Source organism: Pseudomonas sp. MM227 (assembly GCF_947090715.1).
GTDB lineage: Bacteria > Pseudomonadota > Gammaproteobacteria > Pseudomonadales > Pseudomonadaceae > Aquipseudomonas > Aquipseudomonas baltica.
Map to the genome: position 1 here is coordinate 752501 of NZ_OX352319.1, position 230686 is coordinate 983186.

Sequence of the window (230686 nt, forward strand, 5' to 3'; positions counted from 1 at the left end):
ACACAGGTGGTTGGGTAGAGAATACCAAGGCGCTTGAGAGAACTCGGGTGAAGGAACTAGGCAAAATGGCACCGTAACTTCGGGAGAAGGTGCGCCGGTGAGGGTGAAGGACTTGCTCCGTAAGCTCATGCCGGTCGAAGATACCAGGCCGCTGCGACTGTTTATTAAAAACACAGCACTCTGCAAACACGAAAGTGGACGTATAGGGTGTGACGCCTGCCCGGTGCCGGAAGGTTAATTGATGGGGTTAGCGCAAGCGAAGCTCTTGATCGAAGCCCCGGTAAACGGCGGCCGTAACTATAACGGTCCTAAGGTAGCGAAATTCCTTGTCGGGTAAGTTCCGACCTGCACGAATGGCGTAACGATGGCGGCGCTGTCTCCACCCGAGACTCAGTGAAATTGAAATCGCTGTGAAGATGCAGTGTATCCGCGGCTAGACGGAAAGACCCCGTGAACCTTTACTATAGCTTTGCACTGGACTTTGAATTTGCTTGTGTAGGATAGGTGGGAGGCTTTGAAGCGTGGACGCCAGTCTGCGTGGAGCCAACCTTGAAATACCACCCTGGCAACTTTGAGGTTCTAACTCAGGTCCGTTATCCGGATCGAGGACAGTGTATGGTGGGTAGTTTGACTGGGGCGGTCTCCTCCTAAAGAGTAACGGAGGAGTACGAAGGTGCGCTCAGACCGGTCGGAAATCGGTCGTAGAGTATAAAGGCAAAAGCGCGCTTGACTGCGAGACAGACACGTCGAGCAGGTACGAAAGTAGGTCTTAGTGATCCGGTGGTTCTGTATGGAAGGGCCATCGCTCAACGGATAAAAGGTACTCCGGGGATAACAGGCTGATACCGCCCAAGAGTTCATATCGACGGCGGTGTTTGGCACCTCGATGTCGGCTCATCACATCCTGGGGCTGAAGCCGGTCCCAAGGGTATGGCTGTTCGCCATTTAAAGTGGTACGCGAGCTGGGTTTAGAACGTCGTGAGACAGTTCGGTCCCTATCTGCCGTGGACGTTTGAGATTTGAGAGGGGCTGCTCCTAGTACGAGAGGACCGGAGTGGACGAACCTCTGGTGTTCCGGTTGTCACGCCAGTGGCATTGCCGGGTAGCTATGTTCGGGAAAGATAACCGCTGAAAGCATCTAAGCGGGAAACTTGCCTCAAGATGAGATCTCACTGGAACCTTGAGTTCCCTGAAGGGCCGTCGAAGACTACGACGTTGATAGGTGGGGTGTGTAAGCGCTGTGAGGCGTTGAGCTAACCCATACTAATTGCCCGTGAGGCTTGACCATATAACACCCAAGCAATTTGCGTCGAACGACCAGATTGCGGTGACTGTGGAGATGACACGAACCGAAAGTTCGCAGCAAGACAACCCACAAACATCACATACCCGATTCGCTGGAGTGCCTCCAAAGGGCATCCTGGCTACAGAATTTCTTGACGACCATAGAGCATTGGAACCACCTGATCCCATCCCGAACTCAGCAGTGAAACGATGCATCGCCGATGGTAGTGTGGGGTTTCCCCATGTGAGAGTAGGTCATCGTCAAGATTCAATTCCGAGACCCCTATCTGCGCAAGCAGGTAGGGGTTTTGTCTTTTCCGGCCTTTGTTTTTCGCGCGTCCCTGAAGCGTCGAATGGCAACAGCGGGCCATGAAAAAGCCCCGCAGCGGCGGGGCTTGGTCTGAACCTTTAATCTATTGACTGACCTCGGCTTCAAGTGCCGCAACCGCTTTGGTCAACTCGTCGTGGCGGCGGATGAATTTCCAGTCGGTTTCATCAATGTAGATGCCGTCACTACTGCTGCCGCCTTCAAGGTCGATGGCGACATGGGCGGATACTTGCGGCTTTACGCTGGCCAGAATCGGGGTAAAACCCAACTGCTGGCTGGTTTCGAGCAGGGCCGCCTGATTGCGCTCGTCGATATCGGCGGCCTCGTCCAGGTAGTAGGGCAGACGGATGCGGCCGGCCTGATCGCGATCCATCAGGTGCAGCAGCAGGTACATGTTGGTCAGCGCCTTGATAGTCATGGTGGTGCCATTGGACGCTGCGCCATCGATGTCCGTGTGGATGACCGGCTGACCGTTGACCTTGGTGATTTCGAAAGCCAGCTCGAACAGGTCCTTGAGGCCGAGTTGATTGTGGTTGGCCGCGACCATACGGGCCAGATACTCCTTCGCTTCCTCGTTCTTGCTGTCCTGCTCCACACTCTGGTTGAGGTCGAACACGGACAGGGTTTCGCCTTCTTCGTACTGGCCTGCGCTGTGGATGATCTGGTCGATGTGCTTGAGGGCATCCTTGTTGGGTGCCAACACAATGCGGAAGCTTTGCAGGTTGGACACCTGGCGCTTGTTGATCTCGCGGTTGAACAGGGCCAGTTGATGTTCGAGGCTGTCGTAGTCGCTGCGAATGTTGCGCAGGGTTCGGGCGATGTCAGTAACCGCGGCACGACGCGCTTTGCCCAGAGTCAGGGCCTCGTCGGTGCGATGGGCATAGGCGTTGATCAGCAGCTGCAGGCGTCGCTCGACGTTGTCTTCGCTGTCGAACTTGGCCACGCCCTTGAGGCGCACCTGGGCGTACAGGGCTTCGATCTGTCCATCGACACGTTGCAGGCCTTGCCAGCTGTCCTGATAGTCATTGAGCAGGGGCAGCAGATTGTCCATCGAGTCGTCGACCTGCTCCATGAAGGGCGTACCGAAGGGCAGGTCGGCCGAGAGCAGGTGGCGACGACGCAGGGCATCGTCCAAGGTGCGCTGTTTGCTTTCCAGATCGGCGATCTGCCGGCCGACCAGTTGCAACTTGGCCGACAGCTGTCGGACCCGTTCGGTGAAACCGTCACTTGCCCGCGCCAGTTCGTCCTGAGCCGCCTCGAGTTGGGCGAGCTGCTCGAGTTTGTCCTGTTCCTCGACACTCAGGGTTTGGGCACGGCGGTAGTCTTCCAGGGCCTTCTGCGCATCCAGGACCTGTTGGTACAGCGTCTCGGATCGAGATTTGCTCGCGGACAGGTCGGCCGCCACGCCTTGCTGGGTCTTAAGCTGCTGCAGCTCCTTTTCCAGACGTGCACTCTGCTCACGCAGCGCGGCGCGATCGGCCAACGCCTGCAGCACCGGCGGCTCGATGGTTGAAAGGTCGATGGACATTCCTGGCAGCTCGAAACGCTCGCCCTTGAAGCGGTCAAGCACGCTCTGCACGGTATCGACCCAGGCGTTGCTGTCATTCAGGTCCAGGCCTCGTGGGCCAGTAGGCAGGCTGAACAGGGCGCCATTGAACAGGCGCATCAGTCGATCGACATCCTGTTGCGAGAACTCCTCGCGCAGTCGCGCGTAGCTGTTGTTGTCGGCGTGTTCCAGTTGCTGGCGGATGGACTTGAGGCGTCGTTCGATGTCGCCGACGCGCTCCTGCAGATCTTGTGCGCTGAACTGCCGAGACTGTGCCAGGGCGCCGGCCAGCTCGTCGTGGGCATCCTTGGCAGCCAGCAACTGCTGCTCCAGCATGCGCACGTCGGTGACCAGCGCGAAGCGGTTCTTGAGTACCGAAAGCTCACCGAGCCAGCGCTGGATGCTCGAGATTTCACGCTCCAGGCGCATCAGTTCCTGGGTGCTGCCGCGTTGATTGTCCTGCAGCACGTCCTGTTCGTTGCGGTAGTGTTCGGACTGGATGACCAGCTCTTCCTTGCGTGCCCCGGCGTAGTCCTGCCAGGTGCCGAGCAGCGCGTCGAGCAGGGGTGAAAGGCGGTGCAGCTTGCCGCGCAGAGTGTCACGCTGGGCGACGCCGTTGGCCAGTGCTTCGACCAGAGGACCGGCGGCGACCAGTGCGTTGTAGTCCTGCTCCATGCGTCGGACATCGCGGAAGGCTTCTTCACAGGCCGCTATGTAGTCGACGCTACCTGAACGCAGGCTGTGCTCGAACGCGTCTAGGAACAATTGCTTGAGTTTCGCCGCGGTGATTTCGCGCATGTGCAGCAGGTTGATGAACAGCGCGCGAAAGGTCTTGAGGCTCTGCTCGCTGGTCGAACGCAACGGGATCAGGGTCAGGTCGAGCGGCACGCTGGTATGCCCGCCCACCAGCAGGCGGCGCAGTTCCTCGGGCTTGAGTTCGTAGGCCTTCAGGCCTTGGCGTTCCAGGTTGCCGAACAGCTCCTTCTGACGCAGGCAGGTGCCGTCCTGTTGATAGTGGGCAAGGTCCAGTTCACCAGCGTAGGCGAAGAACTGATGGCCGAACCCACCGCCGGGGCCGCGACCGACCACGCCAATCACGTGGGGGCCGTGAGCCAGGACCACTTCGCAAAGGATGTAGCTGGTATCGGTCGCAAAATAGAAGCGTCGCGATTGTTCCAGCGTGTACTTGCCGAAGCTCATGTCGGACATGCGCGCCAGGATCGGAAACTGCAGGGCGTTGATCGAGGCGCTCTTGCCCAGGTTGTTGGCGCCGTAGACCGATAACGGCTGCTCCAGGGGGAACAGTCCGAGGCTGTAGCCTGCGGTATTGAGCAGGGCGAAGCGGCGGATGCCGTAGCGTTCCTGAGTCATGTGTCGAACTCCTCTCGTTCCTGGGCTATCGCACGGGCCAGGGCCTGTTCGTCGGTGCTGTCGTCGCCGTCGTCGTCGACAAGCATCGGCACCGGCAGGGGCAAAGCGCTGTGCAGGCTGGCGGCCAGGTCGCGGTCCTGCTGCACTGAAAGGCACACGTCGAGAAACCGATGCATCGGCGCCAGGAAGCGGTAGATGCCGTTGTCTTCGGCGGTGAAGCCCAGTTGGGTCATGCGTCGAAGGATCTTCTCTTCCAGTTCTTCCTGGGTCTGTACTTCGGCCTGCAGGAACAGGTCGCGGTACTTGTCCAGAAGCGCCGGCAGCTCGTCGCGGCCAAGGCTGCCGCCATCCAGTACGGCGATCGGATCGCGGCCCTGGTCAGCCAGGTGCTCGACCAGGATGAAGGTGAACAGGGAAAGGCGCTGGGCGGTCTTGTTGACTTGCGCGGCGGCCTGCTCGGGCACGAAGTAGTAGAAGCCGCGGGTGTCGCAGACCAGCTCGTAGCCCAGGGCCTTGAACAGGCCGCGGTACAGGTCCTGGAGATTGGACAGCTGTGAGTACAACTCGGGATCGCGGCGGCTGATGTGAAAGCCTTTGAGCAGTTCGCGGAAAATCGGCGCCAGGTGAGTCAGTTCGTTCAGGTCAAGATGCATGATCGGTGCTCGCGGAGTGTGCCGAGGCGACCGCGACGGCGGGCTCGGCGCTGGAAAGCAGGGCGAAGGAGCGCAGGCTCAGCTGATGCTCACGGGTGTGGTAGTCGCGGCGTTCGAGGCGCTGTCGGGCGAAGCGTTTGTCACGCGAGAGGCGTGAGAACCAGTACAGCAGGTCGTCGGTGGCGCCATCGGGTTCCTGATCGAGAAGCCAGAGCATCAAATCGGGCATCGGCAGCGCATTCTCGCAGCGCTCGAGCATCTCCTTGACCGTGCGCGGCGCGCGCTGGGTGCCTGCCGTGTCGCTCTTGTGCGCCTTGGGAAAGGGCGCCGGTTTGGCTTCGAAGCGGGCCAGGGCATAGACGTACGCCTCGACCTGGCTGGCGCTGCCCAGAAAGGTGCTCTGGGGACGGCTGAACAAAGGCAGGGCGGCTTGTGGCACGGCGTCCAGGCCCTTGCGACGAATGGCTGAAAGCGCGAGGGCCGCGCCGCGGGTCACGGCGTTGTGCCGACGTGCTTCCTCGCGCAGTGGCAACAGCAGCTCGCGGGCGTGGCGCAAGGTCAGTTGAGCGCAGGTCTGCATTTCGAGAATGCGCGCGTGGGTACGCAGCAGCATGTCGTCGTCGACCAGATGGCCGAGGCGTTGCTGTTCACCGAGCAGGCGCAGCAGGACGTTTTCGACCTTGCGCACGCCTTGTTCGAATGCGCCATCGGCGTTGACCAGCTGGATCATCGGTTCGACGTATTCGTCCCAGGTCGCCAGTACCTCGGCGTAGCGTTGGCGCAGGGCTACCTGGCGGTCGCGGGTCTTGGCCCTCTCGGCCACGGCGACCAGGGCCTGTTCGTCATTGGCCAGTTTCTTCAGGACATCACGCACGCGCATGTCGAGCAGCCGCAGTTGCCGCGCCAGGTCGTTGCCATCGCGGATGTCGAATGCATCCTGAATGTGTCCGGCCAGGCGTTCGAGGTGGCGCAGGTAGGCTTCGATCTCCAGGCACAGACCCAGCCGGTGCTCGCGGCGCAGGTAGGCAAGAAAGTCGTGGATCTGCGCATTGAGCTCGAAGCGGTTGGGGCTTTTTGCGACAGGTACGAGGATGTCCAGCCGGATCCACGTGTCGAGCAGGCTGGTGATCTCCTGAGCAGTGCTTTCCAGGCGCTGGGCAGCCAGTCGCTGGCGCAGTTCGACGAGGCTCAGGGTGCCTTGGTCGAAGTGCTCGCACAGCGGCTCCAGAAGGGCCCAGTGGTCGGCGAGGGCGCGCAGCACGCGCTTGGGTTCGATCATCGGCTGGTCGACTCATGCCAGTAAAAGGGTCGCGATTGTACTGCATGACGAGGCGGGTATTTGCGCTGCGGGCGACGGCGTGCGCAAAACTTGGCGGCACATTGTGTCGAACACCGGTAGAATCCACCGCCTCGACTTACCCACAGATGGCTGACCTTTTGCTCAACGAGTCCCGTCGCCGCGCCTACCTTGACGCCATGCAGGTAGTGCACTGGCTGCCCCGCACCGAACTGCCGTTCGCAGCGCCATCGTGTGCCAGCGTGCTGGAGCACGTCGAGGCGTTGCCGCTTCCAGTGCAGGCCGTGGATCAAGGCGTGCCGGCGGCGGCGGTGTCCAGTGCGCCACCCGCGGTGGAGCCTGCCAGACCCGAGCCTGCCAAGGTTCAGCGGCCCAGGATCGAGGTGCCGCGGCCGGGCAGCACACGCCCGGCCGTGACTGCGGTGCCCGAGGTGGCCGTGGAGACGCCGGTCGCCAAGCCGGCGAATCTTCCGCCGCGCTTCGCCCTTCAGGTGTTGCGTGCCGGGCCTTGCCTGGTGCTGGTGGAACTGGCCACAGGGCAGGCATTCCAGAGTCGCGACCCATCCTACCTCCTGCTCAAGGATATGCTGCGTGCCGCCGGTTTGCCCGATGCGCCACAGATTCTGGGCGAACCGATCCGCTGGCCGCTGCTGCAGCGCGGTCAATTGGACCAGGGGCCGGATGCAGCCTGCGATTTCGTTCAGGGCTTCGTCATGGCTCAGCTAGAACAGGCGCCGTGCACCTGCCTGTGGCTGGTCGGGCTGCCGGCGATTCGTTTTGCCGGGCGGGCCAATGCCGAAGACTACAACCGAGAGTTGGAGGTGGAGGGGCTTGGCGCCGCCTGGGCGTTGCCGGGCCTTGAGTTGTTGATGGATGAACCCGAGCGCAAGGCGGCCGTGTGGCAAGCCATGCGCCGTTTGATACCGCGTTGGAAAAACCGTGATGAGTGATACCGTAAGCTTTCGGCGAATGACCGAGGCGGATCTGGATGCCGTACTGAAGATCGAATTCGCTGCCTACTCCCATCCGTGGACGCGGGGTATCTTTCTGGACGGCCTGAAGTCCTACGAGATCTGGTTGATGTTCGACGGGCAGCAACAGGTGGGGCATGGCGTGCTCAACGTCATCATCGACGAAGCCCATCTGCTGAACATCACGGTGAAGCCGGAAAACCAAGGTCGTGGACTGGGTTTGAAGTTGCTTGAACGGCTGATGTCGCGAGCCTACGAGCTGGGCGGGCGTGAGTGCTTTCTGGAGCTGCGCGCCAGCAATCAGTCGGCGTACCGCCTGTACGAACGCTATGGCTTCAATGAGATCGGCAAGCGACGGGACTATTATCCAATGGCCGGGGGGCGCGAAGACGCGCTGGTGATGGCCTGTACCTTGTTCGAGTAGCAGTCGCGGTCACTGCCCGAGATTGCCTCGGGCAGTGATCGGTAGGCATGCTGGACTCAGCGTTTGCCATCGAGTGGGTCGATCAGCGCCAGTTCTTCTTCATCCAGGCCATCGCCGCCACCGATGTCGTCTTCATCGACGAGGCTAAGTTCCTGATCAGCGGGTCCGCTGTCGCCTGGCTCATCGGGCGAACGTGCGCCATCCTCACGGATCAGTGTTTCGGGGCTCATGTCGTCGTCGGTCGGATTGTGGTCATCCATCGAAGCGCCGGTCAGTCCTGCTTCGCGGGCGCGTTCGTCAGGCACCAGATGCTCCAGCTCATCGGCAGGGATGGTGTCGCCGATCCTGCCGGTGGGACCGTCGGCGTCATCGAAATCCAGCTCTCGAACCTGACCCATGCGGTCTTCCATGTCGTCGATTGCAGCAGGTTGTGGGGCATCGTAGGGGCGATGGGAATCAGTCATTACGGCAATCCTCTGATGTGTGTCTAGATAGGGTTGACCCCCGTACGAGTGGAAAGATTCAGCATGATTTGTCCGCGCCGACCGTGACCTTGTGCAGCCATGGCCAGTCATAATCCAAACGATTCTCGAGGGCTGAACATGCATGACCTACAGGAACTGATCGACAACAACGCGCGGTGGGCCGAGGCGATCAAGGAAGAGGATCCGGAGTTCTTCGCCAAACTGGCACGCCAGCAGACACCTGAATTCCTCTGGATCGGGTGCTCGGACGCGCGCGTGCCGGCCAACGAGATCGTCGGCATGTTGCCGGGCGATCTGTTCGTCCACCGCAACGTTGCCAACGTGGTGCTGCACACCGATCTGAACTGCATGTCGGTGATTCAGTACGCGGTCGACGTGCTCAAGGTCAAACACATTCTGGTCACCGGTCACTATGGCTGCGGCGGTGTTCGCGCGGCGATGCAGGATCGACAGCTGGGGCTGATCGATGGCTGGCTGCGGACCATTCGCGACCTGTATTACGAGCACCGCAAAACGCTGGCGACCCTGCCTACCGAAGAAGAGCAGGTCGACCGATTGTGCGAACTCAACGTGATTCAGCAGGTGGCCAACGTGGGGCACACCAGTATTGTCCAGAACGCCTGGCACCGTGGCCAGGAGCTGTCGGTGCATGGCTGTATCTATGGCATCAAGGACGGCCGCTGGAAGAGCCTGGATGTGACCATCAGTGGCTTCGATCAGTTGCCACCACAGTATCGTTTGCGCGCGCTGGATTGATGGCCAGGAACGAGTGAGCCGTATTCGGGTTCTGAATCGGATGGGCAACGGCTTGGGTCGTGGCCTTTTCGGTAATCAAACGCGAAGCGAGGGAGGCACCATGAAGTCTTATGGCTGGCTGGCACTGATGGCAGCGATGTCGATCGGTAGCGCCAATGCGGCATCCAAGGAAGTCCAGATCAACCTGGTGAGCGCCGAGGGCGCACCCCAGCCGATCGGCACGGTGATGATCGAGGAAACGGCCTATGGCCTGCAGTTCACTCCGCAGCTGAAGTCGCTGCCCGCAGGCGTGCATGGATTCCATGTGCATGCCAACGGCAGCTGCGCGTCGGCGATGAAAGACGGCAAGATGTCGGCGGCGGAAGCGGCAGGCGGGCACTTCGATCCACAGAAGACCGGCAAGCACTTGGGACCTTACGATGCGAAGGGACACTTGGGTGACTTGCCGGCGATCTACGTGAACGCCGACGGTACCGCAACGTATCCCGTGCTGGCCCCGCGTTTGAAAAAGCTCAGCGAAGTGGAAGGGCATGCACTGATGGTGCACGCCGGTGGTGACAACCACGCCGATTCACCGGCGCCGTTGGGCGGTGGTGCGGCGCGGATGGCCTGTGGAGTGATCTGATCACTGTATGAGGCTGGGGAGCAGCGGGCTCGCCGCCCGCTCCGCTCCCACACGTTTCAGAGCTGGACTGGCGTCAACACAGGCTCGCCGGCGAAGAACGCAGTCAGGTTGCGTTCGACCATCTTCACCGTGTCTTGCGTGGCTTCGGGAGAAAGGCCGGCCACGTGAGGCGTCAGGACCACATTGCGCAGCGTTTTCAACGCATCGGGTACGTTGGGCTCATCGTCGAAGACGTCCAGCGCAGCACCCGCGATGGCTTGCGTCTGCAGGGCGTCCAATAGGTCGGGCGTCGACACGACGCTGCCACGAGCGATATTGACCAGATAACCCTGAGGGCCAAGCGCTTCCAGTACGCCGGCGTCGACGATGGCGCGAGTCTGCGCGCCCCCTGGCGTGGCAACCACCAGAATGTCGCTGGTTGCAGCCAGCTCCACCGGGCTGGAACAGTACCCATAGTCCACACCGGCGCGTGGGCTCCGATTGTGGTACTTCACGCTCATGTCGAAGCCCAACGCGGCCCGTTTGGCGATTGCCAAGCCAACAGCGCCCAGCCCGATGATGCCCAGACGCTTGCCCGCCACCGACGGACGCATGGTCTTGGCCCATTCGCCTCGGCGTACCGACGCATCGGCGCCGGGGATGTCGCGCATCAGTGCCAGCAGCAGAGCCAGGGTGTGATCTGCCACCGACGATGCATTGACTCCGGCCCCATTGGTCACGGTCAGGCCGTGTGCCTTGGCGGCTGGCAGGTCAACGTTCTCGTAACCCGCACCGAGCACACAGATGATGCGCAGTTTGGGCAGCGCTGCCATTTCGTCTGCCGTCAGACCCAGTGGCCCGCGGGTGAGCACCGCATCGATGCGATCTGCGTGTTGCTCGATGGCCTCTGCGCGGGCTGCCGGTGAGGGCGCCATGATCAGCTCGTAGCCTTGATCTTCGAGAATCGACACGTAGTCGTTGATGGTTTCGACCAGCACCAGCACGGTTGCGCGCATGTAGACCTCCGGGTGGGAAATGACGGTCATGGTAGCAATTTAGAGATGGGCGAAAGTGGGTGCGCGAAAAAAAGCGCACGCCTACCCCTCAAGTTGTTTGGGGCGCTTTTTATTCGATAACAATAATGTTAATGCAAATCACTCTATGTTAATTTCCGCCCCGAGATATACCGTTACAAAATGGGCTGGCTTTCGCGGGATCTTCAGGGGAGGGGAAGGTAGATGGCTTGCAATAACAAGATGAATCTCGGTATGAATTCTTTGGCTTTGGTTGTTGCCACAGTCGGTTGGCAGGCAATGGTCTCTGCCGAGGAAGCACCGGCCAGGCCTGTGAGCAAGGGCCCAGAGCTGCAATTGCAAGACTTGGTCATTACCGAACAAGCACCGGAAAGCCAGCAGACAGTGGGCTATCAGGTACGCAACAGCACCGCGGGTACCAAAACCAGCACACCTTTGTCCGAGACTCCGCGTTCGGTTTCGGTGGTGACACGCCAACGCATTCAAGACCAGGGCTCGCAGACCCTGACCGACATTCTTGGTTACGTACCGGGTATCTTCGCTCCACCTTTCGCTGTCGGTGACGGCCTGGCCGGTGATCTGTTTTCCATCCGAGGTTACAACGCCACGGACTATGGCTACGGGTTGCTGAAGGATGGTCTACGCCTCCAAGGCAATCGCTACGACACCACCACCGAGCCCTATGGCCTGGAACGTACCGAAATCTTTCGAGGCCCCAGCTCGATTCTCTATGGTGAGAATGCGCCCGGCGGATTGGTCAATCTGGTGAGCAAGAAGCCGACCGAAATTGCGCAAGGCGAAGCGAAATTCACTTATGGCAGCAATAACAGGCGCCAGCTTGGGATCGATGTATCCGGCCCGTTGACGGACGATAACCGTATCCTGGGACGAATGGTGATGCTGGGCCGCAATGCCGATACGCAAGTCGACTCGGTGCCGGACGACCGCCTCTACATCGCGCCGTCGATGACTTTCAATTTCAACCAGGACACGGCACTGACCCTGCTGTCCAGCTACCAGCGCGACCGCACCAAACTGCTGCTGGGCTATCCGGCTGCAGGAACGCTGCTCAACAACGTCAATGGCAAGATCGGCAAGGACCAGTTCAACGGCAACCCAAGCTGGGACGACTTCGAGCGCGAAACCTGGACTTTGGGTTATGAGTTCAGTCATCAGATAAACGAGGTATGGCAGTTCCGGCAGAACTCGCGCTACATGGAATCGCGCTTGAACCGTCATGAAACCTGGCCGAACAATCTGAATCAAGCCGGCTTCGGAAGCACGTTGAGCAGCACTGCGTATGATCGCGACAACAAGTCGATCACTTACTCGGTGGACAACCAATTCGAAGGACACTTCACTTCGGGAGCGCTGGATAACACGGTATTGCTGGGCGCAAGCTACGACCGTACCTCGTTCAATCAGGATTGGAACGCAGGCCTGGGCGGTACTTACAATGTGTTCAGGCCAGTGTTCTCGCCGATGCAACCGAATGCCTCGCAATACGTGCAGAATTCCCAGCTCGATCAGCACATGTACGGTGCGTATGGGCAATTGCAAAGCAAGTACGAGAACTGGATTTTCCTGCTGGGCGGGCGTCAGGACTGGGTGCAGAGCCAATACCGCAACCGTGCCAGCGCGGCTCGTCCAGGCAGCGCGGCGATAGCGGCCACGGATCTTGACGGCTGGGATCATCGGTTCAGTTGGCAGACGGGTGTGATGTACCAGTTCGATAACGGCATCTCTCCCTATGTCAGCTATTCCACTGCATTCACGCCCGTGCAGCAATCGTCGCAGCCCAACGGGGATCTGCTCGATCCGATCCTCAGCGAACAATATGAAGTGGGTCTGAAGTTCGAGCCTGCGGGCTGGAATACCACCTTCAGCGCTGCGGTTTTCGATTTGACCAAATCTCGCGACGTAGTCGCAGGCAACAACGGTTTCAGCCAGCAAGTTGGCAAGAGCGAGTCCAAAGGCGTCGAGCTTGAGGTCAATAGTGATGTAACGCGTAATCTGAGCTTGGTCGCGTCGTATACCTACACCGATGCGCGAGTTACCAAGGATGCGCCGGGGTCATTGTTCGAGGATCGTCAACTGACGGGCATTCCGCGCAATCAGGCGTCGACCTGGATGACGTATCGCTTCCTGGAAGGTGCGCTGAGCGGTTTGCGCCTGGGCGGCGGCGTGCGCTATTTCGACAGTACCTTTGCCTACACCGCGCCGACACTGTACGGCAAGCTGAAGGCGGGCGATGTGACGCTGGTTGACGCCTTGATAGGGTATGACATCGACAAGCACTGGTCGGTGGACGTGAACGCGAAGAACGTGTTCGACAAGGAATACGTGTCGGGCTGCAACAACGCCGGTCGCTGCTATTGGGGTGATGAGCGCACGGTGCTGGGGACCGTGGCGTATCGCTGGTAATCCGCTTGACCTGCGGGACAACCAGAAACAAGAAAGCCCGCACGAGGCGGGCTTCTTGAGGTGACTCACAGACTGCTGTAGACATCTGTGGATCGTACTTGGTGGCTACACAGGGACTTGAACCCCGGACCCCAGCATTATGAATGCTATGCTCTAACCAACTGAGCTATGTAGCCAAGTGGCGCGCATTATTCGCCTGAAACGAAATTGTGTCAACACCCCTTTGCAAAATATTTATGCGTGCGATCAAACGCTTAGGCTGCGCGTGGCGTGCGAGGGTGTGCGCAGTGCGGCGATCAGCCACCGAACCAGCCCAGCTTGATGACGAAGATGATCGACAACACGACCAGTGCCGAATTGAGTTCGCGCCACCGGCCAGTCAGCAGTTTGACCGCTGTCCAGGTAATGAAGCCGAAGGCGATGCCGTTGGCGATCGAGTAGGTCAGCGGCATGGCCAGGGCAGTCACCAGGACCGGGGCGGCGACGGTGATGTCGTCCCAGTCGACCTCTGCCAGCCCAGATGCCATCAACACTGCTACGAACAGCAGGGCGGGCGCGGTGGCGAATGCCGGGACGCTGCCGGCCAGGGGCGCGAAGAACAGCGCGAGCAGGAACAGACAGGCGACCACGATGGCGGTCAGGCCGGTACGGCCGCCAGCGCTGACGCCGGCGGCCGATTCGATATAGCTGGTGGTGGTCGAAGTGCCGAGCAACGAGCCAGCCAGCGCTGCGGTGCTGTCGGCGATCAGGGCGCGGCCCATTTTCGGCATGTGGCCATCTTTGCCCATCAGGCCGGCGCGCTTGGCCACGCCGATCAAGGTGCCGGAGTTGTCGAACAGATCGACGAACAGGAAGGCGAAGATCACGCTGATCAAGCCCACATCGAATGCGCCCTTGATATCGAGTTGCAGGAAGGTCGGCGCCAGTGACGGCGGCATTGATACCACACCCCCGAACGGGGTTACTCCAAGCAGGATCGACACCACGGTGATCAGCAGGATGCCGATCAGCACCGAGCCACGGACCTTGAGTGCCTCGAGTGCGACGATGATGAAGAAGCCGAGGATCGCCAGTACCGGTTCGGGTTTCGACAGATCACCCATGCCGACCAGAGTGGCCGGGTTGGCAACCACGATCTTGGCGTTTTGCAGCGCAATGAGTGCGAGGAACAGGCCGATGCCCGCAGCGATGGCCGACCGCAGCGGCAGGGGAATGCTGTTGATGATCCATTCACGGATGCGGAAGATCGACAGCAGGAAGAAACACACCGCTGATATGAAGACCGCACCCAGTGCAACCTGCCAGCTATGGCCCAGGTGCAGGACCACGGTGTAGGTGAAGAACGCATTGAGGCCCATGCCCGGTGCCAGGGCAATCGGGTAGTTGGCGATCAGGCCCATGATCGCCGAGCCGATGGCGGCGGCCAGGCAGGTGGCAACGAACAGCGCGCCCTTGTCCATGCCGGTTTCGCCAAGAATGCTGGGGTTGACGAACAGGATGTAGGCCATGGCCAGGAAGGTGGTGACCCCGGCGAGGATTTCCGTGCGCACGTTGGTGTTGTGCGCCTTGAGCTTGAAGAATGAGTCCAGCATGTTGCTCCCCTGGGGCGATAGGCGCCGTGGATCGTGTGGCGACGGTGTGTGTAGCGAGCAAGCCCGATCGAGCGTTGGCCGTGTGCTGAAACATAACTGCTTGGTCAGCTTTTGCGGTTTGCCTGTAGCAGGTTCCGGGCCATATCGACGAAGCGGCTGTGCATGCGCCCTGGGTACTGCGCTGCGGCCTGCTTGCCACTTCCGGTTACACAACTGCTGCACTCATTGGAGGCATGCGCGGGTGGGTCTGTGCACCAAAGCGAAGCCGCAGCCGATGGGGCGTGATCCGCGCTGCAAGTAATGGTGGAGAAAGTCTGTTGGTCTGAATCTTGCTGCAGTGGCATTTTGCTGGCGCCACGTTTCCGTAGGTACCTGCATTCTCCGTGGAGTTGTCGGACATGCATGCTTTGTTGTCGCCGGGTATCCGGTTGCTGGGTCGCTATGGTTTCGCCCGCAAGTTTCAGCTGCTGTTTCTCTTGTTCATGCTGCCGCTGGTCGGCAGCCTGTGGTTGCTGGGCGAGGATTTTCGCGATCGGCTGGCGGTGATCGATGCCGAGCGCAGCGGCGTGCATCAGTTACTGGCGCTCGACAGCCTGGATGCGCAACTCTCGGCGCAGCGCAATCGTGCCGCGCGCTGGAAGGCGGTGGATATCCAGCGTCAGCCGACGCCCCAGGCCCAGGCCGCGATCGCGGCGTTGGAGGCGGCCGCACCGGGAATTCAGGCATCGCTCGATAAACTGGCCGCTGAGCTGGCACACGAGAAGGCCCCTGCCGACACTCTGGAGCGAATGCAAACGGTGCAAACCGCGACCAAGGGCCTCGACTTGGCAAGCCTGCGCCAGGTGGGCTGGTGGCCCGATGGATACGATCGTTTCACGGCGGCGCTGACGTCGGTGCAGGTGCTGCGCGAACAGATCGCCATGGCCAGCGGGTTGATCGTCGATCCGTGGCGCGAAAGCTATCTGTTGATGCAGATCGCCACTCAGCAAGCCCCTGATCTGATCGAGCGTGTGGGGCGTCTGGGCAGCATTGGCCAGTCCTCCCTGGTCGCCGGGCAGTTCAGCCTGCAGAGTCGTTTGCAGATGCGTGACCTGCGCAGCCGTATCAATGATGCGCGCGAGCAGCTGGTGAAAGCCGGTGGCACGCTGCAGCAACGCCTGCCGCAGCAACTGCGTGGCTGGGACGAGCAGTATCAGCAGGCACTGGGTACATTGGACGGTGAGTTGAAGCGTCTGGACGACAATCTGTTCGGCGGCGACATCAAGCTGTCTGCGGCCCAGTTCGAAAGCAGTGTGGACAGCATGCTCGGCGCCCTGAACGGCTTGCGTCACGAGTCGCTGATGTCGTTGGAGGTGCGCCTGGATCATTATCATGATCAGGCCGTTCGCCAGCTGATTCCGGGTGCGACGGTGTTCGCCCTGCTGCTGTTGGCGGCGCTGTACCTGTTCGTGTGCCTGCAAGCATCGATCCGCCGCAGCGCCAGTGGCATTACCACCCTGGCGCAGTCGCTGCGCGACGGTGACCTGAGTGTGCAGGTGGCGGTGCAGGGACGCGATGAGCTGGCGGCGATCAGTACGGCGCTCAATGCTGCCGTGGTGCAGTTGCGTGGCAGCCTGCTGGGCGTCAACCACGAAACCGTGCAACTGAGCCAGGCGGTGGTGACGCTCAACAGCCAATCCAGCGGCACGCTCGACGAGGTCGAGGCGCAGCAACAGCAGATCAGTCAGATCGCTGCGGCCGCCACCGAGCTTGCGGCCACCTCGCAGGGCGTGGCGCGCAGTTGCGAACTGGCTTCGGGCAGCGCCCAGCAGACCCGGCAGATCGCCGAGGACAGCAGCCGTGACAGCCAGCGCACGACGGCCAGTATTCAGCAGCTCAACCAGCGCTTGAATGATACGGCGCAGGCCCTGGGCCGGGTCAGCGAGCAGGGCCAGCAGATTCAGTCGGTGGTGGATGCGATTCGCGGCATTGCCGAGCAGACCAATCTGCTGGCGCTCAATGCGGCCATCGAGGCGGCGCGGGCGGGCGAGCAGGGGCGCGGTTTTGCAGTGGTAGCCGACGAGGTACGCAGCCTGTCACAGCGCACCCAGGCTTCGACTGGGCAGATTGCCGGTACGGTGGAAAGCCTGCGCTCGACAGTCAAGCAGGCCGTGGAACTGATGCAGGCCGCGTGTGGCCAGGCGCAGGTCGATGCGCAGTCGGTCATGGGCCTGGGTGAGCGCCTGGGTGAGATTGCCGGGGCGGTGCAAGGGGTGACAGATACCCTGGCTCAGATCGCTACGGCGGTGGAAGAGCAGGCGGCCACGGCAGATGAGGTGAGCAGCAACATTCAGCAGGTGGACCAGGCGGCGGTGCGTCTGCTCGATGGCGCGCGGGCGGTGAACCAGGCGGCGGATCGACTGGGGCAGGGGAGCCGAGTGCTGAGCGAGAATACGGCGCGGTTCAATCTGGGGTAGGGCGAAGGGATGGCGGGGCGGCTTTCGCGGCCGCGGACCGCTCCTGCGGGTGAGTGCGTGTGCAGTTCGTAGGAGCGGTCATTGGCCGCGAAGCAGTCGATGCGGTCTGTCTGATGGACCGCGAAGTGGCTTTCGCGGCCGCGGACCGCTCCTGCGGGTGAGTGCGCGTCAGGCCTGGGCGGTTTCGGCCGGGGAGACGATGCTGGTTTTCATGCCACGCGAACGGCCTGAGCTGAGGTAGGCGGCGATCGATTCCTGGGTCACCTCGCCGAGGAATACGTTCTCGGCGTCCAGCACCGGCAGCCACGAGCGGTTGAACTCGTACATGCGCGACAAGAGGATGCGCAGGTGCTCGTCATAGGCAGCCGTGGCGTTGAACTCGCGCAGGAAGTCGACGCAGCTGCCGGCCTGGCGATGCAGGTCGCGTCGGCGAACATAACCCATGGCCTTGTTCTGCGCATCGGTCACCACGACGTAGCGGCGGTCGTGTTCGTCCATCAATTCCAGCGCATCGGCCACCGGTGTTTCCGGGCTCACCGAAGGCGCATTGTCGGCGGCGTCTTCGGCCTTGACCAGCAGCAGGCGCTTGAGCGTGCTGTCCTGGCCGACGAAGTTGCTGACGAAGTCGTCCACCGGATGGGCCAGCAGCGTGTCGGGATGGTCGATCTGCAGCAGCTTGCCGGCGCGGAAGATGGCGATCTTGTCGCCCAGTTTGATGGCCTCGTCGATGTCATGGCTGACCATGATCACGGTCTTGTTCAAGGCCCGCTGCATCTCGAAGAACTCGTTCTGGATCATCTCGCGGTTGATCGGGTCGACCGCGCCGAACGGCTCGTCCATCAACAGCAGCGGCGCTTCGGCGGCCAGGGCACGGATCACGCCGATACGCTGTTGCTGGCCGCCCGAGAGTTCGCGCGGATAGCGGTGCAGGTATTGCTTGGGCTCCAGCTTGATCATGCTCATGAGTTCGCGGGCACGCTCGGCGCAGCGCTTCTTGTCCCAGCCGAGCAGGCGCGGGACCACGGTGATGTTCTCCTCGATGGTCATGTTGGGGAACAGGCCGATCTGCTGGATGACATAGCCGATGTTGCGACGCAGGGTGACCTCGTCCAGGCCGGTGGTGTCTTCGCCGTTGATCAGGACTTTGCCAGAGGTCGGCATGATCAATCGGTTGATCATTTTCAGCGTGGTGCTCTTGCCGCAGCCCGATGGCCCGAGGAATACGCAGATCTCGCCTTCGTTGACGGTCAGGCTTACCGCGTCGACGGCTTTGACTTCCTTGCCGTTGCTGTGGAAGGTCTTGGTCAGGTTCTGAAGTTCGATCATTTCAATAATCCTTTAGGGGTCAGGGCGCGTTGCAGCCATTGCAGGAGCAGGTCGGCGATGATCGCCAGGACACTGACCAGCACGGCGCCGACGATGAGCATCGACATATCGCTGCGGCTGATGGAGGTGAGGATGAGAACGCCCAGGCCGCCGGCGCCGATGGTGGCAGCAATGGTCATGACGCCGATGTTCATCACCACGGCGGTGCGCACGCCGGCGAGGATGACCGGTACCGCGATGGGCAGCTCGACCATGCGCAGGCGCTGGCCGAAGGTCATGCCGATACCTTTGGCGGCTTCACGGATGCCGGGCTCGACGCCGGTCAGTGCCAGGTAGGTGTTGCGCAGGATCGGCAACAGCGAATAGAGAAACACCGCAGTGATGGCCGGTAGCGGCCCCAGGCCTTGGCCGAACTTGGAGTAGAACGGCAGCAGCAGCCCGAACAGGGCGATCGAGGGAATGGTCAGCAGCACCGTGGCGCAGGCCTGCAGAGGCCCCGCCAGTGCCGGGAAGCGCGTCATCAGGATGCCGATCGGCACGCCGAAGACGATGGCCAGGCTGACCGCAATGCCGACCAGAGTGATGTGCTGCCAGGTCAGTTGCAGCACCAACGGCCAGTCGAGGTGGGAGAAGGTGTCGAGGAAACTCATGGCTTCTCCTGGGCTTGGTCGGTGATCGGATGGGCCTTGAGAAACTCCGCCGCTACCACCGTCGGGCTGCGGTGCTCGACGTCGACCTGCGCATTGAGTTCGCGCATGGTGGCATCGTCGAGCATTTCGGCCAGGGGCTTGAGCTGCGCAGCCAGTTGCGGATGGGCATCGAGCAGCTGCTGACGGACCACCGGTGCGGCGGTGTAGTCGGGGAAGTACTTGAGGTCGTCTTCAAGCAGCTTGAGCTTGAAGGCGTTCAGACGCCCGTCGGTGGTGTAGACCAGACCGGTGAACACCTGCCCGTTGCGCAGCGCGGTGTAGACCAGGCCGGCGTCCATCTGGCGAATGTCACGGCGGGTGAATTTCAGGTCGTAGGTTTGGGTCAGTCCCACCAGGCCGTCCGACCGGTTGGCGAACTCGGTGTCCAGGGCCAGGATATGGCCTTTCTTCGGCTCGTCGATCAGCACCTGGTTCAGCTGGCTGATGGTGTTGACCTGAGGATAGGCCTTGGCCACTTCTTCAGGCAGCGCCAGGGCATAGGTGTTGCTGAACCGCGAGGGCGTCAGCCACACCAGGCCTTTCTGGGCGTCCAGTTGCTTGACCCGCGCGTAGGTGGCCGCGCTGTCGAGTTTTTCGTCGATGTGGTTGTAGGACACCAGAGACACCCCGGTGTATTCCCAGAGCATGTCCAGCTGACCGCTTTCCTGGGCGCTGCGCGCCAGGTTGCTGCCCAGGCCGCCGGTGACGCGTACGTCATAGCCTTTGCTGCCCAGGTACTGCGCGGTAATGGCCGCCAGTACGGTCTGCTCTGTGAACACCCGGGCGCCGAGGCGGATCACCGGTCTGTCTGCGGCGTGCACGACGCCGGCGCACAACAGGGCCAGGCCCAGTACGATGCTTAACTTCTTCATTGAATTCATTCCTTCGCTCAGCGAGTCAGCCCACGTTCGAACCACAGGCGGCTGACCAGGGTCACGATGCCGTCCAGGATCAGCGCCAGCAGCGCGGTGCAGGCAGCGCCCAGCAACAGTTGTGGCTGGTTGTTCAAGGCGATGCCGGGGAAGATCAGGCTGCCCAGGCTATTGGCGCCGATCAGGAACGCCAGGGGTGCGGTGCCGACGTTGATCGCCAGCGCCACGCGCACGCCACCGACCATGATCGGCACGGCGTTGGGCAGCTCGACCTTGAACAGCACCTGGCGCGGCGTCATGCCGATGCCGGTGGCGGCCTCCTTGAGCGAGCCCTGGACGTTTTTCAAGCCCTCGTAGGTGTTGCGCACGATGGGCAACAGGGAGGCAAGGAACAGCGCGAAGATCGCAGGACCACTGCCGATGCCAAGGATGCCGAGGGCGATGGCGAGTACTGCCAGGGGTGGAATGGTGTTGCCAATGTTGAAGATCTGCATGAAGCGTTCGGCACGCTTGACCATGCTGGGTCGACTCAACGCGATACCGGCGGGGATGCCCACCAGCAGTGCGGCAAACATCGAGACCAGCACCAGGATCAGGTGCGCTTGCAGGTAGAAAATCAGATCTTCGCGGTAGTGCTCGATGGTACTTATGCCGATCCAGTGGACCAGCAGGGCCAGGACGGCAACGATAACAGCGCCCCCTAACAGCCCTTTGCCATAGCGATTAGCCACAGGCGGACTCCTTTTTTCAGTCGGCGCCTACCGGGCCTGCGATGAGCGCTCGGGCGAGCGATCGGCCCAGGTAGGACGCGAATAGCAGCTCGCGCGGTGCGAGCCATAAGCGCAGCCTCGTCAGGCTAACTTGCTGATTTTGCAGCCCCTGACGACTCAACGAATCAGGGAATGGACGTCTCCGTGCGGCGAGAGGTTCCCACAGTGAGGCAGCATTTGGCCACCTTTTATGACCATAAAGCTTGCATGAGATGGCGTTCAAGGGGGAGTTACCCAAGGCATTTGACGCGGCTTGCGCCGCTGCTACAGGGGTTCGCGGTGTTTGTAGCAGCGGCGCGAGCCGCGTCAGGGGGTTTTGCGATTTCCCAGACGATAGATCAACAGCGTCACCGAGTCGGCATTCTTCAGCAGGATCTTTGAACGAATGTCAGCGTCGATCAGAAACCGCTGGCGTGCGTCGTCCAGATTGGGTGAGCCCGCCAGGCGCAGGATCAGGGCGCGCCCCTTGCGGTCTTCGTTGAGGATGTCGCGCACCTGCCCGGTCGTGTCGTCGCGGACAATGAACAACTTACGCTTGGGGGTGAGGTGCGAGAACGATTCGTCGTGCTGACGCTCCAGCCACGCACGCCTCACGCCTGGCTGCAACCGATCGGCATAGGGCATCGCCGCTTCGATATAGTGGATGTCCCGGGTGTTGCATGCAATATGGGTGAACTCATGCAGCAGGACCATCGCCTTGCTCAGGGCGTTCGTTTCAGCGATGGTGTATTTCGGATCAAGTGGCAGGAGACGTGCCGTCTCAAAATCGAAGAATTCATCTGTCAGAAACATCTGACCTTGTGGATCCTGTACGGACACGAAGGCAATGCCCACGGCTGACTGCGCGCTCAAGCGGCTTGCCATCACGTAGCGTCTCGAGGTTACCGGCGAGTAGGCGTGCGATGCCATGATCCGGGCCATTTTTTCCAGTACGCCTTGGACCCGCGCGATCAATGAGTCCGTGACCTGAGAGACGCCGAAGAACTGCTTGAGCACTTCCAGGGTATGGGTTTCCACGCTACCGACCAGCCGTGCTCTTCGCAGGCTGTCCAACGCATTGCCCAGATACCCTAAGCCATCGCGGTGGGCCCGGTGCAGGACGCTGGCGCGGTGCGGGCGCAATTGGCGGATCTGCCGGCAGCCCACGGCATGGATGACGATTTCATCACGGGTCAGCGTCCAACGCACCAGTTGGCTGCCCAGCCTGCTCGGTACGCCGCCAGCACTGATTGCAAGGTTCTGCCCAGGATCGATTACCCAAGCCTGCTCGGTATCCAGCAGCAACCTAGGGCCTAGTTCATCGTCGCGCTGCCCGACCAGGTACCAACGATCCTGTTCCTGGCGAGCGCGATATGCCTTGCCGTTGAGGCCGATGTAGTGCGTCTGGTCGCGGATGTTCAGGTAAGTGCACGTGGACGGCTGAAAAACGAACGTGCGCAGCGTTTCGATGGGGGCCTCGTAGCGCGCGAGTGACAGGCCGTACTCCGGGGCGCTGCGCACGGTTTGCCAGAAGCGCTCGCGTACGTTGTCTTGAAGTGCACGCTGCGTCATCCCCTGACTGATCGCCAGTCCCTGTACAAGCACGCAGGTCAACTGCGCCAGTGTTTGCCCCCAGCTGTTGTGCTGCACGTTCTGGGCGATGTTCAGCACCGCCAGTTCGGCTTGCCAGGCGGCCACGGCAAGCCCGACCTTGCCCGGCAGGAACATGCTCAGTTGCTCCCAGGCCAGGCTCATCACATTGATCAGCGCCTGCCAGCGAACTTGCTCCGTGGTAACCAGTTGAGTGGCGGCGAGAGCCTGCAGATAAAGGCCGTTCTCGACGAATAGGTACCGCAGTGCGTTACCGGCAATAGGGTTGCAGGCCAGCTCCGGGTCTGTCGAGGTGCTCTGCGTCAGGGTGAAGTCGGTGTCCCCAACGCGGCCCAGGTGCGGCTCGCTGAAGCCGCCATGGGCATAGCGCGGGCGCAGGCTGACAGGCATGCGCGCGAGCAGTCGCGCCTGCAGGGCAGTGTCGCTGGCAAGGGCGGCAAGCAGGGCCGTACCACTGTCGAAGGCTTGAAGGGTATGGGTGGCTTCATAGGGCAGGTACAGCACCAGCGGGCCGTCTTCACCGGCCCTGAACAGATAGCAGCCGGGCAACGTGTCTGGTTTCATTCCCGGCTTGGGGATCAATTGCAGCGGGGTCAGCAACACGACATGGCCGTTCAGCGGCTGTCGCAAGATGGGGTCCGGCATGCAGGCCACGCGAGTGACCAGTTCGACCGCCTGCATGGGCAGGTTGTGCTTGAGCCGGGCTCGCCAGGCGCACTCCAGCAACTGCGCCGGTAGCTGGCGGGCGTACAAATTTAGCCGGCGAGGGTAATCGAGGTCTGAGGGGTCGAAGGTCTGTTTGAGCAGGGCCTGATAGTGCGAGCCTAGATTCACCTCCCGTACCAATCGGCGGCAGTAGTCGGCATTCAACACGGCGGGCGCCACATGGCCCTCACCCAGTTCGATGCGGGCGATGGCGTCGTCCCAGTCCCGGAAGTGATTCAAGGCGTATTCGATCAGGCTTTGTCGCCGCACGACCGAGGCGGCGGGAAGGCTGGAAGGAATTTCACCCGAGGGTACCAAGGCAGGCACGTATCGCGCCGTGGTGATGAAGATCGCTTCGGGGTCGAAGCGTTTTGCAGTGAAGTCTTTGTCCAGATGGTGCTGCAGCACGCCGCGGGCATAACTGCTGATATCAGGAACGCCGAACAGATAGTCGTCTTCGGCCGGGCTGGCCAGCAGATTCAACCCCAGCACGCGCAGGTAGTGCTGCTGGTCGTCGACTGCCGCCCGCTGCAACCAGGCAGGCAGGGCAGCTTTGGCGGCCAGGCCACGTGCCATATCTTCCATGCGCTGCATCTGCCGTTGCAGGCTGTCGAACGCGATGGCCTCGCGAAGCAGAGCAGGCAAGGAGTCGGAGGGCCATGCTTGGTTGCGCAGTTGGTCGAAGGCTTGCAGCTTACTTCGTTGTCGGGCCTGGCTTTCCAGGCTGTTCAATGTATTCAGTGCATCGCCCGCAAAGGCTGTCCAGTTGCTCAGGCCAGGCCCGAGGTCGGTCGGCTGCTCAGACCATTGCATGGCGTCACGATGCGCGGCATCCAGAGACTCGAAGAGTTGAAAGCCCGTTTCATGAGCCCAGATCACAATGGTTCCGCTGGCATCGGCTGCCTGGCTCAACATCATTGCATCGGCATTGGCTTGCGCAGGATGACCGCTTCTGTGCTGCCAAGCCTGTACGGAATCACCGCGCAGAAACGCTTCGACCAGCGGCGAGGTCGCTGATCGACTCTGCTTGAGTAGCGCCCATTCGAAACTGAACAACCAGCGCCGCAACGAGCGTTGGTAGGCCTGCCCGGTGGCTTCACGGTGACTCAGTGCAGTTTTCAGCTCGCGGTAGAGGCTGCGCCGAGCTTGGCTGGTGATGTGCTCGATCAGCAGGCATGGCAGCTGATTCAGAACCTGACGTGTGCCTTCGGCAACCACCGTGAACACCTGCCAACGCCTGCCAGCAACGGCGGCGAGTGGTTCGTTTGCCCAGATACTGGCGACCCATGACTTTGCGGCAGTGGGCCGTTCCAAGTCCATGAGGTAAAGCGAACGGGCAGGAGGTCCATTTGGCAGAATGCACGCCAATTGCAGCTCCAGGGCTTGAAGTGCGGCCACACGCAAGTCAGGGCCGCGCTTGAGATAGCCGGCGTACTGGATTTGCAGCTCGGTCAGATGATTTACCACGCGCTGCGGTTTTTGCAGGTCAGTTTGCGCTGCGCCGGTGAGGCGCATCAAGCTGGCTGGGCTGTCCCGTGGGTCGGCAGCGAACGGCGCGGCGAGCCTCTGCAGGCTTGGCGCCAGGCGCTGATGCAGGCCCAGGGCTTGCTCGCAGAGCGTGTGGCGGTCTCCCATGAATGCAGCAGGTGGGCTGTTGGACAATATCGAGTGCTGTACTTGCAGCAGACGTCGGGTGTAGCTCGCCAGACCGAAAGAGGAGGGGGGCTCGGCTACCAACTCAATATCAATGATAGGCAGTGTCTTGAACGTCGGCTGTTGTGCGTTGGGTACGCAGGGCAGCCATTGGGCACGCTGCCCCAGATCGGTCAGTGCTGCCAGGAGTGCCGAGCGGTCGGTGTAACGCACCAGCCCGCTCGTGGCGCTGAACAGGTAGCATGCAGCCGCCGCGCGCTCGTTGGCCAGTACCAGGGTATTGATCAACGGCTGCTGGCGGCCCTCGGCAGTTGATCCATGGAGGATGAAGCCGGTAAGAGGCGATGGCTGGACTTGGCCCTTCAGCCAAGCCCAGAGTTGATCATGCTCAACGGCTGGCAGCGTGCCGTCCCATTGCGTACGGGCAAGATCAGTGATCAGCTGCGTGCGCAAGTGGCGGGTCAGCCGTTCGGCGGGCAGCTCTGATCGGGGGGCTCCTTCACGCCAGTAGTGGGCGAGCAGACTGGCCATGGCGGCCTCTGGTCCACTGCTCACCAGCTCCTCTGAGCTTGGTTGATCCAGTAACAACTGACGCCACTCGCGTAGCTGCTCACTCAGACGATGCTGAATGTCCAGCATCAGGGTATCGAACACCGACCCTTCCATGAGCGTGACCTGCATCTCGTGGAGTTCGCCAAGGCGCATCAGCCGACGTTCTGCCTGCGAAAGCAGGTAGCTCAGCCCCGGATCGTTATCAGGGCTGGCCAACCGATCCAGCAGGTAACGCTTCAAACGACGCCGATCATCGAACAACTTCAAGCCGCAGATTGGGTGGTAGTGGGCCACCCAATCGTGCTGCGTCGTACTGATCAACAGGCTCAAGGGTAATTCGACGGCAGTTCCTTGCGCGGTGATGATGCTCAACCCGTCCACGCGCATTTCGTCTTGTGCCTGAGGTTGGTGATCGCGCTCGGGCTTGGCAAGTTGGCGCAACCATTGAGTCCCTTCAGGCGTCAGGAGTGAGTGGGATGAGTCGCTAAGGTGGCGCATGAAGCGTTGTGCCAGCGCGCGGCTGTGAAACCAGGGCAGTGGTGGGGTCGTCATTGGCAGCTCCAGGGGCAATAGGCACCGCTGCGGGCTTCGACGTGTCGAGCCCTGCGATGGAGGCGATACGTTGCCTGCGCTGCAGCGCTGCGCGGTGGTAGATATTGCACAGCCCTGCGCCCAGACCTGGCCGCAACCGATGTGGCGCACAGTGGCCTCAACGCTTGGAACTGGGCTATAATCCGCGCCCATTTTCTATCCCTCGCCAGGCGATCCCCCATGACCCAACAGGCCGCCGAAGTCGCGAAGCGCCGCACTTTCGCCATCATTTCCCACCCGGATGCGGGTAAGACCACCATCACCGAGAAGCTCTTGCTGATGGGCAAGGCGATTGCCGTGGCCGGTACGGTGAAGTCGCGCAAGTCCGACCGTCACGCGACCTCCGACTGGATGGAAATGGAGAAACAGCGCGGGATCTCCATCACGACTTCCGTGATGCAGTTTCCCTATCGCGAGCACATGGTCAACCTGCTCGACACCCCGGGCCACGAAGACTTCTCGGAAGACACCTACCGAACCCTGACCGCAGTGGACTCGGCGCTGATGGTGCTCGACGGCGGTAAAGGCGTCGAACCGCGGACCATTGCCCTGATGGATGTCTGCCGCCTTCGCGACACGCCGATCGTCAGTTTCATCAACAAGCTGGACCGTGACATTCGCGACCCGATCGAGCTGCTCGACGAGATCGAGGCGGTGCTCAAGATCAAGGCGGCGCCGATCACCTGGCCGATCGGCTGCTATCGCGACTTCAAAGGCGTCTATCACCTGGCGGACGACTACATCATCGTGTACACGCCGGGCCATGGTCACGAGCGTACCGATGTGAAGATCATCGAGAAGCTGGACTCCGACGAGGCGCGCGCGCACCTGGCCGACGAGTACGACCGTTTCGTGGAACAGCTGGAACTGGTTCAGGGTGCCTGCCATGAGTTCAATCAGGACGAGTTTCTGAACGGTCAATTGACGCCGGTGTTCTTCGGTACGGCGCTGGGCAATTTCGGTGTCGACCATGTGCTCGACGCCGTCGTGAACTGGGCGCCACGCCCTTTGCCGCGAGTGGCGAACGAGCGGACCGTGGAACCGGTGGAAGAAAAATTCACCGGCTTCGTGTTCAAGATCCAGGCGAACATGGACCCCAAGCACCGTGACCGTATTGCCTTCATGCGCATTTGCTCGGGCCGTTACGAGAAAGGCATGAAGATGCGCCACGTGCGCACCGGCAAGGACCTGCGCATCGGCGACGCCCTGACGTTCTTCTCCTCCGAGCGCGAGCAGCTGGAAGAAGCCTTCGCCGGCGACATCATTGGCCTGCACAACCACGGCACGATCCAGATCGGCGACACCTTCAGCGAGGGTGAAAGCCTGGGTTTCACCGGCATTCCGCACTTCGCCCCGGAGCTGTTCCGTCGAGTGCGGCTCAAGGATCCGCTCAAGTCCAAGCAGTTGCGTCAGGGCTTGCAGCAGCTGGCCGAGGAGGGCGCCACCCAGGTGTTCTTCCCCGAGCGCAGCAACGACATCATCCTGGGTGCGGTCGGCGTGCTGCAGTTCGACGTGGTCGCCAGCCGGCTGAAAGAGGAATACAAGGTGGAATGTGCCTACGAGCCGATCACCGTATGGTCCGCCCGCTGGATCGAGTGCGCCGACAAGAAGAAGCTTGAGGAATTCAGCAACAAGGCTGCGGAAAACCTGGCCCTCGATGGCGGTGGGCACCTGACCTATCTGGCCCCGACCCGGGTCAACCTGGCGCTGATGGAAGAACGCTGGCCAGACGTGAAATTCCGCGCCACCCGCGAGCACCATTGATCAATCCGATCCGGGCCTCAGTGACGGATCTGGTTCCAGGTCCGGGTACGTAGCTGCTCGATATCGGCGGGCATGGGTTGCAGCAGGAACAGCTTGCTCATGACCTCGGCGCTGGGATAGATCCGCCGATCACCCTTGAGCGCAGGGTTGACCCATTCATCGGCGCCTTCGTTGCCATTGGCGTAGTGCACGCTGTTGGTGATGTCGGCCATGACCTTGGGTTCGAGCAGGTAGTTGAGAAAGGTGTACGCGGCATCTTCGTTCGGCGCAGTGGCGGGGATGGCGACCATGTCGAACCACATGGTCGAGCCCTCGCGCGGCAACGTGAACTCGATCTCCACGCCCTGGCCCTGCTGTCTGGCCTGGGTTTGCGCCTGCAGTACGTCCCCGGAAAAACCCACTACCGCGCACAGCTTGCCTTCGGCCAGTTGATGGCTGTACTCCACCGAATCGAAATAGCGTACGTAGGGCTTGATGCTCAGCAGCAGCGCGCGGGCCTTGTCGTAGTCGGCAGGGTTCTGGCTGTGCGAAGGCAGGCCCAGGTAGTTGAGGGCCATGGGCAGCAGTTCGGGACCGATATCGAGGATGGCGACCCCGCATTTCTGCAGGCGAGCGATGTTTTCCGGTTTGAACACCAGGTCCCAGGAATCCACTGGGGCATCATCGCCGAGCGCCGCCTTTACCTGCTTGACGTTGTAGCCGATGCCGCTGACGCCCCACAGGTACGGAAAGCCGTAGCGGTTGCCGGGGTCGTTGGTTTCCAGGGCGCGCAGCAGCGCGGGGTTCAGGTACTTCCAGTTCGGCAGGCGAGTGCGGTCCAGCGGCGTGAGGTTGCCGGCGCTGATGTGGCGGTTCATGAAGTGGTTGGAAGGGAAGATCACGTCGTACTTGCCGGGCGCTTCGCGCAGGCGTTTTTCCAGGGTTTCGTTGCTGTCGAAGGAGCTGTATTGGGTTTCGATGCCGGTCTGGCGCTGGAAATTGGGCAGGGTGTCGGGGGCGATGTAGTCGGGCCAGTTGTAGATGCTGAGCGTGCCGGCGGCGAACGCCATGGGCGTGACGAGCGTCAGTGCGGCGAGGGCCAAGCGAAGCATGTGGTGATTCCTGAGCCGCCGTTGATTGCCTACTGTAATCATAGAAACGAAGTGGGGGAAGGCCCGTGGCTGCATAGAGCTGCGCGCTGCGCCGCGACAGCGTTATAGTGCCCGGCGCACCCTGTCATCGAGGAGATCGCCGTTGCGTTGGGTATCATGGATGCTGGCCACCGTTGTATGCGCCGTCCAGGCAGCAGTCGCTGCTCCGCCGGTGGCGACTCTCGACCGCAGTCACTGGCCGGAACGCATCGATTCGCCAGTGCTGTTCGACGTGGCGTCGCGCGCACACATCCTGCTGTTTGCACGCTCGTTGCTGGCCAGTGAAAGCCAGGACGAAGCACAGCTGACCGCGCGCCTGGGCCTGCGTCAGATCAACCTGCTGGCGATCAACGACTTGCGCCAGCGGCTCTGGCAGCGGCTCTGGGCCAATTTCGACCTGGCTCAGCAAAGCTGCGAACAGGATGCCTCGTTCTGCTATGCCATCGACAGCGAAGGCGACCTGCGCGCACAGGCGGCCGACCTGGGAATCGATCCCGAATCCTTCTACTCCGGGTTCGCCGTGCCGGGCCAGGTGTTCAGCGAAGCCTATCTCAACGAACTGTTGCGTCTGGCCGCGGTTTCACCGCAGACCACCAGCGAGGTGCAACTGTTGTCGGAGCAGGAGTTCGATGGCAACGGCTTTGCCGACCGGACGTTCCTGCTGACCTTCGATGGCGGCCCGAGCCCGGTCGATGGCTCCACCGATGCGTTGACCGGGTACCTGCGAGCGCAGGATTGGAGCGCCACCTTCTTCGTGCCCGGACAAAGCCTGCAGGCGCGTGCCGAAAAGACCTCGGTGGCCCAGTTGCAGGCGCTGTATGCCGGGCAGTGCGTGGCGACCCTGGGTTGGCAATACGTGTCCCATGGCCAATGGGACAAATGGCAGGACTCGATACTGCGCAGCATCGCCCTGCTGCAGACCGATTTGCCCGACAGCTACGTGCCCTGGTTTCGCCCGCCGTACGGCCAGCGTCGTGCCGACAGCGCTGCATTCTTCGCCGGAGCGGGGCTGAAAGTGGCGCTGTGGAACATCGATTCGATGGACGATGACAGCCGCCTGACGGCCATGCAGGCTGGCGAGCGGGCGCTGAGCCTGATGCTGCTGTGGCGACGCGGAATCGTGGTGTTCCACGACAACCTGGCCAAGGCGCAGACCGCGCTGCCCTGGCTGATGCGGGAAACCGCCCAGACCGGTATCAACTGGCAGGCCTGTGCGGATGTGCAATAGGCCTAGTCGGCAAACGCCAGTATTTACGGGGGGTTGGCAGGTTTTTGGGGGAAATTGCGCAAGCGAGGAGGGGCGGGTCAACTTCTGACTCTAACGGCGTCCGCGCCACCCGCCAAGCGTTATTCGCACCGCTGAAAAATAAACTTCAAAAAACCGTAAAGTGCTTTTTTCCTTAATGGGTTTTGCGGTATTACGAAGACAGACCGCCGAACCCTGCATCACAGGTGGCGTCTTCGACAGACTCTCCACCTGTGCGCAGGTCCTGCTCCTTGATGTGGGAATCCGGCGGCCTTTTCGCGGCGCAGCACCGTCCAGGTATTGCGTTGTCAGGCTCCCAAAAAGGTGACCGAGTATGGATGAACAAGGACGCAGCACCTCTTCCAATCAGCCAATCCTTTATGTGCTCGATACCAACGTACTGATCCACGATCCAAACGCTCTGCTGAATTTCGAAGAACACCGTGTCGCCATTCCCATGACCGTGCTGGAGGAACTGGACAAACTCAAGGATGGCAAGCAGACCGTCGCTGCCGAATGCCGGCAGGCCATCCGCCTGATCGACAAGACCCTGGGCGATGCATCGCCGGCCGTGGTCGAATCCGGCGTGCCGATCATGCGCGTCAGCGGCAACACCAAGGGCTTTCTGTCCATTCTGATGGACAAGCGTCCCGAGCCCTCGAACCTGCTGCCGCAGAACCTCAACGACAACATCATCATCAACCAGTTGATCGACCTGCACACGCGTCACCCCGACCTGAGCGTGATTCTGGTCACCAAAGACATCAACATGCGCCTCAAGGCGCGCGCCTGCGGGATTGCCGCCGAGGACTACAGCACCGATCAGTTGGTGGACGACGTATCGCTGCTTTCGCGTGGCTATCACAACGTGACCGGCTCGTTCTGGGACCGCGTGAGCAAGGTCGAGACGCGCCAGGACCATGGCCGCACCTGGCACCGGGTGCAGTTGAGCGAAGTGCTGCCATCGGTGCACATGAACGAGTTCATCATCGACGAGCAAGGCTTCGTCGGTTGGATCAAAGGCATCAAGGACGACGAGCTGATGATCCTCGACCTGCACCAGGAGCCCTTGCTGCATCAGGAAGCCTGGGGTCTCAAGCCGCGAGACATCTACCAGGGGCTGGCCCTGTTCGCCCTGCTGGACCCGGACATCCATCTGGTCAACCTGACCGGTGCGGCGGGTTCGGGCAAGACCATCCTGGCCCTCGCTGCGGCCATCGAGCAGACCATGGTGACCAAGCGCTACCGGCGCATCATTGCCACCCGCAGCGTGCAGGGGCTCGACCAGGAAATCGGTTTCCTGCCCGGTACCGAGGCGGAAAAGATGGAGCCTTGGCTGGGCGCCATCACCGACAACCTCGAAGCCTTGCACATGGAGGATGAAAATACCCACGGCAGCGTCGATTACATCCTGAGCAAGGTGCCCTTGCAGTTCAAATCCCTCAACTACATCCGAGGCCGCAGTTTCCAGCAAAGCCTGATCCTGATCGACGAGTGCCAGAACCTGACACCGCACCAGATGAAAACCATCATCACCCGTGCCGGTGCCGGTTCCAAAGTGATCTGCCTGGGCAACCTGGCGCAGATCGACACCCCCTACCTGTCGGCCCCCAGTTCCGGGTTGACCTATCTGACGGAGCGTTTCAAGGACTTCCCCCAAGGCGTGCACATCACCCTGCAGGGTGTACCGCGGTCGATCCTGGCCGAGTACGCCGAAAGCCACCTGTAGGTCAACAACCCTGCGCAAACGGACTCGCTATCGGTGCCTGGGCACCGACAGTGAGCCTAGCCTTCGAATTCATGAGGGATCTCCCGCGGGCCTTCCTGCAGAACGAACCGGTAGGAACGCCCGGTTTTCTTTTCGAACGACAGCGTTTTGCCCGGCCGGATGTGATGCTTGGTGGGCGGGGCACAGTGCTGTCCGTTGCGATCGCAGTCGTTGAAATGATCCAGTACCACCGTGGCGTTGCCTTTGTTCGGGATCGTGAAGCGCTCGGCCTCGTGCAGCACTTCGGTGGCGTAGGTGGTCTGCGCCGGCTTGACGAACATCACCGCGCCATAGCCGGCAAGGATGCTCACCCCGGCCGACAGCGCCTCGTTGTACTGCTGGGCTTGCTCGCTGGTGAGGCCGAAGCCGTCGCCGGTTTCCGGAAGGACCGGAATGAAACGCAGGCGAAAGTAGCGTTCGGCCTGGCGTTCGCCCCGGTACAGCAGGCGCACCTGCTGCATGCCATTGGGCGGCACGATCACCCGGGCTGGGCTGGCGATCAGGGTGCGCTGTTCGGCCGGCAGGCCATCCAGAGGCACTTCGGTCACGGTGCCGTCGGCGGCGTAGACCAGCTCGGCCACGCTGACCTTGACGAACGCTGCCGTGTCACCGCTGTTGTAGATGCGCTTGAGCGAGGTGCTGCGGTTGCCGTCGAAGTATTCGTAGAGGCTGCCGATGTTCAGCTGCGGTGCGGCCCAGGCGTCGAACGTCGTCAGGCCGAGCAGTAGCGCGAGGTATTTCATGGAAGGCTCCTCAAGGGTTGGCGTCATAGATGATGGTGACCCACCCGCTGTATCGGGCGCCGGGGTAGCGCAGCATCTCGACAGCATCGTCACTGCTGACATCGAAATGCAGCGTGCCCGGGGCATTGCTGGCGGTACCTGTGGGCACGATGGTCTTGGCATTTGCGATACGGTCTAGCAGAGGCAGACGATCCACCGGTCGTCCGGCGTAGCCGAACCCGCCTGGTAGCGAAATGGCGACGTTGACCGGCACGTAATGATCTGTGGTCTGGTTTTTGAGCCTGCATAGATTTCGATTGGTGTCGTGCTCGCACGCCAGGTAGACGCTGAAGGGGCTGCCGGCCCACAGGCGCAGCGGTGAGTCGTGATACAGCCGCACCGGCGCCTTGCTGGTGTTCATCACACTGGCCCAGCTGCCTTGGGGAACAAGCCTGATTTCGGTGCCGTGGGCCGGAAAGTCGACACGCATTTCATGCATTACCTTGAAGCTGATGCGCACGCGGAAATGATCGGTACTGGCGTCCAGGATATTGCCGAAGTCGAAGTCCTGGCCCAGCCCCACACGGTAGTCGGCAATGCCTTCCCAGTCGCCGGGGGCCAGTGAGCCCACCGCAGGGAACTCGGGCCTTACCGAGATACCGGTGTTGGTGAATTCCGAGTCCTCCACGTTCGGGTTGGCAGACTTGGTCGAAAAACAGGGAGCCGGGTTGGTGCTGTTCATGACATACCAGAGAAACCGCGAATAGCCCGGGCCACCGCCCAGACTGCCAAATACACCGCAGCCACTGGGAGCGCCGTTGACGACCGTCTCGTGCACCCAACTGACCCGCTGGCTGAACTGGTAGAAGGACAGGAACATGGTGGCGGTTTCGCCAGTGAGCTGGTTCTGCAGGGTAATGGCGCGCCGCGCGGGCAAGCGCACGTAGACCTTGTCGCGCGCATCGGGTGAGTTCACATCCACCCGTTTGCGATAGGTAATGGGCAGGTTGGTCGACCATGAGGTCGCGCAGAAACTGCCCATTCCAAAATGCGCGCAATAGTCGGCCCGGGGTGTCGTATTGACGAACCGGGTGCCGTCGATGCGGGCAGTGAAGGCTATCTCGTTGGCCGTAGCCTGGGGTGTGAAGTGCAGGGCCAGCAGCAAGGTGGCTGCCAGGGCGCGAAGCATGTTCATCCTGCATCTCCTTCATGATGGGTGCCGGTTGCCGCGAGGGTGTCTGGGCTGCACTGTTGATCGCCCACCATCAACACTTCGTTTTCACGCTGGGCGTTCTTCTCGTCGAGCTTGAGGAAACACAGGCGTGCGCCACTGCGGCGCACCTCCAGGGTGGGTGTGGATTCGCTCATTTCCACGGCGAAGAAACCGTCCGCCTCGCTCAGGCTGCGGCTGGCATGATTGATGACCATGGCACCCTTGATCGGCGCACCACCGGCATCGAGCAGACGCCCCAGCACGGTCACCGTGCGCATGATGCGCACTTTCTGGTAGGTCACTGCGCCACGGTTGAGGTGGTAACTGAAGCTCGACGGCTGGATCACCGCGGCATGGGCTTCCAGGCCTTCGAAGTCCATCAGCACCTGGCCCGGTCGATAGGCGCGCAACGGCAGGATATTGCGCCCTGGCCGCAGTGTGGCGCTGGGGCCCTGCAGGCTGTCGGCGCGCACGCGCAGGTTGTCCAGGTCGGATTCGACGTCGACGATCATGCCGGCTTCGTAGGGTTGGAAATCACCACTGATGGCGGCTTTGCCGGCCCCCACGGCGACGGTGCTTTCCAGGTTCAGGCCGCCACTGACGGCGTGGTCGTAGGACGAGTTCTGCACATAGGCATCGCCGTACACCATGCTGTTCTGGAACTGCACATTGGCCGCCAGGGCGGCCCCGTAGCGATCGCCTGTGAGGGTGCCGGCGACGTTGCGCAGGGTGTGATGCTCCAGGCTTTGCTGGTAGGTCACCGAGACGTTGCGATCGCGACTGCCGTCCAGCGCCGTGCGGCTACCCAAGGTGGCGGACAGGCGCCGCCCTTCCTGCCCCAGGCTCATGCTCAGGGTGAAATTGACCCCACGATTGCGGGCGCCGTCGGTGGCGAGCGTGCCGGGGCGGTCGAATACCGAGGCACGCCAGTTGGCGTCCGAGCCCATCAGTTTGCCGTGGTACACCAGGCCCAGGTCCACGGAGGTGCCGGCGTAAAGACCGTCGTCGCGGGCGATGCGGGTATGGGTGCTGAAGCGCCGATCCATTCGGTGCTGCCAGGACAGTGAAGTCTGGATGACCTGTTGGCCAGGTCGCGGCTCGCGTTCGCCGCGCAGCCGTGGGTAGCGCTGCCAGCTCTGGTTGCGGCTCAGCACCAGGTTGCCGGCACGGTAGTTCCACAGCGCCTGCAGGTCGTAACCCTGGCCGTGTTGGTCGGTGTGATACACATTGGCGTACAGCTTGGTGCTTTGCAGGGCGTCCCAGTCGGCGGAAAGCCCGTATTGGGTGTAGTCGCCCACGCGCTGCAACGAGCTGCCGAGCACCACCCGCGAGTGCGCCAGGTAGTTGAGCAGCACACCGCTGCTGAGGCTGTCATCGCTGTCTTCTTCCCAGTTGCTGAGCAAGGTGCGGCGCTGGCCCAGATAGAGGTTGTAGCGCCATGGCTGGTCGGGGTTGCTCCAGTTCGACGGCTTGTAGATGAATGCTTCGTTGCTGGCGGTTGTCTGCCCATCCTCGATCAGGCGCACTTCGACGTCATAAATGCCGCCGGGCAGCACTTTGGTATCGATGGCTTGCAAGCCCGGTTGCACCGGCTGGCTGTTGATCAGCACGCCATTGCGGTAGATCTCCACCACGCCCGGGCGGTTCGGAGTGACATAGATGGGGGTGGCGCTGGGGGTGGCGTTGTCCACGGCCATGCTGTCGCTGCTGCCGTACATGACACCCAGGGCGGTCAGGGGCGTGTCGCCCAGCAGGCGCGGCTGGCGGGTCAGGCCCTGGGCATCGGGCATGAAATAGCCGAGGCGATAGAAGTGGCCCTGATCCACGCGCTCGGCGTAGAGCTGGTCGACACGATGGCGGGTACCGTAGCGGTCGTCGTCACTGCGATCGGCCTGCAGTTGGGCCAGGGTGGTCCAGTCACCCAGGCTGCCTTGACCCTGCAGCGCGTAGCGCCCGACTTGTTCGAAGCGTCCGGCGGAAATGTTCAGCTGATTGCGCAGAATCATGCCGTGACTGCCGTGCTCGGGCAGGGCGTGATAGCGTTGGTCTTGCGCAGTGCGTTCCACCGTACGGGTAAGAATGGACAGGCGCGAGTCGTACAGGCTGTAGTGCAAAGCCACCAGGTCGTCGCGGCAGCTCTGCGTGCAGTTGCCCAGCGGCACGGGGTCGGCCAGGTAGTCGGCCCATCGCTGGCGCAGCGGATCGGGCGCACGGCCTTCTTCGTCCGCAGTGAACTCGATCAGTTGCACGCGCTCCTGGCGGTCGAGGGTGATCAGCGCTTCACCCAGGCCGCGTCCATCCAGATCGACGTGCACGGCCAGCGGCACGTCGTAGAAATGCTCGTTGAACTCTCGTGGCAACCCCTGGGCCTGGCTAGACAGGGCCGTAGTGGCGATGTTCGTGTTGCCTGCCACCGTCGTCGGGGACAGTGCCACCAAGGACAGCAGGCCCAGCGCCAAAGGGCTGGTGAACACCGTTGGGGTGATTCTAGTCATGGTTGTCACACAGGCAGAGGTCGCCCTGCCGGGCACACGGGTGCTCGGCGGGGCAACGTTCAGAACACGGGGTTTGAAACGAGGTCAGACCGGATCAGGCGTTTCGAAGACCAGGTTGACGGTGCCCTGGTAGGCGCCCGGAACGTAACCGGCAGATGGCTTGGCGCCGGCGGTCACCAGAAAGTCGACCACGGTGCCGGCAGCGGCATCGGCTACGTTGGCGACGATTTCAGAGCTGGTGCTCAAGGCCTGGTTGCCCACCTTGACGTTCAGACCAATGGAGTTGGACCCGCTGGTCATGGTCGGGCTGTTGAGCAGTTTGGCCTTGATGGCCCCGCTGGTGCTTTTCATGGTCAGTTGCTTGCGGATCGGCTCCAGGCTGCCGTCCACCGGCTTGAAGCTCATGTTCTGTGGCTCGTTCATCCAGTTGCCACCCAGTGGCTCTACGATGAATTTGTCGGTGGGCACGGTAGCGGTCACGGTCACGGTGTGATCGATACGCTGGTCGGCCATGGCACTGCCGGTGAACAGCAGGGCCAGTGGCAGCGCGAGGACTGAAGATTTCATTGGGTACGACTCCTTGATTTCGATGTGAGCAGCAGGTGCGCGCTGCTGGTCGAACCGACCTTGGGCTGAGGTTCTTCCGGTCGGTTGGCAGCGCGAGGGAGAATTGTGCCGGGCGCAGGGCGGTCAAAAAGTCGGACGGTTCCCAAACTTTGTGGGATCCGTCCTACAACGCGACGCTCGAGGTTTTGTGCAACGCAGCTGTTCCGGGGCTACAATCGTCGCTTCTGGAACAGGAGCAAGGCAGTGCTGACTCATCTCGATTCCCAAGGTCGCGCCAACATGGTCGACGTCACCGACAAGGCCATGACTTCCCGCGAAGCGGTGGCCCAGGCGCGTATCCGCATGCTGCCGCAGACCCTGCAGATGATCGTCGAGGGTGAGCATCCCAAGGGCGATGTCTTCGCCGTGGCGCGCATCGCCGGCATTCAGGCAGCGAAGAAAACCAGCGACCTGATTCCGCTCTGTCACCCGCTGATGCTCACCAGCGTCAAGGTCGAACTGGCCGCCGACGGCGCGGACGCCGTGCTGATCACCGCTCGCTGCAAGCTGGCCGGGCAGACCGGGGTCGAGATGGAAGCGCTGACGGCGGCCAGCGTGGCGGCCCTGACCATTTACGACATGTGCAAGGCGGTCGACCGCGGCATGGTCATCGAACAGGTGCGCCTGCTGGAGAAACAGGGCGGCAAGAGTGGGCATTTCAAGGCGGACGCTTCATGAACTACACCGTGTTGTATTTCGCCCGCTATCGCGAGCTGCTGGGCACGGGCGAGGAAGTGGTGACGGGTGAATTCGCCAGCATCGACGCGTTGCGCGAATTTCTCATCCTGCGCGGCGACCGCGAGGTACTCGCGGAGAAAGGCCTCATGTGTGCTCGCAACCAGGAGATGTGCGGGCTGGCCGAACCGCTGTTCGATGGCGATGAAGTGGCATTCTTTCCCACCGTGACCGGAGGTTGAGATGAGTGTTCGCGTGCAACATGAGCCGTTCGACCCCGGCGCTGAACTCAATGCCCTGCACCAGGCCCACACCGGCGTGGGCGCCGTGGTGAGCTTTGTCGGCTACGTGCGCGATTTCAACGACGGGCTGGAAGTGCGCGGGATGTTGCTGGAGCATTATCCGGGCATGACCGAAAAAGCCTTGGACAAGATCATCTTCGAGGCGGCGCAGCGCTGGCCGTTGCTCAAGCTTGCGATACTGCACCGGGTGGGCGCGTTGGCGCCGGGCGAGCCGATCGTGTTCGTCGGCGTGGCCAGCGCCCATCGTCAGGCGGCGTTCCAGGCGTGCGACTTCGTCATGGACTATCTCAAGACCCGGGCGCCGTTCTGGAAAAAGGAGAACACCGAAGATGGCCCGCGCTGGGTGCAGGGACGCGATAGCGACGAGGCAGCTGCGCAGCGCTGGGAGTGATTGTCCGCCCATGCGCTGAGGCAGGTTGGAACGCGGTGCGGCTTTCGCGGCCACGGACCGCTCCTACAGGGGGCTTGAGTACATTCGTAGGAGCGGCCATCGGCCGCAAAGAGGACGGCGCGGTTAGGCAGCTAAATCGCGGTGCGGCTTTCGCGGCCGCGGACCGCTCCTGCAGCGGTCAAGGGTGCTTGCGTTCGACGGGTTTCAGCAGCTCGGCGGACGGCATTTCGAAGTTGATCTTGCGACCCAGCAACGCCTCGATCGATGGGAGCTGGTAGGAGTCGTCTTCGCCGGCGAAGCTGATCGAGACACCGCTGCTGCCGGCCCGGCCAGTACGCCCGATGCGGTGAACGTAGTCATCCGGCACTTCGGGCAAGGTGAAATTGATCACATGGCTGATGCCGTCGATGTGGATGCCGCGGCCCGCCACATCGGTAGCCACCAGTACGCGAATCTTGCCCTCGCGGAAGCCTTCCAGGGTTTTGATGCGCTTGTGCTGCGGCACATCGCCGGACAGTTGCGCGGCATTCACGCCATCGCGCACCAGGCGCTCTTCGATGCGGCGGACTTCGTCCTTGCGGTTGGCAAACACGATGACGCGCTCCCAGTCGTTGCTGGTGACCAGGTTGTAGAGCAGTTTGTATTTGTCGCTGCCAGCCACTGCATACACATGCTGCTCGACGCTTTCGCTGGCCACGTTTTCCGGCTCGATCTCGACGATGGCCGGGTCGGTGGTCCACTGCTGGGCGAGGTTCATCACGTCTGCGGTGAAAGTGGCGGAGAACAGCAGGGTCTGGCGTTCCTGTTTGGGCGGCGTCTGGCGGATGATCTGGCGCACCTGGGGTATGAAGCCCATGTCGAGCATGCGGTCGGCTTCATCGAGCACCATCACCTCGACCATGTCCAGGTGCACTTCGCCGCGCTGGTTGAAGTCCAGCAGGCGGCCGGGGGTGGCAACCAGGATGTCGCAATGGCGTGCTTCGAGCTGCTTGAGCTGCTTGTCGAAGTCCATGCCGCCGACGAACGTCATCACGTTCAGGCCGGTGTACTTGGTCAGGTCTGCGGCGTCCTTGGCAATCTGCACCACCAACTCACGGGTCGGCGCGATGATCAGCGCGCGCGGCTCGCCCATGAAGCGCTCCTTGGGCGGAGGGGTCTGCTGCAGTTGGGAGATGATCGACACGAGGAAGGCAGCGGTCTTGCCGGTGCCGGTCTGGGCGCGGCCGATGGCGTCGCGGCCCTCGAGCGTGTAGCCCAGCACCTGGGCCTGGATCGGTGTGCAGTACGGAAAACCCAGGTCGTGGATGGCGTGCATCAGCTCGTCGGTGAGCGCGAAGTCGTGGAAGCGTGTCTTGCCTTCCTGCGCTTCCACCTGAAAATCGGTACGGCTCCAGGCAGGCGCGACGGGTTTGGGCTGACGGACCCGCACAGGCTTTTCATCGGCGATCACGGTCGGTGCGGGTGCTTCGGGTTCGGGGCTGACGCTGGGGGCTGGCGCAACGGCGGCCGGCTGGGTCGATGCGTGGGTGTCGACGGGTAGGGCGCGGGTGGCGCCAGTGTCGGCTGCAAGGGGTTGCGCCTCGCTTTTGCCGAACATCTTCTTGAGTGCTTTGAGCACAGGCTTCTCATCGATTGGTTGAGGAATGAACGTCAGGCAGTGTAATGCAAGAATCGAGCACGACGATAGAAGAGTGGTGGGGACGTACGGTGGCCGCTGTGTCGCCGGTACTGCGCGGCGCCTGCTTCGCGGCCGATGACCGCTCCTACGAGACGACCGCGAACCTATGTAGGAGCGGCCCGCGGCCGCGAAGGGTGCGCTGCGGTTCGCCGGACACACCGCGGCGCCTGCTTCGCGGCCACAGGTCGCGCCTGCGGATGTGCAAGGTGTCAGTGCAACCGTTCGGCCAGCCAGTCGCCGATGTCGGCGATCTCTTGCGGTAACACTTGGTGACCCATGGGGTATTCCTGCCACGCTGCGTCCACGCCCCAGCGTTTGAGGTATTCATAGGCGCTGCGGCCCATGGCGTTGATCACCACTTCGTCATTCTGCCCGTGCAGGCACAGCGCCGGCGTGCGCTGCTGGCTGGCGGCCAGTTCGATCTGCTCGTCGAAAGTCGGAGCGTAGGTCGACAGCGCCAGCACTCCCCCAAGCGGACCCTGCCAAGTGATATAGGCCGTATGTAATGCCACCGCGCCCCCCTGGGAAAAGCCTGCGATGAAGATCCTTTCCGGCGGGATGCCGCTGGCCTGCTGCTCCTCGATCAGCCCGCAAAGCATCTGCGCAGACGCCTCCAGCTGGCTTTGGTCGATGGCCCGTGCAGGACTCATGGCAATGATGTTGTACCAGCTGGGCATGGCGTAGCCGCCATTGATCGTCACTGCGCGGGTGGGTGCCTGCGGCAGTACGAAACGTGTTCCCTGCAATCGTTGCTGCAAGGCTTCCGCCACGGGCAGGAAGTCATATCGGTCAGCGCCCAGGCCATGCAGCCAGATGACACAGGCGTCGACGCTGTTGTCGGGTTCGATGATCAAGGGGTCGGTCATGGTTGCTCCGTTGTGGGGCGCCCGCTCTGTTTGAGTGCAGTGCGACGAGGCGCGATGGTGCGATCTCTGAAGAAGATGTCGCAAGGCTACAAGTTTTTCTATTGACGTGCATTTAAACGCTGATGCGATTCACTATGGTACGACGCTTGCTATGTAACTGGCGTAATACCAGCATCGTCATCGGCGGTAACACTATAGAACCGTTATGGACTGACGCAGAGCAGTCAACGACGATGCGGAAAAATTTGCCGATGATCACCAGAGACGCCGCAGACCACTGCGTCGAACCTTGCGGGGAGCGGGGGCAAGCGTTGCATATCCCGGTCGGGCCATTCGGTCGGTCGGGTTCATCACTTGTATTGCGATTGATGCTTTGACCCAACAACAAGCCGACACGGGTCGACAGCGCCTCATTTAGGTGCAGCGCAATTCAAGCTCGGACACAACAAGAGCAACTGGAGGTTTTGAATGAAGATGTTGAAATCCACCCTGGCTGTACTGACCGCTGCGACCGTTCTGGGCGTAAGCAGCTTCGCTCAGGCGGGTGCCACTCTGGACGCCATCCAGAAGAAAGGTTTCGTACAGTGCGGCGTCTCCGACGGCCTGCCTGGTTTCTCCGTTCCTGATGCTTCGGGCAAGATCGTCGGTATCGACGCCGACGTCTGCCGCGCTGTTGCGGCTGCCGTGTTCGGTGATGCTACCAAGGTCAAGTTCAGCCAACTGAATGCCAAGGAGCGCTTCACTGCGCTGCAGTCCGGTGAAATCGACATTCTGTCGCGCAACACCACCTGGACCAGCTCCCGCGATGCGGGCATGGGCATGGTCTTCGCCGGCGTCACCTACTACGACGGCATCGGCTTCCTGGTGAACAACAAGCTGGGCGTGAAAAGTGCCAAGGAACTGGACGGCGCCACCATCTGCATCCAGGCCGGTACCACCACCGAGCTGAACGTGTCCGACTACTTCCGTGGCAATGGCCTGAAGTACACCCCGATTACCTTCGACACCTCCGACGAAAGCGCCAAGTCCCTGGAAGGCGGCCGTTGCGACGTATTGACCTCCGACAAGTCGCAGCTGTTCGCCCAGCGCAGCAAGCTGGCCGCGCCGAACGACTACGTCGTGTTGCCGGAAACCATCTCCAAGGAGCCGCTGGGCCCAGTGGTACGCCGCGGTGATGAAGACTGGCTGGCGATCGTCAAGTGGACCCTGTTCGCCCAGCTCAACGCTGAAGAGGCAGGCGTGACTTCGAAGAACGTCGAAGCCGAAGCCAAAGCCACCAAGAACCCTGACGTGGCACGCCTGCTGGGCGCCGATGGCGAATACGGCAAGGATCTGAAACTGCCGAAGGATTGGGTCGTGCAGATCGTCAAGCAGGTCGGCAACTACGGCGAGATGTTCGAGCGCAACCTGGGCGCGAACACCCCGCTGAAGATCGATCGTGGCCAGAACGCTCTCTGGAACGCTGGCGGTATCCAGTACGCACCTCCGGTGCGCTGATCGGCCCGGCGCCTGACGGCACGTTGCCGTCGGGCGCTGTTCTCCATCTCTCCTGGGGCTTTCCATGCAAAATCAAATCGGCGCACCCAAGCAGGGGTTATCCCTGACTGATCCACGTGTGCGTGCGTGGCTTTTCCAGATCATCACCATTGTGGCGGTGGTCGGTATGGGCTGGTTTCTGTTCGACAACACACAGACCAACCTGCAACACCGGGGCATCACTTCCGGCTTCGACTTCCTTGAACGCAGTGCCGGCTTCGGCATTGCCCAACACCTGATCGACTACACCGAATCGGACAGCTACGCGCGCGTGTTCCTGATCGGCCTGCTCAATACCTTGCTGGTGTCGATCATCGGCATCATCCTGGCGACCGTGCTGGGCTTCGTGATCGGCGTGGCGCGACTGTCGCCCAACTTCATGATCAACAAGCTGGCGACCGTCTACATCGAGGTGTTCCGCAACATCCCGCCGCTGCTGCAGATCCTGTTCTGGTATTTCGCGGTGTTCCTGACCCTGCCGGGTCCGCGCGCGGCACATGGTTTCATGGACAGCTTCTACGTCAGCAGCCGTGGATTGAACATGCCGGCCGCGCTGGCCGCGCCAGGCTTTTGGCCATTCGCTATCAGCGTGGTGGTAGCCATCGTGGGCGTCGTACTGATGTCCAAGTGGGCCACCAAGCGCTTCGAGGCCACCGGCCAGCCGTTCCACAAGTTCTGGGTGGGCCTGGCGATCATCATTGTATTGCCGGCCCTGTGCGCGCTGATCTTCGGCACGCCGGTGCATTGGGAAAAACCCGAGCTCAAGGGCTTCAACTTCGTCGGTGGCTGGGTATTGATCCCGGAACTGTTGGCCTTGACCCTGGCCCTGACCGTGTACACCGCGGCGTTCATTGCCGAGATCGTGCGCTCGGGCATCAAGTCGGTCAGCCACGGCCAGACCGAAGCGGCCCACTCGCTGGGGCTGCGCAACGGCCCGACCCTGCGCAAGGTGATCATCCCGCAGGCCCTGCGTGTGATCATTCCGCCACTGACTAGCCAATACCTGAACCTGGCGAAGAACTCTTCCCTGGCAGCGGGTATCGGTTACCCGGAAATGGTTTCGCTGTTCGCCGGTACCGTGCTCAACCAGACCGGTCAGGCGATCGAAGTCATTGCCATCACCATGAGCGTGTACCTGGCGATCAGTATCAGCATTTCCCTGCTGATGAACTGGTACAACAAGCGCATTGCGCTGATCGAACGGTGAGGATGAGCGCATGACGACCCATATTTTCAAACCCGACCAGCCACCACCGAGCAAAGTCTTCGGACCTGTTGCGTGGATGCGCCGGAACCTGTTTTCCAGCTGGCTCAACACGCTGCTGACCCTGCTGTCGCTGTACCTGATCTGGCTGATCGTGCCGCCGCTGTTGAGCTGGTCGATCTTCGACGCAAACTGGGTCGGCACCACCCGTGCCGACTGCACCAAGGAAGGCGCCTGCTGGGTGTTCATCCAGCAGCGTTTCGGTCAGTTCATGTATGGCTATTACCCGCCCGAACTGCGCTGGCGCGTCGATCTGACCGTGTGGCTGGCAGTGCTGGGGGTGGCGCCGCTGTTCATGTCGCGGTTCAAGCGCAAAGCGGTCTATGGCATCGGCTTCCTGGTGCTTTACCCGGTCATCGCCTACTTCCTGCTGCACGGCGGCGCGTTCGGCATGCCGACCGTGGCAACCAGCCAGTGGGGTGGCCTGATGCTGACCCTGGTGATCGCTACCGTGGGCATCGCTGGCGCCTTGCCGCTGGGGATCCTGCTGGCGTTGGGCCGGCGTTCGAAGATGCCGGCGGTGAAGGTGGTCTGCGTGACCTTCATCGAGTTCTGGCGCGGCGTGCCGTTGATCACCGTGCTGTTCATGTCTTCGGTCATGCTGCCGCTGTTCCTGCCCGAGGGCATGAACTTCGACAAGTTGCTGCGGGCGCTCATCGGGGTCATCCTGTTCCAGTCCGCCTATGTAGCCGAAGTGGTGCGCGGTGGCATGCAGGCGATTCCCAAGGGGCAGTACGAGGCGGCCTCGGCCATGGCGCTGGGCTACTGGCGCAGCATGGGCTTGGTGATCCTGCCGCAGGCCTTGAAGATGGTCATCCCGGGCATCGTCAACACCTTCATTGCATTGTTCAAGGACACCAGCCTGGTGATCATCATCGGCCTGTTCGACCTGCTCAACAGCGTCAAGCAGGCGGCAGCCGACCCGGCATGGCTGGGCATGGCAACGGAGGGCTACGTGTTCGCGGCCCTGGTGTTCTGGATCTTCTGTTTCGGTATGTCCCGCTACTCCATGCATCTGGAGCGCAAGCTGGACACTGGCCACAAGCGTTAGGAGCTTAATCATGAGTGAAGCGATCAAGAAACCGGCGGGCGCACCGGGCATCATCCAGATGCAAGGCGTGAACAAGTGGTACGGCCAGTTCCACGTGCTCAAGGACATCAACCTGAACGTGGCCCAGGGCGAGCGCATCGTCCTGTGCGGGCCCTCGGGCTCGGGCAAGTCGACCACCATCCGTTGCCTGAACCGCCTGGAAGAGCATCAGAAGGGCACCATCATCGTCGACGGCGTGGAGCTGACCAACGATCTCAAGCAGATCGAGACGGTACGGCGCGAAGTGGGCATGGTGTTCCAGCACTTCAACCTGTTTCCTCATCTGACCATCCTGCAGAACTGCACGCTGGCGCCGATGTGGGTGCGCAAGATGCCCAAGCGCCAGGCCGAGGAAATCGCCATGCATTACCTGGAGCGCGTGCGCATCCCGGAGCAGGCGCACAAGTTCCCCGGGCAGCTCTCCGGTGGCCAGCAACAGCGCGTGGCCATTGCGCGGGCGTTGTGCATGAAGCCCAAGATCATGCTGTTCGACGAACCGACTTCGGCGCTCGATCCGGAAATGGTCAAGGAAGTACTCGACACCATGATCGGCCTGGCTGAAGACGGTATGACCATGCTCTGCGTGACCCACGAAATGGGTTTCGCGCGCACCGTGGCGAACCGGGTGATCTTCATGGACAAGGGCGAGATCGTCGAACAGGCCGCGCCGAACGACTTCTTCGACAACCCGCAGAGCGACCGGACCCGGATGTTCCTGAGCCAGATCCTGCACTGATTGCCGTTTGCGGCACACGAAAAACCCGGGCCTGTGCCCGGGTTTTTTCGTATCAGGTCTGCCGCACCGCAGCGCCTGCTTCGCGGGCAGAGCCCGCTCCCACAGGGGATCCGCGCCTGTCGTGAGATCCTGTCGTGGGGCCAAGTTGTGGGAGCGGGCTCTGCCCGCGAAGGGCGCGCTGCGGTCTGAAGGGCACACGGTCAGCCGGGCATTTGCCATTGCTGGCAATACGCTCTACGCTTCCTCGTTCAAAGCCGTATCCAAGAGACCATCAGGCGTTCGCGTTCTGGCAATGGTCCGCACTTTCGTTTCTGGACCCTTATGCCTACTGCCAACTGTACCGCTTCGAGCAGCGACGTCGTGACACCGTTGCATAAACCCTGGTTGCTGATCCTTGGCCTGGTGCTGGTGGCGCTGAACCTGCGTCCGGCCTTGTCGAGCATGGCGCCCTTGCTCGCGCAGGTCTCGGCCAGTCTCGGCCTGAGCGGCTCGACGGCCGGCCTGCTGACCACGCTTCCGGTTCTGTGCCTGGGTCTGTTCGCACCCTTGGCGCCTCTGCTGGCACGGCGTTTCGACAGCGAACGGGTGGTCTTGGGTGTGCTGCTCGTGCTGGCCGCCGGCATTGCCCTGCGCAGCCAATTAGGGGTGTGGGGATTGTTCATCGGCAGCCTGGTGGCCGGCGGCAGCATCGGGATCATCGGCGTGTTGCTGCCTGGCATAGTCAAGCGCGACTTCGCCCGACAGGCCGGGACGATGACCGGCGTCTACACCATGGCGCTGTGCCTGGGGGCAGCGCTGGCCGCCGGTTCCAGCGTTCCCCTCAGCCAGTATTTCGATGACAGCTGGCGCATCGGTCTGGCGTTCTGGATGGTGCCTGCATTGCTGGCGGCCGTGTTCTGGCTGCCCCAGACGCGACAAAAGCACGGCGTCCAGCGTGCCCGCTATCGTGTCAGTGGCTTGTTCCGCGATCCCTTGGCCTGGCAGGTCACGCTGTTCATGGGCTTGCAGTCGTCGCTGGCCTACATCGTCTTTGGCTGGCTGCCGTCGATCCTGATCGGCCGGGGCTTGTCTGCCGCCGAGGCAGGACTGGTCATGTCGTTCTCGATCATCGTGCAATTGCCCAGCGCACTCACTGTGCCTTGGCTGGCCACCCGCGGTCGTGATCAGCGCTTGCCAATTGTCGCGGTGATGGCGATGAGTCTGGCCGGTTTGTTCGGCCTGCTTTACGCACCATTGAGCGGGATGTGGGGCTGGGCGATCGTGCTCGGGCTGGGGCAGGGCGGAGTGTTCGCCTTGGCGCTGACCTTGATCGTGCTGCGTTCACGAGACGCCCATGTGGCAGCCAACCTGTCGAGCATGGCTCAAGGTGTGGGCTACACCATCGCGTCGATGGGGCCCTTCGCAGTAGGGTTGGTGCACGACATGACGGGCGGCTGGCGCGCAGTGGGCTGGGTGTTTGCCGTGATTGGCATCGCCGCCACGGCGGCAGGCATGGGGGCCGGGCGTACGCTGCATGTGCGTGCGGTGGCGACGAAGGTGGAATGATGCCGCGGGTTTGCCTACAGGCGTTGCTGAATCAATGACCGACATCACGCCACCCAAGCCCTGGTATGTCTACCTGGTCCGCGCGGCGAATGGCTCGCTCTACTGCGGCATCAGCGACGACCCGCAGCGCCGTTTCGCCAAGCACCAGAGTGGCAAGGGCGCGCGTTTTTTTCTCTCCAGCCCGGCAGTGGCATTGGTGTACTACGAAACCTGGCCCAGCAAAGGTGAAGCGCTGCGCCACGAGCGGCTGATCAAGCGCCTGCGCAAAGTTGCCAAGGAGCATCTGGTAGCGTCTTTCCGCCCCCTGTAGCAGCGGCGCGAGCCGCGTCCGGTGGCACCGCGTTCATTCAGGCACAGCGCATACACCGCCGACGCGACTTGCGCCGCTGCTACAGAGCACGCAATCCGTGTAGCAGCGGCGCGAGCCGCGTCCGGTGACAGCGCGCTCGTTCAGGCACAGCGCATACACCGCCGACGCGGCTTGCGCCGCTGCTACAGAGCACGCAATCCGTGTAGCAGCGGCGCGAGCCGCGTCCGGTGGCAGCGCGTTCATTCAGGCACCGCGCATACACCGCCGACGCGGCTTGCGCCGCTGCTACAGAGCACGCAACCCGTGTAGCAGCGGCGCGAGCCGCGTCCGGTGGCAGCGCGTTCATTCAGGCACAGCGCATACACCGCCGACGCGGCTTGCGCCGCTGCTACAGAGCACGCAATCCCTGTAGCAGCGGCGCGAGCCACGTCCGGTGGCACCGCGTCCACTCAGGCACAGCGCATGCACCGCCGACGCGGCTTGCGCCGCTGCTACAGAGCACGCAATCCCTGTAGCAGCGGCGCGAGCCGCGTCCGGTGGCACCGCGTCCACTCAGGCACAGCGCATGCACTGCCGACGCGGCTTGCGCCGCTGCTACAGAGCACGCAATCCCTGTAGCAGCGGCGCGAGCCGCGTCCGGTGGCAGCGCGTTCATTCAGGCACAGCGCATACACCGCCGACGCGACTTGCGCCGCTGCTACAGAGCACGCAATCCCTGTAGCAGCGGCGCGAGCCGCGTCCGGTGGCACCGCGTTCATTCAGGCACAGCGCATACACCGCCGACGCGGCTTGCGCCGCTGCTACAGGGGTATGTGCTCTGCGCGCGGGCGAGTAAGCTGTGAGCTTTCCCACCCTGCTGGAGCCGATATGTCCGACTTGATCCTGCATCACTATCCGACCTCGCCGTTCGCCGAGAAGGCCCGCCTGATGCTCGGCTTCAAAGGGCTCGCATGGCGTTCGGTACTGATTTCGCCGATCATGCCCAAACCCGATCTGACGGCGTTGACCGGTGGCTACCGCAAGACCCCGGTGTTGCAGGTGGGCGCCGATGTGTATTGCGACACGGCCCTGATCGCTCGCCGTCTGGACCAGGAAAAAGCCTTCCCGTCGCTGTTGCCCCAAGGCCAGGAACTGACTGTCGCCACCTTCGCCGCCTGGGCCGATTCTGTGCTGTTCCAGCATGCGGTCAGCCTGGTATTTCAACCCGAGTCCATCAGTGCCCGTCTGGCGCGCCTGCCGGAAGACGCTGCCAAGGCGTTCATCGCCGATCGCATGGCGCTGTTCCAGGGTGGTACGGCCACTCGTTTGTCGGTCGAGCAGGCCAAGCATCAGTGGCCGACGTTCATGACGCGCCTGGAACAGCAGCTGCAGGACGCAGAAGGCGATTACCTGTTTGGCGAACCTACTTTGGCAGATTTCTCCCTGGCCCATCTGTTGTGGTTTCTCAAGGGCACGCCGGTCACTGCACCGCTGGTGGATATCTATCCCGCCATTCATGCCTGGCTGGGGCGCGTGCTGGGCTTTGGCCATGGTACCTACAGCGACCTGAGTGCCGATGAGGCACTGGCGATAGCCAAGGCGGCTACTCCGGCAGCCTTGCCTACGGAAACGTTCGAAGACCCCAATGGCTTCAAGGTCGGCGATCAGGTGAGCGTGGCGGCAGTGGACTACGGCGTCGACCCGGTGTGTGGAGAGTTGTTGTTTGCCGGTGCCGAGGAATTGATCATAAGGCGCGAAGACGAGCGCGCCGGGATGGTGCATGTGCATTTCCCACGCGTCGGTTTTGCCCTCGCGAAGCAGTAACGGCCTTACGTTCAGCGCGTTACACCGCGGCGCCTGCTTCGCGGCCGGTGACCGCTCCTACGGGATGTCCGCGATGTGCAAGGGCCTGGTGTGGGAGCGGGGCGGGCGGCTGAGCCCTCTGCCCGCGAAGGGCGCGCTGCGGTCTGATTGACACACCGCGGCGCCCGCTTCGCGGCCGGTGACCGCTCCTACGGGGTGCAGGCGCACCGCTGTAGGGTCAGGTCAGTCCTTGCGGCGTTTGAGCTGGTCGGTCAGTTGGGACGGCAGGCCCTTGATGATCAAGGTGCCGGCCTCTTCATCGTATTCGATCTTGGAACCCAGCAAGTGGGCTTCAAAACTGATCGACAGCCCCTCGGCGCGCCCGGTGAAGCGGCGAAACTGGTTGAGGGTGCGCTTGTCCGCCGGGATCTCGGGCGACAAGCCGTAATCCTTGTTGCGGATATGGTCATAGAAGGCCTGGGGGCGGTCTTCATCTATCAGCCCCGACAACTCCTTCAACGTCACCGGCTCGCCCATCTTGCTCTGACTGGTGGCGTAGTCCACCAGGGTCTGGGTTTTCTCCCGTGCGGACTCTTCGGGCAGGTCTTCGCTTTCGACGAAGTCACTGAAGGCCTTGAGCAATGTCCGCGTTTCGCCCGGGCCGTCGACGCCCTCCTGGCAGCCGATGAAGTCGCGGAAATACTCCGAGACCTTCTTGCCGTTCTTGCCCTTGATGAACGAGATGTACTGCTTGGACTGCTTGTTGTTCTGCCACTCCGACAGGTTGATGCGGGCCGCCAGGTGCAACTGCCCCAGGTCCAGGTGCCGCGACGGTGTGACGTCGAGCTCGGAGGTCACCGCCACGCCTTCGCTGTGGTGCAGCAGCGCAATGGCCAGGTAATCGGTCATGCCCTGTTGGTAGTGCGCGAACAGCACATGCCCGCCTGTGGAGAGATTCGATTCTTCCATCAGTTTCTGCAGGTGCTCGACGGCCGTGCGGCTGAACTGGGTGAAGTCGCGACCCTCGTCCAGGTAGTCCTTGAGCCAGCCGCTGAAAGGGTGCGCGCCGGACTCGGCATGGAAGAAGCCCCAGGCCTTGCCCTGCTTGGCGTTGTAGCTTTCATTGAGGTCGGCAAGCAGATGTTCGATGGCGCTGGACTCGGCCAGCTCGCTGTCGCGCGCATGAAGCACGGCGGGTGTGCCGTCGGGTTTCTTGTCGATCAAATGGACGATGCAGTGACGGATCGGCATGGGCTTCTCGGCTGGTCTGTTTGACGGGCACGGTGGACGTGGCGGGCCGTGCGGCAAAGGGGCGAAGTGTAACGTAGATAGGGGTTTTACGGCTTGCTGGTGACGGGCGCGTGCGCTGAAACGACGAAATCGTCTACTTTTCGGCCAAACCCATGATAAAGCTGAATAAAAGGACCGCTTGTGGCGGATATTTGTCTGGCTCTGTGCTAGTTTTGCCCGGTCTTGCGGCCCACAAGGCCGTGAAGCCCCGCAGAGAGCGGCTTTCGAGTCGAACCAAACGCCATTCTGGGTATCTACAATGGCGATTGGCATGACCGAAACGTGAGCCCCGGCGGACGTCGCACGCCCGGCTCCGACTTACGCTGCACTTTGCAATCCAATTGAATTTGATAGGGAAGGTACACCACCATGGCATTAACCAAAGACCAACTGATCGCCGATATCGCTGAAGCTATCGACGCGCCGAAAACCACCGCGCGCAACGCTATCGAGCAGCTGGGCCAGATCGTTGCCGATCAATTGGAAAATGGCAACGAGATCACCTTGCCTGGTATCGGCAAGCTGAAGATCACCGAGCGTCCTGCCCGTACCGGCCGTAACCCTTCGACCGGCGCTGCCATCGAAATCGCTGCCAAGAAAGTCGTCAAGTTCGTCCCAGCCAAAGTGCTGACCGATTCCGTCAACAAGTAATTGTAACGGCTCGACGAACCGTGCCGCGGGTCAACCCGGGCGCGGTTTTTTTGTGCCCGCAGAATGTACCCAACCCTGTGGGAGCGGGCTCTGCCCGCGAAGGGCGCGCCGCGGTACGCCTGATACACCGCAGCGCCTGTTTCGCGGCCGATGGCTGCTCCTACGATGTTTGTAGTGAGGTAAACCAGCTGTTACGCGCCTGTTCGGGCAGGAAGGTCCAGGCGACGAAGCGGCTTTGCTTCTGGCCTTGACCCATTTCCACCACGCGTACCTGCGCCGCCTGGACCTTGCTCAGGGTCGCCTGGATGGCCGCAAGGTTGGAAGCCTTGGACACCAGCGTAGAAAACCACAACACCTGCTTGCCCAGCGCCACGCTTTCGTTGATCAACTGGGTCACGAAGCGAATCTCGCCCCCTTCACACCACAGCTCGTTGTTCTGCCCACCGAAGTTCAGCACCGGCAGCTTGCGCTTGGGATCGGCCTTGCCCAGTGCACGCCACTTGCGCTGGCTACCACGCGTGGCATCCTCCAGCGAAGCATGGAACGGTGGGTTGCACAGGGTCACGGCGAACCGTTCCTCGGCGCCTATCAGTCCCTGCAGAATCTGCCGTGGCTGGCCCTGCAGGCGCAGAGTGATGGCCTTGCCCAGCTTGTTCGCCTGGACGATGGTATTGGCCGAAGCCAACGCCACCGGGTCTATGTCGGACCCCACGAACTGCCAGCGATAGTCACTGTGCCCCAGCAATGGATAGATGCAGTTGGCGCCCACACCTACATCCAGTGCCTTGACCGCAGTGCCTCTGGGAATCTCTGCTCCGTTGCTTTCGGCCAGCAGGTCCGCCAGGCAATGCAGATAATCGGCGCGCCCGGGGATGGGCGGGCAGAGGTAACCCGCCGGAATATCCCAGTGCCGAATGCCGTACAACGCTCCGAGCAGGGCCCGATTGAATACCTTCACCGCTGCCGGGTCGGCGAAGTCGATGCTTTGCTTGCCATACGGGTTGAGAATGACGAACCGGGCGAGGTCCGGGTGGGCCTTGATCAGTTGCGGGAAATCGTAGCGGCCCTGGTGGCGATTGCGCGGGTGCAGGGTGGGTTTTTGCGGGGTGGACATGGGGAGGTTACCGGTGAGGCTGCCGGCCTCTTCGCGGGCAGAGCCCGCTCCCACAGGGATCTACTGGGTTGCATAGATCTCTGTGGGGGCGAGCAGCGCCCGCGATGAGGCCCGCAAGACGAATTACAGGCTGGCGATCCGCGCGTGCTGTTCGGCCAGCTTGGTCAATGCCTGTTCGGCTTCGGCCAGTTTGGCGCGCTCTTTGTCGATGACGGCGGGAGGCGCCTTGTCGACGAAGGCCGCATTGGACAACTTGCCGCCCACGCGTGCCACTTCACCATTCAGACGCTGGATCTCCTTGTCCAGACGCGCCAGTTCGGCGTCCTTGTCGATCAAGCCTGCCATGGGCACCAGCACTTCCATCTCGCCGACCAGCGCGGTGGCACTCAGAGGCGCCTCCTGGCCATCGGCAAGCACGGTGATGGATTCCAGCTTGGCAAGCTTGCGCAGCAAGGCATCGTTCTCCTGCAGGCGACGCTGGTCCTGGCTGCCGGTGTTCTTGAGGAACAGGGCCAGCGGCTTGCCTGGACCGATGTTCATCTCTCCACGAATGTTGCGCACGCCCAGCATCAGGCCCTTGAGCCACTCGATGTCGTCTTCGGCCGCCGTATCGATGCGGCTTTCGTTGGCCACCGGCCAAGGTTGCAGCATGATCGTCTTGCCCTGCACACCGGCGAGCGGCGCCAGGCGCTGCCAGATTTCTTCGGTGATGAACGGCATGAACGGATGCGCCAGGCGCAGGGCCACTTCAAGCACGCGCACCAAGGTGCGGCGAGTACCGCGCTGACGCTCGATCGGCGCGTTTTCGTCCCACAGCACAGGCTTGGACAGCTCCAGGTACCAGTCGCAATACTGGTTCCAGATGAACTCGTAGAGCGCCTGGGCAGCCAGGTCGAAACGGAACTGGTCGAGGTGGCGGGTCACTTCGGCTTCGGTGCGCTGCAGTTGCGAGATGATCCAGCGATCGGCCAGCGACAGCTCGTAGGCTTCGCCGTTCTGGCCGCAATCCTCGCCCTTGTCGAGCACGTAGCGCGCCGCGTTCCAGATCTTGTTGCAGAAGTTGCGATAGCCTTCGACGCGGCCCATGTCGAACTTGATGTCACGACCGGTGGACGCCAGCGAACAGAAGGTGAAGCGCAAGGCGTCGGTGCCGTAGCTGGCAATGCCGCCTTCGAACTCGTCGCGGGTCTGCTTTTCGATCTTCTTCGCCAGTTTGGGCTGCATCAGGCCGCTGGTGCGTTTTTCCACCAGGGCTTCGAGCTCGATACCGTCGATGATGTCCAGCGGGTCAAGCACGTTGCCCTTGGACTTGGACATCTTCTGGCCCTGGCCGTCACGCACCAGGCCATGCACGTAGACGGTCTTGAACGGCACCTGCGGCGTACCGTTCTCGTCCTTGACCAGGTGCATGGTCAACATGATCATCCGGGCGACCCAGAAGAAGATGATGTCGAAACCGGTGACCAGCACGTCGGTGCTGTGGAATTTCTTCAGAAATTCGGTCTGTTCCGGCCAGCCCAGGGTGGAGAAGGTCCACAGGCCCGAGCTGAACCAGGTATCCAGTACGTCGTTGTCCTGGTTGAGCGTCACGTCGGCGCCCAAGCCGTGCTTGCTGCGCACTTCCTCTTCGCTGCGGCCGACATAGACCTTGCCGGACTCGTCGTACCAGGCTGGAATGCGATGGCCCCACCAGAGCTGGCGGCTGATGCACCAGTCCTGGATGTCACGCATCCAGGAGAAGTACATGTTTTCGTATTGCTTGGGTACGAAGGCGATGCGGCCGTCTTCCACGGCGGCGATGGCAGGCTCGGCCAGCGGCTTGGTGGACACGTACCACTGGTCGGTCAACCAAGGCTCGATGACCGTACCGGAGCGATCGCCCTTCGGCACTTTCAAGGCGTGGTCGTCGACGCTGACCAGCAGGCCGGCGGCGTCGAACGCGGCGACGATCTGCTTGCGTGCCTCGAAGCGGTCCAGGCCGGCGTATTCGCCGGGCAAGGTGCCGTCCACGCTGTCGTTCAGGGTCCCGTCGAGGTTGAACACCTGGGCACTGGCCAGCACCTGGGCATTCTTGTCGAAGATGTTGAGCAGCGGCAGGTTGTGGCGCTTGCCTACTTCGTAGTCGTTGAAATCGTGGGCCGGGGTGATTTTCACGCAGCCGGTACCGAACTCAGGGTCGCAATAGTCATCCGCGATGATCGGAATGCGACGGCCCACCAATGGCAGTTCGACGAACTTGCCGATCAAGGCCTGGTAGCGCTCGTCGCTCGGGTTCACCGCGACGGCGGCGTCACCGAGCATGGTTTCCGGGCGCGTGGTGGCGACGATCAGGAAGTCATTGCCTTCGGCCGTTCTGGCGCCGTCTGCCAGCGGGTACTTGAGGTTCCAGAGGAAACCCTTTTCGTCGTGGTTTTCCACTTCCAGGTCGGAGATCGCCGTGTGCAGCTTGGTGTCCCAGTTGACCAGGCGCTTGCCGCGGTAGATCAGGCCGTCTTCGTGCAGGCGCACGAACGCTTCCTTGACCGCTTCGGACAGGCCGTCATCCATGGTGAAGCGTTCGCGGCTCCAATCGACCGATGAGCCGAGGCGGCGAATCTGGCGGCTGATGTTGCCACCGGACTGGTCTTTCCATTCCCAGATCTTTTCCAGGAATTTTTCCCGGCCCAGATCATGGCGATTCAGCCCCTGGGCTTCGATCTGACGCTCGACCAGCATCTGCGTAGCGATGCCAGCGTGGTCGGTGCCAGGCTGCCACAGGGTGTTGCGGCCCTGCATGCGACGAAAACGGATCAGCGCGTCCATGATGGCGTTGTTGAAGCCATGGCCCATGTGCAGGCTGCCAGTCACGTTCGGCGGCGGAATCATGATGGTGTAGGAGTCGCCGGCACCTTGCGGGGCGAAATAGTTCTCGGCCTCCCAGGTCTGGTACCAGGAAGTTTCGATAGCGTGCGGCTGGTAGGTCTTATCCATGCGCGGCGGGACCCTATAAGGCATTTATTCAAAGAAAGCCGGGAAGTATAGCGGGGATATGGCGGCTATGGGAGGGAGGCGGGCTGCGTAGGAGCGGTCCGTGGCCGCGATGGGCGCGATTCGGTATGGCTGACACACCGTAGCGCCTGTTTCGCGGCCGATGACCGCTCCTACGGTGGTAGGCGAGCGGTCCGTGGCCACGAAGGCGCGGGGGAGGGTATCAGCCCTGGTTGAGCAACCTTTCCATGCGCGCTTCGAGGCGGCGCTTGATTTCGGTTTCGATGTGAGGCGCGAAGTCGTCGATCACATCCTGCATGATCAACTGGGCCGCGGCGCGCAGTTCGGCGTCCAGGTGCAGCAAGGTATCCTGGCGATTCTGCGCCGGGCTGGGTGCCGCTGCCGGTTCCAACGGCAGGGCCGCCGGTGCAGTGGCCACGGGTTCGTCGTGCAGTTCGAACAGCAACGGCACCTCGGGTTCGCTGCGAACCACGGCGTCGGTCAGCAACGGTGGTTGCAGAGTGTCGTCGCCGAGCAGCTTGCGGATCGACTCGAGGTCGTCCAGCAGGTGTACGGATTTGGGCAAAGGCTTGGTGTTGTTGTCCATCTTGGGCTCAAAGTCGCGATAAGCGGTGGTCTTGCAGAGGATAGCCTTGTTCACGGTAGAAACGAAAACTCTCCCGGGCGGCCTGACGAATAGCAGGGTCTTCGACGACAATTTCGGCAACGCGTGCGAACTGGCTGGCAAAGCCTGGAACGTTCAAGGCCAGATTGATCAGGAGATCGTCATGGCCTGCCGCCTGGGCTGCGATGCCCAATGTGACGGGCGCGTGAGGGCCATCCTCTTCAAGGCTGTGGGGCACGAAGCTTTCACCCTTGAAACTCCACAGGCGTGCGTCCAGTGCTTCGCGCTGGGCAGCGTCGGTGCAATGAACGTACACCCGGTGGCCCAACCGCCAGGCTTTTTCAGCCAACTTGCAGGCGAAATCCAGGCGTGCGGCGGGCAGGGGAGTGGGCAGAACATAGAAGTCGACTTGGGGCATGGTGTGTTCCTGGTGCTTGAGACCGAGTCGCCCTCTTCGCGGGCAGAGCCCCCTCCCACAGGAAGCATGCTTGTGTGGGAGCGGGGCTCTGCCCGCGAAAAGACCGACGCGGACTTGAGGCATTACACCCCGGCGCGGTCCAGCAGGTACTGGGTGAGCAGAGGCACCGGACGACCGGTGGCGCCCTTGTCCTTGCCGCCACTGACCCATGCCGTGCCGGCAATGTCCAGGTGCGCCCACTCGTAGGCCTTGGTGAACCGGGACAAGAAGCAGCCCGCGGTGATGGCGCCGCCCTTCGGCCCGCCGATGTTGGCGATGTCGGCGAACGGACTGTCCAGTTGCTCCTGGTACTCCTCGAACAGCGGCAGCTGCCAGCAGCGGTCGTCGGCCTGCTTGCCGGCTTCCAGCAGTTGGCCGACCAAGGCCTCGTTGTTGCTCATCAGGCCCGTGGTATGGCCACCCAGAGCCACAACGCAAGCACCGGTCAAGGTCGCGATGTCGATCACCGCGCGCGGGTTGAAGCGCTCTGCGTAGGTCAGCGCGTCGCACAGCACCAGACGGCCTTCGGCGTCGGTGTTGAGAATTTCCACGGTCTGCCCGCTCATGGTTTCGACGATGTCGCCAGGGCGCGTCGCGCGATCACTGGGCATGTTCTCGGCGCAGGCCATCAGGCACACCAGGTTGATCGGCAGCTCCAGCTCCAGCACGGCGCGCAGGGTGCCGAACACGCTGGCAGCACCGCACATGTCGTACTTCATCTCGTCCATGCCGGCGGCTGGCTTGATGCTGATGCCGCCGGTGTCGAAGGTGATGCCCTTGCCGACCAGCACGTACGGCTGCTCGGATTTCTTCGCGCCTTGATAGTTGAGCACGATCAACCGCGGTGGCTGCGCACTGCCCTGGGCTACGGCCAGGAACGCACCCATGCCCAGTTCCTTGAGCTTCTTCTCGTCGTGAATCTCGACCTTGAGGTTCTTGTGCGCCTTGCTCAGGCTCTTCGCGGCTTCGGCCAGGAAGCTGGGGTGGCACAGGTTGGGTGGCAGGTTGCCCAGATCCTTGGTGAAGCTCATGCCACTGGCAATCGCCTTGGCGTGGGCAACGGCGCGTTCGACGTCGGCCTGGCTGGATTTCTGGGTCAGCAGGGTGATCTTCTGCAAGGCACGTGGATCGGCCTTCTTGCTTTTGAAGCGATCGAACACGTACTCGCCATCGAGCAGGGTTTCTGCCAACAGGCGCGTTCTGCCATAGGCATCGCGGCCCTTGACGGTCAGTTCGTCGAAGGCAAACACGGCATCGCTGCCGCCCAGGTTCTTCAGTACGCCGTAGGCAGCGCTGGCCAGTTTGCGCCACGGGCGGTCGGCCAGTTCGTCGTCCTTGCCGCTGCCCACCAGCAGCAGGCGCTCGGCCTTGAGCGCTGGCACGCCCGGCAGCAACAGGGTCTGGCCCGCACGCCCGGCGATGTCGCCGCGCTTGAGTGCAGCGCTGATCAAGCCGCCGCTCAGGCCGTCGATCTTGCTGGCAATGGCGCCCAGGGCGCGTTCTTCGCCAATGGCGACGACCAGGGTCGCGGTTTTAACTGATTCGGCAGCAACGCTCTTTACAACCAATTCCATATCCAGAACCCCTGATTCTAGGTCGATGCTTGCGCAAGACGGTTCGCGCGAAAGCAGCCAGTTTGACCCCAGCCCCAGCCCGCTCGCAACCTTTGCATGGCGGTAATTGTCCACCCGATGCCGCTGTTAAGTGACAGGCACAGCCTTTCACAGGATAATGCGGCGACTTTTTACCTGGCCCGCTCAAGCGGGCCGGCCCCTGTCCTGGCTGCTACGTTCCCCTGTCGGGCTGCCTGCGCGCGACGACCCTGGAGTGTCTGGTTTGATCGTTTTCCGTTATCTGTCCCGTGAGGTCATGATCACAATGAGCGCCGTGAGTGCCGTGCTCCTGGTGATCATCATGAGCGGGCGCTTCATCAAGTATCTGGCCCAGGCGGCGTCCGGCATCCTGGACCCCGGCGTGCTGTTCATGATCATGGGCTTCCGCCTGCCGGGCTTCCTGCAACTGATCCTGCCGCTGGGCCTGTTCCTGGGCATCCTGCTGGCGTATGGGCGGCTGTACCTGGAAAGCGAGATGACCGTGCTTTCCGCCACCGGCATGAGCCAGCAGCGCCTGTTGGCCATCACCCTGGCTCCGGCGACGCTGGTCGCCCTGCTGGTGGCGTGGTTGAGCCTGAGCCTGGCTCCGCAGGGCGTTGCCCAGGTCGCCACGATCATCAACCAGCAGGACGCCATGACCGAATTCGACACCCTGGTGCCCGGTCGCTTCCAGGCGCTGCGCGATGGCACACGGGTGACCTACACCCAGAGCCTCTCGGAAAACCGCGTCGATCTCAGCGGCGTGTTCATTTCCGAGAAGCGCATGTCCCAGGACAAGGCCAAGGACCGTGGGATCTCCGTGCTGGTGGCTGAAAAAGGCCGCCAGGAAGTGCGCGCCGACGGCAACCGCTACCTGATCCTGGAAAACGGCTTCCGCTACGACGGCAATCCGGGCGAGGCCAACTACCGCGCCATCCAGTACGACACCTATGGCGTGCTCCTGCCCAAGCCCGACGTGAGCAGCGACATCACCGACCGCGAGGCCATCCCCACTGGCGAGCTGTGGGGCAGCACCGATCCACGGCCGCGCGCCGAGCTGCAGTGGCGCCTGTCACTGCCGGTGCTGGTGTTCATCGTGACCCTGATGGCGGTCCCGTTGTCACGGGTCAACCCGCGGCAGGGACGCTTCCTCAAACTGCTGCCGGCGATCCTCCTGTACATGGCCTACCTGACTCTGCTCATCGCCGCGCGTAGCGCCATGGAAAAAGGCCGCCTGCCCGCAGCGCTGGGCATGTGGTGGGTGCACGTGCTGTTCCTGGCCATCGGCCTGCTGCTGATGTACTGGGAACCGATGAAGCTGGCCCGTGCCAGCCGTCGCGCCAAGGGGGTGACCCATGGTCAAGCTTGATCGCTACATCGGCAAGAGCGTGGCGGTCGCCATCCTCGCGGTGCTGGGCATCATTCTCGGGCTGGCTTCGCTGTTCGCCTTCATCGACGAAATGGGCGACATCAGCGACAGCTACACCTTGCTCGATGCCGGCAAGTACGTTGCCCTGACCGCGCCGCGGCGGGTCTACGACATGCTGCCGATGGCGGCCCTGATCGGCTGCCTGATCGGCCTCGGCAGCCTGGCCAGCAGCAGCGAGTTGACCATCATGCGTGCGGCGGGCGTCTCGGTGGGGCGCATCGTCTGGGCCGTGATGAAGCCGATGCTGGTGCTGATGGTGGTCGGCGTACTGGTGGGCGAATACGTCGCCCCGCCGGCAGAGAACAAGGCCCAGGCCGAGCGCTCGCTGGCCCTGGGCAGTGGCGATGCGCAAAGCGGCAAGCACGGCATGTGGCACCGCCAGGGTGACGAGTTCATCCACATCAACACGGTGCAGCCACGAGGCCTGCTGTATGGGGTGACACGCTATCGCTTCGACGACCAGCGCCACATGCTCAGCGCCAGTTTCGCCCGCAAGGCGCAATACGACGGCGATCACTGGCAGCTGAACGACGTCACCACCACGCTGTTTCACGCCGATCGCAGCGAAGTGGTCAAGGCCGCCGAAGAGCGCTGGGAAGTCTCCCTGACCCCCCAGTTGCTCAGCACGGTGATCGTGGCACCCGAAGCATTGTCCATCTCCGGGTTGTGGGGCTATATCCACTACCTGGCCGACCAGGGTCTCAACAACGGTCAGTACTGGCTGGCGTTCTGGGTCAAGGTGCTGCAGCCGCTGGTAACGGCGGCATTGGTGTTGATGGCCATCTCCTTCATCTTCGGTCCGTTGCGCTCGGTCACCCTGGGCCAGCGCGTGTTCACCGGTGTGCTGGTGGGCTTCGTGTTCCGCATTGCCCAGGACCTGCTCGGGCCTTCGAGCCTGGTGTTCGGCTTTCCGCCGCTACTGGCGGTGGTGTTGCCTGCGGCGATCTGCGCGGTGGCGGGACTCTGGCTGCTGCGACGCGCTGGTTAGCGCCTGGCGATCACCTTCGAACCGGCCCTCAGTGGCCGGTTTTTTCTTTGGCAACCCGCACGACCTGGCTACCTGAACCCAAGTCGTGCCAGGTGCGCTGGCGGCGCTCCATCAGCATCCACCACCAACCGAGCCCCAGGCACAGCCAGGACAACAGTGCCAGCACGAAGCGCAGCAGCGCCTGGCCGAGGCTGACGGTGCTGCCGTCGACGTTCTGCACGCGAATACCCCAGGCCTGCATACCCAGGGTCTGTCCGCCATGGGTCCAGAAACGAGCGAAGAAGGCGAACGACAGGCTCGTCAGCAGCAGCGACAGCCATGGATCGTGATCCAGCGCACCTGCCTCGGAAAGGACGCGCAGACGGGCCTCACCGTACCAACCCATCTGGGCCAGCTTGTACAGCCCGGCGGCAGCCATCAGCAGCGCCAGACACAGGATCAGGTCGTAGGTCGCTGCGGCCAAGCGCCGAGCCAGGCTCGCCGGTACCGGCTGCAGGTTGTGCGCTGCAATGGGCGCCATCGAAGATCCTTGGGCAGAATTGGCCGGTCACGTCGGCCGAGCGGCCACAAAAAAGCCCCAGGCTATCAGCGCTGGGGCTTTTCGGCGACGCTCGAATCAAGCCTCGGCTTGAACCTCGTCAGCCTGCAGGCCTTTCTGGCCCTGCACGGCAACGAAGGTGACCTTCTGGCCTTCCTTCAGGCTTTTGAAGCCGTTGCCCTGAATGGCGCGGAAGTGTACGAACAGGTCCGGGCCGCTCTCAGGGGTGATGAAACCAAAACCTTTTTCGTCGTTGAACCACTTGACGGTACCGCTTTGACGATTCGACATAGCTTAATTTCCTTGAAACCTAGAATTATTAACAGCGTCTTTCACATGAAAGATCACTGGGCTGATTTGCAGGAAAGTAAGAGACGTCGAACGGGTTGTAGCAATGATCAGAGCTACTGCCCAGGTCACGATCCAAGCGACCCATGCAAACACAGTGGAGAAACTTTACGCTAACTTCAGCGAGAAAAACAAGCCCTCGCAACCTGCGCATTTCGAGCTTTTTTTGCCGCATTTCAGGCCGTATCCGCCGCGTTGCTCCACGATCGTGCACGACGCTTATTCCCTTGACGCCAATGGATTCAAGCAGTGGCAATCATGGGCCGAAGTGCGGTGGAACCATGACGCTTTATAGACGCGTCATAGTTTTTATCTACCAGTAGCGACTGTTTGCGCACTCGCAGGGATATCCGGTCTTTCATTCACCCACGATAATAGCGTTGAGCAACGAAGGGCATCTTGGCAACTTTCAAGGGCACAGGCTTGCCACGCACGATGGCCTGCAGTTCGTTATCCAAGGCAGCGGCGCTGGCGTCGACGTAGCCCATGGCAACCGGCGCGTCCAGTGTCGGGCCGAACCCGCCGCTGCACACGCGGCCGACTTCCACTCCTTGAGCGTTGATGATCGACGCACCTTCGCGCACTGGAGTGCGATCCTGCGGCAGCAGGCCGACGCGCTTGCGTGCAACGCCTTCGCGTTGCTGGGCAAAGATGATGTCAGCACCTGGGAAGCCACCGGCGCGCGCACCCTCGGCACGGCGCGCCTTGGAGATGGCCCACAGCAGGCTGGCCGCAATCGGCGATGTCTCGCTGTCCATGTCATGGCCATACAGGCACAGGCCCGCCTCCAGGCGCAGCGAATCGCGTGCGCCCAGGCCGATCGGTTCCACTTCAGGCTCGGCCAGCAGGGCGCGCGCAAGCGCTTCTGCCTCGCTGCTGGGCACGGAAATCTCGAAGCCGTCTTCGCCGGTGTAGCCCGAGCGACTCACGTAGCACTCAACGCCCAGCAGCTTCACGCTGGCGAACTGCATGAAGGTCATGTCTGCGACTTCCGGCGCCAGGCGTGCAAGCACTGCAACGGCCGCCGGCCCCTGGAGGGCCAGCAGTGCGCGGGAATCGAACAGCGCTTCGATCGTGCAGCGGCCGCTCAGGTGGTGGTGCAGATGGGCCAGGTCCTGATCCTTGCAGGCGGCGTTGACGACCAGCATCAACGTGTCGTTGCCCAGGTTCGCCACCATCAGATCGTCGAGAATGCCGCCTTGTTCATTGGTGAACATGGCATAGCGCTGCATGCCCACGGGCAGGTCGATGATGTCCACCGGCACCAGCGTCTCCAGTGCCTTGGCGGCATCGGCGCCGGTCAGGCGAATCTGGCCCATGTGCGACACGTCGAACAACCCGGCCTGGGCACGGGTGTGGCGGTGCTCCTTCATCACGCCCAGCGGATACTGCACCGGCATGTCGTAACCGGCGAACGGCACCATGCGCGCGCCCAGTTCCAGGTGCAGCGCGTGCAGGGGTGTTTTTTGCAAAGTGGCATCGGACATTGTTTGTTCCTTGCGAGGCAGGGCGCGCAGCGATCAACGCTGCGCGCCGCAGTTGTCACGCTTGCTGATAGGCTTCGATGGAAGGGCAGGCGCACACCAGGTTGCGATCCCCAAAAACGTTGTCGACCCGACCCACAGGCGGCCAGTACTTGTTTTCCTGCAGCGTCGGCAGCGGGTAGACCGCCTGTTCGCGGCTGTAGGCGTGGGTCCACTCACCGACCAGTTCGGCGGCGGTGTGCGGCGCATTCTTCAACGGATTGTCTTCGCGATCCAGACGGCCTTCCTCGACGGCGCGAATCTCTTCGCGGATCTGGATCATGGCGTTGCAGAACCGATCGAGTTCTTCCAGCGACTCGCTTTCGGTCGGTTCGATCATCAAGGTACCTGCCACCGGGAACGACATGGTCGGAGCATGGAAGCCGAAGTCGATCAGGCGCTTGGCGACGTCGTCGACGCTGATGCCGCTGCTGTCCTTGAGTGGGCGTACGTCGAGGATGCACTCGTGAGCCACCAGGCCGTTGCTGCCGGCATAGAGGATCGGGTAGTGCTGTTCCAGGCGCCGGGCAATGTAGTTGGCGTTGAGGATGGCCACTTGGGACGCACGCTTGAGACCGTCGCCGCCCATCATGCGAATGTACATCCAGGTGATCGGCAGGATGCTGGCGCTGCCGAACGGGGCCGCGCAGACCGCGCCCTGTTTGCGCTCCAGCGCGGCATGGCCGGGCAGAAACGGCGCCAGGTGCGCTTTCACGCCAATCGGGCCGACACCTGGGCCGCCACCGCCATGGGGAATGCAGAAGGTCTTGTGCAGGTTCAGGTGGGACACGTCGCCGCCGAACTTGCCCGGTGCGCACAGGCCGACCATGGCGTTCATGTTGGCGCCATCGATGTACACCTGGCCACCGTGGTCATGAATGATCGCGCAGATCTCGCGGATGCCTTCCTCGAACACGCCATGGGTGGACGGGTAGGTGATCATCAGTGCGGCGAGCTTGTCACCGTGCTCGATGGCCTTGGCGCGCAGGTCTTCGATGTCGACGTTGCCGCGTGCATCGCAGGCAGTGACCACGACGCGCATCCCGGCCATGTGCGCGGTCGCCGGATTGGTGCCGTGCGCCGAGGATGGAATCAGGCAGATGTCGCGGTGCGCTTCGCCGCGGCTCTGGTGGTAGGCCCGAATGGCCAGCAAGCCGGCGTATTCACCTTGGGAGCCGGCGTTGGGTTGCAGTGACACGGAATCGTAGCCGGTGGCCGCGCACAGCATGCTCTCCAGTTCGTCGGTCAGTAACTGATAGCCCCGGCTCTGCGCGGCCGGTGCGAAAGGGTGCAACTGGCCGAACTCGGCCCAGGTCACCGGGATCATTTCGCTGGCGGCATTGAGCTTCATGGTGCAGGAGCCCAGTGGGATCATGGTGCGATCCAGGGCCAGGTCCTTGTCGGCCAGGCGGCGCAGGTAGCGCATCAGCTCGGTTTCCGAGTGATAGCGATTGAACACCGGATGCTGCAGGATCGCCGACTGGCGCAACAGCGGCTCGGGCAGTTGATCGCCGACCTCATCGGCCAGGGTCTGGAATACCACCTGCGTGCTTGCGTTGTGGAACAGCTGCCACAAGGCTTCCACGTCGGCCTGGCGGGTGGTTTCGTCCAGCGAGATGCCCACGCGCTGCGCGTCGACTTCGCGCAGGTTGATGCCTGCAGCCCGGGCCTGCTCGTGCAGGCGCTCGGTCGCGCCGCCGGTGGCCAGGGTCAGGGTGTCGAAGAAGTGTTGCTGCTCCACGCGCACGCCCAATTGGGTCAGGCCACGTGCCAGGATGGCAGTGAGCTGGTGGGTGCGTCGCGCGATCTGGATCAGGCCGGCCGGGCCGTGGTAGACCGCGTACATGCTGGCGATGTTGGCCAGCAGCACCTGGGCCGTGCAGATGTTGCTGGTGGCCTTCTCGCGACGGATGTGCTGTTCACGGGTCTGCATGGCCAGGCGGAGCGCGCTCTTGCCATGGCGATCCACCGACACGCCGACCAAGCGCCCAGGCATGTCGCGCTTGAAGCTGTCGCGGGTGGAAAAGTACGCCGCGTGTGGGCCACCGAAACCCAGTGGCACGCCGAAACGCTGGGCGCTGCCGATGGCGACGTCGGCACCGAATTCGCCCGGAGGGCTGAGCAGCGTCAGGGCGAGCAGGTCAGCCGCTACGGCTACCAGGGCATTGCCAGCATGAAAGCGCTCTACCAGTTCACGGTAGTCGAAAATGTCGCCGTTACTGGCGGGATACTGCAGCAGAGCGCCGAAGAAACCGTCGGTGTCGGCGAGCTCATGCTCGTCGCCGATGACCACTTCGATACCCAGCGGCTCGGCGCGGGTGATCAGCACGGCCAGGGTCTGTGGATGGCAATGGCTGGAGGCGAAGAAGCGCTGGCTGTTCTTGTTCTTGCTCAGCCGTTTGCAGAAGGTCATGGCCTCGGCGGCGGCGGTCGCTTCATCGAGCAACGAGGCATTGGCGATGGGCAGTCCGGTCAGGTCGCTGATCAAGGTCTGGAAGTTGAGCAGCGCCTCCAGACGGCCTTGGGAAATCTCCGGCTGATACGGCGTGTAGGCCGTGTACCAGGCGGGGTTCTCCAACAGGTTGCGCAGGATCGGCGCCGGCGTGTGGGTGTTGTAGTAGCCCTGGCCGATGTAGTTCTTGAACAGTTGGTTCTGCTGGGCGATGGCCTTGATCGCGGCAAGGGCATCGGCTTCGCTCTGCCCGGCAGAGAGACCGAGCACGCTGGTGCCCTTGATGCTTTCGGGGATGACGCTGGCGCTCAGGGCATCGAGGCTGTCGAAACCCAGAAAATCGAGCATGGCCTGCTCGTCGGCCGGGCCTGGGCCGATGTGGCGAGCGATGAATTCATTGTCGGTGTGCAATGCAATGGCGCGAGTCATGGTGGGTCCTCAGCCTTGGGCGGCGATCAGGTTGTCGTAGGCGGTCTGGTCGAGCAAGGCGCGAACCTGTTCGAGGTCGTCGGGAATGAACCGGAAGAACCAGCCCTGGGCCAGTGGGTCCTGGTTGACCAGTTCCGGAGCCGCATCGAGTGCCGCGTTGACTTCGACGATCTCGCCATCCAGGGGCATGTTGATGCTGCTGGCGGCCTTCACCGATTCCAGCACCGAAACCTCGGCATCGCACGCATGGCGGGCCAGTTCGGGCAACTGCACGAAGACCACGTCGCCCAAAGCATTCTGGGCAAATGGGGTGATACCGACTGTGACGCTACCGTCGGCTTCGAGGCGCAGCCATTCGTGTTCGACGGTGAAACGCAACTCGCTCATGGAAACTCCGCAATGATTTGGGGTTCAGCAATGAGGGTTACTTAGCAAGATGGTTGCCAGATTTCCCAAAGTCACAGGCTGCAAGGGCTCCAGGCAAATCACCCCCATCAAGGATCGCAACGGCTGTAACGAAAACGCTACGAAACACCCAGACCAGCAAATATCCTGATTCCCCTGTAGCAGCGGCGCGAGCCGCGTCGGCGGTAGACGCGGTCTATTGCATGGACCCAAGCGAGCCCGGACGCGGCTTGCGCCGCTGCTACAGGAGTCGTATCGAATTACGTACGATGTATTTAAATCGATACAGGCCAGTTCTTCTGCGGTATCAGTTCGCGCTACCGATTCCATACTTGCGCAACCGGTTGGCAATGGCCGTGTGAGATGTCAGTAGACGGCTGGCCAGTTGCCGGCTGGATGGGTAACTGGGGTACAGCTTTTCCAGAAGTGCTTTTTCGTAGGCGCCAACGGCCTGCTCCAGGCTGACGACGTCGCCGTCGTTGCGTCGACTCACGCTGGTGCCGGCAATGTCCAGATCGCCGATGTCGACTGTGTTGCTTTCGCAGACGGCGGCTGCGCGAAAGATCACGTTCTGCAACTGCCGAACGTTGCCCGGCCAGCGGTTGCCCAGCAGGGCCGGATAGGTGCTCGTCGTCAGTCGGCACATCGGTCGCTGAATCTGCGTGCAGGCCTGCTGCATGAAATAACGGGCCAACAGCAGGATATCTTCGCCGCGCTCGCGCAGGGGTGGCACGTTCAGGTTGAGCACGTTCAAGCGGTAGAACAGATCTTCGCGGAAGGCGCCTTCGGCCACCATCTGCTCCAGGTTGCGGTGGGTGGCGCTGAGGATGCGTACGTTCACCTTGACCTCACGGTCGCCGCCTACCCGGCGAAAGCTGCCATCGTTGAGGAACCGCAGCAGCTTGGCCTGCAGGTACGGCGACATTTCGCCGATTTCGTCGAGAAACACCGTGCCTTGGTGGGCCAGTTCCATCAGCCCCGGCTTGCCACCGCGCTGGGCGCCGGTGAACGCGCCGGGGGCATAGCCGAACAGCTCGCTCTCGGCGAGGTTTTCCGGCAGGGCGGCGCAGTTGAGCGCCAGGAACGGCGCGCCGTGGCGCGCGCTGACGGCATGGCAGGCCCGCGCCACCAGCTCCTTGCCCGTGCCCGTCTCGCCTTGGATCAACAGCGGCGCATCCAGCGCCGCAACACGTTGCGCCCGGGCCTTGAGCGCACGGATCGGTGCGGAGTCGCCCAGCAGCGAATCGAACCCTTCGGCGTGGTCGTGGTGCAGGGCGGCCAGTCGCTCACCCATGCGGTTGGGCGGGTATAGCGTCAGCAGGGCACCGGCGTCGGTGATGGGTGTGGCATCGAGCAACAGCGTCTGGCCATTCAGGTTGACCTCGCGCAGTGGCAGACGGAACCCTTGTTCGAGCAAGGCGCCGAGCAAGGCAGGATCGGCGAACAGGTCCGCCACCGACTGTCCGGCGGGCTCGCGGCCGTACAGCTCGACCAAAGCCGGGTTGGCCAACAGCACATTGCCGGCACTGTCCAGTGCCAGCACTGGATCGCCCATGGCGGCCAGCAAGGCTTCAAGCTGCAGGTGCCGGCGTTGTCCTGGAAGAATATCGACCACGCGCACGTCCTCCACGCCCCGCACCCGGAACAGCGCATCGTGCAGTTCTTCCAGCACCAGCGGGCTGAGGGTCGGTGCGTCGATATAGACGTTGGGCGGGACCATCTCGACTGCGTCGAGGTTGAGGTTGCGCGCCCCCAGCAGGGCCAGCACTTCCTGGGTGATGCCGACACGATCGATGAAGCTGACGTGGATACGCATGGGGTCTCGAGCATTCCGGACAGCGGAGGGATGCAGTATGCCTTGCCATCGCACAAAGCTGTAGCACCTACGCGGGCGTGCTCAGCGCTGGGGGTTGATGCGTTCGGGCCGCGACCAGATCCACAGGTTGACCAGCACCATGCCGGAGATCGCCGCGTACACCGGCCAGTGCTGCTTGAGGGTAAACCACATGAGCACTGAACAGAGGACCATGCTGACGGTTGCGCTGACCTTGGTTCGACGGGTTATGACCTTGCCATTGCGCCAGTTCCGCAACATCGGGCCGAACAGCTTGTGGTTCTCCAGCCAGGCGCTCAGCCGCGGTGAGCTTTTGGTCGCCGCCCACGCGGCCAGCAGGATGAACTCGGTGGTGGGCAACCCCGGCACCACGATGGCGATCAACCCGATGATCAGGCTGGTATAGGCCAGCAGGCCGTAAAGCACGCGGGCCAGCTTTGAGGGGAGCGGGCGAGGGTTGTCCATGAGTTCCATACAGTGGGGGTCAGGCCGGCGCCGTTTCCTTGTGGTCGGCGTAGGTGTGTTGCAGCAGCACCTGCAAGCGCGCAAACGCATCGTTGGCCGCCTGATCAGCTTGCGCTTCTTCAGCCGCGCTGAACGGCAGGGCGTCGAAGATCGCGTTGAAGGCTTTCCAGCCCTTGCCGCGCCCGCCCTCGGGTTCGGCCAAATGGCGAGCACCGAAACTGGCGGTGTAACCCAAGGCGTTAGCCCGTTTGATCAGGATGGCGGCGCCGAGTTTAGACCCTTCGGAGACGCGAATCCAGGTGAGCGCCGTGGCCTGACTGGGCTCGCTGAGGGCGCCCGGAACAGGTTGCGGAATGGCCACGCCCAGATCGATCAGATCGGCCTTGGCCGCCTCTGCGCGGCAGCGCTCGGGCAGATCGGGAAACAAGGCGATCAGGGCCGGGTCGTTGTACAGGTGTTGCAACTCGGATTGGAACAGGTACTGCATCTGCAGAAAGCGCGCATAGCTTTGCGGCGTATCGAATGGCGCGTAGCGGGCCACGGTGTTTTCCAGGCTGTCGTGCAACGCCTGGCTGATCGCGCGCAAGCGAGCGGAGCGCAGTGGGGCGTGGTCCTGAATGTGCTCGGTGACGGTCATTGCGAGTTCCTTGAAAAATGCGGTGCTGTTTAGACGAGACGAATCAACTCACAGCGGACCGTAAAAAAATCCCACCACAGGGGCAGCGGTTATCTGCCCCTACAGTGCCATTATCAGATGTCCCAAACCAGATTGATCGCGAAATTACGACCGGGAGCAGTGAGGCGGTCGAGGTTGGCGGGTGATGTCACCGCCGCTTCGCCCACGCCGTCATAACTGCGCACGTCGTCCCATAGCCAGTATTTCTTGTCGGTGAGGTTGTACAGGCCGGCGTTGACCGTGACGTCGTCGGTGACCTTGTAGTAACCGGCCAGGTCGAGGATGCCGAAGCCAGGCGTTTTGAACACACCGCTGCCGTCCGGCGACTTGAACGCGCTGCTGTCCACTCGGTTCTGCCGCTTGACCAGTGTCCAACTGAGCAGGCCACCATACTGCTGCTGCTCGTAGCCCAGGCCGAATACACCCTTGAGCGGATTGACGCTGTTGATCGGTTGGCCGTTGTCTTCGTTCTCGCCACGGGCGTATGCGATGGAGCCATGGCTGTAGAGACCTTGCGGTGCACCGAAGCTGTCCAGGTTCAAGCGGCCCTTGAGCTCGACGCCCTTGATGGTGGCATGCTTGATATTGTTGCTTTGGAACACGGCGGACGTCGCCCCGGGGCTGACCGCATCTTCGTTGATGAAATCGCGGTACTGGTTGTAGAACACCGCGATATCGAAGGTGCCTGCCTCGAACTTGCCGCGTAGGCCGGTTTCATAACTTCTGCTTTTTTCCGGTTCCAGATCCGGATTGGGCTGGACCGTATAGCCTGCGCCAAGGTTTTCGAAACGGCCATAAAGCGCCTTGGCCGAAGGTGTGCGGAAGCCTTCGGCGTACTGCCCATACCAGGTGTAGTGGTCATCGAAGTCGTAGGTCACGCCCAGCGTGGGTGACAACCGGTGCCAGTTCCGGTCGTTGTCGGCCACGGTGTACTCGCCAGTGGGGTTGACCGTGCGCAGGAACTCATCGGTCAGGCGGGGCTTGAGCTGGGTGTAGTCATAGCGGGCGCTGGGTCGCAAGGTCCACTGGTTCCAGCGAATCTCGTCCTGAGCGAACAGGCTGTAGGTGTTGATGGTCGGGTCGGGGAAGTCGCTGGATTTGACCAGGCGATCGGCCGCGCTGTCGGCGCCGATGGCTCGGCAACTGCCCATCACGGTCAAGCAGGTCCCGTAGCCGCTGCGTGAGCCGGTAACCTTCTGCTGGCGTATGTTGGTGCCGTAGGTCAGCAGGTGATCGGTTTGTCCCAACTCAAAGGCCTTGTCCAGTTGCAGGTCGAACACCCACTGGCGCTCTTTGTAAAAAGTGTCACGCGCTCGCAACACATCGCGCGCGCGCGGGACGACATAGTGCTCTTCTGTGTGCTGGTCGGTCTTGGCGATCTGGTAGTTCAAGCTCCACTTGATGTGATCGGCCACGACGCTGTCCAGCTCGAAGTCGTGATTCAAGCCGAAGCGCTCGCGGGTGATGGTGTCATTGCCACCGCGCGATTGATAGAAGTTCAGCGGCCTGCCATTTGCATAGGGGCCGCCATAGGCACTTTTCAGATCGACATCGCGGTCGTCCTTGTAATTTTCGTAGGTGAGCCCGAATCGAGCATCGTCGGCGTAGTTCCAGCCCAGCTTGGCCAGGACATTGGTCGAGCGCACGTCCTTGGGGTCGGCTGCGGTGCGGCTCAGCCCTGTGCTGGTATGGTCGCCGTAGGATTCGGTCTCGGGGCCATTGCGCTGGCTCAGGTGCAGGAGGGCATCGAAGTCACCCGAATGGCCGGCCACGGTAGCCGAGTTCAGCCAGCTTTCGTCTGCCGAACTGTAACCGGTCTTCAGGCGTGCGCCGACATCCTTGCCGGGCTTGATGATGTCTTCCGGGTCCAGGGTGTAGTAGCTGACCACCCCGCCGATGGCACTGCTGCCGTAGAGCGACGACGCCGGCCCGCGGAGGATTTCCACACGCTTGACGATTTCCGGGTCGACGTAATTGCGCTCGGTTTGCGCATAGGGGCCGTTGAAGAAGCTGTCCGGCACCTCGACGCCATCGACCTGGGTGAGCACACGGTCGCCGTCGATACCACGAATGTTGTAGCCGGTAAGGCCGCTGCGCAAACCGGTGCCGCCTGCGGAGACGCCCGGTTCGTAACGCACCAGGTCCTGAAGGGTGTTGACGTTGTCACGGTCCAGCTGCGTGCGGCCCTGGACGCTGACGGTACTCGGGACGCTGTCGGCGCTTTGTTCCTGGCGTGTGGCGCTGACGGTCATCTGTTGCAGGGCGATCACGGCGCCCGGCGAGCTGCGCTCGAGCACGACATTGTTGGCGCTGATTTTCCGGTAGCGCAAGGGTGTCCCTGCGAGCAGCCGATCCAGTGCCTGTTCCGGCGTCAGGTTACCGCACGCGCCGGGTGAAATGACGTTCTGGGCAAGCTCGGCGGGCAGTCCGACTTGCCAGCCCGTCGTGGTGCTGAAGCCGTTCAAGGCCGACGCCAGAGGCTGCCGAGCGATGCTGAAGGCGTGATTGACGCTGATGCGGGCGCTGTTCGGTGTCGGCTCCGCAGCGCTGCCTACGGCAGGCACGGCGGCCAGCAGCAGGGCAGCGGTGAGCACCGAGTGGTGAAACTGAGGACGAGTGAAACCTTTGGACATCGAAAGCGCTCCCTGTCGCGTGTCGTTATAGTGTTACCGATCCGAATGCGAATCAGTTGCATTGGCTATGACTAGACGGATGGGGAAGCGCTACAGCGTAAAAATAATTATGCGGTGTCTCGGTTCATGGCAATGACGTATTCGTCAGTTCAGGATGACCAGCGCCGGAAACTCCCGCACCTGTGCCGACGTCACCTGAGCCAACGAGCGAACCACTTCGAGCGGGTTGTCCAGGCGGTAATTGCCGGTTACTGCCACCTGTTCGAGCTTCTTGTCGGTGCTGATGATCCACCCCGGGTAATAGCGCCGAAGTTCGGCAAGTACCTCGCCCATTGGGCGGTTCTCGAAGATCAAACGACCGTGGACCCAGGCCAGATCCTTCTGTGGATCGAGCCGCTCACGCGTGCCGAATCCCCTGGGGCCGATGCGTATGCTGTCGCCGGCGTTCAGGCGCACCGTCTCGTCGTGGCTGGCGCTGAGGTCGACGTTGCCGCGCTGCACCCGCACTTGCGCCTGGCCATCGTGGTAGCTCACGGCGAAGGCACTGTCGAGCACATCGGCACGCACCGGGCCTGCTTGCACCTTCAGGGGTTGCCGACGGCTGGGAGGCACCTCGAAAAAGGCTTCGCCTTCGTACAGGCGTGCGCTGCGTTGCCGGGTGTCGATGCGGCTGGAGAAAGCCGAATCGGTGTTGAGCAGTACCTTGGAACCGTCTTCCAGCTGCAGGTGTTGCCGTTCGCCGACCTGGGTCAGATGAGCGGCCTGTACGCGCAGCGGCAGGTGGGTGAAATTCAATACGCCTACCACCAGCATTGCGGCGGTAGCCAGTGGTTTCCAATGCCGACGCCAGGCCGGCGGTCGGCGCCGCGCTTGCAGAGCGACGGCGGCCTGGTGAACCGGCGCGCCGTGCCATACCGCGCGGGCCTGCTCGAATGCCGCGGCATGTTCGGGGTCGGCCAGCAGCCAGGCCTCGAATGCCCTTTGCTCGGTGGGGTCGGTGCAAGGCTGGGCAATCAACCAATCGATGGCTTGCTCCATGGCAGGCGTCGGTGGCGCTCGCTCTGGTAGATGCTGCCGATTCACGGATGCTCCTCCAGGCGCTGGGCGACACCGATGCAGATCGCCATGATCAATTTCAATTCCTTTTGCACGGTGCTTGCCGAGACGTGCAGCTCATGGGCAATTTCCACATAACTGCTGCCATGCACTCGGCTCAGGATGAAAATCCGCTGCTGGCGCGGCGTCAGTCGAGCCAGGCTCACGGTCAGCCTGGCCAGAAGCCGCTCAGCATGGGCGACCTCGTCCGGACTGCTGGCCACTGCTGCAATGCCTTGTAGCACGTCTAGGGGCACATCTTCGACCATGGTTCGCTCGTGCACTCGCCGTGAGCGCAGATAATCCAGGGCCAGATTGCGTGCTGTCTGAAACACGAAGGGTTCGAGGTGCTCGATGCGTCGCTCACTCAGGGCACGATTCACCCTCAGGTAGGTTTCCTGAAGCAGGTCTTCGGCGGTGCTGGGGTTGCGTACCATGCGCTGAAGGGTGCGCAGCAGACTCAAGCGTTGGGAGAGAAAAACGGAATTGAAGCGTGATTGACTCACGGAATTGCCCGGACGGAAAGCAGAAGATGATAATGCTTCTCATCTGTGCGCCTGGTCAAGTCGCGATCTTTGCAAGAGGTATCGCGGCTGGAGACGGCATCCACCGTATCCAGCCGCTATGGGGCCTTACTTGGCGTTGATTAGCGCCAGGCAGTTGTCCAGCATGCGGTTCGAGAAGCCCCACTCGTTGTCGTACCAGGCCATGACCTTGACCAGCTTGCCGTTGACCTTGGTGTGGTTGGCATCGAAGATCGACGACAGCGGATTGTGGTTGAAGTCGGTGGAAACCAGCGGCAGGGTGTTGTAGCCCAGCACCTTGGACTGCTCGGCAGCGGCATGCATCAGCGCATTGATCTCGTCGCGGCTGGCTTCGCGCGAAAGGTTCAAGGTCAGGTCGACCAGCGAGACGTTGATCACCGGCACGCGCACCGCCATGCCGGTCAACTTGCCGGCCAGCTCCGGCAGCACCAGGCCAACGGCTTCGGCAGCGCCGGTCTTGCTGGGGATCATCGATTGGGTCGCCGAGCGGGCGCGGTAGGGGTCGCTGTGGTACACGTCGATCAGGTTCTGGTCGTTGGTGTAGGCGTGGATGGTGGTCATCAGGCCCTGCTCGATGCCCAGCTCGCGGTGCAGCACCTGGGCCACCGGGGCCAGGCAGTTGGTGGTGCAAGAAGCGTTGGAGATCACTTCGTGGGACTGACGCAGCACGTCGTGGTTGACGCCATACACCACGGTGGCATCGGCGCCCTTGGCCGGTGCCGAGATGATCACCTTGCGCGCGCCGGCCGTCAGGTGCGCGGCAGCCTTTTCACGGTCGGTGAACAGGCCGGTGCACTCGAACACCACGTCGATGTTCTCGGCCTTCCACGGCAGTTCCGCCGGGTTGCGGATGGCACTGACCGAGATGCGGTCGCCATTCACCGTGAGGCCTTCCTTGTCGTGCTCGACCGTGCCGTCGAAGGTGCCATGCACCGTGTCGTACTTGAGCAGGTGGGCGTTGATCGCGCTGTCACCCAGGTCGTTGATGGCGACGACCTGCAGGTCCTGACGGTAGCCTTGGGTATAGAGTGCCCGCAGGACATTGCGGCCGATGCGGCCAAAACCGTTGATTGCTATGCGAATGGTCATGAGTGATTCCTGTGATCAGATTGAGTGATTCCCCTTGGATCAGGTCCGGGCAAGCAGGTCACGTAATCTGTTTTGTTGTTGGAATTACAAGATTATTCGCATAGAAATAGAAAACAAGCCTTTTTAGTGGCAATATTTTGTTCTATCTACAACGAGTGACCGGTACAACCCTTCCTTCACATCGATTCTTGCCTGCAGGGCTTTGAGCCCTGACATGGGTCGTAGTTCGGACAGAGTGTTGCAGAGGTCGCCCCCAAAGCCTGGAGTTCTTCACATGCATCCCCGCGTCCTTGAGGTCACCCAACGGCTGATTGCGCGTAGCCAAGCTACCCGCAAGCACTACCTGCAACTGATCGACAGCGCCGCCAGCGACGGGCCCATGCGCGGCAAGCTGCAGTGTGCGAACTTTGCCCACGGAGTAGCGGGGTGCGGCACCGAAGACAAGCACCAACTGCGCATGATGAATGCGACAAACATCGCAATCGTTTCGTCATATAACGACATGCTCTCGGCGCACCAGCCCTACGAAACCTACCCGGAGCAGCTCAAGCAGGCGTTGCGCGAGATCGGCTCGGTCGGCCAGTTCGCCGGTGGCGTGCCGGCCATGTGCGATGGCGTGACCCAAGGCGAGGCTGGCATGGAACTGAGCCTGGCCAGTCGTGAAACCATCGCGCTGTCCACGGCCGTGGCCTTGTCCCACAACATGTTCGATGGCGCCCTGATGCTCGGCATCTGCGACAAGATCGTCCCGGGCCTGATGATGGGCGCGCTGCGCTTTGGCCATCTGCCGATGGTCTTCGTCCCCGGCGGGCCGATGCCGTCGGGCATCTCCAACAAGGAGAAGGCCGATGTTCGCCAGCGTTATGCCGAGGGCAAGGCGAGCCGTGAAGAATTGCTCGAATCGGAGATGAAGTCCTACCACAGTCCGGGCACCTGCACGTTCTACGGCACGGCCAACACCAACCAGTTGCTCATGGAAGTGCTGGGGTTGCACCTGCCGGGGGCCTCGTTCGTCAATCCCAACACACCGCTGCGCGATGCGCTGACTCACGAGGCGGCCCATCAGGTGACACGCCTGACCAAGGCCAACGGCGAGTTCACGCCCATCGGCCGCATCGTCGATGAAAAGTCGCTGGTGAATTCGATCGTCGCCCTGCACGCGACGGGCGGTTCGACCAACCACACCCTGCACATGCCGGCGATCGCCATGGCTGCGGGCATCATCCTGACCTGGCAGGACATGGCTGATTTGTCCGAAGTGGTGCCCACCCTGTCCAATGTCTATCCAAACGGCAAGGCTGACATCAACCATTTCCAGGCAGCTGGCGGCATGGCTTTCCTGATTCGCGAGCTGCTCGCAGCGGGCCTGTTGCACGAGGACGTGAACACGGTTGCCGGTCATGGCCTGAGCCGCTATACCCGCGAACCGTTTCTGCAAGAGGGTCGGCTGGTCTGGCGCGAGGGTCCCGAGGCGAGCCTCGACGAAACCATCCTGCGCCCCGTGGCACGGCCTTTCTCGGCCGAGGGCGGATTGCGCGTGATGGAAGGCAATCTGGGTCGGGGCGTCATGAAAGTGTCTGCCGTGGCGTTGGCGAACCAAGTAGTGGAGGCGCCGTGCCGCGTGTTCCAGGACCAGCAGGAGCTGGCCGATGCGTTCAAGGCCGGCGAACTGGAAAAGGATTTCGTCGCGGTCATGCGCTTCCAGGGGCCGCGCTCCAACGGCATGCCGGAACTGCACAAGATGACGCCTTTTCTCGGCGTGCTGCAGGATCGCGGCTTCAAGGTCGCGCTGGTCACCGACGGGCGCATGTCCGGCGCGTCCGGCAAGATTCCCGCCGCGATTCACGTCAGTCCCGAGGCGGCCAGCGGTGGCCCGTTGGCCTTGGTGCGCGATGGCGATATCATCCGGGTCGACGGTGTCGAAGGTACCTTGCAGGTACGCGTCGATGCCCAGACGCTGGCCAGCCGCACCCCGGCGGTCGGCACCTTGGCCAATGGCGTAGGGTGCGGGCGTGAACTGTTCGGGTTCATGCGCCAAGCCTTCAGCTCGGCCGAGCAAGGCGCCAGTGCCTTCACTTCGGGGTTGGAGATTTTGCGATGACACTCGCCCTTATCGGCGACATCGGCGGTACCAACGCACGTTTCGCCCTCTGGGAAAACGATGCACTGCATTCGGTTCGGGTCTTCCCCACGGCAGACTACACCAGCCCCGAGCACGCCATCGGCGTGTACATGGCCGACCTCAAGCTGCAGAAGGGCGACATCGGCGCCGCGTGCCTGGCGGTAGCGGGCCCGGTGGACGGTGACGAGTTCCGCTTCACCAACAGCCATTGGCGCCTGAGCCGCAAGGCATTCTGCGCAAGCCTGCAGATCGGGCACCTGCTGCTGATCAATGACTTCACCGCCATGGCGTTGGGCATGACCCGTCTACAGCCCGATGAATACCAGCTGGTCTGCGAGGGCGAAGCGGATCCCGCACGTCCGGCAGTGGTCATCGGCCCAGGCACGGGGCTGGGCGTGGGCACGTTGATCGCCCTGCGCAACGGCTGGATGGCATTGCCGGGTGAGGGCGGCCATGTCGACCTGCCCGTCGGCAGCGCGCGCGAAGCCCAACTGCGCGCGCACATCGAAGCACAGATCGGTCACGTCAGCGCCGAGACGATTCTCAGCGGTGGTGGGTTGTTACGGTTGTATCAAACTGTGTGCGAAGTAGACGGCCACACGCCTTCCTGCACCTCGCCGGCGGAAGTTACCGACGCCGGGCTTGCCGGCGACCCCGTCGCTCGGGAAACCCTGGAGCAATTCTGCCGCTTCCTGGGCAGGGTGGCGGGCAACAACGTGCTGACCGTGGGTGGTCGGGGCGGCGTGTACATCGTCGGTGGCGTGATCCCGCGCTTTCTCGACATCTTCATGCAAAGCGGTTTCGCCGAGAGCTTCGCCGACAAGGGCTGCATGAGCGATTACTTCAAGGGCATCCCGGTGTGGGTGGTCACGGCCGAGTTCTCCGGGCTGTTGGGCGCAGGCGTGGCCTTGCAACAGGCGCAGGCTTGAGCGTTTAATCAGCCCTTGAAAAAAGCCGGGCGTATCGACCCGGCAATGACAACAAGGACGCCCACGTGAGCACTGTCGGCAAATCGATCCTGCTGGTCGATGACGATCAGGACATCCGCGAACTGCTGGACACCTACCTTAGCCGCGCCGGTTTCGCCGTGCGCACCACGGCCGATGGCGCGGGCTTTCGCGAAGCGCTTGGCGCCGAGGTCGGCACCGACCTGGTGATTCTCGACGTCATGCTGCCCGACGAAGATGGCTTCAGCCTGTGCCGCTGGATCCGCCAGCATCCGCGCATGGCCCAGGTGCCGATCATCATGCTGACCGCCAGCTCCGACGAAGCCGACCGCGTGATCGGCCTCGAGCTGGGAGCCGATGACTATCTGGGCAAGCCGTTCAGCCCGCGCGAGCTGCAGGCGCGCATCAAGGCGTTGCTGCGACGCAGCCAGTTCGCCAGCGAGCGCAGTGGCGAAGTACTCGGCTTCGACGACTGGCGGCTGGATACCGTCAGCCACCGCCTGTTTCACACCGACGGGGAAGAGGTGTTCCTGTCCGGTGCCGACTTCGCCTTGCTCAAGCTGTTCCTCGACCATCCGCAGCAGATCCTCGACCGCGATACCATCGGCAACGCCACTCGCGGGCGCGAGCCGATGCCGCTGGATCGCATCGTCGACATGGCGGTGAGCCGCCTGCGCCAACGCCTGCGCGACAATGACAAACCCTCGCGGCTGATCCGCACGGTACGTGGTAGCGGCTACTTGCTGGCGGCCCACGTTGCGCCTGTTTAAGCCGCGCTCACTGCTGGGTCGCATGCTGTTGCTGACACTGCTGGCGGTGCTGCTGGCGCAGGGCTTGTCCAGCGTCATCTGGCTGTCGCAGCTGCGTGCCACCCAGCTCGAAGGGTTGGTGACCAGCGCCCGCAGCCTGGCCCACTCCATGGCGGCCAGCGTCAGCTATTTCCGCTCCTTGCCACTGGCCTATCGGCCGCTGGTCCTGGATCAGCTGCGCAGTATGGGCGGTACGCGCTTTTTCGTTTCGCTCAACGACAAGCCACTGGGTATGCAACTGCTCGAATCGACTGCGCGCAAGACTGCAGTGATCGATGCGGTTTCTGCAGTGCTCCGCACCCAGCTGGGCGTCGACGTGGATATCTCGGTGGCCTTCGTCAGCCCCGACGACCTGCGCATCTTCAATAGCGGCCTGAAGCTCGACGAGCTGCCGCGCTCCTGGGCGCACTACGCCTTGACCCTGGAACCGGTCAACCCGCCGGTGCTGGTCACCCAGATTCGCCTGGGACCCACCGAATGGCTGTACATCGCTTCGCTGTTGCCCGAACCCTATACCACGCTCGAGGAAGAGGGCCTGCCTGCCCAGCAGATCTGGTTCATCGCCCTGACCAGCGGGTTCCTGCTGCTGTTCATCGGCGTGCTTGTGCACTGGCAAAGCCGGCCCCTGAAACGCCTGGCCCGCGCCGCACGCGAGCTGTCGTTGGGCGAGGTGAGCAACGAACCGCCCATGGACGGCGGTGGCAGCGAGGTGGTGGAAGTGGCGCGTGCGCTGAATGCCATGCGCGAGCGCATCAGCCGCTACCTGACTGAGCGCAGCCAGCTGTTCAGTGCGATTTCCCACGACTTGCGCACGCCCATCACGCGCCTGCGGCTGCGCGTCGAACTGCTCGACGATCCAGCCCTGGAAGCCAAGTTCGGCCGTGACCTGGACGAGCTGGAATTGCTGGTCAAGGGCGCGCTGCAATGCGTCAAAGACACCGACATCCACGAAAACATCGAACGGGTCGATCTCGATCAGGTACTCGACTGCCTGGTAGAGCCCTATCTGGCGCCGCACGGCAACGGCCGAGTGACCCTGGAAGGCAAGGCGCGCCGGGCTTATACCGGCAAGCCGCTGGCGATCAAGCGCTGCATCGGCAATCTGATCGACAACGCACTCAAGTACGGCGACCGCGCGCACTTGTCCATCCATGACGACGCCGAGGCCTTCATGTTGTACGTCGACGACGAAGGCCCTGGGGTGCCGGAGCAACGGCTGCAGAAAGTCTTCGAGCCGCACTTTCGTCTGGCCGGCACTCAGCAGGGCTACGGCCTGGGCCTGGGCATCGCACGCAATATCGCCCACAGCCATGGCGGCGAGGTGACCTTGCAGAATCTTCCGGCTGGCGGGTTGCGCGTGACGTTGGTGTTGCCACGCAAGGCGGTGTGAGACGTTCATGCGTGCTCACGCCAGCCGATCGAATGTCACCAGTCGGTGACATTTCCCCATCCCTTCGTTACCTGCGCCCCTGTGGCGATGTTTACACTCTCATGCAACGCAAGCATCAGACTTGCATCTGCATAACAACAAAAAAGGATGTCCCATGAACTCGCTCTCCCGCCTCGCCATCGTCGTTTCCCTTGCCTCCGTGTTCCCGCTCAGTGCCCTGGCTGCCGACTCCAAAGGTTCGGTCGAAGTGGTGCATTGGTGGACGTCCGGCGGTGAAAAAGCAGCAGTCGACGTGCTCAAGGCGCAGGTGGAGAAAGACGGTTTCACCTGGAAAGACGGCGCCGTGGCCGGCGGCGGCGGTTCCACCGCAATGACCGTGCTCAAGAGCCGCGCCATGGCTGGCAATCCTCCTGGCGTTGCCCAGATCAAAGGCCCCGACATCCAGGAATGGGGCAGCACCGGGCTGCTCAGCACCGAAGCCCTGAAGCAGGTTGCCGTGGATGAGAAGTGGGACAGCCTGTTGGTCAAGAAGGTGTCTGACACCGTCAAGTACGACGGCGAGTATGTGGCCGTTCCCGTGAACATCCACCGGGTGAACTGGCTGTGGATCAACCCCGAGGTGTTCAAGAAAGCTGGTATCGAAAAGGCGCCGACTACCCTCGAAGAATTCTATGCAGCCGGCGACAAGCTCAAGGCCAAGGGCTTCATCGCGCTGGCCCATGGTGGTCAGCCATGGCAGGACAGCACCGTGTTCGAAGACGTGGTGTTGTCGGTCATGGGCGCAGACGGCTACAAGAAAGCCTTCGTCGACCTCGATGAGAGCACCCTGACGGGTGAACAGATGGTCAAGGCGTTCACCGAGCTGAAGAAGGTCGCAACTTACATGGACCCCAACCGTGCCGGGCGTGACTGGAACATCGCGGCTGCCGACGTCATCAATGGCAAGGCCGGCATGCAGATGATGGGCGACTGGGCCAAATCCGAGTGGACCGCGGCAGGCAAGGTGGCCGGCAAGGATTACCAGTGCGTGGCCTTCCCCGGCACCGAGAAAGCCTTCACCTACAACATCGACTCGCTGGCCGTGTTCGAACTCAAGAACAAGGACGACATGGCCGCGCAGCAAGACCTGGCCAAGGTTGCACTGGGCACCGACTTCCAGAAAGTCTTCAGCATGAACAAGGGTTCGATCCCGGTACGTACCGACATGCTCGCCGAGATGGACAAGCTGGGCTTCGACGCCTGCGCCCAGACGGCGGCCAAGGACTTCCTGGCCGACGACAAGACCGGCGGCCTGCAGCCGAGCATGGCGCACAACATGGCGACGACGCTGGCGGTGCAGGGCGCGATCTTCGATGTGGTGACCAACTACATCAACAATCCCCAGGCTGATCCGCAGAAGGCCGCCTCGCAGCTGGCCAAGGCCATCAGTTCGGCCAAGTAAGGCAAGGGCTTGCGGCGCCTCATTCGCGGGTAGAACCCGCTCCCACCTAGGATGCTGCGGCAACCGGGACTCCTGTGGGAGCGGGTTCTACCCGCGAATGAACTCGCCGCCAGACCCAATGGTTCCAGCTACACACTATCCAACGAAGCGGACATCTCAACATGAGCTCAACTGCTGTAATGCGCAGGGCTTCGCCCCTGGACGCCCTGCAGCGCTGGCTGCCCAAGCTGGTGCTGGCACCGAGCATGCTGATCGTGCTGGTGGGCTTCTACGGCTACATCCTGTGGACCCTGGTGCTGTCCTTCACCACTTCAAGCTTCATGCCCAACTACAAGTGGGCGGGCCTTGCGCAGTACGCGCGGCTGATGGACAACGATCGCTGGTGGGTCGCGAGCAAGAACCTCGCGGTCTTCGGTGGCCTGTTCATTTTCATCAGCCTGGTGCTGGGGGTATTCCTGGCAGTGCTGCTGGACCAGCGCATTCGCCGCGAAGGCTTCCTGCGCACCATTTACCTATATCCCATGGCGCTGTCGATGATCGTCACCGGTACCGCCTGGAAGTGGCTGCTCAACCCGGGCATGGGCCTGGACAAACTGCTGCGCGACTGGGGCTGGGAAGGCTTTCGCCTGGACTGGCTGGTTGACCAGGACCGGGTGGTCTACTGCCTGGTGATCGCGGCCGTTTGGCAGGCCTCGGGCTTCGTCATGGCGCTGTTCCTGGCCGGCCTGCGTGGCGTCGACCAGTCGATCATTCGTGCCGCCCAGGTGGACGGCGCCAGCCTGCCCACCATCTACCTGCGCATCGTCCTGCCGAGCCTGCGTCCGGTGTTTTTCAGCGCCTTCATGATTCTTGCGCACATCGCCATCAAGAGCTTCGACCTGGTAGCTGCGATGACGGCGGGAGGGCCGGGCTACTCGTCGGACCTTCCCGCGATGTTCATGTACGCCTTCACCTTCAGCCGGGGCCAGATGGGGCAGGGGTCGGCCAGCGCCATGCTGATGCTCGGCGCGATCCTGGCCATCCTGGTGCCCTACCTGTACTCCGAACTGCGGGGCAAACGTCAATGAACCCTATGACCGGCAAACCGGCCCTGACCTTCAGTCGCGTGGCGATCTACGCCGTGCTGCTGCTGGCCGCGGCCATCTACCTGGTGCCGCTGGTGGTGATGCTGCTAACCAGCTTCAAGACACCCGACGACATCCGCACCGGCAACCTGCTGAGCCTGCCGGAAGTGTTCACTGCCATCGGCTGGGTCAAGGCCTGGGGTTCGGTGGGTGGGTACTTCTGGAACTCGGTGATGATCACCGTTCCTGCCGTGCTGATCTCTACCTTCATCGGTGCCATGAACGGCTATGTGCTGTCGATGTGGAAGTTTCGCGGCTCGCAACTGTTCTTCGGCCTGCTGCTGTTCGGGTGCTTCCTGCCGTTCCAGACCGTACTGTTGCCGGCGTCATTCACCCTGGGCAAGTTCGGCCTGGCCAACACCACCACCGGGCTGGTGCTGGTGCACGTGGTGTATGGGCTGGCATTCACCACGCTGTTCTTCCGCAACTATTACGTGAGCGTGCCGGACGCACTGGTCAAGGCCGCACGCCTGGATGGCGCCGGGTTCTTCACCATCTTCGGCAAGATCCTGCTGCCCATGTCGATCCCGATCGTCATGGTCTGCCTGATCTGGCAGTTCACCCAGATCTGGAACGACTTCCTGTTCGGCGTGGTGTTCGCCAGCGGCGATGCACAGCCGATCACCGTGGCATTGAACAACCTGGTCAACACCAGTACCGGGGTCAAGGAATACAACGTGGACATGGCAGCGGCAATGATCGCCGGCCTGCCGACGCTGTTGGTCTACATCTTCGCTGGCAAGTATTTCCTGCGCGGGCTCACGGCCGGCGCGGTCAAGGGGTAGCAACATGGCAACGCTGGAACTGCGCAACGTAATCAAGACCTACGGCAGCGGCTTGCCGGACACGCTGAAGGACATCGAGCTTTCGATCGACTCGGGGGAATTCCTGATCCTGGTGGGGCCGTCGGGCTGTGGCAAGTCGACCCTGATGAACTGCATTGCAGGCCTGGAGAACATCTCCGGCGGGGCGATCCTGGTCGACGGCGAAGACATCAGCGGCATGAGCCCAAAGGACCGGGACATTGCCATGGTGTTCCAGAGCTACGCGCTGTATCCGACCATGACGGTGCGCGAGAACATCTGCTTCGGCCTGAAGATCCGCAAGATGCCCCAGGCTTCGATCGACGAAGAAGTAGCGCGGGTGGCCAAGCTGCTGCAGATCGAGCATCTGCTCGAACGCAAGCCCGGCCAGCTCTCCGGTGGCCAGCAGCAGCGCGTGGCGATGGGGCGCGCACTGGCGCGGCGGCCCAAGATCTACCTGTTCGACGAGCCGCTGTCCAACCTCGACGCCAAGCTGCGGGTGGAGATGCGCACCGAGATCAAGTTGATGCACCAGCGCCTGAAGACCACCACGGTCTACGTGACCCACGACCAGATCGAGGCCATGACCCTGGGTGACAAGGTGGCGGTGATGAAGGACGGCATCATCCAGCAGTTCGGCACGCCGCAGCAGATCTACAACGATCCGGCCAACCTGTTCGTGGCCAGCTTCATCGGCTCGCCGCCGATGAACTTCATTCCGCTGCGCCTGACCCGCCAGGACGGCCGCCTGGTGGCGCAGCTCGACAGCGGCCAGGCGCGTTGCGAACTGCCGCTGGGCATCGCCGACGCGGGGCTGGAGGATCGCGAGATCATCCTCGGCATCCGCCCCGAGCAGATCGCCCTGGCCAACGAGCAGGTCACGGGTTTGCCCACCCTGCGTGCCGAAGTGCAGATCACCGAGCCGACCGGGCCGGACACGCTGGTGTTCGTCACCGTGAACCAGACCAAGGTGTGCTGCCGCATGGCGCCGGATGCTGCGCCGGCCATAGGCGCCACCTTGAACCTGCTGCTGGACCCGAGCAAGGTCCTGATTTTCGATGCGGCCAGCGGTGCGCGCCTCGGCGCCACGCGAACCGCGCAGGAAGCTGCACCCTTGGGCAACGTGACCCAGTTCAAAGGACGCTGAATAGCGATATCGGCGGGCGGCCTGTCGCCTGCCATTGGCAAGACTGTACAACACGTCAATAACAATAAAAGAGGAAGAGGGATGAACAGCAGACTTATCACTAAACCCAGACTGATCGGCCAGTTGTCGATGCTCGGCGCCTTGAGTCTGGCCGGCAGCGTGCATGCCGCTGGGGCTTTTACCGAAGAGTCGCCGTGGATGACCGGTGACTGGGGTGGGGCCCGTACGGAGTTGCTGGAAAAGGGCTACGATTTTTCGCTGGAATACGTAGGGGAAGTTGGCAGCAATCTCGACGGTGGCTACAACGACGACACCACCGCACGCTACAGCGACCAGTTCGCCCTGGGCGTGAAGATGGACCTGGAAAAGATTCTGGGGTGGAAGGATGCGGAGTTCAAGCTGGCCATCACCGAGCGTAGCGGCCGCAATATCTCCAATGACCGGATCGGCGACCCGCGTGCCGGCACCCTGAGTTCATCCCAGGAAGTCTGGGGCAGGGGCCAGACCTGGCGGCTTACCCAGATGTGGTACAAGCAGGGTTATTTCGACGACAAGCTCAACGTCAAGATCGGCCGCTTCGGCCCTGGCGAAGACTTCAACAGCTTCCCGTGCGACTTCCAGAACCTGGCGTTCTGCGGTTCGCAGGTCGGCAACTGGGTTGGCAACATCTGGTACAACTGGCCGGTCAGCCAGTGGGCGTTGCGTATCAAGTACAACATCACCCCGGAAGTGTATGCGCAGGTGGGCGTGTTCGAGCAGAACCCCTCGTACCTGGAAACCGGTAACGGCTTCAAGCTCAGCGGCAGCGGCACCAAGGGCATGATCCTGCCGGTTGAACTGGTATGGACGCCCAAGCTCAACGACCTGCCGGGCGAGTATCGCCTGGGCTACTACTACAGCACGGCCAAGGCCGACGATGTGTATGAAGATGGCAATGGCCAGGCGGCTGCGGTCTCCGGCGCCAGCTACAAGTCCCACAGCAGCAAGCACGGCGCCTGGATCGTCGCCCAGCAACAGTTGACCAGTCACAACGGCAGCGCCGCGCGTGGCCTGAGCATCTTCGCCAACGCCACCGTGCACGACAAGGACACCAACTTCGTCGACAACTATCAGCAGATCGGCCTGACCTACATGGGGCCCTTCGACGCCCGGCCCAAGGACGACATCGGTGTGGGCATCGCGCGCATCCACGTCAACGACGACGTGCGCAAGAATCGCCGCCTGGTCAATGATCTGAACAACATCGAAGACTACGACAATCCGTCATACCTGCCGATCCAGGACACCGAGTACAACGCCGAGATCTACTACGGCTTCCACGTGACCAACTGGCTGACGGTGCGGCCCAACGTGCAGTACATCAAACATCCTGGCGGCGTGAACCAGGTGGATGACGCACTGGTGGCCGGGTTGAAGATCCAGTCCAAGTTCTGATTTGTGGTGTGCGCTTTCCGGGCGACTCAGGTCGCCCTTTTTTTCGACCTAGTAACGGGCTCACCGTAGGAGCGGTCATCGGCCGCGAATGCTGCCCCGCGGTGAAACTGGCACACCGCGGTGTTCTTTTCGCGGCCGCTGACCGCTCCTGCAGATCCATGTCCTTTGCCTGCATTCAGTCCAGGCCATCCCCAGCCGGGTAGCGACTCACGTTCAGGCTTTCCTTGATCTTCCTCAGGTGCGGCTGGAAATCCACGCCGCGCCGTAGCGTCATGCCCGTGGCCAACACATCGAGCACAGTCAATTGCACGATGCGCGATGTCATCGGCATGTAGATATCCGTGTCTTCAGGCAGGGGTATGTTCAGGCTTACGCTGCTGGCCTTGGCCAAGGGCGAGCCTGCTGCCGTCAGCCCTAGCACCGATGCACCGTTTTCCCGTGCCAGGCGGGCGACTTCCACCAGTTCGCGCGTGCGCCCGGTGTAGGAGATGATCACGAACAGCTCGCCGGTATGGGCAACCGACGCCAACATTCGCTGCATGAGGACATCGGCATGGGCCGACACCGCCAGGTTGAAGCGAAAGAACTTGTGTTGGGCATCGAGCGCCACCGGCGCCGACGCGCCGAGGCCGAAGAAGTGGATCTGGCGTGCCTGGATCAACATGTCCACGGCGCGGCTGACCAGCGCCGGATCGAGTTGCTGGCAGGCGCTGTCCAACGAAGCGATGGCACTGCCGAAAATCTTCTGGGTATAGGCCGCCGGGTCGTCGTCGGCTTCCACCGCGCGACTGACGTAGGCGGCGCCACTGGCCAGGCTTTGCGCCAGTTGCAGCTTGAGCTCGGGGTAGCCGCTGACGCCGAAGGAACGACAGAAGCGGTTCACCGTCGGCTCGCTGACCTTGGCGGCCTGCGCCAGAGCGGCAATACTGAAGCGGGTCGCCTGCTGCGGATTGAGCAGAATGACCTCGGCCACCTTGCGCTCGGCCTTGTTCAGCTCATCGAGGCGGCTCTGGATCTGTTCCAGAAGATTTCGCACACGGTCCATGGTATGTCCTTGGGTCTACTGCAGCGCCAGCGAGCATGTCTGGCCAGGCTGTCTTCACGGGTGGCTTATCCTACTGGGGGGCGCAGTGCGCCACCACCCGTATCTGTCTGAATGGGTAAATGTTGTGGTTATTACTACATTCTGCCTTGAATCGTCCCCTGAAAAAGGGTATTTCTACGTCAACTTGATAGAAGAACAAACATCATGCCCTCAATGACCGCAGGATCATGCACCTTTGCTCTTTTTGGCGCCCTGGGCGACCTGGCATTGCGCAAGCTGTTTCCGGCTCTATATCAACTCGATCGCGCGCAGTTGCTGCACGCCGATACACGCATTCTCGCCCTGGCCCGCGAGCCCGGCGACGAAGCCCATCACCTGGGTGTCATCGAGGCAGGGTTGCGCAAGTTCGTTTCCGACGCCCAGCTCGAGCCCGACGCGGTGCAGCGTTTTCTGGCGCGGCTGAGCTATGTGCACGTGGACTTTCTGGATGCCGACACCTACGTCGCACTGGCCGAGAAAGTCGGTGACGCCGAACAATTGATCGCCTACTTCGCCACACCGGCGGCGGTCTACGGCGCCATCTGCGAAAACCTGCACAAGGTCGGCCTGACCGCGCGTACCCGCGCCGTGCTGGAAAAGCCTATCGGCCACGACCTGGAATCCTCGCGCCGGGTCAACGATGCCGTCGCGCAGTACTTCCCGGAAAATCGGGTCTACCGAATCGACCACTACCTGGGCAAGGAGACGGTGCAGAACCTCATTGCCCTGCGCTTCGCCAACAGCCTGTTCGAAACCCAGTGGAACCAGAACTACATTTCCCACGTTGAGATCACCGTCGCGGAAAAAGTGGGTATCGAAGGGCGCTGGGGCTACTTCGACCAGGCCGGCCAGCTGCGCGACATGATCCAGAATCACCTGCTGCAGCTGCTCTGCCTGATCGCCATGGACCCACCGGCCGACCTGTCCGCCGACAGCATTCGCGATGAGAAGGTCAAGGTGCTCAAGGCGCTCGCGCCATTCACCGCCGACGGCTTGACCCAGCAGGTCGTGCGTGGCCAGTACATCGCGGGCTACAGCGAAGGCCGTCCGGTGCCGGGTTATCTGGAAGAAGAAAACTCCAACACCCAGAGCGATACCGAGACCTTCGTCGCGCTGCGTGCCGATATCCGCAACTGGCGCTGGGCCGGCGTGCCGTTCTACCTGCGCACCGGCAAGCGCATGCCGCAGAAGCTGTCGCAGATCGTCATCCACTTCAAGGAACCGCCGCACTATATCTTCGCGCCCGAGCAGCGCCTGCAGATCAGCAACAAGCTGATCATCCGCCTGCAACCGGACGAAGGTATATCGCTGCGCGTGATGACCAAGGAGCAGGGCCTGGACAAGGGCATGCAACTGCGCAGCGGGCCGCTGCAACTGAATTTCTCCGACACCTATCGCAGTGCGCGCATTCCAGATGCGTACGAGCGATTGCTGCTGGAGGTGATGCAGGGCAATCAGAACCTGTTTGTCCGTAAAGATGAAATCGAATATGCGTGGACATGGTGCGATCAGCTCATCGCCGGCTGGAAGAAATCCGGCGATGCTCCCAAGCCGTACGCGGCAGGTTCATGGGGGCCGATGAGCTCGATTGCCCTGATCACTCGCGATGGGAGATCCTGGTATGGCGATATCTGATTTGCAGTTCCCCAAGGGGGTCAAGGTTCACGATTGCGTGAGCGCACCGTTGCTGGCCGAAGCCCTGGCCGGCAAGGTCGCCGAGCAACTGCGCGAGGCGATCGAGCGCCAGAACGTGGCAACCCTGGTGGTTTCCGGCGGGCGCAGCCCGGTGGCTTTCCTGGAGTGCCTGGCGCGTCAGAGCCTGGACTGGTCACGGGTAGTGATCTCCCTGGCCGACGAGCGTTGGGTGCCCATCGAGCACGCCGACAGCAATGCCGGCCTACTCAAGCGCCACCTGCTGGTAGGCGCGGTCGAGCAGGCACGTTTCGTCAGCCTGTACCACACCACTTCCAGCCAGGAGGAGGCCGCCGCAGTCGCCGATGACCTGCTCGGCCAATTGCCGCCGATCGACGTGCTGGTACTGGGCATGGGCGATGACGGGCATACCGCTTCGTTGTTTCCCGATAGCCCCAACCTTGAACAGGCTCTGGCGCTGGACAGCGAGCGCCGCTGCTGGCCCATGCTGGCGCCGAGCGTGCCGCATCAACGCTTGAGCATGAGCCGTGCGTTGCTGGCCTCGGCCCGTTTCAAGGTGCTGTCGGTGCAGGGCGAAAGCAAGTTGACCACGCTGCGCACTGCACTGGCCGGCGACGACGTGGCGCAGATGCCTATCCGCGCCTTCCTGCACTCCGCGCTGGATATCTACTGGTGTCAATGAATCAAGGAACCGCCGCTATGATCACCACCGAACAACAGCAACGCATGGTCGACAAAGTTGCCCGGATCGACGCCCTGGCGGCGCGTGCGCGAATTCTGCCGGTCATCACCATTGCCCGTGAAGAAGACATTCTGCCCCTGGCCGATGCCTTGGCGGCCGGGGGGCTGACCGTACTGGAAGTGACCCTGCGCTCGGCACTCGGGCTCAGGGCCATCCAGGTGCTGCGCGAGCAACGCCCGGAACTGCTGGTCGGTGCTGGTACGGTGCTGACCCGCGAAATGCTCGCCGCAACCGAGCAGGCCGGCTCGCAGTTCACCGTCACCCCCGGCGTGACCCAGGACATGCTCGAGGCCGGTGTGGAAAGCTCGTTGCCGTTGCTGCCGGGCATCAGCAGCCCGTCCGAACTGATGATGGGTTACGCGCTGGGCTATCGCCGCTTCAAGCTGTTCCCCGCCGAGGTGAGCGGTGGCGTGGCTGCCATCAAGGCGCTCGGCGGGCCCTTCCCGGAAGTACGCTTCTGCCCGACTGGCGGCGTCGGCCCGGGCAACATCAACAGCTACATGGCTCAATCCAATGTGATGTGCGTGGGCGGCTCCTGGATGCTCGACAGCCAGTGGATTGAAAACCGCGATTGGGCACGCATTCAGGAGTGCAGCGCGCAGGCGCTGGCTCTGCTCGACTGATTCGACTTCGTTAGGCGCTTCACGCTTGTCTTTCAGTGCGCTCGGTCGGCGCACTTTTTTTTGCCTGAAAGAAAGTTGCCAGACGGTTCAGCGCCCATCGGCGATGCGCGGCTTGCCATGCTTGACCCGCAGCGGATCGAGCAGGTCGGACAAGCCGTTGTGATCGATTTCCTGCATCAGCGCCAGCAGCCCACCTAGTTCACCTTTAGGAAAACCCTCGCGGGCGAACCAGTTCAGGTAATGCCCCGGCAGGTCGGCGATTACTCGGCCCTTGTACTTGCCGAAGGGCATTACGAAGGTCACCAGCGATTCAAGTTTTTCGGGGTTCATGACTGAATATTCACAAGGGTGTGGGTCTGCAAAAACGGCGTTGCGCGAGGCTACATGCATTCTGCACGGTCACAAAGTCATCGATCATGCATAAAGACAGCTTCGGAAAAACGTCGGCTATGTTAACTCTTTGATATAGATCATTTTTGTTTGCTTTGGAAGCTGGCACGAAGGCTGCTGTATGGACAGCATCCCAACGCGGTTTCCGATTTCCACAGGAATTCAAAAAGATGAATGATTCTGCCAAGACGGTTGTTTCCATCCTGAACAAGCTTATCGAGACCTGCAAGGACGGCGAGGAAGGCTTCAAGACCTGTGCCGAAGACATCAAGAATCCCGAACTGAAGGCTTTGTTCACCAAGCATTCCCAGGAATGCGCCGAAGCGGCCGGTGAACTGCAGGCCGAGGTCATCGCACTGGGCGGCACCCCGGAAGACTCCACCAGCGTGAGCGGTGACCTGCATCGTCGCTGGGTCGACGTCAAATCGATCTTCACCGGCAAGGATGAAGAAGCGGTGCTGAACGAAGCCGAGCGCGGCGAAGATGTGGCTTTGAAAGCTTACAAGGAAGCCTTGACCGAGGCGCTCCCGGCCAACATCTTCACCATTGTCGAGCGTCAGCTTGCCGGTGTGCAGCGCAACCATGATCAGGTCAAAGCCCTGCGCAACATCGCTCGCGCCAGCAGCTGAGCAGTCACGCTGTCGCTGTAAAGAAAACGCCCGCATCGGGCGTTTTTTGTTGGTCGATGTTCAGTGGCTGGCCGGCAATGCCGGTGTTCTGGAACCGTCGGTGCGATGGAACAGCCGCTCCAGTTGCAGATAGATCACAGGGGTGGTGAACAGCGTCAGCATTTGGCTGATCAGCAGTCCCCCCACCACGGCGATGCCCAGTGGCTGGCGCAGTTCGGCACCGGCGCCATAGCCGAACATCAGGGGTAGTGCGCCCAGCAGTGCGGCCAGTGTGGTCATGATGATCGGGCGGAAGCGCGTCAGGCAGGCTTTGTGAATCGCTTCACGGGCGTCCAGCCCTTCGCTGCGCTGCGCATGCAGGGCGAAGTCGATCATCAGAATGCCGTTCTTCTTGACGATTCCGATCAGCAAGACCAGGCCGATCAAGCCCATGATGGAAAAATCCTGTCCCCATAGCCATAGCAGCAACAAGGCACCCAGCCCAGCCGATGGCAGGGTCGAGATGATGGTCAGCGGGTGAACGAAGCTTTCGTACAGCACGCCGAGAATGATGTAGACCGCCACCAGTGCGGCCAGAATCAGCCAGGGCTGGCTGGCCAGCGAACTCTGGAAAGCCTGGGCAGCGCCCTGGAAGCTGCCAGCGATAGAGGCGGGCATGGCCAATTCGGCTTGCGTGCGTTCGAGCAAACCGACGGCCTCGCCCAAGGCCACGCCGGGCGCCAGATTGAACGACAGGTTGGCCGCCGGAAACAGGCCATCGTGGCTGATCGACAGCGGGCCCTGAGTGGGTGCCTCGACCTTGGCCACGGCCGACAGCGGCACCATTTCGTTGGTCAGGGGCGAGCGCAGGTAGAAGTACTGCAGACTCTGCGCCTTGCCGCGCTGATCGGCCTTGAGTTCCAGAATGACCTTGTACTGGTTGGTCTCGGTCTGGAATTCGTTGATCTGGCGCTGACCGAATGCATCGTACAGCGCCTGGTCGATGTCGCTGGTGGTCAGGCCGAAACGCGAAGCTGCCACCCGATCGATGCTGATGTGGGTCACGCTGCCACCCAGCTGCAGGTCGTTGGACAGGTCGCGAAAGGCCGGGTTGGCACGCAGTCGTTCGGTCAGGCGTTCGGTCCACAGGTTCAGGCTCGGCCCGTCGTTGCTCTTGAGCACGTACTGGTACTGGCTGCGGCTTGGCCCGGCGCTCAGGTTGATGTCCTGTCCGGCGCGCAGGTAAAGCACCACGCCAGGCACCTGGGCGAGCTGGGGCCGCAAGCGGTCGATGAATGCGCTGGCCGACACGTCGCGTTCGCTCTGTTCCTTGAGGCCGATCCAGAATCGCCCGGTGGCGATGGTCTGGTTGCTGCCGGTTACGCCCACGGCGTGGGAATAGGCCCTGACCGCCGGATCTGCACCGACGATACGGGCCAGGGCAAGGTGTTTTTCCTGCATGTCTTTGTAGGAAATGTCGGCGGCCGCTTCGGTCGTGCCGAGAACGAAGCCGGTGTCCTGCACCGGGAAAAACCCCTTGGGGATGAGCACGTAGCCCGCCACCGACAAGGCAACGGTCAAGCCGAACACGGCCAGGGTGACGCGCTGGTGAGCCAGTGCGCGGATCAGACCTTTGTCGTACCAGGCCAGCAGGCGCTCACTGAAGCCCTCGCGCGCGGCGTGTGCGGGGCGGCGCATGAACAGCGCGCATAGCGTCGGAGCCAGGGTCAGGGAAACCACCACCGAAATGAGGATGGTAGAGGTGGCCGTCAGCGCGAATTCCTTGAACAGGCGCCCGACCACGCCGCCCATGAACAGCAATGGAATAAACGCGGCAATCAGCGAAAAGCTGATCGACACTACCGTGAAGCTGATCTCGCTGGCGCCCTTGATCGCCGCTTCACGCATGCCATCGCCGGCCTCCAGATGGCGATGGATGTTCTCCACCACCACGATCGCATCGTCGACCACGAAACCGACACTGATGACGATGGCCACCAAAGTCAGGTTGTTCAGGCTGAAACCCATCAGGTACATGGCGGCGAACGTTGCGATCAGCGAAACCCCCAGCACGCTGGACACGATCAGCGTGGCCGACAACTGGCGCAGGAACAGGGCCATGACGGCCACCACCAGCAGCACGGCGATCAGCAGCGTCAGCTCCACTTCGTGTAGTGATGCACGGATGGTCTGGGTGCGGTCGTTGAGTACGGTGACATCCACGCTTGCCGGCAGCATCTCCTGCAGGCGTGGCATGGCGGCCAGTATGCGGTCGACCGTGTCGACGATGTTCGCACCGGGCTGGCGGAAGATCGTCAGGTTCAAGCCTGGCTGATCACCCGACCAGGATTGCACATAGGCGTTCTCCGCACCCTTGATCACGGTCGCGACGTCCTTGAGTTGTACCGGTGCGCCATTACGGTAGGCCACCACCAGCTGCGCGTACTCATGAGCCTCGAAGAGCTGGTCGTTGGTGGCCAGTGTGGACACGCTGGTGTCACCGTACAGAGCACCCTTGGCCAGGTTCAGGCTGGTCTGTTGGATGGCACCGCGCAGGTCGGCAAGCGTCAGCTCCAGCGCTGCGAGGCGCTCTGGGGCTGCCTGCACACGGATCGCCGGGCGTTGCTGGCCGGTGATGTAGACCTGGCCAACGCCCTCGATCTGGCTCAGTTGCCTGGCCAGCAGGGTTTCGGTGTAGTCGCTCAACACGTGGGTGGGCATCTGCGCCGAACTCACGCTGAGGATCAGCACCGGGCTGTCTCCCGGATTGACCTTGCGCCAGGTCGGCAGGTTGGGCATGTCCTGCGGCAAGCGTCCGGCTGCCGTGTTGATCGCCGCCTGGACCTCCTGGGCGGCGGTGTCGATGCTTTTGCTCAGGCTGAACTGCAGGATCAGGTTGGTCGAGCCCAAGGCGCTGCTGGAGGTCATCTGGGTCATGCCGGGAATGGCGCTGAACTGCACCTCCAGCGGCGTGGCCACCGAAGACGCCATGGTCTGTGGACTGGCGCCGGGCAGTTGCGCGTTGACCTGGATGGTCGGAAAGTCCGCTTCGGGCAGTGGCGCGATCGCCAGCCGGGTGAAAGCCAGGCCACCGAGCAACACCAGCGCCAGGGTCAACAGCACGGTGGCCACCGGATGGTCGATGCACCAGGCGCTGATCGAGCGCCCGGTGCTCATCGCAAGGTCGCTGCGTTGTGTACCGTTGGCTCGAGCACCTGTACGCGGGCTCCCGGCCTCAACCGCGATTGCCCGTCACTGACCAGCACGTCGCCCGCAGCAACGCCGTCTATCAAGCTTTGGGTCGAAGTCTGGTAGCGCACCTGCACCGGCACCTGCTCGACTTTGGCGTCTGTCACGCGGTACACATAATGGCCTTCGATACCGCGCTGCACTACGGGCAACGGCACCACCAGAGCGTTGCGTTCGACGCCGACCTGCAAGCCGACACTGACCAGTTGGCCTGGCCACAGGGTGTGTCGGCCGTTGTGAAACTCGGCCTTGGCGCGGATGGTTCCGGTGCTTGCGGCAATCTGATTGTCGAGCAGCGTCAGGTGACCCTCACCCACCAGCTTGCCCGTTTCGGTATCGCCATCGAGGTAGGCGCGCACCACTGCCGGCTGCGGCCGGTCGAGCAAGGACTGCAACGTCGCCAGCTCCTGCTGGGGGAGCGAGAATTCCACCGCGATGGGGTCGATCTGGGTCACTGTGAACAAGCCTTCGGCATCGCTGACACGCAGGAAGTTGCCCGGATCCACACGGCGGATACCGACCCGACCGGTCACCGGAGAATGAATCTGGGTGTAGGACAACTGCACCTGAGCGGCAGCGATGGCGGCCTGATTGCCTTGCAAGGTCGCGGTGAGCTGGTCGAACAGGGCCTGTTGTTCGTCGAGCAACTGGCGCGAAATACCATTGTCGCGACTCAGGTCCTTGTAGCGGCGCAGATTGACCCCTGCCACCTGCAACTGCGCCTGGCTCTGGCTGGCTTGCGCCCGCGCCTGAGCAAGGCTGGCGCGAATGGCACGATCGTCGATGCTGGCCAGCGCATCACCCTTGTTCACCCATTGGCCTTCCTTCACGGCGACCTGCGCCAGAACCCCATCGACCTGCGCGCGCACGGTCACGCTGTGCAGCGAAAGCACCGAGCCGATACCGGTGAGATAACGCGGCACATCGGCCTGCACCACGGTGACTACACGCACCGGGATGGGCATTGCCGGCACTGGCTTGTTCGCTGCAGTGCGATCGAGCAGCAGCCAGGCCGCGCCTGACACGACGACAAGCAGCAAGCCTGCCAGTAACAGCGGTCGGATGGCTATGCGCATGCGTATCGGGCACCGGCAGGGGGAAGAGCTGGCAGTTTGACCTTAGTCGCGTCGCCTTGCCAAGCCCAAGCCCCGGCGTGATTGGTCGTGCGCAGGCCACGCCTGCCGCGCGCTCCTGATTCGGAAGGGAAAAAATCGTTCGGCTTCGCTGGAAATACACCAACAGTATCTATCGGGTTTTTCCTACGAGTTGCGCTGAATAGACCTATAGCGCCGCCCAGTTGATCACCAGAGACTTTCTTCCTTACAACAAGTCGATAAATGAAGGAAGGCCAGTGATCGTTATGGACTGTGTGAAGTATGGCAAAGGATTGCTGCTGGCGAGTCTGATTCCCGTGATGCTGGCGTTGCTGTACGTCAGCACGCTGCCGGCGGCGATCAAATGCTGTGCATTTCAACTGGCCCTCGCCCTGGGCATGCTGTTGTTGCTGTCGACACGCGTGCCGTGGGTAAGGGTGCTGGTGGTCGCCTCGTTCATGCTCAAGTTCGCGGCCCTGGAGGCCCTCGACGAGAAAGCTGGCAACGTGCCGTTCATCAGTATTCTCTACGCATTCATTTTGCTGTGACGCTACTTGCCCTGTACCGAATCCCACGGGGTCACGAACGCCTTGCGGCTCTGTTTTTGGTACAGGCAGAGTTCTGCGCCAGGCTGGTTCTTCATGTGCGCCTGCGGGTAGCGGCCTTGAATGAGCACTGCGGTATAGCCCACGCGGTCTTCGAACTCGGCGGGAGCGCTGGCCACTCGGGCCTGTTTCAGCGTGGTGGCTTTCAGGCAGGTGCTGGCGACGCGCTTGTCGTGTTCCGCCCACGCCTGGTCGGTCGATGCCATCGCGTGGGTGGTGAAGCCGCCGAGTGTGAGCAACAGGGTCAGGTAGGTTTTCATGGTCGTGGTTCCTGCGCCTTGTGAACAGGCAGCCATTATGCCCAACTGATGTTCATATGCGTACCTGGACGCCTGCGCCAGGCCCCGGCTGTTTCAGCGTGCCTGCTCCGTGACGAAGCGCGCCGCGGTGATCAGGCAGCCGGTGAGTTCCGGAGAGGAAAACTTGGTCAACACCGCGTTGGCACCGGCCAGGCGCGCCTTCTCGCTGTTCATCGTGCTGTCCAGCGAGGTGTGCAGCAGGACGTAGAGGTCCTTGAAGTCCGGTGTATCGCGCAGCGTGCGGGTCAGCGCATAGCCGTCCATTTCCGACATCTCGATATCCGATACCAACACATTGATCTGCGCATCGGTACCCTGCAGCTCCAGCAGGCAATCGATCGCCTCGCGGGCGCTGCGCGCCGTGCGGCATTCGATGCCCAGTGTGCGCAGGGTGATGAGCGACTGCTGCAGCGCCACATGGCTGTCGTCCACGACCAGAATCCTGGCGTTGGCAAGGCAGCGCGCGTCGGCATCGCTCAAGCGTTGAGGGTCGCCCTGCAGTCGCGCCGGGGCGATACCGTGGATGACTTTCTCGATATCCAGCACCTGCACCAAGGCACCGTCCACCTGGGTAACGCCGGTGATGAACGACTTGGTACCCGAGCCGTAGGGCGGCGGACGAATATCGGTGCTCAGGCAATGGACGATGCGGCTGACAGCCTGTACGTGCAGGCCCTGCTTGGAGCGGCTGACGTCGGTGACGATCAGGCAACCGCCGGAAGGGTCGAGCAATGGCTGTTCACCGATCGCTCGGCTCAGGTCGATGACGGACAGCGCCTGGCCACGCAGGGTTGCCACGCCCTTGACGTGCGGGTGCGCTTCGGGAAGCCGGGTCAGGGCAGGGCAGGGGATGATCTCGCTGACCTTGAGCAGGTTGATGGCCATCAACTTGCCGCTGCGCAAGGTGAACAGCAACAGCGAAAGGGAATCTGCGCGGGCGTTCTGGGATGCCATGTGAACCTTCTTGATGAAACCGATGCAGGGCCGTGAACAGTCGACCCATCGAGTGCGTTGCCTATGTATCGACTCGGCGTGCGCAGGCTTTAACGCGATCGTCGACAGGCTGCGAGCAGGGTCTTAACGTCGGTTTAATCGACAGAGCATAACTGTAGCGAGGTTGGCGGAAATCTCTGGTTACATCGTATTTCCGGATTTTTCCTACAGTCGTCCGCGCGAGTCAGCGTGTAGACTGGCGCCCATCGAAAACCCGCCCGTTTTGGCCTGTGAAGGGAAAGCTGCAATGAACGAAGTCAACTTGCGCCTGAACCGCGAACGCCGTTTCCTGGTGCTGCTGGGAGTGATCTGCCTGGCCCTGATCGGCGGCGCGCTGTACATGCAGATCGTGCTGGGCGAGGCGCCATGCCCGCTGTGCATCCTGCAACGCTACGCCCTGTTGTTCATTGCCCTGTTCGCGTTCATCGGCGCGGCCATGCGCGGCCGTACCGGCGTGACTTTGTGCGAAGGGCTGGTGGTGCTCAGTGCGCTGGGCGGTATCGCAGCTGCCGGCCGCCATGCGTGGGTGCTGGCCAATCCAGCGGTCAGCTGCGGCCTCGACACGTTGCAACCCATCGTCGACGGTCTGCCCCTGGCCAATCTGATGCCCAGTGTGTTCCAGGTGCAGGGGTTCTGCTCCACGCCCTATCCACCGGTGCTGGGCCTGTCGCTGGCGCAATGGGCGCTGGTAGCTTTCGTGATGACGGCTATTCTTGTACCACTGGGCATCTATCGCAATCGCACTCGCCGCTGAGTATTCCAGCACGCACGCCCGGTCATTATTCGTGCCGGAATCCGATTCCCCGTTGATGGGGTAAAGGCGCGAATGTGGCAACGTGTCGCCCTTGAGTTTGCAAAAGCCTCGTAATTACGGGCCTTTGCAAGGGTTGGCCGGGGTGCGACATCGTGTCGCAAGGCTTTGAAAGTGCGTCGGATTGTTGCATAATTTGGAAATACCTGTTGCCGGATTAGTCGTAGTCAATGGGTAATAGGCTCACTACAATCGCGGAAATTTCAGTGGGTCAGTGCCTCAAAAAGGGCAGGTCAGGTGGTCGCATGCACCAATGACAGGCACTTTTCGTACCGTTGGCACTGCCTGGCTGAACCCTTGCGTGGTCCGTGCACTCAAGGGAAGGAGTATGCAGCCCTTCGGCTGCGCACGTCATGACAGCTGCACCGCTCCAGACCGGTCTTGTCATCCCGCAGCAACTGCGAGCCTGGCATGTCCGTATTCAATCCCGATATAAATGCTGGCGCTTGGCAGGTCGAAGTGTTGGCTACCAAAACACAATTGCATTGAAGCAAGCTGCTCTAGAGGTCGTGAGATGAGTAAAAAGCGTTACCCCAGACTGTTTGGCATACTGCCCTTTTTAGGCATGCTTTTTCTCGGCGGGTGCAAGTGGACCCTGATCGACTCGAAAGGGCAGGTGGGCATCGACGAACGCAACCTGATCTACATCGCCACCGGGCTGATGTTGCTGGTGGTGATCCCGGTCATCGTCATGGCGCTCGCGTTCGCCTGGAAGTACCGTGCCTCGAACAAGGAAGCGACCTACACGCCTGAATGGGCGCACTCCACCAAGATCGAACTGGTGGTATGGGGCATCCCGCTGCTGATCATCATCGCGCTGGGTTACGTGACCTATGTGTCGACTCATCACCTGGACCCCTACCGTCCGCTGGAATCCGAGCACAAGCCGGTGACCATCCAGGTCGTGGCGCTGGACTGGAAGTGGCTGTTCATCTATCCGGAACAAGGCATCGCCACGGTCAACAAGATCGTCTTCCCGGCGAATGTACCGGTCAACTTCCGCATCACTTCCGACTCGGTCATGAACTCGTTCTTCATTCCGCAGCTTGGCGGCCAGATCTACGCGATGGCCGGCATGCAGACGCAGCTGCACCTGATCGCCAATGAAAATGGCGAGTTCGACGGCATTTCCGCGAACTACAGTGGTGCAGGCTTCACCGGCATGAAGTTCAAAGCAGTCGCTACGACCCAGGCCGATTTCGATGCATGGGTCAGTGAAGTGAAGAGCGCGCCTAAGCAGCTCGATGCAGCTACCTACGAAGCGCTGGCCAAACCTAGCGAGAAAAACCCGGTCGAGCTGTATTCCTCGTACGTTCCGAACCTGTTCCAGACCATCATCGACAAGTATGAAGGGATGAACCCAGGCAAAGGCGTCAGCCACGAGGGGAAACAGGCCTCGAACGAAGGGATGGACATGGGCAAGAATTCAGCTGCTGGGGCAGAGGAGTAAAAGATGTTCGGTAAACTTAGTCTGGAAGCGGTGCCCTTCCACGAGCCGATAGTGATGGTGACACTTGCCGTCGTTGCGCTGCTCGGGGCGGTGGTGTTCGGTCTGATCACCTATCACAAGAAGTGGACGTACCTGTGGACCGAGTGGTTCACGTCGGTCGACCACAAGAAAATCGGCGTCATGTACATCGCCGTTGCCCTGGTCATGCTGTTGCGGGGCTTTGCCGACGCCATCATGATGCGCTCGCAACAGGCTGTGGCCACTGCTGGCTCGACCGGCTTCCTGCCGCCCGAGCACTATGACCAGATCTTCACCGCTCACGGTGTGATCATGATCATCTTCATGGCCATGCCATTCATGATCGGTCTGATGAACATCGTCGTGCCGCTGCAGATCGGCGCACGCGACGTAGCCTTTCCGTTCCTGAACTCGGTCAGCTTCTGGCTGTTCGTGGTCGGCGCGCTGCTGGTCAACATCTCCCTGGGGGTCGGCGAGTTCGGCAAGACGGGCTGGGTGGCGTATCCACCGCTGGCGGGCATCCAATACAGTCCCGGAGTCGGTGTCGACTACTACATCTGGGCATTGCAGATATCCGGTCTGGGTACATTGCTGACGGGCGTCAACTTCATCGTCACCATCCTGAAGATGCGTGCGCCCGGCATGACCCTGATGAAAATGCCGGTGTTCACCTGGAACTGCCTGTGCACCGCTGTACTGATCGCTGCATCGTTCCCGATCCTCACCGCTGTACTGTTCATGCTGACGCTTGACCGTTATCTGGGCTTCCACTTCTTCACCAACGAGCTTGGTGGGAACCCGATGATGTACGTCAACCTGTTCTGGGCCTGGGGTCACCCCGAGGTGTACATCCTTATCCTGCCGGCATTCGGTGTGTTCTCGGAAGTCACTTCGACGTTCTGCCGCAAGCGCCTGTTCGGTTACGTGTCGCTGGTATGGGCAACCATCGCCATCACCGTACTGTCGTTCATCGTCTGGCTGCACCACTTCTTCACCATGGGTTCGGGTGCCAACGTCAACGCCTTCTTCGGCATCATGACGATGGTGATCGCGATCCCGACGGGTGTGAAGATCTTCACCTGGCTGTTCACCATGTACCGCGGCCGCATCGAGTTCACCACTCCGATGCTGTGGACCATCGGTTTCATCGTGACCTTCAGCATCGGCGGCATGACCGGCGTTCTGCTGGCAGTGCCCGGTGCTGACTTCGTGTTGCACAACAGCCTGTTCCTGATCGCTCACTTCCACAACGTGATCATCGGCGGTGCGGTATTCGGTTACCTGGCCGGCTTCACTTTCTGGTTCCCGAAAGCCTTCGGCTTCAAGCTCAACGAGCGCCTGGGCAAGTACTCCTTCTGGTGCTGGCTGGTAGGTTTCTACCTGGCGTTCATGCCGCTGTACGTGCTGGGCTTCATGGGCATGACCCGTCGCCTGAACCACACCGACAACCCAGACTGGACGCCGTGGCTGTACGTGGCTTTCGTCGGCGCGCTGTTCGTGGCCGCCGGTATCGGCTTCATGCTGCTGCAACTCTATGTCTCGATCCGCGACCGTCATCTGAACCAGGACGTCTCGGGCGACCCATGGGATGGCCGTACCCTGGAGTGGTCGACTTCGTCGCCACCACCGTTCTACAACTTCGCCGAGCAACCAGTGGTTTCCGACCTGGACGCTTACTGGGGCATGAAGGAACGTGGTGAAGCCACTGCCAACGCTGCGGACTACAAGCAGATTCACATGCCGCGCAACACCGGTATGGGCGTGCTGATGTCGTTCTTCGGTTTGATTCTGGGTTTCGCTGCCATCTGGCACATCTGGTGGGCGGCTGCGATCGGTCTGGCCGGCATGGTCATCACCTTGATCGTGCGCAGCTATGACGATGACATCGACTACTACGTACCGGCTGAAGAAGTCGCTCGTATCGAAGGTGAACGCATGGCTCGCCTGGCAAACGCCGCACGAGTTGATTCTCGTCTGAACTCCACGGTGGAGAAGGCTTAAACAATGTCTAACGCAACCCTAAACGCGGAAGTGGCTCACGAGCACGAGCACGGTCATGACGATCACGATCATCACGATTCCGGGGGCATGACTGTCTTCGGTTTCTGGATCTACCTGATGACCGACTGCATCCTGTTCGCGTCGATCTTCGCCGCCTACGCAGTACTGGTTAACAACGTTGCCGGTGGCCCCTCGGGCCACGACATCTTCGAGCTGCCCTTCGTGGCAGCCGAAACCGCACTGCTGCTGTTCAGCTCCATTACCTATGGCTTCGCCATGCTGGCGCTGCACAGCAACGACAAAAGCGGTGTGATGAAGTGGCTGTTCGTCACTTTCCTGCTGGGCGCAGGCTTCATCGCGATGGAAATCTACGAGTTCCACAAGCTGATCGAAGAGGGCTTCGGCCCGCAGCGCAGCGGCTTCCTGACCGGGTTCTTCACCCTGGTCGGTACCCACGGCCTGCACGTGACCAGCGGTTTGATCTGGATGGCGGTGCTGATCGCCCAGGTCAAATCCAAAGGCCTGACCGCAACCAACAACACGCGCATGAGCTGCCTCAGCCTGTTCTGGCACTTCCTGGACGTGGTCTGGATCTGCGTGTTCACCGTCGTCTATCTGATGGGAGCTCTGTAAATGGCAAACCCTCATACCACTTCGGCCGGTAGCAGCCACGGTAGCTACAAGTCGTACATGATCGGTTTCGTGCTGTCGGTCATCCTGACCGCGATTCCGTTCGGCCTGGTGATGTTTCCGAGCATGTCCAAGGAAGCCACCCTGTGGATCGTCATGATCTTCGCGGTGATTCAGGTGCTGGTTCACCTGGTCTACTTCCTGCACCTGGACCGCACGTCCGAACAGCGCTGGAACGTGATTGCCTTCGTGTTCTCTGCGTTGATCATCGCGTTCCTGGTAGGCCTGTCGCTGTGGATCATGTTCAGCATCCATCACTTCATGATGGCGAAGTAAGGAACCCGGACATGTCCGTAAAGCACTTTATCCAAATCACCAAACCGGGGATCATTTTCGGTAACGTGCTTTCCGTGGCAGGTGGGTTCTTCCTGGCCTCTCAAGGGCATGTCGACATCGGGCTGTTTCTGGCCACGGTGATCGGTACATCGCTGGTAGTGGCGTCGGGCTGTGCATTCAACAACTGCATCGACCGTGACATCGACGTGAAGATGGAGCGCACCAAGAATCGCGCGTTGGTTCAGGGGCAGATTTCGGTGAAGGTCGCACTGATCTTCGCCACGCTGCTGGGGGTTGCCGGGATGGTCATGCTGTACGCATTGGCCAACCCGCTGGCGGCCCTGTGCGGCTTGATCGGCTTCGTCATCTACGTGGGCTTCTACAGCCTTTATCTGAAGCGCAAGTCGGTGCACGGCACCCTGGTCGGCAGCCTGTCCGGTGCCATGCCTCCGGTGATCGGTTACGTGGCAGTGAGCAACAGCTTCGATCTGGCGGCATTGACGTTGCTGGTGATGTTCAGCCTGTGGCAGATGCCCCATTCGTATGCGATCGCAATCTTCCGCTTCAACGATTACCTGGCGGCTTCGATTCCGGTGCTCCCGGTCAAGCGGGGTATCGTGGTGGCGAAGAAGCATATCCTGATCTACATCCTGGCTTTCCTCCTGGCGACGCTGATGCTGACCCTGGGTGGCTATGCCGGCATGAGCTACCTCGCAGTTGCCGCAGCCATGGGCATGTACTGGTTGTACATGGCCTGGACAGGTTACAAGGCGGTCGATGACAAGGTCTGGGCGCGCAAGCTGTTCGTGTTCTCGATCTTCACCATCACCGCGTTGAGCGTAATGATGTCCCTGGATTTCAAGGCGCCGGGCGAGCTGTTGCTGACCTACGCGCATTGATCCTGCTGCAGCGATAAAAACGCCCCGGACCGAACAGTTCCGGGGCTTTTTTTGGGGCAAAGGTTGGGTCCGCACCGCATATTGCGCTTTACATCCCCGCATCGGCCCCGTTATCTTTCGGGCTGGCCACCGCAGTGGCCAACGTCGCTCGGACGGTTCCGGGCGCTTACGTATCCGAGGAAGTCATGGCCGAACCTGTTCGCCCGCGCCGCTTTGCGCGCATCGATCGTCTCCCCCCTATGTGTTCAATATCACCGCCGAGTTGAAGATGGCTGCGCGTCGGCGCGGCGAAGACATCATCGACCTGAGCATGGGCAACCCCGACGGCGCCACGCCACCCCATATCGTCGACAAGCTGGTGACCGTTGCCCAGCGCGAAGATACTCACGGCTACTCCACTTCCCGCGGCATCCCGCGGCTGCGCCGGGCCATTTCGCGCTGGTACAAGGACCGCTATGCGGTCGATATCGACCCTGAAGACGAAGCCATCGTCACCATTGGCTCGAAAGAGGGCCTGGCGCACCTGATGCTGGCCACGCTCGACCAGGGTGATACCGTGCTGGTGCCCAACCCCAGCTACCCGATTCATATCTACGGTGCGGTGATCGCCGGCGCCCAGGTGCGCTCGGTGCCGCTGGTGCCGGGCGTGGACTTCTTCAACGAGCTGGAGAGGGCGATCCGCGAATCCATTCCCAAGCCGAAGATGATGATCCTGGGCTTTCCCTCCAACCCGACCGCGCAGTGTGTGGAACTGGATTTCTTCGAGCGGGTGGTGGCCCTCGCCAAGCGCTACGACGTGTTGGTGGTGCATGACCTGGCCTATGCCGATATCGTCTACGACGGCTGGAAAGCGCCGTCGATCATGCAAGTGCCGGGCGCCAAGGACATCGCCGTCGAATTCTTCACCCTGTCCAAGAGCTACAACATGGCTGGCTGGCGGATCGGCTTCATGGTCGGCAATCCCGAGCTGGTCAATGCGTTGGCACGCATCAAGAGCTACCACGATTACGGCACGTTCACGCCGTTGCAGGTCGCAGCCATCGCCGCGCTCGAAGGCGATCAACAGTGTGTGAAGGACATCGCCGAGCAGTACCGCCAGCGCCGCAACGTGCTGGTCAAAGGCTTGCACGAACTGGGCTGGATGGTCGAGAACCCCAAGGCGTCGATGTATGTCTGGGCAAAGATCCCGGAGGCCTACGCGCACATGGGGTCGCTCGAGTTTGCCAAGAAGCTGCTGGCCGAAGCCAAGGTCTGCGTCTCGCCCGGCATCGGCTTCGGTGACTACGGCGACGACCACGTACGTTTTGCGCTGATCGAAAACCAGGATCGCATTCGGCAGGCCGTGCGTGGCATTCGCCAGATGTTTCGCAACGACAAGAGCTGACGCTTTACCCTGGCATATCGTGCCACTCGTACTGCATCTGGCGAGCGGTGAGGCGCGCCGCATCGGCACCGAGCAGGCGTGCCACCAGATGCAGGCTCATGTCGATGCCGGCGGAAATCCCGGCGCTGGTGACCAGGCTGCCAGCATCGACATAGGGCACATCCTCTCGCACATCGAGGTCCGGGTAGCTGTCGCGCAGCTCCTGGATGTCGGCCCAATGGGTGGTGACGCTCTGCCCCTCCAGCAGGCCAGCCTTGGCCAGGATCAACGCGCCACTGCATACCGAAGTGAGCAACCCGGTCGTTGCCGCCATCCGCCGCACCCACGCGAGGGTATTCGGGTCATTTACAGGTTGATCAATCACGCCCCCCGGCACGATCAGCACATCGCTGTGCACCTCTTCATCGAACTGGGCGTCGGGCTGCACCCGCAGCTCGTAGCGGGCGGTGAGCAGGTCGCGACTGGCCGCAACCGTGCTGACCACGAATGGCGCGTGAATGCTCAAACCGTCGCGCAGCGCAACGCGGGTGGCAACGCTGAACACTTCGTACGGCCCGGCGAAGTCGAGAATCTCGATACCGGGGTAGAGCAGGATGACAACCTGCAAGGGGCGGTCGAAAATCTGCAATTCGGGGGGCAAGGCCTTGGACATACGGTCACTCCAGTCTGGAGCACGCATCATCGAGCTGAACGGTAGAAGGGTAAATGACAGTTACCCCACAGATCCTGCCAAAGTGTCGTGATTGCTTGCATCGCACGTTTGCGCGGCCAGGGCTGAAATTGTTTCTCGACGTTGCAATTGCCGAACATCACCTTTTTAAATGGCAACCTGATCCTGGCTTTTGGCCGATTGCGCGTAAACTTATCCTTCTTCGCGAGGCGGTCGACCATCACCGCACTCGTCCGCTGTGCCTCTGGCCAGTCATCGGCCAGGCTTCATCTTCACTTTCAGGATCATATCGTCATGACCAAACGGCTCACCAGCGCTCTGCTGGCTTGTGTATTGCTCGGCTCCAGCGCTGCCCACGCGCAGAAGGCGCCACCACCGGTGCAGCTATCCCTGCTCGGGTCTGGCGGCGTGGTCAGTGCCATGCAGACCATCGTCGTCGAATACGAAAAAGCCACCGGCATCAAGGTCACCGTGCTGCCTTCGCCTGCCATCGGCGACAACCCCATGGCCATCTCCAGTCGACTGGAGCGCGGTGAGCGAGCCGATCTGGTGCTCACCGAGGACGCCGCGTTGAATAAACTCATTCAATTGGGTGAAGTGCAGCGCGAACCCCGCGTGGATGTCGGCAAGTCCTTCATCGCCATGGCCGTACGCCAAGGTGAGGCCAAGCCAGACATCGGCAGTGTCGACGCCTTTCGCAAGACGCTGATAGACGCCCGCTCGCTGGCCTACTCCAACAGCACCAGCGGCCTGTACCTGTCGCACCTGCTGTTTCCGCGCATGAAACTGGCCGAACAGCTTCGCGACAAAAGCAGCCTGGTAGACAGCGAGCCCGTGGGTGCCGTGGTTGCTCGGGGCGATGTGCAGCTGGGTTTCCAGCAATTGAGCGAGCTCAAGGCGGTACCGGGCATCGATATCGTCGGCCTGATTCCAGATGCGGTGCAGAAGATGACTTTGTATTCGGGCGGTGTCACGCGTACCAGCGCCCACCCTGAAGAGGCCGCCGCATTGCTGCAGTACCTGAGCACACCGGCAGCCCGTCTCGCCATTCAGGAAAGCGGGCTTACGCCGGTGCATTGATCACGCCGGGCGCCAACGGTGGTCTAGAGAATCTTCACGGTATGAAAGGCCACGGTGTCATAGGGCACGGTTACTTCCTGCTTGTCCTTGAGCTGGGGGTGGGTGGCAATGATCTCGCGGACTTTCTGGTAAATCGGCTCCTGCTGTTCAGGGGGGAGGGTGGCGATGAAGCTGATGGAGCGCACCCGGTTGAGAATCACGTCTTCCGGCGTGCCGGTGTGCGAATGGCTGAAGTGCTTTTCCACCAGCGGGTGGGCGAAGCCCTTGTGCGGGAACATTCCACGCCACTGTTGGGTGTAGAACCGCGGGCTGTCACCGGCCACCGCGCTGACCACGTCCGCCACCTGACGTACCCAGTCCTCGCGGGTATCGCGCAGGTTCCAGATCATTCCCAGGCGTCCGCCGCGCTTGAGCACCCTGTGGATTTCCTTCATGGCCTCGGGTTTGGCAAACCAGTGGAAGGAATGCGCGCAGATCACCGCGTCAACCGATTCGTTTTTCAACGGGATCTCTTCGGCGGCGCCCTCGAGTATCTTCACATAGGGCTTGTCGCCCCAGTTGAGCTGCAGCTTTTCGCGCATGGCGGCAACCGGTTCCACCGCGAACACCTCGGCGCCGATGTCGACCAGCCGCGGAATGAACTTGCCAGTCCCCGAGCCTAGGTCGAGTACAGTTGTATGGGGTGGGTCCCATTTGCTGTGCGGCTTGATCTGCATGATCTCGCGCAGCCAGTTGTCGAGTTCCTTCGGGTAGTCCGGGCGCCCCTTGTCGAATGAGCTGGCACCCTGCAGATAGCCTTTCACAGCCGTCGATGGAAGGAGTTTGAGAAGTTTTTCGGTCAAGCTCTTGGGGTTTGTGGTGCTACTGTTTTTGTCGAAATTGCTCATGTTCGCCCTCGCACGCTTGCTAGCGCGGTTGTTGTCGCCAGGCTGATTGCACAGCGCAACGCCCAACCAGCCACGGTGGGCGTTATAAGACAAAGCGTAGCCCAAGGTCGTTGAGGTCACCTTTAATTCGTGCAGGGTGGGGTGAAACCGGATCAGCGTCCGTCGGAAAGTGTCTGGGCAACCGATGCCTCTGCCTGCTCGTTCAGCCACTGTCTGAAGACGGCGCACTTCGTGCTTTCTTCCGGCAATCGCGGGTACAGCACCACGTACTTCGAACCATCGCGAGTGAAGCCGAAGGGCGCTACCAATTGCCCGGATGCCAGTTCCTCTTGAACCATCAACAGTGACGCCACGCTCACGCCCAACGCAGCAGTAGCGGCCTGCAGGCACAGGTAGAAATGCTCGTACTCGACGGTTGCCACTTCCCCTGGCACTTTCTTCGCCAGTCGCAGCCACTGCTCCCAGGCAGCCGGTCGTGTGCTGCTGCGCAGCACGTGCACACCACTCAATCGCCTCACCGATTCCGCCAAGGCGGGCGCGCAAACCGGACCGACCCATTCAGGACACAACGCAGCACTTTCGACTGAATCGTCCCAGCGAAAATCGTCGCGTCGAATGGCCAGGTCAGCGCCGCATCGAGAAAGTCGATCGGCCCACCCGCCGCCAGCAATTGAATCTGGATCTGCGGGTGCGCCTGATGGAAGGCAGGCAGGCGGGGAATCAGCCATTTCATCGCAATCGTCGGTTCGCAGGACACTACCAGCGTGTCTTCGCGCGCTTTTTGCTGCACCTGGCGGACCGCCTGCTCCAACTGCTCGAACATCGGCTGCGTGACGTCGTGCAGCAGCCGTCCTGCATGGTTGAGAAAGACCGCACGATTGCGCCGATCGAACAGCTCCACCCCCAACGCGTCTTCCAGCGAGCGAATCTGGCGGCTGACCGCGCCGTGCGTCACGTGCAGTTGCTCGGCCGCCTTCATGAAGCTTTGGTTCTGCGCAGCGGCGTTGAAAAAGCGGAAAGAGGCGAGGGGCGGAAGGCTCATACGAACGACGAAATCTCACAGGTTTCGACGACTATAAATCGTTTTTTCCTGCCTGCGCAAAACTCCATGATTGCGCTCGTTGCCGGGCATTTTGGCAGCCTTACCAATAAAATGGAGAGAATCCATGGAAGATATGCATAAGCGTGCAATGCCGAGCAGCGCCATTGGACTGAGGCTTTTCGAGCCGTCAATCAACGATGTATGTGAAAGCGTGGCTCACAGTGGCTTCGCCTTTCTGCAGCCTCCCACGGTCGCTCACTTGCTGGACACCGTCGTGCCTGGCTTCATCCAGGACTGGGAACAGTTTCGGCAAAGCTGGGATCATCTGCAGCAGGATACATTCATGGGGGATGGCGGCACCTATCGCCTGCGTCGCCATGCGACCCTCTCCATCGAGCAAGGCAGTCGCCACTGGCAGGCTTGCGCTCATCGACCGCATTACCAGAACGTCGAGCACAACGGCCTCAACGGCGGCATCGTCCGGCATTACGCGCCGTTCACGACCGAGGTCTGCTCAGGCAAGGTGTTTTCGGCAGTGATGGACCTGTGCTGCGCCTTTCTCGGCGTCCTCGCTGGGCAAAGTGCCTGGCATATCGAAGCGCATCAGTTCCGTATCGATGCATCCCGCGGAGCGGCGTCCCCGACACCTGAAGGTGTGCACCGCGATGGCGTCGACTTCGTGTTCATGCTGCTGGTCAATCGAGTCAACGTGATGGAGGGCGAGACGTCCATCTACGACAATGACCTGCGGCTGCTGGCAAGGCACTCGATGATCCATGAACTGGAAGCCGCCCTGCTCAACGATGAGCAGGTTCGACACGGCGTCAGCGCCGTCATCCCCATACACCCCGATCGACCTGCCCACCGGGATGTCCTGGTCGTCACTTTCAAGAAACGTTGACGGGACGTGATCATGAACGAATTATTGGCAGTCGCCCTGATTACCGTACTGGCCGTCATCAGCCCGGGCCCGGACTTTGCCATGGTCACCCGCAACAGCTATGCCTACGGGCATCAGAGTGGTTTGATCGCGGCTTTGGGCATTGCTTGCGGTGTACAGGTGCATGTGTTCTACACCGTGTTCGGCATCGCCGTGATCATCACTCAGTCGCCACTGTTGTTCATGGGCATGAAATGGCTGGGTGCCGGTTATCTCATCTACCTGGGCGTGCGCTCGTTGCTCAACACCTCCAAGTTGGCATTGGCCAACGTGGGAGGCGGGGCGCCGTCATTGTCCAGCGCATTTCGGACAGGCTTCTTCACCAATGCCCTCAATCCCAAGACCATGCTGTTCGTGGTAGCCACTTACAGTCAGGTCGTACAGGCGGGCAGTTCGATAATGACGAACTTTGCCTATGGCTTGTTCATGTCGTTCTCGCACTGGGTGTGGTTCAGCATCGTGGCGCTGTTCTTCTCGTCCGGGCCGCTGCGTCGGCGGATGCTGGAGAAACAACACGTTGTCGATCGGGTGATCGGCACCGCCCTCATAGGGTTGGCCGCGTGCCTGGTACTGCCGGGCCTTGGCAGTTGAGCCATTGCACCGCCCCCGCCGCGGCTATTTGTCCGGATGTGTGCGGTGCAATGGGCGTCAAACCGGCTGCAGCTTCTTCTCGAACACCACCACGCCATCCAGATCACGCAGTTGCACGGTCATTTCTCCGCTCTGGCCCTCGATCTGTACTTCACCGAAAAACTGGAAACCTGCGAACGGTGAGGTGTTCTGGGCCGGTGGTGCTTTCTGGAACACCACCTGTGGGCCAAAGGTGGCGTCCAACGGGTTGGGGCCGAAGCTGCCGGCGTTCAGTGGCCCGGCGACGAATTCCCAGAATGGTTCGAAGTCCTGGAAGGCGGCGCGGTCCGGATGGTAGTGATGCGCTGCGCAATAGTGCACGTCGGCGGTCAGCCAGACCGTATTGACCACTTTCTGCTGGCGCACGAAGCCGAGCAGCTCGGCGATCTCCAGCTCGCGCCCCTTGGCGGCCCCATCATCGCCATTGGCGATCGCCTCCCAGCGCCCGACCCCCGGGCTCATTTCTCCATCCGGGACACCCAAGCCGATGGGCATATCGGCGGCAATGACTTTCCATTGGGCCTGCGACCCTTTGAGCCCGGACTTCAGCCAGTCCAGTTGCGCCTGTCCAAGAAACGCCGTGCGGGCTTCGGGCTTGGCCGCCAGGTTGTCGTCGTTGCCACTGCGGTAGCTGCGCATGTCCAGGACGAATATGTCCAGCATCGGCCCATAGCTGAGCTTGCGGTAGATACGCCCGCCGTTGTCGGCGCGCTGCAGGCGCATGGGCGCGTACTCGAGCCATGCCTGACGCGCGTTGCCAACCAGATGACGGATGTCGCGGTTCTGGTAGCGCGCGTCGAGTTGCTTGCTGGGCGACCAGTTATTGGTCACCTCGTGGTCGTCCCATTGCCAGATCTGCGGCACCTCGGCATTGAAGCGCCGCACGTTTTCATCCATCAGGTTGTAGCGGTAGTTGCCGCGGTACTCGTCCAGAGTTTCCGCCACCTTGCTCTTGGCTTCGGTGGTGATGTTGCGCCATACGCGGCCATTCTCGGTGGTCACCGTGGCGGGCACCGGCCCATCGGCGTAGATGGTATCGCCGCTGTGGATGAAGAAATCCGGCAGGCGCAGACGCATGGCTTCGTAGATGCGCATGCCGCCGATATCAGGGTTGATACCGAAGCCCTGGCCCACTGTGTCGCCGCTCCACACGAAGCGGATGTCGCGACGCTGCGAAGGCTCGCTGCGCAGATGGCCGAACCACGGCTCGCTGCTGACGCCGGTCTGCGCGTCTTCGAACTGCACGCGATAGAAGATCGCCTGGTCCACCGGCAGGCCGCTGAGTTCGACCCGCGCGGTGAAATCGCTGCCCGCGTCGGCCAGTGGCGACACCAGGCGGCGCGGGTTGGTGAACATGCTGCGCGTATCCCATTCCACCACCATGCGTGCCGGGCGGTCGCAGCGGCTCCAGACCATCGCCCTGTCGCCCATCAGGTCGCCGGACTGCACGCCGTCAGTCAGTTGTGGCCGGTCCTTGACCGAGGCGATCACCGCTGGCGCCAGCCCAGGCAGCAGAAAGCCTGCCCCCACGGCTTGGACGAGGCGACGGCGCTTGAGATCGAACATGGTCATGGCATAGCCCTTGGAAAGTGAAAGGGCTATGTAAGCGTGGGGATGTGACAGGGGCGTGTCAGCCAGGCACGATAACCTCGCTCGCCGAAGTTGCCTGCAGCGTGCGCAGACCTGTGAGTACGGCGGTCAGCATCAGCAAACCGGCACCGATGGCAACGGCGAATCCGGCACGGGTACCGAAGTGGTCGATGACCATACCGGCGACTGCCCCACCCATCGCGATGCCGACACTGACCCCTGTGCTCAGCCAGGTCAGCCCTTCGGTGATCTTGCCGGGCGGCAGGATTTTCGTGCCGATGTTCATCACCACGATCAGCGTCGGTGCGAACGACATGCCGGTGATGAACAGCAATCCGGTGAGCCAATACACATTGGGCGCAAAAATCGGCAACGTCGTCGCCACGGCAGTGAATACCGCGCCGATCAGCAGCTGAGTTTCGTATGCCAGCCCACTTCTCACTGTCCCGAACGTGATCCCGGCAACCATCGACCCTGCAGCGAACCCCGCGAGAATAAAGCTGGCGGCGGCTGGCCAGCCTTGTTCCTTGGCAAACGCCACTACTGCGACATCGACCGAGCCGCCGAGCAACCCCAGCGCCAGCATCGCCACCACGATGATCCGCAAGGCAGGAATACGCAGCGGAGAAGTGGATGGACCCTTGACCACCGGCACCGGCGGCGGCTCGGTTTCATGCTGGCGCAGAAAGGCAACCACGCCCACGGCCAACAACACGGCGGCTACCAGCGGGCCGGCTTGTGGAAACAGACCGCTGCTCAACGCGATGGACAACGGGGGACCGACGATGAAGGTGAACTCCACCAGCACTGTATCCAGGGAGTACGCGGCGTGCAGTTGTGGTTTTCCGCGAAACAGGTAGGCCCAGCGTGCGCGGATCATTGCGCCGAAACTGGGGAGCACGCCCGCCAGGGCGGCCAGCACGAACAGCACCGGCAGCGGCGCATGCCAATGCACGGCGCCGATCAGGGCCAGGAGCATGCCGATACTGAACGCCGCGACGGGCGCCAGCACCTTGCGCTGGCCGCGCTGATCCACCAGTTTCGAAATCATCGGCCCGAGTATGGCGCTGGTCAGGGTATAAGTGCCCGCCACTGCGCCTGCAACCCAATAGCGCCCGGTTTCATGCACGAGCATGGTGATGAGGCCCAGCCCGATCATGGTCTGTGGGAGCCGGGCCATGGAACCCGCCAGTAACAGAGCCACGACGCCCGGGGTTGCGAAGAATGTACGGTAGGCATTACTCATGTGAAGGGCGGAACTCCTTGTTCGCGGGGGTGAATCGGGCAGGCAGCTATATAGCCAGTTGATCGGCCTTGATACCAAATGCTGCGGCAATCTTCTCACGAGTGAGCTTGCGTGGCTTGGCGGAGGTTTCCTGCTGAGCATAGGCCGACTGGGTGATTCCAAGGCGTTGAGAAACTTCCTCCTGAGTTAGATCCAGGTACTCACGCCACGCTTTGATCGCGGATGCACCATCAACCATACGACTCACGACTTCGTGGGGAATCAGGCCGTTGCTCGCGTTGTGTTGCGCTACGTATTGGGCGTAGGGAATGACCACAAAGGCTGGCTTCCCGTCCGGGCCATTGATGACCTGAATTTCAGTAGGTGTGTTCATCGCGCTTCTTGACCTCTTGAATGCTGACAATCTCGATGGCACCGTCCCAGTCGAACAGGATGCGATAATTGCCAACGCGCAAACGGTAGCCGTAACCATGTGAAGTCAGCGCTTTCACATTTGTAACGTGTGGCATATTGGCGAGAAGTCCTGCTGCATCGCGAACCTGTTGCTGGTGCCGATGCTGAAGTTTCATGAGCTGTTTCACTGCTTTACGAGACCATCCAACCGAATTGACAGGCATTCTATAAGTCTTTTATAAGTAATATCCATAGATTTACTTATCAAGGACTTGTCCGCAACCTTCGCGTTGTGGCCGCATGTGTAGACCGATGAGAATCATATCGGGCGCTCAAGAAACAAAAGTCGTGCTGCCAATGCTGTCATCACGCTCGCAAAGCCATAATTGGCCCAGCGCCTAGGCATGCTGTTCAACCGTCCGCGCAGCGTTCCCGCACACAGTGCCAGCACACTGTGAAAAACCAGGGAGATCAGCAGAAGCAGCACACCCAGCATGACCAGTTGAACCGTCACACTGGCGTTGCCGACAGTGACGAACTGCGGCAGAAACACCATGAAGAACAGCAGGCCTTTGGGATTCAGCAGGCTGTTGAGCGTGGCGCGAACGAAGATCTTGCGGATCGAACCCAGGGGGCGGGGTGCAGTGGTTTCGCCAGTCGGCGCCGTCAGCGCTTGCCAGGCCAGCCACAACAGATAGCACGCACCGGCCAGGCGTAACAAGTCGAAGGCAGGCGCCCAACTCATGACGACAGCGCCCATGCCGGCGCTGACCAACAGCGTCAGCAGCAAGTCTGCCAGCGAAATCCCCAACGCCGCCGCCACCCCGGCCCGCCAGCCATGGGCCAGCGCGTGGCTGGTGACGAAGGCCATGTTCGGTCCGGGAACGACCAACAGGAGCATCGCGGCGATAACGAACAGGTAGAGGTTGGCTGCATCCGGCATGACGAACGCTCCTGTGGATTGAGTTCACAGGGTAGGCGCATCGAGCGAGCGGCGGGAGGTACAGTTCAAGAGAAGGTGGGGGCAACAGTGGTCGAGGCGGAGCCTGTCGGGCGATGGATGGGCGCGTAAGTGGCAGCGATTGGGCTGGCGCCTTCGCGGCCACTTGCCGCCCCTGCAACGGGAGTGGGAGAAATCGCAGACGAAAAAAAAGACCTTCGCGAAGGTCTTTTTTCTGATTTGGTGCCCCGAGGGAGACTCGAACTCCCACTCCTTTCGAAAACGGATTTTGAATCCGCCGCGTCTACCAATTCCGCCATCAGGGCTTACAGGCGGCGAAGTATAGAGACGGCGCGACCACTGGTCAATCAGCTTTCATGGTCAATTTTGCAGATTTTTGCTAGAATTTTCAGCCCTATACAGCCGAACCCTATCATGCGTGTCGCCGATTTCTCTTTCGAGCTTCCTGATTCCCTGATCGCTCGCCATCCTTTGGCGGAGCGCCATGGCAGCCGCCTGTTGGTCCTCGACGGGCCGTCCGGTGCGCTGGATCATCGTCAATTCACCGATCTGCCCGGTTTTCTCAGGCCGGGCGACCTGATGGTGTTCAACAATACCCGAGTGATTCCGGCGCGGGTGTTTGGCCAGAAGGCATCGGGGGGCAAGCTGGAGATTCTGGTCGAGCGCGTGCTGGACAGCCATCGCGTGCTGGCCCACGTGCGCTCCAGCAAGTCGCCCAAGCCGGGTTCGAAGATCTTGCTTGACGGCGGCGGCGAGGCCGAGATGGTCGCGCGGCATGATGCGCTGTTCGAGCTGCGCTTCAATGAAGAGGTGTTGCCACTGCTCGATCGGGTCGGGCACATGCCGTTGCCGCCCTACATCGACCGGCCCGACGACAGCGCCGATCGCGAGCGCTATCAGACCGTGTACGCCGAGAAGGCCGGCGCGGTGGCGGCGCCGACGGCGGGGCTGCATTTCGACAAGGCGCTGCTGGCACAGATCGAGGCGATGGGGGTACAGACCGCTTTCGTGACCCTGCATGTCGGCGCCGGTACCTTCCAGCCGGTGCGGGTCGAGAAGCTTGAAGACCACCACATGCATAAAGAGTGGCTGGAGGTCAGCCAGGACGTGATCGACGCGGTGCAGGCGTGCAAGGCCCGCGGTGGTCGCGTGGTGGCGGTAGGCACCACCAGCGTGCGCTCGCTGGAAAGCGCGGCGCGTGACGGCGTGTTGAAGCCGTTCAGTGGCGATACCGATATCTTCATCTTTCCGGGGCGACCGTTCCATGTGGTCGATGCCCTGGTCACCAATTTCCATTTGCCGGAGTCCACGCTGTTGATGCTGGTCTCGGCGTTCGCGGGTTATCCCGAAGCCATGGCGGCCTATGCGGCGGCGGTGGCCAACGAGTACCGCTTCTTCAGTTACGGTGATGCCATGTTCATCACCCGCAATCCGGCGCCTCGCGGTCCCAGCGAAGCCGCGCCAGGGGATCAAGCATGAGTCGCACCTGTCGTATGTCGTTCGAATTGCTGGCCACCGATGGCAAGGCCCGTCGTGGCCGCCTGACCTTCCCCCGTGGCGTGGTGGAGACCCCGGCGTTCATGCCGGTGGGCACCTATGGCACGGTCAAGGGCATGTTGCCGCGCGACATCGAGGCGATCGGCGCGCAAATGATTCTGGGCAACACCTTCCACCTGTGGTTGCGCCCGGGCACTGCGGTGATCAAGGCGCACGGCGACCTGCACGATTTCATGCAGTGGAAAGGGCCGATTCTGACCGACTCCGGTGGGTTCCAGGTGTTCAGCCTTGGCGCCATGCGCAAGATCAAGGAGGAGGGCGTGTACTTCGCCTCCCCGGTGGACGGCTCCAAGGTGTTCATGGGGCCGGAAGAATCGATGCAGGTCCAGCGCGACCTGGGCTCGGACGTGGTGATGATTTTCGACGAGTGCACGCCTTACCCGGCCGACGAGCACACCGCGCGCACCTCGATGGAGCTGTCGCTGCGCTGGGCGCAACGGTCCAAGGACGCGCATGGCGAAAGCACCGCGGCGCTGTTCGGCATCGTTCAGGGCGGCATGCACGAGAACCTGCGCATGCGTTCGCTCGAAGGCCTGGACAAGATCGGTTTCGATGGCCTGGCCATCGGCGGCCTGTCCGTGGGCGAGCCCAAGCATGAAATGATCAAGGTACTCGACTACCTGCCGGGCCTGATGCCGGCTGACAAACCTCGTTACCTTATGGGGGTAGGCAAACCCGAAGACTTGGTCGAGGGTGTGCGCCGCGGCGTCGACATGTTCGACTGCGTGATGCCGACGCGCAATGCGCGCAACGGGCATCTGTTCATCGACACGGGCGTGCTGAAGATCCGCAACGCGTTCCATCGCCACGATGATTCGCCGCTGGACCCTACCTGCGATTGCTATACCTGCCGCAACTTCTCGCGCGCTTATCTGCATCACCTGGACAAGTGTGGCGAAATGCTCGGTAGCATGTTGAATACCATCCACAATTTGCGTCATTACCAGCTACTGATGGCTGGTTTGCGCGAGGCTATTCAACAGGGTACATTGGCCGCCTTTGTCGATGCCTTCTATGCCAAGCGCGGGCTGCCTGTGCCGCCCTTGGACTGACCGTTTTATAAAGACTTTAAGTCAATAACTTCTAAGTAACTGGAGCGTTGAATGAGCTTTTTGATCCCCGCCGCTTTCGCGGACGCCGCTGCACCGGCTGCTGGCCCTGCCGGCTCTGGCTTCGAGTGGATTTTCCTGGTCGGTTTCCTGGTCATCTTCTACATGATGATCTGGCGTCCGCAGGCCAAGCGTGCCAAGGAACAGAAAAACCTGCTGGGCAACCTGCAGAAAGGTGACGAAGTGGTCACCAGTGGCGGCATCGCCGGCAAGATCAACAAGGTCACCGACGACTTCGTGGTCATCGAAGTGTCCGACACCGTCGAGCTGAAAATCCAGAAGGGCGCCATCGCCGCGACCCTGCCCAAAGGCACGCTCAAAGCGATCTAAGCTGCAGACTTTTACCCATGTCGGGGCGCGCAAGGCGCCCCGCGTCTTGAACGGGCGGCGTGATGCTGAACAAATACCCTCTGTGGAAATATGTACTGATCCTGGCGGTGCTGGCGATCGGTTTTATCTATTCCGCACCTAATCTCTATCCTGATGACGCGGCCATCCAGGTCAGCGGCGCGAGCACTTCGCTGCAGGTCAATCAGGCAGATCTGGATCGCGTCGGCACGGCACTCAATGCCGCCGGCATCCAGGTCAAATCCGCAAGCCTCGCCGAAAACGGCAAGGGCGGTCTGCTGCGCCTGACCAAGGCCGAAGACCAGTTGCCGGCCAAGGATGTCGTGCGCAAGGCGCTGGGCGATGACTACGTGGTGGCCCTGAACCTGGCCCCGACCACGCCGCCATGGTTGCGCAGCCTGGGTGCAAGCCCGATGAAACTGGGCCTCGACCTGTCCGGTGGCGTGCACTTCCTGCTCGAAGTCGACATGGACAAGGCGCTCGACGCCCGCATGAAAGTCTACGAAGGCGAAGTCAAGACGCTGCTGCGCAAGGAGCGCGTGCGTTACCGCAGCCTGCCGCAGCAGGACGGCGCCATTCAGCTGGGCTTCAGCGACACCGCTACCCGCGACCAGGCACAAGCCCTGATCCGCAAGAGTTTCACCGATTTCGACCTGACTGCCAGCGAGCGCAGCGAGTTGTCGGTGCTGCGCCTGGCCATGACCCAGGCCAAGGTCGCGGAGATCCGCGAGTACTCCATCAAGCAGAACCTGACCACGGTGCGTAACCGGGTCAACGAGCTGGGTGTGGCCGAGCCGCTGGTCCAGCGCCAGGGTGCCAACCGCATCGTGGTCGAGCTGCCGGGCGTGCAGGACACTGCCGAAGCCAAGCGTATCCTCGGCAAGACCGCTAACCTCGAGTTCCGTCTCGGTGCCGGTCCGGATGATTCCAAGGCGACTACCGAAACCTTCGAGTTCCGCGAGGGCAACCGTGCTCCCGCGGCAGTCGAACGTGGCCTGATCATCACCGGTGACCAGGTTACCGATGCCCAGGCCAGCTTCGACGAACACGGCCAGCCACAGGTGAACATCAAGCTCGATGGCCACGGCGGCGACCTCATGAGCCGCGCCACGCGCAGCAACGTTGGCCGCAGCATGGCGGTGATCTTCATCGAGCAGCGCCCGACTACGCGCTACGTCAAGCAGACGGTCAATGGTGTCGAGAAGGACGTTGCGGTACAGACCTTCACCGAAGAGAAGAAGATCATCAGCCTGGCGACCATCCAGTCGCCGCTGGGCAGCCAGTTCCGCATTACCGGCCTCAACGGCCAGGGTGAGTCATCCGAACTGGCGCTGCTGTTGCGTGCCGGTGGTCTGGCGGCACCGATGTACTTCGCCGAAGAACGTACCATTGGCCCGAGCCTGGGTGCCGATAACATCACCAAGGGTGTCGATGCATCGCTGTGGGGCATGCTGTTCGTCTCGCTGTTCATCATTGCCATCTACCGCTTCTTCGGTGTGATCGCCACCGTGGCACTGGCCTTGAACATGGTCATGCTGCTGGCGCTGATGTCGCTGCTGGGGGCAACCCTGACGCTGCCGGGCATTGCCGGTATCGTGCTGACGATGGGCATGGCGGTGGACGCCAACGTGCTGATCTTCTCGCGCATACGTGAGGAAATCGCCAATGGCATGAGCATCCAGCGCGCCATTCACGAAGGTTTCGACCGCGCCTATACCGCGATCATCGATGCCAACCTGACGACGCTGCTGGTCGGCGGCATTCTCTTCGCCATGGGCACCGGCCCGGTCAAGGGCTTCGCCGTCACCATGTCCCTCGGGATCTTTACCTCGATGTTCACGGCCATCATGGTGACCCGCGCAATGGTCAACCTGATCTACGGCGGTCGGGACTTCAAGAAGTTGTGGATTTAAGGGGCTGCCATGTTACGTACCATCAACTTCATGGGCGTTCGCAATATTGCGTTTGCCATCACCGTGCTCCTTACCGTGCTGGCGTTGTTCAGCATGTTTCACAAGGGCATGAATTACGGGCTGGACTTCACCGGCGGTACGCTCATCGAGCTGACCTACGAAAAGCCGGCCGACCTGGGCCTGGTGCGTGAAGAGCTGGTGAAAGCCGGTTATCACGATGCCGTGGTGCAGAACTTCGGTGCTACCACCGACCTGCTGGTGCGCATGCCGGGTGAAGACCCGCAATTGGGCAACCAGGTCGCGGCGGCGCTGCAGACGGTCGGTGGCGACAACCCTGCCACGGTCAAGCGCGTCGAATTCGTCGGTCCGCAGGTGGGTGAAGAACTGCGCGACCAGGGCGGCCTCGGCATGTTGCTGGCGCTGGGCGGCGTGCTCATTTATCTGGCGTTCCGCTTCCAGTGGAAGTTCGCAGTCGGCGCGATCCTCTCGTTGATCCACGACGTGATCGTCACCGTCGGCCTGCTGTCGTTCTTCCAGATCACCTTCGACCTGACGGTGCTGGCGGCGGTACTGGCCATCATCGGTTACTCGCTCAACGACACCATCGTGGTATTCGACCGGGTTCGCGAGAACTTCCGGGTGATGCGCAAGGCGTCCTTGATCGAGAACATCAACGTCTCCACCACCCAGACGCTGCTGCGAACCGTGGCGACCTCGGTGTCGACCTTGCTGGCCATCGCCGCACTGATGTTCTTCGGTGGCGACAACCTGTGGGGCTTCTCGCTGGCGTTGTTCATTGGCGTGATGGCCGGTACCTACTCGTCGATCTACATCGCCAACGTGGTACTGATCTGGCTGAACCTGAGCAGCGAGGATCTGATTCCTCCAGTGGCCAAGGACCAGGTCGACGACCGTCCATAAGACGTTCGACTGTCCCGGCGGCAAGGCCCGAAAGGCGCGAGTATTGAACTCGCGCCTTTTTTTATGCTCCAAGGCATGGAAGCGTGGCTTCGTGCCATGATTGTAGTCAGGAGGTTCAAAGTGAATAAATCGTTGCTGATTGGTGCAGTGCTCGGTGCAGTCGGTGTTACAGCCGGAGGTGCCGTTGCAACCTACAGCCTCGTGAACAAGGGCCCCGAGTACGCTGACGTATTGGCCGCAGAGCCGATCAAGCAGCAGATCAAGACGCCTCGCGAAGTGTGCAAGGACGTCACCGTGACTCGGCAGAAGGCCGTTCAGGACCAGCATCAGATCGTTGGCAGCGTCCTTGGTGCAGTGGCAGGTGGTTTGCTCGGCAACCAGGTCGGCGGTGGCAATGGCAAGAAGATCGCGACCGTGGCCGGTGCCGTCGGCGGTGGCTATGCAGGCAACAAGGTGCAGGAAGGCATGCAAGGCCGTGACACCTACACCACCACCCAGACGCGCTGCAACACCGTCAATGACATCAGCGACAAGGTCGTTGGCTACAACGTGAAGTACCAGCTCGATGGCAAGGTTGGCCAGGTGCGCATGGATCGTGATCCCGGTTCGCAGATCCCTGTGAACAAGCAGGGTCAGTTGATCCTGGGCGAAAATCAAGCCGGGCAGTAAGCCTCTCGCTCTGCCTCGATCGCAGGCGCCGCCGCCCCAGGTGGCGTCAGCTCCACACTTGAACAGTACTCCATGAACAGCCGGGTCGCCCGACTTGGCTGGTTGTTGCGCAGGTGCGCCATCACCAAGGTCGAGGCAGGCATATCGTCTTCGATCTCCAGATGAGCCAGCAGCTTGCCGTCGTATGTCATCTGCGTACACGGCCGCGTCACCAGCACCGAAAACCCCAGGCCTTGCCCTACCATGCAGCGCACCATTTCAATGGAAGGGGAGCTGTAGGCGACCACTGGCGCATAGCCCTTTTCGGTGAAGATATCCATGAAGTAGCTGCGACTGGGGACGGCGTCGAGCAGGATCATCGGCTCCTGGCTCAGGGCCTGCAAGGTAACGGATGGCTGCTGTGCCAGGGGATGCTCGACAGGCAGCAGGGCGTAGGGCTTGTGCGGTGCGTTGAGGGCCTGTTTATGTATGGTCGTGCCCAGCTCCAGATCGTAGAGAAAAGCCAGGTCGAAGCGACCCCGGTGCAGGCCATGCATCAATTCATGTTGTTCGCCGTCATACAACTGAATGGAAACTTCCGGGTACAGGCTTTTGAATCCAGCCACCAACTTGGGCATGTACAAAGGCGCTGCCGATTCGAAACAGCCAATGGCAATAGTGCCGGAAACATTGCCATTCTCGGCGCGTGAGTCCTGTTCCAATTCCTGGGACAGGCGCAACAACTCCTTGGCCTTCTCATAGATCCTGCCGCCCCCAGCGGTAAGTGAAACACCCTGGGCATGATGGCGAACGAACAAAGGTTGGTTGAAGGCTTCTTCCAGATTCTTGATGGCAACCGAGATGGACGGCTGGGATATATGCAGTTGTCTGGACGCTTCGGCAATGCTGTCCTGTTCTACGGCAGCCACGAAGTATTTGAGTTGCCGCAGGGTAAAGTGCATCACGTTCGACTCCTGTGCAGCGCTGTTCCGCGATGCGCTGGCTGAATAGGTTTTACCTATCTTTGCCAAGGCTGTGCGAAGACCATGCCAGTACTGGCCTGGCCATATCGCCAGCATTGCGGGATGTTCCCGTGGCACGGCGCGGCAGCCTGCTTCACCAGGACGCTACTGGCTGCGACATTCCGGCACATCCAGCAAATACAGGCAGGTTTGCCTTTGCGCAGCGAAACGCCCCATGTTCGCACGGACTGGAAGTTCACCGCGCCAATACCGTGCACGGGCTTTTCGAAGGTCGTGGTTGTTTCACTGCGTAGCGTACGCAGTCTTCCGTAGCGAACTAACCGTGCCGCTCCTGCTTAGGTTTTTCCTATGCAAGGGGCTCGAATTTACTAATTTCGGCACGACCTGGCATCAATCATGATGGTTATAAGACGGGCAGAACGGGCAACGTTCGAAGTTCAGATCCGACAGGAAGTCACCCATCACTATTGACCTTGCCGAGCGAGCCGACGATGACGTTTGACTGGAAATACATGTTTGGTCTGCTCAGCGATACCGAGTTCTGGATGGCGGCCTGGACCGTGATTCAACTCAGTGTATTGACCTGGGTCATCAGTATCGTGCTGGGCTTTGTTCTGGCCCTGGCGAAGCAGTCCACCCGTCCATTGATCAATCTGCCAGCGCGCGGTTATATCTGGCTGTTTCGCAGTCTGCCGCTGTTGGTGCTGCTGATATTCGTCTACAACCTGCCGCAGGCGATGCCGTCCACATCGGCCGTGCTGGCCAACCCGTTCTGGGCTGGCCTGATCGCGCTGGTGCTCAGTGAAACCGCCTACGTCGCAGAGATCCATCGTGGTGGCTTGCTGTCCATCGCCAAGGGCCAGAGCGAGGCCGCCCGGGCCCTGGGCCTGCGGTTTGCGGGCACGCAATGGCGCATCGTCATTCCCCAGGCATTGCGGGTGGCGCTGCCTTCGCTCACCAATGAATTCATCTCCATCGTCAAGCTCAGCTCGCTGGTGTCGGTGATCTCGTTGACCGAGATCCTCATGGTGGGTCAGCGCCTGTACTCGCAGAACTTCCTGGTCATGGAAACCATGGCCGGAGTGGCGTTCTTCTACGTGCTGATCGTGACCGTGTTCGACTTTCTGCTCAAGCGCCTGGAGCGCTATCTGGACGTGACCCAGACCAAGGCCGCGCGCCTGCCCGATGCCGAAGTGCTGCGGCTGGCCACCGAGCACAAGGCTGCCGTGGCGCGGCCCAACAGCGATTCGACTGGCCCCGCGCTGCAGGCGACCAAGCTGCACAAGGCCTACAACGACGTCGAAGTACTGGGCGCGGTGAGCTTGCAGATCCAGCCGGGTGAAGTGGTGTCGGTCATCGGCCCTTCGGGCTCGGGCAAGACCACGCTGATTCGCCTGCTCAACGGGCTGGAGCAGATCGACAACGGTGACATCAAGATCAACGGCAAGCCGTTCATTCACCTGGACCGAAAGGGCGCACAGCCGCAGCGCTATGTGGAACACGCCGAGCATCGCCTGAACATCGGCATGGTGTTCCAGAGCTTCAACCTGTTCCCGCACATGACCGTGCTCAACAACCTGCTCATGGCCCCGCGTTATCACCGCCTGGCGCCGCTGGCCGATCTCCGGCAGCAGGCCTACGCCCTGCTGCACAAGGTCGGCATGCTCGACCATGCCTGGAAGTACCCGCATCAGTTGTCCGGTGGCCAACAGCAACGCGTGGCGATTGCTCGCGCACTGATGATGCGCCCACAGATCATGCTGTTCGATGAACCCACCTCGGCGCTCGACCCGGAGAAGGTCAACGAGGTGTTGCAGGTCATCGAAGCGCTGGCCAGCGAAGGCATCACCATGATCATCGTGACCCACGAAATGAATTTCGCCTTCAAGGTTTCCGATCGCATCGTCTTCATGGAGAAGGGCCGCGTGGTCTGCGATGACAGCCCGCAGGCGCTGCGTAGCGGGCACAACCCGCGGGTGGAAGCGTTCCTCAAAGATGTCTCGTTGGCCTGAATCCAACCTAACTGGTGCGAGTAGCAAACATGATCGAGCAATGGCAGATAGACCGGTTTCATCAAGATGGCTTTCTGGTCGTGGAGGACGTGCTGGCTGCGCCGGAAGTCGCCGCGCTGCAACAGGACTTCGACCAGTGGGTTCAGGACAGCCGCAGCCAGTCCCAGGCGTGGGGGGAAACGCTGGATGGGCGCCCCCGCTTCGATGTGGAAAGCGATCACCGCGCGGACCATCCTTCGCTGCGCCGCGTGGCCTCGCCCACCGAGATTTCGCCGGCGTATCGCCAGGCCGCCTTCGCCTCGCGCATGGCCGAGATTGCCGGACAGCTGATCGGCGGCGCCGGTACGCGCTTCCACCACAGCAAGATCAACTCCAAGCTGCCGCACACCGCCACCCAGGTGAAATGGCACCAGGATTTCCTGTTCACCCCGCACAGCAACGATGACCTGGTGACGGCGCTGTTGATGGTCAGCGAAGTGACCCCGCAGAACGGCCCGCTCAAGGTCATCCCCGGCAGCCACACGGGCCCGCTGTGGTCGCACTGGCACGACGAGCGCTTTACCGGTGCGGTGGCCGATGCCGTGGTCGATGAGCACTGCCAGGCACCGGTGGCGTGCTTCGGTCCGCCGGGTTCGGTGTGCTTCATGCACACCCGTCTGCTGCATGCCTCAAGCCCCAACCACACCGAAGATCCGCGAACCCTGTTCATCAGCGTCTACGCCGCCGAGGACGCTTTGCCGCTGGCCGACAACCCGCTGCCCAGCGAGCACGCCGGGCTTCTGGTGGCCGGGCGCGAGAGCGGCCTGGTGCGCAGCACCGATCACCACGTTCGCCTGCCCCAGAAACCCAAGGGTGCATCGTTTTTCGTCCAGCAGGCCGGTACCGACCTGACGACTGCCTGACTCCATTGACTGCGAGGAATACCCCATGAAATTGCCAAGCCTGATCGTCCGCCCCGTTTCCATGGCCGTGTTCGGCGCCGTCCTGGCTGCCAGCTCGTTGAGCGCTTTGGCGTTCCAGCAGCCCGGCAAGATCGTCGCCGGTTCCGATATGACGTTCTTCCCCTACGAGTACATGGAGAAGAACAAACCCGCCGGCTTCGATATCGAATTTCTCGACGGTCTGGCCAAGGTCATGGGCATGACTGCGGAAAACATCGACACGCGCTTTCCCAACCTGATCAGCGGACTGCAGGCCGGACGGTTCGATATCACCAACTCGTCGATGTACATCACCGCCGACCGCCTGAAGGTGATCGACATGGTCCCTTACCTGAAAAGTGGCGAGTCGATACTTGCGGTGAAGGGCAGTGACTATCAGCCCAAGACGCCCGAAGAGTTCTGCGGCCACAAGATCGGCTCCATGGGTGCCACGTCCTGGCTGCAGCAGTTGCAGAAGCTGTCTGCCGAATATTGCGTGAAGAATGGCCTGCAGCCGATTGCCATCAGCGAGTACGGCACCGATCCACAGGCAACCCAGGCCATGCTGGCGCACGCAGTCGAGGCGCAGATCACCGATGCGGCGGTCGCCCGTGGGGTGGTCGACAAGCTGGGCAATCGCGTAGTGATTTCCTCGCAGACCCTGATCTACCCGGTGCTCAACGGTTTCGGCGTGAAGAAGGGCAACGATGCGGTCAGGACTGCGCTGGTCGAAGGCCTGGAAAAGTACAGCAAGACTCCGGAGTACGCCGCCCTGCTGGCCAAGTACAAGTTCCAGGCGCCGACCGCCGATGACATCGCCACATTGATGCCCAAGCCCTGATAGCGCACGTCAAGATCAGCCATCAGTACCCGCGGATCGTCGCGGGTACGTGCCAACGGAGTGCCCAGCGCCATGGCCCTGAGTTTCGAAGAACAGACGCGCGTCGACCTGGCGGCGACGTTCCGCATCATCGCCCACCTGGGCATGCATGAGGCGGTCGCCAACCATTTCAGTGCGGCCATCAGCGCCGACGGCAAGCAGTTTCTGCTCAACCCCAAATGGGTGCATTTTTCCCGCCTGCGGGCCAGCGATCTGTTGCTGCTCGATGCCGACGATGCCGAAGCCGCGCAGCGCCCGGACGTGGATGCCACTGCCTGGTCGATCCACGGCCAGGTTCACCAGCGCCTGCCCGATGCCCGTGTGGTGCTGCATCTGCACCCGGTCTATACCACCGCCGTGGCCTGCCTGGCGCAGCCCAGGATCGTGCCGGTCGACCAGAACACGGCACGCTATTTCAACCGCGTCGCGGTGGATGAACTGTATGGCGGCATGGCCGATACCAGCGCCGAGGGCGCCCGCCTGGCCAGCCTGCTGCAGGACAAGAGCCGGCTGCTGATGGGCAACCATGGTGTCATCGTCACTGCCCCCACGGTGGGTGAGGCGTTCGATGACATCTGGACCCTGGAGCGCGCCTGCCAGATTCTGGTAACCGCCTGGTCGACCGGCCAGCCGCTCAAGGTGCTGGCTGATGAAGTAGCGGAAAAGACCGCGCGGGACTGGGAGAAAATCAGCGATTTTTCCCAGCGCCATTTCGAAGAAATGAAGTACCTGATGATTCAGGCGGATCCCTCGCTGGTGGACTGAGCACCCGACACCCACTGAGCGCTCTGCACAGCCTCGCGGGTGCCGCAGGACGCCGTGTGCCCGGCTTTCGAATTTTCATGAAGACAGCGGCAAGCCCTGACGGCCTGCCGAAGGATGCCAAGATGAACCAACAGATCACCGAAATAGACACCCTGGTAGTGGGTGCTGGACAGGCCGGGGTGGCCATGAGCGAGCACCTGAGCCGTCTGGGCATCCCTCACCTGGTACTGGAGCGGGCTCGCATCGCCGAAGCCTGGCGCTCGGGCCGTTGGGACTCACTGGTGGCCAACGGCCCGGCCTGGCACGATCGGTTCCCCGGCCTGGAATTCGACATGGACCCGGATGGCTTCGCCGGCAAGGAGCAGGTGGCCGATTATTTCGAAGCCTATGCCCGCACATTCGACGCGCCGATCAAGACCGGTGTGGAGGTCAAGCGAGTGAGGCGCAACGTCGGTCGCGCCGGCTTCACCGTGGAAACCAGCGCGGGCACCTATTCGGTCAAGCATCTGGTGTCGGCCACCGGGCCGTTCCAGAAACCGGTCATCCCGGCCATCGCGCCCACTGATTCAACGCTTCACCAGATCCATTCGGCGCACTATTTCAACCCCGAGCAATTGCCCGCAGGCGCGGTGCTGGTGGTCGGTGCGGGGTCATCCGGGGTGCAGATCGCCGAGGAGCTGCTGCGCGCAGGACGCAAGGTCTACCTGTCGGTCGGTCCGCACGATCGGCCACCGCGCGCTTACCGCGGACGGGATTTCTGCTGGTGGCTGGGTGTGCTCGGGCTGTGGGACAGCGAAACCGTGCAAGCGGGCCGCGAGCACGTCACCATTGCCGTCAGTGGCGCCCGCGGCGGGCATACCGTGGACTTTCGTCGCTTGGCGCAAGCCGGGATGGTGCTGGTCGGCCTGACCGAGCGCTTTGCCGATGGCACCGTCACCTTTGCCCAGGACCTGAACGACAACCTCGACCGGGGTGACGAGAACTATCTGGCCCTGCTCGATGCGGCCGATGCCTATGCCGAGCGCAACGGCCTGGACTTGCCCCTGGAACCGACTGCCCGCGAGCGCGTAGCCGACGCGGCGTGCATCGCCCAGCCGCTGCAGGCGCTGGACCTGGCCGAGGCGGGCGTGGCCACGATCATCTGGGCCACCGGTTATTCTCAAGACTACAGCTGGCTGCAGGTGGACGCCTTCCACGCCAACGGCAAGCCGCGTCACCAGCGCGGCGTGAGCAGCGAACAAGGCATCTATTTCGTCGGTCTGCCATGGTTGTCGCGGCGCGGTTCGGCGTTTATCTGGGGCGTATGGCACGACGCCCGGCATGTCGCCGACCAGATCGCCACCCAGCGCAAATACCGCGCCTACGACGAGTCCAGGTCAGCCGCGGACTTGCCCGCCGCGGTGCGCGCCAACGCTTGATCGCAGCTGTTGATCACTACTGTGTGGCGTCACCTCGACGCCTACGCCAAGGAGTTTCGTTCATGGTTACCCATACCCGCATTCGGATGTTCAACACCAAGGACACCTACCCCAACCAGAGCCTGGACAATGACCTGTGCCAAGCTGTCCGGGCCGGCAATACCGTGTATGTGCGCGGTCAGGTGGGCACCGACTTCGACGGCAACCTGGTGGGGCTTGGTGACCCGGCGGCGCAGGCCGAGCAGGCCATGAAAAACGTCAAGCAGTTGCTGGAAGAGGCGGGCAGCGACCTGTCGCATATCGTCAAGACCACTACCTACATCATCGATCCGCGCTATCGCGAGCCGGTCTATCACGTCGTCGGCCGCTGGCTCAAGGGAGTCTTCCCGATTTCCACTGGCCTGGTGGTGTCGGCCCTCGGCCAACCGCAGTGGTTGATGGAAATCGACGTGATCGCCGTCATCCCGGAATGAGGAGTTCCCTGCTATGACCTTTTCCATTGCGGCACGCTGCGCCGAAACCGGCCAGTTGGGCATCGCCATCAGTTCTTCGAGCATTGCCGTGGGCGCCCGCTGCCCGTGGCTGCTGGCCGGTGTGGGGGCGGTGTCGTCACAGAACATCACCCTGCCAGCCCTCGGCCCGCAGACGCTTGTGCTGCTCGAACAGCAGGTGTCGCCTGCCGAGGCGTTGCAGCAGGTGCTGGGCGGCGACGGTTTTGGTGAGTACAGGCAGATCATCGCCCTCGATGCGCAGGGGCGCAGCGCCTTTGTCAGCGGCGGCCAGACCTTGGGCATTCACCATGCGCGCAGCGGTGAGCAATGCGTAGCGGCAGGCAACATGCTGGCCGCCACCGCGGTGGTCGACGCTTTGGTCGAGGCGTTCCAAGAGGCCTCCGGGCACCTGGCCGAGCGCTTGCTGCATGCCATGCTGGCCGGGCTGGCCGCCGGTGGCGAAGCCGGGCCGGTGCACTCTGCGGCGCTGAAAGTAGTAGGTGAGCTGCCGTGGCCCGTCGTCGACCTGCGAGTGGACTGGGCCGAGCATGATCCTTTGGGTGAGTTGCAGCAGCTGTGGCAGGCCTATCGACCGCAGATGCAGGACTATATCGACCGCGCTTTGAATCCGGCGGTGGCGCCGGGTTACGGCGTGCCGGGAGACGCCCGATGAGCGCCAGCCGTGATCTGCTGGCGCAGTTGGTGGCCTTCGACACCACCAGTCGCGAGTCGAACCTGGCGCTGATCGAATTCGTTCAGGGCTACCTGGCAGAGTACGGCGTGAGCAGCGAGCTGATCTACAACGAGGCTCGTAGCAAGGCCAATCTGTTCGCCAGCATCGGCCCTGACCATGTGCCGGGCATCGTCCTGTCGGGCCATACCGATGTGGTGCCGGTAGACGGCCAGGCGTGGACCCATCCGCCGTTCCAACTGAGCGAGGCGGATGGACGCCTGTATGGCCGCGGCACCGCCGACATGAAAGGCTACATCGCCTGCGTACTGGCGCAGGTGCCGGCATGGGTCGAGGCACCCCTGCGCAGGCCGCTGCACATCGCGCTGTCCTACGATGAGGAAGTCGGCTGCCTGGGCGTGCGCTCGCTGCTCGAAGCGTTGCGTCACCGGCCGGTGCAGCCGATGTTGTGCGTGATCGGCGAACCGACCGAACTGGCGCCCGTGCTCGGCCACAAGGGCAAGCTGGCGATGCGCTGCGAAGTGGAGGGGCTGGCTTGTCACTCGGCCCATGCGCCCAGCGGGGTCAATGCTATCGAGTACGCTGCGCGGCTGATTGCCGAACTGGGCCGGCTGGGTGAGGCGCTGCAAACCCCGGATGCACGCAACGAGCGCTTCGATCCGCCGTTTTCCACGGTGCAGGTGGGGGTGATAGCGGGCGGTACGGCGCTCAACATCGTACCCCAGCATTGCCGTTTCGATTTCGAGGTGCGCTCGCTGCCCGCCGATGATCCGCGGCAACTCACCCAGGCCCTGCAAGGTTACGCTGAGCACACGTTGCTGCCGGCCATGCAGGCGGTCGGTGGCCAGAGCGCCATTCGCTTCAGCGAGTTGTCCAGCTATCCGGGCCTTGACGTGAGCCATGCCAGCGAGGCGGCGGGCTTGATCGCGCGGTTCAGCGGTTCGCGGGCGTTTTCCACGGTGGCGTTCGGTACCGAAGGCGGGCTGTTCGATCAGGCGGGCATAGCGACGGTGGTGTGCGGGCCCGGCAGCATGGCGCAGGGGCACAAGCCCGATGAGTTCGTCAGCATCGCGCAACTGGCGGGCTGCGACGAGATGCTGGGTCGAATACTGGCCTTTGCCTGCGAAGAATAGTCCGTGTTGGCGTGAATCTCGGGCATGAAAAAAGCACCCATCAGGGTGCTTTTTTCGTCGCGGCGCTTGTCGCGTCGGCGCTCAGCGCTTGAGCGAAGCCGGCAGGTGCGGCTGGATGGCGGTCAGCACCGCCTTGAAGCACTTGGTGTTGCCGGCCACGATGTGGCCGTTTTCGAGGAAGTTGTGACCGCCGGTGAAATCGCTCACCAGGCCGCCTGCTTCCTGAATCAGCAGCACGCCCGCAGCCATGTCCCATTCCGACAGACCCGACTCCCAGAATGCGTCGAAGCGGCCCGCGGCGACGTAGGCCAGATCCAGGCTGGCGGAGCCGGCGCGGCGGATGCCGGCGGTCTGGCCCACCAGGCTGCGGAACATGCCCAGGTAGTTGTCGAGGTTGTCCATCTGGTTGTCACGGAACGGAAAGCCGGTGCCCAGCAGGGCGCCGTCCAGGCTGGTGCGACCGCTGACACGCAGGCGGCGACCGTTGAGCTGGGCACCACGGCCACGGCTGGCGGTGAATTCTTCCTGGCGCACCGGGTCCAGAACCACCGCGTGCTCCAGGCGACCGCGGTATTTGCAGGCGATGCTGACGGCGAAATGCGGGACGCCGCGCAGGAAGTTGGTGGTGCCGTCCAGTGGGTCGATGATCCACAGGTAGTCTTCGCCTTCGCCGCTGCCAGCGTGGAAGCCGGTTTCTTCGCCACGGATGCCGTGGGTTGGATAGGCCTTGCGCAGGGCGTCGATGATTTTCTGTTCGGCGGCGCGATCGACTTCGGACACGTAGTCCTTGGCATCTTTCTCGTCGACCTTGATGGTATCCAGGCGCTCGATGGAGCGGAAGATCAATTCACTGGCGCTGCGGGCGGCGCGCAGCGCGATATTCAGCATGGGCTGCATGGACGTTTCACCTAGGTCGTTAAAGAAAGCCGCGCATTCTAGCAGAAAAGTCGTGGACAAGAAGAGGGACATAGCCTTAGTTATAGGCCTTCTGTAATATTTGCCGCCCTTTCCCCGACACAGAGCCCTAGCCGTGCTGGATAACATCCGAGTCGTCCTGGTCAATACCAGCCATCCCGGCAACATCGGTGGAGCGGCGCGCGCCATGAAGAACATGGGCCTGTCGCGGCTGGTGCTGGTCGAGCCCCGCGATTTTCCGTCGCCCGAAGCCGAGGCGCGCGCCTCGGGTGCCAGCGACGTGCTGGAAAACGCCCAGGTGGTCGCCACGCTGGAAGAGGCACTGGTGGGCTGCACGGTGGTGTTGGGTACCAGCGCCCGCGACCGCAGCCTGCCCTGGCCCTTGGTGGATCCCCGTGAATGCGGCGAAAAAGTCATCGACGAAGCGGGGCAGGGCAAGCAGATCGCGCTGGTGTTCGGCCGCGAGCATGCGGGCCTGACCAACGACGAGCTGCAGCGCTGTCATTTCCATGTGCACATCCCGTCCAACCCCGATTTCAGCTCGCTGAACCTGGCGGCCGCTGTGCAGGTGCTCGGCTATGAGGTGCGCATGGCCTGGCTGGCGGGCAAGCGGCCGGCGGCTGCCATGGAGAAGGCCGAAGAGCTGGCGACCAGCGACGAGATGGAGCGCTTCTATGGCCATCTGCAGGACACGCTGGTCGATATCGCCTTTCTCGACCCGGAAAAACCGCGGCATTTGATGGCGCGCCTGCGTCGGCTGTTTGGCCGCAGCGCCGTGAACAAGTCGGAAATGAGTATTTTGCGCGGCATTCTCACCGAGACCCAGAAGGTCGCTCGGGGCGAGCCGCATAAGCGCAAGGATCAGTAAATGTTCGAACGTCTGCGGGAAGATATTCAGAGTGTTTTTCATCGCGATCCGGCTGCGCGCAATGCGTTCGAGGTATTGACCTGCTACCCCGGCATGCACGCCATCTGGCTGCATCGGGCGGCCCATGCCTTGTGGAAGCGGGATCTGAAATGGCTGGCGCGGGTGGTGTCGAATTTCGGTCGCTGGATGACCGGGATCGAGATTCATCCGGGCGCCACGGTGGGCCGGCGGTTTTTCATCGACCACGGCATGGGCATCGTGATCGGCGAGACGGCCGAGATCGGCGACGATGTGACGATCTATCAGGGCGTGACCCTGGGCGGTACCAGCTGGAACAAGGGCAAGCGCCATCCAACCCTGGCCGACGGCGTGGTGGTAGGGGCGGGCGCCAAGGTGCTCGGGCCGTTCACCGTGGGCGCCGGGGCCAAGGTCGGCTCCAACGCGGTGGTGACCAAGGAGGTGCCACCCGGCGCGACCGTGGTGGGGATCCCGGGCAAGATCATCGTCAAGAGCGACGACCAGCTCGATGCGCGGCGCAAGGCCATGGCCGAGAAGATCGGCTTCGATGCCTACGGTGTCGGTGGGGAAGATATGCCGGACCCGGTGGCCAGGGCCATCGGCCAACTGCTCGATCACCTGCATGCAGTGGATGGGCGCCTCGAGGGCATGTGTGGCGCGCTCAACCAGTTGGGCAGCGACTACCGTGCCAAGGACCTGCCGCCCCTGCGTGACGAGGATTTCGAATGCGTGCAGGGCGCGGAGCGCAAGGCCAACCCCCTGATCCATCAGATCCACCGCGGCGCCCGTTTCGCGGCCGATGGCCGCTCCTGCGCGTGCCTCGACACCCCTGTAGGAGCGGTCCGTGGCCGCGAAGGGCGCACCGCGGTCCAGCAGATCCACTGCGGCGCCCGTTTCGCGGCCGATGACCGCTCCTACGGGGCATAGCGAGCAGCAGATGCTCCCTCCTGCATCATTAGTCTGCTATCATTGCGCCGCCGTTTCTGCACTCAAGTCCTAGTAATTCAGTAGGACTTATAGTTGACAAATTTACTCGGAAATAGGATGATCGAACCTATTCCGAGAACCCGTGGTACTAGCCATGCGACTGACAACTAAAGGCCGATACGCCGTCACTGCCATGCTCGACCTGGCATTGCACGCGCAGCGTGGGCCGGTCTCATTGGCCGACATCTCCGAGCGCCAGGGCATTTCGCTGTCCTACCTGGAGCAACTGTTCGCCAAGCTGCGCCGGGGCAACCTGGTGTCCAGCGTGCGCGGCCCGGGCGGTGGTTACCAGCTTTCCCGCGAAATGGAAGGCATCCAGGTTGCACAGGTCATCGACGCGGTCAACGAATCGGTCGACGCCACCAAGTGCCAGGGCCTGGGTGATTGCCACGCCGGAGACACCTGCCTGACCCATCACCTGTGGTGCGACCTCAGCCAGCAGATCCATGAATTTTTGAGCGGCATCAGTCTGTCCGACCTTGTCACTCGCCGTGAAGTGCAAGAAGTCGCCCAGCGCCAGGACCTGCGCCGTTGCAACAGCAACGGCCGCACGCAACGCCTGGACAAGATCGAAACGTCTGCCGTCGAATGAGAAAGCCAGGTTAGCCGCCTGATAGGAGATACCAATGAAGTTGCCGATTTACCTCGATTACTCCGCGACCACGCCAGTGGATCCACGCGTTGCACAGAAGATGATCGAATGCCTGCAGATGGACGGGAACTTCGGTAACCCGGCTTCCCGTTCGCACGTGTTCGGCTGGAAAGCCGAAGAAGCCGTCGAAAACGCCCGTCGCCAAGTGGCCGACCTGGTCGGTGCCGACCCGCGCGAAATCGTCTGGACCAGCGGTGCCACCGAGTCCGACAACCTCGCGATCAAAGGTGTGGCGCACTTCTACCAGACCAAGGGCAAGCACATCATCACCACCAAGATCGAGCACAAGGCGGTGCTGGACACCACCCGCCAGCTCGAGCGTGAAGGCTTCGACGTCACCTATCTCGAGCCCGGCACCGATGGCCTGGTTACCCCAGCCATGATCGAAGCGGTGATGCGCGACGACACCATCCTGGTTTCGGTCATCCACGTGAACAACGAAATCGGCGTGATCAACGACATCGCGGCCATCGGCGAACTGACCCGTTCGCGCGGCGTGCTGTTCCATGTCGATGCTGCGCAGTCCACCGGCAAGGTCGACATCGACCTGGCCGCGCTCAAGGTCGACCTGATGTCGTTCTCGGCGCACAAGACCTATGGCCCCAAGGGTATCGGCGCGCTGTACGTCAGCCGCAAGCCGCGAGTTCGCCTGGAAGCTGCCATGCACGGCGGTGGTCACGAGCGCGGCATGCGTTCGGGCACCCTGGCCACGCACCAGATCGTCGGCATGGGCGAAGCCTTCCGTATCGCCAAGGAAACCATGGCGGACGAGAACGCACGCATCAAGGCCCTCAGCGACCGGTTCTACCAGCAGGTCGAAAACCTGGAAGAGCTGTACGTCAACGGCAGCCTGACTGCTCGCGTGCCGCACAACCTGAACCTGTCCTTCAACTATGTCGAAGGCGAGTCGCTGATCATGGCGCTAAAGGACCTGGCAGTGTCTTCCGGTTCCGCGTGCACCTCGGCCTCGCTCGAGCCCTCGTACGTGCTGCGCGCCCTGGGCCGCAACGACGAGCTGGCACACAGCTCCATTCGTTTCACCTTCGGTCGCTTCACCACCGAGGAAGAAGTCGATTACGCCGCGCAGAAAGTCTGCGAGGCCGTCACCAAGCTGCGCGCGTTGTCGCCGCTGTGGGACATGTACAAAGACGGTGTCGATATCTCGAAGATCGAGTGGGCGGCGCACTAAGTAGCTGCCGGCAAGAGCGGCTTACCTGATGAGTTTCAGTAAGGATCAATATCATGGCTTACAGTGAAAAGGTCATCGACCACTACGAAAACCCACGTAACGTGGGCAAGATGGACGCCGAAGATGCCGATGTCGGCACTGGCATGGTCGGCGCTCCGGCGTGCGGCGATGTGATGCGTCTGCAGATCCGCGTCAACGAGCAGGGCATCATCGAAGATGCCAAGTTCAAGACGTACGGCTGCGGTTCGGCCATCGCTTCCAGCTCCCTCGCCACCGAGTGGATGAAGGGCAAGACCCTGGACGAAGCCGAAACCATCAAGAACACCCAGCTGGCCGAAGAACTGGCGTTGCCGCCGGTGAAGATCCACTGCTCGGTGCTCGCCGAGGACGCCATCAAGGCGGCCGTACGCGACTACAAGCAGAAGAAAGGTCTGCTCTGAGTCAGAGCGAAGCTGGACACAGTCGCAGGTTCGATACAGCGCGGTGCGGGTGACCGCTCGCGCGCAACCGTTTGCAGGTAAGGAGTCACGATGGCCATCAGCATGACAGAAGCCGCCGCCAACCACGTTCGCCGCTCCCTGGCAGGGCGTGGCAAGGGTGACGGCATTCGTTTGGGCGTACGCACCACCGGTTGCTCGGGGTTGGCCTACGTGCTGGAGTTCGTCGATGAAGCCGGCAGCGAAGACAAGGTCTTCGAGAACCATGGCGTCAAGGTGATCATCGATCCCAAGAGCCTGGTCTACCTGGACGGTACCGAGCTCGATTTCGTCAAGGAAGGGTTGAACGAAGGCTTCAAGTTCAACAACCCCAACGTACGCGGCGAATGTGGCTGCGGCGAAAGCTTCAATATCTGAGGCTGACCGTGGGTACTCCTTGTCATTTCGCCCTGTTCGACCTCAAGCCTGGCTTTCGCCTGGATCTCGACCAGCTGGCTACCCGCTACCGCGAGTTGGCCCGTGAAGTCCACCCTGATCGCTTTGCCGACGCTTCCGAGCGCGAGCAACGCCAGGCGCTGGAAAAGTCCGCGGGTTTGAACGATGCCTACCAGACCCTGAAGGCTGCGCCCAAGCGTGCGCGTTACCTGCTGTCCATCGGTGGGCGGGAAGTACCGCAGGAAGTCACGGTCCATGACCCGGACTTTCTTCTGCAGCAGATGCAGTGGCGCGAAGAGCTCGAAGACCTGCAGGACAGCGCCGACTTGCCCGGTGTGGCCGCCTTCAAGCGGCGGGTCAAGGCCGCGCAGGCTGAACTCGAAGACAGCTTCGCTGCCTGTTGGGATGACGCGGCGCAACGCGAACAGGCCGAACGCCTGATGCGGCGCATGCAGTTTCTCGACAAGCTTTCCTATGAAGTGCGCCAGCTCGAAGAGCGCCTCGACGATTAACCCAGTGTCGCTACGGCCGCACGCCTGAATTCCTGACCTGATAAGCATGGCCCTACTGCAGATCGCCGAACCTGGCCAGAGTCCTCAACCACACCAGCGTCGTCTGGCCGTGGGGATCGACCTGGGCACTACCAATTCGCTGGTCGCTGCGCTGCGCAGCGGTCTATCCGAACCCCTGGCAGACGCAGACGGGCAGGTCATCCTGCCGTCTGCCGTTCGCTATCACGCCGATCGTGTCGAGGTCGGAGCGGCTGCCAAGGCTGCCGCCGCCAGCGACCCTTTCAACACCGTGCTCTCGGTCAAGCGCCTGATGGGCCGTGGCCTGGCCGACGTCAAGCAGCTGGGCGAGCAGTTGCCCTACCGCTTCGTCGGTGGCGAGTCGCACATGCCGTTCATCCAGACCGTCCAAGGGCCGAAAAGCCCGGTGGAAGTGTCTGCCGATATTCTCAAGGCCCTGCGCCAGCGCGCCGAAGACGTCTTGGGCGGCGACCTGGTCGGGGCGGTGATCACCGTTCCCGCCTATTTCGATGACGCCCAGCGTCAAGCCACCAAGGACGCCGCGCGCCTGGCCGGGCTGAACGTGCTGCGCCTGCTCAACGAGCCGACGGCCGCTGCCGTCGCCTATGGCCTGGATCAGCACGCCGAAGGGCTGGTGGCGATCTACGACCTGGGCGGTGGCACTTTCGATATCTCCATCCTGCGCCTGACCGGCGGGGTCTTCGAAGTGCTGGCCACCGGCGGCGACAGTGCACTGGGTGGCGACGATTTCGATCATGCCATCGCAGGCTGGATCGTCGAGCAGGCGGGCGTATCCGCCAACCTCGACCCCGGTGCCCAGCGCCAGCTGCTGCAGGCGGCGTGCGCTGCCAAGGAAGCCCTGAGCCAGTCGTACAGCGCCACCATCGAATACGGCACCTGGAGTGCGGAGCTCACGCGCGACGCCTTCCAGGCGCTGATCGAACCCATGATCGCGCGCAGCCTCAAGGCCTGCCGACGCGCCGTGCGTGACGCCAGCATCGAGATCGACGAGATCCTTGCCGTGGTCATGGTCGGTGGCTCTACCCGCGTGCCGCGGGTACGTGAAGCGGTAGGCGAGCTGTTCGGGCGCCAGCCGTTGACCGACATCGACCCCGATCAGGTGGTGGCCATCGGTGCGGCCATCCAGGCCGATACCCTGGCCGGCAACAAGCGCGACGGCGGCGAGCTGTTGCTGCTGGACGTCATCCCGCTGTCCCTGGGGTTGGAAACCATGGGCGGGCTGATGGAGAAGGTGATTCCGCGCAACACCACCATTCCCGTTGCGCGTGCCCAGGATTTCACCACCTACAAGGACGGCCAGTCGGCCTTGCTCGTGCACGTTCTGCAGGGTGAGCGCGAGCTGATCAGCGACTGCCGGTCGCTGGCCCGTTTCGAGCTGCGTGGCATTCCTGCCATGGTGGCCGGCGCGGCGAAGATCCGCGTGACTTTTCAGGTCGATGCCGATGGCCTGCTCAGTGTGTCCGCGCGCGAGCTGGGCTCTGGCGTGGAAGCGAGCATTCAGGTCAAGCCCTCCTATGGCCTGACCGACGGCGAGGTCGCCAGGATGCTCACCGATTCCTTCCAGTACGCCGGTGACGACAAGGTTGCTCGCCAGCTGCGCGAGCACCAGGTCGACGGCGAGCGTCTGCTCGAAGCGGTACAGGCCGCGCTGGACGCCGATGGCGAGCGTCTGCTCGACGACGAAGAGCGCATGGTGATCGGCCTGCAGATGGACGAGTTGCGCGCGCGGGTCAAGGGCGACGACGGTCCGGCCATCGAACAGCAGACCAAGCTGCTGTCGCAGGTGACCGATGCCTTCGCCGCGCGTCGTATGAACAATGCCGTGAAAGACGCCCTGTCAGGGCGCAACCTGAATGAAATTGAGGAATAACTGATGCCGAAGGTGACTTTTCTGCCCCACGCCGAGCATTGCCCGGACGGCATGGTGGTCGAAGCTGAAACTGGCCGGTCGCTGCTCGACGTTGCCCACGATCATCATATCGAGATCGAGAGTGCCTGTGGCGGCGTGTGCGCCTGCACCACCTGCCATTGCGTGATCCGTGCCGGTTTCGACACGCTGGAAGAGGCCGACGAGCTGGAAGAGGATTTCCTCGATCGCGCCTGGGGCCTTGAGCCGACGTCGCGCCTGAGCTGCCAGGCCAAGGTCGGCACCCAGGACATCACCGTCGAGATTCCCAAGTACTCGCTCAATCACGCCGCCGAAGCGCCGCACTGACCGAGGAATCGTCATGAGCTATGGTTGGAATGATGTACAGCGGATCGCCGAGGAGCTGGAAGAACGGCATCCGGAACTCGATCCGTATTCGATCGGCTTCACCCGCCTGCAGCAGATGATCAAGGCGCTGCCCGATTTCGACGACGCCTCCGGTCGCGTCGGCGAGAAGGTGCTCGAGGCGGTGCAGACCCTCTGGGCTGCCGAAAAGGACTGATCGATTTGCAGGTTAGGCAATACCCCGGAACCCGCGTATAATTCGCGGGTTTAATTTTTCGCTTCAATCACTGTTTCTGGAGTTTCACATGGCTGTTCAACGTACTTTCTCCATCATCAAGCCCGACGCTGTCGCCAAGAACGTCATCGGCGAGATCACCACTCGTTTCGAAAAAGCCGGCCTGCGCGTCGTTGCCTCGAAACTCAAGCAACTGTCCAAAGCCGAAGCCGAAGGCTTCTACGCCGAACACAGCGCTCGTGGCTTCTTCGGTGAGCTGGTTGCCTTCATGACTTCCGGCCCGGTCGTCGTCCAGGTTCTGGAAGGTGAAAACGCCATCGCTCTGAACCGCGAACTGATGGGTGCTACCAACCCTAAAGAAGCTGCTGCCGGTACCATCCGTGCCGACTTCGCCGAATCCATCGACGCCAACGCCGTCCACGGTTCGGACTCCGAAGCTGCTGCTGCCCGCGAAATCGCATACTTCTTCGCTACTACCGAAGTAACCACTCGCTAAGCCACGGCCAACGAGTGAAGGTGAACCCATGACTGATATGACTGGCAAGACGAACCTGTTGGGTCTGACTCAACCGGAAATGGAACAGTTCTTCGACTCGATCGGGGAGAAGCGCTTTCGTGCCGGTCAGGTCATGAAGTGGATTCACCATTTTGGCGTGGACGATTTCGATGCCATGACCAACGTCGGCAAGGCCCTGCGCGAAAAGCTCAAGGCCTGTGCCGAGATCCGCGGCCCCGAAGTGGTCAGCGAGGACATCTCCACCGACGGCACCCGCAAGTGGGTGGTGCGCGTGGCGTCCGGCAGCTGCGTCGAGACCGTGTACATCCCCCAGGGCAAGCGTGGCACCTTGTGTGTGTCGTCCCAGGCGGGCTGTGCGCTGGATTGCAGTTTCTGCTCCACCGGCAAACAAGGCTTCAACAGCAACCTCACCGCCGCCGAAGTCATTGGCCAGGTGTGGATTGCCAACAAATCCTTCGGCAGCGTCCCGGCGACCGTCGACCGTGCCATCACCAACGTGGTGATGATGGGCATGGGCGAGCCGCTGCTGAACTTCGACAACGTCATCGCGGCCATGCGCCTGATGATGGATGACCTGGGCTATGGCATCTCCAAACGCCGGGTCACCCTGTCGACCTCGGGTGTCGTGCCCATGATCGACGTGCTCGCCGATCACATCGACGTCTCCCTGGCCCTGTCGCTGCACGCGCCCAACGACGCGTTGCGCAACCAGTTGGTGCCGATCAACAAGAAGTACCCGCTCAAGATGCTGCTCGAGTCGTGCCAGCGCTACATGTCGCAGCTGGGCGAGAAGCGCGTGCTGACTATCGAGTACACCCTGCTCAAGGACGTCAACGACCAGCTCGAGCATGCCGTGGAAATGGTCGAGTTGCTCAAGAACGTGCCCTGCAAGGTCAACCTCATTCCGTTCAACCCGTTCCCGCATTCCGGCTACGAGCGCCCGAGCAACAATGCGATCCGTCGTTTCCAGGATCACCTGCATCAGGCTGGCTTCAACGTCACCGTACGCACCACCCGTGGCGAGGACATCGACGCGGCCTGTGGCCAGCTGGTGGGTCAGGTCATGGACCGCACGCGCCGCAGTGAACGCTACATCGCCGTGCGCCAATTAGGCGCTGAGGCCGATATGCCGCAAACTGCCGCGAATCGGAACTGAACGAGAGGAACCCCATGACCCTGCGCGCTGCGCTGCTGATCGTATTCGCCTTGCTGACCGGCTGCGTCACCACGGGCAAGGTCAATCCGATGGACACCAGCAAGGGGCGGGACGAGGCACGTCAGGCATACGTGCAACTGGGCCTGGGCTACCTGCAGGAAGGCAGTACCGAACGGGCGAAGATTCCCTTGAAGAAGGCTCTGGAGCTGAACAGCTCCGACGCCGACGCCAATGCCGCACTGGCCCTGGTGTTCCAGGCGGAGATGGAACCGGAGCTCGCCGAGCAGCATTTTCGCAAGGCTTTGAACGCTCGCAGCGATGCCCGTATCCTGAACAACTACGGCAGTTTCCTGTACGAGCAGAAACGCTACAAGGAAGCCTATGAACTGTTCGAGAAGGCCGCCGCCGATACGCTTTACCCGGAGCGTTCACGGGTCTTCGAGAACCTCGGCATGACCGCAGTGGCCCTTGGGCAACGCGAGGTGGCACAGCAGAACCTGGAGAAGGCCCTGCGGCTCAACCGTCAGCAGCCCCGTGCATTGCTGGAAATGGCCGAGATGTCATACCAGGACATGCATTATGTGCCGGCCAAGGAGTATTTCGACCGGTTCACCCAGTTGAGCGAGCACACCGCGCGCAGTCTGCTGCTTGGCACGCGTCTGGCGAAAGTCTACGAAGACAAGAACAAGGCCGCCAGTTATGGCCTGCAACTCAAACGGCTTTATCCCGGTACGCCGGAATATCAGCAATACCTGTCGGAGCAAAGATGAAAGCGGCGCATCCCGAAGTAGCAGCAGGCTCTCGTGTAAACCCCGGCGATACCTTGCGTCAGGCCCGCGAAAGCAAAGAGTGGTCGTTGCCTGAGGTGGCCGCCCGGCTCAATCTCACGCCCACCTCGCTGGCCAACCTGGAAGCGGGCGCGTTCGACAAGCTGCCCGGGCACACCTTTTCCCGTGGCTACATCCGCGCCTATGCCAAGTTGCTGGGCCTGGATCAGGCAGTACTGGTGCAGGCGTTCGACCAGTACACGGGCACCAATGCGCAGGGCAGCAACGTGCATGGCCTGGGTCGCATCGAAGAACCATCGCGCCTGGCTCACAACCTGCTGCGCATCGTCAGCCTGATGCTGGTACTGGCGCTGGTGGGTGGCGGTTTCCTCTGGTGGCAGGACAAGACCACCGCGCGGGGCACCGATCCGACCAACGTCGCGCTGGAGCACGTCGAAGTCGAAAGCGCCGATGGCACCACCCAGATCCATCCGCTCGACGAGCCTGAAGACCAGGCGGTCGTGGCTGCGCGCGAAGGCGAGCCGACGGCCTTGAGCCTGAACCAGGGCCAGGCCCCGGTCGACCCGGCCACCACCGGTACGCCTGCCGCCACGGCGCCGCAGCCGCCGGTTGCGGCGCAGACACCAGCGACCGTTGCCGCGCCGAGCCCGAGCAGCGCCCCGACTAGCAGTGCTGCCGCCCCGGCTGCCGTCCCTGCGCCCATTGAGGCTCCAGTGGCCGGGCAAGGCCAGGTCGGGATCAACTTCGTCGCCGATTGCTGGACTCAGGTCAGTGATGCCACCGGCAAGGTCCTGTACAGCGGTCTCAAGCGTTCCGGCGAGAATCTTCAGGTCGGCGGCAAGCCGCCGTTCGCCATACGCCTGGGCGTGGCCAATGCCGCCCAGGTGACTTACAACGGTCAAGCGGTGGATGTCGCGCCCTTTACCAAGGGCAATACTGCTCGCATGAAGCTGGGGCAATAACATGCACGGTGAATCTCCGATCAAGCGCCGCGAATCGCGCAAAATATGGGTTGGCTCGGTACCGGTGGGGGGCGATGCGCCCATTGCCGTGCAAAGCATGACCAATACCGATACCAATGACGTCGATGCCACCGTGGGGCAGATCCAGCGTCTGGTCGATGCCGGTGCCGACATCGTGCGCGTGTCCGTGCCCGACATGGACGCCGCCGAGGCGTTCGGTCGCATCAAGCAGCGCGTCAGCGTGCCGCTGGTGGCAGACATCCACTTCGACTACAAGATCGCCCTGCGCGTGGCCGAACTGGGCGTGGACTGCCTGCGCATCAACCCCGGCAACATCGGTCGCGAAGACCGCGTGCGCGCCGTGGTCGATGCCGCCCGCGACCGCGGGATCCCGATCCGTATAGGTGTCAACGCAGGCTCGCTGGAAAAGGACCTGCAGAAGAAGTACGGCGAGCCGACGCCCGAAGCGCTGGTCGAGTCGGCGCTGCGTCACGTCGAGCATCTGGTGCGCCTGGATTTCCACGATTTCAAGGTCAGCGTGAAAGCGTCCGACGTGTTCATGGCCGTCGACGCCTATCGCCTGCTCGCCAAGCAGATCATCCAGCCCTTGCACCTGGGCATCACCGAGGCCGGTGGCCTGCGCTCCGGCACGGTCAAGTCGGCGGTCGGTCTGGGCATGCTGCTGGCCGACGGTATCGGCGACACCATTCGCATTTCGCTGGCAGCCGATCCGGTGGAGGAAGTCAAGGTTGGTTACGACATCCTCAAGTCGTTGCGCCTGCGTTCGCGTGGCATCAACTTCATTGCCTGCCCCAGCTGTTCGCGACAGAACTTCGACGTGGTCAAGACCATGAACGAACTGGAAGGGCGTCTCGAAGACCTGCTGGTGCCGCTGGACGTCGCGGTCATCGGTTGCGTGGTCAACGGACCGGGCGAGGCCAAGGAGGCCCATGTCGGTCTGACTGGCGGTACGCCAAACCTGATCTACATCGACGGCAAGCCGTCACAGAAACTGACCAACGACAATCTGGTGGATGAGCTCGAAAGGCTGATCCGGCAGAAGGCAGCGGAAAAGGTCGAAGCCGACGCGGCGTTGATCATTCGCGGCTAACCGGGATTTCTAAGGATATTTTGTGAGCAAGACTCTGCAAGCCATTCGTGGCATGAACGACATCCTGCCCGAGCAGACGCCACTGTGGCGCTACTTCGAAGGCACCGTGGCCGGTTTGCTGGACGGCTACGGCTACCGCCAGATCCGCATGCCCATCGTCGAGTTCACCGACCTGTTCAAGCGTTCCATCGGCGAAGTCACCGATATCGTCGAGAAAGAGATGTACACCTTCGAGGATCGCAACGGCGATTCCCTCACCCTGCGCCCGGAAGGCACCGCAGCCTGTGTCCGCGCAGTGCTCGAGCATGGCTTGAGCGGTGGTGGCCAGGTGCAGAAACTCTGGTACATGGGGCCGATGTTTCGCCATGAACGGCCGCAGAAAGGGCGCTATCGCCAGTTCCACCAGATCGGCCTGGAGGTGTTCAACCTCGACGGCCCGGACATCGATGCCGAGCTGATCGTGCTGACCTGGCGGCTGTGGAAGCTGCTGGGGATCCGTGACGCGGTCACCCTGGAACTCAACAGCCTGGGCACCAGCGAAGCCCGCGGTCGCTATCGCGAGGCGCTGGTGGAGTTTCTCACCGCGCACCTGGACCAGATCGACGAAGACAGTCAGCGCCGTCTGAAAACCAACCCGCTTCGCGTGCTCGATACCAAGCACCCGGAAACCCAGGCGGTGCTGGTCAACGCACCGAAGCTGGCCGATTATCTCGACGACGAGTCGCGCGTGCATTTCGAAGGTCTGAAGGCGCGTCTGGACGCCGCCGGCATTCCCTACGTGATCAACCCCAAGCTGGTGCGTGGCCTGGACTACTACAGCAAGACCGTCTTCGAATGGGTCACCGACAAGCTGGGCGCCCAGGGCACCGTGTGTGCCGGTGGCCGCTATGATGGCCTGGTCGAACAGATGGGCGGCAAGCCGACACCTGGCGTGGGCTTTGCGATGGGCATCGAGCGTCTGATCCTGCTGCTCGAAACCTTGGAGCAGGTCCCCGAGTCGATTTCCCGACAGGTCGATGTGTATCTGTGTGCATTTGGCGAGCAGGCCGAGCTGGCAGGTCTGACCCTGGCCGAGCGGCTGCGCGACGAAGTGCCTGGGCTGCGCTTGATGGTCAATGCCGGTGCCGGCAGCTTCAAGAGTCAGTTCAAGAAAGCCGACAAGAGCGGTGCGTTGCATGCCTTGATCCTGGGGGACGACGAACTGGCCCAACAAGTGGTAGGTTTCAAACCCCTGCGCGGCCAGGGCGAACAACAGAACATTGCCTGGTCGGCATTGGCCGATCATCTGGCGACCTGCGTTGTGCAGGGCTGAATCAAGCAAGCATCAAGCATTTGCGCGAATAGGAGCATTGGGGTGTCGAGTACCGAAGACGAACAAATGGGCGAACTCAAGGACTGGTGGCAGCGTAACGGCAAGCCCTTGGTGACCGGTGGCCTGCTGGCCCTGGTCATCGTGTTCGGCTGGCAAGCCTGGACCCGATACCAGAGCAACCAGTCGCAGAGCGCTTCCAACCTGTACCAGCAGTTGCTGGAAGCCAGCCTGACCCCGACCGGCAAGCCCGATACCGCCCAGGTGGCGGATCTGGCCGGCAAGCTCAAGAACGAGTTCGGCGGTACTGCCTACGCGCAGTACGCCAGCCTGTTCCTGGCCAAGGCTGCCGTCGATGCCGGCAAGCTCGATGACGCTGCAGCCGAGCTCAAGACGGTGGTCGACAAGCCAGCCGACACCACCTTGGGTGAGGTTGCGCGTCAGCGCCTGGCACAGGTCATGGCCGCGCAGAACAAGGCCGAAGACGCCTTGAAGCTGCTCGACGGCGACACCGACAAGGCCTTCCTGGCGGCCCGCGAAGAGCTCAAGGGCGACCTGCTGGTGCAACTGGGCCGCAGCGACGACGCTTATGCCGCCTATCAAAAAGCCAAGGCTGCGCTGTCCGATGAAGCGGCGGTGGGTGGCCTTCAAATCAAGCTCGACGACCTGGCCAAAGGGGATGCGTGACGTGATCCGTTGGAAACATGCAGCATTGCTGGCCCTGGCCTTGATGGCCGTGGGTTGCAGCAGCAACAGCAAGAAGGAACTGCCACCGGCCGAGCTGACCGACTTCAAGGAAGAAGTGTCCTTGCAGAAGGTCTGGAGCCGCGGTATCGGCGATGGCCAGGGCAAGACCTACAACATGCTCGTGCCGGCCGTCGAGAACGACCGTATCTACGCCGCCGATGTAACCGGTGAAGTGGTCGCGATGAACCGCATGACCGGTGACGTGTTGTGGAAGAAGGATCTGGACCAGCCGGTTTCCGGTGCCGTCGGTGTGAGCTACGGCATGGTGACCCTGGGGACCCTGCGTGGCGACGTGATCGCTCTGGACGCCGATACCGGCGAACAGCGCTGGAAGGCGCGGGTGAACAGTGAAGTGCTGGCGCCACCGGCCAACAATGGCAACGTCGTTGTAGTGCAGACCCAGGATGATCGCCTGATCGGCCTGGATGCCAGCACTGGCGACCAGCGCTGGCTATACGACAGCACCCCGGCGGTGCTGACCCTGCGCGGTACGGGCGCGCCGCTGGTGACCAACCAGCTGGCGATTGCCGGGCTGTCGACCGGCAAGGTCGTGGCACTCGACATCTCCAACGGCGTGCCGGTCTGGGAAGCGCGGGTTGCCGTGCCCCAGGGCCGCTCCGAGCTGGATCGGGTGGTCGATATCGACGGCGGCCTGCTGCTGTCCGGCGGCACGTTGTATGTGACCACCTATCAGGGCCGCATGGCCGGCCTGGACCTGGAAAGCGGGCGCGTGCTGTGGCAGCGTGATGCCTCCAGCTACGCAGGTGTCGCGCAGGGCTTCGGCAACGTCTACACCAGCCTGGCCTCGGGAACCGTGGAGGGCGTCGACGAGCGTTCCACCACCGCCCTGTGGAGCAACGACCAGCTGGCTCGTCGTCAGTTGTCGGCGCCCGAAGTGTTCTCCAGCTACATCGCAGTGGGCGACCTGGAAGGTTATGTCCATCTGTTGAGCCAGGTCGACGGTCGTTTCGTCAGCCGCACCCGGGTCGACAGCGATGGCGTGCGGGCTCGCCCGCTGGTCGTCGGCGACATGCTTTATATTTTCGGCAACAGTGGCAAGCTGGAAGCCCTGACCGTCAAGCAGTGATTGACTATGCTTGCTGACACCCGCGGGTGTCGGCAAGCCGCTTCCTTTGAAGCGCCTCGAACTCCGGCCGCTGCCTGCAGCGGCCTTTGTATTTTCTGAATCAACGCAGTGGAGAGCCGCATGGTTCCCGTAATCGCCCTGGTGGGCCGACCCAACGTCGGTAAATCCACCATGTTCAACCGCCTGACCAAGAGCCGTGACGCCATTGTCGGCGACCTGTCTGGTCTTACCCGTGATCGCCAATACGGTGAGGCGCGCTGGCAAGGGCGTTCCTACATTCTGGTCGACACCGGTGGTATTTCCGGTGACGAGCACGGCATGGACGAAAAGATGGCCGAGCAGTCGCTGCTGGCCATCGAAGAAGCCGATGTCGTGATGTTCCTGGTCGACGCGCGCGCCGGTTTCACCGCCGCCGACCAGATGATTGCCGAACACCTGCGCAAGCGTAACAAGCGCTCGCTGCTGGTGGCCAACAAGGTCGACAACGTCGACCCGGAAATGGCCAAGGCCGAATTTGCCCCGTTGGGCATGGGCGATGCCATCCCCGTGGCTGGTGCCCAGGGCCGTGGCCTCAACACGTTGCTCGAAGCTGCCCTGGGCGAGTTTCCGCGCGACGATGACGAAGTCGACCTCGAAGCCGATGTGGCCGAAGGCGAGGAAGCCGTGCGCATCCCGGGCCCGAGCGAGAAGGATGGCATCAAGATCGCCATCATCGGTCGGCCCAACGTTGGCAAGTCGACCCTGGTCAACCGCATGCTCGGTGAAGACCGGGTCATCGTCTATGACCAGCCGGGCACTACCCGCGACAGCATCTACATTCCCTTCGAGCGCAACGAAGAGAAATACACGCTGATCGACACGGCCGGTGTGCGCAAGCGCGGCAAGATCCACGAGGAAGTCGAAAAGTTCTCGGTGGTCAAGACGCTGCAGGCGATCAAGGACGCCAACGTGGTGATCTTCGTCATGGACGCGCGCGAAGGTGTGGTCGACCACGACTTGAACCTGCTGGGCTTCGCCCTGGAAACCGGTCGTGCCATCGTCATCGCGCTGAACAAGTGGGATGGCATGCAGCCCAGCGAGCGCGACTATGTGAAGGTCGAGCTGGAGCGGCGGTTGTTCTTCGTCGACTTTGCCGACATCCACTTCATTTCGGCGCTGCACGGCACCGGCGTGGGTAACCTGTACGCGTCGGTGCAGGCTTCGTTCAAGTCGGCGATCACGCGTTGGCCCACCAGCCGCCTGACGCAGATCCTCGAGGATGCGGTGCAGGAGCACCAGCCGCCAATGGTCAACAGCCGCCGCATCAAGTTGCGCTACGCGCACTTGGGTGGTGCCAACCCGCCGTTAATCGTGATCCACGGCAACCAGGTGGAGCGGGTGCCCAAGTCGTATGTGCGCTATCTGGAAAACACCTATCGCCGGGTGCTCAAGCTGGTCGGTACGCCGATCCGTATCGAGTTCAAGGGTGGCGAGAACCCGTACGAGGGCAACAAGAACACCCTCACCGATCGGCAGGTCAACAAGAAGCGCCGCCTGATGTCGCACCACAAGAAGGCCGACAAGAAGCGCCGCGACAAGCGTTGATACACCGTGGTGACGCCGGACGCGGCTCGCGCCGCTGCTACAGGAAAATGTGCAACCCGTAGCAGCGGCGCAAGCCGCGTCCGCGGTGGATGCGGTCCATCAGACACACCACGCCCCCCGTAGCAGCGGCGCAAGCCGCGTCGGCGGTGGATGCGGTCCGTCAGACGCACCACGCCCCCGTAGCAGCGGCGCAAGCCGCGTCGGCGGTGGATGCGGCCCGTCAGACACACCACGCCCCCTGTAGCAGCGGCGCAAGCCGCGTCGGCGGTGGATGCGGTCCATCAGACACACCACGCCCCCCGTAGCAGCGGCGCAAGCCGCGTCGGCGGTGGATGCGGTCCGTCAGACACACCACGCCCCCCGTAGCAGCGGCGCAAGCCGCATCGGCGGTGGATGCGGTCTGCCTGCTACACTGGAGGACGGTTTTCCAGGGAGCAGCTCATGATCAGCAGCAAGCTGCCGAATGTCGGCACCACCATCTTCACCACCATGTCGCAACTTGCCGCACAAATCGGCGCGTTGAACCTGTCCCAGGGTTTTCCGGATTTCGACGGTCCGCCCGCCCTGCTCGAGGCGGTCGGTCGACATGTGCTGGCAGGCCACAACCAATACTCGCCCATGACCGGCCTACCGGCCCTGCGCGAACAGGTGGCGATCAAGGTCGAGCGTCTGTACCGGCGCACTGTGAACGCCGAAACCGAGATCACCATCACACCGGGCGCCACCCAGGCAATTTTCTGCGCGATCCAGGCGGTCATTCGCCACGGCGATGAAGTCATCGTGTTCGATCCCTGCTACGACAGCTACGAACCCTCGGTCGAGCTGGCTGGCGGCACCTGCGTGCACGTGCAGCTGGATGCCGATAACTTCACCATCGACTGGCAGCGGTTGAGCGATGCCATTACCGCGCGCACACGCATGATCATCATCAACACGCCGCATAATCCCAGCGGTGCCTTGATCAGTGCTGCGGAACTGGACCGATTGGCGGCACTGATCGCCGACCGCGACATCTACATACTCAGCGACGAGGTCTATGAGCATCTAGTGTTCGACGGCGTCGCTCACGCCAGCGTGCTCGCTCATGAACGCTTGTATGAGCGCGCGTTCGTGGTCAGCTCGTTCGGCAAGACCTACCACGTCACGGGCTGGAAAACCGGCTATGTGATCGCACCGCCGGCCCTGAGCCGGGAACTGCGCAAGGTGCACCAGTACGTCAGCTTCTGCGGGGTCACGCCGCTGCAGTACGCGTTGGCCGACTACATGGCCGCACACCCTGGACATGTGGATGAGCTGCCGGCGTTCTATCAAGGCAAGCGTGATCTGCTCTGCGACCTGCTGGCGGATTCCCGCTTCACGTTGACACCCACGCCCGGTACCTACTTCCAACTGGTCGACTATTCGGCGATCCGGCCCGACTTGAGCGACGTCGACATGGCGCTGTGGTTGACGCGCGAGCATGGGGTAGCGAGCATTCCGGTGTCGGTGTTCTATCGCACCCCGGTAGCGGATCAGCGCCTGATCCGGTTGTGTTTCGCCAAACGTGAGGAGACGCTGCGCGAGGCAGCGAGCACATTATGCCGAATATGAGTGAAGCGACTGTTGTCGAGCATGCCCCGGAACTCAAGCTCGCATTGGTGCAGACCCAGCTGGCCTGGCACGACCGCGAAGCCAATCTCGAGCACTTCGATGCCTTGCTCGAGCACGCGCGGGGTGCAGATCTGGTGGTCCTGCCGGAGATGTTCACCACAGGGTTCTCGATGGAGTCCGAAAGCCAGTGCGAGCCGGAGAATGGGGTGACTCACGGCTGGCTGTTGGCGTGGGCCGACAAGCTCGACGCGGTAGTGACCGGCAGCGTGATCGTCCAGGCTGCAGACGGCAGCTATCGCAACCGCCTGTTGTGGGCGTGCCCGGACGGCCAGATGCTGTATTACGACAAGCGCCATCTGTTTCGCATGGCTGCAGAGCACGAGCACTACAGTGCTGGGGAGCACCAGGCGGTGTTTTCCGTGAAGGGCTGGCGCGTGCGTCCGTTGATCTGCTACGACCTGCGTTTTCCAGTGTGGAGCCGCGATGCCCAAGGCACTGACCTGCTGCTGTACACCGCCAACTGGCCGGGCGCGCGACGCATGCACTGGAATCGCCTGCTGCCAGCTCGGGCAATCGAGAACCTGTGTTACGTAGCCGCAGTGAACCGCGTGGGCACCGATGGCAAGGGCTTTGCCTACACAGGCGACAGCCAGGTGTTGGACTTTCAGGGCGAGAATCTGCTGAGCGCTGGCGAGGCCGACGGGGTCTTCCACGCAAGCCTAAGTACCGAAGCGTTGCGCGCCTACCGCGGCAGGTTCCCGGCCCATCTGGACGCTGACGAATACGAGCTGCGCTAGGAACGCTCATGCCTGACACGCCGCGGTGCGTTTTTCGCGGCCGATGATTCGATAGTTTGTAGGAGCGGTCTGTGGCCGCGAAGGGTTCATGGCGTTATGCCTGACACACTGCGGTGTATTTTTCGCGGCCGATGACCGCTCCTACGGGGTAGCGCACGCATAAAAAAACCGGCCCTGAAGGGCCGGTTCTTGTGCGACTACCCATATCAGGCAGCTTTCGCTTCCTGCTGGCTCAGCGACCGGTTCAGCGCGCTGAACAAGGCCTTGAAGCTGGCCGTGGTGATGTTTTCGTCCACACCCACGCCATGCACGGGACGGCCACCGGCCACCCGCAGCTCGATGTAGGCTGCGGCCTTGGCGTTCGTGCCTGCGCCGATGGCGTGTTCGTTGTAGTCCATGATCTCGACGGCGATTGGCATGGAGGCGACCAGCGCTTCCAGCGCGCCGTTACCCTTGCCACGCCAGTGTTGGGTTTCTCCGTCACTGTGCACTTCGACGTCCACGGCACTGTTGCCGTTTTCTTCCTGCAACCGATGACTGATCAGCGCGTAAGGCGTGTTGGCCTGCAGATACTCTTTACGCAACAAGGCGTAGATCTGCTGGGCGGTCATCTCGAGGCCCAGGCGGTCGGTTTCACCCTGTACCACCTGGCTGAACTCGATCTGCATGCGGCGCGGCAGGCTGATGCCGTATTCCTGTTCCAGCAGGTAGGTGATACCACCCTTGCCCGACTGACTGTTCACGCGGATGACCGCCTCGTAGCTGCGACCGATGTCGGCCGGGTCGATCGGCAGGTAAGGCACTTCCCACAACGTGCCTTCCTTCTGCTGGGTGAACCCCTTGCGGATGGCATCCTGGTGCGAGCCGGAGAACGCGGTGTGAACCAGATCGCCCACGTACGGATGACGAGGATGCACCGGCAATTGGTTGCACTCTTCGACCACCTTGCGGATACCGTCGATGTCGGAAAAGTCCAGCTCGGGATCGACGCCCTGGGTGTACAGGTTCAAGCCGAGGGTCACCAGGTCGACGTTACCGGTACGTTCGCCGTTGCCGAACAGGCAGCCTTCGACGCGATCCGCGCCGGCCATCAGACCCAGCTCGGTCGCAGCCACGCCGGTGCCACGGTCGTTGTGCGTGTGCAGGCTCAACAGCACGCTGTCGCGACGGTTGATATGGCGGCCGAACCATTCGATCTGGTCGGCATAGATGTTGGGCGTGGACACCTCCACGGTGGCCGGCAGGTTGAGGATGACCTTGTTCTGCGGGGTGGGATTCCACACCTCGATCACCGCATCGCAGACTTCCTTGGCGAACTCGAGCTCGGTGGCGCTGAAGGTTTCCGGCGAGTATTGGAAAGTCCACTGGGTTTCAGGCTGCTGGGCTGCGTATTTGACGAACAGCTTGGCGGCATTTACCGCGATGTCCTTGACGCCCTGCTTGTCCTGGTTGAACACGATCTTGCGGAAGGACGGCGACGTCGCGTTGTACAGGTGAACGATGGCCTTCTTGGCGCCCTTGAGCGATTCGAACGTGCGCGCAATGAGGTCTTCGCGGGCCTGGGTCAACACCTGAATGGTCGTGTCGTCCGGGATGTGGCCCTCTTCGATCAGGGTGCGCACGAAGTCGAAATCGGTCTGCGAGGCGGAGGGGAAGGAGGCTTCGATTTCCTTCACGCCAACGGCGACCAGGGTTTTCCAGAAGCGCAGCTTCTTTGCCGCGTCCATGGGCTCGATCAGCGATTGATTGCCGTCTCGCAGGTCGGAGCTGCACCAGATAGGGGCCACCGTGATGGCTTTCGACGGCCAGGTGCGGTCGGGCAGGTCGATAGTCGGGAACGCACGGTACTTCTGCGACGGATCTTTGAGCATGGACATGGTGAAAATCCTTGGTGAGCAGCCTGGGGAAAGGGCCTGCCGGTCATTCGAATGGTGAAGAGGCGAGGCGACGCGTTTCAGCCAGGCAGTCGTGCACTGACCAGGCAGAGGCTGCGGTGTTGGCGGAGCTGGATGAGGGTGTGTGCAGTGTTCATGACCCCAACCCTAACCAGTGGGGTGAAAAATGGCAAGGGTATTGAGAAAAATGGTAGGAGAGTTGGGTATCTTGGGGCAGGCGAGATTTTATTGCTGAATATTTGGAAAGGGGTGCCAGAGATTGCGTGGCTTTAAGGGGCGGCGCAATGCGCTGGGTCGACGGTGCGGCCTTCGCGGGCAGAGCCCGCTCCCACAGGTCAAGCAGTGCTGAGAGGATTTCCGGTGGGTCAAGGCTGAAAGGCGTTGATGAAGATCGCCGGATCGACCCGCGCATCGTTGAGGCTGATATTCCAGTGCATGTGCGGTCCGGTCGCGCGGCCGGTGGAGCCGACCCGGCCGACCACTGCACCGCGTGCCAGGCTTTGCCCGACCTTCACGTCGATCTTGGACATGTGACAGAACATGCTGATGAAGCCCTGCCCATGGTCGACGAACACGGTGTTGCCATTGAAGAAGTAATCACCCACCAGAATCACCTTGCCATTGGCAGGGGTCTTGATCGGCGTGCCGGCCGGCACCGCGAAATCCAGGCCCGAGTGCGGATTGCGCTCCTCGCCGTTGAAGAAACGCCGCACGCCGAACTTGCTCGACAGCGGTCCGCTGACAGGCTTGTCCAGCAGCAGGTTGCTCGGCGTGCCAGCGCTGAAGCTGCGATAGGCGCGCAGCTGCTCGGCCAGTTCGCCGTCGATGCGTTTGATGTCGGCCGGGTTGGGGTTGACCTGCCGTGTATTCTTCAAAGTGATGCGCTGTTCCGGGTACTGTTTGCTGCCCACCTGAAAAGCGACGGTGCGCCCGGCCACACTCAGCTGCGCCGGGCCCGGCTTGACCGTCAATGGAATACCTACGATGGCCCGCCAAGTGCCTTGCTCGTTGACGACCAGCACCTGCCTGCCATCGTAGGTGGCCTTTGGTGCCTGGCTGGCGCTGCCCAGATCGACCACCGCCACGCCGCCGGGCACCGGTTTGTTCAACAGCCGGGTGATGTAGCTGTCCGCCTGGGCGAACGAAGACAGGCATATCAGCAGGGCGACAACGAGAAAACGCGGCATGGATCAGTCCAGTAGGGAAAGGGTAACGGGCGTGAGGTGATTGTCCTCGACGCGCACTGCAAGCTCGCCTTCGCCCAGCCTTGCGATCAGGCATTGACCGCGCTGGGTCTGCTCGGCGCTGCGGATGGCCTGACCCCGCTCATCGAGCAAGATGCTGTAGCCGCGTCCGAGGGTCGCCAATGGGCTGACCACGTGCAGGGTCTGCACCTGGCTCTGCAGCAACAGGCGGCGCGCCTTGAGGGTGTCGCGCATGGCCCGCGGCAAACGCTCGGCCAGGCCATCCAGGCGCTGTTTGAGCAGCCGCAGGACTCGGTCCGGATGCTGCCCGGCCAGCCGCGTCTGCAACTGTGCCAGGCGGTGCCCGCGCGCGGTCATCTGCCGCTCGAAGGCACGGCGCATGCGCATGTCCAGGTCATCCAGGCGCTGTGCCTGTTGGCGCAGGCGCTCGCCGGGATGGCGCAGGCGACGGGTCAGCCCTTCCACACGCAGGCGTTCGTGGGCCAGGCGATTGTGCATGCGCAACACCAGGCGCCGCTGCAGGCTGTCGAGTCGGCGCTGCAGGTCGCCGGCATCCGGGGCCAGCAGTTCGGCGGCTGCCGAAGGTGTCGGGGCACGCACGTCGGCCACGAAGTCGCTGATGGACACATCGGTCTCGTGACCCACGGCGCTGACGATCGGCGTCACGCAGGCATCGACGGCGCGCGCCACGGCCTCTTCGTTGAAGCACCAGAGATCCTCCAGCGAACCGCCGCCACGGGCGAGGATGATCGCGTCGAACCCGCGCGCATCGGCCAGGCGCAGGGCGCGGACGATCTGCGCAGTGGCTTCGCGGCCCTGCACGGCGGTCGGGATCAGGGTCAACTGGATCTGCGGGGCGCGGCGACGGAACACGCTGATGATGTCGCGGATTACCGCGCCGGTCGGCGAGCTGACGATCCCGATGCGTTGCGGGTGAGCCGGCAGCGCGACCTTGCGTTCGCTGCTGAACAGGCCTTCGGCATCGAGCTTGACCTTGAGCGCATCGAACGCCATGCGCAGCGCGCCGTCGCCGGCGGGCTCCACGGTATCGAGGATCAATTGATAGTCGCCACGGCCTTCGAACAGCGAGACCTTGCCACGCACCTTTACCGCTGCGCCGTCCTTGAGGACCTGGCGCACGCGTTGGGCGTTCTGCCTGAACAAGGCGCAGCGTACCTGCGCACCACTGTCCTTCAGGGTGAAATAGACGTGGCCGGACGCCGGACGCGCCAGGTTGGAGATTTCACCTTCGACCCAGATGTTGCTGAAGACGTCTTCGAGCAATACGCGGGCGCGGCCATTGAGCTGGCTGACGGTGATGACCTCGCGATCGAGGTTGAGGCGGGCGAAGGGGTCTTTGATCATGTTCGGCATCATAGAGACATTCGTCTGCGGATGCACTGGGAGGAAGGGGAGGCAAAAGGCCTCTTCGACAGTGAGCGAAGAGGCCTTGAAGCGTTACAGGAACTGTTCGGCGTAATGACACGCCACTTGCCGCGTATCCACCGGCCGGAACGCCGGTATTTCCGTGCTGCAGCGTTCGGTGGCGTACGGGCAACGCTTGTGGAACGCACAGCCCGACGGCGGATTCAACGGGTTGGGCAATTCGCCGACGATCTTGATCTTGGGCTTGAGCGGATCGGGCTTGATGGTCGGCGTTGCCGACAGCAGCGCCTGGGTGTACGGGTGCAGAGGCCGGGTGTAGATGTCCTCCTTGGGCCCCATTTCCGCTGGCCGGCCCAGGTACATCACCAGCACCTGATCGGCCACGTGACGCACCACCGCCAGGTTGTGCGAGATGAACACATAGGCCGTGTTGAACTCCTGCTGCAGGTCCATGAACAGGTTCAGCACCTGCGCCTGGATCGACACGTCGAGTGCCGAGGTCGGCTCATCGGCGACCAGCACCTTTGGCTGCAGCATCATGGCACGAGCCAGGGCAATACGCTGGCGCTGACCACCGGAGAACATGTGCGGGTAGCGCTGGTAGTGCTCGGGCCGCAGGCCGACCTGTTGCATCATTGCCTGGACCTTCTCGCGTCGCTCGGCCTTGCTCAGCGAGGTGTTGATGAGCAATGGCTCACCGAGCTGATCGCCGATCTTCTGCCGCGGATTGAGCGAGGCATAGGGGCTCTGGAAGACCATCTGCACGTCTTTGCGCAATTGCTTGCGCTCGGCCTTGCTGGCGCCGGCGACTTCCTGGCCGGCGATCTGCAGCGACCCGGACGAAGGCTCTTCGATCAAGGTCAGCGCGCGAGCCAGGGTCGACTTGCCGCAGCCCGATTCACCGACCACGGCAAGGGTCTTGCCGGCTTCGAGCTCGAAGGACACGCCATTGAGGGCGCGCACCACGGCATCAGGCTTGAACAGCCCGGCCGAGACGTTGTAGTGGCGAGTAAGGTCGCGGGCGGTCAGTACGACGCTCATTACGCCACCTCCTGATTGAGTGGGTAGAAACAGCGCGCCAGGCTCTGGGTTTTCTGATCCAGGGCAGGGCGTTCGGTACGGCAGTTTTCACGCACGTAGGGGCAGCGTGGCGAAAGCAGGCAGCCCTGCGGACGGTCGTAGCGGCCCGGGACGATGCCGGGCAGGGTGGCCAGGCGTTCGGCGCCCTCGCTGTGCTCGGGGATGGCCATCAGCAGCGCTTCGCTGTAGGGGTGCGCAGGGATATCGAACAGTTGCGGCACATGGCCCACCTCCACCGCCTGGCCGGCGTACATCACGCACACGCGCTGGGCGGTTTCGGCCACCACGGCCAGGTCATGGGTGATCAGGATCAGGCCCATGTTCTGCTCTTGTTGCAGGTTGAGCAGCAATTCCATGATCTGCGCCTGAATGGTCACGTCCAGGGCGGTGGTGGGTTCGTCGGCGATCAGCAGCTTGGGTTCGCCGGCAATCGCCATGGCGATCGCAACGCGCTGGCTCATGCCACCGGACAGTTGATGGGGGTAGGCATCCAGACGGCTTTCCGCCGCAGGAATTTCCACCTTCTTGAGCAGTTCCAGGGCCCGCTGGCGCGCGGCCTTGCCGGACATGCCCAGATGCTGGCGCAAGACCTCCTCGATCTGGAAGCCCACGGTGTAGCTTGGGTTCAGGGCGGTCATCGGATCCTGGAAAATCATCGCCAGGTCCTTGCCGACCACCTTGCGCCGTTGCCGTGCGTTGAGCTTTAGCATGTCGTGGCCGTCGAACAGCAGCGAGTCGGCCGTGACGATGCCGGGCGCGTCGATCAGGCCCATCAGGGCCATCATGGTCACCGACTTGCCCGAACCCGACTCGCCGACGATGGCGAGCACTTCGCCCTTGTCCACGCTGAGGTCCAGACCGTCGACGACCGGCACAGCCTTGGCGTCGCCAAAGCGCACGTTCAGGTTGTTGATATTCAAAAGTGACATGGTCGGCTCCTCAGGCGGCGTTCTTGAGTTTGGGGTCCAGCGCATCGCGCAGCCCGTCGCCCATCAGGTTGATTGCCAGCACGCTGAGCAGAATAGTCAGACCCGGCAGGCTCACCACCCACCAGGCGCGTTCGATGTAGTCCCGCGCCGAGGCCAGCATGGTGCCCCATTCCGGCGTCGGCGGCTGCACGCCCAGGCCCAGGAAGCCCAGCGCAGCGGCGTCGAGAATCGCCGAGGAGAAACTCAAGGTGGCCTGCACGATCAGCGGCGCCATGCAGTTGGGCAGCACGGTAATGAACATCAGGCGTGGCAGCGTTGCCCCGGCCAGCCGCGCGGCGGTCACGTAGTCGCGGTTCAGTTCACCCATCACCGCAGCGCGGGTCAGGCGCACGTAGGAAGGCAGCGACACCACGGCAATGGCGATCACGGTGTTGATCAGGCCAGGGCCGAGAATGGCGACGATGGCCACTGCCAGCAGCAGCGACGGCAGCGCCAGCATGACGTCCATCAGGCGCATGATCGACGGCCCGAGGATACGCGGGAAAAAGCCGGCCAGCAGACCCATGAGGATGCCCGGGATCAGTGACATCACCACCGACGACAGGCCGATCAGCAGCGACAGCCGCGAACCCTGGATCAGGCGCGAAAGCAGGTCGCGGCCCAGTTCGTCGGTGCCCAGAATGAACTGCCACTGGCCGCCTTCCAGCCATACCGGCGGGGTCAGGAGAAAGTCGCGGTACTGCTCGCTGGGGTTGTGCGGTGCCACCCAGGGCGCGAACAGCGCGCAGAAGACGATGATCAGCATGAACACCAGGCCGGCCACGGCGCCCTTGTTCTTGGCAAAAGCCTGCCAGAATTCTTTGTACGGGGAGGGATAGAGCAGGCTCTGATCCACCGCTACCGTTTCGATTTTCGTAGTCATGGATAGGGTCTCAGCGCTGATGACGGATGCGTGGGTTGGCTAGGCCGTAGAGGATATCCACGACGAAGTTGACCAGGATCACCAGGCAGGCGATCAACAGGATGCCGTTCTGCACGACAGGGTAGTCACGGGCGCCGATGGCCTCGATCAGCCACTTGCCGATGCCCGGCCAGGAGAAAATGGTTTCGGTCAGTACCGCACCGGCCAGCAGCGTGCCGACCTGCAGGCCGAACACCGTCAGCACCGGAATCAGCGCGTTGCGCAGGCCGTGCACGAAGACCACGCGGGCCGGCGACAGGCCCTTGGCGCGCGCCGTGCGCACGTAGTCCTCGCGCAGCACTTCGAGCATCGAGGAACGGGTCATGCGCGCGATCACCGCAAGCGGGATGGTGCCCAATACGATGGCCGGCAGAATCAGGTGGTGCAGAGCATCCCACCAGGCGCCTTCGTCTTCGCTGAACAGCGTGTCGATGAGCATGAAGCCGGTTTTCGGCTCGATGTCGTACAACAGGTCGATGCGCCCGGAGACCGGCGTCCAGCCCAGGGTCACCGAGAAGAACATGATCAGGATCAGGCCCCACCAGAAAATCGGCATGGAATAGCCGGCCAGGGAGATGCCCATGACCCCGTGATCGAACAGGGAGCCTCGCTTGAGTGCGGCGATTACCCCGGCGAGCAGGCCCAGAATGCCGGCGAAGATCAGCGCGGCAATGGACAGCTCCAGGGTGGCCGGAAACAGTGCGGTGAACTCGGTCCACACGCTTTCACGGGTCCGCAGCGACTCGCCCAGGTTGCCCTGGGCAAGGTTGCCGATGTAGTCCAGGTACTGGGCATACAGGGGCTTGTTCAGACCCAGGCGTTCCATCGCCTGTGCGTGCATTTCGGGGTCGACCCGACGCTCGCCCATCATCACTTCGACAGGGTCACCGGGAATCAGGCGTATCAACGCGAAGGTCAATAGCGTGATGCCGAAGAAAGTGGGGATCAGCAATCCCACACGTCGGGCAATAAAACTAAACATCGTGCGTAGTACCTCATCAGCCGGTTAGGCATGCCCCGCGTCCGCCCGGATGGGCGCCGAAGCGGGGCGTCTTTTTCTACTTCACCTGGGTGGTGGCGAAGTTATTATTGGTCATCGGGCTTATGTGGAAGCCTTCGACGTTCTTGCGCATGGCCGAGAACAGGCGTGGATACGCCAGGCTCAACCAGGGTTGCTCTTTGAGAAAAATGACCTGTGCCTGTTCGTAGAACGCCGCGCGCGCCGCCGGTTCAGTGGCTTCGCGGGCCTTGTTCACCAATGCATCGAACTCCGGGTTGCACCAGCGAGCGGCGTTTTCGCCGTTCTTCGCCGCTTCACACGTCAGGTTCGGGCTGAGAAAGTTGTCCGGATCGCCGTTGTCGCCGGCCCAACCGTAGAAGGCCAGGTCATGTTCGCCCAGTTTCAGGCGCTTGATCAACTCGCCCCACTCCAGCACGCGAATATCCAGCTTGATGCCTACCTTGGCCAGGTCCGCCTGGAGCAGCTGCGCCGCCAGGCTGGAATTGGGGTTGGTCGGGCTGCTGCCATTGCGCGCAAAGATGGTGAACGACGTACCTTCCGGAACGCCGGCTTCCTTGAGCAGCGCCCGGGCCTTGGCCGGATCGTAGGGCAAGTCCTTCAGGGAATGATTGTAGCCCAGTAGGGTGGTCGGGTAGGGGCCCACGCCCGGCGTTGCGTTGCCTTCGCCGAACAGAGTACGGACGAAGGTCTGCTTGTCGAAGGCCATCTGGATGGCCTGGCGCACGCGCACGTCGCTCAGGTACTTGTGGGTGGTGTTGATGGCCACGTAGCTGGTCATCAGGGCGTCCATTTCCGCGATCTTGAGCTGCGGGTCGGCCTTGATGCCCGGCACGTCGTCCGGCTTGGGGTACACCGCGACCTGGCATTCGTTGGCGCGCAGCTTCTGCGCCCGCACGTTGTTGTCCACGGTGATGGCGAAGATCAGCGGGTCGGCCGGTGGCTTGCCGTTGTAATAGTCGGGGTTGGCCTTGTAGCGAACCTGGGCGTCCTTGCTGTAGCGCACGAACACGAAGGGGCCGGTGCCGATCGGCTTGCTGTTCAGCTCGGCGGTCTTGCCGGCCTTGAGCAGCTGGTCGGCATATTCGGCGGAATAGATCGAGGTGAAGCCCATTGCCATGTCGCGCAGGAAGGGCGCCTCTGGGCGCTTGAGCACGAAACGCACGGTCAGCTCGTCAAGCTTGTCGATGCTCTGGATCAACTCACCCATGCCCATCGATTCGAAGTACGGATAGCCCATGGTCGATTTGTCATGCCAGGGGTGGTTGGCATCGAACTGGCGCATGAAGCTCCACAGCACGTCGTCGGCAGTGAGGTTGCGGGTCGGCTTGAAGTAGTCCGTGGTATGGAACTTCACGCCCTCGCGCAGGTGGAAAGTGTAGGTCTTGCCGTCTTCGCTGATGTCCCAGCTTCGTGCCAGGCCGGGCTGGATATCGGTGCTGCCCGGCGTGAAGTCGACGAGGCGGTTGAACACCGTTTCGGCTGAGGAGTCGGCTGTCACCGCACCGGTGTACTGAACGATATCGAAACCTTCGGGACTGGCTTCGGTGCAGACCACCAGCGGTTTGGCACTGGCGCCCAGGCTCATGCCGAGCAGGGCGGCGGCTACGGCAGCCTTGAGTGATAGCGTTTTCATCGTTGCCCTCGCAATCGCACGTAAGCGTAGTCGCTGCCCGTGATTCGGCGAACCACGGGCAGCGCTCGCCGATCAAAGAATCTGGAACGGAATGGTAGTGACGATGCGCAGCTCGTTGAGGCTGCCATCGACCTGATTGGCGCTGGCGCGGTGGGCACTGTAGGTCGCGCGAATGGTGCTGGCCTTCAATGGCCCGCCCTGCACGGCGTATGAGGTGCCGAAGCCGTACTCGTAATGGCTTTCGCCGTCCTGAGCCTGAATGCCGTCATAGCCGCCACCCTTGTAGCGCGTGCCATCGATGCCCCAGCCGCGCGCGGTGTAGACGCTGAACTTGAGCCCCGGTACGCCATAGCTGGCCATGTCCAGCCCGTAGCCGACCTGGAACGATTTTTCGTTCGGGCCGTTGTAGTCGGAGAACAGCGAGTTGGCCAGGAAGATGGCGTTGGTCTCGTGCAAATAGTCGAAGTATTCGTCGCCGTTCACTTCCTGGAAGGCCAGGGTCAGGCTGTGCGCCTTGTGCGTCGCGGTCAACGACAGGCTGTAGGTGTCGTTGTCGATGGCACCCATCTTGGCGCTGCCCGCATCCTTGGTCTTGTAATAGTTGAACCCGGTGCTCAGGCTCAGTACCGAGGCATCCCCCAATTCATGGGCTGCGCCGAAATAGTACTGGTTCCAGAGATCCTTGACGTTGGACGCGTACAGGCTGGTGGTCAGGCTTTTCAGCGGCTGGTAGTTGAGGCCGAAGATGTTGACCTGATCGGTAGTGGTGCCGTTGCCGTACTCGGTCCTGAATTTGCTCAGGCCCTGCTCGGTGCGCGGCGACACCCGGCTGAACGTACCGAGGTCGAAATCGAGGTTGTCGAACTCGGCGCTGTGCACGCTGACACCCTCGAAGCTGGAGGGCAGGGCACGGTTGCCGATGAAGGCCAGCACCGGTGTGTTCAGCGATTGCCGCCCGGCGGTCACCACCGTGTTTGAAACCCGTGCCTTGAGGTTGGCCAGGCCTGCCTTGGTCCACTGGTCGACCACTTCGCCGTCGTGGTCGGTCAGGGTGCGGTTGCCGCCGCCAGCCACGCGGCCTTTGCCTTGCTCCAGAGCCACGGTGTTGTAGGCCGCCACTTCGGTACTGAAACCTACCGTGCCTTGGGTAAAGCCCGAGGTGTAGTTGACGATGGTGCCCTGTACCCAGGTGTCGCGGCTGCCGGTGCGTTCGGTGGCGCCGTTGCCTTTGTTGATGCCCCAGGTCAGGCCGCGCTTGCCTTTTTCCTTGGCGAACCAGTTGCGCGTCGAGCCGGTCAGGCTCGAGTCCTCGATGAAGCCCTGGGCTTCATCCTGGGCGCTGCTGGTCTTGACGCTGAGAGGGACGAAAGCCTGGCTGACTTCTTCGGCCAGGGCCAGGGGCGTGAAACCGCTCAAGGACAACGTGAGTACTGCTCTCTTGGTGATTTTCAACTGAAGCTCCTTACATTTTTTGGTTTTATTGCCGCTTTATCGAGGCGGCTTGTGCCCAATCCATGGCGGGTGGTGACAGTTGCAAACGTTTGCTTGCTCTTTTTTGCCAAAAGCTCCCCGAACCCATGGCACGACCATGGGTTTGGGAGGGCTGGGCTTATCTAGTCGCGGACGCTTACGCCGCCGAAATCGTTACGCCCGAACGGGCTGACCTTGAAGCCGTCGACCTTGGCGCTGACCGGCTGGTTGACGGTGGAGTGGGCGATCGGGGTGATCGGCACCTGCTGCTTGAGCAACTGCTGCGCCTGGCGATAGAGCACGCTGCGCTCGTCGCGATCGGTCACGCGCTTGGCCTGCTGCACCAGCTTGTCGTAGTCCTGGTTGCACCACATCGAGTAGTTGTTGCTGCCAATCGCATCGCAGCTGTACAGCGTGCCCAACCAGTTGTCCGGGTCACCGTTGTCGCCAGTCCAGCCAATCAGCGAAACGTCGTGTTCGCCGCGTTTGGTGCGGTCCAGGTACTCGCCCCATTCGTAGCTGACGATCTTGACCTTGAGGCCGATCTTGCCCCAGTCGGCCTGCAGCATTTCAGCCATCAGCTTGGCGTTGGGGTTGTACGGACGCTGCACGGGCATGGCCCAGAGGGTGATCTCGGTGCCTTCCTTGACCCCGGCGGCCTGCAGCATCTGCTTGGCTTTCTCCGGGTCGAAAGGTGCGTCCTTGATGCTCTCGTCGTAGGACCACTGGGTCGGCGGCATGGCATTGACTGCTTTTTGCCCGGCACCCTGGTAGACGGCCTTGAGGATGGCGTCCTTGTTCACCGCCATGTCCATCGCCTGGCGCACTTCCAGCTGGTCGAACGGCTTGTGGCGTACGTTGTAGGTGATGTAGCCCAGGTTGTAGCCGGCCTGCTCCATGACCTTGAGCTTGGGGTCTGCCTTGAGGCCCGCAAGGTCGGCGGGGCGTGGGTAGGCCGTCACCTGGCATTCGTTCTTCTTGAGCTTCTGCATGCGCACCGAAGCATCGGTGTTGATGGCGAAAATCAGCTGGTCGACCTTTACCTGGCTCATGTCCCAGTACTGCGGGTTGGCCTTGTAGCGGATCTGCGAGTCCTTCTGGTAACGCTGGAAGGCGAACGGGCCGGTGCCGATCGGCTTCTGGTTGATGTCGCGCATGTTGCCGCTCTTGAGCAGCTGGTCGGCGTACTCGGCGGACAGGATGGAGGCGAAGTTCATGGCGATGTTCTGCACGAACGCGGCATCCACGGCGTTGAGGGTGAACACCACGGTGTGGTCGTCGGCTTTCTCGACCTTGGCGATGTTCTTGTCCAGGCTCATGCTGACGAAGTAGGGAAACTCGGTGGGGTAGGCCTTGCGGAACGGCTGGTTGGGGTCGAGCATGCGGTTGAAGGTGAACAGCACGTCGTCGGCGTTGAAGTCACGGGTCGGCTTGAACGCCTCGTTGCTGTGGAACTTGACCCCTTCGCGCAGGTGGAAGGTGTAGGTCAGGCCGTCTTCCGAGATGTCCCATTTGGTGGCCAGTGCGGGAATGACACTGGTCCCGCCTTTTTCGAATTCGGTCAGGCGGTTGTAGATCGGTTGCGAAGCATCGTTGTCGGTGCCGCTGGTGTACTGGGCGATGTCGAAACCTGCGGGGCTGCCTTCGGAGCAGTACACCAGGCTGTTCGCGGCCTGGCTGAGGCCGACCTGGCCGAGCAGGCCCAGAGCGAGCATGGCGGAGCAAAGCTTTGTATGTCGCATGATAGTCCCTGTCTTGTTGTTTTCCGATCGTGGGTCGCCAGTCCCCTGGCAGGAATAGGACGGCCGTCGCCAAGGAAAGCTAGTTCCATTTGACTAAGGTGTATGTCGGCGTATTCCGGTAATGCTGTGGGAAAGATCCTGGCGTTTGTGCAGGCGAAGTGAGCGACGGACCTGCCGGTCCATCGCTCGCCTGCATGGGGGAGACGCCTTTGTCAGTCCTTCAGGCCTACGCCATAGAACGAGTTCAAGCCAAAGGGGCTGATCTTGAAGTCGGTGACCTTGGCGCTCATGGGCTGGTAGACCGTGGAGTGCGCGATCGGGGTGATCGGCACCTGTTCCTTGAGGCGCACCTGGGCCTGCTTGTACAGTTCGGTACGCTTGGCCTGGTCGGGCGTGGCCTTGGCGGTCTTGATCAACTGGTCGTAGTCCTTGTCGCACCACTTCGAGAAGTTGTTGCCGTTCACCGCGTCGCAGCCGTACAGGGTGCCGAGCCAGTTGTCCGGGTCACCGTTGTCGCCGCTCCAGCCGATCAGCATGGCATCGGTCTCGCCGGCCTTGGCTCGCTTGAGGTACTCACCCCATTCGTAACTGACGATCTTGGCCTTGATACCCACCTTGGCCCAGTCCGATTGCAGCATCTCGGCCATCAACTTGGCATTGGGGTTGTAGGGACGCTGCACCGGCATCGCCCACAGGGTGATCTCGGTACCTTCCTTGACGCCGGCCTCCTTGAGCAGCTTCTTGGCCTCTTCCACGTTGTAGCCGGCGTCCTTGATGCTTTCGTCGTAGGACCACTGGGTCGGCGGCATGGCGTTCACTGCCAGCTGGCCAGCGCCCTGGTACACGGCTTCGATGATGCTTTTCTTGTTCACGGCCATGTCCAGCGCCTGGCGGACCTTGAGGTTGCCCAGCGGTTCATGGGTGACGTTGTAGGCGATGTAGCCCAGGTTGAAGCCGGCCTGGTCAGGCATCTGCAGCTTGTTGTCTTCCTTGAGCGGCTTGAGGTCGGCCGGGCGTGGGTACACGCTGACCTGGCATTCGTTCTTCTTGAGTTTCTGCATGCGCACCGATGCATCGGTGGTGATGGCGAAGATCAGGTTGTCGATCTTCACGTCATCCGGGTTCCAGTAGTCCTTGTTGCCCTTGTAGCGAATCTGCGCGTCTTTCTGGTAGCGGTTGAACACGAACGGGCCGGTGCCGATCGGCTTCTGGTTGATGTCGGCGGCCTTGCCCTGCTTCAGCAGTTGGGCGGCGTATTCGGCGGACTGGATCGAGGCGAAGCTCATCGCCATGTTCTGGATGAAGGCGGCATCGACGGTCTTCAGGGTGAAGCGAACGGTGTGGTCGTCGAGCTTCTCGATGTTGGTGATGTTCTCGTCCATGCCCATGTCGGTGAAGTACGGGAACTCGGTCGGATAGGCTTTGCGGAACGGCATGTTCTTGTCGATCATGCGGTTGAACGTGAACAGCACGTCGTCGGCGTTGAATTCGCGGGACGGCTTGAAGTAGTCGGTGGTGTGGAACTTGACCCCTTCGCGCAGGTGGAAGGTGTAGGTCAGTGCGTCTTCGGAGATGTCCCAGCTCGTGGCCAGGCCAGGAATGACCGCAGTGCCGCCACGCTCGAACTGGCTCAGACGGTTGAAGACGGTTTCTGCAGAAGCGTCGAAATCCGTGCCACTGGTATACAGCGCCGGGTCAAAACCCGCCGGACTGCCTTCGGAGCAGAATACAAGGTTGCTCGCAGCATGGGCGAAAGGGGCGCTGGCAAGCAGGCCGGCCCCGACGATGAACGGAATGACCGCGGTTTTGAGCATGGTGGCCTCAGTTGTTGTCATTTTAAGAATGAGGGCGACCTTGTGGGCCGACCCGGCCGATACTTATGCAGGCGGCATACCCAAATCAACTGTTTGCATCGAATCGGGGTTGAAACGGTGGGACGGGCGTACACGAATGTCGCATCGATATAATTTTTTCGATAGTTGAACGCACGATCAATAACGTTTTGCAGCAGAACGCACGCTTATCGACCCCACTGCACCACGCTGGCGCACTGCAATGGGGCGTTAGGTATCACTGCGAGAGGCTGACACCGTAGAAAGGGGTCAGGCCGAAGGGGCTGATGCGGAAGTCCTGAACTTCCTTGCGCATGGGCTGGAACACCGTGGAGTTGGCGATGGGCGTGATCGGCACCTGTTGCTTGAGGATGCGCTGCGCCTGCTGGTACAGCTTCACACGCTCGTCGCGATCGCTGCTCAGCTTGGCCTGCTGGATCAGCTTGTCGTAGGCCGGGTCGCACCATTTGGCGTAGTTGCTGCCCTTGACCGCCGCACAGCTGTAGAGCACACCGAGCCAGTTGTCGGGGTCGCCGTTGTCGCCGGTCCAGCCGTAGATCATGGTGTCGTGCTCGCCGTTCTTGGCGCGCTTGATGTACTCGCCCCATTCGTAGCTGACGATGTTGGCCTTGATGCCGACCTTGGCCCAATCGCTCTGGATCATCTGCGCCGACATGCGCGCGTTGGGGTTGGAAGCGCGCTGCACCGTCATGGCCCACAGGTCGATGGTCGTGCCTTCCTTGATCCCGGCTTCCTTGAGCAGCGCGCGGGCCTTGGTGATGTCGTGGGGCGCGTCCTTGATGCCCGTGTCGTAAGACCATTGCGCAGGGGGCAGGGCGTTCTGTGCCAGTTGGCCGGCGCTCTGGTACACCGCCTTGATGATGGCGGGCTTGTCGATCGCCATGTCCAGTGCCTGACGCACCTTGAGTTGATCGAGCGGCGGATGGGTCACGTTGTAGGCAAGGAAGCCCAGGTTGAAGCCGGGCTGGCTGAGCACACGCAGGTTGGGGTCCTGTTTCATCACCTCGATGTCGGCGGGACGCGGATAGCCGCTGACCTGGCATTCGCCGGCCTTGAGTTTCTGCAGGCGCACGGCAGCATCGGTGTTGATCGCGAAGATCAGGTTGTCGAGCTTGACGTCTTCAGGCTTCCAGTACGCCTTGTTGGCAACGTAGCGGATCTGCGAATCCTTCTGATAGCGCTTGAAGACGAACGGGCCGGTGCCGATCGGTTTCTGATTGATGTCGGCAGCCTTGCCCTGCTTGAGCAGCTGCGCGGCATATTCGGCGGATTGCACCGAGGCGAAGCTCATGGCCAGGTTCTGCACGAACGCGGCATCGACCGTGGCGAGGGTGAAGACGACGGTGTGCTCGTCCTGTTTGCTGACCGACTTGATGTTGGTGTTCAGGCCCATGTCGGTGAAGTAGGGCGATTCCGAAGGGTAGGCCTTGCGAAAGGGGTGCTCGGGATCGAGCAGGCGCTGGAAGGTGAACAGCACGTCGTCGGCGTTGAAATCGCGGCTGGGCGTGAAGTAGTCGGTGCTGTGGAACTTGACCCCTTCGCGCAAGTGAAAGGTGTAGCTCAAACCGTCGGCCGATACGTCCCAGGAGGTGGCCAGGCCAGGCTCGACTTCGGTGCCGCCGCGCTTGAACTGGGTCAGGCGATTGAAGACGGTTTCCGCCGAAGCGTCGAAATCGGTGCCGCTGGTGTATTGGCTGGGGTCGAAGCCGGCGGGGCTGGCTTCTGAGCAGTACACCAGGGTGCTCGCGGCCTGGGCCATGGGCATCCCGGCACACAGGGCAGCGGTCAGGAGCAGTGGCTTGAAGGCGGGGATGTGCATGGGGGCCTCGGCAGATGAATGGCAATAGGGGATAGGGCCGCCCGATCAAGGGCGGCAGCGCATCAAGGCATCACGACTTCGATGACGCCATCAGCGTTGATGCTGACCTCGCTGGTGCCGGCTTCCACGTCCGGGGTTACCGGGGCAGCGTCGGAACGGGCGGCTTTCATCATCATCGGGGCGGACGCGTAGGGCCGCGGATAGCCCGCGCTGTTGAGGTTGAGATTGACCACCTTGTAGCTCTTGCCACCCAAGGCGTCGGTGGCCAGTTGAGCACGGGCCTTGAACGCAGCGACGGCTTCCTTGAGCAGGGCGTCTTCGCTCTGCTTGCGGGTCTTGTCGGCGATCGAGAAGTCCATGGCGCCCATTTTCAGGCTCTGCAGCAGTTCGCCGGTGAGTTTGGACAGCGCGGGGAAATCGGCGCTTTCCAGGCGCACTTCCGCGCGCTCGCGCCAGCCGGTGATGGCCTGGCCTTTGTCGTCATAGATCGGGTAGCTGTTGCGGCTGCCCTGGCGCACGATCACGCCCTTGACTTCGCGCGCCTGGGCGAGGGCCTTGTTCAAGGTGTCGGTGATGCCGGCGGCGAGCTTGGCCGGGTCGGCGTTCTGCTCTTCGCTGTAGAGGGTTACGAGCATCAGGTCGCGGGGCACTTCCTGGCTGACCTCGGCGCGCAGGGAAATCTGGTTGTAGCGGGCTTCGTCGGCCAGCGCGGGAAGGCTGGCCAGCAGGCTCGCGCCAAGGACCAAAGCGGCGCTGCGGGTGATGACGGGCATGGAAAACTCCTTGTTGTAGGTGCTGGGTAAGACTGGCCAGGCCGGATGCGGTTCCTGAACGATGCCCGGTTCATGCGTTTCGCGCGGTCATTTGCCGCAGTTTCCGCTGTCGGCGTGTCGAGTTGGTTATACTTGCACCGATCCGCCTGCAGAGCTCACTGGAGAGCAAATGCTCGCCCATCCTATGCCTCTTTCCGCTTCACGCCAGAACCTCTGGCGCCTGACCTTCATCCGCACCCTGGTACTGGCCGCTCAGGCCGGCTCGGTCGGTTTCGCCTACCTCACGCATCTACTGCCTTTGCCTTGGCTGGCGCTGAGCACCACCCTGGCGGTGTCCGCCATACTCTGCGCGCTGACCGTCCTGCGCCTGCGCTTCTCGTTGCCGGTCACCGAGCTCGAGTACGCCCTGCAACTGGCCTGCGACCTGCTGATCCACAGCGTCCTGCTCTACTATTCGGGCGGCGGCGCCAACCCGTTCGTGTCCTACTACCTGGTGCCCCTGACCATTGCCGCCGTGACCCTGCCGTGGGTCTACTCCCTGGTGCTCTCAGGCATCGCGCTGGCCTGCTACACCTTCATGCTGGCGCACTTCTACCCCCTCGACACGCTGCCGATCGGCCGTGAAAACCTGCAGATCTACGGCATGTGGCTGAGCTTCGCCCTGGCCGCTTCGGTGATTACCTTCTTCGCCGCCAAGATGGCCGAAGAGCTGCGGCGCCAGGAACAGCTGCGTGCCCAGCGCCGCGAAGAAGGCCTGCGCGACCAGCAACTGCTGGCCGTGGCCACCGAGGCTGCGGGCGCTGCCCATGAGCTGGGTACGCCGCTCGCCACCATGAGCGTGCTGCTCAAGGAAATGCGCCAGGACCATCCCCAGCCTGAACTGCAGGAAGACCTGCAGGTGCTGCAGGATCAGGTCAAGCTGTGCAAGGAAACCCTCCAGCAACTGGTGCGGGCTGCCGAAGCCAACCGACGCATGGCCGTGGTCGATCAGCCGGTCACCGCCTGGCTCGACGAAGCCCTCAATCGCTGGCACCTGATGCGCCCCGAGTCCAGCTACCGTTTCCACCGCCTGGGCCAAGGCGAGGTGCCGCACCTGTCGCCGCCTCCGGACCTCACCCAGGCGCTGCTCAACCTGCTCAACAACGCCGCCGATGCCTGCCCCGACAACCTCGAGGTCAAGCTGGACTGGGACAGTGAAGACATCTTCATCGTGATCCGCGACCACGGCGCGGGTGTTCCCCTGGCCATTGCCGAGCAGATCGGCAAACCGTTCTTCACTACCAAGGGCAAGGGCTTCGGCCTTGGCCTGTTCTTGAGCAAGGCCAGCGTGACTCGCGCCGGCGGCTCGGTAAAACTCTATAGTCATGAAGAGGGCGGCACGCTCACCGAGCTGCGCCTGCCCCGTGGCGTCCCAGGAGATGATCGATGACTGACGAAAACCAAGTCGAAGGCGAAGAGCTGCCGCACCTGTTGCTGGTGGACGACGACGCCACGTTTACCCGCGTGATGGCCCGTGCCATGACCCGCCGAGGCTTTCGCGTAAGCACCGCAGGCAGCGCCGAGGAAGGCTTGAAGCTGGCCCAGGACGATGTACCCGACTACGCCGCGCTGGACCTGAAGATGGAAGGCGATTCGGGCCTGGTGCTGCTGCCCAAGCTGCTGGAGCTGGATCCGGAAATGCGCGTGGTGATTCTCACCGGCTATTCGAGCATCGCCACTGCAGTGGAGGCGATCAAGCGTGGCGCCTGCAACTACCTGTGCAAGCCGGCCGACGCCGATGACGTACTGGCGGCGCTGTCGGCCGAACACGCTGACCTCGACACGCTGGTGCCGGAAAACCCGATGTCGGTCGACCGCCTGCAATGGGAGCACATCCAGCGAGTGCTCACCGAGCACGCCGGCAACATTTCCGCCACGGCGCGAGCGCTGGGTATGCACCGGCGTACCCTGCAACGCAAATTGCAGAAACGCCCCGTGCGTCGGTGAACCCGCGTGGAGCGCTCTGGCTGGCGCCCTGCGCGCCTGGGCAGGCGGCATTCGCCCGCCCGCCGGGCCCTGCGGCAGCTCATGCCATGATCGTACAACCCGCTTTAGGCTATGATTGCTTCAATCACCGACCGTTTCGAGAATGACTTTCACTATGGATACTCAGAGCGCCGCCCCACGCGCCCGTCGCAAACCGCGCAGCCTGGCCCAGGAACTGGTGGCCGTGCTGACCCAGCGCATCCTCGATGGTGACCTCAAGCGTGGCGACAAGCTGCCTACCGAGTCGGCCATCATGGAAGAGCAGGGCGTCAGCCGGACCGTGGTGCGTGAAGCCATTTCCCGGCTGCAGGCGGCAGGTCAGGTCGAAACCCGCCACGGCATCGGCACCTTCGTGCTGGATACGCCCAGCCCGAGTGGTTTTCGCATCGATCCAGCGACCATCGTGACCTTGCGCGATGTGCTCGCCGTGCTCGAGCTGCGCATCAGCCTGGAAGTGGAGTCCGCCGGGCTGGCCGCCAGCCGTCGCTCACCCGAGCAACTGGCGGCGATGCGCGCGGCCCTCGATGCGCTGAACGAAAGCGCGGCCCATGCCAGCGATGCAGTGGCGTCCGATTTCCAGTTCCATCTGCAGATTGCCTTGTCCACTGGCAACCGCTATTTCACCGACATCATGACGCACCTGGGCACCAGCATCATTCCCCGCACCCGCCTGAATTCGGCACGTCTGGCACATGACGACCAGCAGCACTACATGACCCGACTCAGTCGCGAGCACGAGGAAATCTACGACGCCATCGCCCGCCAGGATTCCGATGCCGCGCGCGCAGCCATGCGCCTGCACCTGACCAACAGCCGCGAGCGCTTGCGCCAAGCGCACCAGGAAGCCGAAGCGGGCAGGGGCTGAACGCCGCGTCGGCGGTCGGCGCGGTGATCTGGCAGATCGCAGCGAGGCCGGACGCGGCTAGCGCCGCTGCTACAGAAACACCGCAACCCTTGTAGCAGCGGCGCAAGCCGCGTCGGCGGCTGGCGCGGTGTATCTGGCAGGGCGCGGTGCGGCCGGACGCGGCTTGCGCCGCTGCTACAGGGATCCCGTGTGTCGTCTCGGCATTCGGCGAAGCCCATTCGGGACAATCTGAAAATACTTCGTTCAACCTATTGAGGAACTGCATAAGTAGTTGTACGATGACGTACGACATCAGCCAGCCATGGCTGCTTGGTTGTTCAATTTTCCATGCGACTCAGGGTGTTCAAACAATGAATCCACAAGAACTAAAGTCCATCCTCAATCACGGCCTGCTGTCTTTTCCAGTAACCGACTTCACTGCCCAGGGCGACTTCCATCGCGAAGGCTACATCAAGCGCCTGGAATGGCTTGCCCCCTACGGCGCCAGCGCCCTGTTCGCCGCCGGCGGCACCGGTGAGTTCTTCTCCCTGGCTGCCAGCGAATACTCGCAAGTGATCAAGACTGCCGTCGACACCTGCGCCACCAGCGTGCCTATCCTCGCCGGCGTCGGTGGTTCCACTCGCCAGGCCATCGAGTATGCACAGGAAGCCGAGCGCCTGGGCGCGAAGGGTCTGCTGCTGCTGCCGCACTACCTGACCGAAGCGAGCCAGGACGGCGTAGCCGCCCACGTCGAGGCCGTGTGCAAATCGGTCAACATCGGCGTCATCGTCTACAACCGCAATGTCTGCCGTTTGAACGCGCCATTGCTGGAACGCCTGGCCGAAAGCTGCCCGAACCTGATCGGCTACAAGGACGGCCTGGGCGACATCGAACTGATGGTGTCGATCCGCCGTCGCCTGGGCGACCGCTTCAGCTACCTGGGTGGCCTGCCGACCGCCGAAGTCTATGCAGCGGCCTACAAGGCTCTGGGTGTGCCGGTGTATTCGTCCGCCGTGTTCAACTTCATCCCGAAGACCGCCATGGACTTCTACCGCGCAATCGCCGCTGAAGATCATGTCACCGTGGGCAAGTTGATCGACGACTTCTTCCTGCCTTACCTGGACATTCGCAATCGTAAATCCGGCTACGCAGTCAGCATCGTCAAGGCAGGCGCGAAGATTGCCGGCTACGACGCAGGCCCGGTGCGCACCCCGCTGACCGACCTGACCGGCGAAGAGTACGAAATGCTCGCTGCCCTGATGGACAAGATGGGTCCGCAGTAAGTCTCGAAACTGCAGTGCGGCTTTCGCGGCCGCTGACCGCTCCTATGGGAATCCTGCATACACTGAGGATCTCTGTGGGAGCGGGGCGGGGGGCCAGCCCTCTGCCCGCGAAGCGGCCCTGCCTGCCATACCTTTCCAGAATTTCCCCGCCTGACCCCCACATCCTCGCTATCATTGTCGCCTGACCCCAGGCAACAGGTTCCCCGGCATGCTCGCCCTATTTCTGCAGACCCTGAACGTGACCGCTCCGGTGTTCGCCATGCTGTTTCTCGGCTACGGGCTGAAGCGGATCGAGTGGATCAACGACAACTTCATCAAGACCGCCTCGGCCCTGGTGTTCAACGTCTGCATGCCGTCGCTGCTGTTTCTGGGCATCTACCATGCCGACCTGCGCTCTGCACTCAAGCCGGGCCTGCTCGTGTATTTCGTGGTGGCCACGGTGGGCAGCTTCGCCATCGCCTGGTGGATCGCCACCAAGCGATGCCCGCAAGTCGACCGTGGGGTGTTCACCCAGGGCGCCTTTCGCGGCAACAACGGTGTCATCGGCCTGGCCCTGGCGGGCAGCATGTATGGCGACTACGGCATCTCCCTGGGCTCGATCCTCGCCGGTTTGGTGATCGTGCTCTACAACTCGCTGTCGGTAGTGGTGCTGGCGATCTACAGCCCGAACATCAAGTCCGATCCGCTCAGCATCTGCAAAAGCATCCTGGTCAACCCGTTGATCATCAGCGTGGTATTGGCCGTGCCCTTCGCCTGGTTGCAGGTGCCCATTCCCAACTGGATCCTGACCTCCGCTGACTACGTCGCGCAAATGAGCCTGCCGCTGGCGCTGATCTGCATCGGCGGGACCCTGTCGCTGGCCGCATTGCGCAGCAGTGGTTCGGTGGCGCTGAGTGCCAGCGCGGTGAAAATGATCCTGCTGCCGATCGTCGGTACCTTCGGTGCCTGGCTGTTGGGCTTTCGCGGGGCGGAACTGGGCATTCTGTTCCTGTATATTGGCGCTCCTTCGGCCTCGGTCGGTTATGTCATGGTGCGGGCCAGCGGCGGCAACTATTCGCTCGCCGCCGCCATCATCGTCATCACCACCCTGGCGGCAGCCATCACCACCAATATCGGAATATTCCTGTTGCAGTGGGGCGGCTGGATCTAGACGCTGCTTGCACACCCGCAAGCATTCACCCGCTAAGGAACCGCAATGGATGATCAATCCACCCCCGAAGGTCTGCATCGGGGTCTGAAAAACAGGCATATCCAGCTCATTGCCCTGGGCGGGGCGATCGGCACCGGCCTGTTCCTGGGCATCGCCCAGACCATCGGCATGGCCGGCCCGTCGGTCATCCTGGGTTACGCCATCGGCGGCCTGATCGCCTTCTTCATCATGCGCCAGCTGGGCGAAATGGTCGTTGAAGAGCCGGTCACCGGTACCTTCAGCCATTTCGCCAACCGCTACTGGAGCGGCCTGGCCGGCTTCATGTCCGGTTGGAACTATTGGGTGCTGTATGTGCTGGTAGGCATGGCCGAGTTGACCGCCGTGGGCATCTACATCAAGTACTGGTGGCCGGACGTGCCGACCTGGGCCTCGGCCGCGGTGTTCTTCGTGCTGATCAACGCGATCAACATGTTCCAGGTGAAGATCTATGGCGAGATGGAGTTCTGGTTTTCGCTGATCAAGGTGGCCGCCATCGTCAGCATGATCGGCTTCGGCGCCTGGATGCTGGCCACCGGCAGCGGTGGGCCGGACGCCAGCATCGCCAACCTGTGGCAATACGGCGGCTTCTTCCCCAACGGCATCGGTGGATTGACCCTGGCCATGGCGGTCATCATGTTTTCCTTCGGTGGCCTGGAGCTGGTCGGCATCACCGCCGCCGAAGCCGATGATCCCAAGCGCAGCATCCCCAAGGCCACCAACCAGGTGATCTACCGGATCCTGCTGTTCTACGTGGGCGCCTTGACCATCTTGTTGTCGCTGTATCCGTGGCAGAAAGTGGTCGAGGGTGGCAGCCCGTTCGTGATGATCTTCCATGCGCTGGACAGCAACGTAGTGGCAACCGTGCTCAACGTGGTAGTGCTGACCGCGGCGCTGTCGGTGTACAACAGCTGCGTCTATTGCAACAGCCGCATGCTGTTCGGCCTGGCGGTGCAGGGCGATGCGCCCAAGACCCTGCTCAAGGTCAACCGCCGTGGCGTGCCCATGAAAGCGCTGGGTATTTCCGCCATGGCGACCGGGTTGAGCGTGGTCATCAACTACCTGATGCCGGGCGAGGCCTTCGGCTTGTTGATGGCGTTGGCCGTGTCCGCACTGGTCATCAACTGGGGCATCATCAGCATCACTCACCTGAAGTTTCGCAAGGCCATGCGCGCCAACGGTCAGGCGACGTTCTTCCCCAGCTGGGGCTACCCGATCACCAACTGGGTATGCCTGCTGTTCCTGGCGGGCATTCTGGTGATCATGTACATGACGCCGGGAATCCGCATTTCGGTGCTGTTGATTCCCTTGTGGCTTGGGGTGCTGGCCGTGGCCTGGATGGTCAAGAAGCGTCGGGCAGGGTAGGAGGCCGCCTGGCTCAGTGCTGTCGGCGCCAGGCGCGCAGGGTGCCCCACAGCACCACCGCCGCCAGCAACGGCAGCACGTAGAACAGCATCAGCTCTTCCAGCCTGGCCGCCAATGGCATGCCCGTGGTGAACGCCACCACGTGCAGGCCATACGCGACGTACAACCCCAGCAGCACCAGCCCTTCGATCCGCGTGACCCGGTATCCGGAATAGAACAGCGGCAGGCACAGCAGGGTGACGCCGAGCATCACCGGCAGGTCGAAGTCCAGCGCGTTGGGTGACACGCTCAGGGGCGCAGGTGCCAGCACTGCGGTCAGGCCGAGTACACCGAGCAGGTTGAACAGGTTGCTGCCGATGACGTTGCCCACTGCGATCTCGCGGTGACCGCGAAAGGCGGCGACCAACGACGTCGCCAGTTCCGGCAGTGAGGTGCCGACGGCCACGATGGTCAACCCGATCACCCGGTCCGACAAGCCGAAATCGGTGGCCAGCTCCAGCGCCGCTTCCAGCAGCCAGTGGCTGCCCGCGCCCAGCAGCAGCAAGCCGCCGAGCATCATGCCCAGACACTTGAGCCAGGGCGCTGTGCCCTGGGCTGTCGCCACCCGGCCCGGATGCCGAGACTGGCGCCACAGCACGCCCAGATAACCAACCAGGGCCAGAAGCAGGACGCCGCCTTCCAGGCGCCCCAACTGTTCGTTCAGGGCCAGCCCGAACACCAGCGCACTGGCTGCGATCAACAGAGGAATATCGAGCCGCAGCAGTTGCCGCGAAACCCGTAGCGGAATGATCAGCGCGGACAGCCCCAGGGTCACCAGCAAACTGAAGATATTGCTGCCCACAAGGCTGCCGACGGCGATGTCCGGCGTACCGACGAACGTCGCCTGCAGGCTGACGGCCAGCTGCGGCACACTGCTGCCCAGCGCAACCACGCCCAGGCCCACTACCAGCGGCCTGATCTTGAGCGCGGCCGCCAGGCGCACGGCGCCGCGCACCAGGCACTCGGCGCCGGCAATCAGCAGCAGCAGCCCTGCGAACAGTTGCAGCAAGGTCGGGCCGGGCAGGGTGGCAAGATCGGGGATAAGGGTCGCTCCAGGTCAGTCTTGCAAGGTCTGCACGCGCACTCGGGCCGTGCCGCTGCGCAGCATGCCCAATTCTTCGGCAGCGCCTTTTGACACATCGATCAGGCGCCCGCGCGAATGTGGGCCGCGATCGTTGATCCGCACCACTACATTGCGCTTGTTGGACAGATTGGTCACCACTACCCCGGTACCGAATGGAAGCTGGCGGTGGGCAGCGGTGAGACCGTGTTGATCGAAGCGTTCGCCACTGGCGGTGCGAGCACCGTGATGGCGTGCGCCGTAGTAGGAAGCGACCCCCTCGCGGTTGTAGCCGCGCGGGTCGATGAGGTCGTTCTGGCCGGCGCAGCCCGCCAGCACGGCAATTGCACCGACACAGCACACACGCAACGCCTGTAGCAGCGGCGCAAGCCGCGTCGGCGGTATACGCGGTCCGTTTGCTTCACCGCGTTGAAGCCGGACGCGGCTCGCGCCGCTGCTACAACTGCGCCGGACGCGGCTCGCGCCGCTGCTACAACTGCGCCGGACGCGGCTCGCGCCGCTGCTACAACTGCGCCGGACGCGGCTCGCGCCGCTGCTACAGAAAAGGCGTCGGCGCATCAACCGGCCAGCTTGCTCTTGAGCAGCTCGTTGACCTGCTGCGGATTGGCCTTGCCCTTCGAGGCTTTCATTGCCTGGCCGACGAAGAAGCCGAACATCTTGCCGCGCTTGGCTTCGTCTGCCGCGCGGTACTGTTCGACCTGCTCGGCATTGGCAGCCAGCACTTCGTCGAGCACCTTCTCGATTGCCCCGCTGTCGGTGACCTGTTTCAGGCCACGCGCCTCGATGATCTGGTCGGCATCGCCTTCACCGTTGGCCATGGCTTCGAAAACCATCTTGGCGATCTTGCCGGAGATGGTGTTGTCCTTGATGCGCTGCAGCATGCCACCCAGTTGTGCGGCGCTGACCGGCGACTCCTCGATTTCCACACCCTGCTTGTTCAACAGGCTGCCCAGCTCGACCATGACCCAGTTGGCGGCAAGCTTGGCATCGGCGCAGCTGGCCACCACCTGCTCGAAGAAGTCCGCCTGCTCACGGCTCGAAGCGAGGACGCTGGCATCGTAGGCAGACAGGCCGAACTCGTTCTTGAAGCGCTCGCGCTTGGCGGGCGGCAACTCGGGCAGGGTGGCCCGGGTGGTTTCCAGGAACGAATCCTCGATCACCACCGGCAGCAGATCGGGGTCGGGGAAGTAACGGTAGTCGTTGGCTTCCTCCTTGCTGCGCATGGCGCGTGTCTCGTCCTTGTTCGGGTCGTACAGGCGGGTCTGCTGGATGACCTTGCCGCCGTCTTCGATCAGTTCGATCTGGCGTGCGATCTCGCTGTTGATGGCGCGCTCGATGAAGCGGAACGAGTTGACGTTCTTGATCTCGCAGCGGGTGCCGAACTCGACCTGGCCCTTGGGCCGGATCGACACGTTGCAGTCACAGCGCAACGAGCCTTCGGCCATGTTGCCGTCACAGATGCCCAGGTAGCGGACCAGCGAATGCATGGCCTTGACGTAGGCCACGGCTTCCTTGGCACTGCGCATGTCGGGCTCGGAAACGATTTCCAGCAGCGGTGTGCCGGCACGGTTGAGGTCGATGCCGGTGCTGCCGCTGAAGTCCTCGTGCAGGCTCTTGCCGGCGTCTTCTTCCAGGTGCGCGCGTGTCACGCCGATACGCTTGACCGTGCCGTCTTCCAGGGTGATGTCCAGGTGGCCCTTGCCGACGATCGGCAGCTCCATCTGGCTGATCTGGTAGCCCTTGGGCAGGTCGGGATAGAAGTAGTTCTTGCGCGCGAACACGTTGTGCTGGCCGATTTCGGCGTCGATTGCCAGGCCGAACATCACGGCCATGCGCACGGCTTCCTGGTTCAGCACTGGCAGTACGCCGGGCATGCCCAGGTCGACCAGGCTGGCCTGGGTGTTCGGCTCGGAGCCGAAGGTGGTGGAGCTGCCGGAGAAAATCTTCGACTGGGTGGCGAGCTGGGTATGAATCTCCAGCCCGATCACGACTTCCCATTGCATGATGTTTCTCCTTAGAAGCCTTCAGGCGCGCGAGTGTGCCAGTCGGTGACTTGCTGGTACTGGTGCGCCGCATTGAGCAGGCGGCCTTCCTGGAAATAGGGGGCCAGCAGCTGCACGCCGACTGGCAGGCCATCGACGAAACCGGCCGGCATCGACAGGCCCGGCAGGCCGGCCAGGTTGGCGGTGATCGTGTAGATGTCTTCGAGGTAGGCAGCAACCGGGTCGGCATTCTTGGCGCCCAGCTTCCAGGCCGGGTTCGGCGTGGTCGGGCTGAGGATCATGTCGACGTCTTCGAAGGCGGCCATGAAATCGTTCTTGATCAAGCGGCGGATCTTCTGCGCCTGCAGGTAATAGGCGTCGTAGTAGCCCGCCGAAAGTGCATAGGCCCCGACCATGATGCGGCGCTGTACTTCCGGGCCGAAGCCTTCGGCGCGCGAACGCTTGTACAGGTCGGTGAGATCCTTGGGGTGTTCGCAGCGATAGCCGAAGCGTACGCCGTCGAAGCGCGACAGGTTCGAAGAGGCCTCGGCCGGCGCGATCACATAGTAGGCGGCAATTGCCTGCTGCATGTTCGGCAGGCTGATGTCCTTGATGGTTGCGCCCAGCTTCTGCAGTTGCTCGATGCTGGCGTGAATCAGGTCGGCGATGCGCGGATCGAGGCCGGCACCGAAGTATTCCTTCGGTACGCCGATGCGCAGGCCTTGCAGCGAGCCGCCCAGGGTGGCGCTGTAGTCGGGCACGGGCTCATCGATGCTGGTGGAGTCCTGCGGGTCGAAGCCCGCCATGCCTTGCAGCAACAGGGCACAGTCCTCGGCGTTGCGCGCCAGCACCCCGGCCTGGTCGAGGCTGGAAGCGTAGGCGATCATGCCCCAGCGAGACACGCGGCCGTAGGTCGGCTTGATGCCAGTGAGGTTGGTGAAGGCCGCCGGTTGACGGATCGAACCGCCGGTGTCGGTGCCCGTTGCCACCGGCAACAAGCGCGCCGCCACGGCTGCCGCCGAGCCACCCGAGGAGCCGCCGGGCACGTGGGCCAGGTTCCAGGGATTCTTCACCGGGCCGTAGTGGCTGTTCTCGTTGGCCGAACCCATGGCGAATTCGTCCATGTTCAGCTTGCCCAAGGTCACCGCGCCCGCTGCATTGAGCCTGGCCACCACGGTGGCGTCATAGGGCGCCTGGAAGTTGTCGAGCATCTTCGACCCGCAGCTGGTGCGGATGCCCTGGGTGCAGAACAGGTCCTTGTGGGCCAGCGGCGCACCCAGCAGGGCGCCGCCTTCGCCATTGGCGCGGCGCGCATCGGCGGCCTGCGCCTGGGCGATGGCGTGCTCGGGGGTGACGGTGATGAAGCTGTTGAGCTGCGGGTCCAGCTCGGCGATACGCGCCAGCAGGGTCCGGGTCAGCTCTTCGGCGGAAAATTTCTTGTCGGCGAGTCCGCGGGCGATCTCGGCCAGTGTCAGTTGATGCATGGCAGGCTCTTTCCCTTTACTCGATGACTTTCGGAACCAGATACAGGCCGTTCTCGACCGCCGGTGCGATGGCCTGGTAAGCCTCGCGCTGGTTGCGTTCGGTCACCTGGTCGGCGCGCAGCCGCTGGCTGGCTTCCAGTGGGTGGGCCAGGGGTTCGATGCCGCTGGTGTCGACCGCTTGCATCTGGTCGACGAGGCCCAGAATGCTGTTCAGTGCTTCGATGGTGCGTGGCATATCGGCTTCATTCAGGCCCAGGCGGGCCAGGTGAGCGATTTTTTCCACGTCGCAGCGTTCAAGCGCCATGGGGATCTCCAGTGGAAAATGAAATACGGCAAAGCCGTGGTTTTGGGGAACACTATCGCACTTCTGTGGTCATATGGCCGCGATCGAGTGCAGGCGTGCCCGGAAAAACAGCCAATTTAACATATTGGCGCCTTGCCCAAAATCCCCGCCGTTGTTAGAGTTTGCCGCACTTTTTTACCCACGCGTTGCCTAGGGTCCTTTTCCCATGTTCAAGAAACTGCGTGGCATGTTTTCCAGCGATCTTTCCATTGACCTGGGCACTGCCAACACCCTTATTTACGTGCGTGAGCGCGGTATTGTCCTGAATGAGCCATCAGTTGTGGCCATTCGGACCCACGGTAATCAGAAAAGTGTCGTTGCGGTCGGTACCGAAGCCAAGCGCATGCTCGGCCGTACTCCCGGCAACATCGCCGCCATTCGCCCGATGAAGGACGGCGTGATCGCCGACTTCAGCGTCTGCGAAAAGATGCTGCAATATTTCATCAACAAGGTGCACGAGAACAGCTTCCTGCAGCCCAGCCCGCGCGTGCTGATCTGCGTGCCTTGCAAATCCACCCAGGTGGAACGCCGTGCCATCCGTGAATCGGCGCTGGGCGCCGGTGCCCGCGAAGTGTTCCTGATCGAAGAGCCCATGGCGGCCGCCATCGGCGCCGGCCTGCCGGTCGAGGAAGCCCGCGGTTCGATGGTCGTCGACATCGGCGGTGGTACCACCGAAATCGCCCTGATCTCGCTCAATGGCGTGGTCTATGCCGAATCCGTGCGTGTGGGCGGCGACCGCTTCGACGAGGCCATCGTCACCTACGTGCGTCGCAACTACGGCAGCCTGATCGGCGAATCCACCGCCGAACGCATCAAGCAGGAAATCGGCACCGCCTACCCAGGCGGCGAAGTGCGTGAAGTCGACGTGCGTGGGCGCAACCTCGCCGAAGGCGTTCCACGTGCCTTCACGCTGAACTCCAACGAAGTGCTCGAAGCCCTGCAGGAGTCGCTCGCGACCATCGTGCAGGCCGTCAAGAGCGCGCTGGAACAGTCGCCTCCCGAGCTGGCGTCGGACATCGCCGAGCGCGGCCTAGTGCTGACTGGCGGTGGCGCGCTGCTGCGCGACCTCGACAAGCTGCTGGCCCAGGAAACCGGCCTGCCGGTGATCGTCGCCGAAGACCCGCTGACGTGCGTGGCTCGGGGTGGCGGTCGCGCCCTGGAAATGATGGACAAGCACACCATGGATCTGCTCTCCAGCGAATAACTTCGCGGGAAAGATTCCTGGGGTCGTTTACAGGTAGCGTCTTCGATGCTACCTGTATGCGTCCTGTACTTTCGATCCGGGCCGGTTTGCCGTCACATGAATGACCACATGAACATTTGCCTGGGAGGAGCGGCCTATTAAACCGCTTTTCACCAAGGGCCCCTCACTGGGCGTGCGCCTGTTGGTGCTGGTCGTGCTGTCGGTCGCGCTGATGGTCGTCGACGCGCGCTTCACCCTGCTCAAACCCGTGCGCAGCGAAATGTCGCTGGTGCTGATGCGTGCCTATTGGGTCACCGACCTGCCGCAGCGCCTGTACGAAGGCGTTGCCAGCCAGTTCGGCAGCCGCACCGAGCTGCTGGCCGAAAACGAAAAACTCAAGACCGAGGGCCTGTTGCTGCAGGGTCGCCTGCAGAAGCTGGCGGCGCTGACCGAGCAGAACGTGCGCCTGCGCGAGTTGCTCAATTCTTCGGCGCTGGTGAACGAAAAGGTCGAGGTTGCCGAGCTGATCGGCATGGACCCGAACCCGTTCACCCATCGCATCCTGATCAACAAGGGCGAGCGCGATGGCGTGGTACTCGGCCAGCCGGTGCTCGACGCGCGTGGCCTTATGGGGCAGGTGGTCGAATTGATGCCCTACACCTCGCGTGTGCTGCTGCTCACCGACACCACCCACAGTATTCCAGTGCAGGTCAACCGCAACGGGCTGCGCGCCATCGCCAGCGGCACGGGCAATCCCGAGCGGCTCGAGCTGCGCCACGTGGCCGACACTGCCGACATCAAGGAAGGCGACCTGTTGGTCAGCTCTGGCCTGGGCCAGCGATTCCCGGCGGGTTACCCGGTGGCCACGGTCAAGGAAGTCATCCACGACTCCGGTCAACCCTTTGCCATCGTCCGCGCCGTGCCCACCGCCGCCCTGAACCGCAGCCGCTATCTGCTGCTGGTGTTCAGCGACAGTCGCTCGCCGGAGCAGCGGGCGACCGAAGCTGCGCAGGCGCAAGAGGCGGCCGACCGCCAGGGTGCCGCGCCACAGGACGGCACCCCGGCGACGCCGGTCCCTGCAGCAACCTCCGCGCCAGCCACTGCTGCGCCCGCTGCGGCACCGGCAACGCCTGCCCACACCACGACGCCGGCAGCCACCGCCCCGGCGCGTGCCAGCTCGGCCCCGGCCGCCACCCCTGAGCGCACCCCGCCGGCGACACCTTCGCGCTCTGCGCCGGCCACCACACGGGAGAGGCAATAATGGTTGGTACGCGCTCGCGCAATGGCTGGGTGATCTGGCTGACCTTCGTCGTCGGTCTGCTGCTGTGCGTGTCGCCCATGCCGCAGTTCATGGAAGTGTTGCGGCCGCTGTGGCTGGCCCTGCTGCTGGCCTACTGGACGCTCTCGGTGCCACACAAGGTGGGCATGACCACCGCCTGGATCCTCGGCCTTGCGCAAGACGTGCTGTTCGGCACCCTGCTTGGGCAGAACGCACTCATCCTCAGCCTGATCACCTTCCTTATCCTGTCCCTGGCCCAGCGCATGCGCATCTTTCCAATGTGGCAGCAGAGCCTGGTCATCCTCGTGGTCTTCGGTCTGGCGCAGCTGGTGCAGCTGTGGCTGAGCGCGTTGACCGGCAACCGCCAACCTACCCTGGCCCTGCTGTTGCCTGCCTTGATGAGCGCCTTGCTCTGGCCGTGGGTCAGCTACCTGCTGCGTGGCTTGCGCAAGCGCCTGGGCATCAACTGACGGGCCCGCGCGGCCCGACGCGGAGACGCCTTGCATGCCTACCCTGTACCTGGCTTCCAGCTCGCCCAGGCGTCGTGAACTGCTGACGCAGATCGGCGTACCCTTCACCGTGATCAACGCCGCCATCGACGAAACACCCAGACCCGGCGAAGAAAGCCATGCATACGTGCAGCGCATGGCCGAAGAAAAGGCCCGCGCCGGCTGGCAGTCGCGGTCGCAGCCGGGGGCCGCCCACGTGCTGGGCGCGGACACTGCAGTGATCGCGCAAGGACGCATTCTCGGCAAGCCGCGCGACCAAGCCGATGCCCTGGCAATGCTGGCCCTGTTATCCGGCAGCACCCATGAAGTGCTCACCGCCGCGGCGCTGTTCGATGGCACGCAGATGGACATCGGCACGGCCTCGGCGCGGGTCACGTTTCGCCCGATAGACGAAGCCGAAGCCCGTGCCTACTGGGCCAGCGGCGAACCGGTGGACAAGGCGGGGGGCTACGGCATCCAGGGCCTGGGCGCAATATTCGTAGAAAAGCTCGAAGGCAGTTATTCTGCCGTCGTCGGCCTGGGTTTGTACGAAACCGCGGCGCTGCTGCAACGCAATGGCATCGCCTGCTGGCAAGTGTCCTGAAGAGGGCCGGCCAGGAGCGCCATCGCCATTACAATAAAGACACCAGGAACGAGACCCAGCCATGAGCGAAGAGATTCTGATCAACATCACGCCGATGGAATCGCGCGTGGCCGTGGTGGAAAACGGTGTCCTGCAAGAGGTCCACGTCGAGCGCACCCAGCGGCGCGGGATCGTCGGCAATATCTATAAAGGCAAGGTGGTGCGCGTGCTGCCCGGCATGCAGGCCGCCTTCATCGACATCGGCCTGGACCGCGCCGCGTTCATCCATGCTTCGGAAATCTCCCTGCGCGAAGGCTCGACCCTGGAAACCATCAGCGCGCTGGTCCATGAGGGGCAGAGCCTGGTGGTACAGGTCACCAAGGACCCGATCGGCTCCAAAGGCGCGCGCCTGACCACCCAGCTGTCGATTCCCTCACGCTACCTGGTATACATGCCGCGCACCCGGCACGTCGGCATTTCCCTGAAGATCGAGGATGAAGGCGAGCGTGAACGCTTGAAGAAGGTGGTGGCAGACTGCGTCGAGAAAGAGGGTATCCAGGAGGTTGGCGGGTTCATCCTGCGCACCGCCGCCGAGGGGGCGGGCGCCGAGGAAATCCTCATGGACATCCGCTACCTGCGCCGGCTGTGGGACCAGATCAACGCGCAGATCCAGACCGTCGGGGCGCCGACCGAGATCTACGAGGACCTGGACCTGGCGCTGCGTACCCTGCGCGATCTGGTCAACCCGAAGATCGAGAAGATCCGCATCGACTCGCGGGAGACCTTCCAGAAGACCACGCAGTTCGTGGCCGAATTGATGCCCGAAATTGCCGACCGCTTGGAGCACTACCCGGGCGAGCGGCCCATTTTCGATCTGTACGGTGTGGAAGACGAGATCCAGCGGGCGCTGGACCGCAAGGTGCCACTCAAGTCCGGCGGCTATCTGGTGGTCGATCCGGCCGAGGCGATGACCACCATCGACGTCAACACCGGGGCCTTCGTCGGCCACCGCAACCTCGAAGAGACCATCTTCAAGACCAACCTGGAAGCGGCCACCGCCATTGCCCGGCAGCTGCGTCTGCGCAACATCGGCGGAATCATCATCATCGACTTCATCGACATGGAAGATGAAGAACACCAGCGCCAGGTTCTGCGTACCCTGGAGAAGCAGCTCGAACGCGATCACGCCAAGACCAACATCATCGGCATCACCGAGCTGGGCCTGGTGCAGATGACCCGCAAGCGCACTCGCGAAAGCCTTGAACAGGTCCTGTGCGAGCCCTGCATCTGTTGCCAGGGCCGCGGCAAGCTGAAAACCCCGGAAACGGTGTGCTACGAGATTTTCCGCGAGATCCTGCGCGAGGCGCGGGCCTATCAGGCCGTGGGCTACCGCGTGCTGGCCAATCAAAAAGTGGTCGACCGGCTGCTCGACGAAGAATCCGGCAACGTGGCCGAACTGGAAGCCTTCATCGGACGAACCATTCGCTTCCAGGTCGAGTCCATGTATTCCCAGGAACAATATGATGTGGTGCTGCTCTGAAACGGCCAGTGAAACGATTTTCCAGTCTTCAGGCTTCCAGTCTTCAAGCTTCGGGCTTTCAGGCTGACGCGGCCTGTGGCGGGAGCATGCCTGCATGGTCCGCTTGAATGCCGTGCTCGCTGGCCTGACGCGTTGGGCGCTGACGCTGTGTGCGGTGCTGCTGGTGTTGCTGGCGTTGTACGTCAGCCTGGGCCGGCAGCTGGTGCCCCTGGTGGCCGAATACGACGCGCAGATCGAGGCACGTGCCAGCGAAGCGCTGGGCATGCCGGTGCGCATCGGCAGCCTGGAAGGGCGCTGGAGCCGTCTGGCACCGATACTGCTGGTTCACGATGTGCAAGTGGGCGAGGGCAGCAGTGCGCTGCGTCTGGATCAGGTCAGGGTGGTGCCGGACCTGTGGGGCAGCCTGTTGGCGCGGTCGGTGCGCATTGCCCATCTCGAACTGGGCGGCGTACAGCTCAGCGCCGTCGAGGATGCTGCCGGCAAGTGGTCGCTCAAGGGGCTGCCGCAGCAGCAGGACCAGGCCTTCGACATGCAGCGCACGTTGCAGCAGATGCAACAGGTCGAGCGGCTGTCGGTGCTCGACAGCCAACTGACCCTGCAACCGTTCGAGCACGACCCGCTGACCTTGACCTATGTGGGTCTGAGCCTGCGCACCAGCGAAGAGCGGCAGCGCCTGGATCTGCGCCTGCATTTGCCTGACGGCCAGCCGCTGGCGCTGAACGTGGAGGCACAGGTGCGCGCCGAACGATGGCGCCAGGGCCGTGCCCAGATCTATCTGAACCTGCCGCAAAGCGACTGGGCGGAATGGTTGCCGAGCCGCTACACCCAGGCCTGGAAACTCGAACAGTTCAAGGCGGGCGGCGAGTTCTGGCTGGACTGGGCGGATGCCAACGTCCAGCGAGCGGTGGTCAAGCTCGATGTGCCGACGTTCAAAGGTGCCCGCGCCGGGCACAAGCCCTACGCCATCGCCGATCTCAAGCTGCAGGCCTGGGCGCAACGCAGCGCCGAAGGCTTCGACCTGAACCTGGGCACCTTGGCCATGACCCTGGATGGCAAGCCCTGGCAGACCCACGTGGCTCTGCAGCAGCGCGCCGCGACGTCCGCGGCCGAGGAGCAGTGGCGCATCCAGGCCGATCGTCTCGACCTGACACCGATCACGCCGTTGCTGGACGCGCTGGTGCCCCTGCCCAAGCAGGTGGCAGCCATCGCCAACGGCCTGAACCTCACCGGTGTGCTGCGCAACGTCTCGCTCGACATCCGCCCCAAGGCCACCGGGGCCGAGCGCCTGAGCTACGCGGCCAACCTCGAGAACGTCGGCTTCGACGCCTATTCCGGCGCCCCGGCGGCGGACAATGTCAGCGGTAGCCTGATCGGCGATATCGGCCAGGGCGAGCTGCGCCTGGACAGTGAAAAGTTCATGCTGCACCTGAGCCCGATCTTCGAAAAGCCCTGGCATTACCTCAAGGCCAACGCTCGTCTGAATTTCAAGCTCGATGAACACGCGTTCACCCTGATCGCACCGGCCATCAAGGTGCTGGGCGAAGAAGGCAACATTGCAGCGGACTTTCTCATTCGTCTGCCATTGCACCATGAGGCCGAGCCCTACATGGACCTGCGCGTCGGCCTGGTCGATGGTGATGGCGCCTACACCAGCAAATATCTGCCCAAGGTACTCAGCCCAGCGGTCGACCAGTGGCTGCGTACGGCGATCAAGCGCGGCGCGGTCGACCAAGGTTACTTCCAGTACCAGGGTTCGCTGGCCAGCGCGGCCGAGGCGCATTCGCGCAGTATCACGCTGTTCTTCAAGGTCCACGACGTGACCCTGGCGTTCCAGCCCGGTTGGCCGGAGGCGCGCAAGGTCGCCGGCAATGTCTATATCCAGGACGGTGACGTGCGCATCCTGGCCGACCGCGGGCAGATCCTCGACACCAAGGTCAGCGACGTTTCCGTCACTGTGCCCCATGTACCCCTTGGCGAGGACAGCCACCTGTATGTCAAAGGCAGCTTCGACGGGGGGCTGGCCGACGGTTTGAAAATTCTGCAGACCGCGCCCATCGGCACCGCCGACATTTTCGCCGGCTGGCAGGGTGAAGGCCCGCTCAAGGGCAGGCTCGACCTCGACATTCCGCTGGTCAAGGGCCATGAGCCCAAAGTCGTGGTGGATTTCAGCACCCACGCGGCCCGCCTGAAGATCAAGTCTCCGGAGCTCGCGCTCAGCCAGCTGGGCGGGGCGTTTCGTTTCGACTTCGACAAGGGGTTGAGCGGCGAGGGCATCACTGCCCAGGCGTTCGATCAGCCGGTGAAGGCGCAGATTTCTGCCGAAGGCAAGCCAGGCGCGCCGTTGACCCGCATCGTCGCCCACAGCCAGATCCCGGTGAAGCGCCTGGCCGACTGGTTGCAGGTCAAGCAGGCCGTGCCGGCCTCCGGTGATATTGCCTACCAGCTGCAGCTCATGCTGGGTGCCGACAGCCAGCTTCGCGTCGACTCCGACCTCAAGGGTGTCGACATCGACCTGCCTGCGCCCTTTGGCAAAACACGCCCTGTGGCGCGCCCGACCGTATTCGTGATGAACCTGCAGGGCCGGGAACGCCGCTTCGACGTCACCTATGCCGATCTGGCCAGTTTTGCCTATGCAGCTCCGCCCGCCGACCTGGCCAATGGTCGGGGCGAGTTGCTGGTCGGCTCTGGTACGCCGCAGATGCCCACAACCCAGGGGCTGCGAGTCCGCGGCGCGTTGCCGACCCTGGATCTGGAGCCCTGGCAGCAGCAGGCCGAGCAATACACCGGTGGCGATCCGGGTGGCACTGCCAGCCAGTTGATCAATGCGGTCGACCTGCAGGTCGGCACGCTCAAGGGCTTCGGTCAGCAACTCGACCAGGCGCACGTGCAACTCAACCGCAGCCCCAGCGCCTGGCACCTTGCCCTGGCCAGCCAACAGATCACCGGCAAGGTCGATGTGCCCGATGGCAAGGCGACCCCGATCAACGTCGACCTCGATACCGTGCGCCTGCCGCCGGTCGATCCGAACGCGGTCAAGGCCGACAACCCGGTGGAAGCACCAGACCCTTTGGCCAATGTCGACCCACGCAAGATACCCGCGGTGAATGTCAGGATCCGCCAGCTGTTGCAGGGCGAAGAGTTGATCGGCAGCTGGTCGCTGAAGCTGCGCCCAACGTCCAAGGGTGTCGCCCTCAACGACCTCGACCTGGGTCTCAAGGGCTTGATGCTGCACGGCGCGGGCACATGGGAAGGCGCGCCGGGAGCCTCCAACACGTGGTTCCGCGGGCGCTTGCAAGGCAAGAACCTGGCCGATGTGCTGCAGGCGTGGAAATTTGCCCCGACCGTGACCAGTGAGTCGTTCCACCTCGACGCCGATGGTCGCTGGCCGGGTTCGCCGGCCTGGGTCGGGCTCAAGCGTTTTTCCGGCAACCTGGACGCTACTTTGCGTGATGGCCAGTTCGTCGAGGTCGAGGGCGGCGCCCAGGCTCTGCGCGTGTTCGGCCTGCTCAACTTCAATGCCATCGGCCGTCGCCTGCGCCTGGATTTCTCCGATGTGCTGGGCAAGGGTTTGAGCTACGATCGAGTCAAAGGCCTGCTGGTGGCCAGCGAAGGGGTCTATGTGACGCGTACCCCGATCACCCTGCGCGGTCCCACCACCGACATCGATCTGGACGGTACCCTGGACATGGTCCGCGACGGCGTCAACGCCAAGGTGCAGGTTGCCCTGCCGATCACCAACAGCCTGCCGCTGGCGGCGGTGCTGGTCGGCGCGCCGGTGGTGGGCGGCGCCTTGTTCGTGGTGAACAAGCTGCTGGGCGACCGCGTGGCGCGCTTCGCCAGCGTGCAATACCGCATCGAGGGTTCCTGGAAGGATCCGCAGATGACCCTAGTCAAGCCTTTCGGCGGCTGAGGGCGCGGTGGCCGTCGCCCGGTATCGGACTGTCGGCCGGGCTCCGGTATTGAAAAAGTGTCCGGGCGGACGCATGTATTGAGCATCCGTCACCGACACCCGAATTGCGCGGGCCGCTTCCGGCCACCCGCGCGCAGTCATTTGCGCAGGACGCCACGCGTCCTGCGAGCACTTTCCCACGCAGCACGCGAAGCGTCCTGCGAGCTTTTTCTACGCAGTACGTCGAGCGTCCTGCGAGCTTTTTCTACGCAGTACGTCGAGCGTCCTGCGAACAGCGCGGAGTAAATATGAGCCAGATGTTATCCACCGTCAGCGAACACCTGCTGGCACCCGGCGGCCTCACGCTGGACAGCCTGCAGTCGGTGTTGGGCGAGTTGGCCGGCCCCGGTATAGACGCCGCCGACCTGTATTTCCAGGGTCAGATTTCCGAGTCCTGGGCGCTGGAAGACGGCATCGTCAAGGAAGGCAGCTTCAACCTCGATCAGGGCGTGGGCGTGCGCGCTCAGTCCGGTGAGAAGACCGGGTTCGCCTACAGCAACGCCATCACTCAGGACGCTCTGGTGCAGGCCGCGCGTGCGGCCCGCTCGATTTCCCGCGCTGGCCAGAACGGCCGCGTGCAGGCGTTCAGCAGTCCGGTGGTAAGCCAGTTGTACGGTCCTGACAACCCACTGGAGGTCCTGACCCGCGCCGAGAAAGTCGACCTGCTCAAGCGTGTCGACGCCGCCACCCGCGCGCTGGACCCGCGTATCCAGCAAGTCACCGTCAGCATGGCCGGTGTCTGGGAAAGAATTCTCGTCGCTGCAGCCGATGGCAGCCTGGCCGCCGACGTGCGTCCACTGGTGCGCTTCAATGTCAGTGTGATCGTCGAGCACAATGGGCGTCGCGAGCGCGGCGGCCACGGTGGCGGTGGCCGTACCGATTACCGTTACTTCCTGGCCGAAGACCGCGCCATGGGCTACGCCCGCGAAGCGCTGCGCCAGGCGCTGGTCAACGTCGAGGCGGTGGCGGCGCCGGCCGGTACCATGCCTGTGGTGATGGGCGCGGGCTGGTCAGGCGTGCTCCTGCACGAAGCGGTCGGGCACGGCCTGGAAGGCGATTTCAACCGCAAGGGCAGCTCGGCCTACAGCGGCCGCGTGGGCGAGAAGGTCGCCTCCAGCCTGTGCACCATCGTCGACGATGGCACCCTGGCCGGGCGTCGCGGTTCACTGAGCGTCGATGACGAAGGCACGCCTACGCAGTGCACCACCCTGATCGAAAACGGCGTGCTCAAGGGCTACATGCAGGACAAGCTCAATGCGCGTCTGATGGGCGTGGCCGCCACAGGCAACGGTCGTCGCGAATCCTATGCGCACCTGCCCATGCCGCGGATGACCAATACCTACATGCTGGCGGGCGAAAGCGACCCGGCCGAAATCATCGCCTCGGTGAAGAAGGGCATCTATTGCGCCAACCTGGGTGGCGGGCAGGTGGATATCACCAGCGGCAAGTTCGTCTTCTCGACCAGCGAAGCCTACCTTATCGAAGACGGCAAGATCACCACACCGGTCAAGGGCGCCACGCTGATCGGCAATGGCCCGGAAGCGATGAGCAGGGTCTCGATGGTCGGCAACGACCTGTCGCTCGACAGCGGTGTGGGTACCTGCGGCAAGGATGGGCAGTCGCTGCCCGTGGGCGTAGGCCAGCCGACCTTGAAGATCGATGCGATCACCGTGGGCGGTACCGGCGCCTGAAGCGGATGACAGGCAGGCCGGGCGGCCTGCCTTCAGGCGTCTCAGCGCAAGCCGCGTTGAGTTTCGTCCAGCTCGCGGATGTACTTGAAGATCTTGCGCGTGGTGGCAGGCGGTTTGTTGTGCGCCGTCTCGTGCTGGGCCTGGCGAACCAGGTTGCGCAGATGCTGACGATCGGTTTCCGGGTAGTCGGCGAAAAACGCTTCCAGCACCTGGTCCGGGCCGGCTACCAGCCGATCACGCCAACGCTCCAGGTTGTGGAAGCGCTCGTTGTATTGCCGGGTGGAGGCGTCCACTTGGTCGAGCAGCACCAGAATGGCGTCGATGTCCTGGTCGCGCATCAGTTTGCCGATGAACTGGATGTGGCGTTTGCGCGCGATGTTCGCCGTGTGCTTGGAGGCATCGGCCAACGCCCGGCGCAGGCCATCGGTCAAGGGCAGGCGATCGAGCATGTCCGGCTTGAGCGTGATAAGGCGCTCGCCCAGATCGGTCAGCGCATGGAGCTCGCGTTTGACCTGAGTTTTGCTTTTTCCCTCATCGAGGGAGTCGTCGTAAGAATCAACCATGGGGGCAGTCCGCAAATAAACGCCGCCATGATAACCAGTCGGGGGCCGCTTGTCTGGCCCGGCCGTAGATCGGCCCGCCCCGAACCCGAATTTGATTGGAGAACACCATGAACGCACCCCAGAGCGTCGGCCCGCAGGCATTGCCAGTCCTGCAGGAACAAGTGCAGCAGATCATCGATGAAGCCCGGCGTCAGGGCGCCAGCGCCTGCGAAGTGGCTGTGTCGCTGGAGCAGGGCCTGTCCACGTCGGTGCGCCAGCGCGAAGTCGAGACCGTCGAATTCAACCGCGACCAGGGTTTCGGCATCACCCTGTACGTCGGCCAGCGCAAGGGTTCGGCCAGTACCTCGGCGAGCGGCCCCCAAGCCATTCGCGAAACCGTCGCTGCAGCCCTGGCGATCGCCAAGCACACCTCCGAGGATGAAAGCTCGGGCCTGGCCGACGCCGCTCTGATGGCCCGCGAGCAGCCCGATTTCGACCTTTACCACGCCTGGGACATCACGCCCGAGCAGGCCATCGAGAAAGCCCTGGCTTGCGAAGCCGCAGCCTTCGACGCCGAGCCCCTGATCAAGAATGCCGACGGCACCACGCTCAACACTCACCAGGGCTGCCGCGTGTATGGCAACAGCCACGGCTTCATCGGCGGCTATGCATCGACGCGACACAGCTTGAGCTGCGTGATGATCGCCGAAGCCAACGGGCAGATGCAGCGCGATTACTGGTACGACGTAAGTCGCCAGGGCGAGTTGCTGGCCGATGCCGCTTCCATCGGTCAGCGCGCCGCGCAACGCGCTGCCGCCCGCCTTGGCGCACGGCCGGTGCCGACGTGCGAGGTGCCGGTATTGTTTTCGGCCGAATTGGCCGGGGGGCTGTTCGGAAATTTCCTCGCGGCGATCTCCGGTGGCAACCTGTACCGCAAATCCTCGTTCCTGGAAGGGGCGATGGGCCAGCGGCTGTTCCCCGAGTGGCTGACCCTGGACGAGCGTCCGCATCTGATGCGCGCCATGGGCAGCGCGGCATTCGACGGCGACGGCCTGGCAACCTACGCCAAGCCGTTCGTAGAGAATGGCGAGCTGGTGTCCTATGTGTTGAGTACCTATTCGGGCCGCAAGCTGGGCTTGCCCAGTACGGCCAACTCTGGCGGCGTGCACAACCTGTTCGTAACCCATGGCGACGAAGACCAGAAAGCGCTGCTGCGCCGCATGGGCCGCGGCTTGCTGGTGACCGAACTGATGGGCCATGGCCTGAACATGGTGACCGGCGACTACTCGCGCGGAGCAGCCGGGTTCTGGGTCGAGAATGGCGAGATCCAGTTTCCGGTCCAGGAAGTGACCATCGCCGGCAACATGCGTGACATGTTCAAGCAGATCGTCGCCGTGGGCAACGATCTGGAACTGCGCAGCAACATCCGCACCGGCTCGGTGCTGATCGAACGCATGACGGTCGCCGGGAGCTGATCCCGTTGCCCGGCCCTTCAGGTCAGGCAATCTGTGCAGCGATGCTTGTTTTGATTCTCAATATCAATCAATAATAAAACTCATTATCGCTGATGAGTGTCGATCATGCTCGGCAAGTTGAACGAGGCCAGGTTGAAGGGCGCTGGCCCGCCACCCGATCGAGGTGGCCGCGGCCAACCCGATCATCGGATATCGGCAAGCTGTCCAGATTGCCGAGCTAGCCTACAGGGAAGGTCGGCCGATGATTGATGTGGCGCTGGAACACATGGACTTGCGTCGCGAACAGCTCGGCGACGTGCTCGACCCGGAAAAGCTCACCGCTGGCGGTATCTGACCGCTGGGCAACCGCTGGGAGACATCCGCCATGCAGCACTGGAAACGAATTACGGAGACGGCCAATGCCAGCTTTGTCCGGGGCGAGCTGATCGAGGCGCGCGAGCATTACCTGCAGGCCCTGGCATGGGCCCAGGTGCTGTTCGAGCGCTGGGCGGATGTCGACGAAGCAGTGGCCGCATGCGTCATCTCCCACCACAACCTTGCCGACCTGCACCTGCAGTTGCATCAACCCGAAGAAAGCGCAGAGTACCTGTGCGCCATTCATGAATGCCTGTTGCACGCCGCCCAGGATTCTCGACTGCCGCCTGCGCTGCGCGAGGCGGCCCTGCGCCATGCCAGCAAGACCTACGCCGAACTGCTCGGCTTCACTCGCCAGCATGGCGAATACCCCCGTACCCACCGGTTGCTGTGTGGTGCCGCCGACACCGACGTTGCGCCAGTCGTCACGCAACCCAATAACCTTCACTACGGAGTTCACTGAAAATGCCTTATACCTTGCCTGCCTTGTCGTATGCCTACGATGCCCTGGAGCCGCACATCGATGCTGCGACCATGGAAATCCACCACACCAAGCACCACCAGACCTACATTACCAACGTCAATGCCGCCATCGAGGGCACCGAATACGCCGAGTGGCCCGTTGAAAAGCTGGTCGCCTCGGTCAAGCAGCTGCCGGAAAACCTGCGCGGCGCCGTCACCAACCACGGCGGCGGCCATGCCAACCACAGCCTGTTCTGGGAAGTCATGTCGCCCAACGGTGGCGGTCAGCCGCAGGGCAGCGTGGCTCAGGCCATCGAAACCGAGCTGGGTGGGTTCGATGCCTTCAAGGAAGCGTTCACCAAAGCCGCGCTGAGCCGCTTCGGCAGTGGCTGGGCCTGGCTCAGCGTCACCCCGGAAAAGAAGCTGGTGGTGGAGAGCAGCGGCAACCAGGACAGCCCATTGATGAATGGCAACACGCCGATTCTGGGCCTGGACGTCTGGGAGCACGCCTACTACCTCAAGTACCAGAACCGTCGGCCTGAATACATCAATGCGTTCTACAACGTGGTCGACTGGGCCAATGTCGAGAAGCGCTACCAAGCCGCCGTGAACTGAGCCCCGCGCCATGGGATCGCAGGCCTTCGCGCTGGTCAGTGTTCGCCGCTTTCGCCTGGCGCTGGGCACGTTGCTGTTATTGGCAGGCGCGGCCCTGCTGGTAGGCGAGCTGCTAGCCTGGCTCGACCTCGAGCCGCGCATCCTGCGTGCGCTCGAAGGCGGTGCCATCTGCGCCCTGGGCACGGCTCTGGGCGCGGTCCCGGTACTGGTCATTCGCAGCATGCCCGTTGCGGTGGCCGATACATTGCTGGGTTTCGGCGCGGGCGTGATGCTGGCAGCCACTGCGTTCTCGCTGATCATTCCCGGCCTGGATGCGGCAGCGGCCATCGGTTTCTCACGCTGGGGCGCTGGTGGCCTGATGAGCCTGGGCATCATGTCTGGAGCGTTCTGCCTGTATCTGGTGGACCGGAGGGTTTCCGGAGTCACACCGGACTATCTGGTGGGCAGCACGCAGCAGCCTGTGATCCCTGCACGTATCTGGATCTTCGTGATCGCCATCATTGCTCACAACATCCCGGAGGGCATGGCCATCGGCGTGTCGGCTGGCGGCGGCATGCACGATGCCGACAGCCTGGCGATGGGCATTGCCCTGCAGGACGTCCCCGAGGGCCTGGTGATTGCGCTGGTACTGGCAGGTGCCGGAATGGCGCGCTACAAAGCTTTCCTGATTGGCGCCGCGTCTGGGCTGGTCGAGCCGGTATTCGCCGTGCTCTGTGCCTGGTTGGTGCGCATGGGCGAGCTGTTGCTGCCCTTGGGCCTGGCCTTCGCGGCCGGCGCGATGCTGCTGGTAGTGACCCACGAGATCATTCCCGAGTCACGCAGCAATGGTCATCACAAGTTGGCGAGCCTGGGCCTGTGTGTAGGGTTCTGCCTGATGATGGTCATGGACACTGCGCTGTCTTGACCCCTGACCCTTGAACCCAGAGCTCAGAACCTGACGTAGCGCAGTACTCGACTGCCGCTACCGGGTTCTGCTTCTCGGCCGTTGGCTGGCTTTACTCGCCTTCGTCGAACTTGTCGTTGATCAGTTTGACGATGGCATCGAGCGCCTGCTGATCCTGCTCGCCTTCGGTGTGCAGGTGAATGGTGGTGCCTTTTCCGGCTGCCAACATCATTACACCCATGATGCTCTTGCCGTCGACCAAAGCTTCTGGTGTGCGGCCGACGCGTACCTGGCAGGGAAAGCGTCCCGCCACGCCGACGAATTTCGCTGCGGCGCGGGCGTGCAGGCCGAGCTTGTTGATGATTTCTACTTGGAGGGCGGGCATTGCGCGGGGGATCCTTTCAGCTGAGGTCGCGATGGCGAACCTGGACGTTCTTGAGCGACTGCTGCAGCAATCGGCCCAGGCGCTCGGTCAAGTATACCGAGCGATGATGCCCGCCTGTACAGCCGATGGCGATGGTGACATAGGCGCGACTGCTGGCGGCGAAGCGCGGCAGCCATTTGAGCAGGTAGGAGGAGATGTCCTGGTACATCTCTTCGACGTCCGGCTGGGCCGCCAGGTATTCGGCGACCGGGGCGTCGAGCCCGGACTGTTCTCGCAGCTCCGGCTTCCAGTAGGGGTTGGGCAGGCAGCGCACGTCGAACACCAGGTCGGCGTCTATGGGCATGCCGCGCTTGAACCCGAATGACTCCACCAGAAAGGCCGTACCAGGCTCTGGCTTGTTCAGCAGCCGGACCTTGATTGCATCGCGCAGCTGGTAGAGGTTCAGGTTGGTCGTGTTGATCTTGAGGTCGGCCAGATCGACGATGGGCCCGAGCAGGTCGCTTTCGACGCGGATGGCCTCGGCCAGCGAGCGGCTCTCGTTGCTCAGCGGGTGGCGGCGACGGGTCTCGGAAAAACGCTTGAGCAGCGTTTCTTCGTCGGCGTCCAGGTACAGAACATCGCAATTGATGTGCTTGGCCCGTACTTCGGCCAGCAGTTGGGGAAAACGTGATAAATGGCTGGGCAGGTTGCGCGCATCGATTGACACCGCTACCTGCGGCTGTGCCAGCTCGGTGTGGATCAGGGCACGCTCTGCCAGTTCGGGTAGTAACCCGGCCGGCAGGTTGTCGATGCAATAGAAACCGTTGTCTTCGAGAACATCCAGGGCAGTGCTCTTGCCTGAGCCTGAGCGGCCACTGACGATGATCAAACGCATGGTTAATGACCGCTCTGTTCGTCCAGTACCACTTGGTACAAGGCTTGATTGCTGGGCGCCGAACGCAGTTTCTCACGCACTTCCTTGCGATCGAGCATGCTGGCGATCTGGCGGAGCAACTCCAGGTGGGCATCGGTGGCCGCTTCGGGTACCAGAAGCACGAACAGCAGATCCACGGGAGCGCCGTCGATGGCGTCGTAGTCGATCGGGGCGCTCAGGTGGATAAGGGCGCTGACGGGTGTATCGCAGCCCTTCAGGCGACAATGCGGGATGGCAATGCCGTTGCCGAATCCGGTCGAGCCCAGTTTTTCACGGGCAACGAGCGCTTCGAATACCGTTTGGGTATCCAGCGTGGGCACTTCGCGACCGATCAACTCGGCGATGTTTTCGAGTGCTTTCTTCTTGCTGCCGCCCGGCACGTTCACGCATGAACGGCCGGGGGTCAGGATGGTTTCTAGTCGGATCATGAGTGGGGAGTGTCAGCGAGCAGTCGCGCCTTGCAGCAGACTTTGCTGTTTTTCCTTATGCTTTTTGAGTTGGCGATCCAGCTTGTCGGTAAGCAGGTCGATGGCCGCGTACATGTCGTCATGTTCGGCGTTGGCAACCACCTCACCACCGGGTATGCGCAGGGTGGCTTCGATTTTCTGTTTGAGCTTCTCGACCTCCATGATCACCTGAACGTTGGTGATCTTGTCGAAATGACGTTCGAGCCGCTCGAGTTTTTCCCCGATGTAGGTTCGCAGGGGTTCGGTCACATCCAGTTGGTGTCCACTGATGTTGACTTGCATACCGCTTCTCCTTATTGCCATTGCATAAAGAAGCAGGCTTGGGTGCCTGCCACTGGAACGCTGTGGCACATCGCAGGGCTACATCAACCGCTTGCGTTCGCTGGACGGCGCAATCCCGAGGGATTCGCGATACTTGGCGACCGTTCGGCGGGCTACCTGGATGCCTTGTGCCTCCAGTAAACCAGCGATCTTGCTGTCACTCAACGGCTTTTTCTGATTTTCGGCCGCGACCAGTTTCTTGATGATCGCGCGGATCGCCGTGGAGGAGCATTCGCCACCTTCCGAGGTACTGACATGGCTCGAAAAAAAGTATTTCAGCTCGTATATGCCACGGGGTGTATGCATGTATTTCTGCGTGGTCACCCGTGAAATGGTCGATTCGTGCATGCCCACCGCCTCGGCGATGTCGTGCAGCACCAGAGGCTTCATGGCCTCGTCGCCATAGTCGAGGAAGCCGCGCTGGTGCTCGACGATCTGCGTCGCCACCTTCATCAGGGTCTCGTTACGGCTCTGCAGGCTCTTGATGAACCAGCGCGCTTCCTGCAGCTGGTTGCGCATGAAGGTGTTGTCGGCGCTGGTATCGGCGCGCCGCACGAAACCGGCGTACTGCGGATTGACTCGCAGGCGTGGCACGGACTCCTGATTGAGCTCGACCAGCCAGCGGTCGCTGTCCTTGCGCACGATGACATCGGGCACGACGTATTCCGGCTCGCTGGATTCGATCTGCGAGCCGGGTCGCGGATTGAGGCTCTGCACCAGCTCGATGACCTGGCGCAGCTCGTCTTCCTTGAGCTTCATGCGGCGCATCAGCTGGCTGTAGTCGCGCGAGCCGAGCATGTCGATGAAGTCGCTGACCAGGCGCTGGGCTTCGGCCAGCCAACGGGTCTTGGGCGGCAGCTGGCGCAGCTGCAGCATCAGGCATTCGCTCAGGTTGCGGGCGCCAATGCCAGCGGGCTCGAACTGCTGGATGCGGTGCAGCACCGCTTCGATCTCATCCAGCTCGATGTCCAGTTCAGGATCGAAAGACTCGCAGATTTCCTGCAGCGTCTCGTCCAGGTAACCCTGGTTGTTGATGCAGTCGATGATGGTCACGGCGATCAGCCGATCGGTGTCGGACATGGGCGCCAGGTTCAGCTGCCACAACAGATGCGTCTGCAGGCTTTCGCCGACCGATGTGCGCGTGGTGAAGTCCCACTCGTCGTCATCGTTGCTCGGCAGGCTGCTGGCGCTGGTCTGGTAGATGTCTTCCCAGGCGGTGTCCACAGGCAGTTCGCTGGGGATGCGCTCGTTCCAGTCGCCTTCCTCGAGGTTGTCGACCGTAGGCGCGGATTCCTGGAAGCTCGGCTCCTGGATTTCCTGGGGCGGTGTCTGCTCGACCTTGTCGGCCAGCGGGTCGCTGTTGTCGAAGTCGTCGCCTTCTTCCTGGCGTTCGAGCATGGGATTGGATTCCAGCGCTTCCTGAATCTCCTGTTGGAGGTCCAGGGTCGATAGCTGGAGAAGGCGGATGGCCTGTTGCAACTGCGGTGTCATCGTCAGTTGCTGGCCCATACGTAGGACGAGCGATGGTTTCATGGCAGGAACTTAACACCTTGGTCGCCGGCGCGAAGCGCCTTCTACTACGGGTACCGAAGCACCCGGCTTATGTCGTAAGCAAATTATATGCCTGAAACCTGAGTGTTTGCCTAGGGCGCCATGAAAATTAATGCCCGTGGGAGGGCGCTGGCGCCCTCGGGCCTTACAAGCGGAACTCGTGGCCCAGGTAGACTTCGCGCACCAGATCGTTGGCCAGAATGGTCTGGGCATCGCCTTCGGCAATCAGCTGGCCGTCGTTGACGATGTAGGCCGTTTCGCAGATATCCAGGGTCTCGCGGACGTTGTGGTCGGTGATCAATACGCCGATGCCCTTGGTCTTGAGGTGGTGGATAATCTGCTTGATGTCGCCGACCGAAATCGGATCGACACCGGCGAAGGGTTCGTCGAGCAGGATGAACTTGGGTGCGGTGGCCAGGGCGCGGGCGATCTCTACGCGGCGACGTTCACCCCCCGAAAGACTCATGCCCAGGTTGTCGCGGATGTGCGTGATGTGGAATTCCTGCAGCAGGCCTTCGAGCTCTGCCAGCCGAGCCGTGGCATCGAGTTCCTTGCGGGTTTCCAGAATGGCCATGATGTTGTCGGCCACCGACAGCTTGCGGAAGATCGAGGCCTCCTGCGGCAGGTAACCGATGCCGGAGCGGGCGCGGCCATGCATCGGCTGGTGACTGACGTCCAGGTCGTCGATGAGCACACGGCCCTGATCGGCCTGCACCAGGCCGACGATCATGTAGAAACAGGTGGTCTTGCCGGCCCCGTTGGGGCCCAGCAGGCCGACGATCTGCCCGCTTTCGATGGACAGGCTGACGTCGCGTACGACTTGCCGGCTCTTGTAGCTCTTGGCCAGGTGCTGCGCTTTCAGAACTGCCATTACTGGGCCTTCTGCGGTGCGTCGGATTTCTTCTTCGGCTGGATCACCATGTCGATGCGCGGACGAGGCGTGGTGACCTTGCTGCCCGTGGCACGGCCGGCGTTGACCACCTGGCGCACGGTGTCGTAGACGATCTTCTCGCCTTCGGACGTGTTGCCGTCGTTGATGACCTTGGCCTTGTCGATCAGCACGATGCGGTTCTGCGCCGCGAAGTACTGGATGGTCATGCCGTAGGCCTGCACGATGGGCTTGTCGGCGGCGGGTTTCTGCTCGTAGTAGGCCAGGTTGCCGACAGCAGTGAACACGTCCACGTCGCCCGTGGCATTGCGGGTGATGGTCACGGTATTGCCGGTGATCTTCATCGACCCTTGGGTAATGATCACATTGCCCTTGTAGGTCGCCACACCCTGTTTGTCGTCGAGCTGGGCATCGTCGGACTGGATATGAATGGGCTGATCGCGGTCAGTGGGCAGTGCCCAGGCGCTCGCGCTTCCCAGTGCTGCGCTCAGGCTGAGCAAAAAGGGGAGGGTTTTAACGAGCCTCATACTGTCCTCTTACGTTGGACAGCAAGTTGATCTTGCTGTCATTCAGATACGCTTTCATGCCCTTGGCCGTCGACACGCCACCGGCGCCGTCGATTCTAACGTCTTGGTCGGTCTGCGCATATTGCTTCTGTGGGAAAACGGTCATGCGCGAGCTGGTGATCAGCGTAGCGCGGCTTTTCTGATCGGTACGCGCGATGCGCACCGAATCGATCAGCTCGACTTCGCTGCCATCGGGATTGACTTCGCCGCGATCGCTGGTCACGTGCCATGGATAGACGGTTCCGCGGTACAGCTGCATGTCGGGCTTGGTCAGCAAAGTGACCTGCGACGTCTTCACGTGCTCGACCTTGTCGGCGGTCATGTCGTACTGCACGCCGCCATCGGGCAGGTATTGCCGAGCCTTCGCGTTGATAGCGTAGTAATCGATCTGGCTTTCGTCGACGGCTGCCGTGGGCTGGTCGAGGAAGCGCTCCGGGCTGATGTCCCAGTAGCCGATGGCGGCGAACAGCAGCCCCAGCACACCCAGGATGACGATATTGCGGATTTTCTTGTTCAGCATGTCAGGCCCTACAGGTAGGCGGCGCGGGCCGCTTCGAGATTGCCCTGGGCATCGAGGATCAGCTCGCAGAACTCGCGTGCCGCCCCGAAGCCGCCACTGGCCTGGGTCACACCGTCGGCATGCTGGCGCACGAAGGCATTGGCATTGGCCACTGCCATGCCCAGGCCCACCCGGCGAATCACCGGCAGGTCGGGCAGGTCGTCGCCCAGGTAAGCCACATGTTCATAGCTCAGGCCGAGTTCGGCGAGCAGTCCGTCGAGCACCACGAGTTTGTCTTCACGGCCCTGAAAGAGGTGGGCGATGCCCAGGTTTTTGGCACGCCGCTCCACCACCGGGCTCTTGCGACCGGTGATGATGGCCGTGGTCACGCCACTATTGATGAGCATCTTGATGCCCTGACCATCCAGCGTGCTGAAGCTTTTGAACTCGCTGCCGTCTTCGAGGAAATACAGGCGGCCATCGGTCAGTACGCCGTCGACGTCGAATACGGCCAGCTTGATGGCCTTGCCTCGCTGCAGGAGGTCGTTGCTGCCAGTCTCGGGCATTGCACCATTCTCGGTCATTACATGACTCCCGCGCGCAGCAGATCGCCAAGGTTGAAGGCGCCTACCGGACAGTCTTGATCGTCAACCACGATCAGTGAGTTGATCTTGTTGTCTTCCATGATCTTCAGCGCCTCGGCAGCCAGCATGTCGGCGCGAGCCGTCTTGCCGTGGGAAGTCATGACGTCTTCGATTCGAGTGCTGTGGACATCGATGGTGCGATCCAATGTGCGCCGCAGATCGCCGTCGGTGAAGATCCCGGCCAGGCGGCCATCGGCTTCCAGGATGGCGGTCATGCCCAGGCCCTTGCGGGTCATTTCCATCAGGGCATCGCGCAGCAGCGTACCGCGCGCCACCTGTGGCAGCGCAGTGCCGGTGTGCATCACGTGCTCAACCTTGAGCAGCAGGCGTCGGCCCAGCGCTCCGCCGGGATGGGAGAAGGCGAAGTCTTCGGCCGTGAAGCCGCGCGCCTCGAGCAGGGCAATGGCCAGCGCATCGCCCAGCACCAGGGTAGCGGTGGTGGAGGAGGTCGGCGCCAGGTTCAGCGGGCAGGCCTCCTGAGCGACGCGCGCGTCGAGATTGACCTCGGCAGCCTGGGCCAGGGGTGAGTCGGGGTTGCCGGTCATGCTGATCAGCGGAATGCCCATGCGTTTTATCAAAGGCAGCAAAGTGACGATCTCCGCTGTCGAACCGGAGTTGGACAGGGCCAGGATGATGTCCTGGCGAGTGATCATGCCCATGTCGCCATGGCTGGCCTCGGCAGGATGCACGAAAAACGCCGGGGTGCCGGTGCTGGCCAGGGTCGCGGCGATCTTGTTGCCGATATGGCCGGACTTGCCCATGCCCAGCACGATCACGCGGCCGTTGCTTTCGAGGATCAATTCGCAGGCGCGCACGAAATCGGCGTCGATGTGGGCAAGCAGGCCCTCTACCGCTTCGATTTCGAGACGTATGGTGCGGTGCGCGGATTGGATCAGGTCGCTGGTCTGGCTCATGGCGAAAATCGGTAGGCCCGGTGAAAAGGCGGCGATTATAGCGGGAATGGACGTGCGACTCACCTGCCTATTTCGCGGCCCCGGTAAATCGATGGTACGTTTCGCCAATGGATCAATCTTGGGCGGCACGTGTCTGCAATGCTATAGTTCGCCGCTTGTTCGGCCTGTCCGCGCCAAGTGTCTTCGGTCAGAAGATGAGCGTCCGAGGGTAAGGTTGCACTGCAAGGAGTTTAAATGAGTGCCGATAGCGCCTACGCGGTCGAGCTGAAAGGGGTTTCCTTCAAGCGCGGTGCGCGGAGCATTTTCAACGACGTCGATATCCGCATTCCTCGCGGCAAGGTCACCGGTATCATGGGGCCTTCAGGTAGCGGCAAGACCACGCTCCTGCGTTTGATGGGCGCGCAACTGCGGCCCAGCGGCGGCGAAGTGTGGGTCAATGGCCAGAACCTGCCCAAACTCTCGCGCAGCGATCTGTTCGATGCGCGCAAGCACATGGGCGTGCTGTTCCAGAGCGGCGCGCTGTTCACCGACCTGGACGTGTTCGAAAACGTGGCCTTCCCGCTGCGCGTGCACACCGACCTGCCCGAAGACATGATCCGCGACATCGTTCTGATGAAGTTGCAGGCCGTTGGCCTGCGCGGTGCCATCGAACTGATGCCGGACGAACTGTCCGGCGGCATGAAGCGCCGGGTCGCGCTGGCCCGCGCCATCGCCATGGACCCGCAGATATTGATGTACGACGAGCCGTTCGTCGGTCAGGACCCGATCGCCATGGGCGTACTGGTGCGGCTGATCCGCCTGCTCAACGACGCCCTGGGTATCACCAGCATCGTGGTGTCCCACGACCTGGCGGAAACCGCGAGCATCGCCGACTACATCTATGTCGTAGGTGATGGCCAGGTGCTTGGTCATGGCACGCCAGAAGCCTTGATGGGGTCGGACAATCCGCGCGTCCGCCAATTCATGAAGGGCGATCCCGACGGCCCCGTGCCTTTTCATTTTTCCGCGCCCGACTACCGCGCCGATCTGCTGGGGAAGCGTTGATGCGCAAGAAATCAATCATGGAGCGCGTGCGCCTGTTTGGCCGCTCGGCCATCGACATGGTCGGCATCCTGGGGCGTTCCGGGCTGTTCCTCGGCCACGCTCTGGTGGGCCGCGGCGGCATCGGCGGCGGCTTCCAGCTGCTGATCAAGCAATTGTATTCAGTGGGCGTCATGTCCCTGCTGATCATCGTCGTGTCCGGCGTGTTCATCGGCATGGTGCTGGCGCTGCAGGGCTTCAGCATTCTGGCCAAGTACGGGTCGGAGCAGGCGGTCGGGCAAATGGTCGCGCTGACATTGCTGCGTGAACTCGGACCTGTGGTCACCGCTCTATTGTTCGCCGGTCGTGCAGGTTCTGCATTGACGGCCGAGATCGGCAACATGAAGTCGACCGAGCAGTTGTCGAGCCTGGAGATGATCGGCGTCGACCCGCTCAAGTACATCGTTGCGCCAAGGCTGTGGGCCGGTTTCATTTCCCTGCCGTTGCTGGCGATGATTTTCAGCGTCGTCGGTATCTGGGGTGGATCCTGGGTCGCCGTCGATTGGCTGGGCGTCTATGAAGGATCGTTCTGGGCCAACATGCAGAACAGCGTGAGCTTCACCGATGACGTGCTCAACGGTGTGATCAAGAGCCTGGTATTCGCTTTCGTCGTCACCTGGATCGCCGTGTTCCAGGGTTATGACTGTGAACCCACGTCCGAGGGCATCAGCCGCGCTACCACCAAGACCGTGGTCTACGCGTCGCTGGCCGTCCTGGGCCTGGACTTTATTCTGACCGCCCTGATGTTTGGAGATTTCTGATGCAAAACCGATCAATGGAAGTCGGAGTCGGCCTGTTTCTTCTGGCCGGCATCCTGGCTTTGCTGCTGTTGGCCTTGCGTGTCAGTGGTCTGTCCACCAGCGCGAACACCGAGAGCTACAAACTTTATGCCTATTTCGACAATATCGCCGGTTTGACTGTCAGAGCCAAGGTGACCATGGCCGGTGTGACCATCGGCAAGGTCACGGCCATCGATCTGGATCGCGACACCTTCACCGGCCGGGTGACCCTGCAGCTGGACAAGAAAGTGGACAATCTGCCCACTGACTCCACTGCTTCCATCCTGACCGCGGGCCTGCTGGGCGAGAAGTACATTGGTATCAGCGTGGGTGGCGAGGAAGCCTTGCTCACCGACGGCGGTACCATCCACGACACCCAGTCGTCCCTGGTGCTCGAAGACCTGATCGGCAAGTTCCTGCTCAACACAGTCAGCAAAGATGCCAAATAAGGAGTTATCCATGTTTTCGATCATGCGACGCAGCCTGCTGGTTCTGGTGGCTCTGCTACCGATGTGGGCCAACGCAGCCCCTGCGGTATCCGCACATCAGGTGGTACAGGGCGTCACCGACCGGCTGCTGTCGGATCTGGAAAAGAACCGTGAAACCTACCGCAGCAACCCTCAGGCTTTCTACGACGCGTTGAATTCCATCGTCGGTCCAGTCGTCGATGCCGAAGGCATATCGCGCAGCATCATGACCGTGAAGTACGCGAACCGGGCAACACCGGCGCAGAAAACGCGTTTCCAGGAAAATTTCAAGCGCAGCCTGATGCAGTTCTATGGCAACGCGTTGCTCGAATACAACAACCAGGGCATCACCGTTGGCCCGGCCAAGGATGAAAGTGGCACCCGTACCAGCGTCGATATGCAGGTCAAGGGCACTGGCGGAGCGGTGTATCCGGTTTCCTACACCCTGGAAAACCTGAACAACGAGTGGAAGGTGCGTAACGTCATCATCAATGGCATCAACATCGGCAAGCTGTTCCGCGACCAGTTCGCCGACAGCATGCAGCGCAACGGCAACGACCTGGACAAGACCATCGACGGTTGGGCGGGCGAAGTTGCCAAGGCCAAGGAAGTCACCGACAAAGCTGCCCCGACGAGCGCTCAGTGATGGATCAGGCTCGCGTCGAACTGGCCGGCGATCAGCTCAGTCTGGCCGGGGTGCTGGACTACCGCTCCGGCGCTGCCCTGCGCAAGCAGGGGCAGGCATTGATCCAGTCCAGCCCGGCCACGGCGCTCGTCATCGACTGCACTGCGGTCGAGAAATCCAGCAGCGTCGGCTTGTCCCTGCTGCTGGGCTTCATGCGCGATGCCGAGGCGGCCGGCAAGACCGTGCGGGTCCAGGCACTGCCCCACGATATGCGTCAGATCGCTCAGGTCACCGGCATGAGCGAATTCTTTTCACAGATTTGAGCGGCCCTCATCGAGGTCCTCTGGCCTGATCCCGTCGATACGGGGTTCGCAGTCGGGGGGCTTTTTTGTATGATGGCCGACCCGCGCGCACAGGGCGCCGATCGAGGTTGAGCATGCAGGCTGTAGAAGTGAAGGGTTTCCTTGAATCCAAGCTGCCGGGAGTGCAGGTGGAAGTCGAGGGCGAAGGCTGCAATTTCCAGCTGAACGTGATCAGTGACGAGCTGACCGCGCTTAGCCCGGTCAAGCGCCAGCAACAGATCTATGCTCATTTGAACCCATGGATCGCCGATGGCAGCATCCATGCGATCACCATGAAATTCTTCAGCAGCGCAGCCTGGGCTGAGCGTTCCTGAGCCATTCCGCGTCGAGACTCCAATGGACAAACTGATTATTACTGGCGGCGTTCGCCTTGATGGCGAAATTCGCATTTCCGGAGCGAAGAACTCCGCTCTGCCGATTCTGGCTGCCACCCTGCTGGCCGATGGGCCGGTAACGGTTGCCAACCTGCCGCACCTGCACGACATCACCACCATGATCGAGCTGTTCGGTCGCATGGGCATCGAGCCGGTGATCGACGAGAAGCTGGCGGTGGAGATCGATCCGCGCACCATCAAGACACTGGTTGCACCGTACGAGCTGGTCAAGACCATGCGCGCCTCGATCCTGGTGCTGGGCCCGATGGTCGCTCGCTTCGGCGAAGCGGAAGTGGCGCTGCCCGGTGGTTGCGCGATCGGCTCGCGTCCGGTCGACCTGCACATCCGCGGCCTCGAAGCCATGGGTGCGGTCATCGACGTGGAAGCCGGCTACATCAAGGCCAAGGCGCCGGAAGGTGGCCTGCGCGGCGCCAACTTCTTCTTCGACACGGTCAGTGTGACCGGTACCGAGAACATCATGATGGCCGCAGCCTTGGCCAATGGCCGCAGCGTCCTGCAGAACGCCGCGCGCGAGCCGGAAGTGGTCGATCTGGCCAACTTCATCAATGCCATGGGCGGCAACGTCCAAGGCGCCGGCACCGACACCATCACCATCGATGGTGTGAAGCGCCTGCACTCGGCGACCTACAAGGTCATGCCCGATCGCATCGAGACCGGTACCTACCTGGTGGCCGCCGCCTGCACAGGCGGCCGGGTCAAGGTCAAGGACACCGATCCGACCATTCTCGAAGCCGTGCTGGAAAAGCTTCGCGAGGCGGGCGCCGAGATCACCACCGGCGCCGACTGGATCGAACTGAACATGCATGGCAAGCGGCCCAAGGCGGTCAACGTGCGGACCGCGCCGTACCCGGCGTTCCCCACCGACATGCAGGCGCAGTTCATTTCGCTCAATGCCATTGCCGAAGGCACTGGCGCGGTCATCGAGACGATCTTCGAAAACCGTTTCATGCACGTCTACGAGATGCATCGCATGGGCGCGCAGATTCAGGTCGAGGGCAACACGGCCATCGTCACCGGCACCGAGAAGCTCAAGGGCGCACCGGTCATGGCGACCGACCTGCGGGCGTCGGCGAGCCTGGTGATTTCGGCGCTTACCGCCGAAGGCGACACCTTGATCGACCGCATCTACCACATCGACCGTGGCTACGAGTGCATCGAAGAAAAACTGCAGATGCTGGGCGCCAAGATCCGTCGCGTACCGGGCTGATGTGCGTGCAGGGCGCAGGGATGCGCCCGGTCGTTGCCAGAAACTTTCCTGTAAGGACTGACGTTTCCCATGTTGACCATTGCGCTGTCCAAAGGCCGCATTCTTGACGATACATTGCCGCTCCTGGCCGAGGCGGGCATCGTGCCCACCGAGAACCCGGACAAGAGCCGCAAGCTGATCATTCCCACGACCCAGGACGATGTACGCCTGCTGATCGTGCGCGCCACCGACGTGCCGACCTACGTCGAGCATGGTGCCGCCGACCTGGGTGTCGCCGGCAAGGACGTCCTGCTCGAATACAGCGGCCAGGGCCTGTACGAGCCCCTCGATCTGCAGATCGCCCAGTGCAAGCTCATGACGGCCGGCGCCATCGGCGCGGCCGAGCCAGCCGGTCGGCTGCGTGTGGCCACCAAGTTCGTCAACGTTGCCAAGCGCTACTACGCCGAGCAGGGCCGCCAGGTCGATATCATCAAGCTCTACGGTTCCATGGAACTGGCGCCACTGGTGGGCCTGGCCGACAAGATCATCGACGTGGTCGACACCGGCAATACCCTGCGTGCCAACGGCCTGGAGCCCCAGGAACTGATCGCCCACATCAGCTCCCGGCTGGTGGTGAACAAAGCCTCCATGAAGATGCAGCACGCCCGCATCCAGGCGTTGATCGACACCCTGCGCAAGGCAGTGGAGTCGCGACACCGCGACTGATGCACCTGCGCAGGTCTGCAACCTGCGCCCGTCTATCCGCATCATAGCCAAATAACTCAAGTGCCCATGTGGATCGATTGGTAATCTATCGGCGCTTGAGCAATTGCCATTATTTGAGGCCCGCCATGACCGTTTCCACTGCTATTCGCCGACTCGATGCCACTGATCCGGACTTCGCCCGCCATCTGGACCATCTGTTGAGCTGGGAAAGTGTGTCAGATGATTCGGTCAATCAGCGCGTGCTGGACATCATCAAGGCCGTGCGCGAGCGGGGAGACGCCGCGCTGGTCGAATTCACCGAGCGCTTCGATGGCCTGCAGGTCGCCTCGATGGCCGACCTGATCCTGCCGCGCGAGCGTCTCGAGCTGGCCCTGACACGCATTACCGATGTGCAGCGCAACGCTCTGGAAACCGCCGCCGAGCGGGTGCGTCTCTACCATGAGAAGCAGAAGCAGGATTCCTGGAGCTACACCGAAGCCGACGGCACGGTGCTCGGCCAGAAGGTCACACCACTGGACCGCGCCGGGCTGTACGTGCCCGGCGGCAAGGCCTCCTACCCGTCATCGGTATTGATGAACGCCATTCCGGCAAAAGTGGCGGGCGTTACCGAGGTGGTCATGGTCGTGCCCACGCCCCGAGGCGAGGTCAACGAGCTGGTGTTGGCAGCGGCCTGCATTGCCGGCGTCGACCGAGTGTTCACTATCGGCGGCGCCCAGGCCGTTGCGGCCCTGGCCTATGGCACCGAAAGCGTGCCGCGCGTGGACAAGGTCGTGGGCCCCGGCAATATCTACGTGGCGACTGCCAAGCGCCATGTGTTCGGCCAGGTCGGTATCGACATGATCGCTGGCCCCTCGGAAATTCTGGTGGTCTGCGACGGTGGCACCGATCCGGACTGGATCGCCATGGACTTGTTCTCCCAGGCCGAACATGACGAAGACGCCCAGGCCATTCTGGTCAGCCCCGATGCCGAGTTCCTTGACAAGGTCGCGGCCAGTATCGACAAGTTGCTACCGACCATGGAACGCGCCGAGATCATCAATACCTCGATCAATGGCCGGGGTGCGCTGATCAAGGTCCGCGACATGCAGCAGGCCATCGAGGTGGCCAACCGAATTGCCCCGGAACACCTGGAGTTGTCGGTCGAAGACCCGCAGGCCTGGCTGCCGCAGATCCGCCATGCGGGTGCCATCTTCATGGGGCGTCACACCAGCGAAGCGCTGGGCGACTACTGCGCCGGCCCCAACCACGTGCTGCCGACTTCAGGCACCGCGCGCTTTTCGTCGCCCTTGGGTGTCTACGATTTCCAGAAGCGTTCGTCGATCATCTTCTGCTCGGAGCAGGGCGCTTCCGAGCTGGGCAAGACCGCTTCCGTGCTGGCTCGCGGCGAGTCCCTGAGCGCACACGCCCGCAGCGCCGAATACCGTATCCAACCCGATCTGGCAAAAGGGGAATGAGCATGAGCAGATTCTGGAGTCCCTTCGTCAAGAACCTGGTGCCCTATGTGCCCGGCGAGCAGCCCAAGGTTGCCAACCTGGTCAAGCTCAACACCAACGAGAACCCCTACGGCCCATCGCCCAAGGCGATCGAGGCCATGCGCGCCGAGCTGGGTGACGCCCTGCGTTTGTACCCGGATCCCAACAGCGACCTGCTCAAGCAAGCCGTGGCAGACTATTACGGGGTGCAAACCAACCAGGTGTTCCTGGGCAACGGCTCGGACGAAGTGCTGGCGCATATCTTCCACGGCCTGTTCCAGCATGACCAGCCGCTGTTGTTCCCGGACATCAGCTACAGCTTCTATCCGGTCTATTGCGGCTTGTACGGTATTGCCTTCGAGGCCGTGCCGCTGGACGAGCAATTCCAGATCCGGCCACAAGACTACGCCAGGCCCAACGCCGGGATCATCTTCCCCAACCCGAACGCACCCACTGGCTGCCTGTTGCCGCTCGAAGCGGTCGAGCAGATTGTTCAGGCCAGCCCGGACTCGGTGGTGGTGGTGGATGAAGCCTACGTCGATTTCGGCGGTGAAACCGCGATCACCCTGGTCGATCGCTATCCGAACCTGCTCGTCACCCAGACTGTCTCCAAATCCCGTTCGCTGGCCGGCCTGCGGGTAGGGCTCGCGGTAGGCCATCCGGACCTGATCGAAGCGTTGGAGCGCATCAAGAACAGCTTCAACTCCTATCCGATCGACCGAGTGGCGGTCGCCGGCGCCGCCGCAGCGTTTGCCGACAAGGCCTACTTCGAAGACACCTGCGCCAAGGTGATCGCCAGTCGCGAAAAACTGGTGCAAGGGCTGAATGAACATGGATTCGAGGTACTGCCCTCGGCAGCCAACTTCATCTTCGCCCGCCACCCCGAACAGGACGCTGCAGCCATTGCCGCCCGCTTGCGCGAAAAGGGCGTGATCGTGCGCCATTTCAAGCAGGAACGCATCGCGCAATTCCTGCGCATCAGCATCGGTACTTCGGAACAGAACCAGGCGTTGCTGGATGCCCTGTGAGCAAGAAGATAAAAGCGGCTGGGCTGAACAAGCCGCTTGACCGGCAGACTTCCCTGGTCGGTTAGACTGCCGGTATAGGGCGCGGGACAGCAGGATAAGTTGTCAGCCGGCTAATGCTTCGCACAAGACCTGAGTGCTGCCGGCAGTGTGTTCATCGCCTAGCGTTTTTTCAAGGAGAATGACCCGAAACGGATACGAGGCCCCGTAAGTGTGATTGACAAGGTGTTCTGAGTAGCCGTGAAGGGTATTGGCGCTATCGACTCACTGGACGTGATATCTGTGTTGGGGACCCCACCACTGCCCGATATCGCGCCGAAGGCGAAGTTTTCCTCCTCGCCTATAGGATTGATGAAGGGCATCACCGTATAGGTAATCACGTAATGACTGCCAGGTTCGATGCGAGTGACCAACTGGCTGACGCGTTGGCCGTTGGCCAGTTGCACGCCGCCGTGCTGCCACTCGCCCCCTCCTCTCCAGTCCGTATTCGGACGCTCGAAGTGGCTATCCTTGATGAGTTCGTCGGGATTGGGAAAGTCATCGACGAGGCTGGGACTCCAGAACTGTACAGGGGTGCTTGCTTCAGAGCTGATTACGACTTCCAGATGAGTCGTCGCCGGTTGGGTTACATGTTCGAGCTCGTATACGAACGCGCCTGTCCTCAGGTAGAAGCTTGCCACCTCTATATCGTTTTCCTTGATGACGACACGGCCGACTTCAGCCACTGCTTGGGTAGCCTTTGATGAGCTATTTAACGCCAAGGCAATCATTCTGAACGTGTACTGTTTGGCTCTCGCTTCTATGGTCACTCCCTGCCTGATGCTGGCCTGATTGACCAGAATCGCGCCAGGCGGTGAAGAGGTGCAGTTGGCGGGGTCCCCTTTGTCGTCCGTGATCCAGTGGGTGAAACCTTGTTCGAACTCTGCGTTCTGTAACAGATTTCCTGGCAGCGCCAGAGGTGTGGTCGTAGGCGTTATGTTAGTCATGATCCATTTTCTCCGTGTGTGTGGCAAGAAAACAGGCTAGCTACGATTGCATGTTCCTGGGTAACTATCTTTTTACAAGCAAAACAGGAGTGATCTTGTATTTTCAGACCGCAGTGGGCTTTTCGCTAAACGCCGGGCGGCCAAGATAATTATCAGGTGAGCGTAATAATCATGAGTATGACGGTCGATACTTCTGCGCGAATAAAAACTTCGAGCGTGTATAGGTGTGTTACATCTGATAGAAATGACGTGACCGAGCTTGCATGCGATAGCCAACCGCCATCCGTTTTTCACTACATCCCTACTTCTCCTCCTTCTTCACCGCCGCCGGCCTCGGCGGGAGGCGCAGGCCCACTTCGGCATTGAGGGTGAGTTCCATGCCTTGCGCATCATCTGGATCGGGATCACCAAGATCTGGTCGGCGCTAGCTGTCGTTGCCCCTATACCTCCTCAAAAAAGGAGTGGACATAGGGGCGGCAACGCGGGTCTCAGCGGTCCGCTTTAATTTGACACCTATTTCCATCCAATCCCAAAACCGGAATGTCTCTTCCTTGTCCCTAGCCGTGATGCACAGGTAAGGTACCTGCACGTTCGCATCAGGAAACAATTCAAAATTCCTCTTTGAGCCTGTGTTGTGCAAGCTGCACAACTTCTTGAGCGCTTTGCGGAGCACATCCAATGGATATACAACATCAAGAATCGCTGGGTCTCACATTCACCGCTGAGCAGTGTAAGTTTGCTCGATGCACGGTAGAGCAACTTTTGAAGGCGGCTGTGCTTGAATGCATCGCTAAGGAAGATGCTGTGGAGATATTCAGGAGGCAAGATTTTTATTCTGTTACACAAGAAGTCTATGAGAATTTAAAAGCGTTCGCGTCGAAAGATCCAGGTTCTCAGCGTGATCTTGAGTTTGTAGCGAAAAATTACACCTCTTATGCGGCAGTGTTGCACTATCGATTGGCCAATTAAGTTTATGAGCTGTCTTAGGTTCGGTTGGGAATGATACGATGATTGGAGCACATTGCCTTATCTCTGAGGATGTCCCAGCTCAACATCGTGCAACCCTCAATGGTACCGAGAATGTCGTAAAGTCGATAAGGCCCAGTGCTCGCTCGTGAGTTGGCGGCGATACAATCAGAAAAGCTATATGTAAAATTATAAAAAGGAAAATTTATGATCTTTGATAGGCTTCCTCTAAAGACATATCTTTATTTCATAGCCCAGTCTGTCAATCTAACGGCCGCAGTCATGTCGGTGACGATGGCTGCCGTGATAGGCGCTCAACTTGCTCCATCGCCGGAGTGGTCAACTTTACCCTACGGCATGCAGTTCCTGTCTTTGATGTTAGCAACCTATCCAGCATCAAAATTCATGAGCGTCTATGGCCGGCGGGCCGGTTTTCATTTAGGCAGTTTGGCACTGGCGGTGTCCGGTATCACTGGCTTTTATGCCCTGCAGACGGGTAGCTTTTATGGGGTCGTGGTTTCTCATGCAGCATTAGGGGCTACATTGCTTTCGCAAACTTCAATCGATTTGCCGCAACCGACGGGCTCAGTGCCGCACTGAAGGCCAAGGCTATTTCCTTGGTCGTTGCCGGGGGGGTTGTTGCAGCCTTCATTGGTCCATGGGTGGCGACATTGCTTCGTTCGGTGGGTGACTTCAGCGACTTTGCCCTGTGCTACGGTTTTTTTGTGCTACTGGCGGTCATATCCGCCGCCGTCAATCAGGTGACGCCAATAGCTGAAATGACAGATTCAGCCAATAGCGCAATACCCGTGCCGCTTCGAAATAGTTCTAACTGGGATCTGGCGCTGCCTATCACTGTTGCGGCAGTGGGGTATGGGTTCATGAACCTGTTCATGATTCAAGCCTCTTTACAGATGGCGGCTATGCACACGCATTTTCAGCTCATCGGTGTAGCTATTCAGTGGCACGTGTTTGCTATGTTTGCGCCTTCATTCATCACTGGATATCTGATTGCCCGAATGGGTGTCAATCGGTTGGTTTTGCTAGGGCTAGTGCTACTGTCAACATCAGCTATGATTAATTTATTTTACCTGTCACAAGCTTCCATATTGATCGCATTGGTTGTTTTAGGTGTGGGTTGGAATTTTACCTATGTAGCAGGAGGCGCGATGCTCGCCCTTCGACTTGAAGGCAAAAAAGAGGCTATCAAAGTCCAAGGTATCAATGACCTGATTATCGCCATCATGGCGACTGCTGGAGCGTTTCTTCCTGGCATGTTGCTCGTAAGTGTAGGGTGGAGCGGTACCAACGCTGGCGTAGCGATTCTAACATTGGCCCTGATCACTTATTTCATTACTGCCATACGTCGAGCCGCGGCCAAGATGCAGGTGATAAAATGACGCTCAGCCAAAGTTTGAAGATGTGTCCAGGGCTTCTCATGAAGCTGGAGATGAATAATCTGGGAGGGAGCCACAAATATGCCAAGCGAGTGATTCACATCGGTAACAGCTCGGCGCTTGCACTGCAAGATTGACCTTAGGGGCACTCTCGTTGCTTGCATCACGTATGACGGTGGCTATTGGTATTCAGATATAACAGCCAAATTTTGCAGTCTGCCAATGTAGAGATTTATAAGCTTTCATTGCTAGACCTCATGCTGCCCCAAGCAGTGTCTGTTTCATGTATCAAATAGGAAAGCCGCTGCTGGTTCGACTTTCCCTTCGGCAGGCGAAGATCCGTATTGAACGGGTCTCGTCCTTCAACCCGGTCTTTCAGAGAGAGGGTTGGAGGTAGGGGCCAAGTAAACACGGTTCTTTACCTCACCCCACAACCTTACTTCTCCTCCTCCTTTTTCACCGCCGCCGGCGCTGGTGGGGGGCGCAGGCCCACTTCGGCGTTGAGGGTGAGTTCCTTGCCCTTGCGCATCACCTGGATGGCGATCCGGTCGCCGGGCTTGGTGCGGGCGACCTGGTTCATCGAGCGGCGACCATCGCCGGCCGGCTCGCCATTGATGCTGAGGATGACATCGCCCAGCTGCAGGCCGGCCTTGTGCGCCGGGCCGCCTTGAAACACTCCGGCGACGACGATGCCTGGCCGATCCTTGATGCCGAACGACTCCGCCAGCTCCTCGGTCATCGGTTGTACTTCGATGCCCAACCAGCCGCGGATCACCTGGCCATGTTCGATGATCGACTTCATCACCTCCAGCGCCAGCTTGGTCGGGATTGCGAAGCCGATGCCTTGCGAGCCGCCGGACTTGGAGAAGATGGCCGTGTTGATACCGGTCAGGTTGCCGTTGGCATCCACCAGCGCGCCGCCGGAGTTGCCGGGGTTGATCGCCGCATCGGTCTGGATGAAGTCTTCGTAGGTATTGAGGCCCAGCTGGTTGCGGCCGGTGGCACTGATGATGCCCATGGTCACGGTCTGGCCGACGCCGAACGGGTTACCGATGGCCAGCGCGACGTCGCCGATACGGATGCCGTCGGAGCGGCCAATGGTGATTGCTGGAACGTTCTTCAGATCGATCTTGAGCACCGCCAGGTCGGTCTCCGGATCGCTGCCGATTACCCGAGCCAGGGTCTCCCGGCCGTCTTTCAGGGCCACCACGATCTGGTCGGCGCCAGCTGTCACATGGTTGTTGGTGAGCAGGTAGCCTTCGGGGCTCATGATCACCGCCGAGCCCAGACTCGACTCCCAGCGCCGCTGCTTGGGCAGGTTGTCGCCGAAGAAACGCCGGAACTGTGGATCTTCGAACAGCGGGTGGGCACCTTTGTTGACCGCCTTGGTGGTGTACAGGTTGGCCACGGCCGGTGCTGCAATGGCTACGGCGTCGGCGTAGGACACCGGACCCTGGATGACGCTGGCGCTTTGCGGCGCCTGCTGCAGGTTGACGTCCTGGCTGGGCAGGCCGACCCATTGCGGAAAGCGCAGGATCACCAGCAGGGCGATCAATATGCCGGTCAACAGTGGCCAACCGAAGAAGCGCAAGGCCTTGAACATGGGAACGATCCTGAAGGGTAGCGGGGGGCTGTTTCTTCGGCGCGCAGGGGCGCCATAATGGCCGGCATTATACGGGCGCTCGCGCCGCGCTGAACTGCCTTTGTGGAGACTTTCATGGCTGTGGCACTGAACACGTTGGTCGAAGAAGCCGACCGTTATCTGGGCAGCACGAAGATCCAGGATTACTGCCCCAATGGTTTGCAGGTGGAAGGCCGCCCGCAGGTCATGCGTATCGTCAGTGGCGTGACGGCGAGTCAGGCGTTGCTCGATGCCGCGGTGGATGCCAGGGCCGATCTGGTGCTGGTGCACCATGGTTATTTCTGGAAGGGCGAAAACCCCTGCGTGGTCGGCATGAAACAGCGGCGCCTGAAGACCTTGCTCAAACACGATATCAGCTTGCTGGCCTACCACCTGCCGCTGGATCTGCACGCCGAAGTGGGCAACAACGTGCAGCTGGCGCGGCAGTTGGAAATCACCGTGGAAGGGCCGCTGGATCCGGCGGACAGCCGGGTCGTGGGGCTGATCGGTTCATTGCCCGAGCCCATGCATCCGCGCGACTTCGCCCGTCGCGTGCAGGAAGTGCTGGGCCGCGAACCGTTGCTGATCGAAGGCAGCGAAAAGATTCGCCGCGTCGGCTGGTGCACCGGCGGCGGCCAGGGTTACATCGATCGGGCGATCGCGGCCGGTGTGGACCTGTTCATCAGCGGCGAGGCTTCCGAACAGACCGTTCACAGTGCCCGCGAGAACGACATCAGCTTCATCGCCGCCGGCCATCACGCCACCGAACGCTACGGTGTGCAGGCGCTGGGTGAGTACCTGGCGCGGCGCTTCGCGCTCGAGCATGTGTTCATCGACTGCCCCAACCCTGTCTGATCGTTGGACGGTGGTGCCTGATTCGCGGGCAGAGCCCGCTCCCACAGTGCTCATAGTGATCTTGTGGGAGCTGGGCCGGTGGGATCGGGTTGGCTGGCAAGCCTCTGCCCGCCAAACACGAAACCCTCCAAACCACGAGGTATATTGATATACCCCTTCGATCTAACCACCCCCGATGACCAAACCGGACGCCGTGTTAAAGTGCCCGGCTCGAACACGGCCCGCAGGCCGTCCATAAAGACTGTATTCCGTGAGTAGCCATGGTCGACAAACTGACGCATCTGAAACAGCTGGAGGCGGAAAGCATCCACATCATTCGTGAGGTGGCCGCTGAGTTCGATAACCCGGTGATGTTGTATTCCATCGGCAAGGACTCGGCCGTGATGCTGCATCTGGCGCGCAAGGCCTTCTTCCCCGGCAAGCTGCCGTTCCCGGTGATGCACGTCGACACCCAGTGGAAGTTCCAGGAGATGTACAAGTTCCGCGACCGCATGGTCGAGGAGCTGGGCCTGGACCTGCTGGTACACGTCAATCCCGAAGGCGTGGCGCAGGGCATCAACCCCTTCACCCACGGCAGTTCCAAGCACACCGACATCATGAAGACCCAGGGCCTCAAGCAGGCGCTGGACAAGTATGGCTTCGACGCCGCCTTCGGCGGTGCGCGCCGTGACGAAGAGAAGTCGCGGGCCAAGGAGCGGGTCTACTCGTTCCGTGACAGCAAGCATCGCTGGGACCCGAAGAACCAGCGTCCGGAGTTGTGGAACGTCTACAACGGCAAGGTCAACAAGGGCGAATCGATCCGCGTATTCCCCTTGTCGAACTGGACCGAGCTCGACATCTGGCAGTACATCTACCTGGAAGGCATCCCGATCGTGCCGCTGTACTTCGCCGCCGAACGCGAAGTGATCGAGAAGAACGGCACGCTGATCATGATCGACGACGAGCGCATTCTCGAGCACCTCAGCGAGGAAGAGAAGGCCAGCATCGTCAAGAAGAAAGTGCGTTTCCGTACCCTTGGCTGCTACCCATTGACGGGCGCGGTGGAGTCCGAGGCGCAGAGCCTCACCGACATCATTCAGGAAATGCTCCTGACGCGAACGTCCGAGCGCCAGGGCCGGGTCATCGATCATGATGGCGCCGGTTCCATGGAAGACAAGAAACGTCAGGGCTATTTCTAGAGCAGGGTCAGAACATGTCGCACCAATCCGAATTGATCAGCGAGGACATCCTCGCCTACCTTGCTCAGCACGAACGCAAGGAACTGCTGCGCTTCCTCACCTGCGGCAACGTCGACGACGGCAAGAGCACCCTGATCGGGCGCCTGCTGCACGACTCCAAGATGATCTACGAAGATCATCTGGAAGCCATCACCCGCGACTCGAAGAAATCCGGCACCACGGGTGAAGAAGTCGACCTGGCGTTGCTGGTCGACGGCCTGCAGGCCGAGCGCGAGCAGGGCATCACCATCGATGTCGCCTACCGTTACTTTTCCACGGCCAAGCGCAAGTTCATCATTGCCGACACCCCGGGCCACGAGCAGTACACGCGCAACATGGCCACCGGCGCGTCCACCTGCGACCTGGCGATCATCCTGGTCGATGCCCGCTACGGTGTGCAGACCCAGACCCGTCGACACAGCTACATCGCGTCCCTGCTGGGCATCAAGCACATCGTCGTGGCCATCAACAAGATGGACCTCAAGGGCTTCGATGAGGGCGTGTTCGAGCAGATCAAGGCCGACTACCTGAAGTTCGCCGAGGCCATCAGCCTGCAGCCAACCACATTGGCCTTCGTGCCGATGTCGGCGCTCAAGGGCGACAACGTGGTCAACCGCAGCGAGCAGTCGCCGTGGTACACCGGCCAGACCCTGATGGAAATCCTCGAAACCGTGGAAGTCGCGGCCGATCGCAACTTCGACGACCTGCGCTTCCCGGTGCAGTACGTCAACCGGCCGAACCTGAACTTCCGCGGCTTCGCCGGTACCCTGGCCAGCGGTATCGTGCACAAGGGCGATGAAGTGGTCGTCCTGCCGTCGGGCAAAAGCAGCCGGGTGAAGTCCATCGTCACCTTCGAAGGTGAGCTGGAACACGCCGGCCCTGGCCAGGCGGTCACCCTGACCATGGAAGACGAGATCGACATCTCTCGCGGCGATCTGCTGGTGCATGCCGCCAATGTGCCGACCGTCTCCGACAGCTTCGAGGCCATGCTGGTGTGGATGGCCGAAGAGCCGATGCTGCCCGGCAAGAAATACGACATCAAGCGGGCCACCAGCTACGTGCCGGGCTCGATCGCCAGCATCGTCCACAAGGTCGACGTGAACACCCTGGCCGAAGGGCCGGGCAGTGCGCTGCAGCTCAACGAGATCGGCAAGGTCAAGGTGTCGCTGGACAGCGCCATCGCTCTGGACGGTTACGACAGCAACCGCACCACCGGTGCGTTCATCATCATCGACCGCCTCACCAACGGCACCGTCGGCGCCGGCATGATCATCGCGCCGGCCGCCGTCAGCCAGGGTGGCAAGGTTCATGGTCGCTCCGCCCACGTGACCACCGACGAGCGCGCCCAGCGCTTCGGCCAGCAACCGGCGACCGTGCTGTTCAGCGGTCTTTCGGGTGCGGGCAAGAGCACCTTGGCCTACGCCGTGGAACGCAGACTGTTCGACATGGGCCGTGCGGTATTCGTGCTCGATGGGCAGAACCTGCGACATGACCTGAACAAGGGTCTGCCACAGGACCGCGCCGGGCGCACCGAGAACTGGCGCCGTGCCGCTCACGTGGCGCGGCAGTTCAACGAAGCGGGCCTGGTGACTCTGGCCGCCTTCGTTGCGCCGGATGCCGCCGGCCGCGAGCAGGCACGCGACCTGATCGGTGCCGATCGGCTGGTGACCGTCTACGTCCAGGCCTCGCCTCTGGTCTGCCGCGAACGCGATCCACAGGGCCTGTACGCCGCCGACCAGGACAACATCCCCGGCGAGTCCTTCCCGTATGACGTGCCGCTGAATGCCGATCTGGTGATCGACACCCAGGCCTCGTCGGTGGATGAAGGGGTCAAGCAGGTGCTCGATCTGCTGCGCAGCCGCGGGGCGATCTAAGCCTCTTGGGGTACTGAAACTGCAGGAGCGGGCAGCGCCCGCTTCTGCAGCTCAATTCCGCCATTTGACCTGCCTTATCTGTCTACCACCCTTCGAGGCCAAAGGTAGCGCCTGCTAGGCGCTCATTTGTCTCGAAGGACCGACCCATGCTTGAACTCCTTTCCCTGAGTGGCGAAGTGGCCAAGGCTGCGCCACTGGCCAGCAGCGTGAGCAAACATTTCTGCTCTCGGCCCACCCTGCGCCAGGTCGCCAGCGATATCCTCGCCAGCGAGCTGTCGGCGCGATACCCCGACCTGGCACTGGACGTCGACCGCCTGCAGCTGCTCGAACCGCTGGCCACCCAGGCCAGGCCCAATGCCCCCGCTGTGCATGAGGCCCAGCGCTACCGTCGGCTGGCGCTGATTGATGTGCTGATCGACCGTTACATCCATACCCAGCAGCTCCGGCTGATTCAAGGCTATCACCTGCTCGCACATGAGCCGCTGGGCTCGCCCCCGTCGGCCCTGCCGGTGGCACTGGTGCAGGTGCAGGGCATCGTCAACGAGTGGGGCCCGCAGATCATTACCACCTACAGCCAGGCACTGTGCGATTACTGGGACCAGGTCCAGGCAGACGGCAGCGATCGCTGGCATTGGCTGGCCTTGGCGCTGCAGTCGCGTCTGAAGGCCAGTATCGAGCGGGACAAAGCTGCCGGACGCCTGGACAGCGAGCAACTGGCGGCGGCCGCGTTGCTGGCGGCGATGCCCACCGCCAGCCTGCGCGCCAGGCATGAAGGTGACCCGATTCAGGCCAGCCTGATCCGCGTGCATGCGACGGGTGCCGGCCTGCAGCGGGAAGCCGAGCTGACCCACGCGCTGGTCATCCGCCGTCGCCTCGGCCTGCAGGGGCGCGAGGTCGTGCTGCTCTACACCCCCGTCAATGGCTTGGAGGGCTTTGCCAACCTGCAGGCGCTGGCGGATGCCTTCGCCGGTCACATGGGCCGCGAATTCACCGGCTCGGCCTTGGAGTTGGCCCTGTATACACCCAACGGCGATATCTTCGAAGCGCAGGCACAGGCGATTCTCGAGCAGCAACTCAATGCCTTGCAGACCCTGGGCGTCTATTGCCAGCAACAACGCCTGGGCACTCGAGCGCTGACGGAGGGCTGCGAAAGCATCACCAGCCTGTTCGACCTCGACACAGCCCAGGAACGCGCCCGGCTCCAGGCGCTTCACAGTGCACTGCCGCAGTGGCTCCGAGCTGCCAGTCTGACCCAGCGTCGCGCGTTCTCCCTGTACCTGGCGGCGTTGGCGATGGTGCGCGATGAGCAGAAAGTCGCATCGTTCCTCGATGCCATACCCACGCTTGAATCCTTTGCCCGGACGACCCTGGTCGAACAGATAGAAGCCGACCATCCCGGCCAGCCGCTGGCCGACCTCGACGACGTTCAAGTGCACATTCTCACCGTGCCCAATGCGCAATTGAGTCTGATCAATGCCGGCGACATGGCCCTGGAAGATCAACAGATCAGCCTTGCCGAACTGGCTCTGTTCAACCTGTCGGGCCGCCCCCGCGGGCACCTGCTGATCAGGCCTCGCGCGGGTGCGTTGCTGCCGGACTGGGTCGATACCACCGCCATCGAAGCCCTGGTAACTCGCGCCGATGTAGGCGGGCGTTACCTGAAGCTGCTGAATCGGCAACTGCTCGAAGACCCCGTGCAGGCCCCACGTCGCCAGGAGCTGTTCACCCGGCAACTGGCCTATCAGTTGCCGTTGCTGGCGTTGGAGAACACCATCCGCGGTGAGCACGGCTTTACCGAACGGGGATGGCTGTATGTCGAACAGGTCATGAATGGCTTGGGTGACCTGGATGTCGACGGGCATCGTATCGGCCTTCGCAGCCTGGGTTTCCTGCCGGCACCGGGCATGAACGTCGATGTCGTGTGCAACATGTATGTATTCGGCGCATTGGACGGCAGCGGGGTGCAGGTGCTCTACCGACCCTTGTTCAAACCTTGCTTGAGCCAATACACCAGCGCTGCCGCGCTCATGGCCGCGATCAGCGAACCGGGCGATCTGCAGCGCAGCGTACTGGACTGGTTGGGCGAGGGCGCTCGTGCGCGCTATGCCAGCGGCGGCTTTCGCGAGCCGCATCTGCTGCGTTTCGCGCAGGGTTCGGATTTCGCCCCGATCAGCACGCCGGCCCCTGCAGCGCTGCAACTCACAGACATCGCCCCACCGTTGCTCGAGCACCTGTACCGCAGCAACGTACAGGCTTTGATCAACGGCGCGGACCGTCGATCGGTGTCCAGCGAGGAAAGTCGCTGGATCGGGTTTCAGGCGCTCGGCTGGACGCTGTTCAACGCCTTGTTGCCGGTCCTCCCCGGACCGCTGGCCACGGCGGGCTGGCTGGTGCAGGCGATGGCCGCGACGAACGTCACGCTGATTGCGCAGGCTGCGGGGGATTCGGCCGCGGTCGATGATCAGATGTTCGACCTGCTGTTCAACATCGCCTTGGTCCTGCTGGCCCATGACGCTGGGCAGACGCCGACCGGTCGAGGTTTCGGCCAGCCTGCGGCAGGCCGGCAGAACACTGCGCCGGTCCGCAGTACCTGGGCGGCACCGCGCGATGCCATCGCCCACTCCGAAGGCACGCTGAGCTTTTCCTGGACGAGTGCGCAACATCGGCTCGGCACTGATCAGATCAAGGCTCTGGCGGCCTATCGCACCACACCGGGGCCAAGCATGACGCCGCCATTGGCGCACGGTCGCTATCAAGGCCTGCAGTTGGACGGCGAGCGTTGGTTGCTGGCCCTGGACGGCCACTTCTATGAGGTGGATGCCGACGAAGACCAGTTGCGCATAGTCGACGGCAAACGCCCGCAGCGCCCGGGACCCTGGCTGGCGCGAGACGAAGTGGGGCGCTGGCGCCTGGACCTGCGCCTGCGTTTGCGCGGCGGCGGGCCCAAGCGTCGCATCGCGGCCTTGCGTGCCAGCAACCAGGCGCTGATGGTGTCCTACAACGCTGAAGTCGTGGCTTTCAACCAGCAGCGTGCAGGCTTGCACCAACGTGTCGACCGGGTGCTCGGCAAGCTTGGACGTGCCATGCAGGCCGGGGACAGCGAACGTCTGACCGGTCTGCGCGAGGCCCTGAGCGAGGCCACCGAAAGCTACCTCGGGGCCTTGCGCACGGTGCTGCGTGCCAGCAAGAAACTCAGTGAACTGGACCCCTATGCCGATCGTTCGAAGGAGCAGGCCGGGGCGCTGTTCCAACTGTGTGAACTGGCCCAGGAGGAGATCGTCAATCTGCGCTACAAGAGCATCGCGTATCGGGACCAGGCCGACCGGCTGCCGGCGACACTCGACGCCTCGGATCTCGATACCGCGCAGTCCGCCGCGTTCTTCGACTTCGTGGCCGACAGCACCGAGGTGATGGATAAGCAGATACAGCTGAGCAAGGAGCTGGCCGATTGGAAACGCCAGCTTCAGCGTATGCCCCTCGAAGGCGAGGCCGCCCTGAGAAAGCTCAAGGTGGACTGGATACAAGAGTTGTCGATACAGCGCTGGATCGGTCTGCTGGTCGACGGTCTGGCACTGACCTGCATCCGCAAGATCCCTGCGTTGCAGGAAGCCGAGCGGATCATGGAGTCGGTGGCCGGGCCCGTGCGGTTGGCCGCGCAAACCCATGCAGCCCTCGAGGAGAGCGCCAGCTACAACCTCAATGACCGCGTCGAAGTGCTCAACAGCCTGGACTTGCAGTATGAAGCGGCCCAGCAGGCACTGACCCTGCATGGCGAGCTGCTGGGAGAGCAGTTGCATCGTCCGGCGTTCGACCGCCTGGCCGCGCTGATCGCCGAGCTGCGCGACGATGCGCAGGCGTCGCTGGTGCCACTGGTTCGCGAGCAGCTCAGGATGACTCGCAAGCAGCGCCAGCAGGTGCGCCACAAAAACCTGTACATGACCCACCGTCGAGGCTTGGTGGTCGGCCAGCGACGGCCCAAGCTCAAACCCTCGGACAGCGACATCATCGATGTCATCGATCCAATCGAGAAAAAGGTCGTCGCCTCCTTCGGCAAGGACCTGGCCGAAGGCAACTGGCGTCAGCTTGATGTGGCGCCTGCGCCCCGGCCACGTGCAGTGGCGACGTCGGTCAATGCCGCGGTTCGTCGCGGCAACCGGTTGCTGCAGGGCGCTGACAGTGCGCTTAAGCAAGCCTGGAAACAGGCCGAAAAAGACTACCTGCCAGGCGAGGTCGAAGATCAACTCACCCTCTACGCTCGCCAGCTTGACGACAGCGCCGACGCCGTCGAACAGCAGCTCACCCGGCACAACGCGGTGGACCAGGCCACCAGCCAGCACGCGTCGGCCCATGGCCGCGCCCAGTTGTTCCGCGACAAGGCCGGGCAACTCGTCAAGGACGGCAGGCTGATTCGTATCCACATGATCAAGCGCCAGGCGCCCACGGCTGCGCGGGTCGACTACCTCTACCGCGAGCAGGCCGTGCGCATCAGCCGCGTGGGCGGGCGCAGCAAGCTCAAGCGCTCGTCGGGTTTCCTCGAGGAATACCTGATTGCCGACACCACGGGAACGCCGTTGGGGTACGCGCATTTTCACTACCGAGAGCTCCGCACGCCCCGCGATCAATACACCACTGCGCATCTGAAAACCGTGGAGCAGCGCTTCGATGGCGTGGAACGGCAGAAGGCCGATGAAGCTGCCGGACGCGAGGTGATCGGCATTCTGCGTAGGGAGATCAAGGCGCCTTGCGACGAGGTGTACCTGAGCCTGTAGGAGCACGAGGTCCTGCAGCAGGCATAAAAAAAGCGGGACCTGAAAACAGGGCCCGCTTCTTGATAGGCGCCAGTGAAACCTACTTGCGCTTCAACCCATACTGCTCGTCCAGCATGCCAGGCGAGTTCGCTGCCTTGGGTGCGTAGTCGCGAGGCGGCTCGGCGTCGCGTGGTGGCGTGAGGCGCTCGCGGTGAGGCTGCGGGGCGTCCGAGTGCAGGGCGGCCAGCAGGCGCTGACGGGTAAGCTCGTCCAGGGCCAGACGGTCGGCGCCTTCGGCCAGGTGATCCTGCACTTCCTGATAGCTCTGGGTCAGTTTCTTGACCAGGATCGCGGTGCTGTTGAAGTGGGTGACCACTTCGTTCTGATAGGTGTCGAAACGTTCCTGGATGTCATCGAGCTGACGCTGCGTGCCATTGGGTACGGCGCGAGGCGCCAGGCGTGCGACGGCAAAACCGATGACCACACCGACCACCAGGGCCAGGGTCGGCAACAACCAAACTAAGAGCGAGAGTTCCACGAGTCCTTCCTCTATAAACGGCTTTGCTTTACGTTAACGGCTCGGACCTGCGCTGTATACCGCGCGCTTGCGCAAATTCGCAGGACGCAATCTTTCCAGCTAGACGAGTCGACCCTTCTTGAGGTCACGGAGTTCATCACTTGCTCATCCGCGAAACCGCAGTTTTCATCGACGGCCCCTCGGGCTCACTCGAAGCGTTGTACCTCGACACCGCTGATGCCACCGGCATCGCGTTGATCTGCCACCCCAATCCGGTACAAGGCGGGACCATGCTCAACAAGGTGGTGTCCACCTTGCAACGCAGCGCGCGCGACGTCGGCCTGTCGACCCTGCGCTTCAACTACCGGGGCGTGGGCGCCAGCGCAGGCAGCCATGACATGGGCACGGGGGAGGTCGACGATGCCCAGGCCGTGGCTGCCTGGCTGCGAGCGAAACACCCCGAGCTGCCGCTGACGATTCTGGGCTTTTCATTTGGCGGTTTCGTTGCAGCCACCCTGGCAGGTCGTCTGGAAGCCCAGGGCGAGGCGGTGAAGCATCTGTTCATGGTCGCTCCGGCGGTGATGCGGATGACTGAAAGCCTGCCGCAACAGGCCACGTTGACCGTGATCCAGCCGGACGCCGACGAAGTGGTTGATCCGCAGCTGGTCTACGACTGGTCCGACAACCTCGATCGCCCCCATGAGCTGCTGAAAGTGGCAGAATGCGGGCACTTTTTTCACGGCAAGCTGACCGACCTCAAGGATCTGCTGCTGCCGCGCCTTTCGAACTGATGCCTGTCCACGGCCCCTGAACAAGAACCGACCCATGACCACTCGTATCCTGACCGGTATCACCACCACTGGCACGCCTCACCTGGGCAACTACGCCGGGGCCATTCGCCCGGCGATCGTTGCCAGTCGGCAGAGTGACGCCGACTCGTTCTATTTCCTGGCCGACTACCACGCCCTGATCAAATGCGATGACCCGCTGCGCATTCAGCGTTCGCGTCTGGAAATCGCCGCCACCTGGCTGGCGTCGGGCCTGGACGTGGAGCGGGTGACGTTCTACCGGCAGTCCGATATTCCGGAAATCCCCGAGCTGACCTGGTTGTTGACCTGCGTTGCTGCCAAGGGCCTGCTCAACCGTGCCCACGCCTACAAGGCCTCGGTCGACCACAACGTCGCCGCCGGGGAAGACCCGGATGCCGGCATTTCCATGGGTTTGTACAGCTATCCGGTACTGATGGCCGCCGACATCCTGATGTTCAACGCGCACAAGGTGCCGGTCGGTCGCGACCAGATCCAGCACGTGGAAATGGCCCGCGACATCGGCCAGCGCTTCAACCATTTGTTCGGCAAGGGCCGCGAGTTCTTCGTCATGCCCCAGGCCTTGATCGAGGAAAGCGTCGCCACCTTGCCGGGCCTGGACGGGCGCAAGATGTCCAAGAGCTACGACAACACCATTCCGTTGTTCACCAGCGCCAGGGACATGAAGGATGCGATCTCGCGCATCGTCACCGACTCGCGCGCCCCAGGCGAGGCGAAGGATCCGGACAACTCGCACCTGTTTACTCTGTTTCAGGCGTTCGCCACGCCCGAGCAGAGCGCCGAGTTCCATGCCGCGCTGCGTGAAGGGCTGGGCTGGGGCGAAGCCAAGGCGCGTCTGTTCAGCCTGCTCGATGCCGAGCTGGGCGAAGCGCGCGAACGCTATCACCACTTCATCGAACGCCCGGCCGAACTGGAAGACATTCTCCTGGCGGGCGCTGCGAAAGCGCGTGCCGTCGCCACGCCGTTCCTGGGTGAGCTGCGCGAAGCAGTGGGGCTGCGCTCTTTCCGCGAGCAGGTCCAGGTGACCACGGCTGGCAAGAAAAAAGCCGCCAAGACCGCACGTTTCGTCAGCTTTCGTGACGACGATGGCAGCTTCCGCTTCCGCCTGCTCGATGCCAGCGGCGAACAACTGCTGCTGTCGCGCAGCTTCCCCGACGGCAAGGCAGCCGGGCAGGTCAGCAAGCAACTGCAACAAGGTAATGAACTGGACATCCGCAGCGATGCCGAAAGCTTCACGCTGTGGCTGGACGACACCTGCGTGGCCGACGGCCCGTCGTTCACCACGGCAGAAGCGCGCGATACCGCCGTCCAGGCATTGCGCCAGGCGCTGCAACCTCAAGGGGAGTGATGCGACACCCTGTCGCAAAGCTCATTGCCATTATCCTGGGCCGTCGCTACAGTGACGGCCCGTTTTTGTTGCCTTGCTAACGAATATGACGCCCCTAGAACGATACCAAGCCGATCTCAAACGTCCCGAATTCTTCCACGACGCCGCCCAGGAAAATGCCGTCCGCCACCTGCAGCGTCTGTACGACGACCTGGTCGCTGCCGGCACCAGCAAGCCAGGCGTGTTCGGCAAGCTGTTCGGCAAGAAGGAACCCAAGCTGGTCAAGGGGATTTACTTCTGGGGCGGCGTTGGCCGTGGCAAGACCTACCTGGTCGACACCTTTTTCGATGCCTTGCCGTTCGAGCAGAAGGTGCGCACGCACTTTCACCGTTTCATGAAGCGCGTGCACGAGGAACTGAAAACCCTCAAGGACGTGAAAAACCCGCTGACGGTCATCGCCAAGCGCTTCTCCGACGAGGCGCGGGTGATCTGCTTCGATGAATTCTTCGTTTCGGACATCACCGATGCAATGATTCTCGGCACCCTGATGGAAGAGCTGTTCAAGAACGGCGTGACGCTGGTGGCGACTTCCAACATCGTGCCCGATGGCTTGTACAAGGATGGTCTGCAGCGAGCGCGTTTCCTGCCGGCGATCGCGCTGATCAAGGAGCATACCGAGATTGTCAACGTCGACAGCGGCGTCGACTATCGCCTGCGCCACCTGGAACAGGCCGAGCTGTTCCATTCGCCGCTCGATGAGGCGGCTCAGGCCAGCATGCGCGAAAGCTTCAAGGCGCTGACGCACAACAGCACCAAGGTGGTCGAGAACGATCCCTTGATGATCGAGAACCGCGAGATCCGTGCGCTGCGCACCTGCGATGACGTGGCCTGGTTCGAATTCCGCGAGCTGTGCGATGGCCCGCGTAGCCAGAACGACTACATCGAGTTGGGCAAGATCTTCAACGCCGTGCTGCTCAGCGGTGTCGAGCAGATGAGCGTGACCACCGACGATATCGCTCGCCGCTTCATCAACATGGTCGACGAGTTCTACGATCGCAACGTGAAGCTGATCATCTCGGCCGAAGTGGAACTCAAGGACCTGTACACCGGTGGGCGTTTGAACTTCGAGTTCCAGCGCACCTTGAGCCGACTGTTGGAGATGCAGTCCCACGAGTTCCTGTCGCGCGCACACAAGCCCTGACATACCGCGGCGCCTGGTTCGCGGCCGCTGACCGCTCCTACAAAATTCCTGCTTGGCACGGACTTGTGTGGGAGCGGTCCGATGTTGCGCCTTTCGCGGCCGCTGACCGCTCCAACAATTCCCGGTAGGAGCGGTCAGCGGCCGCGAAGGGCACGGCGCTGTCGTTCAGGCCTCCTGCATGAACTGCTGGCGATAGCCGTTGGGCGACAGTTCGGTGTGCTGGCGGAACAGCCTGGCGAAGAAACTGGCATCGTCGTAGCCCACCTCGTAGCTGATGGTCTTGACGCTCTTGCGGGTACCCGACAACAGCCCCTTGGCGGTTTCGATGCGCAATCGCTGCAGGTAGTGCAGCGGCTTGTCACCGGTGGCGGCATGGAAGCGACGCATGAAGTTGCGAATGCTCATGCCGCGTTCGCGTGCGACATCTTCGAAGCGGAATTTCTCGGCGAAATGCTCTTCCAGCCATTGCTGTATATGCAGGATCGGCACGTCGCGATGCAGCTTCTGCCCGCCGAAGCCGATGCGTCCCGGCGTATAGCTGCGCTGCACCTCGTAGAGGGTATCGCGCGAGACCGCCTGAGCCACGTGGGCGCCACAGAACCGCTCGATCAGGTGAATGTACAGGTCACAGGCCGATACCGGTCCGCCGGCGCAGAACAGGTTGTCGGCGTCGGTCAGGTGCTTGTCCTGATTGAGCCGAACGCTTGGAAAGCGCTGTCTGAATTCCTCGAAGAAACGCCAGTAGGTAGTCGCCTCCTTGCCGTCCAGCAAGCCACTGGCGGCCAGCCAGAACACGCCGCTCGCCTCACCGCACAGCACAGCGCCGCGCGCGTGTTGAGCGCATAGCCAGGGCAGCACCTGGGGGTAGCGCGCGGCAGCGCTGTCGAAGTCGCCCCAGCAGGCAGGCAGGATGATCAGGTCGGCATCTTCGAGGCCACCGTCCACGGGCAGCATGACGTCACTGAAACTGCGCACCGGTAGCGCATCCGGGCTGACCAGGCGTGTCTCGAAGAGGGCGTGGCGTTCCAGGCCCATCTGCTTGCCATAACGCAGGCTGGCCATGTGGAAGAAGTCCTTGGCCTGCATCAGGGTCGAGGCCATGACCTGGTCGGTGGCCAGAATGCAGACGCGCCGCAGCGCGGGCGTGTGGGGCGTGAAGATCATGATTTTATTCTTGTGGGGTGAAAGCGGTCAGGATATGGCCGAAGCGTCGTTGGGTTCAAGCGAGGTCGAGAATGGGGAGGTTGATTGCTTCGCGGCCGCTGACCGCTCCTGCGAAAGATCCATACGATCCGGTAGGAGCGGCCAGTGGCCGCGAAGAGGTCATCACGAACGGCAACGATCAGAAATCAAGGCGCCGGATTCGGCTGCGCCTTATGGATCGCCTCGATACCCGCCAGCACGTCTTCGGACAGCACCAAATCAATGCTCGCCAGGTTGCTGTCCAATTGCTCCAGCGAGGTCGCGCCAATGATGTTGCTGGTCACGAACGGCTGCGCGGTGACGAAGGCCAGAGCCATCTGCGCCGGGTCCAAACCCTGTTCGCGGGCCAGCTCTACGTAGCGGCTGGTGGCAGCGACCGCCTGCTCATTGGCATAGCGGGTAAAGCGGCTGAACAGCGCCAGACGACTGCCAGCCGGCCGCGCGCCGTTCTCGAACTTGCCCGAGAGCATGCCGAACGCCAGGGGCGAGTAGGCCAGCAGCCCGCACTGCTCGCGGATCGCCACTTCGGCCAGGCCTACTTCGAACGTGCGGTTGAGCAGGTTGTAGGGGTTCTGGATGGACACCGGGCGGGGCAGATTGCCGCTGTCGGCCAGACCCAGGAACTTCATCGCGCCCCAAGGGGTTTCGTTGGACAGCCCGACATGCCTGATCTTGCCTGCCTTGACCTGCTCGTCGAGCACCTGCAGGGTTTCCTGCAGCGGGGTATCGAGTTGATCCTGGGTGTGCTGGTAGCCCAGCTTGCCGAAGAAATTGGTGCTGCGCTCCGGCCAGTGCAACTGATAGAGATCGATCCAGTCGGTCTGCAACCGCTGCAGGCTGGCGTCCAGCGCCGCAACGATATGCGCGCGGTCGAACTTCAGCTGGCCATCGCGGATGTGGCTGATGCCATTGCCGGGGCCTGCGATCTTGCTGGCCAGGATCCAGTCGGCGCGGTCGCCCTGGCGCTTGAACCAGTTGCCGATCACCCGCTCGGTGGCGGCATAGGTTTCCGGGCGCGGGGGCACCGGGTACATTTCTGCGGTGTCGATGAAATTGATGCCGGCCGCCTTGGCCCTTTCTATCTGCGCGAAGCCTTGCTCCTCGGTGTTCTGCTCGCCCCAGGTCATGGTGCCCAGGCACAGCGCGCTCACGTTCAGATCGGTACGTCCCAGCTGGCGATAGTGCATCGGTGACTCCTCTTGGCAAAGGAATCATAAAAGCAGGTTGATATTTTTTTCGCAATCTGGATAATTCGGCCCCTCTCTGCGAAGTGGAAGTGATGCCCCGCCTCCCGGAAGAATTTTGCCGTGTATGTGACGCGAAGACCCGAGCCCCCCAAAAGTGTCCCGTGCCCGGCTGCCTTTGACTTGTCAAAGTAAGCACTATTCAGTAAGATCCGCCGTCTCTTTTTGCTGGGCGGCCCCTGAGGCTATAAAGAATGAAAACTTTTACTGCTAAACCGGAAACAGTAAAGCGCGACTGGTTCGTCGTTGATGCTGCTGGTCAGACCCTGGGTCGTCTGGCTACAGAAATCGCGAGCCGTCTGCGTGGCAAGCACAAGCCTGAGTACACTCCTCACGTTGACACCGGCGACTACATCGTCGTCATCAACGCCGAGCAGGTGCGTGTCACTGGTGCCAAGACCACTGACAAGATCTACTACTCCCACTCCGGTTTCCCGGGCGGTATCAAGTCGATCAACTTTGAAAAGCTGATCGCCAAGGCGCCTGAGCGCGTGCTCGAGACCGCGGTCAAGGGCATGCTGCCCAAGAACCCGCTGGGTCGCGACATGTACCGTAAGCTGAAAGTCTATGCGGGCGCTGCTCACCCTCATACTGCTCAGCAGCCCCAAGAACTGAAGTTTTAACGGAATAGTTCATTATGTCGGCGACTCAAAATTACGGCACTGGCCGTCGCAAGACCGCAACCGCTCGCGTTTTCCTGCGTCCGGGCACCGGTAAGATCTCCATCAACAATCGCACTCTGGAAACCTTCTTCGGTCGCGAAACTGCCCGCATGGTAGTTCGTCAACCGCTGGAGCTGACTGAGAACACCGAGAAGTTCGACATCTACGTCACCGTTATCGGTGGTGGTGTCAGCGGTCAGGCCGGTGCGATCCGTCACGGTATCACTCGTGCACTGATGGACTACGACGAAGCACTGCGTCCGGCCCTGCGTAAAGCAGGCTTCGTGACTCGCGATGCTCGTGAAGTTGAACGTAAGAAAGTCGGTCTGCGTAAAGCGCGTAAGCGTCCGCAGTACTCGAAGCGTTAATTCGCGTCTTCGTTCCAGAAAAAACCCGGTTCTCGCGAGCCGGGTTTTTTTTCGCCCGTCAATCCTTGGGAGGCGCTGGTACACTGCGCGCAAGACAATGCAGACGCCTGTTGCAGCAGGCTAAGGTAAATGATGGCAGATGAGCAGGGCGGCGCGTGTGACATCGACCAGGGTCGCCGACGCTTTCTGGTCAGCACCACGACGCTGGTAGGCGCTGCCGGCGCAGTGGCTGCAGCAGTGCCCTTCGTGGCGTCATGGCAGCCCAG

At 62.0% G+C, this 230686-nt stretch carries 205 protein-coding genes, 2 tRNA genes, 2 rRNA genes and 4 pseudogenes (2 of these 213 cut by a window edge); 124 read left to right on the forward strand and 89 right to left on the reverse strand.

What is annotated here, in order from left to right; genetic code table 11:
- Both ONG87_RS03335 and rrf read left to right on the forward strand, forming a co-directional pair.
- Positions 1-1288: ribosomal RNA gene (locus ONG87_RS03335) — 23S ribosomal RNA — on the forward strand (it extends 1606 nt beyond the left edge of the window).
- Between the two features lie 147 nt (positions 1289-1435).
- Positions 1436-1551, forward strand: a 5S ribosomal RNA gene (gene rrf, locus ONG87_RS03340).
- Between the two features lie 146 nt (positions 1552-1697).
- Here the strand turns inward: rrf and mksF are convergent.
- From mksF to mksB, 3 genes are read right to left on the reverse strand one after another with little or no spacing between them, the layout of a single operon-like run.
- The gene (mksF, locus tag ONG87_RS03345) at positions 1698-4529 is read right to left on the reverse strand and encodes an Mks condensin complex protein MksF (RefSeq protein WP_264382220.1); all 2832 of its coding nucleotides are present in this window, start codon (positions 4527-4529) and stop codon (positions 1698-1700) included.
- Complete coding sequence (gene mksE / locus ONG87_RS03350; RefSeq protein WP_264382221.1) at positions 4526-5182, reverse strand: Mks condensin complex protein MksE; 657 nt, start codon at positions 5180-5182, stop codon at positions 4526-4528. The genes mksF and mksE overlap by 4 nt, the downstream gene beginning before the upstream one ends.
- A complete protein-coding gene (gene mksB, locus ONG87_RS03355; RefSeq protein WP_264382222.1) occupies positions 5172-6461 on the reverse strand; it encodes an Mks condensin complex protein MksB in 1290 nt (429 codons plus the stop codon). Before mksB ends, mksE begins: the two co-directional genes overlap by 11 nt.
- A 158-nt stretch (positions 6462-6619) precedes the next feature.
- On the opposite strand from mksB, the gene ONG87_RS03360 reads away from it, so the two are divergent.
- Together ONG87_RS03360 and rimI are read left to right on the forward strand one after the other, a co-directional pair.
- Positions 6620-7429, forward strand: a complete 810-nt coding sequence (locus ONG87_RS03360; RefSeq protein WP_264382819.1) for an energy transducer TonB — start codon at positions 6620-6622, stop codon at positions 7427-7429.
- The gene (gene rimI / locus ONG87_RS03365) at positions 7422-7874 is read left to right on the forward strand and encodes a ribosomal protein S18-alanine N-acetyltransferase (RefSeq protein ID WP_264382223.1); all 453 of its coding nucleotides are present in this window, start codon (positions 7422-7424) and stop codon (positions 7872-7874) included. The genes ONG87_RS03360 and rimI overlap by 8 nt, the downstream gene beginning before the upstream one ends.
- A gap of 56 nt (positions 7875-7930) precedes the next feature.
- Here the strand turns inward: rimI and ONG87_RS03370 are convergent, their stop codons facing one another.
- Positions 7931-8338 (reverse strand): serine kinase/phosphatase, encoded by a 408-nt coding sequence (locus ONG87_RS03370; protein WP_192057735.1) that lies wholly within the window; start codon positions 8336-8338, stop codon positions 7931-7933.
- Between the two features lie 138 nt (positions 8339-8476).
- Here ONG87_RS03370 and can point away from each other — a divergent pair, with 138 nt between their 5' ends.
- Together can and sodC are read left to right on the forward strand one after the other, a co-directional pair.
- Positions 8477-9115, forward strand: a complete 639-nt coding sequence (gene can, locus ONG87_RS03375; protein ID WP_122479657.1) for a carbonate dehydratase — start codon at positions 8477-8479, stop codon at positions 9113-9115.
- 100 nt (positions 9116-9215) lie between these two features.
- Positions 9216-9740: a superoxide dismutase family protein gene (gene sodC / locus ONG87_RS03380; protein WP_122479656.1), complete on the forward strand. Its 525-nt coding sequence runs from the start codon at positions 9216-9218 to the stop codon at positions 9738-9740.
- Between the two features lie 56 nt (positions 9741-9796).
- Here sodC and ONG87_RS03385 read toward each other — a convergent pair whose 3' ends face one another.
- Positions 9797-10735, reverse strand: coding sequence for a 2-hydroxyacid dehydrogenase (locus ONG87_RS03385; RefSeq protein WP_264382224.1), 939 nt, complete (start codon positions 10733-10735; stop codon positions 9797-9799).
- Between the two features lie 252 nt (positions 10736-10987).
- Between ONG87_RS03385 and ONG87_RS03390 the strand changes: the two genes are divergently transcribed.
- Positions 10988-13177: a TonB-dependent siderophore receptor gene (locus ONG87_RS03390; RefSeq protein ID WP_264382225.1), complete on the forward strand. Its 2190-nt coding sequence runs from the start codon at positions 10988-10990 to the stop codon at positions 13175-13177.
- A gap of 99 nt (positions 13178-13276) precedes the next feature.
- Here the strand turns inward: ONG87_RS03390 and ONG87_RS03395 are convergent.
- Positions 13277-13353: transfer RNA gene (locus ONG87_RS03395), tRNA-Met, on the reverse strand.
- Positions 13354-13473: 120 nt separating this feature from the next.
- Positions 13474-14769 carry an NCS2 family permease gene (locus tag ONG87_RS03400; RefSeq protein ID WP_264382226.1) on the reverse strand — a complete coding sequence of 432 codons (1296 nt, stop codon included), beginning with the start codon at positions 14767-14769 and terminating at the stop codon, positions 13474-13476.
- 398 nt (positions 14770-15167) lie between these two features.
- On the opposite strand from ONG87_RS03400, the gene ONG87_RS03405 reads away from it, so the two are divergent.
- Positions 15168-17225 (forward strand): methyl-accepting chemotaxis protein, encoded by a 2058-nt coding sequence (locus tag ONG87_RS03405; protein WP_122479652.1) that lies wholly within the window; start codon positions 15168-15170, stop codon positions 17223-17225.
- 168 nt (positions 17226-17393) lie between these two features.
- On the opposite strand, the gene ONG87_RS03410 is transcribed toward ONG87_RS03405, so the two are convergent.
- The 5 genes from ONG87_RS03410 to ONG87_RS03430 form a co-directional block, all read right to left on the reverse strand.
- Positions 17394-18551, reverse strand: a complete 1158-nt coding sequence (locus ONG87_RS03410; protein ID WP_122479651.1) for a betaine/proline/choline family ABC transporter ATP-binding protein — start codon at positions 18549-18551, stop codon at positions 17394-17396.
- On the reverse strand, positions 18548-19201 hold the full coding sequence (locus tag ONG87_RS03415; RefSeq protein ID WP_122479650.1) for an ABC transporter permease: 654 nt from the start codon (positions 19199-19201) through the stop codon (positions 18548-18550). The genes ONG87_RS03410 and ONG87_RS03415 overlap by 4 nt, the downstream gene beginning before the upstream one ends.
- A complete protein-coding gene (locus ONG87_RS03420) occupies positions 19198-20112 on the reverse strand; it encodes a glycine betaine ABC transporter substrate-binding protein (RefSeq protein ID WP_264382227.1) in 915 nt (304 codons plus the stop codon). The genes ONG87_RS03415 and ONG87_RS03420 overlap by 4 nt, the downstream gene beginning before the upstream one ends.
- A 17-nt stretch (positions 20113-20129) precedes the next feature.
- Positions 20130-20843 carry an ABC transporter permease gene (locus tag ONG87_RS03425; RefSeq protein WP_122479648.1) on the reverse strand — a complete coding sequence of 238 codons (714 nt, stop codon included), beginning with the start codon at positions 20841-20843 and terminating at the stop codon, positions 20130-20132.
- 345 nt (positions 20844-21188) lie between these two features.
- Positions 21189-25934 carry a DUF6543 domain-containing protein gene (locus tag ONG87_RS03430; protein WP_264382228.1) on the reverse strand — a complete coding sequence of 1582 codons (4746 nt, stop codon included), beginning with the start codon at positions 25932-25934 and terminating at the stop codon, positions 21189-21191.
- Between the two features lie 219 nt (positions 25935-26153).
- On the opposite strand from ONG87_RS03430, the gene ONG87_RS03435 reads away from it, so the two are divergent.
- On the forward strand, positions 26154-27737 hold the full coding sequence (locus ONG87_RS03435) for a peptide chain release factor 3 (RefSeq protein ID WP_122479646.1): 1584 nt from the start codon (positions 26154-26156) through the stop codon (positions 27735-27737).
- Between the two features lie 17 nt (positions 27738-27754).
- On the opposite strand, the gene ONG87_RS03440 is transcribed toward ONG87_RS03435, so the two are convergent.
- Positions 27755-28828, reverse strand: a complete 1074-nt coding sequence (locus tag ONG87_RS03440) for a polyamine ABC transporter substrate-binding protein (protein WP_264382229.1) — start codon at positions 28826-28828, stop codon at positions 27755-27757.
- A 160-nt stretch (positions 28829-28988) separates the two neighbouring features.
- On the opposite strand from ONG87_RS03440, the gene ONG87_RS03445 reads away from it, so the two are divergent.
- Positions 28989-30095, forward strand: coding sequence for a polysaccharide deacetylase family protein (locus tag ONG87_RS03445; protein ID WP_192104358.1), 1107 nt, complete (start codon positions 28989-28991; stop codon positions 30093-30095).
- 352 nt (positions 30096-30447) lie between these two features.
- A complete protein-coding gene (locus ONG87_RS03450) occupies positions 30448-31842 on the forward strand; it encodes a PhoH family protein (RefSeq protein ID WP_122713557.1) in 1395 nt (464 codons plus the stop codon).
- Positions 31843-31898: 56 nt separating this feature from the next.
- On the opposite strand, the gene ONG87_RS03455 is transcribed toward ONG87_RS03450, so the two are convergent.
- The 4 genes from ONG87_RS03455 to ONG87_RS03470 all read right to left on the reverse strand — a co-directional run bounded on the left by ONG87_RS03455 (position 31899) and on the right by ONG87_RS03470 (position 36878).
- Positions 31899-32624 (reverse strand): molecular chaperone, encoded by a 726-nt coding sequence (locus tag ONG87_RS03455; RefSeq protein ID WP_122479642.1) that lies wholly within the window; start codon positions 32622-32624, stop codon positions 31899-31901.
- A gap of 10 nt (positions 32625-32634) precedes the next feature.
- The gene (locus tag ONG87_RS03460) at positions 32635-33798 is read right to left on the reverse strand and encodes a hypothetical protein (RefSeq protein ID WP_264382230.1); all 1164 of its coding nucleotides are present in this window, start codon (positions 33796-33798) and stop codon (positions 32635-32637) included.
- Positions 33795-36311, reverse strand: a complete 2517-nt coding sequence (locus ONG87_RS03465; RefSeq protein ID WP_264382231.1) for a TcfC E-set like domain-containing protein — start codon at positions 36309-36311, stop codon at positions 33795-33797. Before ONG87_RS03465 ends, ONG87_RS03460 begins: the two co-directional genes overlap by 4 nt.
- An 84-nt stretch (positions 36312-36395) precedes the next feature.
- On the reverse strand, positions 36396-36878 hold the full coding sequence (locus ONG87_RS03470) for a CS1 type fimbrial major subunit (RefSeq protein WP_122479639.1): 483 nt from the start codon (positions 36876-36878) through the stop codon (positions 36396-36398).
- A gap of 243 nt (positions 36879-37121) precedes the next feature.
- Between ONG87_RS03470 and moaC the strand changes: the two genes are divergently transcribed.
- The 3 genes from moaC to moaE are packed head-to-tail and all read left to right on the forward strand — an operon-like array spanning position 37122 to position 38285.
- The gene (gene moaC, locus ONG87_RS03475) at positions 37122-37595 is read left to right on the forward strand and encodes a cyclic pyranopterin monophosphate synthase MoaC (protein WP_122479638.1); all 474 of its coding nucleotides are present in this window, start codon (positions 37122-37124) and stop codon (positions 37593-37595) included.
- Positions 37592-37834 (forward strand): MoaD/ThiS family protein, encoded by a 243-nt coding sequence (locus tag ONG87_RS03480; protein ID WP_122479637.1) that lies wholly within the window; start codon positions 37592-37594, stop codon positions 37832-37834. The genes moaC and ONG87_RS03480 overlap by 4 nt, the downstream gene beginning before the upstream one ends.
- 1 nt (position 37835) lies before the next feature.
- A complete protein-coding gene (gene moaE / locus ONG87_RS03485; RefSeq protein ID WP_264382232.1) occupies positions 37836-38285 on the forward strand; it encodes a molybdopterin synthase catalytic subunit MoaE in 450 nt (149 codons plus the stop codon).
- Positions 38286-38463: 178 nt separating this feature from the next.
- On the opposite strand, the gene rhlB is transcribed toward moaE, so the two are convergent.
- Together rhlB and ONG87_RS03495 are read right to left on the reverse strand one after the other, a co-directional pair.
- Positions 38464-39903, reverse strand: coding sequence for an ATP-dependent RNA helicase RhlB (gene rhlB, locus ONG87_RS03490; protein WP_192104328.1), 1440 nt, complete (start codon positions 39901-39903; stop codon positions 38464-38466).
- Positions 39904-40172: 269 nt separating this feature from the next.
- The gene (locus ONG87_RS03495) at positions 40173-40829 is read right to left on the reverse strand and encodes an alpha/beta hydrolase (protein ID WP_192053478.1); all 657 of its coding nucleotides are present in this window, start codon (positions 40827-40829) and stop codon (positions 40173-40175) included.
- A gap of 468 nt (positions 40830-41297) precedes the next feature.
- Between ONG87_RS03495 and ONG87_RS03500 the strand changes: the two genes are divergently transcribed.
- The 7 genes from ONG87_RS03500 to ONG87_RS03530 all read left to right on the forward strand — a co-directional run bounded on the left by ONG87_RS03500 (position 41298) and on the right by ONG87_RS03530 (position 49113).
- The gene (locus tag ONG87_RS03500) at positions 41298-42326 is read left to right on the forward strand and encodes an amino acid ABC transporter substrate-binding protein (RefSeq protein ID WP_122479633.1); all 1029 of its coding nucleotides are present in this window, start codon (positions 41298-41300) and stop codon (positions 42324-42326) included.
- A 64-nt stretch (positions 42327-42390) separates the two neighbouring features.
- The gene (locus ONG87_RS03505) at positions 42391-43572 is read left to right on the forward strand and encodes an amino acid ABC transporter permease (protein ID WP_122479632.1); all 1182 of its coding nucleotides are present in this window, start codon (positions 42391-42393) and stop codon (positions 43570-43572) included.
- Between the two features lie 10 nt (positions 43573-43582).
- A complete protein-coding gene (locus ONG87_RS03510; RefSeq protein WP_043186351.1) occupies positions 43583-44680 on the forward strand; it encodes an amino acid ABC transporter permease in 1098 nt (365 codons plus the stop codon).
- A 10-nt stretch (positions 44681-44690) separates the two neighbouring features.
- The gene (locus ONG87_RS03515) at positions 44691-45455 is read left to right on the forward strand and encodes an amino acid ABC transporter ATP-binding protein (RefSeq protein ID WP_043186354.1); all 765 of its coding nucleotides are present in this window, start codon (positions 44691-44693) and stop codon (positions 45453-45455) included.
- Positions 45456-45776: 321 nt separating this feature from the next.
- Positions 45777-47000, forward strand: a complete 1224-nt coding sequence (locus tag ONG87_RS03520) for a CynX/NimT family MFS transporter (RefSeq protein ID WP_264382233.1) — start codon at positions 45777-45779, stop codon at positions 46998-47000.
- A 34-nt stretch (positions 47001-47034) separates the two neighbouring features.
- Positions 47035-47310: a GIY-YIG nuclease family protein gene (locus ONG87_RS03525; protein WP_192053484.1), complete on the forward strand. Its 276-nt coding sequence runs from the start codon at positions 47035-47037 to the stop codon at positions 47308-47310.
- Between the two features lie 867 nt (positions 47311-48177).
- The gene (locus ONG87_RS03530) at positions 48178-49113 is read left to right on the forward strand and encodes a glutathione S-transferase family protein (protein WP_192104326.1); all 936 of its coding nucleotides are present in this window, start codon (positions 48178-48180) and stop codon (positions 49111-49113) included.
- A gap of 222 nt (positions 49114-49335) precedes the next feature.
- On the opposite strand, the gene yejK is transcribed toward ONG87_RS03530, so the two are convergent.
- Entirely contained in the window at positions 49336-50343 is a 1008-nt protein-coding gene (gene yejK / locus ONG87_RS03535; protein ID WP_122479628.1) for a nucleoid-associated protein YejK, read from the reverse strand.
- A gap of 408 nt (positions 50344-50751) precedes the next feature.
- On the opposite strand from yejK, the gene ONG87_RS03540 reads away from it, so the two are divergent.
- Positions 50752-51033: an HU family DNA-binding protein gene (locus ONG87_RS03540; protein ID WP_122479627.1), complete on the forward strand. Its 282-nt coding sequence runs from the start codon at positions 50752-50754 to the stop codon at positions 51031-51033.
- A 160-nt stretch (positions 51034-51193) separates the two neighbouring features.
- Here ONG87_RS03540 and rlmF read toward each other — a convergent pair whose 3' ends face one another.
- The 5 genes from rlmF to ONG87_RS03565 form a co-directional block, all read right to left on the reverse strand.
- A complete protein-coding gene (gene rlmF, locus ONG87_RS03545) occupies positions 51194-52147 on the reverse strand; it encodes a 23S rRNA (adenine(1618)-N(6))-methyltransferase RlmF (protein ID WP_264382234.1) in 954 nt (317 codons plus the stop codon).
- Between the two features lie 123 nt (positions 52148-52270).
- The gene (locus tag ONG87_RS03550) at positions 52271-55117 is read right to left on the reverse strand and encodes a valine--tRNA ligase (protein WP_264382235.1); all 2847 of its coding nucleotides are present in this window, start codon (positions 55115-55117) and stop codon (positions 52271-52273) included.
- Between the two features lie 220 nt (positions 55118-55337).
- On the reverse strand, positions 55338-55721 hold the full coding sequence (locus tag ONG87_RS03555; protein WP_122479624.1) for a DNA polymerase III subunit chi: 384 nt from the start codon (positions 55719-55721) through the stop codon (positions 55338-55340).
- Positions 55722-55728: 7 nt separating this feature from the next.
- On the reverse strand, positions 55729-56157 hold the full coding sequence (locus ONG87_RS03560; RefSeq protein ID WP_122479623.1) for a DNA polymerase III subunit chi: 429 nt from the start codon (positions 56155-56157) through the stop codon (positions 55729-55731).
- 122 nt (positions 56158-56279) lie between these two features.
- Complete coding sequence (locus tag ONG87_RS03565) at positions 56280-57770, reverse strand: leucyl aminopeptidase (protein ID WP_122479622.1); 1491 nt, start codon at positions 57768-57770, stop codon at positions 56280-56282.
- A gap of 262 nt (positions 57771-58032) precedes the next feature.
- On the opposite strand from ONG87_RS03565, the gene lptF reads away from it, so the two are divergent.
- Complete coding sequence (gene lptF, locus ONG87_RS03570) at positions 58033-59157, forward strand: LPS export ABC transporter permease LptF (RefSeq protein WP_122479621.1); 1125 nt, start codon at positions 58033-58035, stop codon at positions 59155-59157.
- Positions 59144-60205 (forward strand): LPS export ABC transporter permease LptG, encoded by a 1062-nt coding sequence (lptG, locus tag ONG87_RS03575; protein WP_122479620.1) that lies wholly within the window; start codon positions 59144-59146, stop codon positions 60203-60205. Before lptF ends, lptG begins: the two co-directional genes overlap by 14 nt.
- A 28-nt stretch (positions 60206-60233) precedes the next feature.
- Here lptG and ONG87_RS03580 read toward each other — a convergent pair whose 3' ends face one another.
- From ONG87_RS03580 to gap, 12 genes are all read right to left on the reverse strand, one after another.
- Entirely contained in the window at positions 60234-60725 is a 492-nt protein-coding gene (locus ONG87_RS03580; RefSeq protein WP_264382236.1) for an RDD family protein, read from the reverse strand.
- A 96-nt stretch (positions 60726-60821) separates the two neighbouring features.
- A complete protein-coding gene (locus ONG87_RS03585; RefSeq protein WP_122479618.1) occupies positions 60822-61034 on the reverse strand; it encodes a cold-shock protein in 213 nt (70 codons plus the stop codon).
- Positions 61035-61453: 419 nt separating this feature from the next.
- Positions 61454-62578 carry a glycine cleavage system aminomethyltransferase GcvT gene (gene gcvT / locus ONG87_RS03590; RefSeq protein WP_264382237.1) on the reverse strand — a complete coding sequence of 375 codons (1125 nt, stop codon included), beginning with the start codon at positions 62576-62578 and terminating at the stop codon, positions 61454-61456.
- Positions 62579-62633: 55 nt separating this feature from the next.
- On the reverse strand, positions 62634-65495 hold the full coding sequence (gcvP, locus tag ONG87_RS03595) for an aminomethyl-transferring glycine dehydrogenase (RefSeq protein ID WP_185794109.1): 2862 nt from the start codon (positions 65493-65495) through the stop codon (positions 62634-62636).
- 9 nt (positions 65496-65504) lie between these two features.
- Complete coding sequence (gcvH, locus tag ONG87_RS03600; protein ID WP_264382238.1) at positions 65505-65882, reverse strand: glycine cleavage system protein GcvH; 378 nt, start codon at positions 65880-65882, stop codon at positions 65505-65507.
- Between the two features lie 325 nt (positions 65883-66207).
- Positions 66208-67716 carry a sigma-54-dependent transcriptional regulator gene (locus tag ONG87_RS03605; protein ID WP_264382239.1) on the reverse strand — a complete coding sequence of 503 codons (1509 nt, stop codon included), beginning with the start codon at positions 67714-67716 and terminating at the stop codon, positions 66208-66210.
- An 81-nt stretch (positions 67717-67797) separates the two neighbouring features.
- Entirely contained in the window at positions 67798-68199 is a 402-nt protein-coding gene (locus tag ONG87_RS03610; RefSeq protein ID WP_122479741.1) for a YbaN family protein, read from the reverse strand.
- A gap of 19 nt (positions 68200-68218) precedes the next feature.
- Positions 68219-68836, reverse strand: coding sequence for a biliverdin-producing heme oxygenase (locus tag ONG87_RS03615; RefSeq protein WP_185794107.1), 618 nt, complete (start codon positions 68834-68836; stop codon positions 68219-68221).
- Positions 68837-68949: 113 nt separating this feature from the next.
- On the reverse strand, positions 68950-71508 hold the full coding sequence (locus ONG87_RS03620) for a TonB-dependent receptor (RefSeq protein WP_264382240.1): 2559 nt from the start codon (positions 71506-71508) through the stop codon (positions 68950-68952).
- Between the two features lie 144 nt (positions 71509-71652).
- Positions 71653-72546, reverse strand: a complete 894-nt coding sequence (locus ONG87_RS03625) for a FecR domain-containing protein (RefSeq protein ID WP_264382820.1) — start codon at positions 72544-72546, stop codon at positions 71653-71655.
- A gap of 41 nt (positions 72547-72587) precedes the next feature.
- Complete coding sequence (locus tag ONG87_RS03630; protein WP_122479609.1) at positions 72588-73109, reverse strand: RNA polymerase sigma factor; 522 nt, start codon at positions 73107-73109, stop codon at positions 72588-72590.
- Between the two features lie 126 nt (positions 73110-73235).
- Positions 73236-74237 (reverse strand): type I glyceraldehyde-3-phosphate dehydrogenase, encoded by a 1002-nt coding sequence (gene gap / locus ONG87_RS03635; protein ID WP_122713527.1) that lies wholly within the window; start codon positions 74235-74237, stop codon positions 73236-73238.
- Between the two features lie 274 nt (positions 74238-74511).
- Here gap and edd point away from each other — a divergent pair, with 274 nt between their 5' ends.
- The 9 genes from edd (at position 74512) to ONG87_RS03680 (ending at position 85454) form a co-directional block, all read left to right on the forward strand.
- Complete coding sequence (gene edd, locus ONG87_RS03640) at positions 74512-76338, forward strand: phosphogluconate dehydratase (protein ID WP_122479607.1); 1827 nt, start codon at positions 74512-74514, stop codon at positions 76336-76338.
- Positions 76335-77288, forward strand: a complete 954-nt coding sequence (locus ONG87_RS03645) for a glucokinase (RefSeq protein ID WP_122479606.1) — start codon at positions 76335-76337, stop codon at positions 77286-77288. Before edd ends, ONG87_RS03645 begins: the two co-directional genes overlap by 4 nt.
- A gap of 65 nt (positions 77289-77353) precedes the next feature.
- A complete protein-coding gene (locus tag ONG87_RS03650) occupies positions 77354-78076 on the forward strand; it encodes a response regulator (RefSeq protein WP_122479605.1) in 723 nt (240 codons plus the stop codon).
- A 22-nt stretch (positions 78077-78098) separates the two neighbouring features.
- Positions 78099-79505 carry an ATP-binding protein gene (locus tag ONG87_RS03655; RefSeq protein WP_264382821.1) on the forward strand — a complete coding sequence of 469 codons (1407 nt, stop codon included), beginning with the start codon at positions 78099-78101 and terminating at the stop codon, positions 79503-79505.
- Positions 79506-79659: 154 nt separating this feature from the next.
- Positions 79660-80946 (forward strand): ABC transporter substrate-binding protein, encoded by a 1287-nt coding sequence (locus tag ONG87_RS03660; RefSeq protein WP_185794103.1) that lies wholly within the window; start codon positions 79660-79662, stop codon positions 80944-80946.
- A gap of 161 nt (positions 80947-81107) precedes the next feature.
- Positions 81108-82013 (forward strand): carbohydrate ABC transporter permease, encoded by a 906-nt coding sequence (locus tag ONG87_RS03665; protein WP_122479603.1) that lies wholly within the window; start codon positions 81108-81110, stop codon positions 82011-82013.
- Positions 82010-82855: a carbohydrate ABC transporter permease gene (locus tag ONG87_RS03670; RefSeq protein ID WP_122479602.1), complete on the forward strand. Its 846-nt coding sequence runs from the start codon at positions 82010-82012 to the stop codon at positions 82853-82855. Before ONG87_RS03665 ends, ONG87_RS03670 begins: the two co-directional genes overlap by 4 nt.
- A 4-nt stretch (positions 82856-82859) precedes the next feature.
- The gene (locus ONG87_RS03675) at positions 82860-84020 is read left to right on the forward strand and encodes an ABC transporter ATP-binding protein (RefSeq protein ID WP_264382241.1); all 1161 of its coding nucleotides are present in this window, start codon (positions 82860-82862) and stop codon (positions 84018-84020) included.
- A gap of 129 nt (positions 84021-84149) precedes the next feature.
- Positions 84150-85454: a carbohydrate porin gene (locus ONG87_RS03680; protein ID WP_244646990.1), complete on the forward strand. Its 1305-nt coding sequence runs from the start codon at positions 84150-84152 to the stop codon at positions 85452-85454.
- Between the two features lie 175 nt (positions 85455-85629).
- Here ONG87_RS03680 and hexR read toward each other — a convergent pair whose 3' ends face one another.
- The gene (gene hexR / locus ONG87_RS03685) at positions 85630-86490 is read right to left on the reverse strand and encodes a DNA-binding transcriptional regulator HexR (protein WP_185794215.1); all 861 of its coding nucleotides are present in this window, start codon (positions 86488-86490) and stop codon (positions 85630-85632) included.
- A 213-nt stretch (positions 86491-86703) separates the two neighbouring features.
- Here hexR and zwf point away from each other — a divergent pair, with 213 nt between their 5' ends.
- The 3 genes from zwf to ONG87_RS03700 are packed head-to-tail and all read left to right on the forward strand — an operon-like array spanning position 86704 to position 89556.
- A complete protein-coding gene (gene zwf, locus ONG87_RS03690; RefSeq protein WP_122479598.1) occupies positions 86704-88173 on the forward strand; it encodes a glucose-6-phosphate dehydrogenase in 1470 nt (489 codons plus the stop codon).
- Entirely contained in the window at positions 88160-88873 is a 714-nt protein-coding gene (gene pgl, locus ONG87_RS03695; protein WP_264382242.1) for a 6-phosphogluconolactonase, read from the forward strand. The genes zwf and pgl overlap by 14 nt, the downstream gene beginning before the upstream one ends.
- Positions 88870-89556: a bifunctional 4-hydroxy-2-oxoglutarate aldolase/2-dehydro-3-deoxy-phosphogluconate aldolase gene (locus ONG87_RS03700; RefSeq protein WP_185794099.1), complete on the forward strand. Its 687-nt coding sequence runs from the start codon at positions 88870-88872 to the stop codon at positions 89554-89556. Before pgl ends, ONG87_RS03700 begins: the two co-directional genes overlap by 4 nt.
- Positions 89557-89643: 87 nt before the next feature.
- Here the strand turns inward: ONG87_RS03700 and ONG87_RS03705 are convergent, their stop codons facing one another.
- Positions 89644-89886, reverse strand: coding sequence for a DUF3820 family protein (locus ONG87_RS03705; RefSeq protein ID WP_122479595.1), 243 nt, complete (start codon positions 89884-89886; stop codon positions 89644-89646).
- A gap of 230 nt (positions 89887-90116) precedes the next feature.
- On the opposite strand from ONG87_RS03705, the gene ONG87_RS03710 reads away from it, so the two are divergent.
- Entirely contained in the window at positions 90117-90575 is a 459-nt protein-coding gene (locus tag ONG87_RS03710; RefSeq protein WP_122479594.1) for a PA2169 family four-helix-bundle protein, read from the forward strand.
- Between the two features lie 60 nt (positions 90576-90635).
- Here the strand turns inward: ONG87_RS03710 and ONG87_RS03715 are convergent, their stop codons facing one another.
- Entirely contained in the window at positions 90636-93731 is a 3096-nt protein-coding gene (locus ONG87_RS03715; RefSeq protein ID WP_264382243.1) for a multidrug efflux RND transporter permease subunit, read from the reverse strand.
- Complete coding sequence (locus ONG87_RS03720; protein ID WP_264382244.1) at positions 93728-94879, reverse strand: efflux RND transporter periplasmic adaptor subunit; 1152 nt, start codon at positions 94877-94879, stop codon at positions 93728-93730. The genes ONG87_RS03715 and ONG87_RS03720 overlap by 4 nt, the downstream gene beginning before the upstream one ends.
- A gap of 275 nt (positions 94880-95154) precedes the next feature.
- On the opposite strand from ONG87_RS03720, the gene ONG87_RS03725 reads away from it, so the two are divergent.
- Positions 95155-95445, forward strand: coding sequence for a hypothetical protein (locus ONG87_RS03725; RefSeq protein ID WP_192053524.1), 291 nt, complete (start codon positions 95155-95157; stop codon positions 95443-95445).
- A gap of 2 nt (positions 95446-95447) precedes the next feature.
- Here ONG87_RS03725 and ONG87_RS03730 read toward each other — a convergent pair whose 3' ends face one another.
- Together ONG87_RS03730 and ONG87_RS03735 are read right to left on the reverse strand one after the other, a co-directional pair.
- Positions 95448-95762, reverse strand: coding sequence for a hypothetical protein (locus ONG87_RS03730; protein ID WP_264382245.1), 315 nt, complete (start codon positions 95760-95762; stop codon positions 95448-95450).
- Between the two features lie 93 nt (positions 95763-95855).
- A complete protein-coding gene (locus ONG87_RS03735) occupies positions 95856-96755 on the reverse strand; it encodes a chemotaxis protein (protein ID WP_122479589.1) in 900 nt (299 codons plus the stop codon).
- Positions 96756-97041: 286 nt separating this feature from the next.
- Between ONG87_RS03735 and ONG87_RS03740 the strand changes: the two genes are divergently transcribed.
- The 7 genes and pseudogenes from ONG87_RS03740 (at position 97042) to alaC (ending at position 104323) form a co-directional block, all read left to right on the forward strand.
- Complete coding sequence (locus tag ONG87_RS03740) at positions 97042-97548, forward strand: disulfide bond formation protein B (RefSeq protein ID WP_122479588.1); 507 nt, start codon at positions 97042-97044, stop codon at positions 97546-97548.
- Between the two features lie 571 nt (positions 97549-98119).
- Positions 98120-99055: a ubiquinol oxidase subunit II gene (gene cyoA, locus ONG87_RS03745; protein WP_122479587.1), complete on the forward strand. Its 936-nt coding sequence runs from the start codon at positions 98120-98122 to the stop codon at positions 99053-99055.
- A 3-nt stretch (positions 99056-99058) separates the two neighbouring features.
- Positions 99059-101074, forward strand: a complete 2016-nt coding sequence (gene cyoB, locus ONG87_RS03750) for a cytochrome o ubiquinol oxidase subunit I (RefSeq protein ID WP_122479586.1) — start codon at positions 99059-99061, stop codon at positions 101072-101074.
- A 3-nt stretch (positions 101075-101077) separates the two neighbouring features.
- Entirely contained in the window at positions 101078-101707 is a 630-nt protein-coding gene (locus ONG87_RS03755) for a cytochrome o ubiquinol oxidase subunit III (RefSeq protein ID WP_122479585.1), read from the forward strand.
- Complete coding sequence (gene cyoD / locus ONG87_RS03760; RefSeq protein ID WP_122479584.1) at positions 101708-102040, forward strand: cytochrome o ubiquinol oxidase subunit IV; 333 nt, start codon at positions 101708-101710, stop codon at positions 102038-102040.
- Between the two features lie 11 nt (positions 102041-102051).
- A complete protein-coding gene (gene cyoE, locus ONG87_RS03765) occupies positions 102052-102939 on the forward strand; it encodes a heme o synthase (protein WP_122479583.1) in 888 nt (295 codons plus the stop codon).
- A 185-nt stretch (positions 102940-103124) separates the two neighbouring features.
- Positions 103125-104323 (forward strand): annotated as a pseudogene (gene alaC / locus ONG87_RS03770) (alanine transaminase).
- A 4-nt stretch (positions 104324-104327) separates the two neighbouring features.
- Here alaC and ONG87_RS03775 read toward each other — a convergent pair.
- Positions 104328-104975, reverse strand: coding sequence for a DJ-1/PfpI family protein (locus ONG87_RS03775; RefSeq protein WP_264382246.1), 648 nt, complete (start codon positions 104973-104975; stop codon positions 104328-104330).
- Positions 104976-105001: 26 nt separating this feature from the next.
- Positions 105002-105214, reverse strand: coding sequence for a hypothetical protein (locus ONG87_RS03780; RefSeq protein ID WP_264382247.1), 213 nt, complete (start codon positions 105212-105214; stop codon positions 105002-105004).
- Between the two features lie 73 nt (positions 105215-105287).
- On the opposite strand from ONG87_RS03780, the gene ONG87_RS03785 reads away from it, so the two are divergent.
- Positions 105288-106073 carry a substrate-binding domain-containing protein gene (locus ONG87_RS03785; RefSeq protein ID WP_122479580.1) on the forward strand — a complete coding sequence of 262 codons (786 nt, stop codon included), beginning with the start codon at positions 105288-105290 and terminating at the stop codon, positions 106071-106073.
- A gap of 23 nt (positions 106074-106096) precedes the next feature.
- Here ONG87_RS03785 and ONG87_RS03790 read toward each other — a convergent pair whose 3' ends face one another.
- Both ONG87_RS03790 and ONG87_RS03795 read right to left on the reverse strand, forming a co-directional pair.
- Positions 106097-106876 (reverse strand): class I SAM-dependent methyltransferase, encoded by a 780-nt coding sequence (locus ONG87_RS03790; RefSeq protein ID WP_264382248.1) that lies wholly within the window; start codon positions 106874-106876, stop codon positions 106097-106099.
- 236 nt (positions 106877-107112) lie between these two features.
- Positions 107113-108002 (reverse strand): annotated as a pseudogene (locus ONG87_RS03795) (LysR substrate-binding domain-containing protein).
- Positions 108003-108126: 124 nt separating this feature from the next.
- Between ONG87_RS03795 and ONG87_RS03800 the strand changes: the two are divergent.
- Both ONG87_RS03800 and ONG87_RS03805 read left to right on the forward strand, forming a co-directional pair.
- On the forward strand, positions 108127-108903 hold the full coding sequence (locus tag ONG87_RS03800) for a 2OG-Fe dioxygenase family protein (RefSeq protein ID WP_122479577.1): 777 nt from the start codon (positions 108127-108129) through the stop codon (positions 108901-108903).
- A 12-nt stretch (positions 108904-108915) separates the two neighbouring features.
- Positions 108916-109533, forward strand: a complete 618-nt coding sequence (locus ONG87_RS03805; RefSeq protein ID WP_264382249.1) for a LysE family translocator — start codon at positions 108916-108918, stop codon at positions 109531-109533.
- 57 nt (positions 109534-109590) lie between these two features.
- On the opposite strand, the gene ONG87_RS03810 is transcribed toward ONG87_RS03805, so the two are convergent.
- The 6 genes from ONG87_RS03810 to ONG87_RS03835 all read right to left on the reverse strand — a co-directional run bounded on the left by ONG87_RS03810 (position 109591) and on the right by ONG87_RS03835 (position 114067).
- A complete protein-coding gene (locus tag ONG87_RS03810; protein ID WP_264382250.1) occupies positions 109591-111144 on the reverse strand; it encodes an alkaline phosphatase in 1554 nt (517 codons plus the stop codon).
- 58 nt (positions 111145-111202) lie between these two features.
- Positions 111203-112408: an MFS transporter gene (locus ONG87_RS03815; protein ID WP_264382251.1), complete on the reverse strand. Its 1206-nt coding sequence runs from the start codon at positions 112406-112408 to the stop codon at positions 111203-111205.
- 46 nt (positions 112409-112454) lie between these two features.
- Entirely contained in the window at positions 112455-112781 is a 327-nt protein-coding gene (locus tag ONG87_RS03820) for a helix-turn-helix domain-containing protein (protein WP_192053539.1), read from the reverse strand.
- Positions 112765-113025, reverse strand: a complete 261-nt coding sequence (locus ONG87_RS03825; protein WP_264382252.1) for a type II toxin-antitoxin system RelE/ParE family toxin — start codon at positions 113023-113025, stop codon at positions 112765-112767. The genes ONG87_RS03820 and ONG87_RS03825 overlap by 17 nt, the downstream gene beginning before the upstream one ends.
- Positions 113026-113120: 95 nt before the next feature.
- Positions 113121-113744 (reverse strand): LysE family translocator, encoded by a 624-nt coding sequence (locus ONG87_RS03830; protein WP_264382253.1) that lies wholly within the window; start codon positions 113742-113744, stop codon positions 113121-113123.
- Positions 113745-113982: 238 nt separating this feature from the next.
- Positions 113983-114067 (reverse strand) — tRNA-Leu (locus tag ONG87_RS03835).
- Positions 114068-114176: 109 nt separating this feature from the next.
- Here ONG87_RS03835 and queA point away from each other — a divergent pair.
- From queA to ONG87_RS03865, 6 genes are all read left to right on the forward strand, one after another.
- Complete coding sequence (gene queA / locus ONG87_RS03840; RefSeq protein ID WP_264382254.1) at positions 114177-115241, forward strand: tRNA preQ1(34) S-adenosylmethionine ribosyltransferase-isomerase QueA; 1065 nt, start codon at positions 114177-114179, stop codon at positions 115239-115241.
- Between the two features lie 14 nt (positions 115242-115255).
- The gene (gene tgt, locus ONG87_RS03845; RefSeq protein WP_163007623.1) at positions 115256-116371 is read left to right on the forward strand and encodes a tRNA guanosine(34) transglycosylase Tgt; all 1116 of its coding nucleotides are present in this window, start codon (positions 115256-115258) and stop codon (positions 116369-116371) included.
- Between the two features lie 51 nt (positions 116372-116422).
- Positions 116423-116758, forward strand: a complete 336-nt coding sequence (yajC, locus tag ONG87_RS03850) for a preprotein translocase subunit YajC (RefSeq protein ID WP_122479568.1) — start codon at positions 116423-116425, stop codon at positions 116756-116758.
- Positions 116759-116820: 62 nt separating this feature from the next.
- Positions 116821-118689: a protein translocase subunit SecD gene (gene secD / locus ONG87_RS03855; RefSeq protein ID WP_122479567.1), complete on the forward strand. Its 1869-nt coding sequence runs from the start codon at positions 116821-116823 to the stop codon at positions 118687-118689.
- 9 nt (positions 118690-118698) lie between these two features.
- Entirely contained in the window at positions 118699-119610 is a 912-nt protein-coding gene (secF, locus tag ONG87_RS03860) for a protein translocase subunit SecF (protein ID WP_122479566.1), read from the forward strand.
- Between the two features lie 120 nt (positions 119611-119730).
- Positions 119731-120279, forward strand: coding sequence for a glycine zipper 2TM domain-containing protein (locus ONG87_RS03865; protein WP_122713500.1), 549 nt, complete (start codon positions 119731-119733; stop codon positions 120277-120279).
- On the opposite strand, the gene ONG87_RS03870 is transcribed toward ONG87_RS03865, so the two are convergent.
- Entirely contained in the window at positions 120264-121223 is a 960-nt protein-coding gene (locus tag ONG87_RS03870) for a LysR family transcriptional regulator (RefSeq protein WP_185794214.1), read from the reverse strand. The genes ONG87_RS03865 and ONG87_RS03870 overlap by 16 nt on opposite strands.
- Before the next feature lie 509 nt (positions 121224-121732).
- Between ONG87_RS03870 and ONG87_RS03875 the strand changes: the two genes are divergently transcribed.
- From ONG87_RS03875 to argE, 8 genes are all read left to right on the forward strand, one after another.
- Positions 121733-123253: an amino acid ABC transporter permease/ATP-binding protein gene (locus ONG87_RS03875; protein ID WP_264382255.1), complete on the forward strand. Its 1521-nt coding sequence runs from the start codon at positions 121733-121735 to the stop codon at positions 123251-123253.
- Between the two features lie 29 nt (positions 123254-123282).
- Entirely contained in the window at positions 123283-124155 is an 873-nt protein-coding gene (locus ONG87_RS03880; protein ID WP_264382256.1) for a phytanoyl-CoA dioxygenase family protein, read from the forward strand.
- 25 nt (positions 124156-124180) lie between these two features.
- Entirely contained in the window at positions 124181-125014 is an 834-nt protein-coding gene (locus tag ONG87_RS03885; RefSeq protein ID WP_264382257.1) for a transporter substrate-binding domain-containing protein, read from the forward strand.
- A 72-nt stretch (positions 125015-125086) separates the two neighbouring features.
- Positions 125087-125818 (forward strand): class II aldolase and adducin N-terminal domain-containing protein, encoded by a 732-nt coding sequence (locus tag ONG87_RS03890; RefSeq protein WP_192104271.1) that lies wholly within the window; start codon positions 125087-125089, stop codon positions 125816-125818.
- A gap of 122 nt (positions 125819-125940) precedes the next feature.
- Positions 125941-127236 carry an NAD(P)/FAD-dependent oxidoreductase gene (locus ONG87_RS03895; RefSeq protein WP_264382258.1) on the forward strand — a complete coding sequence of 432 codons (1296 nt, stop codon included), beginning with the start codon at positions 125941-125943 and terminating at the stop codon, positions 127234-127236.
- A gap of 62 nt (positions 127237-127298) precedes the next feature.
- The gene (locus ONG87_RS03900; RefSeq protein ID WP_122713495.1) at positions 127299-127709 is read left to right on the forward strand and encodes a RidA family protein; all 411 of its coding nucleotides are present in this window, start codon (positions 127299-127301) and stop codon (positions 127707-127709) included.
- 13 nt (positions 127710-127722) lie between these two features.
- Entirely contained in the window at positions 127723-128400 is a 678-nt protein-coding gene (locus ONG87_RS03905) for a DUF1028 domain-containing protein (protein ID WP_122479559.1), read from the forward strand.
- Positions 128397-129551, forward strand: a complete 1155-nt coding sequence (gene argE, locus ONG87_RS03910) for an acetylornithine deacetylase (RefSeq protein ID WP_264382259.1) — start codon at positions 128397-128399, stop codon at positions 129549-129551. Before ONG87_RS03905 ends, argE begins: the two co-directional genes overlap by 4 nt.
- Positions 129552-129632: 81 nt before the next feature.
- Here argE and suhB read toward each other — a convergent pair whose 3' ends face one another.
- Entirely contained in the window at positions 129633-130448 is an 816-nt protein-coding gene (suhB, locus tag ONG87_RS03915) for an inositol-phosphate phosphatase (RefSeq protein ID WP_122479557.1), read from the reverse strand.
- 133 nt (positions 130449-130581) lie between these two features.
- Here suhB and trmJ point away from each other — a divergent pair, with 133 nt between their 5' ends.
- The 21 genes and pseudogenes from trmJ (at position 130582) to ONG87_RS04020 (ending at position 149698) form a co-directional block, all read left to right on the forward strand.
- On the forward strand, positions 130582-131334 hold the full coding sequence (gene trmJ, locus ONG87_RS03920) for a tRNA (cytosine(32)/uridine(32)-2'-O)-methyltransferase TrmJ (RefSeq protein WP_122479556.1): 753 nt from the start codon (positions 130582-130584) through the stop codon (positions 131332-131334).
- Positions 131335-132087, forward strand: a pseudogene (cysE, locus tag ONG87_RS03925) (serine O-acetyltransferase); the annotation flags it as partial.
- Positions 132088-132433: 346 nt separating this feature from the next.
- Positions 132434-132931: a Fe-S cluster assembly transcriptional regulator IscR gene (iscR, locus tag ONG87_RS03930; RefSeq protein ID WP_122479554.1), complete on the forward strand. Its 498-nt coding sequence runs from the start codon at positions 132434-132436 to the stop codon at positions 132929-132931.
- Between the two features lie 34 nt (positions 132932-132965).
- A complete protein-coding gene (locus tag ONG87_RS03935; RefSeq protein ID WP_122479553.1) occupies positions 132966-134180 on the forward strand; it encodes an IscS subfamily cysteine desulfurase in 1215 nt (404 codons plus the stop codon).
- A gap of 53 nt (positions 134181-134233) precedes the next feature.
- On the forward strand, positions 134234-134620 hold the full coding sequence (iscU, locus tag ONG87_RS03940; protein ID WP_043186545.1) for a Fe-S cluster assembly scaffold IscU: 387 nt from the start codon (positions 134234-134236) through the stop codon (positions 134618-134620).
- A 90-nt stretch (positions 134621-134710) separates the two neighbouring features.
- A complete protein-coding gene (gene iscA / locus ONG87_RS03945; RefSeq protein ID WP_122479552.1) occupies positions 134711-135034 on the forward strand; it encodes an iron-sulfur cluster assembly protein IscA in 324 nt (107 codons plus the stop codon).
- Between the two features lie 8 nt (positions 135035-135042).
- Entirely contained in the window at positions 135043-135564 is a 522-nt protein-coding gene (gene hscB / locus ONG87_RS03950) for a co-chaperone HscB (protein ID WP_122796030.1), read from the forward strand.
- 46 nt (positions 135565-135610) lie between these two features.
- On the forward strand, positions 135611-137473 hold the full coding sequence (gene hscA / locus ONG87_RS03955) for a Fe-S protein assembly chaperone HscA (RefSeq protein ID WP_185794076.1): 1863 nt from the start codon (positions 135611-135613) through the stop codon (positions 137471-137473).
- 3 nt (positions 137474-137476) lie between these two features.
- Positions 137477-137818, forward strand: coding sequence for an ISC system 2Fe-2S type ferredoxin (gene fdx, locus ONG87_RS03960; RefSeq protein WP_122479549.1), 342 nt, complete (start codon positions 137477-137479; stop codon positions 137816-137818).
- Positions 137819-137831: 13 nt separating this feature from the next.
- Positions 137832-138032 (forward strand): Fe-S cluster assembly protein IscX, encoded by a 201-nt coding sequence (gene iscX / locus ONG87_RS03965; RefSeq protein WP_122479548.1) that lies wholly within the window; start codon positions 137832-137834, stop codon positions 138030-138032.
- A gap of 88 nt (positions 138033-138120) precedes the next feature.
- Positions 138121-138546: a nucleoside-diphosphate kinase gene (gene ndk / locus ONG87_RS03970; protein ID WP_043186559.1), complete on the forward strand. Its 426-nt coding sequence runs from the start codon at positions 138121-138123 to the stop codon at positions 138544-138546.
- A gap of 28 nt (positions 138547-138574) precedes the next feature.
- Positions 138575-139723: a 23S rRNA (adenine(2503)-C(2))-methyltransferase RlmN gene (gene rlmN, locus ONG87_RS03975; RefSeq protein ID WP_122479547.1), complete on the forward strand. Its 1149-nt coding sequence runs from the start codon at positions 138575-138577 to the stop codon at positions 139721-139723.
- A gap of 14 nt (positions 139724-139737) precedes the next feature.
- Positions 139738-140493 carry a type IV pilus biogenesis/stability protein PilW gene (gene pilW / locus ONG87_RS03980; RefSeq protein ID WP_043186565.1) on the forward strand — a complete coding sequence of 252 codons (756 nt, stop codon included), beginning with the start codon at positions 139738-139740 and terminating at the stop codon, positions 140491-140493.
- Positions 140490-141473 carry a RodZ family helix-turn-helix domain-containing protein gene (locus tag ONG87_RS03985; protein ID WP_192104258.1) on the forward strand — a complete coding sequence of 328 codons (984 nt, stop codon included), beginning with the start codon at positions 140490-140492 and terminating at the stop codon, positions 141471-141473. The genes pilW and ONG87_RS03985 overlap by 4 nt, the downstream gene beginning before the upstream one ends.
- Position 141474: 1 nt before the next feature.
- Positions 141475-142584, forward strand: a complete 1110-nt coding sequence (gene ispG, locus ONG87_RS03990) for a flavodoxin-dependent (E)-4-hydroxy-3-methylbut-2-enyl-diphosphate synthase (RefSeq protein ID WP_122713484.1) — start codon at positions 141475-141477, stop codon at positions 142582-142584.
- Between the two features lie 22 nt (positions 142585-142606).
- The gene (gene hisS, locus ONG87_RS03995; RefSeq protein WP_122479544.1) at positions 142607-143896 is read left to right on the forward strand and encodes a histidine--tRNA ligase; all 1290 of its coding nucleotides are present in this window, start codon (positions 142607-142609) and stop codon (positions 143894-143896) included.
- Between the two features lie 42 nt (positions 143897-143938).
- Positions 143939-144580, forward strand: a complete 642-nt coding sequence (locus ONG87_RS04000) for a tetratricopeptide repeat protein (protein ID WP_122479543.1) — start codon at positions 143939-143941, stop codon at positions 144578-144580.
- The gene (bamB, locus tag ONG87_RS04005) at positions 144573-145727 is read left to right on the forward strand and encodes an outer membrane protein assembly factor BamB (protein ID WP_122479542.1); all 1155 of its coding nucleotides are present in this window, start codon (positions 144573-144575) and stop codon (positions 145725-145727) included. The genes ONG87_RS04000 and bamB overlap by 8 nt, the downstream gene beginning before the upstream one ends.
- Positions 145728-145847: 120 nt before the next feature.
- Entirely contained in the window at positions 145848-147311 is a 1464-nt protein-coding gene (gene der, locus ONG87_RS04010) for a ribosome biogenesis GTPase Der (RefSeq protein WP_122479541.1), read from the forward strand.
- A 441-nt stretch (positions 147312-147752) separates the two neighbouring features.
- Positions 147753-148901: a pyridoxal phosphate-dependent aminotransferase gene (locus ONG87_RS04015; protein WP_264382260.1), complete on the forward strand. Its 1149-nt coding sequence runs from the start codon at positions 147753-147755 to the stop codon at positions 148899-148901.
- The gene (locus tag ONG87_RS04020; RefSeq protein ID WP_264382822.1) at positions 148898-149698 is read left to right on the forward strand and encodes an amidohydrolase; all 801 of its coding nucleotides are present in this window, start codon (positions 148898-148900) and stop codon (positions 149696-149698) included. The genes ONG87_RS04015 and ONG87_RS04020 overlap by 4 nt, the downstream gene beginning before the upstream one ends.
- A 206-nt stretch (positions 149699-149904) precedes the next feature.
- Here ONG87_RS04020 and leuA read toward each other — a convergent pair whose 3' ends face one another.
- The 13 genes from leuA to ONG87_RS04085 all read right to left on the reverse strand — a co-directional run bounded on the left by leuA (position 149905) and on the right by ONG87_RS04085 (position 167465).
- On the reverse strand, positions 149905-151575 hold the full coding sequence (leuA, locus tag ONG87_RS04025) for a 2-isopropylmalate synthase (RefSeq protein WP_264382261.1): 1671 nt from the start codon (positions 151573-151575) through the stop codon (positions 149905-149907).
- Between the two features lie 383 nt (positions 151576-151958).
- Positions 151959-152780, reverse strand: coding sequence for a M23 family metallopeptidase (locus ONG87_RS04030; protein ID WP_185794069.1), 822 nt, complete (start codon positions 152778-152780; stop codon positions 151959-151961).
- A 3-nt stretch (positions 152781-152783) separates the two neighbouring features.
- Complete coding sequence (gene xseA, locus ONG87_RS04035; RefSeq protein ID WP_122479737.1) at positions 152784-154163, reverse strand: exodeoxyribonuclease VII large subunit; 1380 nt, start codon at positions 154161-154163, stop codon at positions 152784-152786.
- A gap of 93 nt (positions 154164-154256) precedes the next feature.
- Entirely contained in the window at positions 154257-155225 is a 969-nt protein-coding gene (locus ONG87_RS04040) for a peptide ABC transporter ATP-binding protein (RefSeq protein WP_122479535.1), read from the reverse strand.
- Positions 155225-156193, reverse strand: coding sequence for an ABC transporter ATP-binding protein (locus tag ONG87_RS04045; protein WP_122479534.1), 969 nt, complete (start codon positions 156191-156193; stop codon positions 155225-155227). Before ONG87_RS04045 ends, ONG87_RS04040 begins: the two co-directional genes overlap by 1 nt.
- A gap of 10 nt (positions 156194-156203) precedes the next feature.
- Positions 156204-157115, reverse strand: a complete 912-nt coding sequence (locus ONG87_RS04050; RefSeq protein ID WP_049861914.1) for an ABC transporter permease subunit — start codon at positions 157113-157115, stop codon at positions 156204-156206.
- Between the two features lie 10 nt (positions 157116-157125).
- Positions 157126-158136 carry an ABC transporter permease subunit gene (locus ONG87_RS04055; RefSeq protein WP_122479533.1) on the reverse strand — a complete coding sequence of 337 codons (1011 nt, stop codon included), beginning with the start codon at positions 158134-158136 and terminating at the stop codon, positions 157126-157128.
- Between the two features lie 76 nt (positions 158137-158212).
- A complete protein-coding gene (locus tag ONG87_RS04060; RefSeq protein ID WP_264382262.1) occupies positions 158213-159808 on the reverse strand; it encodes an ABC transporter substrate-binding protein in 1596 nt (531 codons plus the stop codon).
- A 72-nt stretch (positions 159809-159880) separates the two neighbouring features.
- Positions 159881-161260, reverse strand: coding sequence for an OprD family porin (locus ONG87_RS04065; RefSeq protein ID WP_122479531.1), 1380 nt, complete (start codon positions 161258-161260; stop codon positions 159881-159883).
- A gap of 161 nt (positions 161261-161421) precedes the next feature.
- Positions 161422-163020: an ABC transporter substrate-binding protein gene (locus ONG87_RS04070; protein WP_122479530.1), complete on the reverse strand. Its 1599-nt coding sequence runs from the start codon at positions 163018-163020 to the stop codon at positions 161422-161424.
- Positions 163021-163232: 212 nt separating this feature from the next.
- Positions 163233-164834: an ABC transporter substrate-binding protein gene (locus tag ONG87_RS04075; RefSeq protein WP_185794064.1), complete on the reverse strand. Its 1602-nt coding sequence runs from the start codon at positions 164832-164834 to the stop codon at positions 163233-163235.
- Between the two features lie 256 nt (positions 164835-165090).
- A complete protein-coding gene (locus tag ONG87_RS04080) occupies positions 165091-166692 on the reverse strand; it encodes an ABC transporter substrate-binding protein (protein WP_192057686.1) in 1602 nt (533 codons plus the stop codon).
- A gap of 62 nt (positions 166693-166754) precedes the next feature.
- Complete coding sequence (locus ONG87_RS04085) at positions 166755-167465, reverse strand: SIMPL domain-containing protein (RefSeq protein ID WP_192057685.1); 711 nt, start codon at positions 167463-167465, stop codon at positions 166755-166757.
- 169 nt (positions 167466-167634) lie between these two features.
- Here ONG87_RS04085 and ONG87_RS04090 point away from each other — a divergent pair, with 169 nt between their 5' ends.
- The 6 genes from ONG87_RS04090 (at position 167635) to ONG87_RS04115 (ending at position 174168) form a co-directional block, all read left to right on the forward strand.
- Positions 167635-168894 carry an ATP-binding protein gene (locus ONG87_RS04090; RefSeq protein WP_122479526.1) on the forward strand — a complete coding sequence of 420 codons (1260 nt, stop codon included), beginning with the start codon at positions 167635-167637 and terminating at the stop codon, positions 168892-168894.
- A complete protein-coding gene (locus ONG87_RS04095; RefSeq protein ID WP_122479525.1) occupies positions 168891-169451 on the forward strand; it encodes a response regulator transcription factor in 561 nt (186 codons plus the stop codon). The genes ONG87_RS04090 and ONG87_RS04095 overlap by 4 nt, the downstream gene beginning before the upstream one ends.
- A gap of 154 nt (positions 169452-169605) precedes the next feature.
- Positions 169606-170355, forward strand: coding sequence for a FadR/GntR family transcriptional regulator (locus ONG87_RS04100; protein WP_122479524.1), 750 nt, complete (start codon positions 169606-169608; stop codon positions 170353-170355).
- Between the two features lie 350 nt (positions 170356-170705).
- Positions 170706-171617 (forward strand): 5-dehydro-4-deoxyglucarate dehydratase, encoded by a 912-nt coding sequence (gene kdgD, locus ONG87_RS04105; RefSeq protein WP_122479523.1) that lies wholly within the window; start codon positions 170706-170708, stop codon positions 171615-171617.
- Between the two features lie 208 nt (positions 171618-171825).
- On the forward strand, positions 171826-172767 hold the full coding sequence (locus ONG87_RS04110; RefSeq protein WP_185794060.1) for an AEC family transporter: 942 nt from the start codon (positions 171826-171828) through the stop codon (positions 172765-172767).
- 45 nt (positions 172768-172812) lie between these two features.
- On the forward strand, positions 172813-174168 hold the full coding sequence (locus tag ONG87_RS04115) for an amino acid permease (protein ID WP_122479521.1): 1356 nt from the start codon (positions 172813-172815) through the stop codon (positions 174166-174168).
- A 13-nt stretch (positions 174169-174181) separates the two neighbouring features.
- Here the strand turns inward: ONG87_RS04115 and ONG87_RS04120 are convergent, their stop codons facing one another.
- From ONG87_RS04120 to gatC, 5 genes are all read right to left on the reverse strand, one after another.
- The gene (locus ONG87_RS04120) at positions 174182-175207 is read right to left on the reverse strand and encodes a calcium/sodium antiporter (RefSeq protein WP_122479736.1); all 1026 of its coding nucleotides are present in this window, start codon (positions 175205-175207) and stop codon (positions 174182-174184) included.
- A 57-nt stretch (positions 175208-175264) separates the two neighbouring features.
- Positions 175265-175630, reverse strand: coding sequence for a septal ring lytic transglycosylase RlpA family protein (locus tag ONG87_RS04125; RefSeq protein ID WP_264382263.1), 366 nt, complete (start codon positions 175628-175630; stop codon positions 175265-175267).
- Positions 175631-175845: 215 nt separating this feature from the next.
- A complete protein-coding gene (gene gatB, locus ONG87_RS04130; protein ID WP_122479519.1) occupies positions 175846-177291 on the reverse strand; it encodes an Asp-tRNA(Asn)/Glu-tRNA(Gln) amidotransferase subunit GatB in 1446 nt (481 codons plus the stop codon).
- Positions 177292-177302: 11 nt separating this feature from the next.
- Positions 177303-178754: an Asp-tRNA(Asn)/Glu-tRNA(Gln) amidotransferase subunit GatA gene (gatA, locus tag ONG87_RS04135; protein ID WP_192104244.1), complete on the reverse strand. Its 1452-nt coding sequence runs from the start codon at positions 178752-178754 to the stop codon at positions 177303-177305.
- Between the two features lie 16 nt (positions 178755-178770).
- Positions 178771-179058 (reverse strand): Asp-tRNA(Asn)/Glu-tRNA(Gln) amidotransferase subunit GatC, encoded by a 288-nt coding sequence (gene gatC / locus ONG87_RS04140; RefSeq protein WP_122479517.1) that lies wholly within the window; start codon positions 179056-179058, stop codon positions 178771-178773.
- Between the two features lie 205 nt (positions 179059-179263).
- Here gatC and mreB point away from each other — a divergent pair, with 205 nt between their 5' ends.
- The 7 genes from mreB to tldD all read left to right on the forward strand — a co-directional run bounded on the left by mreB (position 179264) and on the right by tldD (position 189810).
- A complete protein-coding gene (mreB, locus tag ONG87_RS04145) occupies positions 179264-180301 on the forward strand; it encodes a rod shape-determining protein MreB (protein ID WP_008371426.1) in 1038 nt (345 codons plus the stop codon).
- A 166-nt stretch (positions 180302-180467) separates the two neighbouring features.
- On the forward strand, positions 180468-181541 hold the full coding sequence (mreC, locus tag ONG87_RS04150) for a rod shape-determining protein MreC (protein WP_264382823.1): 1074 nt from the start codon (positions 180468-180470) through the stop codon (positions 181539-181541).
- Positions 181541-182029, forward strand: coding sequence for a rod shape-determining protein MreD (mreD, locus tag ONG87_RS04155; protein ID WP_122479515.1), 489 nt, complete (start codon positions 181541-181543; stop codon positions 182027-182029). Before mreC ends, mreD begins: the two co-directional genes overlap by 1 nt.
- Positions 182030-182063: 34 nt before the next feature.
- Positions 182064-182651 carry a nucleoside triphosphate pyrophosphatase gene (locus ONG87_RS04160; protein WP_122479514.1) on the forward strand — a complete coding sequence of 196 codons (588 nt, stop codon included), beginning with the start codon at positions 182064-182066 and terminating at the stop codon, positions 182649-182651.
- A 61-nt stretch (positions 182652-182712) separates the two neighbouring features.
- A complete protein-coding gene (gene rng / locus ONG87_RS04165) occupies positions 182713-184170 on the forward strand; it encodes a ribonuclease G (RefSeq protein ID WP_122479513.1) in 1458 nt (485 codons plus the stop codon).
- Positions 184171-184264: 94 nt separating this feature from the next.
- Complete coding sequence (locus ONG87_RS04170; protein ID WP_264382264.1) at positions 184265-188080, forward strand: YhdP family protein; 3816 nt, start codon at positions 184265-184267, stop codon at positions 188078-188080.
- Between the two features lie 287 nt (positions 188081-188367).
- Positions 188368-189810: a metalloprotease TldD gene (gene tldD / locus ONG87_RS04175; RefSeq protein ID WP_122479511.1), complete on the forward strand. Its 1443-nt coding sequence runs from the start codon at positions 188368-188370 to the stop codon at positions 189808-189810.
- A 41-nt stretch (positions 189811-189851) separates the two neighbouring features.
- On the opposite strand, the gene yjgA is transcribed toward tldD, so the two are convergent.
- On the reverse strand, positions 189852-190373 hold the full coding sequence (gene yjgA / locus ONG87_RS04180) for a ribosome biogenesis factor YjgA (RefSeq protein ID WP_264382265.1): 522 nt from the start codon (positions 190371-190373) through the stop codon (positions 189852-189854).
- Positions 190374-190480: 107 nt separating this feature from the next.
- On the opposite strand from yjgA, the gene pmbA reads away from it, so the two are divergent.
- The 5 genes and pseudogenes from pmbA to ONG87_RS04205 all read left to right on the forward strand — a co-directional run bounded on the left by pmbA (position 190481) and on the right by ONG87_RS04205 (position 194162).
- Positions 190481-191827, forward strand: a complete 1347-nt coding sequence (gene pmbA, locus ONG87_RS04185; RefSeq protein WP_122479509.1) for a metalloprotease PmbA — start codon at positions 190481-190483, stop codon at positions 191825-191827.
- A gap of 114 nt (positions 191828-191941) precedes the next feature.
- Positions 191942-192161 (forward strand): annotated as a pseudogene (gene aspA / locus ONG87_RS04190) (aspartate ammonia-lyase); the annotation flags it as partial.
- 30 nt (positions 192162-192191) lie between these two features.
- A complete protein-coding gene (locus ONG87_RS04195) occupies positions 192192-192644 on the forward strand; it encodes a DUF2753 domain-containing protein (RefSeq protein ID WP_264382266.1) in 453 nt (150 codons plus the stop codon).
- A 2-nt stretch (positions 192645-192646) separates the two neighbouring features.
- Positions 192647-193258: a superoxide dismutase gene (locus ONG87_RS04200; protein ID WP_122479506.1), complete on the forward strand. Its 612-nt coding sequence runs from the start codon at positions 192647-192649 to the stop codon at positions 193256-193258.
- A gap of 10 nt (positions 193259-193268) precedes the next feature.
- Positions 193269-194162, forward strand: a complete 894-nt coding sequence (locus ONG87_RS04205; protein ID WP_122479505.1) for a ZIP family metal transporter — start codon at positions 193269-193271, stop codon at positions 194160-194162.
- 91 nt (positions 194163-194253) lie between these two features.
- Here the strand turns inward: ONG87_RS04205 and ONG87_RS04210 are convergent, their stop codons facing one another.
- From ONG87_RS04210 to ONG87_RS04255, 10 genes are all read right to left on the reverse strand, one after another.
- Positions 194254-194526, reverse strand: a complete 273-nt coding sequence (locus ONG87_RS04210; RefSeq protein WP_122479504.1) for an HPr family phosphocarrier protein — start codon at positions 194524-194526, stop codon at positions 194254-194256.
- A gap of 16 nt (positions 194527-194542) precedes the next feature.
- Complete coding sequence (gene rapZ, locus ONG87_RS04215; RefSeq protein ID WP_122479503.1) at positions 194543-195400, reverse strand: RNase adapter RapZ; 858 nt, start codon at positions 195398-195400, stop codon at positions 194543-194545.
- 2 nt (positions 195401-195402) lie between these two features.
- On the reverse strand, positions 195403-195867 hold the full coding sequence (ptsN, locus tag ONG87_RS04220; RefSeq protein WP_122479502.1) for a PTS IIA-like nitrogen regulatory protein PtsN: 465 nt from the start codon (positions 195865-195867) through the stop codon (positions 195403-195405).
- Between the two features lie 12 nt (positions 195868-195879).
- The gene (gene raiA, locus ONG87_RS04225; protein WP_049860579.1) at positions 195880-196188 is read right to left on the reverse strand and encodes a ribosome-associated translation inhibitor RaiA; all 309 of its coding nucleotides are present in this window, start codon (positions 196186-196188) and stop codon (positions 195880-195882) included.
- A 78-nt stretch (positions 196189-196266) separates the two neighbouring features.
- Positions 196267-197760 carry an RNA polymerase factor sigma-54 gene (locus tag ONG87_RS04230; protein WP_192053588.1) on the reverse strand — a complete coding sequence of 498 codons (1494 nt, stop codon included), beginning with the start codon at positions 197758-197760 and terminating at the stop codon, positions 196267-196269.
- A gap of 163 nt (positions 197761-197923) precedes the next feature.
- Positions 197924-198649, reverse strand: coding sequence for an LPS export ABC transporter ATP-binding protein (gene lptB, locus ONG87_RS04235; RefSeq protein WP_043186715.1), 726 nt, complete (start codon positions 198647-198649; stop codon positions 197924-197926).
- The gene (gene lptA, locus ONG87_RS04240) at positions 198649-199194 is read right to left on the reverse strand and encodes a lipopolysaccharide transport periplasmic protein LptA (RefSeq protein ID WP_043186718.1); all 546 of its coding nucleotides are present in this window, start codon (positions 199192-199194) and stop codon (positions 198649-198651) included. Before lptA ends, lptB begins: the two co-directional genes overlap by 1 nt.
- Positions 199181-199753, reverse strand: a complete 573-nt coding sequence (gene lptC, locus ONG87_RS04245; protein WP_122479500.1) for an LPS export ABC transporter periplasmic protein LptC — start codon at positions 199751-199753, stop codon at positions 199181-199183. The genes lptA and lptC overlap by 14 nt, the downstream gene beginning before the upstream one ends.
- An 8-nt stretch (positions 199754-199761) precedes the next feature.
- Positions 199762-200298 carry an HAD family hydrolase gene (locus ONG87_RS04250; protein ID WP_185794211.1) on the reverse strand — a complete coding sequence of 179 codons (537 nt, stop codon included), beginning with the start codon at positions 200296-200298 and terminating at the stop codon, positions 199762-199764.
- A 17-nt stretch (positions 200299-200315) separates the two neighbouring features.
- Positions 200316-201290 (reverse strand): KpsF/GutQ family sugar-phosphate isomerase, encoded by a 975-nt coding sequence (locus ONG87_RS04255; RefSeq protein WP_122479499.1) that lies wholly within the window; start codon positions 201288-201290, stop codon positions 200316-200318.
- 234 nt (positions 201291-201524) lie between these two features.
- On the opposite strand from ONG87_RS04255, the gene ONG87_RS04260 reads away from it, so the two are divergent.
- The 10 genes from ONG87_RS04260 (at position 201525) to hisC (ending at position 209410) form a co-directional block, all read left to right on the forward strand.
- Positions 201525-202334: an ATP-binding cassette domain-containing protein gene (locus ONG87_RS04260; protein ID WP_122479498.1), complete on the forward strand. Its 810-nt coding sequence runs from the start codon at positions 201525-201527 to the stop codon at positions 202332-202334.
- Positions 202334-203131, forward strand: coding sequence for a lipid asymmetry maintenance ABC transporter permease subunit MlaE (gene mlaE / locus ONG87_RS04265; protein ID WP_043186730.1), 798 nt, complete (start codon positions 202334-202336; stop codon positions 203129-203131). The genes ONG87_RS04260 and mlaE overlap by 1 nt, the downstream gene beginning before the upstream one ends.
- Positions 203131-203598, forward strand: a complete 468-nt coding sequence (gene mlaD, locus ONG87_RS04270) for an outer membrane lipid asymmetry maintenance protein MlaD (RefSeq protein ID WP_043186734.1) — start codon at positions 203131-203133, stop codon at positions 203596-203598. The genes mlaE and mlaD overlap by 1 nt, the downstream gene beginning before the upstream one ends.
- Positions 203599-203608: 10 nt before the next feature.
- The gene (locus ONG87_RS04275; RefSeq protein ID WP_122479497.1) at positions 203609-204262 is read left to right on the forward strand and encodes a phospholipid-binding protein MlaC; all 654 of its coding nucleotides are present in this window, start codon (positions 203609-203611) and stop codon (positions 204260-204262) included.
- A complete protein-coding gene (locus tag ONG87_RS04280; RefSeq protein ID WP_122713625.1) occupies positions 204262-204564 on the forward strand; it encodes a lipid asymmetry maintenance protein MlaB in 303 nt (100 codons plus the stop codon). Before ONG87_RS04275 ends, ONG87_RS04280 begins: the two co-directional genes overlap by 1 nt.
- A gap of 113 nt (positions 204565-204677) precedes the next feature.
- Positions 204678-204917 (forward strand): BolA family protein, encoded by a 240-nt coding sequence (locus ONG87_RS04285; RefSeq protein WP_043186744.1) that lies wholly within the window; start codon positions 204678-204680, stop codon positions 204915-204917.
- Positions 204918-204939: 22 nt separating this feature from the next.
- On the forward strand, positions 204940-206205 hold the full coding sequence (murA, locus tag ONG87_RS04290; protein WP_122479496.1) for a UDP-N-acetylglucosamine 1-carboxyvinyltransferase: 1266 nt from the start codon (positions 204940-204942) through the stop codon (positions 206203-206205).
- A 69-nt stretch (positions 206206-206274) separates the two neighbouring features.
- Positions 206275-206910: an ATP phosphoribosyltransferase gene (gene hisG, locus ONG87_RS04295; protein WP_122479495.1), complete on the forward strand. Its 636-nt coding sequence runs from the start codon at positions 206275-206277 to the stop codon at positions 206908-206910.
- 125 nt (positions 206911-207035) lie between these two features.
- Positions 207036-208364 (forward strand): histidinol dehydrogenase, encoded by a 1329-nt coding sequence (gene hisD, locus ONG87_RS04300; protein WP_122479494.1) that lies wholly within the window; start codon positions 207036-207038, stop codon positions 208362-208364.
- Positions 208365-208366: 2 nt separating this feature from the next.
- On the forward strand, positions 208367-209410 hold the full coding sequence (gene hisC, locus ONG87_RS04305; RefSeq protein WP_264382267.1) for a histidinol-phosphate transaminase: 1044 nt from the start codon (positions 208367-208369) through the stop codon (positions 209408-209410).
- A gap of 158 nt (positions 209411-209568) precedes the next feature.
- On the opposite strand, the gene ONG87_RS04310 is transcribed toward hisC, so the two are convergent.
- Complete coding sequence (locus ONG87_RS04310) at positions 209569-210393, reverse strand: hypothetical protein (RefSeq protein ID WP_192057676.1); 825 nt, start codon at positions 210391-210393, stop codon at positions 209569-209571.
- Between the two features lie 678 nt (positions 210394-211071).
- Between ONG87_RS04310 and ONG87_RS04315 the strand changes: the two genes are divergently transcribed.
- The 3 genes from ONG87_RS04315 (at position 211072) to ONG87_RS04325 (ending at position 212759) form a co-directional block, all read left to right on the forward strand.
- The gene (locus ONG87_RS04315; RefSeq protein ID WP_264382268.1) at positions 211072-211362 is read left to right on the forward strand and encodes a hypothetical protein; all 291 of its coding nucleotides are present in this window, start codon (positions 211072-211074) and stop codon (positions 211360-211362) included.
- A 204-nt stretch (positions 211363-211566) separates the two neighbouring features.
- Positions 211567-211959 (forward strand): hypothetical protein, encoded by a 393-nt coding sequence (locus ONG87_RS04320; RefSeq protein ID WP_264382269.1) that lies wholly within the window; start codon positions 211567-211569, stop codon positions 211957-211959.
- A 17-nt stretch (positions 211960-211976) separates the two neighbouring features.
- Entirely contained in the window at positions 211977-212759 is a 783-nt protein-coding gene (locus ONG87_RS04325) for a hypothetical protein (RefSeq protein WP_264382270.1), read from the forward strand.
- Between the two features lie 433 nt (positions 212760-213192).
- Here the strand turns inward: ONG87_RS04325 and algW are convergent, their stop codons facing one another.
- The gene (gene algW, locus ONG87_RS04330) at positions 213193-214359 is read right to left on the reverse strand and encodes a Do family serine endopeptidase AlgW (protein WP_264382271.1); all 1167 of its coding nucleotides are present in this window, start codon (positions 214357-214359) and stop codon (positions 213193-213195) included.
- 114 nt (positions 214360-214473) lie between these two features.
- On the opposite strand from algW, the gene ONG87_RS04335 reads away from it, so the two are divergent.
- From ONG87_RS04335 to ONG87_RS04350, 4 genes are all read left to right on the forward strand, one after another.
- Entirely contained in the window at positions 214474-215232 is a 759-nt protein-coding gene (locus ONG87_RS04335) for a Nif3-like dinuclear metal center hexameric protein (RefSeq protein WP_264382272.1), read from the forward strand.
- A 260-nt stretch (positions 215233-215492) separates the two neighbouring features.
- Positions 215493-216410, forward strand: coding sequence for a sulfate adenylyltransferase subunit CysD (gene cysD, locus ONG87_RS04340; RefSeq protein ID WP_122479489.1), 918 nt, complete (start codon positions 215493-215495; stop codon positions 216408-216410).
- Between the two features lie 14 nt (positions 216411-216424).
- Positions 216425-218323, forward strand: a complete 1899-nt coding sequence (gene cysN / locus ONG87_RS04345; RefSeq protein WP_185794041.1) for a sulfate adenylyltransferase subunit CysN — start codon at positions 216425-216427, stop codon at positions 218321-218323.
- A gap of 146 nt (positions 218324-218469) precedes the next feature.
- Positions 218470-223092 carry a hypothetical protein gene (locus ONG87_RS04350; protein ID WP_264382273.1) on the forward strand — a complete coding sequence of 1541 codons (4623 nt, stop codon included), beginning with the start codon at positions 218470-218472 and terminating at the stop codon, positions 223090-223092.
- A gap of 79 nt (positions 223093-223171) precedes the next feature.
- Here the strand turns inward: ONG87_RS04350 and ONG87_RS04355 are convergent, their stop codons facing one another.
- Positions 223172-223609: a YhcB family protein gene (locus ONG87_RS04355; RefSeq protein WP_049860598.1), complete on the reverse strand. Its 438-nt coding sequence runs from the start codon at positions 223607-223609 to the stop codon at positions 223172-223174.
- A 140-nt stretch (positions 223610-223749) separates the two neighbouring features.
- On the opposite strand from ONG87_RS04355, the gene ONG87_RS04360 reads away from it, so the two are divergent.
- From ONG87_RS04360 to zapE, 3 genes are all read left to right on the forward strand, one after another.
- A complete protein-coding gene (locus tag ONG87_RS04360; protein ID WP_192175553.1) occupies positions 223750-224379 on the forward strand; it encodes an alpha/beta hydrolase in 630 nt (209 codons plus the stop codon).
- Between the two features lie 34 nt (positions 224380-224413).
- Positions 224414-225763 carry a tryptophan--tRNA ligase gene (locus ONG87_RS04365; protein ID WP_264382274.1) on the forward strand — a complete coding sequence of 450 codons (1350 nt, stop codon included), beginning with the start codon at positions 224414-224416 and terminating at the stop codon, positions 225761-225763.
- Between the two features lie 85 nt (positions 225764-225848).
- Positions 225849-226943 (forward strand): cell division protein ZapE, encoded by a 1095-nt coding sequence (zapE, locus tag ONG87_RS04370; RefSeq protein WP_122479484.1) that lies wholly within the window; start codon positions 225849-225851, stop codon positions 226941-226943.
- Positions 226944-227108: 165 nt separating this feature from the next.
- On the opposite strand, the gene ONG87_RS04375 is transcribed toward zapE, so the two are convergent.
- Positions 227109-228005 (reverse strand): GlxA family transcriptional regulator, encoded by an 897-nt coding sequence (locus tag ONG87_RS04375; protein WP_185794209.1) that lies wholly within the window; start codon positions 228003-228005, stop codon positions 227109-227111.
- A gap of 287 nt (positions 228006-228292) precedes the next feature.
- Positions 228293-229333: an NADP(H)-dependent aldo-keto reductase gene (locus tag ONG87_RS04380; RefSeq protein ID WP_264382275.1), complete on the reverse strand. Its 1041-nt coding sequence runs from the start codon at positions 229331-229333 to the stop codon at positions 228293-228295.
- A gap of 251 nt (positions 229334-229584) precedes the next feature.
- On the opposite strand from ONG87_RS04380, the gene rplM reads away from it, so the two are divergent.
- From rplM to petA, 3 genes are all read left to right on the forward strand, one after another.
- Positions 229585-230013 (forward strand): 50S ribosomal protein L13, encoded by a 429-nt coding sequence (gene rplM, locus ONG87_RS04385; protein ID WP_043186791.1) that lies wholly within the window; start codon positions 229585-229587, stop codon positions 230011-230013.
- Between the two features lie 14 nt (positions 230014-230027).
- A complete protein-coding gene (rpsI, locus tag ONG87_RS04390; RefSeq protein WP_122479481.1) occupies positions 230028-230420 on the forward strand; it encodes a 30S ribosomal protein S9 in 393 nt (130 codons plus the stop codon).
- 132 nt (positions 230421-230552) lie between these two features.
- Positions 230553-230686: the 5' portion of a ubiquinol-cytochrome c reductase iron-sulfur subunit gene (petA, locus tag ONG87_RS04395; protein WP_264382824.1), read on the forward strand. 475 nt of this gene lie beyond the right edge of the window; 134 of the gene's 609 nt are visible here — the first part of the coding sequence; it begins with the start codon at positions 230553-230555; its stop codon lies beyond the right edge, outside the window.

Excerpts from the sequence above, each read along its gene's own strand:
- iscR (WP_122479554.1), top strand. The coding sequence starts at position 132,434 with ATGCGACTGACAACTAAAGGCCGATACGCCGTCACTGCCATGCTCGAC.
- ONG87_RS04380 (WP_264382275.1), bottom strand. The coding sequence starts at position 229,333 with ATGCACTATCGCCAGCTGGGACGTACCGATCTGAACGTGAGCGCGCTG.
- ONG87_RS03515 (WP_043186354.1), top strand. The coding sequence starts at position 44,691 with ATGAGTGAAGCGATCAAGAAACCGGCGGGCGCACCGGGCATCATCCAG.
- ONG87_RS03400 (WP_264382226.1), bottom strand. The coding sequence starts at position 14,769 with ATGCTGGACTCATTCTTCAAGCTCAAGGCGCACAACACCAACGTGCGC.
- ONG87_RS04210 (WP_122479504.1), bottom strand. The coding sequence starts at position 194,526 with ATGCCCGCCCTCCAAGTAGAAATCATCAACAAGCTCGGCCTGCACGCC.
- kdgD (WP_122479523.1), top strand. The coding sequence starts at position 170,706 with ATGAATCCACAAGAACTAAAGTCCATCCTCAATCACGGCCTGCTGTCT.
- rpsI (WP_122479481.1), top strand. The coding sequence starts at position 230,028 with ATGTCGGCGACTCAAAATTACGGCACTGGCCGTCGCAAGACCGCAACC.
- iscA (WP_122479552.1), top strand. The coding sequence starts at position 134,711 with ATGGCCATCAGCATGACAGAAGCCGCCGCCAACCACGTTCGCCGCTCC.
- ONG87_RS03810 (WP_264382250.1), bottom strand. The coding sequence starts at position 111,144 with ATGACCATGTTCGATCTCAAGCGCCGTCGCCTCGTCCAAGCCGTGGGG.
- ONG87_RS04040 (WP_122479535.1), bottom strand. The coding sequence starts at position 155,225 with ATGAGCGTCGTACTGACCGCCCGCGACCTTACTCGCCACTACAACGTC.
- ONG87_RS04350 (WP_264382273.1), top strand. The coding sequence starts at position 218,470 with ATGCTTGAACTCCTTTCCCTGAGTGGCGAAGTGGCCAAGGCTGCGCCA.
- ONG87_RS03935 (WP_122479553.1), top strand. The coding sequence starts at position 132,966 with ATGAAGTTGCCGATTTACCTCGATTACTCCGCGACCACGCCAGTGGAT.
- ONG87_RS03390 (WP_264382225.1), top strand. The coding sequence starts at position 10,988 with ATGAATTCTTTGGCTTTGGTTGTTGCCACAGTCGGTTGGCAGGCAATG.
- ONG87_RS04170 (WP_264382264.1), top strand. The coding sequence starts at position 184,265 with ATGGTCCGCTTGAATGCCGTGCTCGCTGGCCTGACGCGTTGGGCGCTG.
- ONG87_RS04060 (WP_264382262.1), bottom strand. The coding sequence starts at position 159,808 with ATGAAAACGCTATCACTCAAGGCTGCCGTAGCCGCCGCCCTGCTCGGC.
- ONG87_RS03525 (WP_192053484.1), top strand. The coding sequence starts at position 47,035 with ATGACCGACATCACGCCACCCAAGCCCTGGTATGTCTACCTGGTCCGC.
- mlaE (WP_043186730.1), top strand. The coding sequence starts at position 202,334 with ATGCGCAAGAAATCAATCATGGAGCGCGTGCGCCTGTTTGGCCGCTCG.
- gap (WP_122713527.1), bottom strand. The coding sequence starts at position 74,237 with ATGACCATTCGCATAGCAATCAACGGTTTTGGCCGCATCGGCCGCAAT.
- lptC (WP_122479500.1), bottom strand. The coding sequence starts at position 199,753 with ATGCTGAACAAGAAAATCCGCAATATCGTCATCCTGGGTGTGCTGGGG.
- ONG87_RS04070 (WP_122479530.1), bottom strand. The coding sequence starts at position 163,020 with ATGCGACATACAAAGCTTTGCTCCGCCATGCTCGCTCTGGGCCTGCTC.
- ONG87_RS03565 (WP_122479622.1), bottom strand. The coding sequence starts at position 57,770 with ATGGAATTGGTTGTAAAGAGCGTTGCTGCCGAATCAGTTAAAACCGCG.
- mksB (WP_264382222.1), bottom strand. The coding sequence starts at position 6,461 with ATGATCGAACCCAAGCGCGTGCTGCGCGCCCTCGCCGACCACTGGGCC.
- secF (WP_122479566.1), top strand. The coding sequence starts at position 118,699 with ATGTTACGTACCATCAACTTCATGGGCGTTCGCAATATTGCGTTTGCC.
- mreB (WP_008371426.1), top strand. The coding sequence starts at position 179,264 with ATGTTCAAGAAACTGCGTGGCATGTTTTCCAGCGATCTTTCCATTGAC.
- mksF (WP_264382220.1), bottom strand. The coding sequence starts at position 4,529 with ATGACTCAGGAACGCTACGGCATCCGCCGCTTCGCCCTGCTCAATACC.
- gcvH (WP_264382238.1), bottom strand. The coding sequence starts at position 65,882 with ATGAGCGAGTTGCGTTTCACCGTCGAACACGAATGGCTGCGCCTCGAA.
- zapE (WP_122479484.1), top strand. The coding sequence starts at position 225,849 with ATGACGCCCCTAGAACGATACCAAGCCGATCTCAAACGTCCCGAATTC.
- tgt (WP_163007623.1), top strand. The coding sequence starts at position 115,256 with ATGTCGTTCGAATTGCTGGCCACCGATGGCAAGGCCCGTCGTGGCCGC.
- rapZ (WP_122479503.1), bottom strand. The coding sequence starts at position 195,400 with ATGCGTTTGATCATCGTCAGTGGCCGCTCAGGCTCAGGCAAGAGCACT.
- pilW (WP_043186565.1), top strand. The coding sequence starts at position 139,738 with ATGACCCTGCGCGCTGCGCTGCTGATCGTATTCGCCTTGCTGACCGGC.
- queA (WP_264382254.1), top strand. The coding sequence starts at position 114,177 with ATGCGTGTCGCCGATTTCTCTTTCGAGCTTCCTGATTCCCTGATCGCT.
- ONG87_RS04080 (WP_192057686.1), bottom strand. The coding sequence starts at position 166,692 with ATGCACATCCCCGCCTTCAAGCCACTGCTCCTGACCGCTGCCCTGTGT.
- cyoD (WP_122479584.1), top strand. The coding sequence starts at position 101,708 with ATGGCAAACCCTCATACCACTTCGGCCGGTAGCAGCCACGGTAGCTAC.
- ONG87_RS04195 (WP_264382266.1), top strand. The coding sequence starts at position 192,192 with ATGCAGCACTGGAAACGAATTACGGAGACGGCCAATGCCAGCTTTGTC.
- ONG87_RS03825 (WP_264382252.1), bottom strand. The coding sequence starts at position 113,025 with ATGCCTGTCAATTCGGTTGGATGGTCTCGTAAAGCAGTGAAACAGCTC.
- ONG87_RS03740 (WP_122479588.1), top strand. The coding sequence starts at position 97,042 with ATGAACGAAGTCAACTTGCGCCTGAACCGCGAACGCCGTTTCCTGGTG.
- ONG87_RS03705 (WP_122479595.1), bottom strand. The coding sequence starts at position 89,886 with ATGAACCCCGAAAAACTTGAATCGCTGGTGACCTTCGTAATGCCCTTC.
- algW (WP_264382271.1), bottom strand. The coding sequence starts at position 214,359 with ATGTTCAAGGCCTTGCGCTTCTTCGGTTGGCCACTGTTGACCGGCATA.
- ONG87_RS03405 (WP_122479652.1), top strand. The coding sequence starts at position 15,168 with ATGCATGCTTTGTTGTCGCCGGGTATCCGGTTGCTGGGTCGCTATGGT.
- gatC (WP_122479517.1), bottom strand. The coding sequence starts at position 179,058 with ATGGCGCTTGAACGCTGCGACGTGGAAAAAATCGCTCACCTGGCCCGC.
- ONG87_RS04045 (WP_122479534.1), bottom strand. The coding sequence starts at position 156,193 with ATGTCACTTTTGAATATCAACAACCTGAACGTGCGCTTTGGCGACGCC.
- ONG87_RS03645 (WP_122479606.1), top strand. The coding sequence starts at position 76,335 with ATGACACTCGCCCTTATCGGCGACATCGGCGGTACCAACGCACGTTTC.
- ONG87_RS04375 (WP_185794209.1), bottom strand. The coding sequence starts at position 228,005 with ATGGCCAGCCTGCGTTATGGCAAGCAGATGGGCCTGGAACGCCACGCC.
- rlmN (WP_122479547.1), top strand. The coding sequence starts at position 138,575 with ATGACTGATATGACTGGCAAGACGAACCTGTTGGGTCTGACTCAACCG.
- ONG87_RS03715 (WP_264382243.1), bottom strand. The coding sequence starts at position 93,731 with ATGAGCACCGGGCGCTCGATCAGCGCCTGGTGCATCGACCATCCGGTG.
- ONG87_RS03615 (WP_185794107.1), bottom strand. The coding sequence starts at position 68,836 with ATGACCGTCACCGAGCACATTCAGGACCACGCCCCACTGCGCTCCGCT.
- hisC (WP_264382267.1), top strand. The coding sequence starts at position 208,367 with ATGAGCAGATTCTGGAGTCCCTTCGTCAAGAACCTGGTGCCCTATGTG.
- ONG87_RS04055 (WP_122479533.1), bottom strand. The coding sequence starts at position 158,136 with ATGTTTAGTTTTATTGCCCGACGTGTGGGATTGCTGATCCCCACTTTC.
- rng (WP_122479513.1), top strand. The coding sequence starts at position 182,713 with ATGAGCGAAGAGATTCTGATCAACATCACGCCGATGGAATCGCGCGTG.
- pgl (WP_264382242.1), top strand. The coding sequence starts at position 88,160 with ATGGCGATATCTGATTTGCAGTTCCCCAAGGGGGTCAAGGTTCACGAT.
- xseA (WP_122479737.1), bottom strand. The coding sequence starts at position 154,163 with ATGATCAAAGACCCCTTCGCCCGCCTCAACCTCGATCGCGAGGTCATC.
- ONG87_RS04110 (WP_185794060.1), top strand. The coding sequence starts at position 171,826 with ATGCTCGCCCTATTTCTGCAGACCCTGAACGTGACCGCTCCGGTGTTC.
- ONG87_RS03880 (WP_264382256.1), top strand. The coding sequence starts at position 123,283 with ATGATCGAGCAATGGCAGATAGACCGGTTTCATCAAGATGGCTTTCTG.
- ONG87_RS03655 (WP_264382821.1), top strand. The coding sequence starts at position 78,099 with ATGCTGTTGCTGACACTGCTGGCGGTGCTGCTGGCGCAGGGCTTGTCC.
- ONG87_RS03735 (WP_122479589.1), bottom strand. The coding sequence starts at position 96,755 with ATGGCATCCCAGAACGCCCGCGCAGATTCCCTTTCGCTGTTGCTGTTC.
- ONG87_RS03900 (WP_122713495.1), top strand. The coding sequence starts at position 127,299 with ATGGTTACCCATACCCGCATTCGGATGTTCAACACCAAGGACACCTAC.
- ONG87_RS03670 (WP_122479602.1), top strand. The coding sequence starts at position 82,010 with ATGAACCCTATGACCGGCAAACCGGCCCTGACCTTCAGTCGCGTGGCG.
- ONG87_RS03620 (WP_264382240.1), bottom strand. The coding sequence starts at position 71,508 with ATGTCCAAAGGTTTCACTCGTCCTCAGTTTCACCACTCGGTGCTCACC.
- ONG87_RS04200 (WP_122479506.1), top strand. The coding sequence starts at position 192,647 with ATGCCTTATACCTTGCCTGCCTTGTCGTATGCCTACGATGCCCTGGAG.
- murA (WP_122479496.1), top strand. The coding sequence starts at position 204,940 with ATGGACAAACTGATTATTACTGGCGGCGTTCGCCTTGATGGCGAAATT.
- ptsN (WP_122479502.1), bottom strand. The coding sequence starts at position 195,867 with ATGATCCGACTAGAAACCATCCTGACCCCCGGCCGTTCATGCGTGAAC.
- ONG87_RS03905 (WP_122479559.1), top strand. The coding sequence starts at position 127,723 with ATGACCTTTTCCATTGCGGCACGCTGCGCCGAAACCGGCCAGTTGGGC.
- ONG87_RS03585 (WP_122479618.1), bottom strand. The coding sequence starts at position 61,034 with ATGTCGAATCGTCAAAGCGGTACCGTCAAGTGGTTCAACGACGAAAAA.
- ONG87_RS03785 (WP_122479580.1), top strand. The coding sequence starts at position 105,288 with ATGACCAAACGGCTCACCAGCGCTCTGCTGGCTTGTGTATTGCTCGGC.
- ispG (WP_122713484.1), top strand. The coding sequence starts at position 141,475 with ATGCACGGTGAATCTCCGATCAAGCGCCGCGAATCGCGCAAAATATGG.
- ONG87_RS04030 (WP_185794069.1), bottom strand. The coding sequence starts at position 152,780 with ATGCCGCGTTTTCTCGTTGTCGCCCTGCTGATATGCCTGTCTTCGTTC.
- ONG87_RS04285 (WP_043186744.1), top strand. The coding sequence starts at position 204,678 with ATGCAGGCTGTAGAAGTGAAGGGTTTCCTTGAATCCAAGCTGCCGGGA.
- yajC (WP_122479568.1), top strand. The coding sequence starts at position 116,423 with ATGAGCTTTTTGATCCCCGCCGCTTTCGCGGACGCCGCTGCACCGGCT.
- ONG87_RS04310 (WP_192057676.1), bottom strand. The coding sequence starts at position 210,393 with ATGACTAACATAACGCCTACGACCACACCTCTGGCGCTGCCAGGAAAT.
- ONG87_RS03470 (WP_122479639.1), bottom strand. The coding sequence starts at position 36,878 with ATGAAATCTTCAGTCCTCGCGCTGCCACTGGCCCTGCTGTTCACCGGC.
- cyoB (WP_122479586.1), top strand. The coding sequence starts at position 99,059 with ATGTTCGGTAAACTTAGTCTGGAAGCGGTGCCCTTCCACGAGCCGATA.
- ONG87_RS03895 (WP_264382258.1), top strand. The coding sequence starts at position 125,941 with ATGAACCAACAGATCACCGAAATAGACACCCTGGTAGTGGGTGCTGGA.
- ONG87_RS03875 (WP_264382255.1), top strand. The coding sequence starts at position 121,733 with ATGACGTTTGACTGGAAATACATGTTTGGTCTGCTCAGCGATACCGAG.
- ONG87_RS03455 (WP_122479642.1), bottom strand. The coding sequence starts at position 32,624 with ATGAAATACCTCGCGCTACTGCTCGGCCTGACGACGTTCGACGCCTGG.
- lptB (WP_043186715.1), bottom strand. The coding sequence starts at position 198,649 with ATGGCAGTTCTGAAAGCGCAGCACCTGGCCAAGAGCTACAAGAGCCGG.
- hisD (WP_122479494.1), top strand. The coding sequence starts at position 207,036 with ATGACCGTTTCCACTGCTATTCGCCGACTCGATGCCACTGATCCGGAC.
- can (WP_122479657.1), top strand. The coding sequence starts at position 8,477 with ATGCATGACCTACAGGAACTGATCGACAACAACGCGCGGTGGGCCGAG.
- ONG87_RS03710 (WP_122479594.1), top strand. The coding sequence starts at position 90,117 with ATGAATGATTCTGCCAAGACGGTTGTTTCCATCCTGAACAAGCTTATC.
- cyoA (WP_122479587.1), top strand. The coding sequence starts at position 98,120 with ATGAGTAAAAAGCGTTACCCCAGACTGTTTGGCATACTGCCCTTTTTA.
- ONG87_RS03555 (WP_122479624.1), bottom strand. The coding sequence starts at position 55,721 with ATGGACAACAACACCAAGCCTTTGCCCAAATCCGTACACCTGCTGGAC.
- ONG87_RS04085 (WP_192057685.1), bottom strand. The coding sequence starts at position 167,465 with ATGCCCGTCATCACCCGCAGCGCCGCTTTGGTCCTTGGCGCGAGCCTG.
- iscX (WP_122479548.1), top strand. The coding sequence starts at position 137,832 with ATGAGCTATGGTTGGAATGATGTACAGCGGATCGCCGAGGAGCTGGAA.
- ONG87_RS03370 (WP_192057735.1), bottom strand. The coding sequence starts at position 8,338 with ATGACTGATTCCCATCGCCCCTACGATGCCCCACAACCTGCTGCAATC.
- ONG87_RS04015 (WP_264382260.1), top strand. The coding sequence starts at position 147,753 with ATGATCAGCAGCAAGCTGCCGAATGTCGGCACCACCATCTTCACCACC.
- ONG87_RS03610 (WP_122479741.1), bottom strand. The coding sequence starts at position 68,199 with ATGGACAACCCTCGCCCGCTCCCCTCAAAGCTGGCCCGCGTGCTTTAC.
- pmbA (WP_122479509.1), top strand. The coding sequence starts at position 190,481 with ATGAACGCACCCCAGAGCGTCGGCCCGCAGGCATTGCCAGTCCTGCAG.
- ONG87_RS04050 (WP_049861914.1), bottom strand. The coding sequence starts at position 157,115 with ATGACTACGAAAATCGAAACGGTAGCGGTGGATCAGAGCCTGCTCTAT.
- ONG87_RS03730 (WP_264382245.1), bottom strand. The coding sequence starts at position 95,762 with ATGAAAACCTACCTGACCCTGTTGCTCACACTCGGCGGCTTCACCACC.
- rimI (WP_264382223.1), top strand. The coding sequence starts at position 7,422 with ATGAGTGATACCGTAAGCTTTCGGCGAATGACCGAGGCGGATCTGGAT.
- ndk (WP_043186559.1), top strand. The coding sequence starts at position 138,121 with ATGGCTGTTCAACGTACTTTCTCCATCATCAAGCCCGACGCTGTCGCC.
- ONG87_RS03550 (WP_264382235.1), bottom strand. The coding sequence starts at position 55,117 with ATGGATAAGACCTACCAGCCGCACGCTATCGAAACTTCCTGGTACCAG.
- moaE (WP_264382232.1), top strand. The coding sequence starts at position 37,836 with ATGAGTGTTCGCGTGCAACATGAGCCGTTCGACCCCGGCGCTGAACTC.
- gatB (WP_122479519.1), bottom strand. The coding sequence starts at position 177,291 with ATGCAATGGGAAGTCGTGATCGGGCTGGAGATTCATACCCAGCTCGCC.
- ONG87_RS04020 (WP_264382822.1), top strand. The coding sequence starts at position 148,898 with ATGAGTGAAGCGACTGTTGTCGAGCATGCCCCGGAACTCAAGCTCGCA.
- ONG87_RS03805 (WP_264382249.1), top strand. The coding sequence starts at position 108,916 with ATGAACGAATTATTGGCAGTCGCCCTGATTACCGTACTGGCCGTCATC.
- fdx (WP_122479549.1), top strand. The coding sequence starts at position 137,477 with ATGCCGAAGGTGACTTTTCTGCCCCACGCCGAGCATTGCCCGGACGGC.
- ONG87_RS03520 (WP_264382233.1), top strand. The coding sequence starts at position 45,777 with ATGCCTACTGCCAACTGTACCGCTTCGAGCAGCGACGTCGTGACACCG.
- suhB (WP_122479557.1), bottom strand. The coding sequence starts at position 130,448 with ATGCAGCCCATGCTGAATATCGCGCTGCGCGCCGCCCGCAGCGCCAGT.
- ONG87_RS04255 (WP_122479499.1), bottom strand. The coding sequence starts at position 201,290 with ATGAGCCAGACCAGCGACCTGATCCAATCCGCGCACCGCACCATACGT.
- ONG87_RS03530 (WP_192104326.1), top strand. The coding sequence starts at position 48,178 with ATGTCCGACTTGATCCTGCATCACTATCCGACCTCGCCGTTCGCCGAG.
- rlmF (WP_264382234.1), bottom strand. The coding sequence starts at position 52,147 with ATGTCCACCCCGCAAAAACCCACCCTGCACCCGCGCAATCGCCACCAG.
- sodC (WP_122479656.1), top strand. The coding sequence starts at position 9,216 with ATGAAGTCTTATGGCTGGCTGGCACTGATGGCAGCGATGTCGATCGGT.
- ONG87_RS03410 (WP_122479651.1), bottom strand. The coding sequence starts at position 18,551 with ATGATCGAACTTCAGAACCTGACCAAGACCTTCCACAGCAACGGCAAG.
- ONG87_RS03820 (WP_192053539.1), bottom strand. The coding sequence starts at position 112,781 with ATGAACACACCTACTGAAATTCAGGTCATCAATGGCCCGGACGGGAAG.
- ONG87_RS03445 (WP_192104358.1), top strand. The coding sequence starts at position 28,989 with ATGCTGGCCACCGTTGTATGCGCCGTCCAGGCAGCAGTCGCTGCTCCG.
- secD (WP_122479567.1), top strand. The coding sequence starts at position 116,821 with ATGCTGAACAAATACCCTCTGTGGAAATATGTACTGATCCTGGCGGTG.
- ONG87_RS03815 (WP_264382251.1), bottom strand. The coding sequence starts at position 112,408 with ATGAGTAATGCCTACCGTACATTCTTCGCAACCCCGGGCGTCGTGGCT.
- ONG87_RS03720 (WP_264382244.1), bottom strand. The coding sequence starts at position 94,879 with ATGCGCATAGCCATCCGACCGCTGTTACTGGCAGGCTTGCTGCTTGTC.
- ONG87_RS04335 (WP_264382272.1), top strand. The coding sequence starts at position 214,474 with ATGGCTGTGGCACTGAACACGTTGGTCGAAGAAGCCGACCGTTATCTG.
- yjgA (WP_264382265.1), bottom strand. The coding sequence starts at position 190,373 with ATGGTTGATTCTTACGACGACTCCCTCGATGAGGGAAAAAGCAAAACT.
- ONG87_RS04100 (WP_122479524.1), top strand. The coding sequence starts at position 169,606 with ATGGATACTCAGAGCGCCGCCCCACGCGCCCGTCGCAAACCGCGCAGC.
- ONG87_RS03415 (WP_122479650.1), bottom strand. The coding sequence starts at position 19,201 with ATGAGTTTCCTCGACACCTTCTCCCACCTCGACTGGCCGTTGGTGCTG.
- ONG87_RS04095 (WP_122479525.1), top strand. The coding sequence starts at position 168,891 with ATGACTGACGAAAACCAAGTCGAAGGCGAAGAGCTGCCGCACCTGTTG.
- ONG87_RS04280 (WP_122713625.1), top strand. The coding sequence starts at position 204,262 with ATGGATCAGGCTCGCGTCGAACTGGCCGGCGATCAGCTCAGTCTGGCC.
- cysN (WP_185794041.1), top strand. The coding sequence starts at position 216,425 with ATGTCGCACCAATCCGAATTGATCAGCGAGGACATCCTCGCCTACCTT.
- ONG87_RS03420 (WP_264382227.1), bottom strand. The coding sequence starts at position 20,112 with ATGAAGAAGTTAAGCATCGTACTGGGCCTGGCCCTGTTGTGCGCCGGC.
- lptG (WP_122479620.1), top strand. The coding sequence starts at position 59,144 with ATGGTCAAGCTTGATCGCTACATCGGCAAGAGCGTGGCGGTCGCCATC.
- ONG87_RS04090 (WP_122479526.1), top strand. The coding sequence starts at position 167,635 with ATGCTCGCCCATCCTATGCCTCTTTCCGCTTCACGCCAGAACCTCTGG.
- ONG87_RS03665 (WP_122479603.1), top strand. The coding sequence starts at position 81,108 with ATGAGCTCAACTGCTGTAATGCGCAGGGCTTCGCCCCTGGACGCCCTG.
- ONG87_RS03480 (WP_122479637.1), top strand. The coding sequence starts at position 37,592 with ATGAACTACACCGTGTTGTATTTCGCCCGCTATCGCGAGCTGCTGGGC.
- iscU (WP_043186545.1), top strand. The coding sequence starts at position 134,234 with ATGGCTTACAGTGAAAAGGTCATCGACCACTACGAAAACCCACGTAAC.
- der (WP_122479541.1), top strand. The coding sequence starts at position 145,848 with ATGGTTCCCGTAATCGCCCTGGTGGGCCGACCCAACGTCGGTAAATCC.
- cyoE (WP_122479583.1), top strand. The coding sequence starts at position 102,052 with ATGTCCGTAAAGCACTTTATCCAAATCACCAAACCGGGGATCATTTTC.
- ONG87_RS03700 (WP_185794099.1), top strand. The coding sequence starts at position 88,870 with ATGAATCAAGGAACCGCCGCTATGATCACCACCGAACAACAGCAACGC.
- hscA (WP_185794076.1), top strand. The coding sequence starts at position 135,611 with ATGGCCCTACTGCAGATCGCCGAACCTGGCCAGAGTCCTCAACCACAC.
- ONG87_RS03890 (WP_192104271.1), top strand. The coding sequence starts at position 125,087 with ATGGCCCTGAGTTTCGAAGAACAGACGCGCGTCGACCTGGCGGCGACG.
- ONG87_RS03435 (WP_122479646.1), top strand. The coding sequence starts at position 26,154 with ATGACCCAACAGGCCGCCGAAGTCGCGAAGCGCCGCACTTTCGCCATC.
- ONG87_RS03775 (WP_264382246.1), bottom strand. The coding sequence starts at position 104,975 with ATGTCCAAGGCCTTGCCCCCCGAATTGCAGATTTTCGACCGCCCCTTG.
- ONG87_RS04365 (WP_264382274.1), top strand. The coding sequence starts at position 224,414 with ATGACCACTCGTATCCTGACCGGTATCACCACCACTGGCACGCCTCAC.
- ONG87_RS04250 (WP_185794211.1), bottom strand. The coding sequence starts at position 200,298 with ATGCCCGAGACTGGCAGCAACGACCTCCTGCAGCGAGGCAAGGCCATC.
- ONG87_RS03560 (WP_122479623.1), bottom strand. The coding sequence starts at position 56,157 with ATGCCCCAAGTCGACTTCTATGTTCTGCCCACTCCCCTGCCCGCCGCA.
- gcvT (WP_264382237.1), bottom strand. The coding sequence starts at position 62,578 with ATGTCCGATGCCACTTTGCAAAAAACACCCCTGCACGCGCTGCACCTG.
- mlaD (WP_043186734.1), top strand. The coding sequence starts at position 203,131 with ATGCAAAACCGATCAATGGAAGTCGGAGTCGGCCTGTTTCTTCTGGCC.
- ONG87_RS03755 (WP_122479585.1), top strand. The coding sequence starts at position 101,078 with ATGTCTAACGCAACCCTAAACGCGGAAGTGGCTCACGAGCACGAGCAC.
- ONG87_RS03450 (WP_122713557.1), top strand. The coding sequence starts at position 30,448 with ATGGATGAACAAGGACGCAGCACCTCTTCCAATCAGCCAATCCTTTAT.
- bamB (WP_122479542.1), top strand. The coding sequence starts at position 144,573 with ATGCGTGACGTGATCCGTTGGAAACATGCAGCATTGCTGGCCCTGGCC.
- ONG87_RS03500 (WP_122479633.1), top strand. The coding sequence starts at position 41,298 with ATGAAGATGTTGAAATCCACCCTGGCTGTACTGACCGCTGCGACCGTT.
- lptA (WP_043186718.1), bottom strand. The coding sequence starts at position 199,194 with ATGAGGCTCGTTAAAACCCTCCCCTTTTTGCTCAGCCTGAGCGCAGCA.
- ONG87_RS03830 (WP_264382253.1), bottom strand. The coding sequence starts at position 113,744 with ATGCCGGATGCAGCCAACCTCTACCTGTTCGTTATCGCCGCGATGCTC.
- mreD (WP_122479515.1), top strand. The coding sequence starts at position 181,541 with ATGGTTGGTACGCGCTCGCGCAATGGCTGGGTGATCTGGCTGACCTTC.
- leuA (WP_264382261.1), bottom strand. The coding sequence starts at position 151,575 with ATGTCCATGCTCAAAGATCCGTCGCAGAAGTACCGTGCGTTCCCGACT.
- ONG87_RS03680 (WP_244646990.1), top strand. The coding sequence starts at position 84,150 with ATGCTCGGCGCCTTGAGTCTGGCCGGCAGCGTGCATGCCGCTGGGGCT.
- ONG87_RS03510 (WP_043186351.1), top strand. The coding sequence starts at position 43,583 with ATGACGACCCATATTTTCAAACCCGACCAGCCACCACCGAGCAAAGTC.
- zwf (WP_122479598.1), top strand. The coding sequence starts at position 86,704 with ATGCCCTCAATGACCGCAGGATCATGCACCTTTGCTCTTTTTGGCGCC.
- edd (WP_122479607.1), top strand. The coding sequence starts at position 74,512 with ATGCATCCCCGCGTCCTTGAGGTCACCCAACGGCTGATTGCGCGTAGC.
- ONG87_RS03465 (WP_264382231.1), bottom strand. The coding sequence starts at position 36,311 with ATGACTAGAATCACCCCAACGGTGTTCACCAGCCCTTTGGCGCTGGGC.
- gatA (WP_192104244.1), bottom strand. The coding sequence starts at position 178,754 with ATGCATCAACTGACACTGGCCGAGATCGCCCGCGGACTCGCCGACAAG.
- ONG87_RS04275 (WP_122479497.1), top strand. The coding sequence starts at position 203,609 with ATGTTTTCGATCATGCGACGCAGCCTGCTGGTTCTGGTGGCTCTGCTA.
- ONG87_RS03540 (WP_122479627.1), top strand. The coding sequence starts at position 50,752 with ATGGCATTAACCAAAGACCAACTGATCGCCGATATCGCTGAAGCTATC.
- ONG87_RS04315 (WP_264382268.1), top strand. The coding sequence starts at position 211,072 with ATGGATATACAACATCAAGAATCGCTGGGTCTCACATTCACCGCTGAG.
- ONG87_RS03985 (WP_192104258.1), top strand. The coding sequence starts at position 140,490 with ATGAAAGCGGCGCATCCCGAAGTAGCAGCAGGCTCTCGTGTAAACCCC.
- ONG87_RS03885 (WP_264382257.1), top strand. The coding sequence starts at position 124,181 with ATGAAATTGCCAAGCCTGATCGTCCGCCCCGTTTCCATGGCCGTGTTC.
- ONG87_RS04320 (WP_264382269.1), top strand. The coding sequence starts at position 211,567 with ATGATCTTTGATAGGCTTCCTCTAAAGACATATCTTTATTTCATAGCC.
- yejK (WP_122479628.1), bottom strand. The coding sequence starts at position 50,343 with ATGCCGATCCGTCACTGCATCGTCCATTTGATCGACAAGAAACCCGAC.
- mksE (WP_264382221.1), bottom strand. The coding sequence starts at position 5,182 with ATGCATCTTGACCTGAACGAACTGACTCACCTGGCGCCGATTTTCCGC.
- ONG87_RS03505 (WP_122479632.1), top strand. The coding sequence starts at position 42,391 with ATGCAAAATCAAATCGGCGCACCCAAGCAGGGGTTATCCCTGACTGAT.
- ONG87_RS03440 (WP_264382229.1), bottom strand. The coding sequence starts at position 28,828 with ATGCTTCGCTTGGCCCTCGCCGCACTGACGCTCGTCACGCCCATGGCG.
- cysD (WP_122479489.1), top strand. The coding sequence starts at position 215,493 with ATGGTCGACAAACTGACGCATCTGAAACAGCTGGAGGCGGAAAGCATC.
- ONG87_RS03675 (WP_264382241.1), top strand. The coding sequence starts at position 82,860 with ATGGCAACGCTGGAACTGCGCAACGTAATCAAGACCTACGGCAGCGGC.
- ONG87_RS04160 (WP_122479514.1), top strand. The coding sequence starts at position 182,064 with ATGCCTACCCTGTACCTGGCTTCCAGCTCGCCCAGGCGTCGTGAACTG.
- ONG87_RS03625 (WP_264382820.1), bottom strand. The coding sequence starts at position 72,546 with ATGGAGCAAGCCATCGATTGGTTGATTGCCCAGCCTTGCACCGACCCC.
- ONG87_RS04230 (WP_192053588.1), bottom strand. The coding sequence starts at position 197,760 with ATGAAACCATCGCTCGTCCTACGTATGGGCCAGCAACTGACGATGACA.
- ONG87_RS03780 (WP_264382247.1), bottom strand. The coding sequence starts at position 105,214 with ATGGTCGACCGCCTCGCGAAGAAGGATAAGTTTACGCGCAATCGGCCA.
- ONG87_RS03495 (WP_192053478.1), bottom strand. The coding sequence starts at position 40,829 with ATGACCGACCCCTTGATCATCGAACCCGACAACAGCGTCGACGCCTGT.
- ONG87_RS04260 (WP_122479498.1), top strand. The coding sequence starts at position 201,525 with ATGAGTGCCGATAGCGCCTACGCGGTCGAGCTGAAAGGGGTTTCCTTC.
- ONG87_RS03385 (WP_264382224.1), bottom strand. The coding sequence starts at position 10,735 with ATGCGCGCAACCGTGCTGGTGCTGGTCGAAACCATCAACGACTACGTG.
- ONG87_RS04115 (WP_122479521.1), top strand. The coding sequence starts at position 172,813 with ATGGATGATCAATCCACCCCCGAAGGTCTGCATCGGGGTCTGAAAAAC.
- ONG87_RS03605 (WP_264382239.1), bottom strand. The coding sequence starts at position 67,716 with ATGCGTATCCACGTCAGCTTCATCGATCGTGTCGGCATCACCCAGGAA.
- ONG87_RS03800 (WP_122479577.1), top strand. The coding sequence starts at position 108,127 with ATGGAAGATATGCATAAGCGTGCAATGCCGAGCAGCGCCATTGGACTG.
- gcvP (WP_185794109.1), bottom strand. The coding sequence starts at position 65,495 with ATGACTCGCGCCATTGCATTGCACACCGACAATGAATTCATCGCTCGC.
- ONG87_RS03660 (WP_185794103.1), top strand. The coding sequence starts at position 79,660 with ATGAACTCGCTCTCCCGCCTCGCCATCGTCGTTTCCCTTGCCTCCGTG.
- ONG87_RS04075 (WP_185794064.1), bottom strand. The coding sequence starts at position 164,834 with ATGCTCAAAACCGCGGTCATTCCGTTCATCGTCGGGGCCGGCCTGCTT.
- hisG (WP_122479495.1), top strand. The coding sequence starts at position 206,275 with ATGTTGACCATTGCGCTGTCCAAAGGCCGCATTCTTGACGATACATTG.
- ONG87_RS03460 (WP_264382230.1), bottom strand. The coding sequence starts at position 33,798 with ATGAACATGCTTCGCGCCCTGGCAGCCACCTTGCTGCTGGCCCTGCAC.
- raiA (WP_049860579.1), bottom strand. The coding sequence starts at position 196,188 with ATGCAAGTCAACATCAGTGGACACCAACTGGATGTGACCGAACCCCTG.
- tldD (WP_122479511.1), top strand. The coding sequence starts at position 188,368 with ATGAGCCAGATGTTATCCACCGTCAGCGAACACCTGCTGGCACCCGGC.
- ONG87_RS04205 (WP_122479505.1), top strand. The coding sequence starts at position 193,269 with ATGGGATCGCAGGCCTTCGCGCTGGTCAGTGTTCGCCGCTTTCGCCTG.
- argE (WP_264382259.1), top strand. The coding sequence starts at position 128,397 with ATGAGCGCCAGCCGTGATCTGCTGGCGCAGTTGGTGGCCTTCGACACC.
- ONG87_RS03430 (WP_264382228.1), bottom strand. The coding sequence starts at position 25,934 with ATGACGACCCCACCACTGCCCTGGTTTCACAGCCGCGCGCTGGCACAA.
- rplM (WP_043186791.1), top strand. The coding sequence starts at position 229,585 with ATGAAAACTTTTACTGCTAAACCGGAAACAGTAAAGCGCGACTGGTTC.
- ONG87_RS03580 (WP_264382236.1), bottom strand. The coding sequence starts at position 60,725 with ATGGCGCCCATTGCAGCGCACAACCTGCAGCCGGTACCGGCGAGCCTG.